This is a genomic window from Fibrella forsythiae, assembly GCF_017353175.1.
Lineage (GTDB): Bacteria > Bacteroidota > Bacteroidia > Cytophagales > Spirosomataceae > Fibrella > Fibrella forsythiae.
Map to the genome: position 1 here is coordinate 1 of NZ_JAFMYW010000004.1, position 230,686 is coordinate 230,686.

The following is a 230,686-nucleotide window of genomic DNA, read 5'->3' on the forward strand; positions in this document are numbered from 1 at the left end:
GGACTGCAAAAGTAGGGCAAGTTTACCCCCATGTCAAGTACCTGTTAAAAGAAAGTGGTTAACAGTTGAAGACTTTATTTGTTAACCACTTTCTTTCAGTTAGTTAAGGCACGAAAAAAAGTTAAACTTTTTTTAGCAGGTGGTTCTTTTTACCCTTTGAAACCAGCAAATAGCGGTCCTGAAGCCATTCAAGGGCCAATGAAGCAGCTGGATCATTTACTTTCGTCTTGTTCAAACTGACCGCATTTTGGCTAATTGCGCGTCTGGCTTCGCCTTTAGAAGCATATACTTCTCCCTTTGACCCCACCGATAAAAGGTCAGTAATGTCTTTACAACTGGCTAATTCGTCGGCAGAGACCTCGGTCTGGGGCACTCCTTCAAAGATCACATCAAACTCATCGACAGCGATAGCGCGCAACGTGTCGATAGTTGCTTTGCCAAATAGTACTTCTGATGCTTTCACGGCCAGCTCGTAACCAGCTTCTCCGTGCACCCTTGTGGTTACTTCTTGAGCAATCGCTTTTTGCAATAAACGCAGGTGTGGCGCCTCGGCATGTTCGGCCTCCAGCCGTAGTATCTCTTCCTGACTCAACAGCGTGAAGACACGAATGAGCCGGGGGCAATCATTATCGGCCGCGTTGAGCCAAAATTGATAGAACTGGTAAGGTGATGTAAGATGTGGGTCGAGCCAGACGTTGCCGCTTTCCGACTTACCAAACTTGGTTCCATCGGCCTTGGTTACCAGTGGTGTCGTAAGCGCAAAGGCACGGTCGTCTTCAGCTTCACTACCTCGTTCTTCTTTACGCCGGATAAGTTCGGTGCCGGTGGTGATGTTTCCCCATTGGTCTGAGCCTCCCATTTGCAGACGCACACCTTTATTCTTGTAGAGCCAGTAATAATCGTAACCCTGTAACAACTGGTATGAAAACTCAGTGAATGAAATGCCCGTTTCGAGACGCTTCTTCACTGAATCCTTTGCCATCATGTAATTAACAGTAAGGTGCTTGCCCGCTTCGCGCAGGAAGCCCAGGAATGAGAACTCCTTAAACCAATCGTAATTGTTGACCATTTCAGCCGAGTTGGGCGCATCGCTAAATGCCAGAAACTTCTCCAACTGCTTCTTAATCCCTGCCTGATTGAGCCGCAACGTTTCTTCCGACAGGAAATCGCGTTCAGCTGCTTTGCCGGATGGATCACCAATCATACCTGTTGCTCCACCGACCAGTGCGAATGGCTTGTGCCCGGCGCGCTGGAAATGCACCAGTAGCATAATGGTAGCCAGATTGCCAATGTGGAGTGATGCAGCCGTTGGGTCGAAACCAATATACCCGGCGGTCATTTCTTTACTGAGTTGGTCTTCGGTACCGGGGGTCATGTCGTTGAGCATGCCCCGCCAGCGGAGTTCTTCAATGAAATTCATGAAAGTTCATTGGCGAATGAGTAAACGAGCGAATGAGCGAATGTTTGGCCACTTTAAAAAATGCTGCTGCAAGGCGGCGCCAAACATTCACTCATTTACTCATCCACGCATCCACTCATTAAGTTATGGAAGTAAAAGTGACGAGTCGCCGTAGCTGAGAAAACGGTAGTCGTGGCTAAGCGCTTCTGTGTATATAGTACGCCAGGCATCTCCGACCAAGGCGGCAATCAGCAGAATGAGCGTTGAGCCCGGCTGGTGAAAATTAGTGACGATGCCCTTGCACATTTTCATCTGGTAGCCCGGTGTGATATAGATGGCCGTGTGCGCTGTCAGTAAAGGCAGTTTGTGCTGTTCCATATATGAGCGTACTGTTTCGATGGCATCACTGGCTGATGGCTGCTCTTCCGCAGGTACGTTGTAGGCATATTCCTGATCCAGATAAAACGGATCAGGATGGTTCTTCATCAGTCGAACACCAAACCAGTACAGACTTTCGAGCGAGCGCATCGATGTGGTGCCTACCGGGATCAGGTGATTCAGATGTTTCAGAACGTTCGTTATGTTTTCCCGCGTGTACACAACCTGTTCTGCGTGCATAATGTGTTGTCTGGGGTCATCGGCCTTAATGGGCTGAAACGTACCTGCGCCAACGTGTAACGTGAGGGCATCATGACCAATGCCGCGTTCGGCCAACGTACCCAGCACCCCTTTAGTCATGTGCAGGCCGGCAGTAGGCGCAGCAACGGCTCCTTCCTTTTTGGCATACACGGTCTGGTAGGTGTGGCTATCAGCAGCTATGGGCTCCCGTTTCAAATATGGGGGCAATGGCATCTGGCCAGCCTGCTCGATCAGTTCGGCGAAGGTTTCATCGTCGGGTTGCCAGGTAAAACGAATCAGGCTTTTCTCAGCGTCTTCCCACTCGGCAATCAGAACAACCTCACCAAAGGTTAGCAACAGGGTTTCACCTTCCCGCCATTTTTTGCGATTACCGATCATGCACTGCCAAACAGCACTACCCTTGTCGAGCATCGCCTCGCCCACGGGGCGATCGGCGGGCATTGGGTTGAGCAGGAACAGTTCGATGGTTGCGCCGGTCGATTTGGTAAAGAGCAACCGGGCCGGAATCACCTTTGTGTTATTAAAAACCAGAAAGCTATTGGCGGGTAGCAGATCAGGGAGGTCGTAGAACCGGCGGTGGCTTATCTGCCCTTCCTTATAGACCAACAGTTTCGACTGGTCGCGTTCAGGAAGCGGAAACCGGGCAATGCGCTCGTCGGGCAGATCGTACTGAAACTGGTCGAGACGAAGATCAGGCAACATGGTCTACGGGTGGTTTCATCATCAGCCGAATGGGCAACGATATAATAACGATAGCGATGATGGCCGTACTGGCGGGCAATAACCAGCCATAATCATTTGAATCGGCGTTTATATTACTACGATTCAGAAAGGACAGTACCATCAGGCCAAGGGCTAAAATGGTATTGAATGCGGCCGATAACGCGTAAAACCAGCTTACATACACATCGGCCAGTTTTTTGCGTTGCCCTTCCCAGGCAGTAGGATTCGGATTTGGAATCTTCTCGGCCGGTAATTTTGGAAACAGGCGCGCAACGGCATTTGTTATGACATAAACCAGAATAAAAATTCCGATGCTCACGTAGAAAATGACCTCCCGGCTCAGATACTGTACGGCCTGACCGGCATCATTGAATCGAAAAGCTACTTCACCAGGATACGATATATAGCTGCTCATCAGAAGGCCTACAAAACCGATGATAGACAGTATTCGCCAAGTGCGAACAAAAAAAGAACCAGCGCGCATAAGTACGGTGTAACGACGTGTTGTTAATGGGCCGCAAAGGTACTTTTGCGGCACCGCATTTAGCGAGTTAACCTTGATTTCACCCAAAAAGTCTCCATGAAAATATATACACGAACCGGCGATGCTGGTCAGACATCGCTTATCGGTGGCCGCCGCGTAAGTAAAGCCGACCTACGGATCGATACCTACGGCACCGTTGATGAGCTGAACTCGTGGATTGGCCTCCTGCGCGATCAGCCCGTCAATGCCAATCGCCGGCCGTTACTGAAAGAAATTCAGGATCGGCTATTCACAGCCGGAGCCGAGCTCGCTACTGACCCGGAGAAACCACCCCGTCAGGCTATTCCAGCTATTATTGAGGCAGACATTGTTCGTCTGGAAGATAACATGGATGCCATGGACACGGAACTACCTGAGCTACGAAAATTCGTTTTGCCCGGTGGCCATGCCTCTGTTTCATTCGCCCATCTGGCCCGCACGGTATGCCGCCGCGCCGAACGTCTGGCCATAGGCCTCAACAACGTGTCGCCGGTTGATCCGCTGGTGATAACGTACCTGAACCGGCTATCCGATTACCTCTTCGTACTGAGCCGAAAAATGGCGCAAGACCTTGCCGTAGACGAAGTAGCCTGGGAGCCGAGGGTGTAGATAGAGTTTACTGTTTTCCGTTTACTGTTGCGCCGCTACGTCATGTTCGTTAAAGCGAGCAACAGTAAACAGTAAACAGTGTCTATTCCCTTCCCAGCATAATCCGGTCGACGGAATAGAAATTGGATTGTTGGGTCCAGACGAGGATGAAGAAGATGACGGAGTAGATCAGTTGCGAAGCGACTACATCCCATTTCTGTTGAAACGACGTACCTACCATCAGCGCCATCATCAGCAAACTGGCCGCTACGAGCGTATAGCGCGTAAATAGGCCAATGGTAAGCAGAATGCCAATAATCAATTCGATGTAGGAAAGCACCGTACCGAAGGCATACACCAAAAACGGAGGCAGAGGTGTTTGGCTGAAATCGGCAACCATCTTATCGCGAAATCCGCCAGCGCCTTTCAGGAAGCGAGGAATAGCGTGGAAGGTGAAATTTACGCCCATTGTTAGCCGCAATAAGAGATAGGCCAGGAACTGATCAGACATTTTCATACGTCAATACACTTTAAGGTACAACGTCAATACGGCCTCTTTAGCCATTCGGTACAGAATTTGTTTAGTTTTCGGCTAACCTCATGAGAATGAGTGCCCCTTTTTTTTACATTTGTTGTCAAAGCAACTAAATAAGAGTCGAGAGTCAATAGTGGGTAGTCGATAGTCGCGTTTCTGATTAACAAATCTGTATTTTGGCCAAGCAACTACCGACTACCCACTATTGACTCTCAACTCACCAAGACCATGACTACTGACTTGCTTCAAATTGAGATGCAGAAAGCCTCGCAGAGCCGCATCAAGGAGGTTGACTTCAATAATCTGCCCTTCGGTAAGCACTTTGCCGATCACATGTTCGTAGCTGACTACGTCGATGGTCAGTGGACCGACCTACGGGTGGTGCCGTTCGGCGATTTTTCGTTCAACCCAGCGCTCTCGTCATTGCACTACGGACAATCAATTTTTGAGGGCATGAAAGCCTACAAGAATGACGCTGGTGAGGTGCTTATGTTCCGTCCGATCGACAACTGGGCGCGCATGAACGAGTCGGCCAAGCGTATGTGCATGGCAACGATCCCTGAAGAGGTGTTCATGGGTGGTCTGGAAGCGTTGCTCCGCACCGATGCTGACTGGGTGCCTAATCAGCCAGGCAGCTCGCTGTATATTCGTCCATACATGTTTGCTACAGATGTGTATCTGGGTGTTGCGGCATCAAAAACATATCGCTTCTGCATTTTCACCTGTCCGGTAGGCGTGTATTATTCGAAACCGCTGAAGGTGAAGGTTGAAATGAATTATATCCGCTCGGCACCGGGTGGCGTGGGCGCGGCCAAATGCGCGGGTAACTATGCCGGCTCTCTGTACCCAACTTTACAAGCACAACAGGCCGGATACGACCAACTGCTTTGGACCGATGCAACCGAGCATCAGTATTTTGAAGAGTCGGGCACGATGAACGTAATGTTCGTCATCGACGGCAAGCTGGTTACGCCTGCGCTGTCAGACTCGATTCTGGACGGTGTAACCCGCCGAAGCATTGTTGCCATTGCAAAAAGCTGGGGCATGACCGTTGAAGAACGCAAAGTGTCGATCCGTGAAGTGATCGATGGTATTGACAACGGCTCACTCACTGAAGCCTTCGGAGCTGGTACGGCCGTTGTGGTATCACCGTTCCAGGTGATTGGTTACGAAGGAAAAGACTATATGCTCCCAGAGCGTGCCCCCGCCGATTCGTTTGCGGCTCGGGTTAAAGATTACATGAGCGACCTCCGTACGGGTAAAATCGAGGACACCTTCGGTTGGACGTATAAAGTTTAAAGGAGAAACGGGAGAAACGAGAAAGGGAGGAGAGGGTTGCTTTCGCTAGCGTAACTGCTGACGCGAAAGCAACCCTCTCCTCCCTTTCTCGTTTCTCCCGTTTCTCCTCTTTTTCCCTTTCCTCCTTCTTCCTATCTTCGTCGGTATGAGGTCATTCGTAATCTTCGCCGCATTATTCACGCTAACAGCCTTCCGTGGCGATAAGCCAGCGTATCTGTTCTATACCCAAACTGGTAAATCCACTTCTTACGAAAAGCTGCTGAAAGAGGCGGCCGGAGCTGACGTGGTGCTATTTGGCGAGCTGCACAACAATCCAATCTGCCACTGGTTCGAACTTCAATTAGCCAAAGACCTGGCCGCCCAGTTGGGTACGAACCTGGTGTTTGGCGCTGAAATGTTCGAGGCCGACAATCAGCAGGCGCTGACCAGGTACGTTAGTGGCCAGACATCTGATAAAGAATTCGCCAAAGAAGCTCGTCTGTGGCAAAACTACGATACCGACTATCGCCCAATCGTTGATCTGGCGCGTGATAAAAAACTGACGTTTGCCGCCACCAACGTACCCAGACGTTACGCCAGTCTGGTGTCCCGTCAGGGATTGGCTGCGCTCGACACCGTATCGGTTGCCGGCAAGCAGAACATGGCGAAACTGCCCTTAACCGTTGATCTGACCCTTCCCGGCTACAAAGGCATGCTGGAGATGATGGGCACTCACGGTGGGTCAACACAAGGCGGACCACAGGTCGAGAACTTTGCACGGGCGCAGGCACTGAAAGATGCAACGATGGCGCGATTTATTCTGGAGAATGGCCAGTTTACAGGCGCTAAATCAGGCCGAACCGTTTTGCATTTCAACGGCGATTACCATTCTAAGAACTTCGAGGGTATTGTCTGGTATCTACGTCAGCAGCAGCCTAACCTGAAAATCGTGACCATTTCATCCGTTGAGGGCGAGAACATAGCGAAACCGCAGGCCGATTGGAAAGGCCTTGCGACCTACGTGCTGGCCATCCCCGGCGACATGACGAAAACGTACTAACGCTCTTCCAATTTCATTTCCGGATGTTGATAGGCAACGTTTTTGTCATCCCGACCGGTCCTCCGGTGCGGGCAGGAGAGATCGTGGCGTTCGTTCAGAAGGCGCTTGGCACTTTTAACCGGTACGCCACGATCCCTCAATTCTTCGGGATGACAAAGCGTTGCTTATTTTAGACTACTCAACAATTAAACTGGTCAAGCACTAGGTATATGCTCATCGCCTGTATCTCGATTTATCTTCTGTCTAACATCGCGATTGGGGCGTGGGCAGCACGACGGGTAACCACCTCGCAGGATTTTGTGCTGGCGGGCCGGGGCCTATCACTGGCGTTGGCCACGTCGGTCACGTTTGCTACCTGGTTCGGGTCAGAAAGCATTATGGGTGCTCCGGCCAAATTCGTGGAAGGTGGCGTACTGAGCATCATCGAAGAACCGTTTGGCTCGGCACTGTGTCTATTTTTAGTCGGAGCTTTTTTTGCGCGTCCGCTTTACGAGCAGAACATCACTACGTTTTCCGATTATTTCCGAATCCGATTTGGTCGCTCGGCAGAACTGGTCAGCGCGGTGATCATGATTCCTTCCTATTTCAGCTGGATTGCCGCCCAGTACATAGCCATTGGCATTGTACTGAACGTGGTCATGGGCATTCCGATGGCGTGGGGCATCATTGCCAGCGCTACCATCGTAATGATTTACACCTTGCTGGGAGGCATGTGGTCCATCTCGATCACCGACTTTCTGCATAATCTCATTATTATTCTGGCTCTGCTGGTGCTGGCTTTCGTGCTGTATCCGCAGGTGGGCGGCATCACAGGAGTGACCGCGAAGATGCCCGATAACTTTTTCCAGTTTCTACCACCAGCCAGTTTAAGCGGGTGGGCAACGTACCTAGCAGCCTGGATGACGATTGGGCTAGGAAGCATTCCGCAACAGGATATTTTCCAGCGAGTGATGTCGGCCAAATCAGCACGGGTGTCGGTGCAGGCATCGTACCTGGCATCTGGATTGTATTTGTCGGTGGCTGCACTGCCCCTGTTCATTGCACTAGCGGCCCGGTTGCTACACCCCGATCTGGCGGGGGCGGACGAGCAAAGCCGTCAACTAATCATCCCGAACATGGTGATGCGGCACGGGAGCCTTCCCCTACAGATCCTCTTTTTTGGGGCACTCACGTCGGCCATTCTAAGCGTATCGAGCGGCGCGATTCTGGCTCCGGCTACTGTTTTCGGCGAGAATATCCTGAAGTTCTTCCGGCCTAATCTCACTGATAGTCAGTTGCTGAAATCCATTCGCTGGGCCATTGTCGTGATCTCGGTTATCTGCGTAGGCATGACGTTGCAACGCACCACCAGTATTTTCGACCTCGTGGGCGAATCATCGGCGTTCAGTCTGGTGTCGCTCTTCGTACCGCTTACGGCTGGCATTTACTGGAAACGCGCTACCAACCAGGGCTGCTTATGGTCAATCGTGCTCGGTTTCGTCGTATGGCTACTCTGCCTTTGGCTGGAAACGACTTTTCCACCCATGCTTTGGGGTCTGATTGCCAGCAGCGTTGGTATGGTTGGCGGGAGCTTGATTAAGAGATGATACTTTTCTGACAATGACCACCGTCAAAAAATTAGCTATAAAAAGGCTGCTCGATGTAGCCTAGGTACGTTGTGGGCAGCATAGCGGTATGATGTTCCTGAATAGCGGCGGCGACGCTGGGGTACATAGCCAGGTCGGTTAGCTCATCAACAGGTTTCCAGAGTACGCTTTTGGCAGTCGTGTGAACTGGGTTCAGCGTGGGTTCGCCGCTGAACAATTCCCCGAAAAAGACACAGTGTAGTACGTCTTCCTTCTGATTCGGCCTAGTTACAACGCCACAGAACAGCATATTGAATACCTGTATCTCAATGCCAAGCTCCTCCATCAACTCGCGTTCAAGAGTAGCTTCGAGGTCTTCGCCGGGGTCGGGATTGCCACCGGGCAACGCAAAAACGTCAGTGTCGCCATAGCGATACTGCATCAGCAAAACGGCATCATTACGAAGAAGAACAACAGCGGGGCGAACGGTCATTTAACGTTAATTGATGTTGGGGAATCAGCGTCGGCAAGATAAAGCGGTATCATTCCGGCGCGGCACCATTAAATTAATCAATTCTGCGCCTTTACAGATAAATAAACTCCGATTTCCTCATGAAATTTTTAGCCATTGCGCTGCTCGTCAGCCTCACCTATACCACCTACGCCCAGGATGCGGTACTGGTCTTCTCCCGAACAAAAGGGTACCGCCATGCCTCGATTGGCGCTGGAAAAGTCGCGCTGATGAAAATGGGACAGGAAAACAAGTTCCGGGTCGACACTACGGAAGATGCCAACATGTTCACGTATGATAACCTGAAAAAATACAAGGCGGTCATCTTCCTCAGCACCACCGGCGACGTACTCGACAGCCTGCAACAGATCGCTTTCGAGAAGTACATCAAGAAAGGTGGCGGGTACGTTGGTATTCACGCGGCGGCCGATACGGAATACAAATGGCCTTGGTACAACGAATTATGTGGTGCGTATTTCCTGAGCCACCCCAAACAGCAAGACGCCGAAGTCGAGGTAATTGACAAGAAACACCCGTCAACGAAAGACCTGCCCGATCGCTGGAAACGATTCGACGAGTGGTATAGCTACAAAAGCATCGTTGCCGGACCAACCGTACTGGCCAAACTCGACGAAAAAACGTATACGGGCGGTGCCAACGGCGATAACCACCCCATTGCCTGGTATCGCAAATTCGACGGTGGCCGGTCGTTCTACACCGGCATGGGCCACACAGATGCCTCCTATGTTGACCCTCTCTTCGTAGGTCACCTGCTCGGCGGCGTCAAGTGGGCAATGGGCAAGGCGAAGTAGTTATTGGTTGACTGGTTGGCTGGTTGCCTAATTAGTTGCCTGAGTTAATCAACCAATTGACCAGCTAACCAATCAACCAGTCAACCAGCATCACCGCCTGAACACCATGGCTTTCCCCTCTACCGGTACAACAAACCGCTGGAGGGGAATTTTTTGTTTCAGGAGTTCTTTCGTCAGGTCGTCGCGGGGTTCGAAGAGGCCGTCATCGCCCTGCTGGAAGGTGCCGAAATGAATGCCAACGGTTTGCGGTTGTCCCAAATCGTTGAACGCCCGGACGGCATCGATCGGCGACATATGAACGGGCGCCATAAACCACGTTGGCCGGTATGACCCAATAGGCAACATTGCCAGTTTGATTGGGCCAGTTTCACTGATCTCGGCCTGCCGGACAATCTTCGGAAACAGATCGCCGTAGCCCGTATCGCCCGCGAAATAAATCGTGCCAAATCGGGTATGCAGCAGATAGCCCGCCCAAAGCGTACGGTTCCGGTCGCCCATGCCCCGGTTGCTGAAATGGCGCGCTTCGGTGCAGGTGATCGTAAGCTTGTCCGAAAGCACCAGCTTGTCGTTCCAGTCCATCTCTTTGGTAGCATTACCCCCTACCTTTTTAGGTAAGTACGACACACCCAATGGCGTCACCATCGGTGGGTTAAAGTCCTTCGCTAGTCGCTGTAACGTAACCAGATCGAGGTGATCGTAGTGACAATGACTCAGCAGTACCGCATCGATGGGCGGCAGGTCTTCGTACCGGATTCCAGGTGGACGGCGGCGTTTGACGCCCAGCCACTTCGTAGGTCCAACCTTAGGCGACCAGACTGGGTCGGTCAGGATATTCAGCCCGTCGATTTGAAGCAGAAAACTGGAATGCCCAACGAACGTTACCACCAGGCTATCACCGAAGACCCGCGTTTGTGGTTTCGGACCCGGTTGCGCGTCGGGCATATCAAGCCAGGGGCCTTTATCCCGGTGTAGCAGCCATTTCAACAGGCCACCTTGCCGCTCAACAGCCGGACCGGTATTGGCGAATTTCTTCCCATTAAAATGATCGGTAACCGGTCCTTTGTAGCGCGGAGCACAGGCGGTAAAAATGAGAAGGAATAGCAGGTACGTATGCTTCATGCGGTAGATAGTAATGGATGTAGTGAAGCTCCAGCTCTGGGTACGTAATTGACTTACGCCCGAAGCTGGAGCTTCAGGATACTCTAGTTACAGCGTAGCCATGTCGATCACAAACCGATAGCGCACGTCGCCTTTCAGCATTCGTTCGTAGGCTGTCTGAATGTAATCCATTGGAATCACTTCTACGTCGGAAACGATGTTATGTTCGGCGCAGAAGTCAAGCATTTCCTGGGTTTCAGGCATACCGCCCGTATTTGAACCAACTATGCTTTTCCGACCACCCAGTAAACCAAATACGCCTATTTCAGCTGGTTTTGGTGGGGCACCCACGCAGATCTGGACACCGTTGGTTTTCAGCAAGCCCAAATACATATTGTAATCGTGCGGTGCCGAAACCGTATCGACAATGAAATCGAACGTGTTCTGTACAGTTTTCACTTGCTCGGGATCGCTGGTCAGCACAAACTTGTGTGCACCCAACCGGTGAGCATCTTCTTCTTTCGATGGCGATGTGCTCAGCAGGGTTACTTCAGCGCCAAACGCTACGGCGAACTTAACGGCCATATGGCCAAGCCCGCCCAACCCTAACACAGCTACTTTGTGGCCTGCACCCACTTTCCAGTAGCGCAACGGCGAATAGGTTGTGATACCGGCACATAACAACGGAGCTACAGCAGGCAGGTCGAGCGACTCGCTGATCTTCAGTACAAAATCCTGATGCGCCACCATTACGTTCGAATAACCACCGTACGTTGGCGTTTTCTTGTCCTGTTCGTAGCCGTTGTAGGTCTGTGAGTTACCGTTCAGGCAGTACTGCTCCAGGCCTTCTTCGCAGTTTTCGCAGTGCCGACATGAGTCAACAAAACACCCGACCGCTGCCAGATCACCTACGTTGAACTTGGTCACCTGATCACCAACAGCCGTTACGCGACCTACTACTTCATGCCCCGGAACCATTGGGAACACCGAGTTTCCCCACTCGCCCCGAACCTGATGAAGATCGGAGTGGCAAACGCCGCAATAATGAATATCGAACTGAACATCGGTCGGTTTCAGATCCCGCCGTTCAAATTGAAAAGGGGCCAGAGGCGTTTCTGCGTTTTGCGCCGCATATCCTTTTGCTTCAATCATAATGGTTTTGTGTAGTTAAGTACGTTAATGAAAGCGGTATACAGTATTGGCCATACCCGTCGGTTACTAAACCACGACCAGGGCCTGATGGTTACCCGCAACAGGGTCTCTATTTCCGCGCCAGCCAAGCAACCACAGCCAGACAAGCACCGAACCAGGCGAACGGCAGGCGAAGATCAACGATGGAAAGCAACCCGAAAACGAGTGTGGTGCCAAAGCTGGCCAACCCCTGCATGGCCTGGTTGAGACCGAATATTTCGCCCCGGTCAGTATCAGTCGTTTTCTGCGCCATCAGCCCTTCGATCAACCCCTGAATAAGTGAGTACGTGAGGCAGTCTATAGTTATGATGACGTACAGCCATAGCTTCGATGTCCCTACTAAGCCGTACGACGCCAGCACAGGTACCCCTACCAGCGCAAACCAGAAAATAGCCCGGCGCTGATTGATCCGGTCGGCCAGAAAACCGTAGAAACCGTAGCTGATGGCCACGCTTAAGCCGCCGAAATACATGAAGAAGTACGAGATGTCTTTGGCGTCCATCTTCAGTTCACCCAGGCTGACATACGCTACGAAGTAGTTGTAATAGCCGATGGCACCGGTCAGGGCTACCTGCATCAGTACGAGCTTCAGCAAGCCGGGATGTTCCTGCTCTTTCTGCCGAAGCCGGGTTACTATACTTCCCACATTCAACGAGCGAACCAGTTCAATCTTTAGCTCTTCCCGCGCTACCCCACCCGGATTAGGATGGGTTTCGCGCAGCAAAAAACTTAGCAATACGTTCAGCGCCGACAGCCCCACGGCCATCGCTACCACGTATCTAGCCTGTTCAACCGGGTCGGTGAGGTCGAGGGTGGTGATGAGCAGACCCGCTACTGCCGGGCCGATGACGAAGCCAAGCGAAATGATGGCCCCTTCAATGCCGAGGTTGCGGAATAAGGCCTCTTTGGGCGAAATATCCGTGATGGCCGAGCGAACCGTGGCGTATAGCCCGTTAGTCAGCCCGTCGCTGAACCGGTTGGCTAGTTGCCAGCCCATCCGCACGGGCACTAACATACAGTCGGCAATGAACGTACCTACCGATGAGAGTCTGAAAATGGGCTTGCGGCCGTAGCCGTCAGAGAGTTTTCCCAGCAATGGTGCCGAGATCAACTGAACGCCCAGGAACAGGGCTGTTCCCAGTGCCAGCCAGAGTTGCGGTTGCGCATGACCACGCACGAACTGAGGCAGTACCGGCCCAATAATAGAACCCACTACAACATCAATAAAAATAATGGCGTAGATGTGGAGCAGGTGACGGTCTTTGAACATGGGTGGAATCAGTCGTAAGTAGGTAAGTCGTAAGTGGCGCTGCTTAGTTCAACCACCTGCCCGAGCGCCGCCCTCTTCGGCCACAGTTACTTCTGATTCTCGTCCTTTGTTTCGTTAGCTGCATCCTCGGGAAGCGTGGCAGAGCGGTAGGCCAGTACGCCTAATGCCAACGCGTAGAAGGCAAAAGGAGCGCGGGGATCAACAGCCGTCAGCAACGTAGTAGCCACCGCCGCCGTGAAACTAGCCACACCACCCAGCGCCTGCGTATCGCCAAAAACACTTCCCTGTCCCTCTCCTTTCGCGGCCAGTTGCGACGTAATACCTGCAATCAAACCAGCCAGCAACCCGATAGTCAGCGAATCAACAGCGCCGGCGATGTAGAGCATGAGCACGCTACCACCCGCGAATGCATACAGGCCCATGACCCCAATACCAGCAATGGCTACTACGACCAGCGCTTTTTTCTGATCGAGGCGCTTCGCGATAAACTGGAAGAAAAGCAGGTTGACTACGACTGTTATGAGGCCGTAATAAATAAAGAAATATGATGCCTGCCGGGCTGTCAGCCCAAGATCACCCACAATGAGGTAAGCAATGAAATAGTTGTAATACCCGAGCGCCAGCAACGAAAGCAATTGCAGGATGTACAAGGCCTTGAATCCTTTCAGCTTTTCGTCAACATCATCTAATTGTTTCCACAGCGTTTTCACTTTCAACGCGTTGAATGCCTTCATCTTTAGCTCCTGCGGATCAATTGGCTGCTTTTCTTTATCGTTCGTTTCCTTGAAGACAAGGGTCAGAATGATGTTCAGCACCGCCAGAATGCAGCCCATGATCACCAGCGGAATGGGGTTGAACCGGGCCTGGGGCAACGAAATGATAAGCAAACCGCCAATAGCCGGCCCAAATATGGCCCCCAGCGCCGTAATGTTTCCCTGAATGCTGGTTTGCTGTGTCACGTCGTTGTCTTCGGCTGTATCGACCACCGCCGACCGTAATACCGACGACATGCCGTTGGTGGTACCTTCAGCAGCGCGGTTTCCCAGATACCCGAACACATTGACCGGAAAGAGCAGAAATGAAGCCAGAAATGACCCAATGGCGGTTCCAATCAGAACAGGTCGGCGACCAATTTTGTCGGACAACGTACCCAGCACAGGCGATGTTATCAATTGTAATCCCAGCAGCAACGCCGACCCCGCCATGACCCACACCTGCCTGGCTGACAGTGCTTCGGTGTATTTATTGAATAAAGGGCCCAGGCCCCCAGCCACTACGGCATCAATGAACGTGATAGCGTAAATCAGGCCAAGTCGTGGGTTCTTAAACATGTATCAGGTACGTTACGGTCGATTAAACGGTCTACTGATTTAATAGACCTCTTAACTACGTAACGTGTAGCAACATCAAAACGCCTGACTACTTTACAAAATGACCGTTGCCCTATTAACCTGTTACGCTCATCTGCTCAGGCACACCACCGGGCTGTTGCTTACCTGCATGCACCGTGTACCGAAGAGAGCCCATGTCTGAACCATCCCTGACTGTAAAAGGTGTTGAACAGGTGCCCCCAACGTAGCCAGTGTTCAACCTTCGGCGCTTCGGTCAGAAACTCGGAAAAAGGCTAGCAAGCTGCATTCGGTTTAAATACCACCTACTTTTGCCCTATGCAGCAGCAACTCGATTCCTGGATTCGCGCCCTCGTCCGGTGGTTTGGCTACGTACCCAACCGCGACCTGTCGGGCTGGATCTTACTGATCATTTCCATCATCGCCGGCGTCGGGATCACCTTTCTGCTGGTGCAGATTACCCGGTTCATTCTTCGGCATCGCTACGAACCGGTCTTATCCTTACTCAGAACGTACCTGCGGGTGGCGTTCTATTTCTGGTTACCGTCGCTATTTTTTCTGATGGGTACCAACCTGCAGAGCGATCGGTTTATCCGGCGTCATCCTGTAGCCGACAAAAGTGCCGAGATTCTCTTTTTGCTGACCAGCATCTGGCTGGCCCTGCGGCTGTTGAAAGTAGGCGAACTATTGCTGGTACGCAGTTACGACATCAGCAGCGATGCCAATTTATCGGGCCGAAAGTTCGTCACGCAGGTCCAGTTTTTTCGGCGTATCCTGTCAACTCTGATCGTTTTGATTGGCTTTTCGTTACTGCTTCTCAGTTTTCAGGGAAGTCGGAAAGTGGGGGTCAGTGTGCTCACGTCGGCGGGTATCGTATCGGTACTGGTGGGGTTTGCGGCGCAGAAATCGCTGGGAAATCTCTTGGCGGGCATTCAAATCGCCTTTTCGCAGCAAATCCGGCTCGACGATGCCGTAGTGGTCGAGAACGAGTGGGGCCGCATCGAAGAAATAAACCTGACCAACGTGGTGGTCCGCCTCTGGGATCGGCGGCGGTTAATTCTGCCCATCACGTATTTCGTGGAAACGCCGTTTCAGAACTGGACGCGCTCAGACGCTACCATTACGGGGGCCATTATGCTCTACCTCGATTACAACACACCGATCGAGGCCATTCGCGAAAAAGCCAAAGCGCTGGCCGAAGCCGACCCGCTCTGGAATCAGCAGGTATTTGTGGTGCAGGTGACCGATACCACGCCAACGAGCATTGCCGTCCGGATTCTGGTATCGGCCAACGACGCGCCGTCGGCTTTCGATCTACGCTGCCATATCCGCGAAGCTATTATTGCGTTCCTGCGCGATGAGCACCCCGAAAGCCTGCCGCAATCGAGGGTTATTCTGCACGAAAGTGGCCGGAACGTACCTGGCCCAACGATAGCAGCGCAACCACCGGAAAACAATCAGAATCTTAACACATAGTACTGGCACACAAACCGTTGCCCAAACTCGTCGATTGTTCGCTGATGAGTTGGCTCGAAGCCATTTCGTTCGTAGAAGCGCATAAGTGCCGGACGGGTAGCATCGGTTTCCAGCTGAATTTCGTGAATACCCCGTAGCAGGCATTCCGTTTTGCAGAAATCGAGCATAATCTGAAACAGGTTCTGCCCTGCAAACCGCCGCCGTATAGCCACTTTATGAATCAGCCCAACCGTATTGGCCGGCACGTCGGGGTAATACAGCGGGTCTTCCCATTGCAGAATAAACGTCGCCGCCGGTTCATCATCGGCATACATGACGTAGCAATTACCGCGCGTGTAGTCGTCGATGAGGTTGGCGGCCGTGAGCGTATCCGGCGCCCACATCATCTGCCCGCCGTCGACTAGCCACTGCCCTACTTCCCGGACAATGCGTAAAAACTCGTCGGGCTTATCGTTGTGGAAGGTATAGGTCATTCCCTGTTTTCGATTAGTAGTTTATGCTGTCGACTCTTTCTGCAGGTTGCTTTCACATGAACAGGCTTCGCGAGTCGTGCGAAAACAACCTACAGCAAGAGTTAGCTTAAAGAGTATTGCGCCCCTACTTCACACCCACCACGTTACTTAAACCTGATACGCCGTTTTCGTTGAAGGCCTCGATGGCAAAATAGTAGGGCACGCCCACATTCAGCGCCCGTAGTTCGAACTTGTTGGGCTGATCGCTCCAGAACTGGTAGGTCTGATACAGTTTATCGGGGGCAATGCCCCAGCGGATATTATAGCCCGTGGCCGGATCGCCGGACCGGCCAGGTACAACATCCGTTGCGGCGTTCGTCCAGGTCAGATCGGCGTTTCGCTGGTCTTTCTGGCGCGTGGCGGTCATGACTGGTGTGGCAGGCACCTTCCCCGACCCGTTACCAAACACTCGGAACGCGTTGATAGCCAGCGTTGGTCCGGCCACATACACGTGCTCGTAGCGAACGTACCTGGCGCGCACCGGTTTACCATCGGCGCGGGCAGGAATCTCTACGTAGGCACAGGCATGGTCTTTCTTGGGCTCTTTTGTCAGGTCAGCCACCACATCGAATGTCTTCCCATCGGTAGAGGTCAGAATTTTGAACTGCGTGTAGACCGTCGAATCCGAGTCGAAAATGGTTTGTTTGTAATCGATGTAGTCGACCTGTACGGCCCGAATATCGCGTACAGCCCCCAAATCAGTAGTGAGCGTTTCGCCCGGTCGGTTTTTCCCGGCCACCCAGAACGTGCGCGGATTTTCATCGGCAACGCGCTCCGCGTTCACTGTGTCAGTCGGTGCTACGGCTAACGTTGAGGAAGCAACCACTGTTTTTTTATAATTGAGCAACATCCAGCCCGTAAACAGTTCGTCGCGGTTTTGCAGGGGTTTCGTGGGCAGGAAGTGCGGATAATCACCGAAGCGGGTGTTGGCATACATCTGCCCGTCTTTATCGAAACCGGCCGGGTTCATCACAATGCGGCGTTCCATGCCCCAGTTGTAGCCAATCCAGGAGGTACCGGTATTCCAGTAGTTGCCGAAGTTGTCCTGGAAGGTGTTGCCATGCCCGCAGCCCGTGGCAAATCCACCCGGCTTATAGGCCACTGGATTATAGGGCGCGTACTCCCACGGCCCCAGTGGACTTTTGCCCACGTAGGTTCCGTTGCCGTAGACATTATATTCGGTGCCTGGCGCGCCATATTGCAGGTAGTAGGTTCCGTTGTGTTTGGTCATCCAGGCACCTTCGGTAAACGGCTTGAACGGGTCTGAATGGTTGGGACCGAAACGTTCCCAGCCGTGTTTGTACGGGTCGAGCCAGAACATAGCCTTGTACGCTTCGGCCGGGTTATTCCCCGCATAAGTCAGGTTACGGCTTTTATCGAGTTCGGCCCCAAAAATCGGATACACGTTCGAGGAGCCCCAGTACATATACCACTTGTCGGTATCGTCGTCGTGGAAGAGCGCCGGGTCCCAGGGGCCGATATCTTTCGGGAGGCGCGGCAACCAGCGGTTCAGGAATTTGAGTTTGCCTTTTTCCGGTTCGGTCGAATAGAATATGGGCCGCTGCTCAAACGTGCTTTGGAACAGGTAGAGTGTATCGCGCACCGACAGCGCTGCCGGGGCACACATATCTTCCATCGGCCACTTATCAGGCACAATGTAGTTCCAGTTGATGAGGTCTTTGGAATGCCACCAGCCACCCTGAATAGTTACGAAAAGGTAGTATTCTTTTTTGTGATTGATAATGACCGGATCAGCGCCAGACCGGTACGAAATCTTCTCGTTCAACTGCTCGAAGTTATACCGATAGCTGATGTCCATCGGGTTGCAGTAGGTACGTTGCTGTCGGGGCTGGGCCATACCGGGAGCCAGGCAGACTTGTAGCAGAAAGAGGAGGATAAGGATACGCATGCGATTCAGGTGGGGTTTGCCCGTAAAAGGCGTTACGGTTTTGGCTTTACTTCGAGGGTACCCCTAAATGCGACATGATCGAATAGAAGTAAGTTGAACACCCAATCACATCCGTCATAACTCCGTTTGCTTCCCGCCGCCACGGGCCGGATATTTGCACCCAACTTTTACTGATCTGTTGCCTACTGTGCTCCACACACTCCCTATTCAGTTGCTGACCGCCCTGCTGGGCCTGCCATTTATGGCGTTCGGGCTACTGTTTGGGTCGGGTAACCGCTCTTTAGCAGGTTGGGTCGCCGTTTGCACCACCTTGCTGGGACTGGGTATTAGTCTCTATGCCCTGCCCACACCTCCCCACACCCAGATTTGGTCAACCGACTGGATTCATTTCCAGCAGCTAACGGTTAGGCTCGAATTTAGGCTCGACGCCATCGGCAAAATGATGCTTGTGCTAGTGCATGGTGTTGCCCTGCTGGTGCAGCTTTATTCACTCAGCTACATGCACGACGACGCCCGCAAGGGTCGGTATTTTGCTTATTTACAATTGTTTGTCGGGGCCATGCTCGGTATTATACTGGCCGGCAATCTGGTGATTTTATACGCTTTCTGGGAACTGGTCGGGCTGGCATCACTGCTCCTGATCGGATTCTGGTACGACCGCCCGGCTGCGGCGGCTGCCGCCAAAAAAGCATTTCTGATGAACCGCATTGGCGATGCCGCTTTCCTGCTGGGCATTCTGATGACGTACCTGAACACCGGCTCGTTTGACTTCGGCACCGCGCCGCTACCGACCATTGCGGGTGTCTGCCTGTTTATGGGTTGCGTGGCCAAATCGGCGCAGTTTCCGCTGCTGACCTGGTTGCCTGACGCCATGGAAGGGCCAACGCCTGTCTCCGCGCTGCTCCACGCTGCCACGATGGTAGCCGCCGGTATTTTTCTGCTGGCCCGCATTCACCCGATGCTCTCGCCCGATGCCCTGCTGACTATTACGCTGGTAGGTACGTTGACCACGGTTTGGGCTGGCTTTTCAGCCCTGTTCCAGTCTGATATTAAACGCGTGCTGGCTTTTTCAACGATCTCACAACTGGGCCTGATGGTGGCGGCAATGGGCACCGGCAATGTGGGTGGTGCCCTCTTTCACCTGCTCACGCACGCTTTCTTCAAAGCGGGTCTTTTCCTGGCGGCGGGCAGCGTCATTCACGCCGTTCACACGCAGGATATGCACCAGATGGGTGGCCTCCGGAAAGCCCTGCCCCATACGTACCTAACGTACCTGATCTGCGCGGCGGCACTGGCGGGCGTTCCGCTTCTGTCTGGTTTTCTGTCGAAAGAAGCCATACTTGGCGGTGCATTCGGTTGGGCCGACGAACGCGGCTGGCTGGCCCGGGTAGTCCCCATTACGCTGCTCCTGTCGTCTGGGCTTACGGCCGTGTACATGGCCCGCCAAGTCCGGCTGATCTTTTTTGGCCAGCCAACGAATACTACCGTACTCAGCCCCCACGAACCCGACTGGCTAATGCGCGGGCCGGTCTGGCTGCTCACAATCCTGTCGGTCGGCTTCTGGTTTTCGCTGAATCCACTGTCGGCGCATTCTAGCTGGGTGGTACAGGCTATTGGCCAAACGCTGCCCGAAGGCGGACCGGTCTGGCTGGCACCGGTATCGATTGTGCTGGTTGGTCTTGGTGGCTGGCTGGGCTTCCGGCTACGCGAACCAGCCGCAGACAGTCAGCTGGCGCAGGCTTCGCAGCAGTACGGCTACCTCGACCAGGCTTACCAACGAATTATAACCGGACCTACCCTCTGGCTGGCCTCGCTTGTGACCCGCACCGACCGGCGGGTAGTCGATGGCGTAGTTGACGGTATTGGCCTTGGCACCGTTATGCTGGCCCACCTGATCCGATTCCTTGACCGCTTCGGAGTTGATGGACTGGTAAACGGAGCCGGTAAAGTTGCCATGGGGGTTGGTCAATTAACCCGTTCCGTGCAGGGCGGGCGAATACAGACATACATCGCCACAGCGCTGGCCGTCGTGATTTTAGTACTTTGGCTACTGCTTTGATAACCGTTACACCGTTTTGAACCTACTTTCGCTCCTTATTTTCATTCCCCTCGTTGGGGCCTTAGTGGTCGCGTTGGTGCCGGGCGAACGCCCTGCCCTCTTTCGCGGAATTGCCCTGGCTGTTACGGTAATTGAGGTCCTGCTAAGTGCCCTGGCTTATTGGCAATACGTACCTGGCAACCCCGATTATCAGTTACTCGAACAGGCCGACTGGATTACCCTGCCCCTGGGTAGCCTGGGCGTTGCCTCGATCGATTACCTGGTTGGCGTTGACGGTATCAGCCTGCCGCTCGTTATACTGTCGGCGGTGGTGATGCTGGTGGGGGTCGTCTCTTCCTGGACCATAACGCAGCGCACCAAAGCGTATTTTTCGCTCTACCTGCTGCTGACCGGAACCATCATGGGTTGCTTCCTGGCACTCGATTTTTTTCTGTTCTTCCTCTTTTTCGAATTCATGCTCCTGCCCATGTATTTCCTCATCGGGCTGTGGGGCGGGCCCCGGCGGGAATATGCTTCCATTAAGTTTTTCCTCTACACGCTCGCTGGCTCGGTACTGATTTTACTGGTCATGATCAGCCTGTACCTGTCGGTGATGGACCCCGTCAGCACGGCCATCAATGCCGGCCTGATTGAACTGGCCGGTGATTTCACGGCCGATGTCCGGCAATTGCTTCAGGCACAACTGGCAAACGGTCAGCTCAACCCCTCGCTCATCGTGCACACGTTCGACTGGCGGTATATGGCCGATGGCGGTAACTACCTGCCGGGTTCATTCCTGAGTGGCGCGGGCGAAGTCCTGATTGGCGGTATGCCCAGCCGGATGCTGGCGTTCTGGGCCGTTTTCCTCGGCTTTGCTATCAAGTTGCCCATTGTACCGTTCCACACCTGGCTGCCCGATGCTCACGTAGAAGCCCCCACGCCGGTATCGGTAGTGCTGGCAGGTGTGCTGTTGAAAATTGGGGGGTACGGCTTCATCCGGGTGGCCTGGGGCCTATTCCCCGACGCTGGAGCCGAATATGCCACGACGCTGGCCGGGCTGGGTACGTTGACCATTGTTTACGGTGGCCTGAACGCCCTGGCGCAGTATGATTTAAAGAAAATGATCGCCTATTCGTCGGTCTCGCACATGGGTTTCGTGCTGCTCGGTGTAGCGTCGATCACCGCCGAAGGCATCAATGGGGCCGTGTACCAGATGGTGAGCCACGGTATTTTGTCGGCCATGCTCTTCCTGCTGACGGGCGTACTCTATGACCGCACCCACGACCGCCGCATCGACTCGTACCGGGGCCTGATGACACCCATGCCGCAGTATGCCACGCTCACGGCCATTGCCTTTTTCGCTTCACTGGGGCTCCCCGGTTTCCCGGGCTTCATTGGTGAACTGTTTACGCTGATGGGCAGCTACCAGTCGGTGTATCTCCCCGGCTGGATCACGGCCGTATCGACCCTTGGCATCATTCTGGCCGCCGCCTATTTCCTCTGGACCCTGCAACGGATGTTTTTCGGAACAACCTGGGTACGTTCGCAGAGCACGCTGGCCAACCAGACAGACGTTGAGCCGCTCGCCGACCTGACGGCCCGCGAACGGCTCATGCTGATTCCACTGGCATTAATAGCGCTGAGTATTGGGCTGTTTCCTAACCTGATCTTCGACCTGACAAACTCGACGGTAGCGCGTTGGTTGCTGGCGTTTGCCGTGGAGTGACGGTATCAAATCCCTTTCGAGTTGGTACGTCTCAAAAAAGGCGTTAAGGCAACGAGGATGAAACTGCCAATGGACAGCAATTCGCGTTTCTGAAAATTGGCAATCACGATTGGGTGAATCAACTTGATTTTCCTGATTTGATCGCTGGAAAGGTGGTCAAAATGCAGCGTTTGAATGTACTGGTTGATTGGCACCTGGTGCTGAATGGTGAAATACAGATCATAAAAGAAAAGAGCGAGAGCTGAAACCAGCAGCCATAAAATCGGCTTTCTCCACTGCCCAATAAACAGCCCAATCGTCAGGACGTAAGAGGCCATGATAAACGGGCCGAAAATTCGCATACGCGCCCCCATAAATCTATCCGTAATCTGCCAGGATTCGGCCCATCGCACCGATGGCATAAGGTCGCCCGCCGGATTGATAATGCCAAAAATTGACGGGTTCAGCATACCTGAGAAATGGATTCCCGCATACAGTCCGGTAACAATAAGCAGCAGGAGCAGAAACACCGTTCGGGCGCTGGTCATGACGTTGCTTTTCGCTGTTGGTTCATCAATAACCGAAACAAGTTGAATTGGGTCTTCCATAGATTAAAGGGGTTTCGTTGTTGGTAGTTTGCTGCTAACTTCCTGTGCCCTTTGCCAGGCTGCTAACCCAAGCAACAGCCACGGAAAGCCCCAGATACCTATCAATTCCGCCGGTCTTGCCCCTGAAATGAATAGTATGGGAAACATGAAAACAAATGGAAAACTACCCACGATGAGGGGCGCGTAGCGTTTCCAGCCCGTCCAGATGCTGGCTCTCAAACTGGCAATGCCAACCAGCAACATGCCAATTCCGTTCAGGAAAGCACCCATTGGCGCAAAAGGCAACGGCAGCCATTGACCCAGTACATAAGCGACTGCGCCAGCCATCGGTATGAATAACAGGGACCGCTTTTTACCCAAACCAGTGGGTTCGCCGATTTTCCAGAGCGAAAAGGCGCCCACGAACATACTCGCCTTGGAAATAAGGCCTATCCAGCCCCCCTGTTCTGTTGGAATAAAGGGATCGTCGGCCAGGAAAATGAAAGGGGCCAGCAAACGGCCTTGCGCTTTGGTTTCGACTGCACCCAAAAACCAAAACTGAAAACCGAAAGCCAAAAGACCTGTTCCAGCCAATACATAAGCGAATGACGCCCGGCGGAGATACTTGCTCGTCTGTTCCATAGTTGTACGATTGATGGGCAAAACTGGGCAAGGAGCGCCTGAAGAACATAGTAAAAAAACGACAACTTCAGCAAGGGTTCAGCGCGACAGCGAGCGGGAGAAGAAATGCCGATGCGCCAACTCTTCGTTGAATAACTGGCTGGGGTTGGTCCCCGCAAACTGCTGAAAGTCTTTAATCAGGTGATTGGGGTCGTAGTAATGGCAGTCATAGGCAATGTCGATCCAGGAGCGGTTCGGGTCCAGTTCACGGAGTTTGTAGGCATTCCGGAAGCGGGCAATTCGGGTGAATAGTTTGGGGCTGACGCCCAGCCGCTCGCGAAATTTACGCTCAAACTGGCGTGTGCTCAAACAGGCATCGTGGGCTAACTGGTCGAGCTGGTGATAAACCGATGGCTGGAGCATTTGCCGGGCAACAAGGTCGATCGGTAATTCTGCCTGTCGACATTGAGCCGCTTGTCGTAACAGGAACGCTTCAACAAGCCGGATCATGGCCGCGTAGTTGGTTGCGTCGGGCAAACGTTCATATACTTCCTGCACTGCTTTGCCCGTAACTGCTTCCAGATCGGCGTGTCCATCGACAAGCAGGTTCATAGGAACACCAAGCAAACGAAACAACCCTCCCGGCTGAAAACTGACTTTTAGCATCAGATAGTTTGGGTTGATCGTAATGTTCATCCGGGTAAGCGGCTGACCTACGATAATACCCGGTGCTGCATTTTCGGGAGTTGCATTACCTGTTTTCGTGCTACTGGGCAGATCGAACGGATAAAAATACAGGCACTGTTCGGTAGTGGGCGGATAGGGTTTTACAGGTAACTGGTTTTTCGGGATTTTCGGATCAAGCTGGACATGGATGATCCAGTAATGACGCACGAACGACTGTAGAGCAACGTGGGGGGCGTATTCGCGAAAGAAAACCATACGTGCTTTGGGAAAGACACTGGCCTCTGGTGATGAGAGTCGCCATACCAGAGGCCAGTCAGTACAGGGCAAACAGGACTTGAAGGCCCTTGGTTTTAGCTTACTTCGTCGTGGATGAGGCCTTTCAGACCAGCAGCCATTTCCGGGCTGACCGTTACGCCATGAACTTGCTGAGCGTGTTCGGCAGCCTGTGCCAGCACCTCCTCGTCAGTATTGGCTCGTACAACGGCCTCACAATCAAATCCGGCATCTTTGCAGTGTAATGTCTTCATGACGCATCAATGTTTTAGTAGTAGCTATTAATCAGTAAGTTATCTGATTTCAACATACTTGCTTTCAACTTTTGATTGACTGGTACCTGCCCTGACAAATTCCCTGAACCAGCATACAATCTATCAGCGCAGGCCGGAACGGGCCTGTCAAGTAGAAATCACAGGACGCGTTCCTTATAGGCGCGTTATCAAGTCATATCAACCTGAAATCTGCCCGATTTTACGCCTTTTTTTAGCTCTATGAAACGCACAATTCCCTTTCTATTTTTATTAATGGCAGGTAGCCTGACCAGCCACGCCCAGTCGTTTGGTAAACTTGTTAAGAAAATGCCGGGCATGGTATCGTACACCCTCCGCGACAGTTTCGGGAAGGATGTTCCCGGCACGCTGGATAAAGTGAAAGCCTGGGGCATTACTGACATTGAGTTTTCGGGCCTGTTCGGGAAAACCGCTCCCGAGCTCAGAGCCCTGCTCGATCAGCGCGGACTAACGTGCAGCAGTTATGGTGTGAGCTACGATGCCATTGCCAACAAACCGGATTCAATTCTGCGAAATGCGAAAGCACTGGGCGCCAAGTACGTTCGGATCGGGTCCATCCCACACCGAACCGACGCAACGCTCGAGATGATGCAGAAAGCGGCAGAAGTCTTCAATCGGTTCGGAAAACAGGCTCATGAGCAGGGCATTATGTTCTGTTACCATAATCACGGTTTCGAGTTTGTGCCCTATGAAAATGGCACCCTGTTCGACTACCTCGTCACGAATACCGACCCCAGGTACGTTGGCTACGAAATGGACGTTACCTGGACGTATTTGCCCGGCCAGGACCCGGCTGCTCTGCTTACAAAATACCCCAAGCGGTTCCGGCTTATTCACCTCAAAGATGTTGAGAAAGGTGTGCCCAAGAGTGCCAAAGGTAGCATGGCCAATGAGCAATCGGTAGTGCTGGGAACCGGCCAGATCGACTGGCCTGCCGTGCTTAAAGCCGTGAATAAATCGTCGATAGCTCATCTGTATATTGAAGATGAGAGCAAAGCCGCCGAGCAGCAGGTGCCGCAGAGTTTAACGTACCTGAAAAGCTTATAACCGATGGCGTTCATAGAAAAAGCCCGGCATCGTCTGCTTCAGATGATTCCGGGCTTTTTCTATGTCGTCAACGTGTCGAAGAGCAGTTCCATGTGCACATTGGCGCGGGCGTAGGGGCTGTCGCGAAGCGGGATATGCACGAAGCCGATGCTTTCGTAGAGTTTTACGGCTACGTCGGCTTTCTTGTTCGACTCAAGCCACAGCCGTTTCGCCTCCATCTTCCGGGCATAGTCAACGGCGGCCTGGCATAGTAGCCGACCAATACCCAGGCCACGGGCTTCTTTCTTCATGCCCATCTTGGCCAGTTCAAATTCATCGGGGCCGGTGCGAATGATAGCAACCGTACCTACGATAGCATCGCCATGTTGAGCCAGCAATACCTCGCCGCCATTGGGCAGAATATGGATTTCAGGATGATCGAGCTGCTCCAGATCGTGTGGCTCAACTGTGAACATGTCGCTGATCCACTCGACGTTAATCTGTTTGAACGCAGCCTGATGCTGGGGTGAAAACGGTACAATCGTAACAGAGTCCATAGGGGTGTGAAGTTTTCCCGGTGAGGTAAGCACGCAAGTAGGAAATTTCTCTATACATACGCAATCGGCGCGCCTGCGAATTACCAGACTTCGCTTTACTCACCGGGCCACCCAGACCAGCCTATAAGACAGGCACGCCCGTTATGGTAGCCAGTACTGGTCTGGAAACGAACTTATTACGCAGCCCGGTTCCGGCGTACAACCGCACAAAAAGGGCCAAAATTGGTTCAATCAAATACTATTTTGCATTATACCAATCGAACAAAACATTATTTGTATAAACTGTTTGAAATAAGAATTATAGTTTGAAAATTTGATCATACCCAATACTATTTCATACAATGTATTGAGATACCATACCAGTTCTACTTCTACAACCTAACAAACTAAATCAATGAGTTTATCACGCCGCAACTGGCTCAAGGCCAGCAGCCTGTTTACCGCCAGCCTCGGTTTAAATCGCTGGAATACAGCGCAGGCAGCAGTTCCCCAGGCCCCTGCATTGACTACCAACGCCTTCACGAAAGAGCATATGGTCATGCCGCCAGGCACCGCCAAACTACGGGCTCGGTTACTGGCGAACGAAAACCCGCTGGGCATTGCACCCAGCGCAAAAAAGGCAATCATTGACTCGGCCAGTTCAGGCAACCGCTACGCCTGGTCGGAGTTTGGCCCGTTGAAGAAACTGATTGCTGATAAGGAAGGCGTTAAACCCGAGCACATTCTGATGTCGCCCGGCTCGTCGGATATGCTGCTGGCAGCGGCGGAACACTTCGCTAAAGGCGGAGGTACCATCCTGACCTGCCGACCTACGTATGAAGACTTGCTGAAAAAGTCGACGCTCTTTGGCGCTACGGTGAAATCGCTACCGCTCACCAAAGAGTACAAGTTTGATCTGCCCGCTATTCAGGCCGCCATCACGCCCGACGTGAAACTGGTGTATATCGTGAACCCGAATAACCCGACCGGCACTATCCTGTCGCCGGCTGAACTGGAAACGTTCTGCCGCGCCGTGGCTCCAAAAGTGCCCGTCTTCATCGACGAAGCCTACATCGATTTCCTGACCCCAGCCGACCGGCCTATGCTTGGGAAACTGGTTGCCGAGGGCTTAAATATCATCCAGGCCCGCACATTCTCAAAGATTCACGGTTTTGCCGGTCTGCGCCTTGGTTACGCCATCGCGCAACCTGCCATGCTGGAATCGATGCACCAGTACATCGGCGCTGAGCATGACGTGAGCATCACCACGCTGATGGCCGGTACCGCTAGTTATCAGGACATGGCCTGGCAGGACCATTGCCGCGCCGAAAACGCCAAAGCCCGTGACTTCACGGTGAAAGCGCTGACCGACATGGGCTATGAAGTTATTCCGTCGTACGCCAACTTCATGCTGTTCCCGATCCGGATGAAGAGCAAAGCCTTCAGCGAGCAAATGTTCGCGCAGGGCATCGGCATCCAAACCCGCGACATCGACGGCCAACCATTCTGCCGCGTGAGTATCGGCACGATGGAAGAAATGGGCATGTTCGTCGATAGCTTCAAGAAAGTAGTGGGCTGATTACTCCAGGTACGTTACTTCCCAAATAGCCGCTCCCAGTTCACACTGAGAGCGGCTATTTTTTTGCTCCTTCCTTTCCAGCAGTAGCCAGTTATCGCTATTACCACCGCTTACTCAATTCAGTTGGACTAGCTGACCTAATAAAGTATGATTACATGATAGATTGGTAAGTCATTTTTGTAATTGTTTCAACCAGATTAATCCTCATCAATAGAGCAATAGTCTGCCGATAAATAGTAGCTAAGTATTTTTTTATCCAAAACAGCTACATGTATTCGGAACAGGAAGACATGTTTGACTTAAATCAGTGCCAGTAATTTGTTCCCATCCACTCTCTTAAATTAACACAATCATGAAAAAGTACGCAGGAAAAATTAGTCTTATCCTCATTTTTTGTTTCCTGTTAGGTTGCAATAAAGAGACAGATAATTCTTCGCCACAGCCAACTAGTTCAACTACTACATTAGTCATCAATGGGCATAATCAGACAAATCAGGCACGAATTATTCTGGTTAGTTTATCTACTGACGTAAATGGATCAACCAAAAAATCCAGTTTAACAGGGCGTTGCATTAAGTTCAGCCAGAGTTACGGAACTGAACTTGACAATACGATAAACTCTATCTTTTTTGAAATAGATCAGAAAGGAAATGAGTTGAGCGACAAAGATATTGTTGCCTTTTTCGAGGAGAAACTGAAGCTCACAAACGGCTACGCAACAAGTAGTGCTATACCGCAACAACAGTTGTTGAGTATGTTAAAAGTAGGGCAGATAGACCTGGCGCTACAAAAGCTAAAATCAGACAGCTTTTTTGACGACGTTTTATTGGGTTTATTTTCGACCCCAGCTTATGCGCAAACTACTAATCCAGATAAAATAATTCTTGATATTGTTAAAGGTGCAGTAAACCAGGTCAAAGGCTGCTTTGGAGGTACCAGTGCAAAATGTGTAAAATCAATCAAGGATCTGGCCAAGGCTACCGGTAAATTATGGGATTATATCGCTGATGAAGTAGGAAAAGCGATGAATCCTGACGACAATAAAAGCGCCGGAGATGTATACGATGATCTTCAGAACTCGCCTACATCGAATACAGGAGGCAATTCGCAGAACGTATCACCGTCACCGACCGGTGGGTCGTATGGAGAGCCCCATTTAACTACTATGGATGGTTTTTATTATGATTTTCAGGGATATGGAGAGTTTATAGCCGTGAAGTCAACTACAGACGCCTTTGAAATCCAGGCGCGCCAACAGGAAATTGAGCCGTATCGAAATGGAAAAGTGACAATGAATACGGCTTTAGCTATAAATACGGGTAGTGATATTATCTGTTTGTTTCCTAACGAAGTTTATATCAACAAACAAAAATTCACGTTCACTCTAAACGGCCAGCGTGAATTCGCGCTCAAGCAGGGAAGTGCAACACTGTCTAATAATTTCTTCACTGTTCAATCGGCTGCCAATGACATTATCCGAGTTAATATACAAAATCTTGGACAGGGCTTTCTTGACTACCGGGTAACATTGAATGAAACCAGAAAGGGAAAAGTTAAGGGGTTATTGGGCAATTTTGATGGTAATACTGCAAATGATGTACAAACCCAGGATGGAAAAATTGTTAACCCATTCATATTCGCCGACATGTATCCAGCTTTTGCCAATAGCTGGAGAATAAGTGATACCAATTCATACTTCGAATATCCGACCGGTAAAAAAACAGCCGATTATTCGAAAACAGATTACCCTAAACTGAATGCAGACATTGATGCAACTTTACGAACCTGGGCAGAAAATGTATGTCGTGTCAATGGCATTACAGACGAGCCTTATTTTTCGTCCTGTGTCATGGATGTCGCTCTATCTGGCTCCGATCGGTATTTCATCAGTGCGTTGGGTGCAGAAGAGAGCAAATTACGGTTAACCAGTTTTGAGATCAACAAATTCACTTCATTCGAGGAATTAAATCTGACGCCACACGGAGGTAGTCCGACAATTGAGAATGGGCTACTTTACATAACAAAACCACAGGGAGCCGCCGCCGTATACCAGAAATATAAAATCGATATAACGACTGGTTTTGAAGTCAATATTGACTTTGCCTTTACAGAACCAGGCGGTATAGTAGACGCCAAAGGAGAGCTTGGTGCTGATGGTATTGCGTTCATCATCCAGGATTACAACAGCAGGCTGGTACCACCGTCTTCTGGCCAGGGGCTAGGCTACAACGGGTTGCCTCGCAGCCTGGCAATTGAATTTGACACGTATACAAATGCTGGCCAGGATTCGCCCGATGCAGACATCTGGCTAAATACGCAGGGTGTCAATCCTAATTCTGTAGCTGATGCCACTACCCTGATAAAACCTCAAACCCGGCCAATTGCCAACCTGGTAGATGGGAAAGTCCATAAGGCTGTTATACGGTACGTAAAGAAAACATCAACTACCTACAAGCTCGACGTGTTTGTAGATGGAGAGACAAACCCCTATTTGACGGCCGATAACATTAATATTCAAAACATAATTGGCGCTTATTCTTCGGGTGTGTATCTGGGCATATCAGCCGCAACGGCAGGGGGTTACCAAAATCATGTGATTCACCGGTGGGCCTATAAACCGCTGTAGTCGGGTGATGGCTGGGTACGTTATGCGCCAACTAAACAGGCGTCTGGTAACGTACCCGGCTACTTCCCAGCCGCTGCCGTTAACGGCGCGTAAAACCGCCAGGTGGGTTTGTAATCGCGGGTGAGTTTCTGGTTGGTCAGGATAGCGCGGACCATATCGACGGGCATGGCGTTTTCCTGCATGATGGTATCGTGGAACTGCTTGTAGGTCATCTTTCCACTGTCGACCAGCTCTTTTTTCAGGGCGTAGAACTGGAAACCACCCGTCATGTAGGCCAGTTGATAGAGCGGTTCGTAGCCACCTACAAACGACCGACGTACCTCGCCCTCGGCGTTGGCCCGCTCGTGCCCGACGCGGTCGACCAGGAAGTCGATGCATTGCTGGGGCTTCCACTTGCCGAGGTGGTAGTTGAGCGAGAAAATGATGCGGGCGCAGCGGTGCATCCGCCAGAACAGCATCCCGATCTTGTCTTCCGGCGACTGCGGGAAGTTCATATCCCACAGGATCATCTCCCAGTAGAGCGACCAGCCTTCGATCCAGAAGGGCGTGCGGAAGCGGCGGTACGTTTTGTAGCGGTTGTTCATGAACCCCTGCAAATGGTGCCCGGCAATGAGTTCGTGGTGCACCGTTGCCCGCGAGAAATGCGGATTGTTGCCCCGCATGCTCATCAGCTTGTCTTCCTGCGACATGCCCGACGTGGGGTACGAAATCAGAATGGTTTCGCCACCCAGAAAGAACGGGCTCATCTTCTGCCGCTCGGCCGACATCATGGTCATGCGCCAGGTTTCTTCGGCAATGGGTGGAATGGTGATCAGGTCTTTCGCTTTCAGGAATGCCACCGACTCGTTGTAGAGGCGGAGAATCAGTTCGGGCTGCTTGCCCACGGGCACCGTGCTGTTCTTCACTTTCTCCTGCGCCGCTTTCCAGTTATCGCCGAAACCCATCTCGCGCGAGGCTTTCAGCAATTCACGGTCGCACCAGGCAAACTCACGATTGGCAATATCGATCAGTTCTTCGGGCGTGTAGGCGATCATCTCGAACTGAAGCTGCCGCACCAGTTCATCGCGCCCGACGGCCGTGCCCGCAATGCCGCTTTCGTCTACGGCGGGCTGGGCGGCTTTCGCTTTTTTGCCGAAAAAGGCGGCGTACTCAGTCAGTTGGGCGTCCAGTTTGCGGTAGGGTTCGGGCACCCACCAGGTGAAGAGTGGGTCGTAGTCGTTATAGAACTCGAACACGCTTTTCAGGGCCGATTTCAGCCCGTTGGCCGTGTCTTCGGCCCGCTGCGCCAGCACCGGATCAACTTTCTCGGTTGCCTGGATGGTCTTCAACGCCTGCGCCACCTCGCGACTAAGCCGCGAAAAGTCGGTGGCCACCACCTCGCCGTTCATCGACGCCCCCCGCCGCCTGACTTTTTCGAGCGCGTAGATGGGCTCGGCGAAGGGGAACCATGCTTGCGTTTTAGCGACCTCGGCTGCTTCAGTCTGCAACTCCCGCAGGTCGACCTCCAGGCTCCGCCGAAACAGCAGGTAATCGACCTGACTATCGACCGGCAGCCGATCGAAATCCAGTTTCTGAAGCTGCTGGAGCGTTTCGGTGGTGTGGCGTTGCAGCCGTTCGCGCCGTTCGGGCGAGTTGGCAATGACGTAAAACCGGTTCAGGCTCCCCCGGTCGGCGTTGTACTGCGTCATCAGATGATGCACCTCGCTGGTTTGCCGGTACAACTCATTAATCGGCGCAGGCTGGGCGTAGACGCAAAAGCTAGCCGACAAAGTCAGCAGACAAACAAGCAGTATTCTGTAAACAGTAGACATAGGAATGTATAAGTGATCAATGAAGTATATGGGCCGTAAATTCAACTGCAAATACAACGCTTGGTAGCCATACGGTTCTCTGCTGCAACATACTGCCTTTACAGCAACAATTCATATTTGCCTAAACTGAATAGTAATTCGGCAGCTTGTTGATAGTACTAGGTACGTTTGATAGATAAAGTAACAATAAACGCCTAACCTACGAGCGAGTAAGGAGCTTTACATAAGTAGCTGGCCTAATTTTTGTACTTTTAGCGACAAATCACTCGCCTAAATTGTTAATCCTTTATGCCAGAGCAGCCTATAGATATATTTAATCTGCAAATTGGTGGAGAGGTTGGCAAATACAATTCTCTACCTGTTGAGTACCTTATTGAAATTGCCAAAAATCTCCAAAACTTCTTGCAAACACTGGCTAAAGTCAATGTCTCAAATAGTTCAACCTTAGACCTCAATAATTTTAAGTTAGAATTAACTGGCTTTCAAAAAGGTAGCGCAGTACCGCAATTTGTTTTTACTCCTCGTCGACGTCTTACACTAGATGCTGATATTGACAATCAACGATTATTAGTCAGACAAAAGTTTGATGAAATTGTTGAAGCTTCTAGCAAAGGCGACTTTACTAAGGTTAGAGAACTTTATCCAGACGCATATCGTCGAAATGAAGTTGTCGAAGGGTTGTACAGCTTCGTTAACAGCTTCGGTAACTCACCAGTAAGTGTCGTTGATTTAAATAATAAGAAGGGTAAAGATAATATCACCACGCTTTACCGAATTCGGCCTTTTGCGAAAGAAGTTCGTGACCGTTTAATTACGACGGTTATTGAAAGCAGAGCCTTAGAAACAGTCGAAGAAATTAGTTTGCGAAGGGTAGTTACGACTTACCGTGGTGGGGCAAAAATTAAAACAAAAACTGTAGAAGAATACTCGGATAAGCAAGCGGCTCTATCACTTGCTCCAGATCAGATTATATCATCTACGCATACTTATAGATTAATTAGCCCTCTTCGTTGTCTACTTGAAAAAGAAGAAGACTATTTCGTACTAACGTGTGAACTACTCGATTTGGTCGGCACAGGATTATCAGTCGAAGAGGCACAAGAGAGTTTTGCAGAAGAGTTTGAGTTTATATACAATCGTTACAATGAACTTCCTAACAAGGAATTGACTCAGCGGCTTCAATCTATCAAAATAATATTAAACGCCTTGATTAAACAGGTTGATGCCCATGCCCACGCTTGATGCAAAACAAACTTATAGAAATTTGAAGAAGAAGGGATTTGAAGACGCTCTTAGTCGAAGTGATGACCATAAATATTTGGAGTTCCGCCATAAGGGAAAGGTAGTTCTATATACGAAGATCAGTCACGGGGAAAAGGAGTTAAGCGATTTTCTCATAGGGCAAATGAAAAGACAATGTAAATTGGACAAAACTGATTTTATGGATTTGGCTAACTGTCCATTGTCTTTGGATGAATACACAATCAAACTTCGAGAGCAGGGATTATTAGACGCTAATGATTAATACTCCACCTATGTATGCGGTCATAGGCAAGTTCGTGTATAGCGTACCTAGTATAATCAAGCAGTTATCTTCTCACTATCAGTATTTTGGACATTGGCCACTTGATCCGATTTTTTGGCTGAGAGGTAATATAATTCTTAGGATTAGCCTTTAAAGTTTTTGCATGTACTTATAAAATTTGACCTAAAAGTGCCAAACCGCAAAACTAGGACGCGAGAGCATATTATAGCAGATATTAGTGAAAATCACTTCGAAAGATTTGCTTTATTAAAAGGCTTTTCTACTGAAAGTACTGCTAGTGATTACGGTTATGATATTATAATGTCAACCTATGACAAAAATGGAGAAATTGAGAACGGTTTCATCTTAGTTCAATTGAAAGCTACAGATAGCATCAACTTAATAAACAACCAAACAGCAATTTCATTTCCAGTTGATAAACGAGACTTGACTTTGTGGCTTAAAGAATTCTATCCAGTTATCTTAGTTGTTTATGACGCTCAAAATAAGAAAGGATATTGGCTTTATGTTCAAGCTTATTTTAATTCTATTAAAAATTTCACTTTGCTCAATATTGGAAAAACGTATAATGTTAATATACCAGTGAGCAATAAAATTAAAAACAGCACAATGGACAAGTTCAAAAAATTTAAGGAGAAGCTTTATAACCAAGTAAAAAACGTTATCCATAGCATTTAATGAGAATAAAAATCACATACAAAAATCTAATCAAAAAGCTTCATAAGATTAATTATGTTGAAGCTAAAATGGTTGGTTCACATTTGATTTTATTTAATGATACATTTAATTCGAATATTGTGCTGCCTATCTCGAACCAAAAAGATATTGTAGCAGATTATTTCCTAAAGACTATTAGAAAAAATATAACTGAAAAAGGCATATTAACAGAGGAGCAATTCTATAATTTAATGACCTCCAAAGACTGATTGGGGTGGTTAAATTGTACTACCTCTTTTCAACGTAAGCCTTTCTGGCAAGTGGCGTAAGCAGCTTAATAAGGTGTATAGATAAAGGCTTAGGTAAGTTTTCAGAAGCCTATGCCCTTAGTTTTTGCATGAATTGAACATTTCAAGAACGTATCTACTTCCCTGTCCCAACCGCTCCTGTACCTAATGCAGTAGCTAACTAGGCGGGCGGGTCGGTGTTGAGGAGGTGTTTGACGAAGAAGTCGCGGCGTTTGCGTTCGCCGAAATCCCCGCCAGACGTGTGGCTAGTATCTAGGTACGTTCACACAATTGATTGGCGATAGTCAACTGCGGTGTAGGTACGTTTGTGTTCGACCCAAACACCATGAAGCCAGTTGCCTTACCATCGACGACTATTCCTCATCCTGCTATGTCGTACTCGCAGGCGGTGACTGTGGGCAACCTGGTGTTTGTGGCCGGGCAGGCGGGCGTTGATTTTGAAACCGGTTTTATATCGCCTGATTTCGAGACGCAGGCAAGGCAGGCGTTTGCGAACCTGTCAGCCGTACTGACCGCCGCTGATTCGGGATTGGACCGGGTTGTTAAAACAACCGTTTGGCTGGTCGATGCCGCCAATTTTGACTGCCTCAACAGGTTATACGCCGAATACTTTCCCACCAATCCACCCGCCCGGTCAACGCCGGTTGTGGATCTGCCCAGGAAGGAGTTTCAGCTCTCCATCGAGGCGATTGCTACGGTAGCGCGTACACAAAGCTACTGACGAGGCCGGAAGCCTATTCACCACCAGTATCGCTATCTGGCGCAGGCTGGTCAGGTACGTCTGCATCGGACCCTTCCGGGATACACCCGCTTCGTAATTGGCAAAAGCTGACAGCCCCAGCACGGCAGCACCTGCACCGACGGCCACTGATGTAGCGGCCTTACTGTCCGAAAAATGGAGCAACCAGGGAGACGCCAGAAACAAGGCTCCCGTGGTGTAATCAAGCAGGCCGTGCACTTTTATTGGAATAAGCGCCACACCGTTGGCTACGTTTCGAGTGATTGCCGGGTGGCCAACAGATCGTTTTTGCCCTTAACCTGCCCGCCTCCTGTTTACACCGGAAAAAGAAGCAGAGAATTAAGCAACGAGGTGCCAGTCAGTCATACTTGCAATTGCCAAATTGTTTACATTAGTATGCATAATAGTAACTGCTTATTCTTCCAACAGGGTTAGCCCTTCCAACCACCTATTCCTTTATACCTATGCGTAACCTTTTCTCTGATAAGCCCTTGTCGGACGTAAGCACCGACGATCTTAAAAAACAGGGCCAGCTTCTGCAAGCGATTACCTACGTGGCGGCCTTCTTCATCGTGGCCAACATCGGGTACGCCATTTTCCGCCTGGTTTCACACAAAGTCGATTCGGTAAGCGAGCTGGCAGGCGGCAACCTCTTCTCGATGGGTGGCTTTGGCGCTTCCTTACTTATATGCTCGTATTTATTGAAAAAGATCAAGGCCGAGATCATCATGCGAGAAGCCAATAAGTAGCGACTACTCCCGCGTCGCGCGAACCCAGGCAGTTTTTCGCCCGGCGTATTAGTTGGGGCGAATTTCGGTCGACGTTATACCTTGCTTATCAGTAACGTACCATACCCGCTGGTTCAACCCTTTCCTGGCTTAAACACAACTATGTTTTCAACTAAGGACTACACGACAATGACGCTTGATGAATTAGCGTCAGAAGAAAAAAAATTAAACTCACAGAAGATTCCATTGGCGCTATTGGCTGGTCTTTTCGTTGGCTTTGCTGTTTGGTCGGCTACACACAAAGGGGGTTTTGCCGGTACTGTGGCTTTGCTATTTCTCCCTTATTTAATCGGCTCCACCTATACAAAAAAACAGAAAGCGATCCAGGACGAACTAAGCCGTAGAGATACCGATAGTAAGTAACGTCGCTGTACATACATTTTCCACATAACTCACATTCAGTCAGATGGCAAGCACAAAATTCAATGAGATGAGTACTGAAAAATTACTCGAACAACAAAAACTCAGCAAAATTGCAATAGGTGCCCTTATTGGCAGCCTTACAGCACTGCTTGTTATGGTTATTCTCTTAACAATCAAGAAAGGATTCGGTACTGTAAGTATGTCGTTGGGCATCATTCCTTTCGCCATGATACCTATAGTCGTTATGAACTGGAGTAATATGAAAGAGATACAAAAGGAGCTTAATTCCAGAGAGAGCAGTGGATTAAAACTCTAGCTTTTTTTGCACTCTAATCCCTTTCATAAATGAATAATCGTTTCATTATTCAAGACTTCTCGGAGTTCAGTTTAGATGAGCTCAAAAAGCAGGAACACTCACAAAAAATGGGTGTACGGGTGGTAAGCAGCCTTCTGATCCTTTTGTTGATCGTAACAATCGTTTTCTGGATCAGGCAGGATTTTTCGTTTACCAATTCAGGGCCCTTTAATCCGGTGCTTTACTGCGGCCCTGGGCTAGTGTCATTGGGTAGCGTAGCTATCGGAATGGCTAAAACATTGACGATCGTTAGGGCTGAAATCAGCGCCAGATCGTAACGGGGCTTTCTGCTAAAAATTGCTTCGCGCGTCGTGCCCTTCGACTAGGCGTCCCCGACAGGCTCAGGGTGACAAGACACATCCAGCAGGTGAATGATGGCCTTGAGTGGGAGTGTCACCCTGAGCCTGTCGGGGACGCCTAGTCGAAGGGCACGACGCGCGAAGCAATCTTTAGGAGAAAACCATCCCAACCCGTCGAAGGGCCTCGCGTCAGCAATAGAATGATAGCTGACCTTACTTCCCCATACCAACCGCACCTGTACCTGACGTAGTTGCTGTCCAGGCGGGTGGGTCGGTGTTGAGGAGATGCTTGACGAAGAAGTCGCGGCGTTTGCGTTCGCCGAAGTCCCCGCCAGACGTGTGGCTTAGACCCGGTAGTACCACCAGATCGAAGTTTTTGTTGGCCTTGATCAGTGCGTCGGCTACCTGCATGGTCGAGGCGGGATCAACGTTATCGTCTACTTCGCCTACCATCAGCAGCAGGTTACCCTGTAGTTTGTGGGCATTCACCACGTTGGAACACTCGGCGTACTGCGGTCCAACAGGGTACCCCATCCACTGCTCGTTCCACCAGATTTTGTCCATGCGGTTATCGTGGCACCCGCACGACGACACGGCCACTTTGTAGAACTCGGGGTGGAACAGCAAGGCCCCCGCCGCGCTTTGTCCGCCCGCCGAGGTGCCGTAAATACCCACCCGGCTCAGGTCCATAAACGGGTATTTCTTCGCCGCCGCCTGCATCCAGAGAATCCGGTCAGGGAAGCCCGCGTCTTTGAGGTTTTTCCAGCACACATCCTGAAACGCCTTCGACCGGTTCGACGTACCCATACCGTCGAGCTGCACCACAATGAAGCCAAGTTCGGCCAGCTCGTGCATCGACCGGTTGGTGGCCATGAACGATTTGGGCGTAAATGAGCCGTGCGGCCCGGCGTAGATGTTTTCGATGACCGGGTACGTCTTCGTCGGGTCAAAATTCGTGGGGCGCACAATGATGCCCCAGATGTCGGTTTTGCCGTCGCGGGCTTTGGCGGTGAACACGTCGGGCGTTTGCCAGCCCGCTTTCTGCCATTCCGAGATGTCGGCCTTTTCCAGATTCACCAGCACCGATCCGTCGGTTGCACTACGCAGCACCGTCACCGGCGGCATATCCACCCGCGAATACGAATCGACGAAGGTTTTGAAGTCGGGCGCAAAGGTGGCCACGTGGTTGGCGTCTTCGGTGGTCAGGGCCGTCAGGTTCGTGCCGTCGAGGTTCACCCGGTAATACTGCGTGAAATACGGGTCCTGTCCTGGCGTTTTGCCGCTGGCCGCAAAGAGGATAGTCCGGCTTGCGGTGTCGACGGTCACCACGTTGCGCACCACCCATTCGCCTTTGGTGAGCTGCTTTTTCACCTTCCCCGTCGCGCCATCGATCAGGTACAGGTGATTCCAGCCATCGCGTTCCGAGGCCCAGACCATCTCTTTCCCGTCGGCCAGATCGAAGCGGTAGCGTTTGCCGCTGTAGTCGATAAAGGTGTTGCTGCGTTCCTCCACCAGCGGCCGAACGGCCCCGGTGGCAGCGCTGACCTCGAGCACGCGGTACACCTGATGCCCGCGCTGGTTGTATTCGAACGTGAACGCGCGGCTGTCTTTACGCCACTCCAGCCGCGACAGGCTGAACTGCTGGTTGAACAGGGCATCGTCGACCGGAATCTGTTTACCCTCGTCGACCAGAAACAACTGCGGCCGTCGAACGGGCAAGGCATCGCCCGGTTTCAAATATTCCCGGTTTTCCAGCTTCGGCTGTAGTTGATCGTCGGGCGACGAGCGGACGAAGTAGATCAGGTGCTTCACGTTGGGCCTGATCTTGTTGGTGGCGATCTTTTTCGAGTCGGGCGACCATTGAATGGTGCTGGCGTAGTAGTCGCCTTCCGAACCGTCGAAGCTCAGTTGGCGTTCCTGCTTCGTCTTTTCCGACCGAACGTAAAGGTTGTAGTTTTTGATGTAGGCCGTCTGGCTACTGTCGGGCGAAGGAACGGCCCGGTCGCTGAGTTCGCTGCTGTTGGCGCCCCAGTACCGCCGGTCGGTGGGTTCGGCGCGGAACGGTCCTTTCTTACTGAACGCCATCGCACCCGGCCCATATTGCCAGGTGAAGCCTTCGGCCACGAATTCCACCGCCTCATCGTCTTTGCCGAAGTTCAGCGTAGTAAACGGCAGGTTGAACGGCTCAATCTTCTTTCCCGTGGCCGCTGCCAGTTTCTGGGCCAGTTGCTCCTGATCGAACGCCAGTTGCCGCGTTTTCTGCTTCGGGTCGACGACCACAAACTCTTTGCCCCGCGCCGTCTGAATGACGTACCAGCAGCGACTTCCGTTCTTGGTCCAGTTGATCTGTTGGGGGGCGTTGTAGACCTTATCTTTCAGCTTCGTTTTCAGCGCTTCAGCCCGTTGGTAGTCGGCCAGCTTACCCTGCGCCAACACGTTGCCGGAAATAGTCAGTAGTACGCTAATCAGCAGCAGAAAGCCCTGTTTTGTCGATTGCATGATGGTAGACGATTGGTGTGCGAATATAGCATGAACGGGGTATCATGCATTAGGGAATTGCTTTCGCGCTATTGCGTATTGCTTTCGCGTGATGCTTCTCGCTGTAGCGCGAAAGCAACCTTTAGTCAAATCCTTTTACACACGTATCACCTTTCTTGGTAGATTGACGGTCAATAGGACGATTATTCTCTTCACTATGCACCACACCGTATTAGCGATCATGGGCCTTGGCGGTCAGGAATTGCTCCTAATCTTTATCGCTTTCCTGCTTATGCCCCTACTGCCCATCGTGCCGCTTTGGGTAATCTTCAAAAAATCGGGCCAGAATCCGTGGTTGAGCCTACTGGCGTTCATTCCAGGCGCGGGTGTGTTGATTGCCCTCTTCGTGGTGGCTTTCTCAAACTGGCAGACGGACCGGGTTACCGATTGACTGCGTATAGCCAGACAACGTACCTAACCTGCTATGAGCTCGTATAAAGAAACACAACGGATGAACTACCGGTGGCTTCTACTGCTGCTGGTTATTTCTTTGGGGGGTGGCACATGGGTGCTTGTCGAGCAAATTGGTTTTGGGCATCCCATCGGCGATAAACCCGCTACCAATACAGAGTTGTTGTTCATAGCCTTGTTTCCCGCTTCAATTGTAATTTTTGTGCTGGCCTTTTCCCTAACCACTGACGTAACCGCGGAGGGAATTCGGCTACGGTATTTCCCTATATGGAGCACGTCGGTTAAGTGGCATGAGGTCAAATATGTTCAGATTATCAACTATGGTTTTGTTGGCTACGGCGTTCGGTTTACCGCCGAGTATGGAACCGTCTACAATGCGAAAGGAAACGTTGGTCTTCTCGTGCAGAAGACAGATGGAAGTCGGTTATTGATTGGTACTCAAAGGCCTGAGGAGTTGCTGGCCGCCGTGAATCAACACCTGAACGTGCCGGCTTAAGAGCCATGCGCCGTTGCGACGCCATAGACTAGCTTCTTAATGATGAGTTGCTGAAGCATCACGCGTCAGCAACTTTCTTTCATTAGCAACGTACCTGAATTCTCCTTCCACCAGCGCAATCGATTACCGAAATCGGTGCATAGCTTTGGGCTTTTTACGCCGGGGCAATGACGCTGGACTATCAATTGCTATGAAAATATATCTATGGCTGGTATTACTGGTCGTTGTTGGTTGCTCCCCATCCCGGCGGATCAGCCGCGATTTACAGACGAATATCCTTTATACCGATCATTTTACAGGCGTAGTGCTCTACGATCCTGACGGGCAAAAGACGCTGATTGCGCACAATGCCGACAAACCCTTTACGCCAGCCTCGAACACGAAACTATTCAGTTTTTATGCGGGCCTGCTCACGCTGCACGACTCGCTACCGGCTTTCAGGTACGTTATCAGAAAAGGCGTCGATCAGGCCGATTCGTTGATCTTCTGGGGTACGGGCAATCCGCTGGCGCTGCACCCCGATCTGCCCGACACCACGCTGCTGGCTTTTCTGCGTAAGCGGCCGGAACAACTCTTTTTCTCCCCGGCAAACTACAGCGGTCCCCGATTTGGTGCGGGCTGGGCCTGGGATGATTATAACGACGACTATTCACCCGAATTAGCCTCGCTGCCTCTGTTCGGCAATGTAGCTCGGTTCACTACGGCACCATCGTATGCACTAACCCCCCGCCGGTTCGCCGATAGCGTTCGGGTGGCGGGCATAGGAAGTAACGTTCGCCGGAACGAGTTCACTAACCAGTTTACACGACCTGCCACCGGGAAGGCCATCCGTCAGGACGTGCCGTTTCGCTGGTCGCCAATCCTCGCCGCTCAATTGCTGGCCGATACGCTTCACCGGTCGGTTGGGGTGGTGCAGATGCCCGTTCCCGCCGACGCCAGACTGGTGCGCGGCTACCCGACCGATTCGCTCTACAAGCGGATGCTGCACGTAAGCGACAATCAGTTTGCCGAGCAGGTGCTGTTCATGGCCTCGGCCGAACGAAGCCCGACCCAGCTTGCCCCGTTGGTGGAATTGCGCCGCGTGGCCGATAGCCTGCACATTCCGGCCAACAGCGCCCGATGGGTTGACGGGTCGGGACTGTCGCGCTACAATGCGTTCACACCCAACGTATTGATCGGACTGCTTAAGAAGATCAAAGCACTTGTGCCGCAGGAACGTCTCTTTACGCTGTTGCCCGCCGCTGGCCAGTCAGGTACGTTGCGTTCGATCAGGTCGGGCAACAAACCGTATGTATTTGCCAAGTCAGGGTCAATGACGGGCGTTTACAATCTGAGCGGTTATTTACTGACTCAGCGCGGCAAACTACTGTATTTCAGTATCATGCACAATAACTTCACGCAGCCGGTGGGCGAGATGCGCCGCCGGACGGGCGATTTGTTAATGAGTATTCACGGGCAATTCTGAGCGTCAACAGATAGGTTACCTGAGTAAGTATGATAAAAGTATAATCTGATAAAGTTGCGTCTTTGTTGAATCAGACGTACCTAGTCGAAGGGCTTACAGCGCTAAGCAACTCATAGCGCGCCAACGACCAACAATGTGAAGCAGCATTACCTACCCACCACACACCTTATGCGTGCCCTCTCTTTTGCCGTTCTCGCCGTTCTCCTTGCTGGCACGCTGAATGCACAGGCCGTCAAAACCGCTTCGGCACGGCCACCGCTCGCTCCGCTCAGGTATGTTGAGTTGCCGCTCGGTGCCATTAAACCGCAGGGCTGGCTACGTACCCAGCTCGAGGTCATGCGCGACGGAACAACCGGACATCTGGACGAATATTACTGGAAACTAAAGAATGACAACGGCTGGCTCGGTGGCAAAGGCGACGGCTGGGAAGAAACGCCCTACTGGCTCGACGGGGCTGTTCCACTGGCGCACCTGATCGACGATAAACCACTGACAGACAAGGTACAACGTTACATCGACTGGTCGATCAGCTCGCAACGAAAGTCAGGTTATTTTGGGCCAGTTACAAAGACCGAACGCGACGGAAAACCCATGACTGCCTGCGATCAGGGCGAAGACTGGTGGCCACGGATGGTGATGCTGAAAGTGATGCAGCAGCACTACCAGGCGACCGGCGACAAACGCGTTATTCCGTTCATGACAAAGTACCTGCGCTACCAGTACGACAACCTGAAAACCTGCCCGCTCGGTAAATGGTCGGAGTGGTCGACGGCACGGGGGGGCGATAATCTGATGTCAGTGTATTGGCTTTATAATCAGACCGGCGAGACTTTTCTGCTCGAACTGGGCAAGCTCATCAGCCAGCAAACCACCCCCTGGACGCAGTATTTTGGCGGACGCAACTGGGTGATGCAGGCAGCGGCGCAGCAAAACGGCACCGCCTGGATGGACCGCCACGCCGTGAACGTGGGCATGGGCCTGAAACTGCCCGCCGTTCAGTATCTGGGAAATCGTGACCCAAAACTCCTGCAAACGCTGAAGACGGGATGGAATGACCTGATGCTCCTGCACGGCCTGCCCCACGGCATGTTCTCGGGCGATGAAGACCTGCATGGCAACGATCCTACGCAGGGCATTGAGCTATGCGCCATCGTGGAAACCATGTTCTCGCTCGAACAGGCCATCAGCATCACCGGTGACCCGGCCTATATGGATGCGCTGGAGCGAATGACCTTCAACGCCATGCCCACCCAAACCACCGACGATTACAACAACCGGCAGTATTTCCAGGTGGCCAATCAGGTGGAAGTGAGCCGGGGCGTGTTCGATTTCTCGCTGCCGTTCGACCGGGGTATGAACAACGTGTTCGGGCCGTATGCGGGTTATACCTGCTGCACAGTGAACATGCACCAGGGCTGGACCAAATTCAGCACCCACCTCTGGTACAGCACCGGAACAGGACTGGCCGCCCTGACCTACGCTCCCAATACACTGACCACCAAACTGCCGGGCGGCTCAACCGTAACCATCCGTGAAGAAACGGGTTACCCCTTCACCGACCAGATCCAGTTCACCATCGACGTACCCAGGGCCGTGGCGTTCCCGCTCGACCTGCGCATTCCGGGCTGGTGTAAGCTGGCTAGCCTGCTGCTCAATGGAAAACCGTTACGAACCGACAAAGGTGGTCAGATCATAACGCTCCAACGTACCTGGCAACCCGGCGACATACTGACCCTGCAATTGCCCATGACCGTGACCACCAGCAACTGGGCCAAAAACTCACGGTCGGTTGAGCGCGGGCCACTGGTGTATGCGCTGCATGTACCGGCCGCTACCTCAACACACGAACTGAAAGAAGAAGGTACGTATGTTGAGCTGAAACCGAAAGGCGACTGGAATTTCGGTCTGCCACAATCGCTCGTAAAAGATCCGGTGGCCAACACAACAGTTACGCTGAAAAACCCGGCAGGCTTTGTCTGGAACGCCGGGAACGCCCCTGTGGTGATTACTACCAGAGGCCGCAAAATTCCGGGCTGGAAGGCAACCAACGGCGTGGCACATCAACCTGTTTCGGCCCGCGATGGGTTCTACAAAGGCGAGGTTTCAGATAAAGAAGAGACCCTCACACTAATTCCATATGGTTGCTCTAAACTCCGTATAGTGGCCTTTCCTGTAGTACGTTAAATAAAGTTGTTGGCACAATCGGGTGTTAAAGCCGTTTTAAATTATATTTTTTCTTAATTAAGATCAACGTTTAAATGTGCGTCAAATTCTTACTGGTAGCTGCACTGTCCTTAGCCGGTCTTAGTCATGCCCAAACGCTGCGGCCACCCGCTTACCCCCTCATCACCCACGATCCCTATTTCAGTGTCTGGAGCATGACCGACAAACTCACAGACGCTCCTACCCGCCACTGGACCGGCAAGACACAATCATTGGAAGGTGTTATTCGGGTCGACGGCACAGCCTACCAGTTTCTTGGCGCTACGCCTACCCTATACCAGCCCATTCTGCCCAGCGGCGAAGCGAAAGCCTACACCACCAAATACACGTTCGACCAGCCCGGCGCCAACTGGAACGAACTTACCTTCGATGCGACGGGCTGGAAAACCGGTCCCGGTCCATTTGGCGACACGCCCGAAGCAAAAACAAACTGGCAAAACCGGGATACGCATAAAAACGGCATCTATTACCGGCGCGAATTCACCTTCGATGGTCGGACCGACCCCGCCAAGCTGATGCTGTCGCTTAATCACGACGATGAGGTGGTAATCTACCTGAACGGTATTCGCATCCTGACCAAATCGGGCTACCGCAACGACTACATCTACTTACCGTTGTCGAAAATGGGGCAGCGGGCGTTACGAACGGGCAAGAACGTGCTGGCGGTGCATTGTATCAGCCCCTACGCCGGTTCGTTCATCGACGTGGGCATTGTGAATCCGGTCGTTTCGAGCGCCATGACACCCGCCACACAAACCAACGTGAAGGTGTCGGCTACCCAGACCGACTACACGTTCAGGGCGGGGCCCGTTGTGCTGAACGTCAATTTCCTCTCGCCCCTGTTGCTGGATGAATTGGAGGTAGTTGCCCGCCCGATCACATACCTGACCTTCGCCGCCAAATCGGCAGACGGGAAACCCCATACGGTGCAGGTATATGTGGGGGCGGCCGGAACGCTGGCCACCAACAATGCCGATCAGGAAGTTGTGGTCGATGTGGGCAATACGGCGGGCCTGAACTGGCTGACTATCGGCACGCAACAGCAACCGGTATTGGGCCGAAAAGGTGACGACGTTCGGATCGACTGGGGTTATGCCTATCTGGCCGTTCCGCGACAGACGAACGCGCAACTGACGGCAGGCTCGCTGACCGACCTGAAACGGCGATTTGCCAGTCAGGGTACCGTTCCCCCGGGGAAAGCATCGCTGGGAGCGGCACGCAATTTCGGGCTCGCGGTCAATATTCCGCTGGGTTCGGTCGGTACGTCGGCGGTGCAGAAACACATCATGCTGGCCTACGACGATCTGTATTCGGTGCAGTATTTTGGCAAGAATCTGCGGCCCTGGTGGCATCGGAACGCAAACATGACCATGCCAGCCCTGCTTCAGGCCGCCGAAAAAGATTACACCCGCCTGAAGCAGAAAAGCACTGCGTTCGACGCTAAGCTATACGCCGATGCCCAGTTGGCGGGCGGGAAGCAGTACGCCGATTTGTGCGCCCTGGCCTACCGGCAGGCTATTTCGGCTCATAAGCTGGTGGCGGGCCCCAAAGGAGAACTGTTCTTCTTCTCGAAAGAGAATTTTTCCAACGGCTCCATTGGTACCGTCGACATTACGTACCCGTCGGCTCCGTTGTTTCTGCTGTATAATCCTGCGCTACTGAGAGGTATGATGGAGCCGATCTTTCAGTATTCGGAAAGTGGACGATGGAAAAAGCCATTCGCCGCTCATGACGTGGGCACCTACCCAATTGCCAATGGTCAGACCTACGGCGAAGACATGCCGGTAGAAGAGTGTGGTAATATGCTGCTGCTAATGGGCGCTATTACCAAAGCCGAGGGAAACACCAGCTACGCCAAGCAGCACTGGAAAGTACTGACCACCTGGGTAAACTATCTTCGTAAAGACGGCTTCGACCCGGCCAATCAGTTGTGTACCGACGATTTCGCCGGTCACCTGGCCCGCAACGCCAACCTCTCACTGAAAGCAATTCTGGGTATTGCCGCCTACGGGCAAATAGCCGAACGAATGGGCGATAAAAAGACGGCGGCAACGTACCTGAACGCAGCAAGAGACATGGCCCAGCGATGGCAGCAGCTGGCGTTGAATGCCGGAAACGATGGCTCGAAACCGCATTATGACCTCACATTCGAGAACGACGACGATACATGGAGCCAGAAATATAACCTGGTCTGGGATAAGCTATTAGCTATGAAAATCTTCCCTAAAGGCCTGGCCCAGCGCGAAGTGGCCTATTACCTTACTAAGCAAAAGCCCTACGGCCTGCCGCTGGATAGCCGCAAGACCTACACCAAATCAGACTGGATCATCTGGACAGCTACAATGGCTGAATCGAACAAGGATTTTCAGGCCTTCGTAGCGCCCATCTGGAAGTTCGCCAATGAAACGCCGTCGCGCGTGCCGCTCACGGACTGGCACGAGACCACCAACGCCAAACAGGTCGGTTTTCAGGCGCGCTCAGTCGTCGGTGGATATTATATAAAAATGCTTGAAAGCAAACTGGCCGCGCAGAAATAGAGATGAGCTTCGCACGGCGGGGCTTACAGCGCGAAGCACATTACGCATCAGCAACGAAAAGCAACCAAACACCGCTACTTCTTCTTTTACTGTATCATACGTTCTTCCAGCATCTTGACGAAATAGCCGCCTACTACCGAGTGGGCCCGGAAACCAACTTTCCTGGCATTGATGGTCTCGTGCCGGTCCGTAAGCGGCACGCGCGACGGCGTTTCGTTGGCGAACTTCCAGATGGAATCAATCAGCGCTTTGAAAACCCTGTCAGTGGCGGTGATTCGAGGCTAAGGCAACCTCACTAGTAGTAAAGCCGACAATGGCCGCTTTCTGGGTCAACGGCTCCCCGAAAATGCCCTGTTGGCGCGAAGTGCGCCCGGCTTCTCATAGCCGATCTGTATAGCCACTACCCAATACTTTTTCTGGCTCATGAACATATCATCACACGTTCACAGGCGACACCCCGCCCCATCGGCCTGCCGCCTGTTGCTTTACGCCTTGCTGGCGGCACTGATTTCGGTTGCCAGCAAGGCTCAATCGCCGTTTCCGGACAGCGTTCGCCGGGTGGTCTTTCTGGGCAACAGCATCACCTACGCAGGTACGTATGTCACCTACGTCGACGCGTACCTGAGCACACGTTACCCGCAGCAGGGTGTTGAATTCATCAATGTTGGCCTCCCCAGCGAAACCGTTTCGGGCCTGTCGGAAGAAGGGCATGCAGGCGGCAAATTTCCCCGGCCCGACCTGCACGAACGGCTGGAACGGGTGCTTACGCTCACTAAACCGGACCTCGTCTTGGCCAGCTACGGTATGAATGACGGCATTTACCTACCGTTCGACGAAGGACGGTTTCAACAGTTCAAAGACGGCATCAACTGGCTACATAGCGAAGTAGTGAAAACCGGAGCGCAGATCATTCACCTCACGCCGCCCGTTTTCGACGAATTACGCGGTCATAAATCCGGTTACGCTGCCGTGCTAGACCGCTATTCAGACTGGCTCATCAACCAGAAAACGGCGCAAAACTGGTCAGTCATCGATGTGCATTATCCGATGAAGCGTTATCTGGAAGCGCACCGGAAAGTTGACTCCACGTTTGCGCTGGCCGATGATGGTGTTCATCCGGGCGAGGTTGGGCACTGGCTCATGGCCAGAAGCGTTCTGCTTGGTCTGGGGCAAAAGGCCGTTGCCAACGCGCCAACTATTCAGTCGGCCATGACTGCCATTCCAAACTCAGCCCACTTGTTGAAGCTCATCTCAGAACGGCAGTTCCTTATGAAAGATGCCTGGCTAACCGCCACCGGCCATAAACGCCCCGGCATGAAAATCGGCATCCCGCTCGAGGAAGCCAGAGAAAAAGCCGCCTTACTGGAGAGTCAGATCAAAGAACTGATGCGGTAGTTACAGACAATCTACGTCGATAATGACGCTGACGGCGCGCAGGCCTTTGTCGGTCAGGATATCGGTGATGCAGCTTTGAATGAAGGCTTTCACGGCTTTAAAATTGATCTTTTCGCGCTCCAGCTTGATCAGTATATCGTAGAGGAACTGGTTTCTGATGCGCTCAACGAGTGGTTGTTCCGGGCCCAGTACGCGTTCGTCGCCGAGTTGAGCGGCCAGACTGGCGCAGAGGACATCGGCAGCCTTTTTGCTCACGCGCTGATCGGTGTGGCGAACGGTGAGCTTGATCAGCCGCGAAAACGGGGGGTAATTAAAATCACGGCGTTCCACGATCTCTTCGTCATACAGGCCAAGGTAATCATTGTCAATGATCTTCTGCAGCACCACCTGCGACGGATCGCTCGTCTGAATCAGCACCCGCCCCTGCCGATCGGCTCGGCGCCCCGCCCGGCCGCTTACCTGCGTCATCATCTGAAAGGCGCGCTCGGTGGCTCTGAACTCCGGCCAGCGGATGATTCGATCGGCATCAAATATGCCGACCAGACTCACATTGTCGAAGTCCAATCCTTTGGTAATCATTTGTGTACCAACCAGGATATCGACATTACCATGTTCAAATTCGCTGATGATCTGCTGGTAGGCATTCTTGGCGCGGGTAGTATCGAGGTCCATCCGCTGAATCCGGGCCGCGGGAAACAGGATCTGTAGTTGATCTTCAAGTTTTTCGGTCCCGTAGCCAACCGTTCTGACCTTGGTTGATCCGCAGGTGGGGCATACCTTAGGTACGTCCTCTTTATGGCCGCAGTAGTGGCAACGCAGCTCGGCGGCTCGCTGGTGATAGGTCAGGCTGACGGCGCAGTTCAGACACTGGCTGGTCCATTCGCAGTCTTCGCATTGCAGATAGGGTGAATAGCCGCGCCGGTTCTGAAACAGGATACTCTGTTCGCCACGCTCCAGGTTGTCGGCCAGGGCATTGTAGAGCGCCGATGAGAATTCGTTTTTCATCGTCTTCTGCTTCTTCTCCTGCTTTGTGTTGATCAGCGAAATGAAGGGCAGATTGGCGTCGCCATAGCGTTGAAACAGTTCGACCAGCCCATAGCGACCCTGCTTGGCCTGATAATACGTCTCGATCGAGGGTGTGGCTGAGCCCAACAGTACCTTGGCCTGTTGCCAATGTGCCAGCATCATGGCCACATCGCGGGCATGGTAGCGGGGAGCCGGGTCGTGCTGTTTATAGGATGTTTCGTGCTCCTCGTCGACAATAATCAGGCCGAGGTTATCGAACGGCAGAAACACGGCCGATCGTACGCCAATGACGAACTGGAATTGACCCGAGACAACGCCCTTCCAAACCTCCACCCGCTCGTTATCCGAGAACTTCGAGTGGTAGATGCCCATCTTATCGCCGAACACCTTTTGCAGGCGAACAACGATCTGGGTCGTGAGGGCGATTTCGGGTAGCAGGTACATCACCTGCGAACCGCCCGCCAGCACTTTCTGAATCAGATCGATATAGACCTCCGTTTTACCGCTACCCGTGATGCCGTGAAAGAGCACGATGTTCTTCTGGGCAAACTCGGCCATGATACTGTCTGACGCCGTGCGCTGGGCGGCCGTGAGCACAATCTCTTTCTGGGGTGAAAACGTATCGGAGAAACGGGGTTGTATCAGTTCGAACGTTTCGAAAACGCCGTTCTTTACCAACGTACCCAGCGATGATTGCGATAGTTCGTCGTCCTGATTCAGGATCCCTTTTTCGAGACCCTGCTCGTTGAGGGCGGGGTTACGCTGCATGGGTACGTGCCGCAGGTAGCGCATCACCACCTCCTGCTGCTTAGGTAATTTATCGAGTCGCTGAAGCAACGCCAGCAATTGTTCGGGTTGCTCGTAGTTTCGGTGAAGGCGCACCTTGCGCACCATTTTTGGCACATACTTTTCTTTCACTTCGTCGAACACGATGACCGCCCGTTTTCCCACCAGCGACTTGATCAGCGTTGGTACGTTCACCTCACCTACTAGCCGGCCCAGCTCTTCGTATGATAAGGAGGGGTGCTTCTTCAGATCCTCCATCAAGGTCACTTCCTGCGGAGTAAGTAGGTCAGGGTGCTCAAAATCAGGATTATACTGCACCTTCGACTGGCTGGTGATCTTCAGGCCAGACGGCAGCGCTACGTTCATCACTTCGCCAATGCAGCACATGTAATACTCGGCCATCCAGGCAAATAACTGGAGCTGATAACCCGTCACGAGCGGGTATTCATCGAGCAGCTCAAGGACGTACCTGGCCTGATAATTCTGCGGCGGATGGTTGTGCAGACTGGCTACCACTGCAGTGATTACTCTACTTTTTCCGAACGGAACGATAACTCTGGCCCCGATTTTGATAAGGGCCGCCATATCCCGCTTTACTCTATAGGTAAATAGACGGGGAACGGGTATAGGCAGCACCAAGTCGACGAACAATGTGACTTCTTCTGCATCTGTGTATGAAAATAGCGTGTCAGTCAAAACAAATAGTTACTGTAATAAACAAGCGGTGACTCAATAGTGTAGAAGGCACACTAACTGGCAAGGAAATTGACAGATACGAGAGCATTACCCGTACCCATACTAAAGCGCCTTACCTGATACGTGTTTGCTGCTCCTCAGTTAGGGGGCAGCCAGCGTACTCATGCCTGGCCACTTTAACCGTGATCATATATGCATTTAGTTCGTAGTGAAACAGCCTTGTTAAATGAAAGATTTTTACTTAATCAAACTTAATCAGTTCTTGCTGGGGATAGTATTATTACTAGTCTCCGTAACAGGTCAGGCCCAAATAAGTGGTACCGTTTATCGGGACTTCGACGCTAGTGGTACACAGACAAGCAACCTACCAGCCGAGCCGGGTGTTCCCCGCGTCACGGTGAATGCGTATGTTAATTTCAGCACCACGCCGATCAGCGTACAAACGGATGCGGCTGGTGCATATGCCTTCACGGCCGCGCAGGTGCCACCCTTAGCGAAGGTACGGATAGAATTCGCCACGATCGAAGAGGGCTTCTTTTTTGGCCCCGTTGGCCCCAGCAGCCAAACGAACATCCGCTTCCTAACTGCTCCTTCCACCAGCGTCGATTGCGGGATTAACTACCCCACTGACTATTGCCAGAACGGGCCGGTTCAAGTTGTCATTCCCTGTTTCGTGAACGGCGACCCGCTGAACACGACAAATGCCAGCGGCCCGGTAGACCCCAGTAATCAGGCAGCTAAAGCCGACGTGCTGGTTTCGTTCGCAATTGATGCAACTGGCCTGGCCAGTGCGTCGAACTTCCCGCCAACCCACCTGGCATCGGGCAGCGACATAGGTGCTGTATGGGGCGTGGCTTATCTGCGGGCCGAAAAGAAGGTATTGAGCAGCGCTACCATCAAGCGCCACACAGGCCTGGGTACGTTAGGAAGCGGAGGAATATATATCACTGATCTGGCAACGGCTACATCGGCCCCGTTCTTCGATTTCCAGACCGACCTGAACATACCAACGGGAGCCGACCCGCACTCGGGGCTAAATGCCGATAAAACCCAGTCTAGTGTAGACCCCGGGCCCATGAGCGTACTGGGTAAAATTGGCCTGGGGGGCATTGATCTCTCAGATGACAGCAAAACACTATATGCCGTCAACATGCTCGATCGGAAACTGTACGGCGTTTTCATTGATTCCCCAGCCCGCAAGCCTGGCCCGTCCGATGTCAAATCGTGGGCCATCGATCAGTCGGGGTGCCCCAACGGTGATTTCAGGCCCTGGGCCATTTACAACTACCGTAACCGTGTGTATATAGGCGGCGTTTGCTCGGGCGAGAACAAAGTATCGAAAATCCCTCAATCAGGTTCGGCATCGGAGGCCTTGGCCGCCACACTGCCCGATACCGCTGGTCTGAAGGCCATCATCATGCGGATTGACCCGCGGCAGGGTGCCGGCGCCACGTTTCAGACCGTCCTGAGCTTTCCATTAACATTTCCGCGTGGTTCAGCCGATTTGACCGAAAACTGTGCTGATTTCAAGTACTGGCTTCCCTGGAACTCAGACTTTCCGATGGGCTGTAACAGTACCGGGCAATTTGTTATGTGGCCGCAGCCAATGGTTACCGATCTGGCTTTCGACGACAACGGCGACATGATCATCGGAATGCTCGACCGTTTCGGACACCTGGCTGGCGTTCAGAACTATAACCCTGCGGGTCAGGGCTCTTTCAACGGATTTACCGGTGGCGATATACTACGGGCCAGCGTGACGGCGAACGATAACTCAGCGTACCAGTTAGAATCCAATGGCTCGGTGGGTGGCCGCACGGCAGGCTCGAACACCATCCCCGGATCTGGCATAACTGTGTCTCCGCCTTATAACCCAACAACGGGTACCTATACTGTTTCGGGAGTTGGCAACAACCAGGGGCCCGGGGGCGGTGAGTTTTATTTCAATGACCAGTGGTACTTCAACCCGGCCAACAACCCTGGCCACGACGAAATCACCAACGGCTCGCTGATGGTGCGCCCGGGAAGTAATGAAATTCTGACTTCTGTCTTTGACCCAATCACTGACGTGTACCAGTCTGGAGGCTTACGGACCATGAGTAACCTGGACGGAACCCTTCGGCGCAACTATGCCTTGTTCGGCTTCAATACGCCAGGTACGTTCGGTAAGGTGTCAGGCCTGGGCGACGGTAAAATCCTTTGCGATCCGGCGCCAATCGAAATTGGTAACCGGGTCTGGTTCGATGATAACCGCGACGGTATTCAGGATGCATATGAACCTGGTGTTGATGGCATCGTGCTTCGGCTGTTCGATATGAGCAACGGTACAGGTACGCTGGTAGCCAGCACTACCACGGCCAACGGAGGTCTTTACGTGTTCAACAACAGCAACGTACCCACGGGTATGAAGGTCAACCAGAACTACCAGATCCGTATGGATATGGCCCAGTTACCAAGCCTTGACCTGACGGCTACCACACCGCAGGGTGGACCGAAACGAAACGCACGCCGAGCAGCCGTAACCCGCGACTATTACATCTCGCCACAAACCCAGGGCACGGCCGTGGGTAGCGCTACCCGGGATAGCGACGCCGCCGTTGTTGGGTCAGACGCTGTAATCACGATCACTACGGGTAGTTTTGGTGAGAACAATTATAACTACGATCTATCTATTTATTCGTGCCCTTCCGTTATTGGTACTATAGAAACGCTATCTGTCTGCGCTGATGTGGGTACCATACCAGAGATTCCGGTCACGGGGCTGGCGTTCTCGCAGGTTGATGACCTCCGGTTCGTGTATTTTAGTAGCCCTCAAAGCGGTACGGCCATGTATGAGGGTGGCCTTGTACTGGGTACTTATTCGCCTGCCGATCCGGCTTCGTTTGTTACATCGCTGACGGCACCGGCCATTCCAACGGCCAACGCATCGGGCGAGCCCATCATGTACTACGTCTACGGGATCGTTTACCCCACACCGAGCGACCCCCGCTGCCGGATATCTTCGCTCTCTAAGTTAACGGTACTGCCTAAGCCAGTTATTTCGTCGGCTACAGCCTCGGCTACGCTGACCTGCGCACAGCCTATCGCCGTTCTGGCGGCAAAAGATCCCACGCCCCGCGCCGAATACGTCTGGTACAGCCCACCCGGAAGCACCAGCACGGCCAGTTCAACGATTGCGGTCAGTTCGCCCGGCGTTTATACACTCACCAGTACGCTTGATGGCTGCGCTGGTGATGCGGTTACGGCTGTAGTTGGCGAAAACAACGTAACAGCCAGCGTAACCGCGCTTGATTCGGAAGTATCCTGCGCCAGCCCGGTAGGATCACTAACGGCACTGGTTGATCAGGTTGTTTCGCCATATCCCGTTTTATGGACTGGCCCCGGTGGGTTTACCAGCACCGCCAATCCACTTTCGACCAGCCTGTTAGGCGACTATACCGCTACCGTCACGTTCCCGAACGGTTGTACGGCAGCCTCAGCTACGGTTCGGGTAAAGCAGGGCTTCAATACGCCACCGTTCATCGACATCTCCGTTGATGGCGTAACCGGCATTTCATCGGCTACGTTAACCTGCGCAAAACCATCAGTAACCTTATCAGCCACCAACCCAACAGCCGGAGCCATGTATGTCTGGTTGAGCCCGGTGGTGCCCAACAGTACAACCGCAACGAGTCTGGTTGTGAGCGCACCCGGTGTCTACACACTTACCGGCTCACTGAGCGGCTGCGTGGGCGAACCCCGGGAGGTAACGATCCTGGAAGATAAAGGCATTGGTACAGTATCTGTCAATAATGCCACGCTCACCTGTAGCACTACGGTTGTTTCGCTGCTGGCAAGCGTGAACGGCGCCACTTCACCATATCCCGTCAGTTGGACCGGGCCAGCCGGTTTCCTTAACACCAGCAACCCGATCAGCGTATCGAACGCCGGTATCTTCACGGCTTACGTCACCTTCCCGAACGGTTGTACGGTGGTTTCGGGGCCCAACACCGGCGATGTAACCCAGGCCGACCTTACCCCTCCGTTTGTCGATGCGTTTGGTGGTGCTAAACTGTGTCCAACCTGTTCGGTCACCCTGGTGGCTGATGCAAGTGGCGTGTCATTCTTCTGGACGGGCCCCAACAACTTCACCAGCACGGAGCAAAACCCGGTAGTTCAGGATGAAGGCCTTTACAAGGTAACTGTAACCGATCTGCAAACGGGCTGTTCAGACTTCTCGGAGGTGGTTGTAGAAGGACCAACATCTGATCCATGCCCGGTGCTTACCATTGCGCCAGCTTCGCTGACGATCTGCTCGGGCGATCAGGTGCCGCCTATCGTTGTCACGGCCAGTAACGGTAGCTTGTTCGGTTCGGGTCAGCAGGTGAAGTTTGTGCAGTTCAGCTCACCACAATCCGGTACAGCCATGTATACGGGCGGTACAGTTATCAGTTCGGTTACCCCCACTGCCGCCAACCAGGCCATTCTCTCGCCTACCGTCCTGTCGCAGCAACTCGCCTCAGCTACGGCGCAGACGCTGTATATCTACGCGATCATTAAGCCCACGCCACCCCAAACGGTCGGTCAGCCAATCTGTTTGCCAGCCGTATTGCTGACGGTATCTGTTACGCCGCGTGAGTGTCTCCGCGTTGATGCCGTACGAATTAGATAACTTCGGCTTCGATTATAGCGAAACACCCCAAAGGACAAACCTTTGGGGTGTTTTTTTGCGTTACCTTCTGGAATGTACGATTCCATCTCAGCCAATATGACAACAACCTCGCCACCTCTCGACGTCCTTATTGTGGGTGCCGGCCCCTGCGGCCTGGCAGCAGGCATCGAAGCCAGTAAAAGTGGGCTGAGTCATCTGATTTTAGAAAAAGGGAGTGTTACGGAGTCTATCCGTCGCTACCCGAAAATGATGCGTTTCTTTTCAACGGCCGAGAACATCGAGATCGGGGGCATCCCGTTTCCAGTGTCGAGTGTGAAGGCCAACAGAAATGAAGCCCTTCAGTATTACCGCAAAGTAGCGGCCTATTATCACCTGAGAACCAAGGTCTTCACTGAAGTAAAGAGTGTAGTGAAACAGGGCGACGTATTCCGGGTGCTGACCACAAAGGGCGATACGTTCTACGCCTACAAGGTGATCCTGGCCACCGGCTATTTCGACAAACCACGCTGGCTGGGTATTCCCGGAGAAGACGGCCCACAGGTATCGCACTACTACGATGAGCCGTTTAAGTATTCGTTTACGAAAGTGGTCATCATCGGTGCATCGAACTCAGCGGTGGAAGCAGCCCTTGAGCTCTACCGCCATGATGTTGACGTAACGGTGGTGCACCGGGGCGAGGATTTCCGCTCGACGGTGAAATACTGGCTGATTCCTGACGTGAAGAACCGGGTAAAAGAAGGCAAGATCAATACGCTGTTTGGTAGTTGCGCCACCCGGATCGGCCCCGATTTCGTTCGCGTGCACAACCTGAGTTCCGGCGAGATCACCAACATCCCGGCCGATTTTGTGCTGGTACTGACCGGATACACCCCCGACGCCGAACTGCTGCAGCGCTGCGGCATTGAACTTGACCCCGACACACAGATCCCACAGTATAACCGCACTACGTTCGAGACCAACGTGCCTGGGCTGTATGTGTGCGGCACCGTGCTGGCGGGTATTTTCACTGAAAAAGTCTTCATTGAAAATGGTCGGGAACACGCTCAGGCCATCATTGATCACATGATGGGCCGGGAAATTCACAAAGTGAACGAGCTGATTCAGCGAATCTAAATAGTTTACTACTTGCTGTTTACTGTCTTCTATTGCTCCACTAAGCCAACGTTCAATTAGGTTAGCGGAGCAACAGAAGACAGTAAACAGCAAGCAGTAAACTATTTTTGCCCCATGACTACTGCCCTTCCCGACTTATTTGACCAGTTCAATACCCTCCGCGTTCTCGTTATCGGCGATGTAATGCTCGATGCCTACGTGTGGGGTCGGGTCGACCGTATTTCGCCCGAAGCACCCGTTCCGGTCGTGACCGTAAATCGGCGGGAGGTCAGGCTGGGCGGGGCAGGCAACGTGCTGCTCAACGTACAGGCGCTGGGTGCCGAAGCTATCGTCTGTTCAGTCATTGGCACTGATATGGCCGGCGATCAGCTTCAGCAGCAATTAATTGAGCGTGGCCTCAACTGCGACGGTCTGATTCGTTCGGCCTCGCGTATCACCACTATTAAAGAACGAATCATTGCCGGGTCGCAACAGGTGGTTCGGGTTGATACCGAGACCGATAAATACATCACCGACGCCGAACGTACCCAGCTTATCAAAACCGCCAAATCGCTGATTCCGGGCTGCCAGGTCGTTGTTTTCGAAGACTACGACAAAGGTGTACTGAGCCGCGAAGCCATTGCCGACATCACTGCTTTTGCTAATGAACAGAACGTACCTACGGTAGTCGATCCCAAGAAACGGCACTTCCTCGACTATGAACATACAACGCTGTTCAAACCGAACCTGAAAGAGTTGAAAGAAGGCCTCAAAGTTGATTTCAACGTTGATGAGCCCGGCGAACTGGCTCGCGTAGTAAATCAGCTGAAGAGCCGGATGAACCTGTCAGGTACATTGATTACCCTCTCGGAGCGCGGCGTGTACATAGACCTGAACGGCGAACAGGCCAAGCTGCCCGCTCACGTCCGGAAAATCTCTGATGTATCAGGCGCGGGTGATACCGTCATCAGCATTGCTGCCTGTTGCGTAGCCCTCCATCAATCGCCCCGCCGAATTGCGGGCCTCTCGAACCTGGGTGGCGGCCTCGTCTGCGAAAGCGTTGGCGTGGTACCCGTCGACAAGGCCCGCCTGTTCGAGGAGGCTGTGCGACTGGGCGTCTAGTTTGTTTCAAGCAAACTTCTTAAAAGTTAAAATCTATAGAGATAGTATACACATATCTTTGCGGTCGATTTCCACTCGATTTCGGCCCAATGTTGTGTTCTCTATGGCTTGTTATCCGTTACTATTCCATTCAGTTAGTACACCATATTCTAAACTTATTGCGTTAGCTTTCTTCTTGTTAGCTGGCCCGTTGGCAACACCAACTGCTTTCGCACAAACTCCGGGCTTATCCTTAACTGTCAGCAATAGTTTATCCTGTAGCCAGTTAAGCGCCACCATTACGGCTACCTCTTCCTGCACAGGGGATGTAACATTTACGTTCAGCGGCCCCAACAATTTCACCCTATTGAACACGACTGGCGTTGCCAGCGTAACCGTCGACGGGGCTTATAGCGTAACGGCTGTCAGTGCAGGTGGTCTTTGTGCGTTTGAATCGAACGTAGCGGTGAACAGCAGTTTGCATCCAGACTACCTCCCGCTCGTCGATTTCTTTAAGTCAACCAGGGGGCAGGAGTGGAAAAATCAGACGGGTTGGCTTTCTAATTGTGATCCATGCAGTGGCTGGTATGGTATATCATGCAACGAAGGACGAGTCTCCCGTATGTCATTGCTTTTCAACAAGTTATCGGGCCCTATTCCACCAACGATCAGCCGTTTGCAAGCGCTGACAGGGTTGTTTTTGCCTTATAATGAAATCACCGGAACACTGCCTGTCAGTCTGTCTTCCCTTTCGAATCTCAGTTCATTATGGGTACAGGACAATCAACTGACAGGACCTATTCCTGAGCGGTATGACCGGCTGACCAGGCTCAGTGTTTTCAACGTCGCAGACAACAGATTGACTGGCAGTATTCCAACTAGCCTGATGTCATTGACTGCACTGACTCAGTTTTGGGTAAGAAGTAATCTGTTGAGTGGCCCCATACCGACTTCATGGCATAAACTGATAAATCTAGTGTCGTTAGACCTTGCATTTAATTCGTTTGCCAGCGGCGGGATTCCTCCTGACATTGGCCAGTTAATCAACCTCGAAGACTTGTCAATGGCAGGTTGCCACCTTGTGGGTACTATTCCTGCAGAATTAAATACCCTCAGCAACCTCAGACATCTCTACTTGAGCAGCAATTCATTGAAGGGGACAATTCCCTCATTCCTAGGCTCTCTCTCTAAACTCGAGGCCATTGTATTAAACAACAACCAATTCGTCGGAGCTATTCCTCCATCAATAGGGTCTTTGCCCAAACTGATTACACTCGTTGTGGAAAGCAATGACCTATCTGGTTGTATACCCGGTTCGTTTTCTGCCTTGTGTGGAAAAGATATTCGATTGGGATATAACCCGAAATTACCTGGCGGGGGCAACTGGACTGCCTTCTGCACGAATGGCACGGGTATCAGAAATGGTACTGTTACATCCGTACAGGCAGGCTATTGGCATGTCCCCTCCACGTGGTCTTGTGGCGTAATCCCCAAACCCGGCGATCGTATTCTGGTGACTTACCCGTTAAAAATGGCCCCCGACCAGCTCAATCAGGTTCAACAGATCCAGTATGGCGCTACCGGAACCCTATTTTACGAGCCCGGTGCAGTGTTAGTTGTAAGACCATAGCAGTTTGGTACCACCATTACGCCGCTGTGGATCATCCATAATGACAGGGGGGATGGTACCACCGGTACACAAAAACGGGCGATGACCGAAGCCATCACCCGTTTTTTAGCGCATCAGAAGCAGCAAAGTCCAGGTACGTTACCGAAGATCATCAGCCGTTTTCCAGACGTAACGGAGAATAATTGCTGTGCTACCATCACCCGGCGTTTCGTATTGTTCGGGCCTGAGGTTCATACCGCCCACCCGGTTATAGAACTGAATAGCCGGCCCGTTGGCTTCATACACGACTAAATGAAAACCGGGATGATTCGCCTCCGGTATCACCCGCCGGGCCGCCTCGCGCATCAGGCCAAGCCCGATTCCCCGCCCTTTTGCTGCCCGACTCACGTGCAGATTATCAATGAGTGTTCCCAGTTCGGGGTCTTCATCAAGATACAGGCAGATAAATCCGCGCAGTTGCCCGTCTTCTTCAGCAACCAGAATACGCTGATTGGTGGCCGGTGTGGCCAGTCGCTTATGCCAAACCGCGAAGCGGTCTTCGCTGATATTTCCATCGAGGTAGTCATCCCGAAGAATCCCACGGTAGGTTTGCCGCCAGCTTTGAGTGTGCAGCGCAGCAATCGCCTGCGCATCCGGCAGTTGGGCAAATCGATACGTTATCATCAGTAATGGCAGACTGTTATTATTCTAGATACATTAGTATCAACAAATCAACACGTATGAAGACTATCCTTTCCTTCGCCTTCCTACTGATATTGCCTGCATGCAAGCAATCGATCTTACCGTTCAACATAGATTCAGCCAGGACTTACACCCCCACCGAACTGGTCTCGCAGGCCACGGGCAGTTGTCAGGTTATACACCCGTGGGAAGGCAAACCGGTTAGGGTGACTGGACATATCGAATCACTTAACCTGTTTACGGGTAAGTTCTGGCTCTACGACGATGGCGGGCGCGGCTTCGTAGAAATTTATTCCGCCGACCCCGCCACTCAGTCAGGCCGCGACGTGTACGAATTCGCCAAAGCCAACACGGGACGCACAATAACCGTTACCGGCTCAACGGTTGGCAATAACATGCCCACACAGCTGAATTGCACCAAGGGCGTTGCGGTAAAAATCACAGACAAGACGGCGATCACCTTCTAATCCTCGTTTGCTTTGATCAAGCCGAGAACTCCTTCACCGCGTCGATGAACACGCGCACATGATCGGGGTTCGTATCCGGGTACACACCGTGCCCGAGGTTGGCAATATGACGTTGTGGCCCAAACGCGTTCAGCATCTGCCGAACTTCCGCCCTGATCTGATCAGGAGTAGCATACAACACACAGGGGTCGAGGTTTCCCTGTAGGGTTTTGCCGGGAATCAATGTCCGTGATTCGGCAATGTCCATATTCCAGTCAAGCCCAACTACGTCGCAGTTTAACTGACCGATGGCCTCACGGGCAAAAAACGCACCTTTGGCAAATACGGTTACGGGCGTATGGCCCACCTCAGCATCAGCCTTGATGGCATCGCAAATTTGCTTGATGTAGGGCAGCGAAAACGTACTGTACTGCTCGGGAGAGAGAATACCTGCCCAGGAATCGAACAGTTGGACCAGATCGGCGCCGGCACGTACCTGCGCTTTCAGATAAGCAATGGTGCTGTCGGTAATCTGTTGAAGCAAGGCGTGCGCAAAGGCCGGATCGGTGTAGAGCAGTTTTTTGGCAACCGAGAAGGTTTTCGAGCCTTTCCCTTCTGTCATGTAGCAGAAAATGGTGAACGGTGCACCGGCAAAACCCAGCAGTGGCACCCGGCCGTTCAACAGCTGTTTTGTGATCCGCAGGGCTTCGAGAACGTACCCAAGATCCTGTTCAGCATCGGCAATGTGCAGACTGTCGAGGTCGGCCATCGTACGAACGGTACGGGGAAAGACCGGCCCCCGTTGCTCCACCATCTCGTAGGGCAGGCCCATGGCTTCGGGCACAACCAGGATATCCGAGAAAATAATGGCAGCATCAACGCCCAATAGATCAACGGGTTGAACGGTCACCTCAGCCGCGAGTTCTGGTGTGGTAGCCAGTTTGATAAAACTGCCTGCCTTTTCCCGAACCGCCCGGTATTCGGCCAATATACGGCCGGCCTGCCGCATCAGCCATACGGGCGTCCGCTCAACGGCCTCGCCCCGTGCAGCCCGGAGCACTAAATCGTTTTGTAACTTCATGCTGCAAATATCGGGAGAGCGAGAGAGTTAAGAGTTAAGAATTTAGAATTAAGCGTTGCTTCGGTTTTGCCGCCGCCCTAAAGCGAGCCCGCCGAAGCAATGCTTAATTCTCCCGCTCCTCTGCCAATAACTTGATGTCGTTTACTTCGAGCACCCGCCGTTGTTTGCCTTTGCTAACGGCATTAATCATAGCGCGGCCCAATTGGTGAAGCGTAATCACGAACGAAGGCACCAGGAGTTTCGCCACCGGATATAGCCAGCTTACATACGCGTAGTACTTGCTGGTGTTCTTCATTCCCGGTGCAGGATGAATGTAACCCGGCCGAAAGTTGAACACCTGCCTGAACGGCAGCGCCATCAGATCGTTCTCCGTTTTCCCTTTTACACGCGCCCACATCGAACTTCCCTGCTCGGTACTATCCGTACCGGCCCCCGACACGTAACAGAATGTCATATCGGGGTTTCGCTGACTTAGCAGCGTGGCCATGGTCAAGGTAAGCGTGTGGGTAAGTTTATCATATTGAGCCTCTTTCATGCCTACCGACGATACGCCGAGGCAGAAGAAACAGGCGTTATAGCCCGTCAGTTGGTCACCTACTGCCGAAAGATCAAAGAAATCAGGAAGAATTAATTCCCGGAGCTTTGGATGAACAACGCCACACGGTTTTCGACTAACACTTAGCACTTGCTCAACCTGGCTATCTTCTAGACATTCGTGCAATACACCTTCGCCAACCATTCCCGTGGCGCCCGTCACAATAGCTTTGATCTTCATCATAGACAAAAATAAGCATATAAATGCAGCCTGTCTACTAACCAATCCCGCGATGGGTATCTGCCGTTTCTTCTGTAACAGAACAACCGAAAGCACACGCTCAGGCCAGATTGGCCGTATGCAATCATCGAATGCCAGGCCGCAGACAGTGACACCTGGCGAGGCATACGTTGGAATAATAAGAACCGATGCCTATCTTCTGCCCTTGTCGCTTCTCAACAATTTTTCTAATTCCCCGAATCCACCCATCTTTGCGGCATAAAAGCATACCCCTATTATGGAGTTGAAACGAGTTGTTGTGACGGGCCTGGGTGCCCTTACCCCTATCGGAAACACTGTCGAAGCCTTCTGGCAGGGCCTGAGCACAGGCACCAGCGGAGCTGCACCCATCACTAAATTCGACGCGTCCCTGTTTAAAACCCGCTTTGCCTGTGAGGTGAAGGGCTTCGATCCGCTTAATTATTTTGACCGGAAAGAAGCGCGGAAGATGGACGGGTACGTTCATTACGCCATTGTCACGGCCGACCAGGCCATTGAAGATGCCGGCTTGTTAAGCCCGGGTATCAACAAGGAACGCGTAGGTGTTATCTGGGCGTCGGGCATTGGTGGCCTGCATAGCTTTCAGGAGGAGGTACTGGCCTACGGAGCAGGTGGTAAAGTTCCACGCTTCAGCCCATTCTTTATACCGAAAATGATTGCCGACATGGGCGCCGGTATGATCTCTATCCGGCATGGCTTCATGGGCGTCAACTTTGCCCCCGTGTCGGCCTGTGCGTCGAGCACGCACGCCATGATCGATGCCTTCAACTTTATCCGCCTGGGTAAAGCCGACGCCATCGTGACGGGCGGTTCTGAATACGTTATCACAGACTCGGCACTGGGTGGCTTCAGCAACATGAAAGCCCTCTCAGAACGCAACGACGACCCGCAGCGGGCCTCCCGCCCCTTCGACGCCAACCGCGATGGTTTCGTGCTGGGCGAAGGCGGTGGTGGCATTATTCTGGAAGAGTATGAGCATGCTAAAGCACGGGGCGCTAAAATCTATTGTGAACTCGTGGGCTCGGGCGCTACCGCCGATGCCTACCACATGACCGGTACACACCCTGAAGGCCTCGGCGCAGCCAATGCCATGCGCGAAGCCCTGCGCGAAGCTGGGTTACAGCCGGAAGACGTTGACTACCTGAACGTTCACGCCACCTCCACACCGATTGGCGACGTATCGGAAGCAAAAGCGATTGTGAAAGTGTTTGGCGAGAACCCAACCAACCTGAACATCAGCGCCACTAAATCGATGACGGGTCATTTGCTTGGTGCAGCGGGGGCCATTGAAGGCGTTGCGGGTATTCTGGCTATGCAGCACGGCCTGATTCCGCCAACGATCAACCTCGACGACCGCGATGAGAACGTACCTGCGGGCCTGAATCTGACGCCCAACGTAGCGCAGAAAAAGACCGTCAACGTGGTGCTGAGCAACACATTTGGTTTCGGCGGCCACAACGCTACCGTACTGTTCAAACGATTCGAAGAGTAGAACGATACCTTAACGTGTACCGGTAAAGCCCAATGCTCAACGTTGCCTCGCTATTTCGCGGCGCAACGTTGAGCATTGGGCTTTAACCGTTAGGCATTTTATATGAAAACCATTTTCGTCGACACCGAACGGATTCGGGACCTCAACAGCGGGCTGGGTCAAACGTGTCTGCATGTGGGTCAGGAGCTGGTTCGTCAGCAACCCACAGGTACGTCGCTGACCTTTCTGGTACCACCGGGACAAACGGGCGTTTTTGGCGAACCGTCAGGTACGTTGCATTACCGCGAAGCTGGCTGGCGGTATAAACTTTACAGCCCCGGCCAGTTCGATGTGTGGCATAACCTGCATCAGGATGGTGCCTACTGGCCCGCGCAGCGACCGGGAAAGCTGATTCTGACGATCAACGACCTAAACTTTCTGGAACGAGCCGACTATTCGGAAGCCAAAAAAAAGCGGAAACTGGCCGCCGTACAACGCCGAATCGACCGGGCGCAGGTATTGACAACCATTTCCGACTACACCGGTACAATCGTGCGCGGGCATCTGAACGTACCTGAAACCACGCCCCTGCAAACCGTATACATTGGCGTATCCGAGTTGCCCGTGCCGCCGACTGATCAGCCGGCGGCGTTAACAGGCATCGGCAAGCCTTTCTTTCTGTATCTGGGCGTATTACATCCTAAAAAGAATATTCACGTATTACTGGCGCTGGCACAGGCCTTTCCAGACTATCAGCTGGTGCTGGCGGGTCGCAACGATCACCCATATGCCAGGCACATCAGTGAGCAGGCAAGTCAACTTGGTGTTGATAACGTGCTCCAGACCGGACCAGTTGATGAGTTGACCAAATCGTGGCTTTATAACCATTGCGAAGCCTTTCTCTTCCCGTCTCTAAGCGAGGGGTTCGGCCTTCCGGTTGTTGAAGCAATGAGTGTAGGAAAGCCCGTGTTTTTATCGCGGCTGACCAGCCTGCCGGAGGTTGGTGGGCGAGAAGCGTTTTACTTCGATTCATTTGACCCGGAGGTCGTGGTTGAAACCCTGCGGGCCGGTATGCGCGATTATTACGACGACCCGCTGAAAGCCCAGCGACTACAATGGCAGGCCAATCGGTTTAGCTGGGAAAACACAGGCAAACAATACTGGAAACTTTATCTGGGAAGCTAGTTTCACGGTTCCGTTTTTGGCCTCTTATTTTAACATAACTAACTGCTGTTAAAAATCGTTAAGGGGGTGTTGGCAATCGAATTTTTCGCCGTCTACTCCTCGTTATACCATCAGAAGCGGCAGGCCAGGCACCCTCTTAACCGACTAACCCGACGCCTTTTCGCCGCCCATAATCCTACATAAAAAAACAACTGTCAGTACCCCAATACCATGAAAAGCAACTGGAAAGTTTTAGTGTTGATCGCCCTCCTCTCGAGCGCCGTAACACTGGGCGCGTACAACCTGCTTGGGTTCAACAAGCGGGACGTCGTGTTTACCGAATCGTCGACTGGCTCACCCCTGAGCCGGCTGGCTTCATTGACGGGCAATGCCCCCACTGGAGCGCCAGGCGATTTCTCCTACGCCGCTGAATCAGCGTCTCCTACGGTCGTTCACATTCGTACCACAATGACACGTACGGTTCGTCAGCAACAGATGCCCGATATTTTCCGCGAATTCTTCGGTGACGAATTCGGTGGTCAGGGCCAGGGTGGCGGTCGTCCACGCCGTGAGCAGGGTCAAGCATCAGGCTCGGGCGTAATTATTTCGAAAGACGGCTACATCGTTACCAACAACCACGTAGTACAGGATGCAGACGAGGTTGAAGTGATCATGACCGACAAGCGTAGCTTTAAGGCAAAAGTGATCGGCACTGACCCACTGACTGATCTGGCCGTGGTGAAAATCGAAGCTACCAACCTGCCAAGCATCACGCTGGGAGACTCAGACGGTCTGAAACTCGGCGAATGGGTATTGGCTGTTGGTTATCCGCTCGACCTCGAATCGACGGTAACCGCCGGTATCGTGAGCGCAAAAGGTCGCGGTATCGGTATTCTGAGCCGCAATCAACAACCACAACAACCCGGCGCTAAGCCAGTTGATACACCTATCGAGTCGTTCATTCAGACCGACGCGGCTATTAACCCAGGTAACTCAGGTGGTGCATTGGTGAACCTGCGTGGCGAACTGGTGGGTATTAACTCGGCTATTGCCTCACAAACAGGCTATTACAGTGGCTATGGTTTTGCCGTGCCGGTATCGCTGGTGAAAAAAGTAACTGCCGACCTGGTTAAATTCGGTAATGTTCAACGTGGTTACATCGGCATTCTGCCCCGCGAACTGGATAGCAAAATTGCCCAGGAAGTTGGCGCTAAAGTTGGCCGTGGTATCTACGTAGAAAGCGTGACCGAGAATGGTGCTGCTAAGTTGGCCGGTATCCAAAAAGGCGATGTAATTGTGAAGATGGAAGGTCAGCCCCTTGATTCCGACGCGCAAATGCGTGAAATCGTAGGTCGCCGCCGGCCAGGTGATGTGCTTAACGTGACGATCAACCGGGGTGGAACCGAGCGTGAGGTGAAACTCGAATTGCGTAACCGCAATGGTGGTCGCGATGTGATCAAGAAGGAAGAGATTGCGTCATCGACCATGAAAGCCCTGGGTGGCGAATTTGCCAATCTCAGCGACAAAGAACGTCAGGCGTTGGGTGTTAGCGGTGGTGTTCGTGTCAGCAAGATCCTGGATGGCAAACTGGCCGAAACAGAAATTGAAGAAGGCTTCATTATCGTGAAAGCCAATGGCAAAAACGTGAAGTCTGTAAAAGATCTGGAAACCATTGTAGGCACGGTGAAAGAAGGTGAAGGCCTGCTGCTGATTGGTATGTATCCCAACAGTTCACGCATGATCTACTTCGCAGTTCCAATGTAATTACCGATAACAGCAGTCACCAACTTAGACTGTTGGCTATTAAAAAGGGCGTTGTCGGGAAACTGACGACGCCCTTTTTAATAGCCAGGTACGTTGCTGCTTTCGAGCTTCACCAAAAAGAATGACTCTGCCGAAGTACCATCTGATACCTCAGCAGAGCCATTCTTAACCGCAGCGGCGGACCGCTCTTAACGCTAGTACCGGTACAGTTCCGATTTGAACGGACCTGACACCGATACGCCAATGTAGTCAGCCTGATCCTGGCCCAGCGGCTCCAGACGGGCGCCAACGTGGGCAAGGTGCATGGCGGCTACTTTCTCGTCGAGCTTCTTAGGCAGTACGTATACTTTGTTTTCGTACTTGTCGGGGTTTTCCCACAGTTCAAGTTGCGCCAGCGTCTGGTTCGCAAACGAGCACGACATCACGAACGATGGGTGACCCATGGCGCAGCCCAGGTTTACCAGACGGCCTTCGGCTAGTACGATGATCTCTTTGCCGTCGACCTCATACATATCAACCTGCGGCTTGATCTGGCTCTTGGTGTTGCCGTAATTCTCGTTCAGCCAGGCCATGTCGATTTCATTATCGAAGTGACCGATGTTACAGACCACCGACTTGTCGCGCATGGCTTTGAAGTGGCGATCTTTGATGATGCCGATGTTGCCGGTAGCCGTTACGAAGATGTTGGCGCGGGTTACGGCCTCATCCATCGGAATAACTTCGTAACCGTCCATCGCCGCCTGTAGGGCACAGATCGGGTCAATTTCAGTAACCAGTACACGGCAGCCGGCACCACGCAACGACTCAGCCGAGCCTTTGCCTACGTCGCCATAACCAGCCACGACGGCCACTTTACCGGCCAGCATCAGGTCAGTAGCGCGACGGATGGCATCGACCAGCGACTCACGGCAACCGTACTTGTTATCAAACTTCGATTTCGTTACCGAGTCGTTTACGTTGATGGCAGGCAGATGCAACGTACCGTTCTTCATGCGCTCATAGAGGCGGTGAACACCCGTAGTCGTTTCTTCAGACAGACCTTTGATGCCCGCGATCAACTCTGGATACACGTCAAACACCATGTTCGTCAGATCACCGCCGTCATCAAGAATCATGTTGAGGGGCTGACGATCTTCTCCGAAAAACAGCGTTTGCTCGATACACCAGTTGAACTCCTCTTCGTTCATGCCTTTCCAGGCATATACGGGAATGCCAGCAGCAGCAATGGCAGCAGCGGCATGATCCTGTGTTGAGAAGATGTTGCATGACGACCAGGTCACGTCGGCACCAAGAGCCACCAGGGTCTCGATGAGTACGGCGGTCTGGATTGTCATGTGCAGGCAGCCAGCAATGCGGGCACCTTTCAGTGGCTGGCTTGGACCAAACTCTTCGCGCAAGCCCATCAGACCAGGCATTTCGGCTTCGGCCAGGCGAATTTCTTTCCGGCCCCACTCAGCGAGGGCGATGTCCTTAACTTTGTAGGGGACGTATGTTGACGTTTGCATATCGATTAAACGACGTCGGTTGGTTTGATTACGATGTTCTGTGTTACGTAGAACACAAAGCGCGCCAGTTCAGTCGAACCAGCCTGCTTTCTTAGGAAAGTACAAAAATACAGAAGAGCATTCAGAAAGGCTAACCGTTGCTTTGATAGACTAGAGAATTTAGCTGGGTACGTTGCTGATTTCTAGCAACGTATCTATAAGGTATATACATTGAACCTCTCGGCAACAAAATTCATAGCCGCATCAGGGCCACATAGGTTTCCAGGCCATCCCAGAGATTCTGCAGGCGCAGGTTTTCGTTTTCGGCGTGCTGGTTGTTGTCGTGGTTGGCAATCGGAACGGTGATCGTGGGCGTTTTCAGTATCTGGTCGAACAGGTAAAGGGGTAGACTGCCGCCGAGGCTGGGTTGTAGCACGATATCACCGCTTACCGTCGATTGAACGGCTTTCACCACCGTCTGGGCAATGGGCAGATCCATCCGGGTACGTTGCGCATTGTAGCCCGACTTCGCCACAATTCGGGCGATGCGCGGGTATTTGGCCCGTTCGTCGTCGGTGATGCTTTCTTGCTGGGTTACGTAATAGCCCTGCGCCACCACATGATCGATCACTTTCTGGACCTGCCGTTTGGCATCATTTCCCAACACCAGACGAAGATCAAGAGCCGCCGTGGCTGACGTTGGAATAACGTTGGCAGCCAGTTTCCCGACATTGGCACTCGCAAACCCGTTGATGTTCAGCGACGGACGCATCAGCAGATCGGCTAGCGGTTTGCCACCACCTTCGGCTACGGTAAAGCCCAGCTCTTTCTTTAGCTGCTCATCAACCGGCGGAATTTTGGCCAGCGCCTGCTTCTCCAGATCGGTCAGTGGCGTCACATCGTCGTAGAATCCCTTGATGAGCACGTTACCGTCATCGTCTTTCATTGATGTCAACAGGCGGGCCAGCATCATGGCGGGATTGGGTGCCCAGTTGCCATAATGGCCACTATGCAAGGGGCGTTTCGAGGCAAATACTTTCAGCTCCAGATTCACATCGCCCCGCACGCCAAACAGCACCTGCTTACGGCCCGTTTGGTGTACCGGCCCATCGCAGATGATCCAGAGATCACTTTTCAGCTTGTCTTTGTGGCGTTCCAGAATCTCGTTGAGGTGCGTCGACCCGGCCTCTTCTTCGCCTTCGAAAAAGAACTTGAGGTTGGCGGTGGGTTTTATGTTCAGCTTCACCATGGCCTCATACGCCGCCAGAATGGCAAATACCCCGGCTTTGTCGTCTGACGTACTACGCCCGTAAATGCGCCAATTAGGGTCTATGGAAGTCCCTGCCTTGGGCAATTGAATAGCCTGTCCACCCGCATCGAGTGAGGCACTATAGAGCGTCGGCTCAAACGGTTTCAGGCCGTCGGCCCACTGGTTCGGGTTCACGGGCTGCCCGTCGTAATGGGCGTAGAAGACCACCGTTTTAGTAGCGCCCGGCACTATAACTTCGCCATAAATAGCTGGTGGAACACCGTTCGTTTTCCCGTCGAGCCGCTGTGGTTCAATGCCTCGTCGTTTCAGCATTGCCGCTACGTAATCGGCTGTTTTCTGAATGCCCACTGTATCATACACCACGTTGGGCAGGGCCAGCAGACCCATGAATTCGTCGAGCAGTTGACGTTCATGTTGCTGGCGGTAGGTACGTGTTTTCAGCGTAAGCTCGCTCTGGGCGTAGGTGAGGTTGGTGGCTAACAAGGCTGTTAGCAGAAGTGCAAGTTGTTTCATCGGGTAGTCGTTCAGGGTTACTGACGAAAATACGCACGTCGTTCGGCAAGGATCAGTAACAAACTGATAAATCAGGAAAATAGTGTTTGTCAGGGTCATCCATTGCATTCAGCCAGTAAGGAATTAGAACATTCGCAGGTGGTGAAACGAATTTGGCTGATTTGTATTTTTTCAGGAAACAGGGCTCTTCTGGATTCATTCGGCAGGCTCAAATTGTACTGCACCTGCTGTAGTTTCTCCAGTTATGAAAAAGAATTTGCTGCCGCTAACCATGGGTGGTTTCGGAATCGGGATGACCGAATTTGTAATGATGGGTATTCTGCCCGATCTGGCCCGAACACTCCATATATCTATTCCGGTGGCGGGTCATCTTATTTCGTCCTACGCCCTGGGCGTTGTTCTGGGCGCGCCGCTGCTGGTCGCCATTGCCGGTAATTACCCGCCGAAGAAAATTTTGCTGGGCCTGATGGCGCTGTTTACAGTGTTCAACATCCTTTCGGCTTTTGCGCCTACCTACGAGATCATGTTGGTGACCCGCCTGCTGTCGGGCCTGCCGCACGGTGCTTTCTTTGGCGTAGGGGCCGTAGTGGCCAGTCGACTGGCTGGTCCGGGTAAAGAGGCGCGGGCCATTTCCATGATGTTTGCCGGACTCACCGTTGCCAATATCATCGGTGTTCCACTGGGTACGTATATTGGCCACGAGGTAAGCTGGCGGATCACGTTCGTTCTAATTGGCGTGGTAGGGCTAATTACGCTGATGGGCATTTACAAGCTGCTGCCTGAAATGCCGGTTGAAGGCGAATCGAACCTGCGTAAAGACCTGAAGCTGTTTACGTACGCCGAACCCTGGCTTATTCTGGGCGTGACTGCTATTGGCACGGGTGGTCTGTTCGCCTGGTTCAGCTACATCGCCCCGCTGCTGACAGAGGTTGCCCATTTCGAGGCGGGTCAGATCACCTGGATTCTGGTGCTGGCAGGAGTTGGTATGGCCGTGGGCAATCTGTTTTCCGGCCTGGTGGCCGACCGGATCTCGCCTATCAAAGCAACGATGCTGTTTTTGGCCTTGATGGTCGTTAGCCTGATTGTGGTCTATTACGTATCGCCGTTCAAAGGGCCGCTATTGGCCATGACGTTTGTAACCGGGGCTATTTCGTTCTCGCTTGGTGCGCCTATTCAGATTCTGATGATCCGGGCGGCTAATGGCTCCGAGATGTTGGCTTCGTCAATCACGCAGGCGGGTTTCAACATCGGCAATGCGTTGGGTGCTTTTCTGGGTGGCCTGCCCATCGCGGCCGGACTAGGCTATGCCTCGCCCCAATGGGTTGGTGCCGCTATGGCATTCATGGGGCTGTTGCTGGCGGTTGTGGTGTATTTTCGTCAACATGGTACCCGGCCAACCGTGATCGATGTAGATATGCCCGCCGAGGTTATTGCCTGATTACACCAGACAGGTCAACTGGTGCTGTACAGAGGGCAACCCCTTTCCAGGTACGTTCATCAGCGCAATTGGGCCGCAGGGAGTCCATTTAGCCGATTATCCGTTTAGTATGCTAATTGACAGCAGGAAATAACTAGCTTCGGCCTGCCACCACCTAAACCATGCAGGCTATGCTCTTCACTCCTATTTTTCTATTCATTGTCGCGATTGTCGCCTTCCTGTCCATTGTCATCGTACAGCAGGGTACGGTGGCAGTTATAACTATCTTCGGAAAATACAGCCGGGTACTCACACCGGGTCTGAATTTCAAAATTCCATTTATCGAGCTCATTTATCGCAAGATCTCGATTCAGAACCGGTCTGTCGAATTGGCGTTTCAGGCCATCACCGCCGATCAGGCCAACGTCAATTTCAAGGCAATGCTGGTCTATTCGGTGTTGAATCAGGAAGAAGAAACGATCAAGAATGTGGCGTTCAAATTCATTGACGAAGCCTCATTCATGCAGGCACTCATCCGCACGATCGAAGGCTCGATCCGTAGTTTCGTAGCAACCAAAAGGCAGTCTGAAATTCTGGGCCTTCGCTCTGAAATTATCGAACACGTCAAATCGCAGATCGATACGCTTCTCGAAAGCTGGGGCTACCACCTCACCGACCTGCAATTGAATGACATTGCATTCGATGAAGTGATTATGCGATCGATGGCGCAGGTGGTAGCGTCGTCGAACCTGAAAGCAGCGGCCGAGAACGAAGGGCAGGCGCTGTTGATAACGAAAACAAAAGCGGCTGAAGCCGAAGGGAACGCGATCAAAATTTCGGCCGAAGCGGAGAAAACGGCGGCGCAACTCCGTGGTCAGGGTGTGGCGCTTTTCCGCGAAGAAGTAGCCAAGGGTATGGCTGAATCAGCTAAAGTCATGAGTGAAGCCGACCTCGACGCCTCGCTGATCCTGTTCTCGATCTGGACAGAAGCCGTGAAGCATTTCGCCGAGAACAGCAAAGGCAACGTCATCTTCCTCGACGGCTCAACCGATGGCATGGAGAAAACCATGAAGCAGCTACTCGCTATCGAAAAGTTGAACGGAGCGGCTGACACCGGTAAGAAGTAAGCTTTTGTCATTCTGAAGAATTGAGGGATCGTGGCGCTTTTAGTAAGAACGCCACGATCCCTCAATTCTTCAGAATGACAAAAAATGCGATCAACTCAGCAGCAACGTACCTGAGCCACCTACTTCCTGGCAAAAGCGGCTTTGCCTGAATCCAGGAATTTGCCAAATTTCTCGACGTTCAGATCGTAGTTGATGGGCGACACCAGCAGCTTGCCGTCGCCATCGACGAGGCAGTAGTGCGGTTGAGCGTTGTTGCCATAACGAGTAATCTGCAAATCGCCATTTTGCGCGCCGATCGTTTTCTTCTGCTTCTGGTCGTAGCTCGACGTATACCATTCTCCTTCCGGCAGTTCGGTTTTATCATCGACGTATAGCGCCACAACTACGTAATCGGTCTGTAGGCGAGCCAGTACCGCCGGATCACTCCAAACGCGCTGCTCCATTTCGCGGCAGTTTACACAGCCATGACCGGTGAAGTCGATAAACACAGGCTTACCAACGGTTTTGCTGTAGGCCAGTGCTTCTTTATAATCGAAAAAGCCCTGAATACCGTGCGGCAATTTGAACAAGTCGCCATACCGAACTGTACGCTTGTCAGCTGGTGCCGTTTGTCCAACGCCTCCATGCAGGTTAAAATCCTGCGAGGTTTCGGGAGGCAGGTAGCCCGCCAACGCTTTCAGTGGAGCACCCCAGAGACCTGGAATCATGTAGACCACGAACGTAAACGTGATGATGGCCAGCAACAGGCGAGGAATGCTCACTTTTGAATTCGCCACCGGTAAGCGCATGCTGCCGTTAGCCGTATCAATCGTCATCATCTCGGGGCTATCGTGCGATAACCGGATTTTACCCAGCAGGTAAAGGCCAAGCAGACTGAAGATTACGATCCAGAACGACAGGTACACCTCCCGGTCGAGCAGATGCCAGTGGTAGACCTGATCGGCAATGCTCAGGAATTTCAGGGCCAGGGCCAGTTCCAGGAAGCCAAGCACCACCTTCACAGAATTTAGCCAGCCACCCGATTTAGGAAGCTTAGCCAGCCACTGCGGAAAGAGCGCAAACAATGTAAACGGAATGGCAAACGCCGACGAGAATGCCGCCATACCAACGATCGGCTTCACCACTTCGCCACCCGCCGACGCCACGAGAATGCTTCCCACGATAGGGCCGGTGCAGGAGAACGAAACCAGTACCAGCGTGAAGGCCATAAAGAAAATACCGGCCAGACCACCCCGCTCCGAAGCCGCGTCGGCTTTGTTGACAATCGAGCTAGGCAGCGTAATCTCGAACAGGCCCAGGAATGATAAACCAAACGTGAAGAACACCGCGAAGAAAAGCAGATTGGGCAACCAGTGCGTGCTCAGGAAATTGGCGAAAGCCGGGCCGTTGATACGCGATACCAACGTACCTATCAGGACATAAATGGCAATGATCGACGCGCCATAGAGCAACGCTTTCCACCAGCCCCCTTTCTGGTGCGTGAAAAAACTAACCGTCATCGGAATAATCGGAAACACGCAGGGTGTTAGCAAGGCGGCTAATCCCGCCAGAAAAGCCGTAAGCGCAAAGCCCCACAGCGACTGCGAACCGCCCTGCTCCCCTTCCAACTTTGCTAATGGGTCAACTTCACTAACGACTGGCGCCACCGACGTATTTAGCGCTGCTACCGTATCGATTTCAGCCACGTCAACAGTAGCTGATATCGATTCAGGTACGTTGGCAGTAGCAGACGCTACCGTAGTGGTACTGATTGGAACTGAAGCAACGGCAGTCGTTACACTTGTTGGCGGCGTTGAGCCCGCTGCCACCGTCAGCATAGACGATACGTCGAAATCGTCGCTTACCTGTACGCAGACAGTCGAGCAGGTCTGGCCTTCAACAGTGCCTTTAATGACGGGTTTATCGCTCAGCAGTTTCACTCTCTGCGTAAAAACCGCCGGGTTAGGCATGATATACGTATCACCTTCCCAGACATCATCGAACTTGGTTTCGTAGCCTATAGACATCAGTTCGCCAACTGCCTGAAAGGTCTTATTTTTCTCGAGCGCCAACGTGGTTGCCTGCGGGCCCATTTCCAGTTTCGGATTGGTTTTGGCGGCGTACATATGCCAGCCTTCCTTCGACCGGGCCGTAATACGAATCTCGACAACATCACCCACCTTCGCTTTCGTGGGCGAAACGCTATAGGCAAACGTGGTGGGTTTAGTGATGTTATTCTGGCCAAACTGACCGAAACTGGTCGTAATGGCGGTAAACAGGCAAAGCAACAAGCCCAGCGGGGCAATAAACCGATTCATACAGTGTAGGTACAACTAATAGGTTACGGAGGTAACGCGATTTAATCAGAAAATGGTTGCCTATTGGTGAGTGTCTGACGAGTGGATCGTAAAGACCATACGTTGCAAAGGACGTGCCGTGTTGCAACAGATAACCTTTCACTAAAAATGCGGTGTACTATTTGTTCCTTTTATGTGAAATCCTGACTATTTTTACTGGATTTTACAGCCCAGACAGTTAAAATGTAACACTCCGTGAAAGCGCTTTACGAAAAGGTAACTATTGATCAGGAACACTCATTGCTCGTAAAACACATTCGTCTTACCGCTTTTGGTGCGCTGTGGCATTACCACCCTGAATACGAACTCACCTACATTCTGGAGAGCAACGGCAAGCGTTTTGTGGGTGACCACGTCACCAATTTCGAGGTGGGTGATCTGGTGCTGATCGGACCAAACCTTCCCCACTTCTGGCGAAATGATGACGACCGCTACGATGAACTGCCCGCTGAAGCCATCGTTGTACAGTTTCCGGCTACACTAGACGAAAACCTGCTGAGTGTATTGCCCGAGTCGGGTCAGATTCGGCAATTGCTTCAACGGTCACGATATGGCTTGTGTTTTAGCGCTAATACGGTAGGTCGCCTGGCGCCTCGCCTCATTCAGCTACCGCACCTCGAAGGCATGGCACAGGTGCTTGAATTGCTAGGTATCCTGAACGAACTGGCAGCCGATCGCGACGCCATCTTGCTGGCTTCCGATAGTTATCAGCTTACAGCCAGCGAGGCTGAAACCGAGCGTATGAAGCGGGTTCTGGAGTTCGTACTCAAGCATTTCCGAAAAGAAATACGTATTGAACAGATCGCCTCAGTAGCCGGTATGGCCCCGGCGGCGTTTTGCCGGTATTTCAGAAAACGAACGGGCAAATCGTTTGTCGAATACCTGAATGAACTGCGCATCAGCCACGCCCGGAAACTATTGACACAGGCCGACCTGAGCGTTAGTCAGGTCGGGTTCGAGTGCGGATTCAATAATATCTCGCATTTTCATCGGCAGTTCAAGCAGCAGACAGGCACTACGCCTATGCGCTATCAGGCCATATACCGCGATAAACAGTCGCCTCTGCTACCCAGTATGGCTGGTTTATTGTCATAAATAAGTCGTAAGTCAATAGTCGATAGTCTGCTGACGTAAGCGTATTCGGGTGTCAGCAGACTATCGACTGCTGACTTATTTATGACTTAACACTTTAACTTGACTTTACCGCTGGAAGTCAGTAATTTTGCGACCTGAATTCATGAAAGGCCAACCGGTTTTACCGGGCTGGTTTCTTTCCACTGTCTTAGAATTACATAACTTTCTGTATAACAAGCTAATGGCTCGCGATTTATTATTGACGAGAAACATCGGTATCGCTGCCCACATCGACGCAGGCAAAACGACCACTACCGAACGTATTCTCTATTACGCCGGGGTAAGTCACAAGATCGGTGAGGTTCACGATGGAGCTGCCACAATGGACTGGATGGAGCAGGAGCAAGAGCGTGGTATCACGATCACTTCGGCCGCCACTACCGTTGACTGGACCTACCGCGACCAGAAATACCACATCAACATCATCGATACCCCAGGTCACGTTGACTTCACTGTTGAAGTGAACCGGTCTCTGCGTGTGCTTGACGGTCTGGTGTTCCTTTTCAGTGCCGTTGATGGTGTTGAACCTCAGTCGGAAACGAACTGGCGTTTGGCCAACAACTATAACGTTGCCCGCCTTGGCTTCGTAAACAAAATGGACCGCTCTGGTGCCGACTTCCTGAACGTGTGCAAGCAGGTGAAGGAAATGCTGGGTAGCTACGCTGTGCCTCTTCAGTTGCCAATCGGTGAAGAAGATACATTCCGTGGCGTGGTTGACCTTGTTAACTTCCGCGGTATCGAGTGGAACGACGAAGATAAAGGAATGACCTTCCGTGAGGTGCCGATCCCAGCCGATATGCTGGACGAAGCAACCGAATGGCGGGAAAAACTGCTGGAGGCCGTTGCCGAATTCGACGACTCGCTGATGGAGAAGTATTTCGAAGATCCTACCTCGATCTCGGAAGATGAGATCCTGGCGGCGCTGCGTAAGGCTACTATCAGCATGAAGATCGTGCCGATGCTTTGCGGTTCGTCGTTCAAAAACAAAGGCGTTCAAACGATGCTCGATTACGTGATGGCCCTGTTGCCTTCACCACTCGACAAAGAAAGCATCGTGGGTACCAACCCCGACACGGGCGAAGAGATTTCACGCAAACCATCTACGACAGAGCCGTTCTCGGCCCTGGCGTTCAAGATCGCTACTGACCCCTACGTTGGTCGCCTTTGCTTCATCCGTTCATACTCGGGTGTGCTGGAGTCAGGTTCATACATCCTGAACAACCGGTCGGGCAACAAAGAGCGTATCTCGCGTATCTTCCAGATGCACGCCAACAAACAAAACCAGATCGATCGTCTTGAGGCGGGTGATATTGGGGCTGTAGTTGGTTTCAAAGACATCAAAACGGGTGATACCCTGTCAGACGAGAAGAACCCAATCGTTCTCGAGTCGATGGTGTTCCCTGATCCCGTTATTGGTTATGCCATTGAGCCTAAGAAGACAGCCGACCAGGACAACTTCTCGAAAGCCATTGGTAAATTGATCGAAGAAGACCCAACCCTGAAAGTTGAGTCGAACGAAGAGACTGGCCAAACCATCATTCGTGGTATGGGCGAACTTCACCTGGAGATCATCATCGACCGGATGCGTCGTGAATTCAAGGTTGAAGTGAACCAGGGTGCTCCTCAGGTGGCCTACAAAGAGACCATCACCAAGAAGGTTGAACACCGCGAAGTATATAAGAAGCAAACAGGTGGTCGCGGTAAATTCGCCGACATCGTGTTTGAACTGATGCCACGTGACCCGGAAGAAGATGGTTCAGTGAAAGCTGGCCTCCAATTCGATAACGCGATCGTAGGTGGCGTTATTCCTCGTGAATTCATCCCTGCCATTCAGAAAGGTTTCGCAGAAGCCATGTCAACGGGTCCGTTGGCCGGCTATCCTGTCGATTCAATGAAAGTTCGGTTGTTCCACGGTTCATTCCACGACGTTGACTCAGACTCATTGTCGTTCGAATTGGCCGCTCGGATGGGCTTCCGCGAGTCTGCTCGTCAGGCTGGTCCGAAACTCCTCGAACCAATCATGGCCGTTGAAGTATTGACGCCGGAAGAATACACAGGTCCGATTACGGGTGACCTGAACCGTCGCCGGGGTATCATGAAAGGTATGGACACGCGCGCTGGTTCGCAGGTGATCAAAGCCGATGTGCCTCTGTCAGAACTGTTCGGCTACATTACGGAACTCCGTACGATGTCGTCGGGCCGGGCCACTGCCAACTTGACTTTCGCTCATTACGAAATCGTGCCGAATAACATCGCCGACACCGTAGTGAAGAAAGAAAAAGGCGGCCTTTCGTAGAAAAATCAGTTTACTGTAAACAGAAGACTGTTTACAGTAAACTCTTTTAAATCTTTCCCCTTCCGGAGTAAATGGTTCTTTCGGCTGGGGTCTATTTAACTAAACGAACCGCTTTTTATGAATCAGAAGATTCGCATCAAATTGAAGTCGTTCGACCACATGTTGGTTGACAAATCGGCTGAAAAAATTGTAAAGGCCGTTAAATCAACGGGCGCTATGGTGAGTGGTCCAATTCCACTGCCTACCGACAAAGAGATTTACACCGTCCTGCGTTCACCACACGTTAACAAAAAGGCGCGTGAGCAATTCCAGCTTTGCACCTATAAGCGTCTGGTAGATATCTACTCAACCAGCTCTAAAACGGTTGACGCACTGATGAAACTCGAACTCCCCAGCGGTGTCGATGTAGAAATCAAAGTTTAAGTTTCCGTAGTACGAAAAAAGGCCCCCGCTGTTTAGCGGGGGCCTTTTTTTTGTTTTCTGTTTACTGTCTTCTGTTGCTCCGCTATTACACAATACGTAAGCTAGCAGAGCAACAGAAGACAGTAAACTATAAACTCCCTTTTATGTGCTCGCCACCCGGATCAGGTCGTCGATACCGTTGATAATCGTGCCATTCTCCGGCATCTGAATATCCTGACCAACCATTTGGTAGCCGGTTAACAACAGATGTGCTTCGGGGAATTGGGCGCCTAGTTTAGTCACGTAGGCCTGTGCCTCGCTGTTAGACGGTACCGACGTGATGGCCGAAAAGATATAGTCTGGCTTATGAACGTTGTAAGCGAACATCAGTTCGTTGAACGGCAGGCTCTGGCCTAAATAAACGACTTTGTTGTAGCGCGCCCGGATGATATAATTGGCAAATAAGAGGCTAATCTCATGCATTTCGCCTTCAGGCAGGAACAGCATATACTTTTTCCCGTTGGGCCGCTGCTTGCTCACCTGGCCATCAATAGCCACAATCAGCTTCTGACGGATCAAATTGGTGATGAAGTGTTCTTGAGCCGGGCCAATCGATCCGGTTACCCACAACGTACCTATACGGCTCAGGAATGGGTAGATGATGTTGATCATCGTATTCTCGAAACCGAACTGCAGGATGTTGGTACTGATGATCTTCTCAAAACGATCTTCATCCAGATCAATCATTGTGATCGTCAGCGCGTGGATCTGATCGGGATAGTTGAGCTGTTTATCAGATATTTTGATTACCTCCTGATACATCTCTTCAACCGAGAGCTTGGAGATTTCGGATATCTTGTAACCGTGATCTTTCAGTAACGAGATGTTCAGGACCAGCTTCAGATCCTGATCATCGTAGGTACGTATGTTCGTATCAGTCCGCTTAGGCTGAATGATATTATACCGATGCTCCCAGATCCGCAACGTATGGGCTTTGATGCCGGAAAGCTGCTCTAAATCTTTAATCGAGTAGTTACTCATGGGATGATCAGATTACAAGTTGGTGCAGATAACAGTCGCTGTGAAAGCAAGCTAAATGAGCCCATTTTAACCCTGCGCTCTTGAACGCAACGTCTAAACTAAGCACCTATTTATCGCTTTGCAACTTTTCGATGGAATATGCAATAACACAGCATGAAATATTATCAAATAACCCACCGTAAGGCATAATTGTTTAGCCAATGGACAACCGGTAAAGGAGCTGATGGCCAATGAAAAAGAACGCTTGCAAACTGATTATCAGTACCACCAGCCGGTTTTCTTTTCGAAATGGCAACCCATACCAGATACTAAGTAACGCCACCGAAACAAGCCACCAACCCAGATAATTCTGGATAGGAATGGGGTGTCCAAACCACGTCCAGAAGTCGAGTCGAATAGCAACAGGTTCAACCAGCAAGTCGAGTGCAACCATACCAGCCGCCGCAATAGCTGTTTTGAGATACACTGGCCACGTAAAGCGATCAAAAAACGAACCAAAGCAGTAGGTCAGTAACAGCCAGTTAGCGCCAATGATGGGCGGAATATCGAAGAGTTTAGGGCCGAGACCTGCGCCATACGCATAAGGGCCGCCAAACACGTACCCGGTACGTACACCCAGCAACTCCACAAAAAATCCCGTTAAAACGGCCAGAGCGATATAGAACGTGAAAGCGGGCCGCCAATCAGTATGGTACCAGAGTAACGCTGCCAACGTACCCAGCAGATTTAGCGCGGTCAACTGTTTGAAAAGTGGCGCAACGGCTGGCACCTGCAACCCAATCAAGCCGGCGATGTAGGCCAGAATCAGGATGGTACGAATGAGGTTATCGTAACGAGGTACAGGGTGGTCAGTCATTTATGATCGGGGCTGGTGATAGCAAGTTACTAGCAATTAAGGCGGACCAGGCAAAAAAAAAGTCCTGACAACACATGTCAGGACTTCAAATGGTGGGTGCACGATGGGTCTCGAACCCACGACCTCCGGCACCACAAACCAGCGCTCTAACCAACTGAGCTACGCGCACCATTTAATTTGAGAATGCAAAGGTAAGAAGTAATTAAGAGTTAAGAGATAAAAGTTAAGAGTTTTTTTTTGCTCCTGCCAACTCATAACTTTTACCTCTTAACTCTCAATTACTTACGCTGCTTTCGCCTGTTTGTACCGTGCATCGGCGGCGCTCCAGTCAACTACGTTCCAGAATGCAGCGATGTATTCGGGGCGCCGGTTCTGGTATTTCAGGTAATAGGCGTGCTCCCATACATCAAGACCAATGATTGGCGTACCCTTTTGCTCGGTAACATCCATCAATGGGTTATCCTGGTTTGGCGTTGATGTAACGGCCAGTTCACCGTCGGCCGTAACGATCAACCACGCCCAGCCTGAACCGAAGCGCGTTGTAGCGGCTTTCGTGAATTCTTCTTTAAAGGCATCAAACGAACCGAATTTCTGATCGATCGCCGTAGCCAGTTCGCCCGAAGGCTGGCCGCCGCCGTTTGCCGACAGGATGTTCCAGAAGAACGTATGGTTGAAATGGCCACCGCCGTTGTTACGAACAGCAACCGGGTATTTGCTCACGTTGGCTACCAGCTCATCGATCGACAGGTTTTCCATTTCGGTGCCTGCCACGGCGTTGTTCAGGTTCGTTACGTAGGCGTTATGGTGTTTGCCATGGTGGATTTCCATGGTCTGCTTATCTATATTTGGTTCAAGCGCATCGCTTGAATAAGGCAGTGGATCGAGTACGAAAGCCATATCTGTGTTTAAGGTTTAATTCATCCGGACTAACACCGCGCTTTTGCTTTATGTTCTTAGGCGTCCGAAAAAGTTCGTCATCAACGTCCTGCTTTGGTCTGCCAAAACGCCTGTTTCAATGCGCGTTTTCGGATGCATCGGTGAAGGAGTCAGCCGCGAAAAGCCACGTTTTGGATCGTCAGCACCAATCACCAAACGGCCCAACTGCGCCCAGAAAATAGCGCCTGCGCACATTACACAGGGTTCGAGCGTAACGTACAGCGTACAGTTTGTCAGGTATTTGCCGCCCAACATCTGTGTAGCCGCCGTAATGGCAATCATCTCCGCGTGGGCCGTTACATCACTGAGTTGCTCGGTCTGGTTACGCCCTTTTCCGATAATACGGTTCTGGCAAACAACCAATGCACCAACCGGAATCTCACCTGCCTCAGCCGCGTCTTCGGCCAGAGCAAGGGCCATTTCCATGAAGTATTCGTCGGTGAACATAGATGGTAGAAAATACAATGAGGTGACGCTAAACCGGCCGGTCACATCACCTCAAGGTCGTGGGCGGAGATCTCTCCTCATTCAATACGAAGATACAGCCAGCACTATTATTAACTATCTGCTAAGTATCGACTTGTCAGTTGACCTACACCGTTTCAGCCTTCAGTTTGTCGCGTAGCTGGAAAAGCTCGTCGCGGAGGCGAGCGGCCTCCATAAAGTCGAGGTCTTTGGCGGCGCGCTCCATCCGGGCCTGGGTTTCTTTAATGAGCTGCTGCAAGTCGTTTTTACCCATGTATTGCACAACCGGATCGGCCGCAATGTTGATCTCGTCGGGCTCCACGTAGAACTGCTTCGGTTTCGAATCGGCCACTTTAGTTTGTCCCATGATCGATTCGCGCGATTTGAGCACCGTTTTGGGCGTGATTCCATTTGCAATGTTATAGTCTAGCTGAATGGCGCGGCGGCGGTTGGTCTCGTCAATCGCTTTCGCCATCGAACCCGTGATCCGGTCGGCATACATGAGCACCCGCCCGTTCGCGTTCCGGGCAGCCCGGCCAATGGTTTGAATCAATGACCGGATGTCGCGCAGGAAACCCTCCTTATCCGCATCCATAATGGCCACAAGCGATACTTCGGGCAAGTCAAGGCCTTCGCGAAGCAAGTTCACTCCCACCAGCACGTCGAAGTTGCCGAGGCGCAGGTCACGCAGGATTTCGACGCGGTCGAGGGTTTTTACTTCTGAGTGAATGTAGCGCGTTTTGATGCCGACACGCTCCAGGTATTTGCTCAGTTCTTCGGCCATGCGTTTGGTCAGGGTCGTGATCAGAACCCGCTCATTCCGCTTAATGCGGGCATCTACTTCCTCCAGCAAATCATCAATCTGGTTCAGGCTCGGACGTACCTCAATTTCGGGGTCGAGCAGGCCCGTTGGGCGAATAAGCTGTTCCACCACCACGCCTTCACTCTTCCGCAGTTCGTAATCAGATGGCGTAGCCGACACGTAGATGGTTTGTGGCGTCAGGTCTTCAAATTCCTGGAACGTCAGCGGTCGGTTGTCCATCGCCGAGGGTAGCCGGAAGCCGTAATCAACCAGCGCTACTTTACGCGACCGGTCACCGCCCCACATAGCGCGGATCTGCGGAATGGTTACATGGCTTTCGTCGACCACCATCAGGAAATCATCGGGGAAGTAATCGAGCAGACAGAATGGCCGTTGGCCCGGTTGCCGGTTATCGAAATAGCGCGAGTAGTTCTCGATGCCGGAGCAGTAGCCCAGTTCGCGCATCATTTCCAGATCGAACTCCGTGCGCTCCTTGATACGCTCGGCCTCCTGCTCGCGGTATTCGCTCTCAAAAAACTTGATCTGCGCTACCAAATCATCCTGAATCTGATGAATAGCCCCGTTCAGGGTTTCGCGACCCGTAACGAAGAGTGTAGCGGGGAAAATGGTAACCGACTTTTCATTCGATAGCTTTTTGCCGGAAGCCGGGTCGATCCGCTGAATGGATTCAATCTCATCACCGAAGAAAATAAACCGGTAGGCAAAGTCGGCGTAGGACACAAACAGATCGACCGTATCGCCTTTCACGCGGAAATTACCCCGTTCGAAATCACCCTCTGTTCGGCTATAGAGAATACTAACCAGCTTATGGAGCAGCTGATTACGGCTCATCCGTTCGCCCTCTGCAATGCGGATAATGCTGTTTTTGAACTCTTCTGGGTTACCCATGCCGTAGATGCATGACACCGAAGCGATCACGATCACGTCGCGCCGGCCGCTCATCAGCGCCGATGTGGCCGCCAGCCGAAGCTTATCAATTTCCTCGTTGATCTGAAGATCCTTCTCGATATACGTACCTGTGGTGGCAATGTAGGCCTCTGGCTGGTAGTAGTCGTAATAGGAGATGAAATACTCGACGGCGTTGTTCGGAAAAAACTGCTTAAACTCGCCATAGAGCTGCGCCGCCAGCGTTTTGTTATGGCTCAGAACGAGCGTTGGCCGGTTTGTCTGCGCAATCAGGTTGGCAATCGTGAAGGTCTTACCGCTCCCCGTGACCCCAAGCAATACCTGCGCCGGTTCATTGTTATTGACCCCTTTAACCAGCTCGACAATGGCTTTTGGCTGGTCACCGGTTGGTTGAAATTCAGACGTTAATTCAAAGTTCATCAGCGTTGTTGCTACGAGTTGGCGTAATCCACCAATTTACGAATAAACCAGCCAACAGGCAAGGTCGTTTTAGAAAGACGCATTTGATTTCGCTCTATTCCAGGTACGTTGCCCCTTGCCTAACCATTCGCCAACCCTGACTGTGATAGCCAGGTTGTTTGATTATGGCCTTTAGCCTAATCATGATGCCGACAAAACCTACGTTTACCAATCCGTTGCTGCCCTATGGCCCCGACCCCTGGGCAGCCTGTCACGACGGTTTTTACTACTACACGCACTCAACCCGTACCAACCTCACGATCTGGAAAACGCGCGACATCGCCGAGCTGGCCCATGCTGAACAGAAGGTAGTCTGGACCGTACCCGACGACGGGCCGTTCTCAAAAAATATGTGGGCGCCCGAACTCCACTATCTGGACGATGGAACAGGCAAAACGTGTTGGTATGCGTACCTAAGCGCGGGTGAGGATCGGGATGCGGGCGACCAGCGCATATGGGTGCTGGAAAACAGGAATTGCGACCCCTTACAAGGTGAATGGCAGGTGAAATGCGAACTTACAACACCCGACAGCAAATGGGGTATCGACGGAACCGTTATCGATCTGGATGGCCAACTATTGCTGGCCTGGTCGGGTTGGGAAGGAGACGAGAACCGGCAGCAGAATATTTACCTATGCCGCATGAGCAACCCCTGGACCTGCGTGGGAAACCGGCTACTCCTATCAGAACCCACCTTACCCTGGGAACGCCACAACCACGATCCAGACCCCAACAGCGGACGAAACCACGTACTAGTCAATGAAGCGCCCGCTTTCATGCGCCATAAAGACCAGCTATTCATCATCTATTCGGCCAGCGGCTGCTGGACCGACGAGTACACTATGGGCCTGTTGACGGCCCGTATCGACAGCGATTTAATGAGAGCCGCATCATGGACAAAAGCTCAGGAGCCCTTTTTTAAAACGTCGATGCGTAACGGCGTATTCGGCCCCGGTCATGGCTGCGTTTTCCACACCGAAGCCGGACAAACGTGGCTACTTTATCACGCCAATCCCGGCCCCAATAAGGGATGCGAAGACGAACGTACCCCGCGCCTCCAGCGAATTCACTGGCACCACAACGGCTCACCCGATTTCGGTGTTCCCGCAGCCGAGGGAATGGAGATAGCACGGCCGGCGTAGGTTAATTGGCTGAGTTAGTTAATTGGTTACCTAATCAACCAGCCAACCAATTAACTAACTCAGCCAGCCAACCTAAAACCCTTCCGCTTTGATCTCCTTCTCCGTGATGATACCGTATTTCTTTACCTTATCACGAATGGCCTCAGCTTTGCCGACGAGCACAAACTGCAGCTTATCTTTCGGGAAATACTGGTCGATGATCTGCCGGGTTTTGGCCACCGTCAGGCCATCGACGTTCTTCTGAAAATTGTTGATAAACGACTCATCGAAGCCCAGGCTGAACATATCCGTCAGCAGATTCGCCAGGCTGCTGGCTGATTCGTAGCGGGGCGGAAAATCGGCCTTGACGTAGTTCTTGGCCGACGTCAGCGTCTTCTCGTCGATGCCCGTCCGGTGCAGGCTATCAAGCACCTGAAGCGCCATATCGATAGCCTGCGTGGTAGTGCTATTCTTCGTAAAGGTCGAGATGGCAAAGGTGCCGCTTTTCCGGAACGTGCCAAACCGGCTGTTGGCACCGTAGGTCAGGCCTGAATTCACGCGCAGGGCATCATTGAGCCACGACGTGAACCGACCGCCCAGAATCGTATTGACCACCGTGACAGGAATAAAATCGGGGTTATTTTGCGTGATGCCTTTACCGCCGATCAGAAATGTGGTTTCGCGTGCATCATCCTTATTCACCAGCAACACCCGGTTTTTATCGAACGTAAACGCCGGCTCGGCTAAAGCGGGCGACGTGGCCGCAGCCGTTTTCCAGCCACCAAACAAATCGGTGATGCGCTTTTTCATCGCTGCCGTGTCGAAATCGCCGACAATGGCAATGGCGGCGCGGTCGGTGGTGAAGTTTTTCTGGTAAAACTGCCGCGCATCAGCCGCCGAGATGGCCGAAACCGAGGCGGGCGTACCTGTCAGCGGATTAGCGTAGGGATGTGCGCCATACACGAACGTATTGAAATACGAGCCAATCACCCCGCGCGGCGTTTCTTTCTGCTGGGTTAACTGAAGCAATTGACGTTGCTTGTATTTATCAAACTCGGTCTGGTCGAACGTTGGCTTCGTGAGCACATCCTGTATGATATCAAACAGGAGGTCCTGATCTTTTACGGCAAACGACGCGGTCATTTTAGCCACTTCTTTACCAGCAAACGTTTCAACGCTGGCACCCACGTACTCGATCTTTTCTTCGAGCTGCGATTTCGTGTACTTCGAACTACCAAACAACAGCGCCTGAGCGGTCATATTGGCCAGTCCGTAGCGACTGCCATCCTGCACGGCACCCGCATCGAACACGGCCGAGATGTTGACAAGCGGTACTTCGTGCTGTTCCATCAGATAAACCGTCAGGCCGTTCTTGAGCTTGAACTTCTGATAAGGCGGCACCTTAAACGTCTGGGCCAACAACGTACCCGCTGTAATCAAGGCAATTATAAACGTGACTACGAATTTCATATGATTGGGGATATCGGATGTCGGATTGGGGATATCGGATTGGGGATTTGCTCCGCTGAGCTTCGTGACTGTTCCTCAGCGGAGCAAATCCCAAATCCGATATCCCAATCCGTTTAGTTGTTTTTAGCTGGGTTTGGCTTGGGCTCTGGCAACAGATAACCCACTGTGCGGTTCCGCTCGGTCAGGTACGTTCGGGCCACGCGCTGCACGTCTTCTTTGGTCACCTTTTCATAGAGCGAAGGGGCCTCATACAACTTCTTGTAATCGCCAAAATACAGTTCATACGTACCCAGCGAATTAGCCTTCCCGTTGATGGATTCCATAGTCCGGTAAAACTCCATCAGCTTCTGGTTCTTCAGCTTTTGCAATTCCACATCCGTAATGCCTTCGTTGATCACCTTATCGATCTGGCGCAACACGGCCTGCTCTAGTTGTGGAGCCGTAACACCACTGGCCGCAATGGCGTAGATAGAAAACAAGCTCGGGTCAAACGACATGTCGGCGTTGGTAAACACCCGCGACGAAATGGTTGAATCGAGCACCAGCGATTTCACCAGCCGCGACGAATTGCCCGAACTCAACACGCCACTAAGCAGATCGATGGCATAATAGTCGGGGTGACGGGTAGCAGGAGTATGGTAGGCCAGCAAAATGTTGGGCGTCGCAATGTCTTTGTATGTTGTGGCGCGCCGTTCACCGTTTTGCGGGGGTTCAACGGTACGTAGGCTATCGGGCAATTTCTGCGCGGGAATTGGCTCAATATACTGTTCGGCCATTTTCTTCACCTGCGCGGCCGTTACATCGCCAACCACTACCGCCACGGCATTGTTGGGTGAGTAATACGTTTTGAAATACTTCTCCAGATCGGCCTGCGTCCATTTCTTGATGTCCGACTCGAAACCGATGACCGGAAACATATACGGGTGCTCCACAAACGCTACTGACTGCACCAGCTCGCTCAGCACGCGGTAATTGCTGTTCTCCAGACCGGTGCTCCGCTCTGATAATACCACGCCGCGCTCGCTTTCCACCATTTTTGGGTCAATAGCCAGGTCCCGAATCCGGTCAGCTTCCAGGTCGAAGATCGTTTCAAGCGCGCCGCTCTGAAACCAGTCAGTATACACCGTTGTGTTCTCAGTGGTATACGCGTTGTTCGATCCGCCATTGGCTTCCATGACCCGGTCGAACTGCTTGGGGCCGTATTTCTTGGCCCCGTTGAACATCATGTGCTCAAAGAAGTGCGACAGGCCGGTGATGCCATGCACTTCATTGCGCGAGCCAACTTTCCAGAATGAATAGAAATTTGCGTTGGGAATCGAATGGTCTTCCAAGACCATGAATTTCATGCCGTTCTTAAGCGTGAACGTCTGCACGTCTTCTGCTTTAGGCTTATTCTGAGCCAGCATAACGCCCGCCGAGAGCGTCAGTACGGTCAAAAGCCCTAGTCGTTTGTTCATGAGAGGATTTTAGTTTGGCAAAAGCCTAAAACTAATGCCCGGTTCGCTCCAGAACAACGCCTGCCTGCGCAGTGGCTCTACTTTCTGTTAGCCCAACCCTCATTGGGATGACAGAAAGTAGAGCCACTATCTATAAGTTGAACTGACTAATACATAGTGCCGCTCGCCTGTAGCTAATGGCTACTAACTGTAGAGCTTCATTGGTTTTTATAGTTATCGCGCAAGGCATCCCAAGTTTACAGACACAAAGGGGAGGCTTTTTCACCCTGCTACTCGTCATGTTAAACGAGATCTTGCACGGGCACATCATGATCAACAAGCTGCTTTCCCCATTCGCAAATTTTATCCAGTATTGGCAGGACAGACTTACCAAAATCAGTCAGTGAATATTCAACCCTTAACGGCACTTCATCAAATTGTTTGCGAACAATAAGACCATCGTCTGCCAACTCTTTTAATTGTTGAGACAAGACTTTTTTAGAAATCATAGGCACAACAGCGGCTAACTTTCCAAACCTTTTATTTCCGTTAGACAGATAGAATAAAATTATTGGCTTCCAGCGACCACCAATTTTATCTACTGCTGCCGTTAGTGGGCAGTTATATGGATTTCCTGAGCTTTTCTTTTTTTGAGTGGTTACCATGTGGTAAGTAGTTTATAGTAGTTCCATTATAACACAAAGACTCGAATTTCTACCTTTACCTTATGATAAGAACAATGGAAAATAGAGTCCTTTCTTTGGTTGCTGTTTTACTCATCACTAGTATGGCAACTTTCGCTCAAACTAAAGGAGTACGGAATACCAATTCTGCGAATAAAAAACTCCTGCTCAATATTGTCGACAATCTGTTCAATAAAGGCGACACTACCTATGCCGACAGCTATTTTGTGCCCGAATTTGCCAGAGAAGAAAAGGCATTTACCCAACAAATCCGTGCAGCGTTTCCTGATCTGCTAATCACTGTAGATATTCTCGTTGCAGAGAAGGATATGGTTGCGGCAAGGTGGATAGCCAATGGTACACAAAAAGGGATATTCCTTGGTGTCAGCCCAACAAACAAAAAGGTAACATGGAAAGGCTCATGGTTTTGGACCTTTAAAAATGGACAAGTTATTGACGGCATGGGCAAAGGTTCATGGGACGCCTTAGGGTTACTCAAACAACTGCAATCAAAGTAATAATTATGAATATAATACATTCACTGATAGGCAAAACGGGCAGTAAGCCTTTCATTTTTATTTTGATTGGGTTGTTAGTCGTGTTCAATATTTTAATGAATGCGCCTGGCTTACCAACCAGCACGCCATCAATGCAAAACATTTCACCCACCTTTACCCCTTTTGATTTACAAGCTAAAGGATATAATGTTGATAGTTTCACCAATGACTTGAACGAATTAGGTATAGAAGGAAGAACCATTTATAAAAATTTCATGATTTGCGATATTTTTTTTCCTTCAATTTACGCTTTCACATTTTCATCTCTTATTTTTTTAATATTCCGTAAAAGAAAAAATTGGTCAAATTGGTTGTTTTTGATTCCACTTCTCACAGGGCTTGTAGACTATATTGAGAATATTTTTATCGCCATAGCTTTCTCTGACTATCCCTCTTCAGATCATCTTACTGTGTCAGTAGCAAGTTTGGCAACGCAAGCAAAAATGTCATTGAACGCTTTACTGATTTTATCCTTGCTATTTACCCTTGGCACTTGGCTGGCAGCACTAGTCAAAAATAAATAAGCACAGCTGTACACTACTGCTAGTACTACCAATAGAGCTGGACGTTATAAAGATGAAAAAACGTTGAAAAACGTTTACGCAAACCACCGCTCCCACTCCAGGCGCTCCTGCGCCTGGCCAATCCACTCTAGTACCACAAGGCCGGCATCATCATAGCCCATGCGCAGGCCGATGAACGTCAGGTGCTCATTCAGCAGCCGGCCGATGGGGCCATTGCCGGTGATGCAGGTGTCGAAATACCAGTCGAGGGGTTCGTCAGCAACCTCGGCGGCGATGGCACGGTAGTCGTCGTAGGTATAACCGCGGGCGGGTTGACCGTTTTCTGTTGGACCGAAGCGTTGCCAGAGAAGCCGCATCACATCATCGAGCGAGCGTTCGTGGTTGAATTTTCGGCGCAGGTGCAGGTCGAGAATCAGCGACACGATAGCCCCCTTATGATACACCGACACTTTCCGGTCAGGAACACCGCGAACGTACCCATCCAGCCACAGATCCCACGACGATTCGGTGAGCGACAGCGACGCGCGGCCAGCCTGCTCGAAATGGCGTTTCAGAACCACCAGTAACTCTTTCAGGTACGCCGCATCATCGAACACACCCGACCGACGGAGCATCAAATCGCCGTAATAGGTGGTAATTCCCTCAGCCACGAAGCAGGTGGTAAAATAGTTTTCACGCGTGAAATCATAAGGCGTCAATTCGGCGGGGCGAATTCGGCAGATATTCCAGGCATGAAACAGCTCGTGCGACGCCACGCCCAGCAGATCGGTATACAGGCCCGCTCCTTCAACGGTGACACCATCGGCGGCCAGCCCTTCCAGTTCAGGGCCAAGCACCAGCACGGTACTGTTCCGATGCTCAACGCCGTGGTAATACGGAACAGGCAGAACAAGTGTCAGAAAGTGGTATTCTGATTCCGGAAAATCGCCAAATAGGTTGATTTGCGCTTCGGTGAATCGGGTAAAGTCAGCGGTTATCTGAGCCGGGTCGAAGGCGGGCGGCATTCGGTAATTCCAGCCCTGCACCCAAACCGTAACATCCACTTCCTGAACGGTATAACGAACGGCCTGCAACGTACCTGAGGCAATCAGCGGACTATCGACCAGCGCATAGTAATCACTGGCGACTAGTGTTTTGCTGTCTTGCTGAAGAAGTCCGCAGGCAATTTGCCAGCCGTCAGGAATGTGGAGGGTAAGGGAACATGCTTCGTGTAGTCGACCCTCGGCATAGAGGCAGAGATTAACCGGATTGATATACCAGAAGTGCGACGAATCGGCGTAGCTACTCCCGGCATCAAGCTTGTGATCACCCGCCACCAAACCAAAATAGGTGTAACGTACCTGCACCGACGTAGCGCCGTTGGTTTTCACCTGCCAGCGATCTTTCGTCACTTTCTGGTACGCCAACGGCTGATCGTTCTGATCGAAAACGGCAAACGACCGGATGTTCTTCGCAAAGTGCTGTAGCTCATACCGACCCGGCCGCCAGGCGGGCAACTGAAAATCGAGCGTATCGCCTGTTACTTCGTCGATACGACAGGTAATGTTGATGTAATGGCTGCCCGGTTCGGCAACGGAAAGAGTGTACTGCATGATAAACCTATAAGGTCACGGAGACCTTATAGGTTTCAACAAATACGCTAATCCAGATCAATATAATACGGCTCGTGGTCCATCTCTTCGCGGGCTTCTTCGGCAGCTTCAAACTGAGCCTGTTCTGGCTCTGAAAGGGCTGGCTGAGGTTGTTGCGCCTGCAATTGCCGTACAAACACACCGGCACTCACCAGCGCCAACGTACCTGCTACTGCGGCTACGGCATCATTTCGGCCACCCTGTTTGGCCGCCACACCGGTAAAACCAGCCACAAAGGGCAGCAAATAATACGGATCGTTCAGCTTCTTCGACACCGTGACGCCAATGGCCCCCAGCACACCAAGCAACCCGATAGCAAACGGAACGGCCCGCTCGCGACTCACCCGGTAACCAGCTTCAATGAGCAGATTCGTGGTTGCCACACCTGTAGCCACCGTGATCCAGCCCGCGTAAATGCCCGTTGCCTGATGAAATGTTTTTTCCGGTTGTGGTACGTCAGGCGTTTGTCCAACACCCAGCGCGTTGTGCAGGGCCAGTACCGTTGGCAACGTACCCAGCGTAATGGCGTTTGCCGCTACCCGCGCCTCTTTCTCGCCTCGCGAGAAGAAAACGCCGAACAGTCCGTTCAGCAGGTAATTGGCCACCAGCCAGGGAGCGGCTTTCTCATAACGTGGATTATCGACTTGCGACGGCAACGCCTGATGCACGGCCAGACCTAGTGTGCCAGTATAGATCACCGGCCAGACAGTGGCGAATGTACCACCAGCCGGAGTTATCAGATTGGTTTCCAGCTCGTCCTGATACTCGGGAACCACATCGGTCCGGCGTTTTTTGTTCCGTGGCCCGGCAAAGAAATACGTACCCACGATGCTACCAATGACCAATGCGGCCGTAGCAATGCGGCTGATTTTTGTGTTTTCCATAAACGGTGATTGAGCGATTTCTTTCTAAAACCCGCTCAATCATCCGCTTGTTTGGCAAAAGTCTTCTGTTTTCGGTTTACTGTTGCGCTGCTGAGTAGCGAAGCAACAGTAAACTGAAAACAGCAAACGGAGGATTTACCGAACCACGCTTTCTCCTTTCAAATGCTCGTTCAGGTAGTCGACGTATTGCTGATAGAGCAGTTGGTAGGTGGTTTGGCTGTAAGCTACGCCGTGGGCACCAGGCGGATAAATGCGCAGATCGGCATCTTTACCGGCGTCTTCCAGCGCGTTCATGAGCTGGAACGTATTGCGCACGTGTACGTTCTCATCCATCGTTGAGTGGGCGATGAACATCTTACCAGCCAGGTTTTTGGCATAGGTAGTTACCGCGCTTTTCTGGTACGCCGCGTCATTCTCAGGCACCAGTCCCATGTACCGCTCTGTGTAAATGCTGTCGTATAACCGCCAGTCGGTGACGGGTGCGCCCACCAGCGACACCTTGAACACACCGGGATGGGTCAGCATGGTGTAGCTGCTCATGTAGCCGCCGTAGCTATGCCCGCGAATGGCCATCCGAGCGCCATCGACCCATGGCAGCGTGGCCAGGTACTGGGCCGTTTCGGAGAAATCCAGGCTTTCGTAGTAGCCCAGCTTTTCATAGACCATCTTCTCGAACTGGCTGCCGTAACCACCGCTTCCCCGGTTGTTTACGCCCACCACCACGTAGCCCTGCTGCGCCAAATATTGATGCCAGGGTTGTGCCTGCCAGTCGTTATACACCGACTGCGACCCCGGACCACCGTAGATATCGACCACCACCGGATAACGTTTCGTGGGCTGGAAGTCAGCGGGTTTGATGATCGAAATGTCGATTTTCTGGCCGTCTTTCGTCGTAAACGAACTTAGCTCTTTCGGCGAATAGGTATTCGTGCTGACGTACTCTTTCACGCGGGCATTGTCTTCCAGGGTCTTCACCAGATTACCCTTCACATCGCGCAGTTCAACCTGCGTAGGCGTCTGCACGTTCGAATAGCGGTCAATGAAATACTGCCCGTTGTCCGACATGTTGATCGCATGCCGACCGGCTGGCGTGGTCAGGCGTTTCTTGTTTTTGCCGTCCGCATCGATCACGTAAAGCTGCCGTTCCAGCGGCGAGGCTTCGGTTGATGTAAAATAGACCTTCTTTCCTTTCGTATCAATGTGCTGAATCGTTGATACCTCGAAGTTGCCCTTCGTGACCTGATTCAGCAGTTTTCCGCTGTAATCGTAGCGATACAGGTGCGCCCAGCCGTCGCGCTCCGACACCCAGTAGAACTCGTTCACGCCCTGCGGAAACTCGAACAGGTGATTCACACCCGCGAAGAAATCGAACACGTCGACCCAGGTCTTCGAGGTCTCGGTCATGATCACTTTAGCGTCGCCGGTGCGGGCGTTGGCCATGTACAGGTTCAATTCATTCTGTTTCCGGTTCAGGTGCACCAAGGCCAGTTGCCCTTCCTGCGATGTCCAGTAGATGCGGGGGATATACCCCTGCTGACCTTCCACATTCATAAACGCCGTTTTACCATTGGCAATCTCGATCGCACCGATCCGAACACTTGGGTTTCGGTCGCCTACGCGGGGGTATGGCAGCGAATCGTAGGTCTCGCGGAACCCCTGGTAATTCGTGAGGCGGTAGATGGGTACGTTCCGTTCGTCAGACTGCCAGAAGGCAATGAACTTGCTATCGGGCGACCAGGCCCAGGCCTGTGCCAGGCCGAATTCCTCCTCGTACGCCCAGCCGAAACGACCGTTGTAGAACGCCGGCTTCGCGTCGCCGGTGAGCTGCGTTTCTTTCTGCGTGGCAAAATCGAACACGAACAAATTACCACCGCGCTCGTAGCCTACCTGTTTGCCATCGGGTGAGAGTTCGGCGGTCTGTGCGTCTTTGGCCACGAGTTTCAGCACCTTATCGGCGAGGCTGTACACGTAATAATCCGAGATACCCGACCGACGGTAAACAGGCCGGAAATTGGTCTGGAAAAACAGGTTTTTTGAGTCTTTCGACCACTGGAACGAATCGAAATCAAACGCTTTTTCAGTGCCCGGAAACTTCATCGCTTTACCGTCGAAAAGCACTGTTTCACTCTTGTCGGCGGGCGAAAACACCTTGATCGTTCCCGACCGGTCGAGGAAGGAGAAACGCGTGCCGCCATTGATCCAGTTTACCGAACGTGGGCCATTGGCACCCGCCAGTTGCCCGCCAGAGCGTAATGCCTGTTGCAGGTCAGCGTAGCGCGGTTTGGTCGTTTGCGCTACGGTTGGCGTAACCGTTGGCGTTGCAGCGGCCAGAAGAAGCCAGAGTATGTGTTTGTTGATGGACATGGAGCAAAATTACTTTCCTAAAGTTACTTCTCAGATAAGCCAATCGTAATCGTTTAATGGTTAAAGTTGCAGTATAGAATTAGATGCGAATAACACATCTGCCGTTTTTTGTCATCCCGACGTCAGGAGCGGTTCGCCGTTGCGAGATCGTGGCGTTCCTTTATGTAGCGACTGGCGCTTTCAACAAGGCCACCAAGATTTCGCAACGGCGAACCGCTCCTAACGTCGGGATGACAAAGACGCCCCCTAAATCCGCACGGTCCGCCGCTGTGTACTATTACTTCTGAACCCTATGAAAATCAATAAACTGCTTGTTGCCAATCGCGGCGAAATTGCCCTTCGTGTGATGCGTACTGCCCGCGAGATGGGCATCAAAACCGTGGCTATCTACTCGGAAGCCGATCGGAATGCCCTCCACGTTCGCTACGCCGACGAAGCCGTATGCGTAGGGCCGGCCCCCTCAGCACAGTCGTATCTGCGGGGTGATGCCATTATCGAAGTCTGTCGCAAACTGGGCGTCGATGCTATTCATCCGGGCTATGGGTTCTTATCGGAAAACGCCAATTTCGCCCGGCAGGTACAGGAGGCTGGACTGATTTTTATTGGTCCTTCGCCAGAAAGCATCGAGGTGATGGGCAGTAAGCTGGCCGCTAAAGCCGCCGTGTCGGGTTACAACATCCCAATGGTTCCCGGCACGCCTGACGCCATCGACGACCGGGAAGAAGCCAAGGTTATTTCGGCCAAAATCGGCTACCCCATTCTGATCAAAGCCAGCGCGGGTGGCGGGGGTAAAGGCATGCGGGTGGTCGAAAAAGAAGCCGATTTCGACGAACAGATGGACCGCGCCGTCAGCGAAGCTATTTCATCGTTCGGTGATGGATCGGTGTTTATCGAGAAGTACGTTACCTCGCCCCGGCACGTCGAAATTCAGGTGCTGGGCGACCAGCACGGCAACATCATTCATCTCTTCGAGCGCGAATGTTCAGTACAGCGTCGGCACCAGAAAGTGGTGGAAGAAGCCCCCTCAGCCATTCTGACGCCCGAAATCCGGGAGGCGATGGGTCAGGCGGCGGTCGACGTGGCGCGGGCCTGCGGCTACTACGGCGCCGGTACGGTGGAGTTCATCGTCGATGCGAACCTGAACTTCTATTTCCTCGAAATGAATACCCGTCTCCAGGTAGAACACCCTGTTTCTGAATTGATTACGGGTGTCGATCTGGTGGAGCAGATGATCTACATCGCCGAAGGTAAAGAACTGACGATCAAACAGGAAGACCTGAAAATAAAGGGCCACGCCGTGGAGGTACGTGTCTACGCCGAAGACCCGGCCAACAACTTCCTGCCCGACGTAGGTACGTTGGAAACCTACGTTCGCCCACAAGGTAACGGCGTGCGCGTCGACGATGGGTTTGAGCAGGGTATGGCGATTCCAATCTATTATGACCCGATGATTGCCAAGCTGATCACCTACGGCAACGACCGCGCGGCCGCCATTCAGAAGATGATCCGAGCCATTGACGAATACCAGATCACGGGTGTACAGACCACGCTGCCATTCTGCAAATTCGTGATGGAACACGATGCCTTCCGCTCCGGCCAGTTCGACACCGGTTTCGTCGCCAACTACTTTACCCCCGACGTGCTGAAAACCGAGGCCGACCCGCAGGAAATCGAACTGGCCGCCGTGCTGGCCGCTTACCTGCTGAATACCCAAAAGCCGAATGCAGCAACCGTGCAATCGGTAACAGCACCCTCAAAAAGCCGTTGGCGCGAACGTCGACTGGGGTAAGAACAGACTGCACGACGTGTGAGTTAAATCAGGTCATTGCCGGTTTAACTCACATTGTTGTCAAACGGGCCATTGTTGCCAGCAACTCAGTAGCGGTACCGGGTGTTCGTCGGCCAAGTCCACACGAGCAGGCAACATCAACGGGCTGCCCGTACGCTGTTTCAATGCTTTTCAGAATATGCTGATTTTCAGCCAGTGTGCATTTTTCGTGCACGAACCCCGCTACAAAGCGCGTCGTCTCCGGCAGTACAATAGTTTGCAGGGGAGCGTAGTAGCTAGCTTTTGTGGTAGGCGGCGTAATGCCCTCAGCAAAAGGATAGTGTACGTAAATCAGTTCGTGTTGCGCAGGCCATGCCTGTACTAGTCGGTTCGAAAACGCGACCATCTTGTCCAGCGTTTTGGGGTGAACGAGCGCTTCGTTATGAAAGTCGCCCAGGCACAGGTGCATGCCAATTCTGGCACCGGGCGTGATCTTGCTTAGCAGATCTAGAATGGGCCGCAGCGCCAGGCCCATCAGCGGAGCGGGCAATTTATAAGCGGCGTACAGCTCGGGCGGCACTTCAATCTGCACTACCACGTCGTGCCCTGCCTGCGCCAGCACCGCATTGACCTCACGGGCAATAACCGTATTGAATGCATTGGTGTATCGCAACCAGGTGATGGGATTGGCAAATGCGAAGCCCATGGCGAAACCAGTTGGAACGCCCAGCTGAAACTTCAGGTCGGGCAAATTATGCTGGGTACGTAACCGCTGGAAGATGGGGTAACTACGCCGGAAGAACTCATCATAACCCAGTTGCACGTGTGCGGGCATGTCGGCAGGCGAGTAACGGGGTTGCAGCTTCTGGAAGCTATCGTAATTAACGGCCATGCCATCAACGGTACTACGCACGGGCTCTTTTACCACCTTCCAGCTTTGCGGATCCTGCGTTAGCTTCTCGATGGCGTAGACTACCCAGGCAATACGGTTGCCTTTGGGGAAAGCGGGCGTCTTCTCGCCAATCTCACCGTCGGGCAAGCAAAACAGGGCTGGACCAAGAGCGCTCAGCGCACGTTCCATGCAGGTTTCCTCATCGGAAAAAGGCATACTGCCCACCAGCAAGGCACGGCGTTTGGCTTGATTCATTGCCGGGCCATCGGCCAGCAAACCGGATTGCACTTCAGTTGACATGACAAACAGTAGATTGGGTTAGTATCCGGAAAATGAATCGACACGCAGTTTGACCCTGAGGCCACTAGTCACGGTATCATAGTGGAAATCAATGGACTATTTTTGACAACGGGATGACCAGTCAGTATGCCCCAGCCACCCCGTTATTCTCGTCAAATCACCTGAACAGGCACCTGATAGTAATCGACCGTGGGCGGGCCGGCAAAGTGTTTCTTCATGTGCTGAAGCACATCCTGGAGAAACCCATTCGTTTCCGCTTCGGTGCGGGCCTCGGCCGTCTCCCACAAGGTTACCATCAAACAGCGGTTTTTCTCGTCATCGACCAGAAAACGGCTGCTTAGAAAACCGGCGTGGTCTTTGAGTGCGGGGCCGACTGACTCGCGGAAGTAATCGGTAGCTTCAGCGATGGCATCGGGCTGTAGAGCAACCTGAACAATTCGAGCGTACATAGGGATATGGATTAGGTGAAACGCGTTAATGAATAACCTTGACAGTCTGGTTCTGGTCCGGCGTGCTCACCCGCAACAACAGGATGCCTGCCGGTTGCTGGCCAACCGGCAACTGCTGCCGTTCTACGCTGCCAGCCCGCTCTACCAAGCGTTCGCTCACTGCCCGCCCCGTCACATCCATCAGCTGAATTCGCAGGGGTTGACCCTCGGCGCCCCGAATGTCCAGGTTGATGGTTGCGCCCGAGACAGGATTACCCAACACCGTCACCGTCAGTGGAACTCGTGGCTCGTCAACGGCCAGTCGTACGCCTGCTCCCGGTTCCGTGCCCCATACCCGCTCATTTCCTACGTAGACAACCACCCGGCTGTTTGAACCCGACTCAGCGGGCTGCTCCTGATACGAATAGTCATTGGTCTGATCGAAACGGCCCCCATCGGGTTTGGAAATCCGGTAACGTACCCGGCCCGTGCTGGCTCCGGGAGCGAGTTGCCCGTCTTGCAGGAAGGTGATCTCCAGGTAATAATCGGCTCGCCCCAGCGCCTGAGGTAATTTCACCAGCTGGGCCCGAACGTTGCCTTCGTCAACCTCTACCAGCAATCGCTCAGTGCCATCGGCGGTGAAATAGTAGCGCGCTTTCAGCTCGCTGTAGTTCACCCCTACGTTGCCCTCGTTGCGTATGGTCAGGTACGTATTGATCTGAGTAGCCGAGGGACCGTTCTTACTCTCGGTTAGCGCTCTGAGCGCCCGGATCTGGGTGGTGCTGCCTGGCTCCACACCCGCAACGAGCACGCCGTTGTAGTAGGCCGTAATACGCAGATTGCCCACCAGTTGGTTACGGACAAGGGCATACGAGTAATCGTCCAGTTCATTCAGCCCGGCGTAGTCACTCTTGGCAAAGTAGGCCTGGATAGGTCCTGAACTGGCTCCGGCAGCCAGGCTACCCGCTCCGTCCGTAAAACTAAACTCTACATAGCCCGAAGCGCCCTGTTGGGCGGGTGAGAGCGGCACATAACGCAGCCGCACATTCCCGTTACCCACCTGCGCGTAATTGATCGACAGGTTGCTCAGCGCAGCCGCGCCTTCCACCGTCAGGTAGTAGCGCAACGTAATGGCTGACAAGGGTAAGGCCGTATTCCCCTGATTCTGCAACTCGATCAGGGGCTGAATGGCGTTATTATCGGCGTAGTTGTCCACATCGCGGTGCAGCACCGTCAGCGCGGTCGTTGGGGTTGGTGCGCTAACCGTCACGCTGACCGTACCAGTCACCGTTCGGTCGCCATTGGCTGCCACCACGGTAAACGTTTGTACCCCGGCAGGCAAGGCCGATACCTGAGCGGTATTGCCACTAGGCCTGATGGTGCCCGGTCCGCTGAAGGTATAGCTGTATGGCACCCCAGCCGTACCTCCCGTCACCGCAGCCGACAAACTTGTTGCCTCCGTGGTGAGCAGCCGGGTAGGCGTAGCCGTCAGCGTCAGGCTTAGGCTACCGCCGCCACCACCCACCCGTCGGGTCACGTTGATCACAAAGCTGGTAGTAGCTGATAGGCTGCCCGGATCGGTCGCTTTTATGGTGACGCTAATGGAACCGGGCGCGGTGGGTGTGCCCGAGATAACGCGCGTGGCCGGGTTAAAGCTTAACCCATTGGCAGCGCTAAAGCTGGCGCTGTAGGTAAGGCTGTTAGGCGTTTCGGCGTCGGTGAAGGCATTGACCGTATACGAAAACGGCGTATTGACCGAGGCATTCTGATCAGCGTTGGTCGTAGAGATTGGTGCCGTATTCGTAGGTGTAGGCGACTTGCACAGGTACGAATCACACAGGTCGGTGGCGGCTATCCGGGCATTGGGCGAGGATGTCGAAGGTGCCGTCAAAAGCGCCCGGTAATACCCCGGCTGGGTTAATCGCTGAAGACTGTCGACGATTTGTTGGGTTCGGCGACCGGCCGACGCATAGCTATTGGCCGGAGCGGGGCCAACCTGAGCCTGAACCGACGAAACCAGCCAACAAAGCGCGACAATCCCAGGCAAGGCTATTCGATATAGCTGGCTCATGGTCTTGCTATTTAGCGGATGAGTGAGGATGTACCTAATCGGTGATGGCCGAGGCTGGTATCGTAGAGTCGACGTTTGACGTGTTCGTCACTCTGTTCCAGGTAACCAGGCGAAGGTTAGCTGGTGCTGCCGGATTGTAGGTAGCTACCTGTCCATATTCGAGCGAAATAGATTCGGATAGTGACGGACAACCGCTAGGGCATCCTGGCACACCACTCGCTGCATAATTGGACACGACAACAAGACCCAGCACAACCCGATAAGCCAGTGACCCATCGGCGCGATAAAAATTAAGCCGGGCGTATCGATAGTATCCACCAGAGAAGAGCGATTTTTGAAAGGCGGCGGTAGAAGGGTCTATCTGTTTGGTAATAACCATTGGCGGGAAACCGGCCCTGCCAGCCCCGGTACCTGTCGATTGCGAACCGATGTTTATTGTGTTTGTGAAGCTGTACTGCGCGCTGGTCAACGGAATCGGCGTCGTATAGTCAGGCACCTGAGATGGGCCTGACCCTCTGAATAATTCCAGGGTGATTCCTTGTGCGAAAGAGAAACTGGTGGCGAAACATAAGGCAACGCCCACGAAGAGAGAGAGAAACGTTTTCATAAAAGTTTGAGGCAATACTGAGTTGAATTAGCGAATAAACGTTAGTTGTCAAGCCTGTTTCTGAGGTGAAACGGCTCCCCAAAATTGGCTGACATCGCCCGGACACAGTATCGCCAATTGCCCAAAAACTAGCGCAGAATGCCCAATTTCGGCTCATAAGGGCCTCTTCGGCAGGGTGAGCGCCTGACCAAGTGAACCATCACGACCCATTCGGTTAGTTGACCGACTGGCGGGCGTATTGGCCGGGGCTGACCTGGTATTGCTGGCGGAACAGTTTGCCGAAATGCGAAGCCGTCTGAAAGCCCACCCGCTCGGCGGTTTCGGTCACGCTCAGGCCCGACTGCAACAGCTCGGCGGCCCGTTTGAGTCGGTACAGCCGGATCACATCAGCCGGAGATAGCCCCGTCAGTGCCTTGAGTTTGCGGAACAGACTCATGCGGCTCATGCCCACTAAAGGCGGCAGATCATCGACCCCGAAAGCAGGTTGGTCCAGATGGTCGTCGAGCAGCGCGTAGAAGGTGCGTAAAAATGGATCGGTAGTAGGTGGCTGGTTAGCTGGGGAAGGCGAAGGATGAGTTGGGCGGCTGAGGTCGGCACGTACCCAATCGCGGAGGTTACGGGTGGTGGCGAGCAGATTCCGCACCCGCAGTTGCAGTTCGGCCACCACAAACGGTTTGGTCAGGTACTCGTCGGCACCGCGCGTCAGACCCTCTATCCGGTCGTTGAGGGTGACTTTGGCCGTTAGCAGCATTACCGGAATATGACTGGTCCGGACATCCGTTTTCAGGTGCTGGCAGAGGGCGTACCCATCCATCACCGGCATCAGCACGTCGGAGATGATAAGGTCCGGCAACTCAGCCAGTGCCTGCTCCAGCCCGGCCTGGCCGTCGACAGCCCGTTGTGTCCGGTACTGCGTGGGCAAACTGTCAAGGATAAACCCGGCCAGTTCGTCGTTGTCCTCCACCACCAGTATCAGCGGCTTGTCGTCGTCATCGGTTTCTGTCAAAGCGGTTTTCTGTCCGTTGGGAACGTACCCAGCCGTTGAACGCTCCTCAGCGCCGGGCTCGGCCGGGCGGTAGGGTAACTCAATGGTAAAAGTGCTGCCTTTCCCCTCTTCCGATGTAACGGCAATATGCCCCTGCTGGAGCCTGACCAGCTCTTTCACCAGCGATAAGCCAATACCAGAGCCAGTTTTAGAGCCAGAGCCGTTATGGGCTGTTCTGACTACTTCTGCAGCCAGCCCTGTGGACTCACCCTGATAAAAGCGATCGAAAATATGCGGAAGCTGACGGGCCGAAATGCCCCGCCCGGTATCGGTAATGGTCAGTCGTACCCCTGTTTCGATGGGCTTTAACTGCACACGTACCTCACCTCCGGCGTCGGTAAAATGAAGGGCATTGGCAATCAGGTTATAGAGAACCCGCTCCATCTTATCGGTATCGAACCAGTAGGCATCAGCCAGGCCACCGGTGCTGTAGTCGAGGCTGATTGCCTTTGCCGTAGCGGCATCGCGAAAGGAGTCGACCGTTTGGGCCACTACCGCCCCCAGATCACCCCGCACATTGACCACCGGCAGGGCACCGGCATCCAGCCGGGACAGGTCGAGCAGTTGATTCACCAGGCCCAGCAACTGATGGGCGTTATGGTCTATCGTGGTCAGCAGCCGCCGTTCGTTGGGCGCGTTCAGGTGTTGGCGCAGTTGCTCGGCGGGCCCCAGAATCAGCGTCAATGGGGTGCGAAACTCGTGCGTGATGTTGGCGAAGAAGTTGGATTTCAGTTCGTCAACGGCCTTTAACTGCTCAGTTTCCTGCTGTTTCAGGGCCGTTTCGCGTCGTTGCAGCACCAGTGACTGTTGCAGCCGGATTCGGTTGATGTACGACCGGTTTATGGTAACTGCCAGCCAGCCAAGTGTAACGACATACAGCAGCCAGGCATACCAGGTAGACCAGATCGGCGGACGGATCGTGATGGGCAACCGACGAACGTACCGGCTCCATCGCCCCGACGTGTTCGATGCGTTCAACAGCAGCGTGTAGCTTCCCGGACGCAGGCCGGTATACGTTGCCACGGGGTTGTCGGTCTCTTTCCAGGTCTCTTCCAGCCCATCGAGCCGATAGCGAAACCGGTTTTTAGTAAGCCGGTTAAACTGGAGCGCAGCAAACCGGGCGGTCACGAAATTCAGGTCGTACGGCAAGGTTAACCGGTCAATGGCCCGCACCGGCAGAGAATCTAACAGCGTTGCCGGGGCAGGCTGATTATTAATTTGTAACTCAACCAGTTCAACCGTTGGCTCAAATGTGTCGTCAACTACTTGTCGGGGGTAGAACGTCGTAATTCCTTCCAGCCCACCCATGATGATGCGGTCATCGGGCAGGTGTATGTAGTGAAACCGGTTAAACTCATTGGCCAGTAGCCCGTCATGTTGCGTAAAGGTCTTTGTCGCAAACGTCCGGCGATCCATGCGGCAAAGGCCCTTATTCGTCCCCAGCCACAACTGCCCCTGTTGATCGGGAATAGCTGAATAGATGACGTTGTTTGGCAAACCGTCGGCCTGTGTAATCCGGCGGAACGTACCTGTCTGTTTGTCAAAGGCACACAGGCCGTTGCCGAACGTACCCAGCCAAAGCCGGTTTGGGTCGGCGGGATCGTCGCTGAGGCACAGCAGCGCATTGTTACTCAGCGATTGGGCTTTACCCGGCTGATTGGCAAACTGCCGCAATTGACCGGTCTGCCGGTTCATTTGCCACAGTCCCTGTTGCTCCGTAGCCAGCCAGAGGTATTGCCGATCAACTACAAACGACAGCACCCCACCCATTTTGGCGGTAGGAATACGATGCGTGAACAGAATCCAGCGCGCCTGTTCATTGTCATAAAACCAGATCACCGAACCGCTCAGGGCCCACACCTGCCCAGCCGGGTCAGTGGCCAGCGGACAGGGCGGATCGCCAACTACCGGATTGGTAACGTGGTTGGGCAGGCGCTGCGCGGTGAGCTGACCCGACTGCCGGTCATACCGGTGAATGGTGGCATACTTAGTACTGAACCAGATCAGGCCCCTCCGGTCAAGCGTGTACCGAAAATTGTAACTGGTGTGGCCGTCCAGATAGCTGGTTGGCCACCGACTGGCCGGAATGTTTAGGCCAATCGGACCAAGCAGGTCGGCATGGAAAGACTGTCGATACTGGGCCGTCTGAAAAGGATTGGGGCGCAGGTCATACTTCCTGATGCCTGACCCACCGGTTCCTTCCCACAAGACATCCGACCGGTCAATCCACATACGTGTTCCGTTGTCCTGAGGCCGGTCCGGGGATATCTGAGCCAGTACCTCAACGCCTTTCTGATCTGTAAAGCGCACTAAACCTGGCCTGACCCCGGTTCCCCAATTGATATACACCCAGCCCCGGCTATCAGTAGCAAAACTCATTTTAGGCCAGTCGATCGGGGGTATACTGAAGTCATAAGACTGGCCTGTCCCGGTTGCGGGCTGAAAGCGGATTACCTGCCCCGGTTTAAACAGAAGCAGTGCCCCGTCGGTTGGCCGCGTATACAGGCGATTGATCATCAGCGGCTTACCTGTTCTGTCAACGGGTTGGCGACCGAACGTCCATTGACCGGTTCGTTCATCAAAGCTGGCAAGCCCCGTTCGCGTGGCCAGCCAGATGGTGTGGTTGCGGCTTTCTACCAGATCCAATGCCTGAATAGTTTCCGGAAACGATTGACTAGCCCCAATCCGGTGCTGTCCATCCAGGTCGAACCGGATCAGCCGCTGGTCAGCCAGGATCAGCCATAGCCGGTTTCGCTGGTCAATAAACAGTTGCAGGTCTTTCTGCTGGCCAATGGCTTTCTGGTAGGCCGGTTGGCGGGAGAAGTTGACGAACGTTTCAGATTCAGGGTCGAACAGATCGATATCGCCCAGCTCAGAAACAATCCAGATGAATCCCTGGTGGTCTGGTATCAGGTTCGTAATACCGGCGAAGGATAACGATGGCGGGCCATCGGGCCGGGGCTGAAACACCCGGAAGTGTTGCCCATCGAAGCGGCAGAGGCCGTCGCGGGTAGCCGCCCAGATAAATCCTTTTTTATCCTGCACAATGGCCGACACAAACGCCTGAGGTAGTCCCTGTTGCTCGGTAATAAGTATGGGGGCTGGTAATGACTGAGCGTACCCAAACAGGTTGTGTATCAACCCTAGCAGTACGATCAGTAGCTTTCCTGTACCCCGTCTCCTCACAATCAATCTGACCAAAACAACCGGTTTGCTCCCTTCGCTTGATACGCTCGTCTAAATAAGAACATATCAATCTATTTTCACTATAGAATAATTAGATTGTCTAGTGTAGCAAGGTTGTTCCTATTCAGGTGTTGTGCCTCATTAAGTGAGCGTTCACCGTTACTCCACTCTACTAAATACATTATTGAGTGCCTCGGCCAGGGTTGGGTGCGCAAAAACGGCGTCGCGGAGGCGTGGGTACGTTACGTTGCCCATCATCGCAATCTGTAGCATGGTCATTACCTCGCCGCCTTCCATTCCCAAAATCGCCGCGCCCAGAATCTGATCCGTATCAGCATCGATGATTACTTTCATCAGGCCGCCGGTCCGGTTGGTTTCAATAGCCCGCGCCACACTCGACATGGGCATCGACGCCACTTTGATCGATTTACCCTGCTGGCGTGCTTCCGTTTCGCTAAGGCCAACCCGGCCCAGTTGCGGGTCGGTAAAGATGGTGTAGGGTACCGGCCGACCAACAATTGACGCGTCGCCGCCTTCGAGCAGGTTCTTTTTAACTACCCGGTAATCGTCGTACGAAATGTGGGTAAACGCCGGGCCACCTTTGATGTCGCCCAACGCATAAACACCCGGCTGACTGGTCTCCAGCTTGTCGTTTACCTGAATAAATCCGTGTTCATCGGTTGTTATGCCAGCCGCCGTCAGGTTGAGCGCTGCGGTGTTGGGCGTAGTGCCGGTCACGACCAGCAGCTTCGTTCCAGTGAGCAGGACAGGGCCTTTATCCGTTTTCAAAGCCAGCGTAACCCCATTATCGCCACTTCGGCTGACCTGTTCAACGCTGGTGTTGGTCATCACCCGCACACCTTCATCTTCCAGAATCTTCGTCAGTTCGTCGGCAATGTCTTTGTCTTCGCGGGAAAGCAACTGGTCGCCCCGCTCAATGATGGTCACCTCGCTGCCGAATCGGCGAAACATCTGGCTAAACTCCACACCGATGTAGCCGCCGCCTAAAATCAGCAGGTGTTCAGGCAGCTCAGTCGCATCCATCAGCTCCGTCGATGTTACCCAGGAAACCGTGTCCAGGCCGGGTAAGTCGGGCTTTTTGGGATGCGTACCACAGTCAATGAAGATGTAGTTGGCGGTCAGATTCCGTTGGCCTCCGGCAGGTAATTTTACAGCAATCTCTCTGGGTGCCGTAAACCGAGCTTCGCCCTGAATAAAGGTCAGGTTTTCAGTTTCGGCAAACGAGTCATTGATACCATCCCGAAACTTTTGAACGACCTTATCTTTCCGCTCAATTACCGCCTTAAAGTCAACGCCTATGTCGGCAATGTCAATACCAAACTCAGCCGCCCGTCGGGCCTGAAAAGCCATTTCTGCTGACGATAGGAGCGTTTTGGTGGGTGTGCAACCGTAGTTGATGCAGGAACCACCCACCTGATTTCGTTCAATGATGGCGGTTCGCCAGCCTTTTTTTGCCAACGCCGTTGCCAACGGTTTTCCAGACTGCCCAACGCCTATGATCAGGGCGTCGAAGGGTTCAACAGGGTCATTATTCATGCGTGTGATGATAAAGCCAGGTACGTTGTTAAGCCAGCCGGGCTACAGGGTTAATGCCATTGACAACAGCAAGGCCACCACCAGCCACCAGCGCATCTTCAACCAAAGCCCCAATAGTGTCGGGCAGGCCAAGATCATGATCGAGCCAGCGACGCAGATTAAAGAAGAGCAACGTACCTGCCACCGCTCCCAGACCACCCAGAATGGCGCCAACCGGCACCTGCTGGCCCTCCACTTCGCTCACGACTGCCCCGCAGGTTGAGCCCATCACGATACGGCCCAGAAACTGGGGCGGTGAGGTGCGATTAGGGGCACTCGGCAGTTTATCGCCAACAATTTCGCCGCCTGCCAGCGCTTTAAACACCCTGGCCGTAGTGGGCTGAGCCAAATAGTGAAGAAGCGTTTGGGGATGTTCGACCGGAATTGTCTGCGAAAGCCTGTGACTGAGTAAGGCAGGGGCCGACATAGCGCGCATGCCAGCGATAAAGCCAATCTGAAAAGACCGGAGATAGGATGTGTTCATACCGTTGTTTTAGTAGTACCTACTCAACACGTCGCACATTAAATGGTTACGAAAGGCCATCGTCCGGGCACGTCGGCGTCAGGTTGTCCGATACACAAAGAGCCCCGCCAGACCATCTGGCGGGGCTCTTTGTGTATCGGACAACCTTCTTACTTGGCCGAAACGACTTCTACCGTAAACGCTAGTGGCGAATAGGGCGGAATGGCTACGTTGCCGACAGCATCGTACTTGATTGTGGTGCCATAGCCCAGCGATGAGGGAAAGACGAGTACGCCTTTCTCACCTACTCTCAGTGATTTCAGCCCTGTTTCGAAACCGGGAATAAAACTGCCGCGGCCAAGCGGTACGTCGAGGGTCTTACCGCCACCATCATCAAATGGCTTGGTGGCCCGCAGTAGGCTACCCGAATATTTTATCGTTACGGTTTGTCCGTCGATCAGCGGAGCGCCCGTTGGTACAGCCAGTGTTTTGATCACCCGCAAGCCGTTGGTTTGCAGTTCTGAAACGGTGTATTTGTTACGCTCTATATAACTCTCGATTTGCTGATCTTCGGAACGGGCCCTGTTGAGGGTAATATCGAACCGAACCGGTGTGTTGGCAGGCAGCTTACCACCAACGGCGTCTGAACTACCAAAAGCAGCGTAGGATGGAATCAGGAAGATTGCTTTCTCTCCTTCGCGCACTTTGGCAAAACCCGCTTCCAGGCCGGGCAGCATCGCATTCAGGCCAAACGGAAAATAGATAGCCGTATCGCGGGCGGCTATATCGATCACCGTACCATCGAGTTTGGAGATTGTGTACAGAAACTCCAGTTCATCGGCAACTGAAGGCAATTTTCCCGATGGGTTAGCCTTTGTAATAACATAGCGTACGCCGTAGTTTGTTTCGGTCACGGCCAGGCCATTCTTCCGGGCATACGTACCAATGGAGGTAGTATCTTTCACAAACGTATCCTGGGTAGGATCAACGTATGCATCCTTACACGAGGTGAACGAAATCGCTATGGTAGCGGCGGCGACAAACGCCAGACTGAGTTTACGCATTGGTTTCCGAGTTGATGTCTGAGGACCGACATCCTATGTTAACTATATACTAGTACCCTACTTTTCATAAGAACGTTGGAATAAGGCTTAAAAATTTGCGCTTTCGCCATTTTTTAACGCCCTAAACAGCGCTGAATCAACTCCTTTGTCCATCAACGCTTTTTTCAGATCCGTGACGGGTTCGCCTTCACCATCGTCGGCCAGCGGAAACGTGCCGAAGTGAATGGCCACACTTTGCACCGACCGAACATCCTGATGAATCAGCACAGCCTCGGTCGGATTGACGTGAACCGGCGACATAAACCAGTTGGGCTTATAGGCTCCAATTGGTATCAACGCCAGCCGAATGGGCCCAAACTGACTACCAATTGCCTTAAAATGCGGGCCGTAGCCCGAATCGCCCGCAAAATACAGCTTTCCAACCGCTTTATTGTCGATAACGTACCCAGCCCATAATGTAGCGTCACGGTCGAACATACCGCGGCCCGAGAAATGTTGCGCCGGCACGCAGTGAACACTGGTCTGTGTGTTGACCGGCACGGCCTGTTGCCAGTCCATCTCGGTAACGTTGGCAACGCCTTCCTGGAGCAGGAAGGCTTTCACGCCCAGCGGGCAAATAATCCGGGGTTTGTCGCGGGCGGCCAGTTTTTTTACCGTGCCAATTTCGAGGTGGTCCCAGTGATTATGGCTCAGCAGCAACAGATCGATTTTCGGCAGGTCCTCGAACCGGATACCTGGCGGACAATTACGGGCCGGGCCGGCAAATGAGAACGGGCTAACGCGCTTCTCGTAGATCGGATCGGTCAGTACATTTAGCCCGTCGAATTGCAGCAGCATAGTCGAGTGATTCACGTAGGTGACGCGCACCGGCGACAACTTCGTTGAATCTGCATTGGCCATTACGCGTGCTTCAGGTACGTTGCCAACGGGGTCGTTGTGGTAGGCGGGCCAGGGTTCACTAATGTCGTGGTTGAGTTGCCATCTAAGCACATCGGCCAGGCCACGCGGTTGTTCGGCGCCGGGGGTGAAAAACGTTTTTCCGTTGAAATGATCGGAAACGGGGCCTTTATAATGCGGTGCCGAGATCATATAACCAATCAGGAGGGCCACCAGCACGAATACAACCAGAACGACCAACAGGCCAAGCAGTATCTTTGAGAGCATAATGTACAGAGAGACGCCATTGACGGCGCCTTTTGACGAAACAACATGGAACAGTTACACGACGCCCCAAAATTCAAATTCTGGAAAAAGCAGCTCGAACTCAACGGCTTGACCATCCACAAAATTAGCGATCATTTCATCCGCCGCCGTCATAACGGCGAAGTTCTCTTCGCCATGCTAACGGTTGATGCCGATACGCCCGAAGGCGACAAAATTCCGCCGGTCTGTTTCCTGAAAGGGCACGCAGCGTCGGTGCTTGTGTGCCTGATTGATGAGAAAACCGGCGAAAAATTCGTAGTGCTTGTCCGCCAGCGCCGCATTTCCGACGGCTCGCAAACCTACGAGCACCCCGCCGGCATGGTCGACGTTGACGATGACCCCACGGATACGGCCGCCCGCGAGGTAGGTGAAGAAATTGGCCTGAGCATTACTCCCGATGAACTAACGAAACTAAATCCGAGGCTATGGTATCCCAGCACCGGCACCAGCGACGAGGCCATGCACTACTACTTCGTTGAGAAGACCATGCCGCGCGAAGAAATTATGCGGTTTCACCTCCAGAAGATGGATAGTGAGTCTGAATTAGAGCGGATTACGTCCGTCATCACTACCATTCCGGAAGCGCACAAACTCGTAAACAACGTGAACGGGCTGCTTATTCATTTTCTGTATTTGCAAAAAGTGGGTGATTATGAAACCATGAAACTGCTATAGAATTCAGGTACGTTGCTCCTTTTTCCGGATTAGGCTTGCGCTTAACCCGGCAGAACCGCTATATTTGCACTCCCAAACCGGACCAATCGGCCGTTCTGGGCATGTATCTGCTTCCGTAGTTCAATGGATAGAATTTCGGTTTCCGGTACCGACGATAGGGGTTCGAATCCCTTCGGGAGCACTTTTTACTTATCTAGCTTTATGCGATAAGACACACAAAAAACGCTAACTTTCAACGAGTTAGCGTTTTTTGTGTGTTTTCGATACTTTATCGAAAACAATATGGTTCCGTAGACTAAACCCGTCCCCCGCCCAATTGAAAAAAGACTACTTGTCAATGACAAAACATCTAGCCTTTGCTTTATTCTTTTTAACGTGCATCCTTGGGTGTAAGCCTAATCCGACTGATGTTGATCCGAAAGGCGATGAGACCGCTAAGGCATGCCGGTTGCGTGTGTTCACTTCTACCAAGGTCGATTATCAAGGCAAAACGCTAACGACCTACTCGATGAATTATGACGTACAGGGAAGATTGACAGGTGCTCAACGAGTCATAACCGACCCTAATTCGGTAACCCTTTCCACTTACTCTGATAATTATGAGTATGATGTAAATGGACACGTCATCAAACGAACATATGCTGGCTCGTATGATTACAAAACATATGGCCAATCCGAACTAAACACTAACAATTATATTGGAAACTGGACACTGACTTATGATCCAACCGGACGCATCAGCGAAATCAATCAAGTGGATAATGATGATTACTTGGTATCGAGCGTGAAAATTGCCAGTGCGTCTAGAACTGGTAAGATAACTTATACGTATGATGCAGCCGGAAAATTGAAAACCTTCACCCAAGTTTTCACGTCTACTCCAAGTGATAAATCTACGCCTGCTAAAATAGAACGGAAGGAAACAACTTTTACCAATGGTATCGCCACTAAATTCACTCAAGTACCACCGGGAGGCACCGTAGCAGAAGAGCCGTATGAGCTAAATGCGCAAGGGTTAGCCATAGCTCTAAAAAATAATGGAAAGGTACTTACCCGCTACACTTATGATTCGCGTGGTAATCTGCTCAGGAGTGAGAACGTAGCTGGCCTTACGTTGAACCCTGTAACCATTTATGAGTACGATGATAAACCCAAATCTACCTTACCGTCCGAAGGAGCGCTTAATCCATTCTTAGGCGGGTTAATTTTTGGAGGCGCTAAAGGGCATCCAACTTTCGTACCGGTTGGTTCAACCGATATTTCGTATAACAATCTAGCCAAAGTGACATTCGGGTATCTCAATCTTGGTGGCCAACTTACGCAGAGTAGTACTTGGACATATACACACGCCTACAACGCGAAAGGTTTTTTGACGAGTACAATCATGAAGCATTCGGAATCACCAGATTATATTAAACAGGATAGCTACGATTATGCAGATTGTCAGTAATTACATGTCAAAGACTAATACTTTCTAAATCCGCTCCCTATTCCGTCCCCCAGCCAAAAATTCGTATTTAACTAGTTGATTGTCAGATACAATTCGAGTCCCTTCGGGAGCACTTTTTTTACAATCGGCGGAGCACAAAAACGCTAATCCTTAACGGGTTAGCGTTTTTCATGTCTGGATTCAGCCCAAAGGGCTACAGGCACCATTTACCAGGTAGCTACCCAAGTCTTTTCGATAGCTAATCTGCCTATCCATATTAGTTCTATGAACTGAGAAGACTACCTTAGGCGGACCGCACGCAAAATAAGGTTGCTTGTTTATCATCTCGCTATTAATATTAAGCTTTCATCATCTTATCATATTAAACTTCATGAATTCATACGCTGATTTTGAGCTTCTAAGGCCGCCACCGGCTATCTGACAAGCAGTACCTCTCCTATTCGTGGAGAAAATTCTTTTCTTTTTTTATAACCCATATATGTGAATGAACATTTCTACCAGATTAAAGCATGGCTGCTTATCAGCCGGCTTATTGTTGCTGCTAACTACCGCAACGTATGCTCAGAAATCGGACAAACAGCAGGCGTCCGAAGCTAAAATTACCGTCGATCTGCTGCGAATACAGCAGGAAGGCACAGGCACTTCGTCTACTTCATCAAAAACAAAGGGATTTGGCAAACAGGATCAGTTTCTTCGGGTAGACGAAAACCGGGTTGCTATTGAGGCCATCGTCGTTGATGGGCAGAACGCCGCAACACTTCTGGCTCAGCTTCAGTCGCTGGGCTTAACGGAAGGCATCTACGAAAAGAGAATCGTTTGGGGCCTCCTGCCCATCGATAAGATTGATGAATTGCAGAACCTCAGCGCACTGCGGTTTGCCCGACCGTCCTACGAGCCCATTCACAACATCGGAAACGTAACGTCGCAGGGTGATCGGGCCATGAAAGCTGATGTTGCCCGGCAGATCAACAACGTAACAGGAAGCGGCACCAAAATCGGTGTCATATCCGATTCGTACAATGCTAAAGGGGGCGCAGCTGCGGGCGTGGCTTCAGGTGATTTGCCTGCCAATGTACAGGTGATCGATGACTACCTCGTTACGTCAGCAACTGACGAAGGACGTGCTATGGTTGAGCTGGTTCACGACGTAGCCCCGGATGCAGCTGTTGCTTTCAATACGGCGAACAGAGGCCAGGCTGGTTTTGCCAAAGGTATCCGGGATCTGGCCGCAGCAGGCTGTAACGTCATTGTCGACGACGTGATCTACTTCGCGGAGCCTTTCTTTCAGGATGGCATCATTGCGCAGGCAGTCGATGAAGTGAAGACGACCAGAAATGTCAGCTACTTCTCTTCGGCAGGGAATAACGCCCGGAACTCATACCAGAGTACGTATTCGGAAGTTACTCCCTTTGCCGGACCATTCGCGAATGACCCCTACATTGGCGCACATGACTTTGGCGGCGGCGACATTCGTCATTCGGTAGCTGTACCAGCCCGGAGTTCGATTCGGTTGGGCATGCAATGGGACAATCCGTTCGCTTCGGTTAGTGGCGGTGCTGGTGCTCAGACAGACATGGACCTGCTAGTATACAGAAACGGCGTGTTTCAGTCTAGCTTATCCGGCTTTAGCAACAACCTAGGTGGTGATCCGCTCGAGCTGATAACGCTCACCAATAACGGCACAACGTCGGCCACGTTTGAACTGATCATTGCTCACTATGCTGGTCCGTCTCCATCATTGATCAAGTGGGTTGCCTTTACGAACGGGCAAAGCATCGCCTTTGAGTACCCAACCCGGAGTTCAACCTGTTTTGGCCACGCTAACGCAGCGGGTGCCATTGCCACCGGCGCTGCTGATTACCGCCGGACACCCGTTTACAACGGGGCGGCAACGGCTACACTTGAAGGATTTTCGTCGGCCGGGGGTACGCCTATTCTGTTCAACACGGCTGGTCAGCGGATCGCTACGGTTGTCCGGCAGAAGCCGGAGATCACGGCAGTTGATGGTGGTAACACAACGTTCTTTGGCAGCGATGTTGAAGGCGACGGATTCCCCAACTTCTTCGGCACATCGGCTGCAGCACCACACGCCGCCGCTGTTGCCGCGCTGATGCAGCAATTCAACAGGAATCAACTGTCGCCAGACCGCATCTTGTCATTACTGGAGCAAACGGCCCTGGATATGGACGACCCGGCTACTGCAGGTTTTGATACGGGTTTCGACTTTGGAACCGGCTACGGGTTCATTCAGGCAGATCGAGCGCTGGCCGCCAGTAACACAGCGCCAACGGTAGCCAATACGATTCCGGGTCAATCAGGAAAAGTTGGTCAGTCTTTCACGTACGTGATTCCAGCTAACACGTTCACCGATTTTCAGACGCCCAATTCATTGACGCTGTCAGTGATGGGTTTGCCACCAGGCCTGACGTTTACGGCCCCAGCTACGATCAGTGGAACCCCACTAACCGCTGCCGGGTCGCCATTTACCGTGACGGTTACCGCTACTGATCCAGGTGGCTTATCGGTTTCTACTACGTTTGTGATCACGATCGAAGCGCCGGTTACGCCGTTGCTGACAGTGTTGCACCGCGACGTGGATAACTACGCCGACAACAATGCTATTCAGCCACTGCTGGTATTACAAAACAACAGCAGCCTGTCTTTGCCTTATTCAGCATTGACGTTACGTTACTACGTGACCGTAGAAAACGCCGCAACACTGAGCAACCTGTTTGTGAACTACGCCCAGATAGGTAACCAGAATGTGCGGCTGCGCTACGTACCCCTCTCGCCCGCTCAACAAGGCGCTCAGGGTTATGTTGAATTCAGCTTCACGTCGGGAGCAGGTAGTCTGGCTCCAGGCACCGAGTCGGGTGCTATCCAGGCCTATTTTGCCAAGGGAGACTACGGTTCCCTCAACGAACTGGACGATTATTCGTATGCTACCGTGCGCAATCAACTGGTAGGTAATCAGCGTATCACAGCCTACTACAACGGTGTGCTTATTGCTGGTATCGAGCCAGGCACCAGCAGCCCGCCCCCAACGGCATCGGGTCAGATTCTGCGTGCCCTGACCGAGAGCAAGAATGGGCCGTCGGCTACGCAAATCAACACGTACCTGGAAATACGCAATGAAGGCAATACGGCTGTCAACTACAGCGATCTGAAAGCGCGCTACTACTTCACGGCTGACGGCAACGAGCGGCTACAGGTGGAAGTAGACGAGGGGAACGTAAGCACCCAGTTGGTAAAATTGAACCAGCCACTCAATGGGGCTGATACGTACCTGGAGATCACCTTCCGTCAGGGCGGACAGTTGGCCCCAGGCGCCAGCACAGGTACCATCCGGTATCGGATCAGTAAGCCCGATGGCGGCCGGTTCGACCAGACCAACGACTACTCGTATCAGGAACAGCCTGCCGACCGTAGCCAGAACAGCCGTTTGGTTGTTTACGTCGGCGGAACGCGGGTATGGGGTAATGAACCGACCTCGGGCGCTGCCCGTCTCGCCTCGGCTGAGCCAGGGTCGGAGCTAGCCGTAACGTTACTGGGCAACCCGGTTCGGAATGACATTGTGTCGTTCCAGGTAAAGGGAGCCGGATCGGAGCCACTGCAACTGCAGCTGGTTACGGCCCAGGGCCAGGTGATTGCCAAAAAACAGGTAGCCACCCCACAAGCCGTTGAGCAGCACGACCTGTCGGTTGGTAACCAGGGGGTAGGTGTTCTGCTGCTGCAGGTAAGCACTCCAACACAAAGCCGGACGGTGCGCGTGCTCAAAGCCGAATAGAAAGCCTGGCAAGCAGTACTCTTATTTTATTACGGGAAAGGGCCCACTCAGATGTTGAGTGGGCCCTTTCCCGTAATAAAATACTGAAAGAGGCAGCATTAACTGACAGGCAAGCACCTCCGAGAAAACACGCTGAACCGCTAACCGATTAACCCGCTCAGTTATAGCTTTGTCTGCATGAAGCGTATTATTCAGTTCGACGGGCTGTATGGTGAAGCCGATACCGATCTGCCCAACCGGCGACCCAATGGCGACTATCTGTTCTCAGAGCGGATTGAAACCCGCAGCCGTACGTTCGACTGGGTCATTCAGCCGCATACCCACGCCCGATTGTTTCAGGTGTTTTTTCTGGAGACGGGCGGGGTCGAGTTTTCGGAAGCCACCCAGAAACGCCAGCTATCAGGACCGGTGGTGCTGCTGATCCCATTCATGGCGTTGCACGGTTTCGTTTACACCCCCGATACAACAGGGCGGATTCTTACCCTCTCCGACACGTTGATCGACGCCCTGTTTCCCAACACGTCAGCCCTGACAACGATGCTGGGGTCTATACAGTGCATACAAGCCTTCGACGAGCCGTATTCAGCGCAGGCCATCGAGCACCTGATGGGGCAACTTAACGAAGAACTAATTGGTGACCAGCCCGAAAAGCAGACGATGCTTCATCTGGGACTGCAACAGCTGTTCATCGTGTTCTACAGACTGTGGAGTCGGCAAAATGAGTCGGTACAAACCAGCGCCAACAGCATCGCGATCCGGCATTTCCGCCAGTTTCAGCAACGGGTTCGGCAGGTGGGCACCACACATAGCATTGTTCAGTTAGCCGACGAGTTGGCCATCACGCCCGTTCATCTGAACCGCATCTGTCAGGCTATTGCGGGTAAATCGGCCAGCCAGTTGGTACAGGAATATGTGTTGAGCGAAGCCTGCAAATACCTGATCTATACCGGCTATTCCGTATCTGAAATCGCGTATCTGCTCCACTTCGAGTACCCAAACTATTTCGCCCGCTTTTTCAGGAAACATACCGGCCTCTCGCCCACGGAATTTCGGGAGAAGCAACCGGCTCCTTAACGGGCTAGCATGGCTACCAAAGCAAACGAACCAATTGGTTATCAGTAGTAAAACAAGCTGGCGAAACCCTTTTAGGGCTACCTCATAAACAAGTTTCCTACTATACCCTTAACGAAGGTTCGACCATGAAACCGTCAAGACGAAATTTTATACAATCGCTGGGAATCGGCGTGGCTGGTCTGGGTACGTCACATCAGTCCATTGCCGCTGGCCTGAAGCCACCAAAAGGAACGAAGCCTGCCGCAGACGATCAGGTTCTGTTTGTAGGCGACAACATCGCCGTGGCCACCACACAATACGGGAAAGTAAGGGGGTTCATTCTCCGGGGCATCAACCAGTTTCTGGGCATTCCCTACGGAGCCGATACGGCAGGAAAGAACCGGTTCATGCCACCGCAACCACCCGCCGCCTGGACCGACATTCGCCCCGCCCTCTGGTGGGGGAACTCTGCCCCCCAAATTATGGAAAAACGATACGCCAACACCTACGCCTCGTTCGTTGACCACTGGAATTACGATGATGTATCGGAAGATTGCCTGAAGCTGAATGTCTGGACACCTGCCCTGGATAGCCAGAAGCGGCCGGTGATTGTGTGGCTCCACGGCGGCGGATTCGTGAACGGAAATGCCATCGAGCAGGATGGCTATCATGGCGAAAGCCTGTCGCGGCTGGGCAACGTTGTTTTCTGTTCGATCAACCACCGGCTCGGTGCCCTTGGCTACAGCGATCTGAAAGCGGCTGGCGGCCATGCCGCATCAGGCAACGTTGGTAATCTGGATATGGTGGCGGCTCTCGAGTGGGTCAAAAAAAACATTGCCAATTTCGGCGGTGACCCGGGTAACGTAACCATCATTGGGCAGTCTGGCGGCGGAGCCAAGGTAACCACGCTGATGAACATGCCCTCCGCAAAGGGATTGTTTCACAAGGCGGTGGCGTTGAGCGGCAGTTCGCTGACCGGCACCAATAAAGAATATGCCGAAAAACTCGGGCTTAACATCATGGAAGAGGCGGGTCTGCAACCGGGCGAGATCGACAAACTGCAACAGATTCCGTGGCGCCAATACATCGACATTGCCAACCGGGCCGTCGATAAACTGGCCGACGATGCCAAAAAGATGGGGATACAACGGGGGGGGTATTCGCCCGTAGCCGACGGAACGTACCTGAGCGAAGGCCCATTCTTCACAGATCCGAATCACTTCTCGGCCAATATTCCCCTGATGATCTGCTCTACCTTCCATGAGCAAAACCCCGACCGCACCGACGCTAGTCTGGAAAGCATTTCGCTGGATGGCGTTAAGGAGAAAATCAAGCCGCGTTTTGGCGATAAAGCAGGCCAGATTGTGGAGGCGTACGCTAAAAACTTTCCGAAGGCACGTCCCATCGAGATCTGGGCTCTGATTGTCTCTAACCGAAAAAATGCCATTGCTACCGCCGACGCAAAAGTCTCGGGCCAGAAAGCGCCCGTTTACGTAGCCTGGTTTGGCTGGCAACCACCGCTATTCGATGGTCGGATGCGGGCGTTCCACTGCGATGATATCTGCTTCTGGTTTTACAATACCGATCTGATGCTGACGCACACCGGCGGTGGCAAACGGCCCAGGGCGTTATCAGAAAAGATGGCAGGTTCGTTCCTGAATTTCGTGAAGACCGGCAACCCAAACGGGGGCGGTTTACCCAACTGGAAGCCTTATACAGTTCAAAACGGTGAAACCATGATTCTGGACGACACTTCCGCGCTGGTCAATGACCCGGATCGGGAGGCCCGGAAAGCATTGGCATAAACCTGGTTATACGTCTGGTTGAGTAGTGCTTCTGATCAACCAGACGTATCGTTTCCTGCCATCACCCTGTTTGATTTTCTTATCTTTATGGTATGGATACGCAGGTAATTCCCACACATACCGAATTCAATACGGGCGATTTGACACTGAAAGGTTTCACAGTCTACGAAGTTGACACAACGGTTAGTCGGGTACCAACGTATAGCCGACGGGACTTTTATAAGATCTGTCTGATTACGGGCAAAACCAGAATCTATTATGCCGACCGGGCCGTTGAACTCGATGGTACCTTTCTGTTCTTCGCCAACCCCCATATTCCGTATTCGTCGGAAGTGCTGACAACCAGGCAGACGGGCTATGCCTGTCTCTTCACCGAATCATTTCTGAAATCGCACGATCGCTCGGAGAGCTTGCTGCAATCACCTTTGTTCAAAATAGGCGGGTTACCCGCTTTTCTGCTCGAACCCGCACAAACGGCGTTTATCAGCGCGCTCTTTCAGAAAATGATGGTCGAGCAAGACGCAGACTACGCCTATAAAGACGAACTGATCCGGAACTACATCAACCTGATTATTCACGAAACGCTGAAATTGAAACCATCCAACAGTTTCGTTGAGCCTAAGAATGCGTCGTCGCGTATTACGGGACTGTTTCTTGAATTACTTGAAAGGCAGTTCCCGATCGAGAGTTCCGACCGGCCACTTGCATTGCGAGCTGCTCAGGATTATGCCCAGCGGCTGTCTGTTCACGTCAATCACCTGAATCGGTCGGTGCGCGAAGTCACCGGCAAATCGACCACCACGCACATTTCTGACCGGGTGATCAGCGAGGCAAAAGCCCTCCTGCAGCATACCGACTGGAGTGTTGGCGACATCGCCCACGCACTCGGTTTCGAATACCCGACCTATTTCAATAACTACTTCAAGAAGCACGTACAGCTAAGTCCGACGAAGTTCCGCGCTGTTTGATTTGCGCAGGGTAGTGCCCAGCCAGTTCGTGTCGGCAAAATTGCGATGGCCTGCGCACACAGGCTCGCATCAGGTACGTTGCCCGATAGCCAGAACGGTCGTTTCCGGACCTGTATGCGCCTGGCCCGATAGATCAGCGCCCGCAGGTACTTTCAGTAAAACCCATCCGATTGGCTGCCTATTACAGATCTAGCAACCTGGGGCACCAACTGAACCATCACCGAGATGACAAACAAAATTGCGATTGTAACGGGGGCTGCCCGGGGCATTGGCCTGGCCACAACAAAACTGTTTCTGGCAGATAATTGGCAAGTTGTGATGGTTGACCGCGACGAACAGGAACTTCAGCACGCAGCGGCAGTTCTGCCAGGTACGTTGCCGTTCATGTGTGACGTTTCAATTCCGGCCAGCGTTACCGACCTGATAACGACCGTACTGAGCACCTTTGGCCGTATCGACGCCCTCATCAACAACGCCGGGGTAGCTATTTTCAAACCGCTCGAAGACATGGATTTTGAGGCCTGGCGGACGGTTATGGCCACCAATCTGGACGGTGTTTTCCTTTGTTCTATGGCCGCCTTACCGGCATTGAAAGTGAGTCATGGCTGCATTGTCAACATTGCTTCTATCTCGGCCGTCCGGGCCAGTACACTGCGGGTTGCCTATGGCACGTCGAAAGCAGCCGTGGTGCACCTGACCAAACAACTGGCCGTTGAATTGGGCGACTATGGAGTCCGGGTAAACTGCGTCTCGCCTGGCCCGGTGAAGACGAAACTGGCCGAGGCCGTTCATTCGCCCGAGATTATAAAAGCGTATTACGACGGCATTCCGCTACACCGCTCGGCTACTGAACTCGACATTGCCGAAACTATCTTCTTCCTCTGCTCGCCCAAAGCGGCCTATGTTACCGGGCAGATGATTGCCGTTGATGGTGGGTTCGACGCAGCCGGCATCGGCCTTCCTGCTCTACGGGCAGCGCGCGCTGCCGCGCACGTAAACAAGGAGGGCGATCCATTATCATGAAGCTCGGGTACGTACTAGTCTCTTTCTGTTTGATTTTCGTAAGTTCCTATTTGTATTTCATTAGTTCCTGCGAGCTATACGGACCAATTTTGTGTTGTGATTAAACCCGTTTTATCAACACATACAACGATGCAAAAACGAACAGTAGGAACCAACGGACTTGAGGTATCGGCCATCGGGCTGGGCTGCATGGGCATGAGCTTCGGCTACGGCCCGGCAAAAGACACAACGGAGATGGTCAAGGTTATTCGGGCCGCCGTTGAACAGGGCGTTACCTTTTTCGATACGGCTGAAGTATACGGCCCTTATATTAATGAAGAACTGGTTGGCGAAGCCCTCGAACCGTTCAAAGGCAAGGTGACCATTGCCACCAAGTTTGGCTTCAACATTCAGGACGGAAAAATGGCCGGGCTGAATAGCCGTCCTGAAAACATTCGGGCGGTAGCCGAGGCCTCCATGAAGCGCCTGCGCGTTGATGTGATCGACCTGCTGTATCAACACCGCGTTGACCCGAACGTACCGATCGAAGACGTGGCAGGCACCGTACGCGACCTGATTCAGGAAGGTAAAGTAAAACACTTTGGCCTCTCGGAAGCGGGCGCGCAGACCATCCGCCGGGCGCATGCCGTTCAACCGGTTACAGCCCTGCAAAGCGAATATTCGATGTGGACCCGCCAGCACGAAGCGGAGATCATCCCGACTATCGAAGAGCTGGGCATTGGCCTGGTGGCCTACAGCCCGCTGGGCAAAGGCTTCCTGACGGGTAAGATCGACGAAACCACGCAGTTTGCCGCTGGTGATATCCGGAACACGTTACCCCGCTACACCGAAGAAGCCCGCGTGGCCAATAAAGCCCTGCTCGATCTGCTGAATCAGTTTGCCGAACGGCATCAGGCCACCAATGCTCAGATTGCCCTGGCCTGGGTACTGGCGCAAAAGCCGTGGATCGTGCCCATTCCCGGTACCACCAAAATTCACCGCCTGACCGAAAACAACGGAGCCGCAGCCATTCAACTCACTGCCGATGAACTCCGGGAGATTGAAACAGCCTCGGCACAGATTCAGGTAGTGGGCACGCGCTACACGGAGCAAATGGAGAAATCGACAGGATTATAAGAGAGGCGGATGCGCTTGGTATGAGACCGTCAAAACTCCTCCTGTTAATGTGCATATTCTGACTTTGCCCTGGCCAACGCCATTTTTGCCGCAACGGGCAAGCGCATCCGCAACATGCCGTTTGATCTAACCAGCATCGGCTAAATCGGGTTAGATGACTATTCGCCAACTGAAATGAACATGGACCAGACCGATAAATCACAACCAACCGCCCCACAAGGCGCTACCCAGGCTCCGGCCGATTACTTCACCGGCATAGCCTGGATAAAATCGCTCGTTCCGGCCAACGACCTGACCGATTGCACCGTCAGTGAGGTAACCTTCGAGCCGGGCACCCGTAACAACTGGCACACCCACCCGAATGGGCAGATTCTGATCGTTACGGCAGGTACGTGCTATTATCAGGAGCAGGGCAAACCAATCCGGCACCTTCAGGAGGGGCAAGCCGTTAACATCGCGCCCGATCTGGTACACTGGCACGGTGCCTCGCCTAATAGCCGCATGACCCACCTGGCCATTAACCCCAATGTGAGCAAAGGCGGAGCCGTCAATTGGTTACAGCCCGTGACGGATGCGGAGTACAACCACTTGCCTCATCCCTAATGTCCCGTCTCTATCCGAAAAAACGACTCACAGTTCCCGGTAGCGCACGTTGCACAAATCCCTGATTCGCCTACAACAACCATAGATTCGCCTACAACGGCTTTTTTGTTGCCATAGACCTTTGTATCAACAAAAAAGCAGCCGGATGTACATTACTATAACCGGGTCTTTGGGGCATATTGGCAAGCCCCTTACCCGACAACTCGTAGAAAAGGGGCATATGGTCACTGTGATCAGCAGTAACCCCGATAAGCAATCGGCCATCGAAGCACTAGGTGCCCATGCCGCCATCGGTTCACTCAGCGACGTCGATTTTCTGACAGCTACCCTTACTGGGGCTGATGCCGTGTATACGATGGTGCCCCCCAATTACAACGTACCTGACATGAGGGCCTACTACGGACAACTTGGCCACAACTACGTGGAAGCAATTGGGCGGACAGGCGTAAAACGGGTAGTTAATCTGAGCAGTTACGGCGCCGACTTAGCCGAAGGGACCGGCATTATTCTGGGCGCTCACGATGTCGAAAAGATGCTGAACGGGTTGCCCGACGTGGCTATTACACACCTGCGCCCCACCTATTTCTACTATAATCTCTACGCCTTCGTTGAGATGATCCGCAGGGTGGGCTTCATTGGTGCAAACTACGGCGGCGATGATCGCCTGGTCATGGTGGCTCCGGTCGATATTGCCGCTGTTGCGGCCGAAGAACTGGAAAAACCGGCAGTACAACAGGGTGTTGTCAGCAACGACGTCCGGTATATCGTCAGCGACGAGCACACGGGCAACGAAATTGCCCGCACTCTGGGTGCAGCCATTGGTAAGCCCGATCTGAGCTGGGTTGTTTTTACCGATGAGCAATCCCGGAACGGTATGGAACAAAACGGCATGCCTGCTTCTATTGCCGCCGACTTTGTTGATCTGGGCGCCAGCATTCACAGCGGTGCCATGCGACAGGATTACGACCGGCATACGCCAGCGATAATGGGTAACGTGAAGTTGCACGAATTCGCAAAAGAGTTTGCGGCTATGTTTAACGCCTGATTAGCCATTCTCACTAACCGCTTAAGCCGACCAATCATGATTTTATTAACTGGTGCAACAGGCCAACTCGGTTCTGCCACCCTTTCGTTTCTGTTAAAAAAACGCCCGGCTGACCAGATCGTAGCGCTCGTTCGTGATGCAAACAAAGCCACTGACCTGGCCGAAAAAGGCGTGACCATTCGAGTTGGCAATTATGACGATACGGCCTCGCTTGATCAGGCCATGCAGGGAATTGATAAGGTGCTGTTGATTGCCGGCACAGACGAAGACAAGCGCGTTCAACAACATATGAACGTGATCGATGCCGCTAAAAAAGCGGGCGTTCAACTGGTGGCCTATACCAGCCGGGCGCTGGCTGATCGGCATACGCTGGTAAACGAGCTCATGGAAGGGCATTTTCTTACTGAAGATTACCTGATAGCGAGCGGGTTGACCTATATCCTGTTTCGTAATATCCTGTATATGGATGCCATTCCGCAGTTTGTAGGGCCAACCGTATTTGAAACTGGTATCCGTTTGCCAGCCGCACAGGGAAGCGTAGCCTTTGCCCTACGCAATGATATGGCCGAAGCAATGGCCACTGTTTTGGCTGGCGAATCTGATTCGTCGACCATCTACACCCTTACCGCCGGCGAATCGTATTCGTTTGCCGACGTAGCAGCAGCTCTAACCAGCATATCGGGGAAAAACGTGATTTACACACCCGTTGAGAAATCGGCATTCGAGGCCCAGATGCTGGCCCGGGGCTTGCCCGAACAGATGGTTCGTCGAGTTACCGGCTTCATGACCGATATTGCCAACGGCCAGGAAGCTCAGGTACGTACCGACCTGGAAGAATTGCTGGGGCGGAAGCCGGCATCGCTTCAGGAAGGGCTGGCAATGCTCTACAACCTGTAGGAGGCTCTTCCTTGTTCCTGACGCATGGAAATCAGGCCTTTATGGCGTTGGCTCACGGTCTGATAATCAACATATTCATTAGCTTCTCAACGGCAAATCGTCATTTATGAAAAACCAGCAGCCTACTCGCCTTAAGACCATAACAGACTATCATCAGCTTGTGGGGTTACCCAAGCCCGAGCATCCGCTGGTGAGCGTGGTCAATTTTGCCGATATCAAGCGAATGACCGGCAACAAGCCCAAGAGCCTGATTCATGATTTCTATTCCATTGCGTTAAAACGGAATTTCAATGGCAAGATGAAATACGGGCAGCAGGAGTATGATTTCGACGAAGGCGTTCTGATCTTCATTTCACCCGGTCAGGTTTTTTCGGTCGAGGCTGAGGCCGAGCTGCAACATACGGGCTGGCTGCTGCTGCTTCATCCCGATTTTCTATGGAATACGCCGCTGGCCAAAACCATCAGGCAATACGACTTTTTCAGCTACGCCGTTCACGAAGCCCTGCACCTGTCAGATAAGGAAGAGGCCGTTATCAAGGAAATCATGCAGCACATTCAGCAGGAGTATCGGTCAAGAATTGATGAGTTCAGCCAGCCCGTCATCATTGCCCAGCTTGAGTTACTGCTCACCTACGCCGAGCGATTTTACCGCCGCCAGTTTATTACCCGAAAGATAACCAACCATAAACTGCTCGACCGGCTGGAGGCGGTGCTTACAGACTATTTCACCAGCAATGCACTGTCGGAGAATGGGTTACCTACGGTTCAATCCGTTGCCGATGCTCTGAACGTATCGCCTACGTACCTGAGCGCCATGTTGAAAGTACTGACGGGCCATACAACCCAGCACCACATCCACGACAAATTGATTGAGAAAGCCAAAGAGAGACTATCAACAACCAATCTGACCGTGAGCGAAATTGCGTTTGAATTAGGCTTCGAGCATTCGCAGTCGTTTAGTAGCCTGTTTAAGAACAAAACCAACGTGTCGCCCCTGGAATTTCGGCAGTCATTCAATTGATGCGCAGGCAGCAGGTACGTTGTTGGTTACTCATCGTCCATGGTCGCAGAAGGCCGCAACCTCCCCCGGAACCAGGTGGCAACGGCGATGATTGCCAGAGTGGCCAGCAGCCAGGGTGCCCGGTTGGCTAGCTGCGCAACGAGCGTTGTTATCCCGTTGGTCTGCCCTGACACCCGTTCAAACACCCAGGCCAGCGCAGCTACTCCCGCCACAAAAGCACCGGTAATTCGTACAACCGGGTAGACCGTGGTTTGGCTTAGTAGAATCAGCCAGGGAATAACGAGGGCGATAATGCCCACCTGCATGAGTTCAATGCCCAGGTTGAACCCCAGAATACTCAGCGCCATTGGTGCGGCATCGAGCCGCAGATTGGCCAGCGTACCAGCAAAGGCCAGACCGTGAACAAGGCCAAAGCCGGCCGCTACCCAGGCCTCGCGGCCCGGAAACAGGGGACGAAGCGCATGAACGGCCGAAACCAGAATAGAGAGGGCAATAAGGATTTCGACGGGTTGCGCTGGCAAACGTACCCAGCCCATGGCTCCAACCAGTAAGGTTATAGAATGACCAATGGTAAAGGCGGTAATGATCAGTAACAACCGCTTCAGGCTGTAGCGCATTCCGCCAAACCGCCCCCACCCGCTTCGTTGCGCACGACTACCTTTGACCAGCAACGGCGCGGGTAAGAGCAACACCAGCAGGAAAAGCAGGTGATCAGTTCCTTCCGAAATATGGCGCATCCCCAGCTCTACCATAGCCCGAAAACCGCGCCAGACGCTCCCCTGTTCCAGATTAATGGTAAGAGGTGCAATTCGGTTATTGACAATATCCAGTTCAATAACGCCCACCTGCGTCGGTTGCTGCTCTGCCAGTTGGCCACGCGCCCAGTCTTGGCGAACCGACACCAGAATTTTGTGCGTCATCACCTGATGCAACACCACATCGTATTGAAAGACAAAGTGCCGAACCGCTTCGCCAGTTGGAGGAACGAGTTGAAGCTGCGCTGTTAATTCGCGGTAAGTACCGTTAACGGCGTTCTGGGTTTCGTGCACTGCCAACGTACCTGCCAATACGGCCCAGTTGCGCCCACTGGCGCTTCGGGGATGAATATGACGGAGCAGGTAGGCCGTTAACTGCGGACCGAGCCGCGCCACCAACCCGGCAGACGAATCATTGACGGCATGCCCGAATGCAGCCTGCAACTCATTGAGTGGAATCTGAAGGTCGGCATCGATCCGGTCTGCGTGAACCGTAAGCAGCACGACCGAATTAGGCATCGGGTGGGCCAGTAACGTGCCCGAGAACAGTACCAGATATAGAGAAAAGCCCAGCAGCTTCCTGACCAGAAAGCTATTGGGTACGTTGTTGGGTTGTTCCACAGCTGAACGATTAATTGCCACCATAATCGCTAGCATGGTCGCGCCAGACGGAGTGCGGGTGTGGAGCAGTCTTGACAATTACGCCGCCCTGATAAGAGAACTCGATCCAGACGCCCGGCCCATCGATACGAACATAGTCGTTGGCAGAAGCTACGGCTGTGGTGCCTGAATAAGCAATGTACGTATCAGTCAGCTCTGAGGTATACTTCGCCAGAATCGGGGCCGCCGTAGCAGCATCCAGATCGTTGACGTATAGTTTGATTGCGTTCAGTACCAGCGCCTGTTCGGCCGCGCTAAGAGTACCCACTCTGATACCCACTTTGGTGACGGGAAACTGGCCGTCTTTACCAGGCCCCAACACCAGATCGGTAAACGTACCCGAGAGCCTGGCAGTAGTTTGCTCTGTACTGCTGAGCCCCGCCAGCATTGTGGCAAATGTTTGTCGTTCCTGCTCAAAGGGCTGATACGACCGGCTATTGGCGCTCACGGCCGCGGCGGGTTCAACTCCCCGGAAAGCAGGCGTAACGCCGGTGAGTACGCCGGCATTGAACGTATAGGGCTGCGTGTAATGATGCCCGGTGAAGAGAATCTCCCATAGGCCTGTGGTACTGGGCGTACCCAGAAACGAAATATAGAAATTGCCCGCGCCGTAGGCTGAGCCGCCGCCAATCGTATTCAGATAGTCATCAGCAACCAGGTTACCCAGCATCTCGTCGTACCCTTCGTCGGTGGTGTTCAGGGCCAGAACGGCCACCATCAAATCCCGGAAGGCGGCCAGTTGCGTTGTGCTAAGCGTGCTCAGATTGATTCCTATCCGGGCAGAGAGCGCCGCTGGCAGGTTCGACCACTTCTGCGCGTTGGTTTTACTGTATGTGAATTGCATAGCGGCCACCTGGCTGCTACTCAGCGTGGCCTTGAACGCTTCGGCCAGGCACACAACACGGGTCAGGCCGGTAGTGGTGGCGCAGGTTGTGTTTGCACTCGCCGTGGCCGCGAGCATTCCCGTTATCGTGGTTGACCCACTCGACGCAGTACCTGAGTTGGTTCCACTGACTGTTAAAGCCAGGCTGCAACTCTGTCCGCCGAAGCTGAGCGCAAACGTAGCCGTTCCCGCTCCCGATGGCGTTCCACTGATGACGTAGGTCAGATTGCCAGCGCCGCTGGACAACGTACCTGCCTGTAAGGTGGCATTCAGCCCGGTTACACCTGTCGATGCAACGGCACTGCCTGCCGCATACGCAAGGCCCGTACCGCCCGTATAGGGCACAATGGCCGTTCCGGTGTAGGCCATACCGCTAGCCGCCGTAGTTGAGAACGTAGCTGACCCACAGGAGAGAGCCGAAACCGTAGCCGACACAGGCGTTACGGTTGTTTCATTCTTCTGACATGAACTGATTACCCAGAAGCTGCTGATGAGGATACAGGCAAGTAACGTGAGCGAAATACGCATAGCTAAACGGGAGAGTAGGTACTGGAATCATTACGCCATCGTCAAGTCTATCGTTGCTCCGCGCCCAGATACATAGCAAACACGTTCGGATACTTTTAAAACATCTTCCGACAGGCCCGATTCCATTGATTGCGGCCAGCCAGCGTACCGGATCAACGCCACTTTGTCAGACGCAATACCAATGGCCCCTCTGGCACCATATACGTCCCGATTTAACGTATAGCCTGGTCCGGTAGTACAGCCTCTCTCTGCGTTGGTGGCTAGAATTGATTGGCAACAGTACGCTTTACCGGTGTCGTTTGTCAACCTATCCATCCTGTTCATCCACTCAATACGACCCGTTTGCCATGTACCGCTTCGCTTTTGCTTAATTTTAAGGACAAGTTAAACGGGTTATACATCGGCAGACAGGCTACTGACTGCTTGTTGACACCGGCTAATACAATAGGCTTTAACACATCTGCTTATATTCATATTCCTGATATACAAAGATTTTAATGCTAGATAAGTATTTATAGTAAAGCCCGGCTCACCTTGAAGCCGGGCTTTTTTTTATTTGTTAATAGCAACGGATAAGCAGCCTCCTGTTTCAAAGCCGCCTTCGATTAAGTGCAACTAACCTATTAGTTCATATTGGCATGCGCCAGCTATGGATAAATCTCCTCAATGCCCAATCGATAAGGTTAACCCGCCAATTGATGTAAATAAGCTATCTCTACGTAGTATAGCATTAACAACGTAGTTGTGTTTGGGTTACACGTTTACGCTACACTGGTAAGCAGAGTATTTTTTTCGGTTAGCGACTCACTTCGCTTCATGCGTTCGTTCTTATATTACGTTTCAATCCAGTATCTACCTTTCATTCTCCCGTGTTAGATCACGCTCAATGTAATAATAGTTATTCCACATCGCCAGTGTCTTCAACTACCGGCATAAGCCTGTTTCAGGGAATACTTAATGCGTCGCCCGGTTGTGTTGCGTATTGTGAGCCGATACAGGTTCCTTCGGCCAGGGTGCCGACAGGGTACCATACCGATCTTGTTTACCGGGTTGTTAATGCCAGAATGAGTCATCTTATCGGACAGCCCATTGAGGCAATTCCTGGCCAGACCATGACGGCGCTAGACCCGAGCAGCATAGAAAACGGGTTGCTGGAACGGTATATTGATACGCTAAAAACCGGCCACACGGCCACATTCGAGTGCCTGCTTCCTACCGATACATACGATCACTGGTACATGGTTACAGCTGAGCCGCTCAGCTCAGGCCTTGTTATCTCGTTGGTCAACATAACCGACCGGAAGAATGCCGAGATACAGGCCCGCCAACAGGCCGACGAAATGCGGGCTACGCTGGATGCTTCTCTGAACAGCATCCTGCTCATGCGGGCTATTCGCGACAGTGCCACCGGCCAGATCGTGGATTTTCGGATGGAAACAGCCAATCAGGCGGTTGTTAACAGCCTGTTTAAGACACCCGATGAGTTGATGGGCCAAACGCTGCTCAACATGTTTCCGGGTAATGTAGAATCCGGTTTTTTCGCCCTGTATACCCGCGTGGCCGATTCGGGCAAATCTGAAAAAGCCGAATACTACTACCAGGATGCCAACGGTTTCAAGGGCTGGTTCGAAGTGTCGGCCGTGCAACGGGCCGAAGATTTAATTGTCCTGACATTCAACAACATTACTACTCAACGGGAGGAACAGCTTGCCCAGCAAAAACAGGCGCAGGTGCTTGAGGCGATACTCGACCATTCGCAAACGGCCATTTCGCTGCACGAGCCTATCCGTAACAGGCAGGGAGAAGTCATTGACTTTCAGACGATACGAGCCAACCGCCAGGCATTGCTAAACTGGGAACAGGCACCTGGCGACATGCTGACTAAATCGTTTTTGACCCTGCACCCCGAAGCCCGGGAGACAAATGAATTCGCCAGGTACGTTCGGGTAATCGAAACCGGCGAACCCGACGTGTTTGAGATTACCCAGAACCGTCGACAGTACGTTGTTACAATTGCCGGTGCCGGTGGAAATATCGTTGTGTCGGCAGTTGATGTTACCACCGACCGGCAGTATCGGCATGAACTTGAGGCGCTCAACCGTACGTTGCAACAGTCGAACGAAAGCCTGCAATCATTTGCCTACGTAGCCAGTCATGATTTGCAGGAACCGCTCCGGAAAATTCAGGCGTTTGGCGATATTCTGCAGAATCAGTTCCAGGACAACCTGTCGGACGGGGAACGCGACATGACACGGCGAATACAAAAATCGGCGAACCGGATGCAGCAGTTAGTCAAAGACTTACTGGCCTATTCGCAGGTGACAGCCCGCCGGGAGCCACACGTACCTGTTTTGCTGAATGAAGTCGTCAGTGACGTTCTCAGCGATCTGGAAATTTCAATCACCGAAGCAAACGCCACCATCCAGGTATCATCATTGCCAACTATACCCGGCAATACGTCCCGCCTGCGGCAGTTGATGCAAAACCTGATCGTCAACGCGCTGAAATTCAGAAGCCGCGACCGGCCACTTGTCATTCAGATCAGCTGCCAGCCTGCTCCCCCCGACCAACTACCCAATAATTTATCCGCCACGTCAGCCTATTGGCTCATTCGCGTGGCCGACAATGGTATGGGTTTCGATGAAAAGTATAAAGACCGTATTTTTCAACTGTTTCAGCGGCTGCATGATTCGGCCTCGTATAGCGGCACGGGAATCGGTCTGGCCATCTGTCAGCGGGTTGTTGAAAGCCACGACGGTGCCATCGACGTAAGTAGCCGCCTTGGCGAGGGCACCACGTTTGCTATTTTCCTGCCCATGCAGCAAGCGGCAAACTAGGGTATTATCAGGCTACGCCGGGTACGTTCAAACAGATCGCCATAAAGCAGAAACGCCCGTCTGGCTCCGTCAATTATGGCATTACTGTCGGTAGTTGGCTGGTTGGTCACGAACGCACCAAACGCACGCCAGTTAGGTCCTGTATCTGCTCCGTAGCCGCGGTAGAACCGGGCCTGGCCAAGCAGTGGCTGCAACACCGGGCTTTGCTGAAGGTAATGCCAAACCGTTTTACCACCCAACATTGACCCCTCGCCTACATAAGCAGCCCCCACTAGTTCGGCAGGCAACCAGTTGGTGAATAGACCGGGCAAAGAAGGTATTGCTTGGTTGACCTGCGCCAGATCGGCCAGGAGCCAGGGGGTTTTCCGGCGAATATCTGGCGTATAGGCTTGAAAAAAAGTTGCCTGCGAGTCAATTGCCCGTTCAAGAGCCTGATGAAAAGCGCCATGAATTAGGAGCAAGTGGACGTATTCATCAACAGAGAGCGTACCACCACGAAGTGATTCAGTGTATAGCAGGTGTTCTGTTTGCTCATGTAAAGAGCGGGTTTCTTCCCGCAGGCGTTCCAGTAGGTCACTCATTTGTAATCGGTACAAATATTATCGGCCAGCCAAAACTGACAAAGCCGCTGGAGCAATGTGCCTGTCTCCTGATAGCTCCCCGGTTTAACGATATAGGCATTGATCCCTTCAGCATACGCCTGCTGAATATCCGTTGGGTTATCGGATGTACTGAAAGCCACAATTGGCAAGCAGCGGGTACGTTCCCTTGACCGGGCCCAGGCCAGAATATCGAGCCCACTCATACCCGACAGGTTGAGGTCTAACAACACTAGTTTAGGCATGGGTGCTGTTGCCGGATCATGATACGACCCATTACCAGACAGGTAGGCAATGGCTTCTGTTCCGCTGCTGAGTATGGTGTATTTGACCGGCTGATTCAGCTTTTTGATCAACCGACTAAAAATATCGGCGTCGTCGGCATTGTCTTCTATATATAAAATGTCAATCATTTTTCGGTCGGCTGAGCAAGTGGGAACGACACGTGGAACGTAGCGCCCCGATTGGGCTCGCTATGATACCAGATTTTTCCACCGTGCCGGTTCACAACGCGTTTAACAATGGCCAGCCCTACGCCTGACCCTTTGAATGAGCGGGCATTTTCGAGGCGTTTGAACAGATCGAATAGCTTACCGGCATCTTTCATATCAAAACCAATGCCATTATCAGACACGGTATAGATCACGTCCTGTTCTGTTTGCTGGCCGGTTACCCGTACATGCGCCTCAGGCGCCAGACGGGTGTATTTGGCCGCATTCGATATCAGGTTTGTAAACAACTGCCGAATCATGATCGGATCGGCAGACAGGGGCGGTATGTCCTCAATTTGTACAGTAATCGCCCGATCTTTTTCGTTGATCATGACTTCTTCCCGAATTTCGTCCAGGAGATGGTTCATATCGATAGGCAGCGTAGTAATTTCGGTACGGCCCATCCGCGAATAATAGAGGATGTGCCGAATCAGCGCCCGCATTCGGTCGGTCGAATCAACGATTTTCTGAAACAGCAGCCGGGCGTCGGGGTTAAGTTCGTTTCCATACTCTTCAAGCAGAATCTCAGCATAGCACCGGATAGACGACAGAGGCGTACGCAGATCGTGCGAAACCGTATAACTGAACGCGTCCAGCTCTTCGTAAGCGTCCTGCAACCGTTGATTCAATAGCCTGATTTCATTAGCCTGACGGTTGACTACCTGCAGAATATCTTCCCGAAGTTTGATCACGGCCGACACTTCGGCTTCAGTCCAGGGTTCAGACGTGTTGTGTACGAGTTCAGTCCAGGCAGCAAAGCTTTTACGCGGGCTGATTCGGACCTGTCCGTCATTTGTTACAGTAACGGGTTTATCGGGATTGCCGGCCCAGGTTACCTGCTGGATCTGTTCGGGTTTGAACCAGATCAGGTATTCGTTCAGCTCCTTTGATAATACAATAGCCAGTATACCGGAGCCAATTTCGCGGAACGCTTCGGCATCGGGATATAGGCTGGCCAGCCTGCTGGTTTCCAGAAACGTATCCGTGTCTGACTGCCTGAGCCAGTCGGTAAGCTTCTGAACAGCCGTTTCTCCGGGCGTTTGCCCTATATGATACTGCTGGTTGTTGAACAGGAGCACGGCACCAGTCGCTTTGGTCAAGGCCAGCGCTGTTGTGGCATGCCGGGTCAAAGCACGAACAACATTTTCGTCGGCCAGAAGTTGCTCATGGAGCCGCTTCCCGTTTTCCAGGCTAACCCGAAGCAGGGTCTGATCTTCCTCGTCTTTGCGAAATTCCAGGGCCGCAGACAGCAGTTGGCTCACAAACTTGGCCGCTTGCCGCGAACTGAAATCAACGAAACGAGGCGAGTAATGATGACACGACATCAGGCCCCAAAGTTCGCCCCGGTAAATGAGCGAAATACTCATAGATGCCTCTACGCCCATATTTTTCAGGTACTCGATATGCACCGGCGACACGGCCCGCAATGTTGAATACGTGAGATCGACCGGCCGGTTGGCAGGCCCGTCTGGCTGCGACAGAATAGCGGCGGTAGGCGCTGCGGCATCGGCAATGAGGCGTACCAGATTGGTTTTGTATAACTCGCGGGCCTGTTTCGGAATGTCAGAAGCGGGGTAATGCAGCCCCAGAAAAGGCTCAAGATGGTCTTCCTTTTCCTCCGCAATTACCTGCCCATGCCAGTCGTCAGCGAAGCGATAAACCATAACCCGATCGAAGCCGATAATAGTCTTGACCCGCCGCGCCGTATTCTGCAGCAGGTCAACCAACTGGCGACTGGCCTGCACTTCAGTGAGCGCTTCGGCAATCAGGCGTTGGTTGAGCGGTGCCTGCGATAACGTACTGGCAGGCTCCCATTCGAGCAAAAGCAGGCCATCGTGTTCATGGATGATCAGGTTCCAGGTACGTTCGTTGAGCCGTATCTGCTGCGGATTGATGTTTTCCCATGACTCGTTACGGCGCCCGACGTTCAATAGTTCAACCAGGGTGGAGGCGGGCAAATCGGTCTTTTCCAGTAAGGTCTCGAGCGAGTTTCCGAGTATATCCGCAACGGGTTGACCAATCAGATCAGGCAGGTTCGAGCTGGCGTGAACAACCGTATAGGTGTCTGGTAACAAAGCCAGTAAATAACCATGCGACTGAATATTCCCTAAAATATGGATGGGTTCCTGCTCGCAATTTATCAGATCAACGTTGAAATCAGTCATTCGTTACTAGGGCACATTGCCGGTATTATGGGCACAAACAAACTGTGCCCAAGCGTGTACGTAAAGCAATATACGTTAATAAAACACGCCAGCCAGACGGTTGTACAAGAACCAGAGTAATCGGGCTCTGCAGACCGTACTGGCATCAGGGTTCCCCAAAGCCACTTTTTAATAATAAAACACTATTTATCAGGCAGATATCCACCCATATAAACCACAAAAAAACGAGCTCCTTACCAGAGAGTCCGTTGAGTAAAATTCGGACACATTGGCTTCTGCCAACCGTTTCCGGCACAGTATCGTGGCGTTATTTTTATCAATTGAACGCAGAACAGTTAGTAGCCCCCCGTACGGCATCGTCTTCAGAAGCGGTATTGGGTTCTAACAGTCAGCAGGTTGTCAGGTACGTCATTTTCATAACCGGGCAGGTTCGTCGATTCATTGACAGGAATATCATACCATAGCACCAGCTTCAGGTTACTATTTACGTAATAGAGATACCCCAGGCCAAGCGTATTGTAGCGAATATCAGCCCAACCGAACTTCCCGTCGATCTGCTTCCCGGCTACCTGTGTATTGGGGTCATACCAGTCGTACTTAGCCACAAACTGGTGTTTCTCGCTGCCCAGATGCTGGAGGTAATAAAAATACGCGCCGCTGAACTGCCGAACATATAATGGACTGGCCGTTGGCGCTGATACCGGGTTCGGAACAACACCCGGCGTTTCGGTGCTGGCCTTGTTGGCCGTCTGCGTGCCTTGAATGTATTCGGCCCGGAACTCGGTACGTCCTCTCCGGTTTGGGATACGTACCTGGAGATCGGCCCCGTAATAACGGCGGGGTGCTATCGTACCCGGCGACACCACCGTTCCATCGACCACGAAAGCGGGTGAATCTGCCGAGCCGTTCATGCGGTAAATATCGTTCGTGAATTGGCCGATACCACCCCAATAACCCGATACACTGCCCGTCACCTGCACGCCTGATTTGCCAAGCAGTTGCGGCTTAACAGTCAGTCGGCTAATAAAATCCTTATGGCCGTCGTAATCGCTGACACTGGCCAAACCCGGCCCGTTGAACAGACCTGCGTCGACCTTTAAAAAGCGTAACGGATGGGTTGGGTTACGGGGTTCAAACGTCAGCATGGCACCCAGATCGCGTTCGGTACGCATCAGCAGTTGCGACATCCGGCCCCGCTCCGGCGATTCACGGTCGCCCGATCCGTAGTTGACTTCAAACCCGAACGGGCGGGCAAATAAACCGGCCGTAACATGAAACAGATCCAGTTTGTGCTCGTAAAAACGGCCCCAGAAATCGCGGGTCTGCATGCCGCGTTCGGTGCCATCGAATTGAAAGACGAACAGAACGGTTGGCCGCTTCTGTGCATCGAAATGAGCATAATCGATCCGAAGTCGTCCCCGGCGCACGCTGAATCGACTTTCCACGCCCGCTGGCAGGTCGCCGCCATTGAAGCTACGCTGCCCTGGCGTTTCACCGATCTGAAACTGCGGCTGAATGTAGCCGGAGATGTTCACGTACTCGTACTTGTTGACGATCGCCTGCAGGGCCTTTTGCCTTGTGGTGTCAATGCTACTCTCCGACAGATTCCCCTGTTGCTGAGCCATTGCCTGCACACTACTTAACAGCAGTATAAACAGCCAGTGTACTTGATTCTTTTTCATCTTTGAGGTTCATATTGGGCGGGTACTGGCAACAGAAATCCTAACCATAACGGTTTGTCATAGTGAGGGTTTGGCAGGCACCGCCAGTTAAAGCGGTGCCCTATTCATGAAGGTGGGTGATGAATTAGCTGAGTATCCAGCGGAAGAGCATGAACAGCGTGGCCGACAACAGGATCGCCGCCGGTAACGTAAGCACCCAGGCCAGCAAAATGCTCTGTACGGTTTTGGCCTGAAGGTTCTTGATCCCCTTGCTAGCCACCATCGACCCAGCAATACCCGACGATAGCGCGTGGGTCGTACTAACGGGCAGTGTGTACCAGGATGCCAGCCCGATTGTTGTGGCGGCGACCAGTTCGGCCGAAGCCCCCTGCGCGTAGGTCAGGTGCGACTTACCGATCTTCTCGCCCACCGTCACCACGATCCGTTTCCAGCCAATCATGGTACCAAAGCCCAGCGATAGGGAAATCATTAGAATGACCCAGAACGGCGCATGGTCGGTAAACTTGCGAATGCCTTTTTCTTCTTTTACCGCCGTTGCTCTCAACTCGTCTTTATCGGCAGCGCTCAGCTTCACATCTTCACTGGCAATCAGTTTTTTGCTATTGCTGCTGATCGTCAACAGCGCCTTCCGAATCAGGAGGGCTTCTTCCTTCTTGTACGTATTGGCCGCTACAACGGGTGCCAGATTAGTGATGCTCGTGTTGATTTTCTGCAACCGCTCCATATCGCTTTTCGACAAATGAGCCGTATCGATGCGAGCTGTAATCTGTTGAACCTTCGCCAGATCGGGCTTCAACTGGGCGATGTCGATACTGGTGTCGAGTGCGAAGAATGTGGGGAGAACGCCAATCAGAATGAGCATGACCAAGCCAATCCCTTTCTGACCATCATTCCGGCCGTGGAAAAAGCTAACCAGCGTACAGGTGAAGATCAGCAACATCCGAATCCAGCCCGGAGGAGTTTCGCCCGGCGTTGGCTCGTCGAAGATCTGCTTCCGGATCTGCTTATTCAACGTGCGGCGCAACGTGAACATCAGCACAATAGCAAGACTGAAACCGATCAGAGGCGACAGCAACAGGGCCGAGAATACCTCCTTTACTTTATCCCAGTTCACGGCAGCTACCCCCATTGCGTTGTCGGGCAACAGCGCGTAGCCAAGACCTACGCCAATGATGGCCCCGATCAGGGTGTGTGAACTGGAAGCGGGCAAGCCGAAATACCAGGTGCCGAAGTTCCAGATGATAGCCGAGAACAGCAGGGCCAGCACCATGGCGATGCTGTGATACACGTTCTGATCAATGAGCAGCTCGACGGGCAGCAGGTTGACAATACTCATGCCCACGCCCACGCCCCCGGTGATGACCCCGATGAAGTTGACGATGCCCGACCAGACCACGGCCTGGGTGGGTTGCAGCGAATTGGTGTAGATGACGGTGGCCACGGCATTGGCCGTATCGTGGAAACCGTTGATGAATTCAAAAGCACAGGCCGCCAGTAAACAGAAGACGAGAAGAATAAAAACGCCGGTCTCTAAGCCGAACATACAGATTGCAAGTTAGTTACGAATTGTACTCACGATTGAGTGGTGCAAAATTGAGTACATTAGAAATCAGAATGGCTAAATCAATATTAACAGATTGTTATGTTGTTAACATTAGGGTAATATTCAGATAATACCCACAAAAAAGTCCCTCACGATCCTTGCAGACAGGATCGTGAGGGACTACGATTATTCCTGGACTTTTCTAACCCAGTATCCAGCGGAAAAGCATAAACAGGGTAGCCGAAAGGAGAACGGCAACGGGTAGGGTCAGTACCCAGGCGAGCGCAATGCTCTGCACGGTTTTGGCCTGAAGGTTCTTGATCCCCTTACTGGCTACCATCGCCCCGGCAATACCCGACGACAAGGCATGGGTAGTGCTCACTGGCGCTTTGAAGTTTGGAATCAGGCCCGAGGCCAGGCCAATCGTGGCAGCAGCAACCAGTTCGGCCGAGGCTCCCTGTGCGTAGGTCAGATGCGACTTGCCGATCTTCTCGCCCACCGTCACCACGATCCGTTTCCAGCCAATCATGGTACCAAAACCTAGCGACAGCGAGATCATCAGAATGACCCAAAACGGCGCATGGTCGGTGAACCGACGTAAGCCTATTTCTTCAACAGTAGCTGATTTTGCCAGCACCGAACGGTCTTCAACGCTTAGTTTCACGGCGTCACTATCCATCAGTTTGCGGGTACTGCTACTAATAGTCAGGAGGGCTTTCCGGATCTGAATAGCGTCTTTTTGCGCGTAAGCCCCCGATGTAATGGCCGGTTGCAAACTGGCCAGATTGTCATTGATGGTTTGAATCCGCGCCAGATCAGTAGCAGACAGCTGGCTCTTATCGATCATGCTCACCTTCTGTTGAACAACCGCCAGATCAGGAGCCAGCTCTTTGATATCCAGCCGGGTATCGATAGCGAAATATGTTGGCAGGATACCGATCAGGATAAGCATGACCAGACCGATGCCTTTCTGACCGTCGTTACGGCCGTGGAAAAAACTAACCAGCGTACAGGTGATAATCAGCAACACACGTACCCAGAACGGCGGATGCTGACCGGGATGCGGCTCGTCGAACAGTTGCTTACGAAGATCTTTGCTCAGCGTGCGCCGCAACACAAACATCAGGATAATGGCCAGGCTAAAACCGATCAGGGGCGACAGCAACAGGGCCGCAAACACCTCTTTCGCCTTGTCCCAGTTTACGGCCGCGACACCTATTGTGTTCTCAGGTAACAGCGCATAGCCCAACCCCACACCCAGAATAGCCCCGATCAGGGTGTGTGAACTGGAAGCGGGCAAGCCGAAATACCAGGTGCCGAAGTTCCAGATGATAGCCGAGAACAGCAGGGCCAGCACCATGGCAATGCTGTGATACACGTTCTGATCAATGAGCAGCTCGACGGGCAGCAGGTTGACAATACTCATGCCCACGCCCACGCCCCCGGTGATAACCCCGATGAAGTTGACGATGCCCGACCAGACCACGGCCTGGGTGGGTTGCAGCGAATTGGTGTAGATGACGGTGGCCACGGCATTGGCCGTATCGTGGAAACCGTTGATAAATTCGAAAGCACAGGCCGCTAACAGGCACAGGGCCAGAAGAACGAAAATGCCGGTCTCTAAGCCGAACATACAGATAGTGAGTTAGTTACACTTAATCTATTACGAGTAAGCTGTTACAAAGTTGACCATTGTTTGAAGGAGTTCGGCTATCATTCCGTTAAGAAATTGTTAACCAAAACACAAAGCCCCCGCCTGTTCAGCGAGGGCTTATGCGTATAAGTACTTACTCTCGGGTAATGGATTCAGCCTGAAAAGTTTCTGGCATTTTGCTTCACTAGTGCTTTACCAGTTTAGTCGTTCGAACATGCTGAGTTAAGCAGCGCTTTGTCATGTAGTTGAACAATTGACCTTGAAACATTATGCTCACTCCACTCACCAGCAAGCGATCGAATCCTCCCCTACATTAAGCGTTGCCTTCTTCGTCGGATAACTGATCCACTTCCGCCTGCATCTTTGCCTCGTCTACATTGTCAAGATCGTTATACAGATCGGCAGGGAGGTCGCTGTCGTAACTTGCTTTTTCCGACACCATATCGGTCATGTCGGTCGCTACGGCGTTATCTGTGTACAGGATCGTGTCAGAGGCCTCTTCGTTGCCTGGATTCATGTTATCGGGCTGGCCATCGATGCCCAGATCAGCGTAAATGGCTGATTCACTGTTGACATCGTTACCGGGCATATCGCCACTTTGTTGATCAGGAATGTTCAGATCCAGATCGTCGTCTTCGTTGTTCATAGTCGTCAAGTGTTTAGCGAACTAACACCACCCGACTGACTTTTGTTGGTTTATCCTCGGCAGTGAGCCGGAGCAGATACACGCCAGCCGGCAACGTACCCAGATCAAGTAACGCATCGCTATTGCCGCCAACAAGTTGCGGCACAGTCACGCGCCGACCATCCAGACTCAGCACGTCGATCCGCCCGGCGTAGGGCGCACGAACCGTCACGTACCGCTCCGTCGGGTTCGGGAAAGCCCATGCTTTTTCGGTTTCCTCAACAGCCAGCACGGTCACTTTTTCCGATGTATTCCGAACGTACCGCAACCCGCCCGAGGCCGTGCCGATAACCAGATCGGGCAGGCCGTCACCGTCGAGATCACCCGCCGCTACAGCCAGGCCAATGCCGGGATAACCCAACGTACCCAGCGTGTCGAGCAACGTACCCCGCTGGGTTGGTTGCGCCGCCGGGCGGTATAGTCTGAACTTGCCGGCTCGCGTGGCTACCAGCAGTTCGGGCTGTTTGTCGGCATTGACGTCGAGCATGGTTAACGAAGGGTTTCGAGCCAGCAGATCAACGCCGAATCCACCATATGAATCGGTTTGAAGCTGGAAAGCCGGTGCCGCCAACGTACCTGAATTGCGCAGGTACGTTATATTCCCCGCCGAGCCGCCAACCAGCAGATCAAGCTTCCCGTCGGCATCAATATCCGTGAACGTAATGGCCTCGCTGCTCGAATAACCAACCGAACCGGGTAACGTAAGCAACTTTACTGACAAGCGGTTAAACTGCACTGCCGCATTCTTCACCGCCGCATTAGGCCACCACTGAATGATGGACCCTGTAATACCGCTTCCCGTCAGCACCAGATCGAGCGAGCCATTGCCGTCAAGGTCAGCGAACGTAGGGCGCAGGTTAGTTAGCGAATCACTTTGCATGAGACCCAGGTAATCGGTCGTCAGAAGCGTAAACGCCGGACTGGTAGCCGTGCCCCGGTTTTCGAACTGCCACAGGCTGGCCCGGAAGCCCTTCGCGCCTACATTTCCGCTATGACCTACGAGCAAATCCAGATCGCCATCGCCATCCAGATCAGCCAGCGCCGGGGCTGCATTCTCGCCCAGGTCGATCATATCAGCCTGTAGGAAATCGGGCTTGACGTATTGAAAATCAGGTTTTGCGGCCGTACCTACGTTTCGGTACAGCAGGTTCGATGCCCGGAAATCGAATACGTTACCATCGTTAGTATATACGCTCGGCGAGGCCAGCAAGTCGGTGCGCCCGTCGCCATCGACATCTTCAAAAAACGTAGCGGCAAATGCGGGAAACTGAATCGAATTTTTTGCCGGAAAATTGGCGTCGAATTTGTAAAAATCAGCCTTGGCCGAGTTGCTCGTCCGGTTATAAAGTACCGCCACATTCGGGCAGCTAACGTACCCAAACAGCAGTTCCTTCAGTCCATCGCCGTCGGTATCGAACATGGAAATGGCGTTGCCCGTATGCAACGGCCGCGCATTGGGTAATCCCTGCCGACCGCCAGCGGCATCACAGTTGATACCGAACTGAAAATCATTGCAGAACTCTTTTTGAAAGTTACCCCAGCAGGTACCCATACGCTTGAAATCCAGTCCAGCGGGAGCTACGGTACTGGTGCGTTCCTTACTCATGTTCTGATAATACACGGCCAGGTTGCCGCCCACGTCGAATGCTATTACGTCTACATCGCCATCGCCGTCATAATCCTGAATAACGGGGGTATCCAGCCCGGCCACGTAGAGGTTTGTTCGGGCCGATAATCCTTCCTGATAGATCGGGGAAGCAATCAGTTGCCAGGTTAACGTACCCGCCGTGGTCGACGTGTTGCGCCATACCTGCGCGCCCGACGGAGCCGACGCAAACAGGTCTTTCCTGCCATCGCCGTCGTAATCGATCAGCACCATCCAGTTAATGAAAATGGGAAACTGCTTTTCATATTGCGGGGCATATTGCCAGACGAATGCACCCGTGGCATCGGTAGCCGCCAGAAATGTGCTGATTTTGTCGGTGGTGCGGTCAAACACGACCAGATCGGGCCGGGCGTCGGCGTTAAGGGCAATCGTATTGAACTGGCAGGTATTCAGTCCACCAGCCCAGGCATTGGGCAGCGCTCGACCCGATACCGTTACTGAGGCGCGTTGATCGTACTCGAACGAAATACGCTGAGCCATCACACCTGTGGGTGATCCCCCTACTGCCAGTAAGCACAGAACCGTCGTAAACCAGTTTTTCATCTTACTTTTGAACGAAATCAGGGGCCACTTATGACATCAACAACCCTCCTCTACGATAAATTTCTGACTTGCAGCGGCGTATCTACCGATACACGCCAAATTACGCCCAATTGCCTCTTCGTGGCCCTGCGCGGCGACACCTTCAACGCCAATGAGTTTGCCCTGCAGGCCCTGGCAACCGGAGCCAGCTACGCCCTTGTCGATGACCCCGCCGTGGCTGCTGCCGATGACCGCTGCCTGCTGGTCGCCGATACGCTGACCGCGCTTCAGAACCTGGCCCGGCACCACCGTCAGCAGTTCACCTGCCCGGTTATTGGCCTGACGGGGAGCAACGGCAAAACCACGACCAAAGAACTAATTGCCGCCGTATTGAGCCGCCGGTACGTTACTGAGGCCACTAAAGGTAACCTGAACAACCACATCGGCGTGCCGCTGACGCTGTTGCGCATCAACTCGGCTACCTGCCAGATGGCGGTGGTAGAAATGGGCGCAAACCATCAGCAGGAAATTGCCATGCTCTGCCGGATTTGCGAGCCTACCCACGGCCTGCTGACCAACGTAGGCAAAGCGCACCTCGAAGGTTTCGGCGGGCTGGCGGGCGTACGGAAAGGTAAAGGCGAGCTACTCGATTACCTGGCCGAAACGGGTGGCACGTTCTTCGTGAATGCGCAGAATGAAACGCTGGTATCGATGCACGCCGAACGTACGCTGGCCAACACCGTTTTTTACCTGACCAACAACCAGCCTGAGTTGCTGCTCGAAGCCCCCGTTGCCGTATACCGATCGGCCAACGGCGATACCATCCAGACGCATCTGCCGGGCCGGTACAATTTTGAGAATATGGCCGCTGCACTCGCTATCGGCGCTTATTTCGACGTACCTGAAACGGAGGCCAACGAGGCTGTGGCGGCGTATAATCCAACCAACAACCGGTCGCAGGTGATGGTGAAGGGGACCAATACCATTCTGCTCGACGCCTACAACGCCAACCCCAGTTCGATGGCTGCTGCCATAAAGCAGTTTGGGCAACGTCATTCCGGCGACGGCCCCGCGCCACGAAAAGCCGTGCTGCTGGGTGATATGTACGAACTGGGCGACGAAAGCCCCGCCGAACATGCCGCGCTGGGTACGTTGGTGGCCGAACAGCATTTCGATCTGGTCATTCTGGCGGGGAAAGACATGAAGTACGCTTTACCAGCTTTACCTAAAGCGTATTATTTCCCTGACAAGTTTTCGCTCCACAACTGGATTGCCGACAATCCGCTGACCAACACCAACATCCTGATCAAAGGATCGCGTGGCATGGGTCTGGAGAGTGTGGTGCAGTTCATTTAAACGTTTTCCAGTCTGGCTAGTCTTACTATCAAACAAATTCCATTCAACCATGAAAAATACACTCTTTTCGCTGGCGGTCTTGCTGACGATGCTGACCCTACCGGCACTGGCACAAACAAATTACGACGCCGAAATTGCCACGATGGAAGCGCAGGACAAGACCCCGCCAGCCAATGGTATTCTGTTCGTAGGTAGCTCGTCTATCCGCTACTGGGACGGCTTAAAAGAAGCGTTTCCGGGCAAACCTATTATTCAGCGCGGTTTTGGCGGCTCCACCATGAGCGACCTGATTCGCTACATACCCAAGCTGGTGTTACCGTATAGCCCCAAGCAGATTGTGGTATACGAAGGCGATAACGACATTGGCCAGCAGAACAGATCGGCTAAAGACGTATACAGCCAGTTTCTGACCTTCTTTATGCTGACGCGGAAACAATTGCCCAACGCCAACATCACCTACATTGCGATAAAGCCCAGCCCGGCGCGACGAAAATCTATGCCCGCTTCGGCTGAAGCCAATCAGATGATCAAACAGTACCTGGCCGGTCAGCGGAATACGGCTTTCGCGGATGTGTACACGCCTATGCTCGGTGCCAACGGGCAGCCCCGTCCCGAGTTATTCAAAGCCGACAGCCTGCACATGACCCCGCAGGGTTACGAGGTCTGGAAAGGCGTGATCGGCCCCTTGCTGAAATAGCGGGATTGCTCTGCTCATAATCGGTTTAACTGATGTTTAACTGCAGCTTCACGGCCCTTTAACCAGCACCGGATAGCTTTACCCTGCGCGCTCACCATAGCTGACCCGTGTGGGTACGTTCTTAGTTGAACGACGCATAAACCAACATAACGAAACGATTATGAAACAGGCATTTGTAGTGGCGATAGCGCTAACGCTATCTGTGTTTGGCGCCGCCAGCGCACAAGACAATAAAGCGGCGAAGAAAATGGTAACGGCTGAGAAGAAAGCCGAAGTGGCCGCCGACAAAGAGGCGCTTAAATCATTGAAAGCCGACCGCAAGGCCGACAAGATGAATGGTGACAAAGAAGCGTTGAAAGCTGACCGCAAGAAGACGTACCAGGCCGATAAGAAAATGGTGAAAGACCAGGTTAAAAAAGACGCGGCAGTTGTGAAAGAGAAACTGTAGTGTACTAACTTTTGGGTTTACACTAAACCTGATAAATTGCTCGCTTTCGACGTGAGCAGTTTGTCAGGTTTTTTTGTTGTACCCAAACTGAATGAGGCCAGCATCCCGTTTTTCCACCATGTGCAGCCGCCGATCCAACCCATGAGTAAACAGTTTTTATACAATCAGTGCCTCGCTTACGTACAGCAGCGCATCGACACCGCTACGGAGGCCATGCGTGCCGCTCAGGAGTCGGCCAATTCAGAGTCGAAGAGTTCGGCGGGCGATAAATACGAAACCGGCCGGGCCATGGCACAGCTTGAACGCGACCGCCACGCCCAGTTGCTGGCCGACGCGCAGCGAACACTCCAGGAACTCCAGCATATTGATTTAGCCCCAGCAACCGTAGTTCGGGCGGGAAGCCTCGTAAAAACAACGCGGGGAACCTTCTTCATCAGCATCAGCGCCGGGCGTATTTCGCTGGATGGCGCTGACTACATAGCCGTTTCGGCGGCCTCGCCTATCGGTACGGCCCTTCGCGGCAAGCGCGTAGGCGACACGGCGATCTTCAACAACGTCAGATACCTTATCGAAGCAATCGACTAACCCATCCAGATACCCATAAAAAAAGTATATCTAGAAGTTGTAGGTATACTTTTTTTATGCACTTTTGGGCCATGAATGACAAAGCGAATCAACCGTTATTGAAGGGAAGCCTGTCGGTAATTATCCTGAAACTGCTTGAAAACCGCGAGCGGATGTACGGCTACGAAATCACGCAGCAGGTAAAAGCCCTCACGGCGGGCGGCGTAGCCATTACCGAAGGTGCGCTGTACCCCGCGCTACACAAACTCGAAGCGGAGGGACTGCTTACGACTGAAACTGAAGTGGTCGACGGACGGGCGCGGAAATACTATTCGCTGACGAAGACCGGCAAAACCGAAGCTGTCAACCGAGTCGATGAGTTGATGGCGTTTATGCAAAACCTGCAAACGATCCTGGCTCCCGCTTTTCCAGCGCCTAAACCTGCCTTCTAACGATGCTCACGCCTGCCCAACTCACCCTTATCGACAAGCACCTGCGCAGCGATAACTGGTTGCTCAACAACGATCTGATCGCTGAATTAACGGATCACTACGCTGATGCCATTTCAGATAAGTTGGCCCAAAACGTACCATTTGAGGTAGCACTACAGGATGTGCACCGCTCATTTGGTGGGCGAAAGGGACTGCTGAACATGGAGGAGAATTATCAGAAAACGCAGGCGCAAACCAATTCGCGTGTGTACCGTGATGCGTTTAAAAAAGCGTTCCAGCTACCCGGTTTTGGCTACACCCTGCTGGTTTGGGCGATTTGCTACGGCATCGTTCGCACGTTCCCGTTCGCCGCTATTTCGGATAAACTGGACATCCTCAGCGATTTTGCCTTTTTCGGCATCCTCTGTTTGTTTACAGGAGTTTTTATTTATGCCTTTATAGCCATGTATCGGCACATACAAGCAGGTACATTCTCATTACAGGCGACCTCAGCCCCAACGTTTCTGATGGTTCAATCGACCATTTGGATATTACAACTTTCTACTTGGCTACCCATACGCCATTTTGCAGAAACACAACCCATTTTGTGCGCGCTAGCCATGACGCTGGTGATCATTCACGAATGGGCGGGTATGCACATGCTGGCGTTCGTATATCGCAAGCGGCTGGCGTAACGCGATCAGCGCCTGGTACGCAACTGTTCAACCTCCGACTCGGCCAAGCCCGTTAATGCTGAAATAAGCGAGTTATCAAGCCCTCGACGAATAGCATTAAGAGCTATTTCGCGATTGGCTTTTGCCTGACCTTCAGCCAGTCCCTCAGCCAGTCCTTCAGCCAGTCCTTCAGCTTTTCCCTCGGCTTTTCCTTCAGCTTTCCCCTCAAGGTAGCCTTCTTCAGTCGCGGTATCGGTTACGTTTTTCAGGTCCCGGTAATGTTTTAGACTGTCCTGATATGCCCAACGGTCAGTTTCGTTAAACTGCGCTAATTCTGCCACCTGAAAGAGTTTGGTAAAAATCCGTTCCTGCAATCGCTCGGGTACACGCTCCAACCGAGCTAGGTTTTTGAGCACATACAACCACTTCTCATATCGCGTTTCCAACTCATCGATTGACTTGCTGAACTTGGGCATTTCCAAATAAATGAACCGCAACTTCGGAAAGAAAATCCGGTGGGTTTCAATATCCATAAGTTGAATATCATGCCGCAGTTTGTTCCTTTCGGCCGGATCTTCATCGAAGATAAAGTCCATCACGGCCACAGTATATACGCCCGTTTGCCTAAAATCCCAGTCGCCGGTTTGTGCCTGTTCCTGAATAGGAAACGTAGCGTAATAAATGCTTCTGTCTTTGAAATATTTCTGCCTCGCTTTCTGAATTTCAACGATGAACCGCTCGCCCGTGTCTGTCTGACAATACAGATCGAAGACAGCTTTACGGTCGACGGGCGAAACCCCTAACTGCTCATTTTTCAGAAACGTCAGGTCCGTAATTCGGCCACGATCGGGCAGCAATTCATTCAAAAAATCCATGAGGAGGTCTTTATTTGCTTCCTCCCCAAAGATTTTCTTGAAACCGAAATCGGTAAACGGGTTGATATATTTTTCCTGCATGGCTTTAGTGAATCAAAAGCATAGTTAATATACAACCAGTTCATTAGCAATGCACTACGCCTACGCTACCGTTGTTTTGATCTTCAACTCGTCGAGTTGCTTATCGGAGATAATGGATGGGGAATCGATCATGACGTCGCGGCCGGCGTTGTTCTTTGGAAAAGCGATAAAGTCGCGGATGCTGTCGACGCCACCGAAGAGCGAGCAAAGGCGGTCGAAACCGAAGGCGATACCACCGTGTGGTGGCGCACCAAACTCGAACGCATCCATCAGGAAGCCGAACTGATTTTTTGCCTCCTCGTCAGAAAAACCGAGCAGGCTGAACATACGTGCCTGCAGCTCCCGGTTGAAAATCCGGATAGAGCCCCCTCCTACTTCCGTCCCGTTGATAACAAGGTCATAGGCGTTGGCCCGCACGGCACCCGGATCGGTATCGAGCAGCGGAATATCTTCGGGTTTTGGCGAGGTAAACGGGTGGTGCATGGCGAACCAGCGCGCTTCTTCTTCACCATATTCGAGCAGCGGGAAGTCGAGCACCCACAGCACTTTGTAATCGTCGGGATTGCGCAGGCCCAGACGGGTACCCATTTCCAGACGAAGCTCGTTCATCTGTTTACGCGCCTTGTTGGCTTCGCCCGCCATAATCAAGAGCAGATCACCCGGCTTCGCGTTAAACGTCGTTGCCCAGGCTTTGCGCTCGTCGTCGGAATAGAATTTATCGACAGACGATTTCACGCTCCCATCTTCAGCCACGCGGGCATAAATCAAACCTTTGGCACCAATCTGCGGGCGTTTCACCCATTCGGTCAGTTCATCGAGCTGCTTCCGCGTGAACATAGCCGCACCGGTAGCACAGATACCTACAACCAGCTCGGCGCTATCAAACACGGGGAAGCCTTTACCCTGAACCTGCTCGGTCAGTTCCACAAACTGCATGTCGAACCGGATATCAGGTTTATCAGAACCGTACAGGCGCATGGCGTCGGCGTAGGTCATCCGGGGCACTTCGGCCAGATCGATGTTCTTCACCGTCTTGAACAGATGACGCGTCAAGCCTTCGAACATGTTCAGGATGTCTTCCTGCTCCACAAACGACATTTCGCAGTCGATCTGCGTGAATTCGGGCTGCCGGTCGGCGCGCAGGTCTTCATCGCGGAAACACTTCACGATCTGGTAGTACCGGTCGAAACCAGACACCATCAGCAGTTGCTTGAATGTCTGCGGCGACTGGGGCAGCGCGTAGAACTCACCCGGATTCATGCGGCTTGGCACTACAAAATCGCGGGCACCTTCGGGCGTCGATTTGATCAGCACCGGCGTTTCCACCTCAATAAAGTCCTGGCCGTCCATGTACTCGCGGGTCCGGCGGGCTACCTGATGGCGTAGTTCAAGATTGCGGCGAACGGGGTTACGGCGCAGATCCAGGTACCGGTAGCGCAGGCGCAGGTCGTCGCCGCCATCGGTGTCATCTTCAATCAGGAACGGGGGCAATTTGGCCGGGTTCAGCACAACCAGCGCCGTAGGACGTACCTCGATATCGCCAGTCGAAATGTTCGGGTTTTTCGACTGCCGTTCGGTTACCGTGCCCGTTGCCTGAATGACAAACTCGCGACCCAGTGTACGCGCCGTCTTGAAGAGATCAGCCTGCGTAACGCCTTCTTCCAGAATTACCTGCGTAATACCATAGCGATCGCGCAGATCGATCCAAAGCACGCCGCCTTTATCACGAATGGTTTGTACCCAGCCACTCAGGCTGACCGTTTTATTTATATCCGACGAACGCAGTTCGCCACAGGTATGTGTTCTTAACATAGGAAGAGTTAAGAGTTGGGAGTTAAGCGTTAAGAATTAAGCGTAGTTCGCCACTCTTGATTCTTAACGCTTAACTCCCAACTCCCTATTTGGGCGCAAAAATAGACAGATTCGGAAGGTTCTACAACCTGACTTATCGGTCGTTGTCATTATCGGTGCCAGTACGCGAGCCAAAGCCCATTGCCAGTCCGAAATAGACATCGACACCACGGGGAGCGATACCATTTTTGCTGGTTCCCAACAAGCCGAACACGTTATCGGATCCTGCCCAGACAGGGCCAGCCCGAAACGACACGCCTACCTGCGCCGCTCCGTTCACGTACGAAACTGGCAATGAGACACCCGCCCAACGGCTATTGAAACGAGGCACAAGGGCCAGCACTGAGGGCTGGTGCATGGCAACGGCACTCGTTCCGCGCAAATCCTGCCAGTAGGCTATCTGCAGACCCAATCCGCCTGGCCGTTCGTAATCGACATTCAGATTCAGCGAGGTGGGCAGGCCACTTGTAAACGACCCGATGTTGTTGGCCGGGTCAACCTTCAGTTTCTGGCGAATGACATTGATGATCTGTTCACTGTTCCGTACTTCATTGAAGTCTTCGCTGACGAACCGCAGGTTTTGCTGGTTGATCTTGTAGGCATCGCCGGTGTAGTTGATTGAGCCAATATCGGTGATGGCAGCACCGGCTTTCAGCGTAGCACCATAGGGGTCAGGCTGCATCCGGTAGGCTATACCCAGGTCGAAGCCAACGCCCCGGCCCGGTGGGTTACCGTTTACCAGCGACCGGAGCGACAGGTTCTGATTCTGTAGGTACGTTGTGTAGCCAAACTCGCCGGCAATCTCTTTCACGTTCATGTATCCCCGGCTCGGGGTTAGGGGATCAGGCAAGATTTCGTAGCTGAGCCCCTGGTTGACAAAGTAACCTGACGTGAAACCAACCAGGTATTTGGCCGTTACGCCGATCATCAGACTACTGCCATCTTCATCGTATACCGTGTGCCCCAGGCTGGCGGCTACTTCTGCATAGGTATTGGTATTCGTGCTGAAAGCGTTGTTTCGACTGGGAATACTGTATAATACATCACTGTTCAGGCTGGCCCGAACCGCCGACAGTAACTGTTCTGATGCGCCCCATACCTGCCCGCTAGCCCGCAACCGCGACGATAAGCCAATGACAGTACGTTCGCCAACGGCAACTTGCAACGCCGGCCCCCTGAACTCGCCCCAGACGGTTCCATTTTTAGGCTGCCCATCCAGAATCTCTTCTGTGTAGCTGGTCTCAAACCTGACACCACCATTGGCTTGACGGTATTGGTTAGGCACCTGTCCGGTCACAAGCCGTAACAACGAGAAAGGAGCCTGATACCGTACGAAATTGTTATTGGCGTGAATATTTACGGCACCAAGACTAAGGTAAAACCGATGCGGTGAATCGGCCAGCCAAGCCGGATTCTGGTAGGCCCGATGAATCCCGCCGTTGGGGCTGGTTGTCAGGCCCAGCAGATTCTGAGCGAATGTCGTGATGGGAAGCAAACTCAGAACGCTCAGCCATACACGAGACAGTGTAGTATGAATAGTCAATGGTGGTGTTGTTAAACAGGCCGCAAAAATGCGTCGATAAAGCCGTATGCCTATATGTGGGTACAAAAAAAACGCCAACGCTACGAAAAAGCGTTGGCGACCCCTGTCTTTTCTGACTCAACGGATAACGAATAAAGCTTAACGTTACAGGTTTGCCGGTTCAGGTACGTTAACTTCTTTCGGAATTGGTAAAATCAACGTATCCGAAACGCTGGCTCCAATCTTAAACGCCCTCCGCTTCAACGGTCTTTACGCCGGGAACCAGTCGGGTCAGCAGGTTTTCAATCCCCGCTTTCAGGGTCAGTGTCGATGAAGGGCAACCACTGCATGAGCCTTGTAGCAACACTTTTACCGTACCAGTCTCTTCATCGAACGCGTGGAAATTGATCGCTCCGCCATCTGACTCTACCGCTGGCCGGACGTATTGGTCCAAGGCGGCTTTTATTTGCTGCACTGTCTCCGAATCAGCCTCAACACGAGTGCTGTTCAAATCGATTGTGCGCTTGACAAAAACAGGTTTATCAGCTTCGAAATAGTCTTTCAGGAAGACTTTGACCTCGAACATGATTTCGCCCCAGTCAACATCTTCGTCTTTTGTCAGGGTAACGAAATTTCCCGCAATGAATACCCGACGTACCTCGTCGATACCGAACAGGGCCACAGCCAACGGTGAATTTTTACCTTCTTTCAACGCTTCCGACGGTTCAGCGTAGTCGAACGAAAGGCCATCGGGAACGAGTTCGCGGTTCAGCACGAACTTCATCGAGTTAGGATTGGGGCTTTGCTCCGTATAAATTGACACCGGCGGACGCAGGGCAGCTTGCATATCTGTACGTTTGACGTTTTGGGTTTAACGCACGAAGACTGTTTTCAGTTTGCTGTTTACCGTTTTCAGTTGCTCCGCTAATGGGTAGCGCAACTGAAAACGGTAAACAGCAAACTGAAAACAGTCTTAAAGCACCCTGTACTGAAACGCTTTGTCGTTAAGGGCGCGCATGGTACATAGAATACCATTGAGGTGGTCGTATTCATGCTGAATCAGTTCCGACAGGTCATCGGTCATGTGCCATTGCTGCGGCACGAAGTGTTCGTCGAGATAATTGATGGTCAGCGATTTATGCCGACTGACACGCACCAGCAGACTCGGAAAGCTCATGCAATCGTCCCACAGCTCAAACTGCTCATCGCTGAGGTTGGTCAATGTTGGGTTGATGAATACGACTGGTCCGCGGCCAATGGGTTTTTCTATGTTCATGTAGATCAGCCGTTTCATGATACCGAGTTGTGGGGCGGCAATGGCCCGTCCGAAACCGTAGCGGGTACGTACCTCCTGCATTACATTGTGCAGGTCGGTCACCCAACCCGCCACCAACGGCTGCTCATCGGCCCTCACAGGCTCACAAACTTCGTACAGGCGCGGATCACCTAATAGTAACAGGTCGGCTAAGGTTTTCATCAGGGAGTCGTTTTACTGGCTTGAAACCGGAAATTTTGATCGTTGCTTCAGCGCCACATTGACCAGTAGAATTAGCACAGGGACTTCGATCAGTGGCCCAACGACGGCAGCAAAGGCAGCTCCTGAGTTGATACCAAAAACGGCGATAGCCACCGCAATGCCTAACTCAAAATTATTACCCGCCGCCGTGAAAGCTAGCGACGTACTTTTCGGATAATCGGCCCCAGCGCGTTTGGCCAGGTAAAAGGCCATGAAGAACATGACCACGAAATAGATCACGAGTGGCAAGGCAATGCGCAGCACATCGAACGGAATTTGTACAATCAGTTTCCCCTTTAGGCTGAACATCAGCACAATCGTAAACAGCAGCGCCACCAGCGTGATGGGGCTGATAGCGGGCAGAAACGTTTTCTCGTACCAGTCAAGCCCTTTAGCCCGCACCAGCACAAACCGCGACAGCATACCCGCTGCAAACGGTAAGCCCAGGTAAATGGCCACGCTTTCGGCAATTTGCCCAATACCGACATCGACGATGGCACCTTTCAGGCCGATCAAGGGCGGCAGCACCGTGATAAATATGTAGGCGTATATTGAGTAAAAAAGCACCTGAAATACACTGTTAAACGCTACCAGTCCGGCCACGTAATCGCGGTCGCCAAGGGCCAGATCATTCCAAACTATGACCATGGCAATGCAGCGGGCAATACCAATCATAATCAGTCCGGTCATGTAATCAGGCTTATCGGGAAGGAACAAGACTGCCAAACCGAACATGAGTACGGGGCCAATGAGCCAGTTTTGTACCAGCGATAAGATAAGGATTTTGGTGTTCCGGAACACCTCGCCCAGTCGGTCGTAGCGCACTTTGGCCAGCGGTGAGTACATCATCAGCACCAGCCCAATAGCGAGTGGAATGTTGGTAGTGCCACTTTGATACTGGTTCAGCGTCTGCTCGATTTGTGGGAAAATATTACCCAGCACTATACCCATCGCCATTGCGCCAAATATCCAGCCCGTCAGCCACCGGTCGAGAAACGAGAGTTTCGGGCGCGAAGAGGCCGTGGCCAGTAAATTATCAGTTGTCATTAGCCGATATTCTCCCGGATAAACTTCTGTGAAAATGCGTTGATCTGATCACGGATGCGGGCGTAGTTGGCCATTACACTTTCTTCATCGGGGCCAGTCACTTTCGACGGATCTTCGAAATTGTGGTGCAACCGGTTGGTTTTTCCGATCCAGATTGGGCAGCGTTCGGCCGCGCTGTCGCAAACCGTGATCACGTAATCGATTGGCAGATGTGCATATTCGTCAACGTGGTTTGAGGTATGATGACTGATGTCGACACCATCCTCGGCCATCGTTTTCACCGCGCGGGGATTCAACCCATGTGTTTCTACCCCGGCGCTAAGCACTTCGGCCTTATCGCCGGCGAAATGTTGCAGATAGCCATGCGCCATCTGGCTGCGGGTTGAGTTACCCGTGCAGAGTACTAAGATTCGTTTCATGTTTAATAATGCCGGAGCTCCAGCTTTAGTAGTGTAGCTAGTTCAACTACCGAAGTTGGAGCTTCGGCGTTACTGATTTACTCATCACCACCGACGAAGCCGGACACAACTCGCTGAACTGTCGGGTTGTGGCAATGGCCTCAGGTACGTTGTTGCGATCGACCCGCTCAAATCCCAGGCGATCAAAATATCTGTCGGCGGTGGTGGTGATCAGGTAAAGATTCATGATGCCCTTATCAGAAGCCAGCTTTTCGGCAGCAGCAATCAATTGCCGACCAATGTGTTGATGCTGGTAGGCCGGCGCTACTGCTACTGATCGCAGCAATCCGGTCAACTCGATTATATCTACGCCCGCAGTTCCTGCCAGCGTATCGTTATCGAAAGCCAGTATGAACGTACCCAGGTTCTCCGGCAAATCATCTGTCAGCAACTTAGCCTGTGTCAGCAGCTCAGTCAGCGCGGGGCGGTCAGTTGGGGTGGCAAGGCGATAGATCATCGGTTTAAGAGTTAGCAGCAACCGCCACCCGGCGTGCAGGCTTGTGCTGATGAGTTGGTTAGATCGGTTAACTTGATTTTCGGTTTGGCTGTCGACTCAACGGAGTTAACTGCGCCTGGTTTTTCGGCGTAGACCGTCACACTCATAATTCCGACGCCCCCCTGCCGATAAATAGCTATTTCGTTGACCGTCAGATAATTATCCAGGATCGAGTCGGGCAGGTTGATGGCTTTTCTTTTCTGAATGGTGATCTGCGCAAAGCCTGCTTCCTGAATCAGGCGCAGATACTCGTCGTGCTGAATAGCGCCGGATACGCAACCCGCATACATCTCAGCGGCCTGCCGCAGACCCTGAGGTAGATCACCTTGCAGGACAATGTCGGAAATGCTGAAATGGCCACCCGGCTTCAGCACGCGGGCTATCTCGGCCAGCACGTTTGCTTTGTTGGGTACCAGATTCAACACGCAGTTGCTCACCACCACATCGGCGACGTTATCGGCAACGGGCATCTGCTCAATGTCGCCTGCCCGGAATTCTACGTTGTTGTATCCTAACATATCGGCGTTGCGGCAGGCCCGGTCAATCATCGCAGGCGTGAAATCGATACCAATCACTTTTCCCGTCGGGCCTGTTTCGTGCCGCGCCACAAAACAGTCGTTTCCAGCGCCCGAACCCAGATCGATTACGGTATCGCCGGGTTTGATCTGGGCGAATTGCGTGGGCAGGCCACAGCCCAAACCCAGATCGGCGTCGGGGACGTACCCAGCCAGGTGGCTGTAGTCATCTGCCATGATCGCGGCATCGTCGAGGGGTGAACATCCGCCTACCCCACAACAGGAAGCCGCGTTCATTTCGCGCGACTGGTCGGCCACAGTGGTATAGGTTTCCCGTACCAGTTCTTTCAATTGGTTATCTGTTTTCATGGTTTTATCTATTGTATTATTACGATGAATGATGGCAAAAAAAATCAGCAGCAGAAATTCCCCTCGAATTGAGTGAGCAGCTTACCGAAAGCCTCTTTGGCTTCGGCCCACACTACCTCATTGATGCAATAGCAAACCCGTGGTGGATCAACGTTTCCCTTAACGATGCCGATCCGGCTCAACTCTTTCAAATGCTGCGACACGGTAGCCTGCGATAAGGGCAACACATCGACCAGATCGCCACAGATGCACGACTGCGTTTTGGCCAGATGCTGCAAAATGGCTACCCGCGCCGGATGTGCAAATGCCTTGGCCAAATCGGCAATCCGGTTTTGCTGCTCAGTAAATACTTCTGTTTTTGTAGCGCCCATGGCACAAAGGTAAAGCGCACATCCATAATCGCAATATTACGATATATTTTTTTTACATGGCGCTCATTCATCAAGACAATTCAATATTGATATAATGCAATCAATTATATTTAGTGAAATAATACAGTCGCCTACCTACCAACCACTCCTAAAATCGTCAGCATGCGCTCTAATCAACTACGTATCAGCCTGATCACCCTACTTCTTTCGGGTACGTTCCTTATCAATTCCTGCAAAACCTCCAGCGAGCCCTGTGCCGAAAAAACCTGGTATCTCGACGCCGATAAAGACGGCAAAGGCAATCCGAACAAAACGTACCTAGCCTGCGATCAGCCCATTGGGTACGTGTCGAACTCCAGCGATGATAACGATGACCCCGCCCCAGTGTCGATCATTCCCACAAAAGGCTACACCACACCAACCACGTATTCGGGATTAAAACTGGTGTGGGCCGATGAATTCACGGGAACGGCCCTGAACGAGACTTACTGGAACTACGAGTTGGGCGATGGCTGTCCAAATAATTGCGGTTGGGGTAATAATGAACTGGAATATTACAAGAAGGAGAACACGTCGGTGAAAGATGGTTACCTGATCATTCAGGCAAAGTCAGAGGCTGTCGGCAGTAAAGCCTACACCTCATCGAGACTCACCACGCAGGGGAAAGTCAACATGAAATATGGGCGGGTCGATATTCGGGCGGCCATGCCTAAGGGACAAGGTATCTGGCCAGCCTTGTGGATGCTGGGGAAGAATATAAACACCGTGGGCTGGCCCAAATGCGGCGAAATAGACATCCTGGAGATGATTGGCGGCGGCGCTACAGGCCGTGATGATACCGCCTACGGTACGGCTCACTGGGATAACAACAACAGCCATGCCCAGTATGGTGGCAGCACGAAAGTAACGTCGGGCGTGTTGGGCGATGAATTCCACGTGTTCTCCATCATTTGGGACGCTCAAAAAATCACCTGGTATCTCGATGACAAGCCGTTCCATGTCATTGACACGACTCCGTCTGGCCTCAGCGAATTTCAGGAAGAGTACTTCTTCATTTTCAACCTTGCCGTCGGCGGCGATTGGCCCGGCAAACCAGATGGCACAACGGTTTTACCCCAGCACCTGATCGTCGATTACATCCGTGTATTTCAGTAACGAACGGTTGAGTTAACGATTTTAGCTAGCGAATTGCTTACCGAATGCAAAACCTTGGGCTGGTGCGAGCCTGTGCTGGAGACGCCCAGTCCATGTCAAAATAGAACGTACTTTGATGTAATTCCAAACGCAAAACGCCCCAATCCGTACGAATTGGGGCGTTTTGGTTGTATTCTGAACTTCTTTTAAATCCTAAAAACCAAGTTCAGACTACTCAATAATTACCGCTTTGCCTGACATCACATCGTTCTCAACACTTTTGAACTTCACGTCTTTCTTGATCGTGCCGTCGCCGTACTGAACGTTCACACGGGCGTTGCGGTCGATCTTTGAATTACGGATCGGCTGCTGTTTCGGCATGGGTGGCGCACCGGCTCCCATGGCGTTGTTCTGCGCCATCCGACGGGCGTACTCTTCGGGGCCACTGGCCAGATGATCGTCGTCGAAGTCTTCCATATTGGTGTGCAGTTCGGGCATCGGCTCGGGGCGGCGTTGCGCCGGGGCCGACTGAATTTCCTGCTGCACCTCCTGCTCATCCTGCGCCGGAATATCAGCCTTGGTCAGGAAGCTGATGGTATCGAAGTTTACCTTGTTCAGGAACCGCTTGAACAACTCGATCGACTCGAATTTGTAGACCAGCAAGGGGTCTTTCTGCTCAAATACGGCGTTCTGTACTGATTGCTTCAAATCGTCCATTTCGCGAAGGTGTTCTTTCCACTCCTGGTCGATCAGCGATAACACCACTGATTTTTCCATTTCGGTGATCACTTCACGGCCCCCCGTTTCAACCGACTTAGCGAGTTCGGCTACTACCTGCATTTCGTGGAGCCCATCGGTAAATGGCACCACGATGTTGCGGATAAACTGGCCTTGCTGTTCTTGAACCTGAGTCAGTACCGGCGTTACCTTATCGGCAATGGCGTGGTTTTTGGCCTGGTAGCTCGCTTCAGCTTCGGTGTAGAGGCTTTGTATCCGCTCAGGATTCCGCAGCTTGGCAAAGTCGGCCTGCGTCATTTTGGTATCAAGGCTCAACGCGGTCAGCAATTGCAGCTTCACCACATCGAAATCCCCTTCGGCATTATTCACGATCTCCTCAACCACGTCATACATGGTGTTGGCAATGTCGAGCGGCAGACGTTCGCCAAACAGGGCGTTGCGGCGACGGTCGTAGATGGCGGTACGCTGGTAGTTCATCACGTCGTCGTATTCGAGCAGCCGCTTCCGAACGCCGAAGTTATTTTCTTCAACTTTCTTCTGCGCCCGTTCGATCGAGTTGGTGATCATCGAGTGCTGAATGACTTCGCCTTCTTCCAGGCCCATCCGGTCCATCAGTTTGGCGATCCGTTCTGAGCCAAACAGCCGCATCAGGCTATCTTCCAGCGATACGAAAAACTGCGACGTACCCGGGTCACCCTGACGACCTGCCCGACCGCGTAACTGCCGGTCGACCCGCCGCGATTCGTGACGTTCTGTGCCAATAATAGCCAGACCACCAGCGGCTTTGGCCTCAGGCGTGAGCTTAATGTCCGTACCCCGGCCCGCCATGTTGGTAGCGATCGTTACGGTACCGGGCTGCCCAGCCACCGACACGATTTCGGCTTCGCGCTGGTGGTATTTGGCGTTCAGTACCTGGTGTTGAATCTTGCGCAGTGTCAGCAGGCGGCTCAACAACTCCGAGTTTTCTACCGAGGTTGTACCCACCAGCACCGGACGACCTTTCGCCACCAGTTCAACGATCTCGTCAACAACGGCATTGTATTTTTCGCGCACCGAGCGGTACACTTTATCTTCTTCGTCTTTCCGGCTAATGGCGCGGTTGGTCGGAATGGCCACCACGTCGAGTTTGTAGATCTGCCAGAATTCAGAGGCTTCCGTTTCGGCCGTACCCGTCATGCCGCACAGCTTGTGGTACATCCGGAAGTAGTTCTGGAGCGTCACGGTGGCGTAGGTCTGCGTGGCGTCTTCCACTTTCACGCCTTCCTTCGCTTCCACCGCCTGGTGCAACCCGTCTGACCAGCGGCGACCTTCCATAATCCGGCCCGTCTGCTCATCCACGATCTTCACCTTGCCTTCCTGAATGATGTATTCAACATCTTTCTCGAAGAGGCAGTAGGCCTTCAGCAATTGGTTCACCGTGTTGATGCGCTGCGTTTTCACCGAATAATCACGGATCAGGCCTTCTTTGTGAAGAATTTTTTCCTGCTCGCTGAAATCGGTGTGCTTATCAATCGCGTTCAGATCGACCGACAGGTCGGGCAGGATGAAGAAGCTTGGGTCTTCGCCTGAACCGGTGATGAAGTCGATGCCTTTCTCGGTCAGGTCGATGCTGTTGTTGCGCTCGTCGATGGTGAAGTACAACGGCGAATCGGCTTCGGGCATCAGCTTCTGGTTCTCGGCCAGATAGATCGACTCGGTTTTTTGCAGGGTCTGCCGAACGCCGTTTTCGCTGAGGTATTTGATCAGCGGTTTCAGCTTGGGCAGGCCACGAAATGCACGGAACAAAGCCAGACCGCCCTCTTTATCGTCGGGATTGGCGGTCAGTTTTTTCTTCGCTTCGATCAGCAGATCGCTCACCAACCGGCGTTGCGCTTCTACCACGCGCGACACGCGGGGCTTCAATTCGGCATAATCCTGCTCGTCGCCGCGAGGAACCGGGCCAGAGATGATCAGGGGCGTCCGGGCGTCATCGATCAGTACGGAGTCGACCTCATCGACCATGGCATAGTGGTGTTTCCGCTGCACGAGTTCGTCGGGCGTGCGAGCCATGTTGTCGCGGAGGTAATCGAAACCAAATTCGTTGTTGGTTCCGTAGGTGATATCGGCGGCGTAGGCGGCTTTACGCTGCTCGGAGTTCGGCTGGTGCCGGTCGATACAATCAACGCGCAGGCCGTGGAACTGGAACAGCGGACCGTTCCATTCCGAGTCACGTTTGGCCAGGTAATCATTGACCGTCACAATGTGTACCCCCCGGCCGCTCAGGGCATTCAGGAAGGCAGGCAGGGTAGACACCAGCGTTTTACCTTCACCCGTGGCCATCTCAGCAATTTTACCGGTGTGCAGCACCACGCCACCAATCAGTTGCACATCGTAGTGGACCATGTCCCACTTAATGGTATTACCGGCCGCATCCCAGGTATTGGCCCAATAGGCCTTGTCGCCTTCGATACGAACGTTCTTGCGGAAACGGGCAATTTCAATGTCGAACTCCGTAAGCGACACTTCGAGCTCTTCATTCTGCGCAAATCGGCGGGCGGTTTCTTTCACAACGGCAAATGCCTGCGGCAGAATAGCCAGTAAGACCCGCTCCAGTTCTTTGTTTCGTTCTTTCTCAAGCTGATCGACCTGGGTAAAGATCGTTTGCTTCTGGTCAACGTCCATATCCAGATCGCTGGCCACCTGCTGGCGCAGGCCTTCGATCTGCTGGTCGATGCCCTGCAGTTCATCCACGATGTGTGCCTTCAGCTGGGCCGATACCGCACGCAGTTCGTCGTTGCTAAGGTCTTTGAGCCGCGCAAACTCAGCGTTGATCTGCTCCACGTAGGGCAACAGCTCTTTCAAGTCTCGCTGCGACTTGGTGCCAAACAGCTTGGCTATACTCTTGGTGATGAAATTACTCATTGGGTATGATAAGGCCGGTTCAACTCGCTACCAATGAAACAGGCAACGCACCAACTCGTGTTTACTTTTTTTACAAAATTAACGGATAATGCCCGTAGTTCTAAAGGAATAGTTGCGCGGAGGCACGGGGTGTGGAGCTTAGGGCAAGGGGGGTTACTCTCGCGAGGCCATCCCATACCCTAAGCTCCACGCCCCGTGCCAGTTCAAAAACTATCCCAAACTAGAGCTACCAGACAGATTGTCAGTCAAAAAAAAACGCCTTCCCATGGTTGAGAAGGCGTTGCTGATTACGAAGACTGGAGGTTACGCCAGGCCTGTTCGGCCGAAGCGATAACGCGAGAAGCAGCGATTCAACACAACGCGGTACATGCGGCCAAATTGGGCGTAGCACCAGGCTTTTAGCTGTTTCACCTCGTCGCCCACCAGCGTGTGGAGGGCTTTTTTCAATTCTTTTTCGAACAACTGACGGTCAAAACTGACCTTTTGCAGAATCATTTTAACGTATTCAAGCATGGAAGCCATACTGCATTCGTCGTTTTTTGGTTAAACAGTAAGGTAGAGGAATAATGGTGCCGAATCAGGTATACCCGTTATCATTGTAACGGGGGTCATACTCAAATGTTGCCAACAAATTTACATGAGACTTGTAGTATTTATAGTATTCCTTGTATTATATTTCTATGAAAACGGACGCGTTATTGCTCAACCGGCTGATAATCCATTAGTTATTGATTATAGCGCCACTGATTTTTTGATCGAACGGCCTTTTACCATTTCGTTACTAATTCGGAACAGCGATTCCCGGCCAACGATCACTTTTCCAGACATACCCGGGCTGGTTAAACAGGGAACCTCGTACAGTACCACCAGAAGCGAAGCTGGTGGCAGCGAAGTGACAAACCAGTTGGTTGTACAAACGTACCTAGCCACCCGAACCGGCGCTATCCGCATTGCTCCCTTCACAATATCCGTCAATAATCAATCAGTACGGGCACCGGGGCTTACCCTAACCGTTCGGGCCGTTGTATCGCCTGCCGAAGCAGCAGCGGCGGCGGCACTGGTTAAGCTGAAGAACGACAAACAGGCGGCTTTTCTCCAGACATCGGTTAGCCAGCCAGGCGTATATACTGGTGAAGGGCTTCGGATCAGGGTATCTTTTTTCGTGGCCGAAAATTATCCGTACGAGCTCAAATTCGACCAGCTAGAACAGCAGGTAGCCGCCATCGTGCGGAAAATAAGGCCAGTAAATGCCTGGGAGGAAAGTGACAATATTACCGAATTGACCCCGCGCCCCACGGTACGGAACGGCCGAAAATACATTGAATATCGTATCTATCAGGCCACGTTTTTTCTTCTGGCCACCCGCACTGGCATAGCCCGACAAATTAACCTGCCTGCCGTTCCGTTGACCGTTATCCGCAAACTGGCACCTGCCACAACACCCGTCACGCCTGCCTCAGCCAGCAACCCGGCGTATCGCCCCACATCAACGTCGCAGGTGGCCGAGATGGTTACGTTCGTCAGTCAGCCGGTTGTAGTTCAGGTACGTCCTCTGCCCCGCTTACCAGGCGTAACGATTCCCGGCCAGATGGCCGTAGGTACGTTCCGTATGAGTACAGAAGTAGATCATAACCGGGTATCGGTTGGGCAATCGGTACGGTATGATATACGCATAGAAGGGCGGGGAAACATCGCGAGCATTCAGGCACCGCAGGCGCAGGCGTCGAGCCCGGAAGTAGACATTTTTCCGCCGCAGGTGCAGGAACAGATAGGGCGTACTGACGATCAGGTGAGTGGTTTTAAATCGTTTCGTTATTTCCTGATTCCGAAGCAAAAAGGCACGCTGGCGTTGGCCGAACGATTTTTCTGGGTTTACTTCGACCCCCAATTGGGCCGGTACGATACATTACGTCCACAAACAGTACTAAACGTGGGGGAAGCATCGGATGGGCCGACGGTTGGCATTGTTCCTTCCGACACCCTCGATGGCCTGGGCCGCCCGTCAATTTACGCAGGTCTGGAACTGACCGACAGCACAGAAAAATCAATCAACTGGCCGGTATTGATCCGAGCCACCGCCAACGTCGTGATCATCCTGATGATTCTGGGTACGTTGTTTGTTTTTGCACGCAAATAAAAATAGGCTTCAGTCGTCTGTTGCTTACCAAGCTTCGTGGTTAAGCAACAGACGACTGAAGCCACCTCTAAAGAAATGAGCAGTACATACGGTACACTATTCAAAATTGCCACGTTCGGCGAGTCGCATGGCGCGGCTATTGGCGTTACCATCGACGGATGCCCGGCGGGCCTTGCGTTTGATACGGATTTTATTCAGGCGGAACTCGACCGGCGGAAACCCGGGCAGTCGCGCATTACCACCCAACGCCGCGAGGCCGATGAGTTTGAAGTACTCTCGGGCGTTTTCGACGGGATAACGCAGGGAACACCCATTGCCCTGATCATTCGGAACACCGATCAGCGCAGCAAAGACTATGGCCACATTGCCAAGCAGTTTCGGCCAAGCCACGCCGACTATACCTATCAGGCCAAATATGGAACCCGTGATTACCGGGGCGGCGGGCGGTCATCGGCGCGCGAGACGGCGGCGCGTGTAGCGGCTGGTGCCGTGGCTAAGTTACTGCTGCAACAACAGGGCGTTTCCATTCAGGCGTACGTGTCGCAGGTGGGTAAACTGACGCTCGAAAAGGCATATACGGAGCTGAATCTGGCGCTGGCCGAAGAAAATGCCGTTCGCTGCCCTGACCCGGAAACCGCTGAACGTATGTTTACGCTGATCGACGAAACGCGCAAAAACGGGGATAGCATCGGCGGCGTGGTCGATTGCGTGGTTACCGGTGTTCCGGCTGGCTGGGGCGAGCCCGTTTTCGACAAGCTACATGCCGAACTGGGCAAGGCCATGCTGAGTATTAATGCCGTAAAAGGCTTTGAATATGGCAGCGGTTTTGCCGGAGCGGAGTTATACGGCTCTCAGCACAACGACGAATTCTACACAGATGAAGCAGGCCGGGTACGTACCCGTACGAATCTGTCGGGCGGAATTCAGGGTGGCATCTCGAACGGAGAGCTCATTTACTTCCGAACGGCCTTTAAACCCGTTGCTACGATCATGCAGGATCAGGAAAGTGTCGACTCTGATGGTAATACAGTGATTGTCAGCGGAAAAGGCCGTCACGACCCCTGTGTGGTGCCTCGTGCTGTGCCAATTGTTGAGGCAATGGCGGCATTGGTGCTGGCAGATATGTGGCTACGTAGCCAAGGCAACAAAATACAATGAATCGTCACCAATCTTACCGTTGGATAAATAACTCATAAACTTTTGTTTTATCGAATCTGGATTGTGTTAACTTAGATGTTGTAAATTTTCAAAACTTACTAAGTTAAAAGTACGCGTTGAGTTAACCATAAACAGCCCAGATTATGAATTTTTTACGCATCAACTTAAGAGTATCCGCCACGGCCCTTTTCCTGATAGGCCTGTTCGGATGTAGCATTCAGGAAACGAAGCCATCTATACTGGCTACCGAAGGTGTCAACCTGGAACTCGTGAAGGAGGTAGAGGCTATTTCTGAGTATCAGGTCCAGAAAATTGCGTTCACCCAGATGCTGAGTAAGGATGAAAAGACTTACTTTTTCAAAAAGCGGATTGCCGGAAAAATACAGGAATTAACGCTAACGCCTGCGCAACGCGATCACCTCGATTTGCTGCTGGCCAACCTGACACCCGATCTGTATGCGGTGGGCTCGACCGAAAGTCAGAAGACCATCCAGTTCCTGAGCCAATGGACCAGGAAGGGGAAAGATCTTTTTGAGCAGGGTACCTTATACGATATCGTTGGCTCGCTGGAAAACAGTAAAGGAGGATCGGCCACCAACAAAACAGCGCCACCATCAGCAGCTAAGTGCGGTTGCTCGACCTCGTCGACCTACTGCCAGGAAGGCTACGACTGCACCTATATCCCCTCGTGCAATTCGCCTGGTTGCGGTACGTTGTTCGCTTACACCTGCAATGGCTCCTGCGACAGAACCCTGTAAACATAGGGAAGCAACCACACTGTTACAGGCTGGCACCTAGCCACACAATAACCTGATTATCAGCGTTTTTTCATAGATCCCTGAGTTATATTTCTCAGGGCAGACCTGTCTAGATCCAATACGCATCATGAACTTGTTGAGCGCACGTTATTACGTCGGCTGTTTGCTGATGTGTATTGGATTTAGCAGTTGTCATTCCGTTTCGGAGCAAACCGAAATAGTGGCTAGGGACAACATTGATTTAGGTGCGTTTACCATTGGCGACACGGCAAACTTTACTATTCCGCTAGTCAATCCGACCGACGAAACTCTGAAGATCCTGGATATAAAAGGAAGCTGCGAATGCATTACGATAAATACTTATCCAACGGAATTAAGGCCACAGCAAACCGGCACGATAAATGCTACTTACAGCAGTAAATTCGAAGGAAAGTTTCTCGGCGTTCTCTATAAAAATGTGGTTATCAAGCTAAATAAGAAACCTTTTATACATTCAGTTAGACTGAAAGTGGACATAAATAAGTAGCATTAGACGTATCTTCATCATGAAAAAATACCTGCTTATTGCCACTTCATCCCTGCTCCTGACCATCTGTCTCGTTCCATTAGGAATGGATGAATTGGGGGGGCACCCGATCAAATTCAGTATTGTCAACCTGGTTTATTGCTGCTTCACCTTTTATTTACTCAGAAGCGCGCCGGATGCGGCCAGCAGACTCAAGGCCATTGGCGCCATTACCCTACCTGTTCTGCTTCTGTTTGTTCCACTACATAGCCTGCATTTCCTCGAGACCCTATACGCGCTGCCAAGCTCGGCGGCTCACCTCACGGGCATCTGTGCGGGCATTTTTCTGACCTATGCTAGCACTGCCAGGAAAGCAGCCTTTATTTCGTTCTTCGCTATTGCTTCGCTCTGGATCACTACCTCTGGTTATAGTTTCTGGGCCAATAAAGCCTTTTACGGTACGTTTACCGGAGCTGTTGACGAACCGATTCCGCCTTTCTCGCTCGTCACGGCCAACGGACAAACAATTTCGTCGTCGTCGATGAAGGGACATTACGTGGTGCTCGATTTCTGGAACACAAGCTGCACGGTCTGTTTCAAGAAATTTCCCCAGTTAGAGCAGTACCACACACGGTACAAGAACAACTCAAAGGTTAAGTTCTTCGCTGTCAATGTTCCGCTCTCGCGCGATGCGCCGGGGCAGGCGGCTCGGGTTATAAAAGACGACGGCTATACCTTCCCGGTATTACTGGCAGCCAACAAATCACTTACTTCGCTCTTCAAGGTTGATTCCTACCCCACAGTTATTATTCTGGACCCCTCGCAACGGATTATCTACAGAGGGCTGATCGACAATATTGAAACACCCCTTCGCGAGCTAGCTGATTACCAGTAGTTACCAGGCTCAAGCAGCGTTCAAGGCATATAAAAGGGTCTGATTCATTAACCAACCGGTTACCGAATCAGACCCTTTTATATGCCTTGAACGCTGCTCTATAATTCTTTTATCCGAACGTTCCGGTACCATACCTTCTCTTTGGGGCTATGGCACTGGAGCGCAATGTTACCTTTGGCGTGGGGGGTAGCATAAGGCCATTTGCTGAACTTACTTTTGGCCAGTTTCGCTTTCCAGTCTTCACTACCATACTGGTAATCAACCACTTTCTTTCCATTTAAAAAGTGTTCGACGTGGTTATTGTTCACCACAATCCGGCCTTTGTTCCAGTCGCCAATCGGTTTGATCTGATTTTTGTCGGTGGGTTCATACATGTCATAGGCGGCGCCCGTTAGCTGCGTATTTGCCAGCGAGAGGCGCTTACCGGCATTATCAAACCACTCGTATCCCCGGTCATCGATCACCTGGTATTCAGGACCCGACATATACGTACTGGCAATGTCGGGGCTATCCTGCACTTTGTAGATAACGCCGCTATTGCTGCCTTTGGGAAGTTTGAACTCAAACTCCAGATCAAAGTTTTCGTACTCTTTGTCAGACACCAGATCACCACCCGACCCATCGGAGGTCATGGTACCGTCTTCAACAGACCAGCCTACGATCCCTGTTTTATGGTAGCTGTGCCAACCCGTAATGGTTTTTCCGTCGAACAGGCTCGTCCATTTGGGTTTAGGCAGGAAGGCCGTCAGCGCGGCGGTGCCCAGTAGTACCAGGCCGGTATAGAAAAATGGTTTTTTCATGGCAACGAATTTTCGGTAAAAGGCTGCAATATATAAAACCTCCTATACAGCCACACGATAGACAATTTGTACCGCTTCCAACCCTTTTTGTTACGTTGGAATCGAAGCAGACAGTCTGAATCGTCGTTACCCTCAACGGGCATGAAAAATTATTTTTTTCCAGCATTTATCATGTTAATTGGGCTGGTAACCGGATGCCGGAAAAACTGCGGCCCATCCGGCGAGCCCGTTCTCCAACTCAATCTTCAGAGTAAGAGTCCGTTAATGATCAGCCGTATACGTGCGTTAAATGCCCGCCCGGATGCACCGGCCATTACGCTACCATACGGTTACACGTCATCGCAGGTAGCTACCTCGTTGCAGGTACAACTGCCGGTGAACCTGAACACCAACCAATCACGGTATGAACTGAGCAGCGGGGCACGCCGCGATACGGTGACGGTCAATTATCAGCGTGTATTTACGTATGAAGATGTTGACTGTGGCTACATCATCAATCTTATGCCCCTGCAGCCTGCCAATTCCGGCCCTATTTCCAACACCAGTATCGTTCAATCCACGATTGGGGAGGTTACGTCGGTCTTTTTTACCCGAACGGTTCCTTACCAGATCATCTCGCTCAACGGAGGTATGGCCACCAACACAGGTATCAATGTAACCCTCAGGTGGCCATGAAAACCAGTTTATTCGTTCTTGGATGTCTTCTACTTTCTGCGGTCGGGCAAGCTCAGGATTCGATCCCGCTGTATTCAGATGCCATTGCCAAACGAGCCGCGACGCTCCGCCCCAGTATTGGTCTGGACCTGTATCAGGCTGTCTGGTTTATTCATTCGGCCGGTAAGCACGATTCACCCGCTACGTATGCTTATCCGGTATCAGTGACGGTCTATCTTCCCAACAAGAGCCTAACTGGTCGGGGGCAGTCCGTGTATATCAATGCCGGGTACGTTGCCTACGGGGGCATTTTACAGCGAAATATTTACCAGGCTGGTAGCGGCATACATGTGCGGGCCGGCATTGAACACACTCGACGAGGCCTGATTCTGGGCTACGGCGGCATTGTATCGGGCTGGCTGGGACAGGCATCTTTCGTGTTCTACGGCCCCACCTTCGGCGATTATCAGGAGTCAATCGGCCAACGGGGCGGGATAGCCATTGGCGGCGAGGGGCATGTCGGTGCAGCTATCCCATTCAGCAGCCGACTATCGCTACGTATGGCGTTGCGGGCTACCTTGATGGGCGTTACAACCAACCTGCGCACTCCTCATCTTTCCGGCCTCGACTGGCTAAGCGAAAAACAGGTGAGCCTGGGCGGTAGCTTACAGGCCAATCTGGTTTTTCGGCTGTAGGCACCAATCACGATTGGTAACTTTCCGGCAGCGACTGGCGTTTACGAAATCATGAAAACCATTGCCGCCAACAGCCTGCCACAACTTGAATTTTATCGGTATCTGATCGGAGCCGTCGGTCCGCGCCCCATCGCTTTTGCCAGCACCATCAGTCTGGAAGGTCACGTCAACCTCAGTCCGTACAGTTTCTTCAATGTGGTTGGGTCTAACCCGCCCATGCTGATGCTGTCGCCCAACCTGAACCGTAACGGGCATAAGAAGCATACGCTGTTGAATCTGGAAGAAACGGGCGAGGTAGTGATCAACATTGTCAACTATAACATGGTTGAGCAGATGTCGCTGTCGAGCGCGGAATACGACCGACACGTGAACGAGTTTCAGAAAGCCGGTTTTACCGAAGTCCCATCGAGTCAGGTACGTCCGCCGCGTGTAGCTGAGGCACCCGCCGCGTTTGAGTGCGTCGTGCGGCAGATCATTCCTACGGGTGCTAACCCCGGCGCAGGTACGTTGGTACTGGCCGAAGTGCTGGTTGGTCATTTCCGGGATGATATTTTCACCGATAAAGGCCTGATCGACCCCCGCAGGATTGACCTGATAGGCCGGATGGGAGCCGACTGGTATGTTCGCGCCAATGGCGAAGCGTTATTTGAGGTTGCCCGCCCCAAAGCAGGCATTGGCTATGATGCACTACCCGCCCCGCTCCGGAATAGTAACATTTTGACCGGCAATGACTTAGGCAAATTGGCCAGTTTAGAAGCGTTGCCTGCTGATGATGAAGTACGGGCATATGGAGAAACTCCGGCACTGCAGGAACTCGCCAGCGAAGCCCGCACCGGTTGCCAGTATTTGCCCGATGTAATGCACCATCGTGCCCATCAGCTGTTGGCCGGCAATAACGTACGTGAAGCGTGGCTTTCACTGTTGCTGGTAACCACTAAATAGTCTTCCAAACAAGTAGGTTTTTCGTAGTGTTCCTGACGTACAACAACGTGATGAACAACCATGAATAATTCAACAACCCGTTCCGGCCTGATTGGCATTGGCACGGTGGGCCTGCTCTTAATGGCCATCAGCATTCTGGCACTTATGTCGAGTTGCGCTAAAGACAGCACCGATAAAGTAGATGAGGCGAACAAGAAGAAAATCGAAAGTCAGTCGGCGGCGATAAGCAGCGATGCCAAGAAAGACGCCATGAACATGGCCGAGAAGATGGTTGATCTGGCTGGCATGAACATTACTGCCCGCAGCCTGAGCGAGGTAGCCCTGCAACGGGCTACCAATCCGCAGGTTAAAAACTACGCCCGGCAGGTGCTCGACGGTAACCGGCAGGCCGACAATGAACTGATGCAACTAGCCCGATCGCTCGGTCTGCAGTTGCCTGCCTCGCTGTCGTCGGAAGGACAGGATCGTCTGGCCGATTTGAAGAGTGTGAAAAGCGGCACCGAGTTTGATCTGAAATATTTGGATGAGTTGGGGAAAGTATCGAAAAAGTCGGCCAGTGTAGCGGATGATCTTGACGATAACGGAACAACCGAAGCAGTACAGGCCTACGGCAAGAAGACCCGGAAGTCGCTCGAATCGCAGGAAGACGCCATCAAGCAGTTGTCTAACGTATTGAATTAATAGGCCGCCAGCACAGCCATGTGGTGCCGGGTATGGATTTTAACGAAGTACAGCATTTCCCGGACCGAGATCAGCCCCAATGCCGGGTGCGGAATCTGGTACCGGTCCAACTCTTCCTCTGACCAGCCGGTCAGTTGCTCGGCAAGCGCCAGGCACGTATCAGCGAGTCTGGCCAGCATAGTGGCTTTATCCGCAGGTACGTCGTCGGTTCGTGGCGACAAATTTGCGGGCGCTTTTATCCCCTCTCCAAGCACCTGCTTATACATTTCCTGTATAGCCTCGTAGGTTCGTGAAGGGCCTTTGGCGTAACCCCATTGCGCAAATACCTCACGCGGGCCAGTCATCAACCGAAGTACCGGCCTCGCCGATAAAAAGAGGTGTTGCGTGGTATCGCCCACCGACCAGCGGCCATTGGGCCGGTTCGCAAATTCGCTTTCTGTTAATGGTGCAGCAAACCAACTGAAGTCTGCCGCTTCGCTGGCCATTAAAGTGTGCAAATCAGCAATTTTCATAGTCCTATACGACCTGCTTCGTGGGCAATACAGCCGCGATAGCTTCCACCTCAATCTTCAGCCCGTAATGCAGTGCCGGTACAGGTACTACAGCACGCGCGGGTTTGTGATCACCAAAAAAGGCGGCGTACAGACGGTTTACATCGCCCCAGTCATTCACGTCGGTTACGTAGATACGTACCTGAATTACCTGGTCGGGTGCACTGCCCGACGCCAGCAAAACGGCCCGCAGGTTATAAAAAACCGTTTCAACCTGTAAAGCCAGCGGCGCATCGCTCAGTTTGTCACCGTTGGGCGTTACGGGCAAAATACCGGAGACGTAGACGAGGCCGTTATGAACAACAGCGGGAGAATAATGACCACCCGCCGGGGCGACCTTCGTAGCTTGGATAAATTTCATCAGGGCAACTCGTCGACGAGTCAGTTGGTTAGCCAAATATAAACGCTGCGTCATCATTCGCTACGTATAATGACCTTTCCGCGATGAATTCGAACCGTCTCTTTTTAGTATTGGCAATAGGGATAGCCATCGGTTTGTGGGCGTATGGCCGATACGTTGCTATACCCAAACCGCCACATCGTCGCCCGGCAGGTGCTACCTCGCCCAACAATCGGCGCGTTGAGAAATCAGATGATGACTGGAAAATAAACCTGACGCGCGCCCAATACAACGTTTTGCGGGGAAGCGACACTGAATGGCCCGGCAGTAGCCCGCTTGTGCACGAACACCGGCCAGGTACGTTCGTGTGCGCGGGTTGCCGTAATCCGCTGTTTTCATCAGCCACGAAGTTTGAATCGAACACGGGCTGGCCCAGTTTTTACGCACCGATAGTAACCAACGCCATCTATACCGAAGCCGACGGAAGCCGCACGGAAGTTCGGTGCGCCGTTTGCGATGGGCACCTGGGCCATGTATTCACCGACGGCCCCGCCCCTACCGGCCTGCGCTACTGTATGAACGGCGTGGCGATGGCATTTGAGACAAAGTAGACTATCAGTAACGTGATGATACTGATAAGCTGCCACTATTTTTTTCGTTTGGTGGTTTACCAGACAGGTAGTCGCTGCTGACTGCCCCTCCCTCTCAATCCACCAATCAATCATTTATGAAGTTACTATACACGTACCTGCGTCAGTATTGGGGTTTGTTGGCGCTGGCCCTTGTGCTGGCCTCGATCAACCAGATTTTCTCGCTGCTCGACCCCTATATTTTTCGTAAGATCATTGACCAATATGTGGTCAAATCAGGCACGATCCTGAAAGGAACCGACTTCTGGGGCTTCCTGAGCGATGGTGCCGGTCTGCTGATTCTCCAGGCCCTCGGCGTGGCTATGGTCAGCCGGATTGCCAAGAATTTTCAGGATTACTACGTCAACGTGATCACGCAGCGCATGGGCGCGCAACTGTACACGGATGGCCTGCGCCACTCGCTCGAACTGCCTTACCAGGTGTTTGAAGATCAACGGTCGGGCGAAACGCTCGGCATTCTGCAAAAGGTGCGGGCCGATGTCGAAAAGCTAATTCAATCGTTCGTGAACGTCCTGTTTACGTCGATCGTCGGCATCGTATTCGTGATGTGGTATGCCACCACGGTTTACTGGCCTATTGCTCCCGCCTATTTCCTGACCATCCCGCTGCTCGGTTTCGTAAGCTCCTTGCTGAGCAAGAAGATCAAGGTCGTTCAGAAGAACATCGTGGCCGAAACTACGGCCCTGGCGGGGTCAACCACCGAAAGCCTGCGCAACATTGAGTTGGTGAAAAGCCTGGGTCTGGCCCAACAGGAAACCGAACGGCTGAACGGCACTACCACCAAAATTCTGAAGCTGGAGCTGAAAAAGGTCCGCTATATCCGGTCGCTGTCGTTTGTGCAGGGAACGTTCGTGAACCTGCTGCGCAACGCCATTATGCTGCTGATGCTGTTTCTGGTGGTGCAGGGCAAAATTACGGTGGGCGAATTCTTCTCGCTGTTCATCTATTCCTTCGCCATTTTCGGCCCGTTGCAGGAACTGGGCAACATCATCAACGTATACCGCGAAACGGAGGCATCACTGGCCAATTTCCAGCGTATTCTCGACACGCCCCGCGACAAGAAACCCGAACACCCGCAGCCTATTCACCGCATCGAACAACTGGCGTTTGACGACGTACGGTTCAAACACCTTTCGGCCAACGTACCTGCGCTGGCAGGCATTTCGTTCGACCTGAAAGTGGGCGAAACCATCGCGTTTGTCGGGCCATCGGGTTCAGGAAAAACCACGCTGGTGAAGCTGCTGGTTGGTTTGTACCAACCCATGTCGGGACAGATTCTGTACAATAGCATTCCCGGCTCCAACATCAATCTCGACGAACTCCGCGAGCAGATCGGCTTCGTAACGCAGGACACGCAACTGTTTGCCGGTACCATCCGCGAAAACCTGAAATTCGTGGCCCCCAACGCCACCGACGATGACTGTCTGAAAGCGCTGCACCAGGCTGCGGCTGATTCGCTGCTGGCCCGCGCCCCGCAAGGCCTTGACACGGTAATTGGTGAAGGCGGCGTGAAGGTATCGGGTGGTGAAAAACAACGCCTGAGCATTGCCCGCTCCCTGTTACGCCAGCCCGCGCTGCTGGTATTCGACGAAGCCACTTCGGCTCTCGACTCGCTGACGGAAGAAGAAATTACCAATACAGTTCGTGAACTGTCGCAATCACGCCAACGGATGACCATCCTGATTGCTCACCGCCTCAGTACAATCCTCCACGCCGACCGGATCTTCGTGCTCGAAAAAGGGCACGTCGTAGAACAGGGTGGCCACAACGAACTGCTGGAACACAAAGGTCTGTATTACGCCATGTGGCGTCAGCAGATCGGCGAGCGCAAGGCCATGATGGCGGTATAGGTACGTTCAATAAGCCACAATCAACCGTCCCTGCTTTTGCTTCTGGCTTATTTTCTCGCGTTGCTGTAATTCATAGTCGATCTGCCAGGCGTAGACACCGCCCATGCAAACGGAGCCGTTGACAAAACCGTCCCATTGAAATGGGGCGGTTTGGGTATGGAAGATCAGTTCGCCCCAGCGGTTGAAGATTGATAGCGATTTGAGGGTGATATCACCACAGGCAATCGGCTGAAACAGGTCGTTCAGGCCATCGGCGTTGGGGGTAAACAGGTCGGGTGTGTACACCACGCAGCCGCACTCTCCGTAGTCGATATCGATCGAGTCGCGTATGGTGGTGCAGGCGTTGGTCACCGTGGCCAGATACGTACCTGAGCGGCCAACGGTTCGTTCGGTTTGCGGAAAGGCATCCTGCCAGGCGAATGTACCTTCGGCAAACATGGGTTTGATGGTGTATACCTCGGCCCCGCACAGTTCCCTGTTTGGCCCCAGGTCCAGTTGTGGCGGCTTGATAAAGCTGACCCGAATGGTGTCGGTAACCACACAACCCGCCTGACTGATGCGCAGGCTATACGTTCCGTTCTGCGCCACCTGAAAGCTGGGCTGACCGGAGCCATCCTGCCAGCGGTAGTTTGGGGCGTTGGCGGGGCCTCTGAGCGTAAGCGACTGCGCGTTGCAAAGCGTTGTGTCTCTCCCCAGGGTAAAGTTCAGGGCATAATCAACCACGATGGTGTCGCTCAGTATTTTGCAGGGCGTGGTTACGGTTACCCAGTATTTGCCGGGTTTGGTGACCAGGTACGTTGGTGAGGTGTTGCCGTCGTTCCAGCGATAATCGGTGGCGCCGGGCGTTTTGGCGTTCAGCAGGTACGTGCTTTTACGGCCGCAGAGCGTCGTATCGTTTCCCAGGTTCAGTTCGATCGGCACCAGCGATACGTCGTCGATGAAAACGTAATAGAACGCCAGCATGGCGGGTAGCTTGTTGAAGCTACCAATTGTCACGAACCGTTCGCCACCTTTAGCTTCAAACGTGCCGCTTATCTTGTCCCATTTGAACGACCCCGATACCGTCGAGGCTTGGGCATCGAGCACCTGCGGTTTGGCAAATAACAGGCTTTTGGCCGTTGAGGTCAGCGGCTGGTTCGAGAAATGCGCGCCTATCGTACCGGCGATATACTGGTTCGGGTTGCGGGAACTGACGTACATCTCGAAGTAATAGCATTTGGCGGCTTCGAGTGGTTTGGTAAGCGGCGTTGCCAGGTATTCGGCCCAGCCCTGATCCAGAAACAGCCGGGCCAGCCCAACGCCGGTGCGTGGCGGCACTTCGATCTGATTGGTCGGGAAACACTGATTATAGAAGTCGGGGGTTGCCAGGTTGGGGTTATACCAGGGCACGGCCTCTTCCAGCAGATTATCCTGCCGGGGGCAGTTCTGGTATTTTTCGAAGCTCCCATTGGGAATTAGTTCCTGCCCCATAGCTACACCGCCGGCAAATACCAGGACACAGGTCGGCAGCCAGAAACGGAGTTCTGAACACACGATGTGGTACAGGTTTGTTAGCAGTGTCATCAGAGCCACCCAGGCAGTTGAATACGCGCTAAACACTTGACGCCTAAACTGATATGAGCTTGCTAAAGCTACGCAAAATCAGGCATAAAGCCGGTAAGTACGCAAGGCGAATACGCTGTCACTGATGTAAGAACCAATGCTTTTCGGCTAGCGGTCGACCCGGCTACAGTTGACGGATCTTTATGTTCCGAAACCAGACGCTGCTGCCCCAATCCTGCAGGCCAATTCGACCGCTGAATTTCCCTTTGCTCATGGGCGAATCTTTGAGCTTGCTGGCAGCTACCAGTTTTTTCCAGTCGGCGCTGGTCAGCTCATGTTCCTGAATGCTATAGCCGTTGAGCGAGACCGTCAGTCGGTTCTTTTTCAGGATAAAATGCACCTTGTTCCAACCGCCAACGGGTTCAACTTCGCGCACTCGGGCCACCGCCAGATTGAAGAAATCGCCCGCCCGGTGGCCCTGCTGCTTGTCTTCGCCAACACCGGCCAGAATGGCATCGTCTTCGATCTGAAGTTCCAGGCCGGTATCGTAGACGTTCTTGAATTGAGGCTGCTCCTGCACAAAGAAGAAAATGCCGCTATTGGTAAACTTGTCGACTTTCCATTCGGCTTTAAATTCGAAATCGCCGGATATCGGTGCGTCTGTAACCAGATCGCCGCCGTCGGGGGCCTTATTTCCCGCCCGGGTAGGTACGTTCAGATGCAATGCGCCCTGATCAATCTGCCACGACGAGCCAACTTTAGTTCCTGGTGCACCATACTTGTGCCAGCCTGCGGTGTTCTGCCCATTGAAGAGCAGTTTCCACCCCTCTTTCTTTTCCTGCGCCGACAATGCATTGAGCGGTTGCGCCTGCAACCCGGTGAAGGCAATACTTACGAGCAGGCTAAAAGCAATTGATCGGGTCAACATAGTTGATTGAGGTAAAAAAACCGGATAAAAACGACATGGGGTATGCCAGGCCTAAAAGCGCTGGTTACCAATCAGAGAACAAACCAGTGTGCGCCCGCTTGCTACTCAAATTGCCCCTCAGCTGCCCCTTCTACAACCAGCACGTTTGGCCCGGTTTTCGTGTTTAACAGGCAGGGGCGAAGATGGAGCTTCGGCCTCACCGTAACAATGAAGCTATTTCTCCGGCTGGTGCCGTTTTCTTTCTTCTTTCTATTGGCAACAGGCTTCGGGCCTGCCAATCTGGCTGGCGATGCAGTTATTGCGCTTCAACCCGAAACCTTACCGTTTACCCCAACGGGCTATTACATCGAAAGCGTGCAGGACAAACGCCAGCAGCGCGAAGCCTTTGCCAGCCTGATTATCCGTCCCGATAAGCCTACTGTACCGGTTGATCTGGATGGCGGCACGGGCCCCGCTATTTACAAATACATTTCACGAAGTTTGAAACAGAACCGGTCGCTTCGGCCCATTGTGCTGCGTATAACGGTGGGTAACCTCACTGAAACGGCGGGTCCGAAAGGCATGATCAATGGTCGGCTGAACCTATCGCTGGCATTTGATGTGAAACGTGAAGATGAGCAGCTTTCGCTCGTGACCTATCAGGGGAATGCGCGGTATCAGCGCCCGCCGGGGCAAACGCAGGTCATTGAAAAAGTGATTCGGCAAAGCGTAAACGAAGGCCTTCGTTTCCTGAATAATTTCATAAATAAAGAGTCAGACAACGTACCTGTACTGGCCAGTAAGATCTCAGTTACCTTCAACAACATCACCACGCGCACACCGGCCAGTAGCGACACCGTTTTTTATGATCCTGCCCGACCGCTCACCTGGGACGATTTCCGGGCTATTCCGCCCACTACCAGCCGCTATGCTGCTCAGATTATGCCCGGCGTAGCGTATGAGGGCCATAGCGATGTTGAGAAAGGAAGCATAGACGTGAAACTGAAGCTGAAGGTGTTCATGCTCAAAAGCCAGTCGTGGGTAAAAGCCATTGGCCACAACGACTACGCCCTGAATCACGAGCAACGCCATTTCGACATTGCGCGGCTGGCTATGGAAGATTTCAGGAAGCGGGTTAATCCTGATAGTCTGTCGCTCAATGATTACAACAGCAACATTCAGTATCAGTACATTGAGATGTACCGTGCGCTGAGTTTACGGCAACAGCAATATGACGACGAAACTGCCCACGGCATTAACCAGGGCGTACAGGCCCGCTGGAATAACCGGCTTGATTCGGAGTTACGTACTTTTGGGCTCAAGTGAAACGTCATTACGCTTCGCTGCCATAGATCATCAATGACAGCGAAGCCTACTAACCTTGCGAGTATTACACGTCACCACGGCCCACCGACCCCACGACCCGCGTATTGTTTATAAACAATGCCCAACGCTGACGGCCGACTACGAGGTTTGGTGCGCCATTCCAGACGCCGACCCAGCGGTTGCGCCTACCGTTCAGTTCATTCGTCTGCCGTATTATGAGAGCGTTATGCGGCGCATTCTGATCACCTGCCCGCTCATCATCTGGCGATGCTGGCGACTTCGGCCCGATGTGGTCCACTTCTACGTACCTGAGTTTATCCCGTTTGCGTTTCTGTTCCGGCTAAGAGGGGCCAGATTAATCTATGAAGTACAGGAAAACCTGTTCAAGAAACTGCATTTAAAAACGAAAAACCGGGGCTGGCTGCTGGAAAAAGCATTTTCCCTGCTCGACCAGCTAGCCCGCCGGTACTGCTACTGCATCTTCACCGAACACGGCTACCTGACAACGTATACCAACCTGCGTAAGCCATCGGCTGTCATTTACAACTACGCATCGTTACCGCTGCTTGAGCCTTTCCGCAAGCCGTATTTACCCCGGAAACAGCCACCAACGTTCTTCTACATCGGCTGGCTTAGCATGGAACGCGCCGTTGATACGCTGCTGGCCGCTTTTTCCAGACTGAAAGCCAATCACATTGATTTTTTTGTGCATCTCTTTGGCCGACAGACATTCTCGCAGAAAACGCTGGAAGCGAACGCCGATTATCAGCAGGTACGTTCTCAACTCCACTTTCACGGTTATGCAGACCAGCGAGTGGCCCTGCACAATGCCGCAGGGGTAATAGCGGGGCTGGCCCTGTTAAAACCCATTGGCGATTATCCTGAGTCATATACAACCAAGCTCTTTGAGTACATGGCACTCGGGTTACCCGTCATTACGGCCGACTTTCCACTCTATAAAGATGTAGTTGAACACCATCGTTGCGGTTTCTGCGTTGACCCATACGACGCCGATGCCGTTGCCCGGGCGCTAACGTACCTGATCAATAACCCGGACGAAGCTGAGGAAATGGGCAAGCGCGGCCGCAACGCCGTAATCCAACAGTATAACTGGGCTACCGAAGCAACCAAACTACTGGCGTTCTACAGGCAGGTGTTACAAGTGCCACATCCTACAATTGCCCTGGCACAAGTGTAACGATAATCAATCTGCCTAAACAGCTAATACGTAGGTTGACCAGCCCTCTGCCGCTGTGATGCCAGATGACCCATTGCCTAAAAAAGCAGACAGACAAACCCATTCAGAAATGTATACAAACCCGTTTGGTGTGGCCATTCGCTCGAACATACTGCACTATTTTTAGTTATTTTTACATTATACTCATTATATCTACTACGTCTTCCAGGAAGATTTTAACTTTCGGGATATTTTCAGTTGTTGTCTTCGAAGCCAAGTTAACCGGCACATGTTTATTCACGCAGTCAGCCACTATTTGCCCGAGCAAATAGTCGGCAATGACCACTTTACACAGCTCAACGGACTTTCTGACGAGTGGATCACTACCCGCACGGGTATTAGTGAACGCCGTAAGGCGAGCCCCGAGGAGAATACCAATACTATGTCGATCGAAGTCGTGTCTCGCTTACAGGCGAAAACCGATCTCTCGACCGTTGACCTGATTGTTGGTGCCACGTATACGCCTCACGATACCATTGTAACGCTGGCTCACGCCATACAGCATCACCTCAATATAGCCGACATTCCAACCGTTTCTGTGTCGTCGGCCTGTTCATCGTTACTTAATGCCATTGAAATTGTTGAGGGGTATTTTGCCCTGAATAAAGCCAGCCGCGCGCTGGTGGTCGTTGCAGAGCACAACACGGCCTATTACAATGAAGAAGATACGGTCTCGGGCCACCTTTGGGGCGACGGCGCAGCGGCCTTGCTGATTACCAAAGAACGCCAGTCTGAGGGCGATCTTACAATCAAAGGCCTGCTGACGGGGGGCGCGGCTCATGCGGGTAAAGCCGTTGAAGCCGTGGTGTTACAACCCCTGGTCAAAGGGGTAATCATGCCCTACGGCCGCGATGTATTCCAGAATGCCTGCATCTATATGCCCAAAGCCAGCCTTCAGATTCTGGAGCGCCACGGCCTTACGGCGGCCGATGTCGATTACGTATTACCGCACCAGGCCAATTTGCGTATTAGCCGAAACGTAATGCAGACGCTTGGTCTTCCCGAAGAGAAGTTACTCTCTAATATTCAGTACCTCGGCAATACAGGCTGTGCCGGTTGCGCCATCGCCCTCTCCGAACACTGGGACTCCTTCAAAAAGGGAGAACGTATCGTTGTAACTGTCTTTGGTGGCGGTTATTCCTACGGTGCCATGCTGATTGAGGTTTAAAAAGATGGTCTGGATCAGCCAGTTGTAGAATCGGGTTATTGCTGTCGATTAGCCAAACGCTTCGCGCCAGTAATAACCCGATTTTTGGTAACTGGTGCGTCTTGTTGACGCTCTACATCTGCCAACCCTCCCTATATAGTCTTATAGTTAGTTTATTATAAATTATATTTAGGCAGCACAAGAGATACCGTTCCCTTTCATGAACAGCCTTCCTGCCGGGTTTGCCAGTCACAGCTTAACGTACCTGCATAAGCTCGCCCCAGAGCAAAGACAACTACGTTATTGCCTGTTTGTGCTACTCTGCGTGTTCATGGGTGGCTGCCGGCAAACAAATTCGGGAAAGGCGTACCGAATCGGTTTTTCGCAGCGCACCGAGGCCGATACCTGGCGCAAAACGATGCGGGCCGGCATGAACCGCGAGCTCTCGTTTTATCCCGATGTCGACTTCATTGTTAAAGATGCTGGTGGCCAGAGCGAACGACAAGCCCGGCAAATACAAGAACTTATCGACCAGAAAGTTGATCTTCTGATCGTATCACCAAACGCGGCGCGCCCCATCACGCCCATTGTTGAAAAAGCTTATCAGCAGGGTATTCCAGTCGTTATTCTCGACCGCCGAACCGATTCTGACCAATATACCGCCTACGTTGGCGCTGACAATGTGGACGTAGGGCGCACGGCCGGCGTATATGCGAATCAGTTGCTTCAGGGAACAGGTAACGTGGTAGAGATTGGCGAGTCGCCGGGGTCCTCTGCCGATATAGACCGGCATCGGGGGTTCATGGAAGCAATCGGCGTCCACCCAGGTATCCGGCTGATTACCAAGCTCGAAGGTGACTGGGATAAGCGATCGTTTGCAGACAGACTGACCAGTTTGCTAACCGCAAAACCGACCATACAGCTCATCTTTGCGCAGAATGACCGCACAGCCCTGAAAGCCTATAAGGTTTGCCGCGGATTAGGGCTGGAGAAGCAGGTCAAGATTATCGGTGTTGATGGCCTGCCGGGGCAGAATGAAGGCATCGACCTGGTTGATCGGGGCATTCTGAGCGCGACGGTTTTGTACCCAACGGGCGGCAAAGAAGCCATTCGCACCGCCATGGCCATTCTGAAGAAGCAGCCATTCAAACGGGAAAACAAGTTGCCCATTACGCTCATCGATTCGGCCAATGTGCGCATTATGAAGTTTCAGAATGAAAAGGTGGTAGAGCAGCAGGTCGATATTGAGAAGCAGCAACGGCGCATCAACGACCTGAACCAGATTTATAGTAACCAAAAAAATACGCTCTATTTCACCCTGGCTAGTCTGCTGATCGTTATGCTGTTGGGCGGTTGGGCGCTTTACCTGTACCGCTCCAAACAGATTGCTTACCAGACCCTTGAGCGACAGAATCAGGAGATTCTGGACCAGAAAAATCAGATTGAGATCGTATCGGCGCAGGCACGGCTGGCAACCGAAGAAAAACTCCGGTTCTATTCGTATATCTCGCATGAGTTCAATACCCCGCTGAGCCTGATTTTAACACCTACGGAAGAGCTGCTTCAGAAAAAGACAGTTAACCCCTCCGAGTTGAAAAACAACTTGCTGCTGATACAGAAAAACGCCTATCGCCTGCTTCGACTGGTTGATCAGATGCTGGACCTGCGTAAGACTGATGCCGGAAAACAACGCCTGCACACGGCCGAACAGGACCTGATTGCGTTCATCCGGGATATCGTTCAGGACTTCCTGCCCAAAGCCAAAAAACGCCGGATCGACCTGCAATTCATACCGGCTCAACAAACCTTGCCCGTCTGGTTCGACAGTGAAAAGCTGGATAAAGTTATTGTCAACTTACTGTCGAATGCTTTCAAGTACACGCCCGGCGGTGGGCTAATTCACGTTCGGCTTAGTGTGATCGACGAGCAGGTGCAGATTCAGGTGACCGACAATGGCGAGGGTATGACGCCCGATGAACAAGCCCACGCCTTCGATCTCTTTTTCAGCGGCAGTAGACCGTTTAACCTCTCAAAAGGCCTTGGGCTGGCCCTGTCGATGGAATTCATTCAGCTGCACCAGGGCGACATAAACGTCCAGTCGGAGAAAGACAAAGGCACCACGTTCACCATTTTGCTACCGTTGGGGAACAAGCACTTATCACCCAGTGAAATGAATGGCTCACCCACCCGCCAGCAATCGCTGATCGACCTGGATGATGACGATATCGATGCGACTGACAGCAAGCCAGCCAAACAGCTGGGTACGTTGCTGGTCATTGAGGATAATGATGACCTGCGTGCATTTCTAAGCACCCGCCTGAGCAACGAGTTTGAGATCATTGCCGAAGCATCGGCGGAGAAAGGTTGGGAACGAATCCTCGATGTCATTCCCGACCTAATCGTCAGTGACGTTATGCTGCCGGGCATGACTGGCCTGCAACTCACTCAGCGCGTTAAAGCCGACCTGCGCACCTCGCACATTCCGGTAATTTTATTGACGGCTCAGGGCCAGATGGAACAGCGGATAGAAGGAACCCGGGTTGGAGCCGACGCGTACATTACGAAGCCGTTCAATACCCAATACCTGCTCGAAACGATTCGGACTACGCTGACTAATCGTGAGAAGTGGCAACGGCGCTACGCTTCCGATTTTCTGTCTCAGTCGGGGGGCGGCAACCGGCAGGACAAGAAGTTCCTGAACGAGCTAACCGCGCTGATAGAACAGAACCTGGGCGACCCGGCGTTCGGCGTCGAAAAGTTAAGCCGCGACATGGGGCTTTCGCGAGTACAACTTTACCGCAAAGTACAGGCGTTACTCAACATGAATGTGATGGATTACCTGACCGACGTACGATTGAAACGCGCCAAACACCTGCTTCGCGAAACCACCAAGCCGATGGCTGAAATCGCCGACGAAACAGGCTTCAATTCGGCCGCTTACTTTACCACGTTCTTCAAACAGCACACTCAGAAAACGCCCTCTGACTACCGAAAGTCGTCGGTGAAGGCGTAGTTGATGTGCATTGGTATGGTTTCAAGTTGTGTACAGCATAAAGCAGGTACTCGGGCAGCGCTTTTGTCATCCCCACGTCAGGAGAGATCGTGACGTTCTATTCAGAAGTGCCAAGTGCTATCAGAGGGAACGCTACGATCCCTTCTTCCGTCGGAATAACAATGGTGCTGCTAATTCACGATGAGGGTCAGCCAATCAATTTGCTAAACCACAACGCACTTACTTTACTCCCCAATTACCAACCTATGTAAACCTATGAAAGCAACACTCTCCTTCCTCCTGACCCTTTCCCTTTGCTGGCAAAGCAACCGAACCTCTGCCCAGACGACCACTACGATTTCCTCACCCGACAAAGCTGTTGTTCTATCGGTGAGCAACACACCAGCCGGGCAAGTCGCCTACCGGGTTACCTACAAAGGAAAGAAGGTCATTGAGCCATCTACGCTTGGGTTTGCGCTCAGTAAGCCGCAGGTATCGTTGACCCGGTTCACCATTGCAGCCATTGATTCGGCGACCATCGACGAGACCTGGAAACCCGTTTGGGGCGAAGCCAGCCAGATCAGGAACCACTGCAAGGAGTTGCGCGTAACGCTTGCCGATCAGTCGGGGTCGGGCATCCAGATGCAGGTACGTTTCCGGGTATTCAACGACGGTGTGGGTTTCCGGTACGAATTTCCCACGCAACCTAATCTCAGCCATTTTGTCGTAGCCGATGAGTTGACCCAATTCAGGCTGTCGGCCGATCATCGGACGTTCTGGATGCCGGGCGATTATGATTCCAACGAATACCTGTACAACACCACTAAACTGAGCGAGGTAGCAGCGCTGGCGGCGATCAGGAAAGAGAAAGACATCGCGCTCCAGTCGGTAATCGGCGATAATGCCATTCAAACGCCGCTGCTGTTTAAAACGACCGATGGCCTGTATATCAGCCTCTACGAAGCGGCCGTGCTGAATTACCCCATCATGCACCTGCAACTCGATAAGAAGACACTGAGGCTACAAGCACAACTGACGCCCGATGCCGTCGGGAACAAGGCCTATCTGCAAACACCATCAAAAACGCCCTGGCGGACAATCATCGTCAGCGACAAGGCTACAGATATCGTCGGGTCAAAACTGATCCTGAACCTGAATGAGCCGTCGACCATTGCCGATCCGTCGTGGATAAAGCCGCAAAAATTCATGGGTGTCTGGTGGGAAATGCATATTGGCAAAGGCAACTGGGCCAAAGCCCTTGGCAAACACGCTGCCAACACGCAAAACGTAAAGAAATACATCGACTTCTCCGCGAAAAATGGGTTCGACGGGCTATTGGTCGAAGGGTGGAACGAAGGCTGGGAAGACTGGTTCGGCAACTGGAAAGAAGAGGTATTCGATTTCGTAACGCCCTATTCCGATTACAACATTGATTCGCTGACGGCCTACGCCCAGAAAAAAGGGATCAAGCTGATCATGCACCACGAAACGTCGGGCTCGGTGACAAACTATGAACGCCGGATGGATGCCGCTTTTCAATACATGGTCGATAAAGGCATTAATACCGTGAAGACTGGGTACGTTGGCCGGATCATTCCAAGAGGCGAACATCACGACAGTCAGTGGATGGTGAACCATTACCAGCGGGTGGCCGAAAGAGCCGCGAAATATAAACTCATGGTCGATTCGCACGAGTCGGCACACCCAACCGGTCTTCACCGGACGTACCCGAACTGGATGGCCAGCGAAGCCGCACGGGGAAGCGAGTTCAACAATGCCCCCACGCTGGGCATCACGCCCGAGCACACGACCATTTTGCCCTTCACCCGGATGCTCGGCGGCCCCATGGATTTCACGCCCGGCCTGTTCCGGTTTCAGCTAAACCAGTTCGATAGCAGCCGCACGCAACGCGTAAGAACCACGCTGGCCAAACAACTGGCCTTGTACATCACCCTCTACAGCCCGCTGCAGATGGTGGCTGATTTGCCCGAAAACTATGAGAAACACATGGACGCTTTCCAGTTCATCCGCGACGTACCGGTGGATTGGGACGATAGCCAAGTGCTGGCTGCCGAACCCGGCGACTACCTGATGATTGCCCGCAAAACGAAAGGCAAAGACAGCTGGTTTGTTGGTGCCATTACCGACGAAAACAGCCGGACGTTGCCGCTCTCATTAGACTTTCTGGAACCCGGCAAAACCTACGAAGCCACGATCTACCGCGATGCCGACAACGCCGACTGGCACGAAAACCCGGAAGCATACACCATCGAAAAGAAGCGCGTTACCAGCAAGACAAAACTCAACCTACGCCTGGCTAACGGCGGCGGCTTTGCCATTCAACTGACGCAGCTGTGAGTTAACTTATGCTCTAGTGTAGTTGCTTCGCGCTGTAGGCCCTTCGACAGGCTCAGGGTGACAATCCCACTCAAGTTCATCATCAACATCTAGATGTGCTTTGTCACCCTGAGCCTGTCGAAGGGCCTACAGCGCGAAGCAACTACACTGGAGCACGAGGCCTAGCCAGCCCACAACGTGCAACAAAATCAGAAAACGGCGTTTCAAAACCGAAAAGACACCCCGGCATCGACCAATCCAACCGATTCACTACCAACAACTTATCAATACAATTGAACATCGAAAGTATTTGAACAATTACTGAAAGCGCACACGACGTACCTGCGTTAGTTTTGAGCCATAAACAAAGTCCACTACGGACAGTTTGAGTCAATCATGGGTCAGAAACAACGCATATTCTTTTGGTCGATTACGGCCGCTTTGGGGGGCTTCCTCTTTGGCTTTGATACCGCTGTTATTTCTGGCGTCGAGCAGTCGCTGCAATCGCTCTGGCACCTGAACGTGTGGGAACATGGCCTGACGGTTTCAATTGCGCTGGTCGGCACGGTGATTGGCTCCATGACGGGCGGCATTCCAGCCGAAGCACTGGGCCGCAAGAAAACATTGTTCTGGATTGCCGTTCTCTACCTGCTGGCTTCGCTTGGCACGGCACTGGCCCCCAACTGGTCGATCTTCCTTATTTTCCGTTTTTTGGGTGGTTTGGGCGTTGGTGCTTCATCAGTGGCCGCCCCGATGTACATCACCGAAATTTCGCCCGCCAAGTCGCGGGGCCGGCTGGTAGGTATGTTCCAGTTCAATATTGTGCTGGGTATTTTGGTTGCCTATCTCTCCAACTTCCTGCTCGCTGATGTTGGTGCCGAGCCATGGCGCTGGATGCTGGGCGTACAGGCCCTTCCGTCAGTGATTTTCCTGGTAACCGTGCTGAAGATTCCTGAAAGTCCACGCTGGTTGTTACTTAAGCAGGGTAACGTTGAAGAAGCCCGTCAGGTACTCGACATGATCGACCCAGACACGGCGAAGGAAACGCTGCTGGCTATTCAGCGCAGCAACACCGAGTCGACAGCATCGGCCCGGCTTTTTTCAGGCAACTATAAAACGCCCGTCATGCTGGCCGTGCTGTTTGCGGTCTTCAACCAGGTATCGGGTATCAACGCCATTATTTATTATGCCCCCCGCATTTTCGAAATGACGGGACTAGGCAAAAGCTCGTCGCTGCTGTCATCGGCAGGAATTGGCCTGATCAACCTGATCTTCACCTTGATTTCGATGAACCTGATCGATCGCTACGGTCGGCGTACGCTGATGAAGATTGGCTCGGTGGGTCTGATCATCACCCTCGGGTTGGTGGCTCGGGCGTTTTACACCGAAGACTTCAGCGGCATGACCGTTCCCTTCCTGTTGTTCGGCTACATTGCTTTCTTTGGTTTCTCGCAGGGGGCCGTTATCTGGGTGTTCATCTCCGAAATCTTCCCGAACGAGGTGCGGGCCAGTGGGCAGGCACTCGGCAGCTTTACCCACTGGATCATGGCCGCGATTATCACGTTTACCTTCCCGTATCTGTCTGAACAGGTCGGTGGCGGCAATACCTTCCTGTTCTTCACCGTCATGATGGTGCTGCAACTCGTATTCGTACTGCGCATTATGCCTGAGACGAAAGGAACCAGCCTGGAGAAAATCGAACGTACCGTTTTTGCGCACTAACGTCATGAAAAAGATCACCTGTTTCGGCGAAATCCTGTGGGATGTCCTGCCTACCAGCAAACAACCCGGTGGCGCACCCATGAACGTGGCGGCCGACCTGCGCAACTTTGGCCTGAATGCTCAGTTGATCAGCGCCGTGGGACATGACGCGCTGGGCCGTGAGCTGCTCAATTTTCTGGAACAAAAGGCCATCCCAACTGATCTGGTACAAGTGAGCGACACGTACCCAACGGGCGTGGCGCAGGCCAACGTGTCGGACAGTAATGACGTGGTGTACACGATTGTACAGCCTGTTGCCTGGGATTACATTCAATTACAGCCCGGCATGATCGAGGCGGTTCAGCAAAGTGATCTGTTCATCTACGGCAGCCTGGCGGCCCGTAGTTCACGTACCTACGAAACCCTGCGTGAACTGCTCGACGTGGCTCCCCGGAAAATATTCGACGTGAACCTCCGCGCCCCGCATTACGACCGGGAGACGGTTGATGAGCTGATGCACCAGGCCGACATTGCCAAGCTGAACGAACACGAAATCCTTGAACTGTCAGACTGGTACGGCTACGACCTGGACCTGCAACGGGCCATGCGGCAAATCCGCGACCGGTTCAATCTGGAAGCGCTTTGCGTAACGCTGGGCGATGATGGGGCCATCCTGCTCGATGCCGCCGGCTTCACCCGCCAGGAAAGTTTTCCGATCGATGTGGAGGATACCATCGGCTGTGGCGACGCCTTTCTGGCCGCTTATATCCACAAGACATTACAGGGCGAAACGCCGCAGAAAACGCTTGCGTTTGCCTGTGCGGCGGGGGCCTACGTGGGGACACAGCCCGGCGCAACGCCTTCATTCACCGAACAAACGATTCTCCGTCAATACAATGTGGCGAGTGCCGCCTGATCAAATCCTTCAGTTGTTTATTAGTAACCTATGATGAAGTAGTTGGAAGAGTGAGAACGTGGACCTTAGACAGTCCACGTTTCTTTTTGCCACGGGCTTTCCCGTTGACGAGTTTTTGTCATTCGCACAGACAAGCGTCAATGAGCACCTACTGTCAAAAACCATTCACACCTCTTCACAAAAACCGTATCCTAACATGAAAAACGTACTCACCCTTATTCCGCTATTAGCCATCCTCAGCCACGTAGCGCTGGGACAGGCCAAAACTGGTTCAGTGCCACACCGGCCGCAGTTCCATTTCTCGCCCAAGGCGCACTGGATGAACGACCCGAATGGGATGCTGTACCTCAACGGGACGTATCACCTGTTCTTCCAGTACTACCCCGATGCTACCGTCTGGGGCCCGATGCACTGGGGGCACGCAACCAGCAAAGACATGCTTCACTGGCAGGAACTACCCATTGCCCTGTACCCCGACAGCCTCGGCTGGATTTTCTCGGGCAGTGCCGTTGTCGACGTTAACAACACCAGTGGTTTCGGAAAGGACGGGAAGACGCCACTGGTTGCCATTTTTACGCACCATAACGATAAACTGGAGAAGGCGAAGTCGGACAAGTTTCAGTACCAGAGCCTGGCCTATAGCCTCGACGAAGGCAAAACGTGGACGAAATACGCCGGAAATCCAGTGCTACCGAACCCCGGCATTACCGATTTTCGTGACCCTAAAGTGCGGTGGTACGCACCACAGAAAAAGTGGATCATGACCCTGGCGACGAAAGATCGTATTACCTTCTACTCGTCGCCAAACCTGAAGAACTGGACGCGCGAGAGTGACTTTGGTAAAGATCTTGGCGCACACGGCGGCGTGTGGGAATGCCCGGACTTGTTGCCCATGACCCATAACGGTAAACAGGCCTGGGTACTGCTCGTCAGCATTAATCCCGGCGGGCCAAACGGCGGGTCGGCCACCCAGTATTTCGTGGGTGATTTTGATGGTAAAACATTCAAACCCTATTCTACCAAAACGAAGTGGATGGACTACGGCACCGATAATTACGCCGGCGTGACGTTCTCGAATACAGGCAACCGGACCATCCTGATGGGCTGGATGAGCAACTGGCAATACGCCCGCGACGTACCTACCGACCCGTGGCGCAGCGCCAACACCGTTCCGCGCGAATTGAGCCTGCGAGAAGTAGACAAGGAATTGTACCTAACATCAACACCCATTAAGGAACTGGACAAGCTGAATGGCAAAACAACGTCGCTGAGCAACGTACCTGTGAAGGGCCAGTATGATGTCTCGGCCAAAACTGGCCAGAAATCGGCGCTGTTCAAACTCGCCCTATCAGTGCCAGCGGTCAACGACTTCAGCGTTGTGCTCGCCAATGAACAGGGGAATGAATTGGTGATCGGCTACGAAAAAAGCACCAACTCCTACTACATCGACCGGTCAAAGTCAGGAAAAACGGATTTTGAGAAGGGATTCGGCAAACGACACACCGCCCCACGCATTGCAACGGGCAATACCTTATCGCTTACCTTGGTGGCCGACGTCGCCTCCGTCGAATTATTTGCCGATGGTGGACTCACGGTCATGACGGATATTTTCTTCCCCAACCAGCCGTTAAACAAGCTGTATATCAAGTCAGCCACAGGCATTTCGATATCTGGCTTGTTTACGCCACTGACGAAGGCGGTGCAATAGGAGAAGTAAGTGGACTGTCGGAAGTACAACGATTAGATTCGTAACCTGCCTTTGCTTTGAGGAGCGTGTATTGCTCACGCGTGCGGTCGAAGGGCCCGCGCACGTAAGCAATACACCATAGAGCAGCACAACCGAATTAATGAACGTACCTTAAACATTCCCCTCAATGCCCCGCCTCCTCGTTGTTCTCCTTTTCCTGCTACCGGCTATTCCATTACTGGCCCAGCCAATTGCGTCTACCGTGTATGCCTGGAAAGATGCCCCCGTTGTAAAGAAGCCGGGAACCGAGCAGCGAAAAATGCTGGAAGGCAGTGCCACAGATTTTAAGCATATCGAAGTACACACTACAACAGTTGCGGCACACCAGGCCCCACACCCGGCGCATAAGCATGACGATGAAGAACTGATCATCATCAAAGAGGGTGAACTGACGGTGACCATTGCAGGAAAAACGACCACGCTTGGCCCCAACAGTATTGCGCTGATCATGCCGGGCGATGAACACGGGTTCGAGAACAAAGGCAACATACCGGCAACCTATTACGTCATGCGCTACGAATCGAAAACACCCGCCGACGCCGAACGGGGACAGAAAGCGGGCGGTTCGCTGATGATCGACTGGAAAGAAGTGCCTTTTCAGCCGCACGACAAAGGGGGTATTCGCCGCATGTTCGACCGGGCCACGGCCATGACCAAACGGTTCGAGATGCACGTAACGACGCTGAACAACGGTCTGGCCAGTCACCCGCCGCACACGCACCGCGCCGCCGAGATCCTGATCATGGTAAATAACGCGGCTGAGTCGAGTGTTGATGGCAAGCTTATTCCGAACACAACGGGCGACCTGACGTACCTGGAATCGAACGTGCCGCATAACATTACTAACAATACGCAAAAACCGTGTACGTACTTTGCCTTTCAGTTTGAGTAATGTCGTTTAGCACCCACCTATGGCCATACGTTCTAACCCATATCCTGTCAACCTCGATGTTCAGCTTTGGCAACAGCTGAAAGAAGGCAACGAGCTGGCTTTCGGTAAGCTACTGACGCGCTACTTCAACCCGTTGCAGAACTACGGCTACAAGTTTGTGCAGGACGAAGCCTTCGTTAAAGACTGCGTGCAGGAGGTGTTCATTGAAATATGGAACCGCCGTGCTCGGATCAGCACACCCGATAGCGTACGGGCCTACTTGCTGAGTTGCGTCAGAAAACGGGTCGTTCGGGAAGGGTACCGGCAGCGTATTTTGAAAAAAGACGAATCGGTTGGCCTGGGAAATGACGGCAGCTTTGTTGAATTCTCGCCTGAGTGGTCGCTGATCGAGCAGGAAAGTCTGGCCGAAACAACCCACCGCATTGCCGATGCCCTGAACAAGCTACCTAAACGGCAGCGGGAGGTCATTTACCTGCGTTTCTATCAGAACCTGGAACGCGATGAAATTGCGGCTATTATGGATGTCAATCCGCAGTCGGTATCGAATTTAATGCAGGTTGCCTTTAAGAGTTTCCGGGAAAACTGGACCACCACGATCCTGTTGCCCCTGTTAGTTGGTCTATCTTTTTCTAATTAGTGCCTAAAAACAAGTATGTGAGCCGACTTCCTGCTATCTACTACCAACCTGACAGTTACAGCTCATGAATCCCGATTACCAGAAATTTAACGTTGAAGACTTTACCCGGGATGATCACTTTCGGCAATGGGTCATTCATCGGGATCCGCAGAGTGAAGCATTCTGGTTACGCTGGATGGACGCTCACCCTGATCTGGCCGGTAAGGTTCAACTGGCCCGGTCATTCCTGTATGCGCTGGAAGAAAAAAATGCGGATCTATCGGAGGATGAACTAACGCAGTTGACCACTACGATCCTTCAGCAGGAAAAGCACCAAGTACGTTCGCTTTGGCCGACGCGCGTGTTTGCCGTAGCGGCGGCGGTAGCGGTTATCCTTGGGCTTGGCTATCTGTTTCTGGTATATCAGCCCGCCACAGACCGGCAGGCCCGACTGGCCGAAATCAGCCCTGTGCTGGCCACCGACTACAACGAACTGACCAATAGCGGCAAAGCACCACAGGCACTAACCCTTCAGGATGGAAGTGTTATTACCCTACATCCGGGCAGCACCATCCGGTATCCAAGGCAGTTCACATCTTCCATGCGCGAAGTATACCTTAGCGGAAAGGCCTTCTTCAACATCACGAAGAATCCAAAGCGCCCCTTCTGGGTCCATGCCGACCGTATTTCGACGCAGGTGCTGGGTACGTCGTTTCTGGTTAATGCAACAGGTAAAAACGCCAGTGTAGAAGTGCGCTCGGGACGGGTGTCTGTGTATACCCGGAAAGACATCCGGCAGGCTCGTCAGTTGCAGAAAAATGAATCGGCGGGTGTAGTGCTGACGGCCAATCAGCAGGTAGCTTTTATCGAAGAGGGCAACCGGTTGGTGAAATCGGTGGTGCCACAGCCAATTATTCTGCAGGCTATTGAAACAAACGCGTACGTTTTCGACGAAGCGCCTATTGCTCAAGTATTTAAGCAACTCGAAACGACCTACGGCCTCACGGTGATGTATGACCCACTGACGGTCAACAACTGTTTTATTACGGCCAATCTTTCCGGCGAATCGTTGTTCGAGAAGCTAAACCTTATCTGCCGAATCTCGCGATCGACCTACGAAATTGTTGATGGCCAGATCATTATCCACAGCCTGGGATGTGATAATAAGTAGGTATATTTGGTTGGAGCTGCCAGCTACTGAAAAGTAATTATAAAAATAATTACAATCCATACAGTATCTAACTAGTGGCTATGCTATCCCTGAGTAACTAACAAGTTAACCTCATGGATAAACTCTATAGTAACTTCCCGTCCCTGATCCGCCTCATGAGACTATCGGTTTCACAACTCCTGATCGCTAGTTTATTCGTGAGTACCAGTCTGGCTCACGTGGCGCATGGTCAGGAAGTGCTTGATCAGCAGGTGCTGATCAAAGCCAGCAACACAAGCCTGAAAAGCGTACTGGCCCAACTGGAACGCACCACCAGCGTTCGGTTCATCTACAACCCGAAAGAGATTCAGGCCGATCAGCGCGTAGCCCTGGCTTCCCGCTCGGCCACCTTAAAAGTGCTATTGAGTGAGTTGCTCACTCCGCTCCGCATCAGCTACGAACTATCGGGCAAGCAGATTGCGCTGTTCAAAAACCCGGCAACGAGCAGCACGACCGGTGAAGGCCCCGGTGGCTCGCAGATGACGGTCAATCAGTTGGAGGCGAAAGCAGTGGCTGACCGGGGCATTTCGGGCCGCATTACCGACGGGGCCAATGCCAGCGGCCTGCCCGGTGTTAGCGTTTTACTGAAAGGAACCCGCCTCGGTACTGTAACCGATGGCGAAGGCAATTACCGCCTCACCATTCCAACGCAGTATGACAACGCAAACGCCACACTGGTACTGTCATTCATTGGTTACACCACGCAGGAAGTTGTTATTGGCAGCCGCAACACGGTCGACGTGGCGCTGGGCGTTGATAACAAGCAACTGAACGAAGTGGTGGTGGTTGGTTACGGCACGCAGTCGCGGAAGAACCTGACCAGCGCCGTGAGCACCATTAAACCCGACGAATTGAACCGGGGTGCTATCAGCGATGTGGGTCAGCTGTTACAGGGTAAAGTACCGGGTTTGAACATTTCGGCCAACGGTGATCCCAACGCCCCCGCCGCCGTCATTTTGCGCGGAGCATCCACGATCAACAGCTCGCAGGGACCATTCTACGTGATCGATGGCGTACCGGGTGCCGACATTTCGATCATTGCCCCCGACGATATTGCTTCTATTGACGTGTTGAAAGATGCCGCCGCTACCGCCATTTATGGTAACCGGGCAGCCAACGGCGTGATCATGGTGACTACTAAACGCGGCAAAAAAGGGCTGGCCCAGATCACTTATAGTGGGTACGTTGGCCTGGAGAAAGTATCCAGCAAGCTGAATATGATGGACGCCACTCAGCTGCGGGCCTTTCTAACAGCAAACGGGCAATCTTTCTCACCAAGAGACGATTTCAACGCCAACACCGACTGGCAGGCAGCCGTTCAGCGCAACACCGCCATTTCGCAGAACCACAACATTTCGATCAGCGGCGGTACCGACCACAGTACCTACAGCGCCAGCATCAACTACCTCGACAAGCAGGGTATTTTGCAGGGAAGTTCACTGAACCGGGTTATTGCCCGCCTCGCCGTTGAGCAAATGGCCTTCAACGACAAGGTTAAGTTCGGCCTGAACATCACCAACTCGAATAGCAACGCCAACAATACGCCCCTTCGGAACAACGTGCTGTTGCAGATGGTGAACCACCTGCCCGTTTCGCCGGTAACCAACGCAGACGGCACCTATTTCGAGAATTTTCAGAATACGGGTTATTTCAACCCCGTGGCGATGATCAACTACGCCAAAGACAATACGAAGTACAATAACCTGGTTGGCTCGCTGTTCACACAGGTGCAACTGCCCTTCGGTTTGTCGTATGATATTAACCTGTCGTACCAGAACAATACCTCGCTCCATGGCGAATCGTACGCCAGTTATTACACGCAGTACAACAGTGCCAACTTTTATAATAACCCCGACCCACCGCTCGTCCATAGCCTGCTGAACTTTGGTACCAACGGCTCGGCCCTGCGCAATACCTACCAGACCACGCGCAAGGTGCTGGAAACGTTCCTGACCTGGAATAAGGAATTCGGTGACCACTCGATCAACGCCGTACTGGGTTATTCGTGGCAGGGTAACGTCTCGGGCGATGGCTTCCAAACGTCGAGCACGAACTTCCCCGTCGACAATATTGGCTATAACAACTTCGCCCTGAGTAACCCATACGCCATTTCGTCGTACCGGATCAACTTCGGCCCCGATGGCATTTACCAGGAGACACGCCTGATTTCTGATTTCGCCCGGTTGAACTACAACTACAAGAACAAGTACCTCGTGCAGGGGTCGCTCCGGCGCGATGGCAGCTCGGTCTTCGGCGAGAACAACCAATGGGGTTATTTTCCGGCGGCGGGTGTAGCCTGGCGCATCGATCAGGAGAAGTTCATGCAGAACCAGAACCTGTTCAGCGATCTGAAATTTCGGGCCAGCTACGGCGTAACGGGTAACTCATCGGGTTTCAATGCCTACACCGCGCAGTTCATTTCGGGTAGCCTGGGTACGTACTACTACAATGGCGTGCAAACGGCAGCCTACGGCCCAACGCAGGCCGCCAACCCGAATCTGCAATGGGAGAAAACGGCAACGGCTAATGTTGGCCTCGATTTTACGATTCTGAAAGGGAAAGTAAGCGGCACCGTTGAATGGTATAATAAGGAGACCACCGGCATGATCTATTCGTACCGGGTAAATCCGGTGCTGGTGCCGGCCGGCAGTATTATTGCCAATGGCGGCAGCATGAGCAACAAAGGTGTTGAGTTGAGCCTGAACGCTACGCCGGTACAAACTGGCAAATTCAGCTGGACAACAGGCCTGAACTTGGCCCATAACGAGAACAAGATTATCAGCCTCACGAATCCGCTGTTTGTTGGCGGCGACTCGGTGCGTATCACGCAGCCTGAAGGTGGCGGACAAACGGGCAGCACGTTACAGATTCTGAAGGCAGGGCAACCGGTAGGGCAATTTTTCACCCTCGAATACGCAGGTAAGAATGACAAGGGTGTATCACAATATGTAAACCGTAGCGGCGCGCTCACAACAACCCCCGTCATTGGCGCCGACTACAAGTATCTGGGGAGTCCGCAACCGAAACTACTCCTGGGCTGGACCAACACCCTGCGTTACGGTAATCTGGACCTGAACATCTTTTTCCGGGGGGTATTTGGCAACAAAATATTCAACGCTACCCGTGCCGACCTGTTCCGACCAAGCACAGCTCAGTTCACCAACATCCTGGTCGACGCCGCTGATGAGAAAGCAACGGACGTTAACTCGTTCAAGTATTCGAGCCGCTTTATCGAAGATGGCAGCTACGTACGGCTCGACAACGCCACGCTGGGCTATACCCTCAAAAACCTGAACCAGTACCTCAGAACGGTTCGGATCTACACGTCGGTGAATAACGCGTTTGTGATCACCAACTACAAAGGCATTGACCCTGAAGTAAATCAGGGCGGGCTTGCACCGGGTGTTGATTCGAACAACTTCTACCCCAAAACCCGCACCTTTCTGTTGGGCGTAAACGTGTCATTTTAATCTACTAGCCAGGAAAACCAATGAAAAAGCACCTCTCCTACGGCACGTTACTGGTATTGATCACTTACCTGTTTTCGGCCTGTCATGACGTCAATGTTCCCATCACGACCTCATTGACCCCCGACATTTTCCCCCAGAATACCTCGCAGTTCATTCAGGCATCTGGCCCACCCTATGCCGCCCTTCGCGGTAACTTCTCGCTCGATTACTGGTTCATGCAGTCGCTGAGTACCGACGAGGCCATTTTGCCTGCCCGGGGTGGCAACTGGTACGATAACCAGGGCTACCGGATGCTCCATTACCACGACTGGACCAAAGACCACGGAACGACAAACAGCACCTGGAACTGGCTTTCGCTCGTAATTGGTACCACCAACCAGGCCATGTCGATCCTGAGCACGACCGTACCCGCCTCGACACCCGGCAAAGCAATGAACTTGGCCGAGTTGAGAATGGTCCGTGCGCTGTCTTATTTTATGATGATGGACCTGTATGGCAACGTACCCCTCGACACGACCTATGGCGACTTTTCGGCGCACCCGAACGTACCCAGAGCGCAGGTGTTCAAGTTTATCGAATCAGAAGTGAAGGCGGCGCTACCTAATCTGAGCAGGGCATCGGGACAGGCTATTTACGGCCGGGCCAACAAATTCACGGGCTTTGCGTTGCTGGCCAAGATGTACCTGAACTCGGAATACTACACCGGCACCCAGCGATACAGCGATGCCGTGGTGGCCTGCGACAGCGTGATCAACTCGGGCCTGTACGCCATTGAACCCCGGTCGACGTACCTGCAAATGTTCTACCCCAACAATGGTCCGCAGATGAAGGAATTCATCTTCGCCATTCCGTACGACCCGGCGGCGGGCGCTTTACCGGGTACGAACAGCAACATGTACCACGCCCGGTACGACGTACCCCGTTCGCACACAAAACGGTTCAACCTGCCGTTTACGCCGAGCGCGCCGAGAAGCACACTGCCCGAGTTCTACGTCAATTTCAAAGACCCGAACGACATCCGGAATAATCAGTGGCTCACCGGACCCCAGTTCCTGGCCGATGGTGTAACGCCGCTGACGGTAACAACGACCAAAAAAGGGTACGACCAGACTTACGCCGGTTCAGACGGGGGAACGGCTTTCACGTATCAGGTGAACCTGACACCCAACGTTGTGCTCCGGCAAGATGAGGCAACCTACGACTGTGGTAACGACGAGATTGCCTGGAATATGGGCTACCGGAACGTTAAGTTCTATCCCGATGCGTCATCGACCTCGCGTAACCAGAACAACGACGTGCCGCTGTTCCGGTACTCAGACATTATTCTAATGAAAGCGGAAGCTATTCTGCGTGGCGGTGCTGCTACGCAGGGCCAAACGGCGCTGTCGCTGATGAACCAGCTACGGGCCAACCGGACTACCTCACCGGCCTTGACGAGTGTAAACCTGGAAGACATCTACGCCGAACGCTGCCGTGAGTTCGCCTGGGAAACCTGGCACCGCAATGACATGATCCGGTTTGGTAAGTTTGAAGGCAAATGGGGATTCAAGACTGATGCAAGCGCCTACAGACGCATCTTCCCAATTCCAACTGGTGCCTTCACCGTAAACCCAGCCCTGACACAGAATCCGGGGTATTAACATCCGCTCGTTGTCGCTTGCCTGTGGCGAGTGACCATTAACAACAGGGCCTCTGGCCCGTTGGTAGCTAATGAACCAGTTGACGATCAACATTCGGTATCATTCAACCAACGGGCCAGAGGCCCTACTGATAGTGGTCACTCGCCACAGGCAAGCGACAACGGCACTCTAATAAGTCACCCACTTTCCCTACTCAACACTTTATGCCCCCACTTTCGAGAGCGCTCTTCCTCAAACAATGCATCGCCTACGGTACCCTCATTGGTCTGGCCCCTTACGCAACTATTGCCGCTTCGGCACCAGACGATTTTTATAAACGGATCGTTGCCGCCAATGGCAAAGAGGTTAGGAAGCTAGTAGAAGCCCTTAAGCCGGAAATAACCGCAGTGAGGCGGCGGTTGGGGTTCGACATGGCCAATCTGGCTGCTGCCTACTGCGAACCTACGTCGAGCTATTACCAGAAAAACGAGCTGGTACCGTACCTGGAAAAGATCGTTCGGGCATTGCTGAAATCACAGCACGAAGACGGTACACTTGATCTGGGCAATCTGGCCTCCCCGCCCGATACGGCCTTCATTATGGAGCCGTTATGCGCTGGTGCTACCATCCTGAACGCGAATTCGTCAGGTGCGTTGACCGAGGTAAAAACGCTGTTGAAACAGTTCATCGTGAAGGCTGGCGAGGCCATGCGGACGGGCGGTGTACATACGCCCAATCACCGCTGGGTGGTGTCGGGCGCGTTGGCCAAAATCAACGCGCTGTATCCCAATCCTGGGTACGTTAAGCGCATCAACGAGTGGCTGTCGGAAGGCATTTACTGCGACCGGGAGGGCAATTACCTGGAGCGAAGCATGATCTACTCGGAGGTGATAGACCGGTCGCTGATTACAATGGCCAGCCTGTTGAAACGACCCGAGCTGCTGGAACCCGTTCGCAGGAACCTGAACCTGGTGTACTACCAGACAGAGCCCAACGGTGAGCTGGTGACGAACGCGTCGAGACGGCAGGATCAGTACCAGACCATCAACCTGCTGAATCACCACTATTTTCAGGATTACACGTTCATGGCCATTCATGACAAAAATCCTGAATTTGCGGCGATAGCCGAGTTCATCAAAACCATGCCGGATTTCGATGAACTAGTGCTGAAAGACCTGCTTCCGTACTACCTGGAAGAGCCCGTATTCAAACAGGCACCGCCTGTGCCGAAGAGTCCGCCGGTAATCTTCGAGAAGTTCATTCGGGAGACAAGCCTGGTGCGCATCCGCCGGAATGATACGACCACCACGTTGTTTGGCGGCACCGACTTTCCACTGCTCATTGCCTCGGGCCGGGCCAACAGCCCCAATTTCTTCGCTTTCCGTAAAGGAGCGGCCATCCTGAACTACCTGCGCCTGTCGACGGACTTTTTCAGTACCGGCTATTTCCACAGCGAAGGCATTACGAAGGTGGGTAACAGGTACGTGTTGCAACGCACCATTGAAGCGCCGTACTACCAGCCACTGACCGCTCAGTTCAAAAAGGCTGATGGCAACTACAAACACAGCCCCAGCACCGACGGCCGGTTCTGGAACAAGATGGATTTTGAGCACCGCCCTAAAAGTAACATCAGCAAGCTGACGGTAACAGTCGGCGTCGAAGAAACGAACGGCGCGAATACACTGGCTTTCAACGTAACGGGCATAGCAGGCGTACACGTCACACTTGAGTTATGCTTCAGGGAAGGCGGGCGGTTGACCGGCGTAAAAAAGCTCGACGACGGCACCGATAACTACGCCCTGGAAAGTGGCACCGGCGAATACAAGGCAGGGAATGACTCCATCACTTTCGGGCCGGGTACGTTCGAACAACCGAAACTCACCGGCCTGGAAGGCGAACTGTACGCCACCCATTTCGGCACGCTCCGCACCCCCGGCATGCACGTGTACCTGACCGGCTTGACGCCTTTCCAGCACACGATCAAGATTGGGTGATGTCTTACTGACGCACATATATTGCTTCGCGCTGTAGTGTAACTGCTTCGCGCGCGGTCCCTTCGACAGGCTCGGCGCCCCCGGCTCAGGGTGACAATGCACATCCAGCAGGTGCATGACGACCTTGAGTGGGCTTGTCACCCTGAGCCGGGGGCGCCGAGCCTGTCGAAGGGCTTAGTGCAAAAAGCAATTACACTACAGCGCGAAGCGAGGTGCTAACGCAACTATCCGTAATTCACATCGTAAATACCACGACCGATAACGAATAGATTACCTGATTACCAACCGCTTCCTAAACGATTGGCAGGCTACGCAGGTAGAATCTCTACCTTCAACAAGTAGCTGATTATTAACTCAATCGCATATGAAACGTCGACTTTTCCTCCAACTACCTGCCTTAGCGTCGGTAGCGCCACTTCTTCTACCATCAACAGCAGTTGCGTCATCCGAAGAGCCACGAAAAGCAATTATGGTTCGGGCAGGCGAAGACCGGTTTGCAAACCGGTTTACGTTTCTTGACGCTCAGTTCGACATTAAAGTATCGGGGAAAGACACGGAGGGTCAATTCGTTGTTTTCGATACGCTACGACCCAAAAAAGTAGGTCCGCCCCTACACGTTCACGAAAAACTCGATGAGTGGTTCTGGATCGTCGATGGCGAGTTCAAGTTTCAGGCGGGTGATGAAACGCTTCGGCTGAAGCCCGGTGATTCGCTGATGATCCCAAAGGGTATGGCGCATGCCTTTGTGAAGACAAGCGAAGGCGTGGCCCGCCTGATTGTTATGCACCAGCCTGCCGGTAAGATGGAAGAGTACTTCTTAACAGCCAGTAAATTACCCGATCAGAGTCCGGAAGCAAGAAGGGCATTAGCCGCCCAAAACGATACTCATTTCGTCGGACCTCCGCTTACGCCGGATTGACCGTATATTTGGGCTATGCGCCTTCTTATCAACACGTTCACCTGCCTGCTTATCGCCAGTCTGTTTACCCTGCCCGCTCATGGCCAGGCCCGAACAGACACACACCTGACCAATCTGCTTAAAACGAATAAAAGCCCTATTTTTCAGCAGGTGATGCAACGGCCCGATGAGTACCGGGTGCAGATCATCTATACGCAGATTGACCGCGACAAGGCAAACCGGCCCTCGTTCACCAACTACTATTTCCGGGTCGATAGCACCGAGTACTTCAATCCGGCTTCGACGGTAAAACTGCCGCTGGCCCTGCTCTCACTGGAGAAGCTAAACAGCCTGAAAAACCCGCGCCTCACCAAATTCACGCCGATGCAGTTCGACAGTGCCTATAGCAAACAGACCAGGGAATGGACCGACAAAACCGCTGAATCGGGCTATCCGTCGATAGCGCACCTGATCAGAAAAGCCTTTCTGGTGAGTGAAAATGATCCATACAGCCGGATGTATGAGTTTGTGGGTCAGCAGCAGATCAACCGGTCGCTACACGCTAAGGGGTATCCCGACACGCGCATTACGCATCGCTTCGTGCGCATGAGTGCCGAGGAAAACCGCCACACAAACCCCGTTCGGTTCATCGACAAAGACGGCTCCACCATTTACACCCAACCCGCCGCCTACAATACTGACCCGTTCGATTTTCGCCGCGAAGCCCGCCTCGGCAATGCGCACTACGTAGGCGATAGTCTGGTGAAAAAACCCTTCGATTTCACGATGCGCAACAAGCTCCCGCTCGAATCGCTGCAACAGATTCTACAATCGACATTATTTCCGGAATCAGTACCCGAAAAGCAACGCTTCAACCTGACGCAAGATGATTACTCCTTCCTGTACCAGTACCTGTCGCAGACACCGGGCGAAACGAACTACCCCAAGTACGACCCGAAAATGTACTACGACAGCTACGTCAAGTTCTTCTTCCGCGATACCCTGCACCCCATGCCCGACGGCGTTCGCGTGTTCAACAAAGTGGGTTGGGCCTACGGTTTCCTGACCGACGCGTCGTACGTAGCTGATTTCAAAAACAAGGTCGAGTACATGCTTACTGCCGTGATCTACGTCAATAGCGACGGTATTCTGAATGACGACAAATACGATGATGAAACCGTTGGCTGGCCGTTCCTGTACCAGTTGGGTCAAACGATTTACCAGCACGAGCTACGTCGAAAACGTACCTACAAACCTGATCTGTCGCGCTTTAAGGTAACCTACGAGAAGCGCGTTAATGACGGGCGGCCAACGGTGAAGGGCGTGGATAATTAGCTTTTTGCTTTGCGTTTCCGTGTATTGCTGGCGCTGGGCCCTTCGACAGGCTTAGGGTCAGCAATACACGGAAACGCAAAGCAGACTAGTAAACACCTATAAGATCTCCGTGCCGACCTTATAGGTGGTAAACACCTGCACCCGGCCACTATTTCGCCCAACCAGCACAAACTGACCGGTGCGGCCCTGAACCGGTACGATAGAACGAATTTCGCCGTTTAGCACGAAACCAGTCTCGTACGGCGATGGCGCAGTGAACTGGCCATTCGTATTGATCAGAATAAAACCGCTACTGGCATCGTAACGGCCCTGATACGTGCTTACTCCGTAGAAATTCCCACCACCCAGCACGTCCAGATCACCGTCGCCATCCGCATCGAAAGGCGTTAAGGCAAATACTTTGGAAACCTGCGCCAAGATTGGCAACGGACGTACCTGGAAGGTGGGCGACTCGCCTTTTCCACCTACATTTTCCAGATAGACTGACGCAAACTGATCAACGTTTCGCTCGTCGGTATCGGCTAGGTCAGTTGGCTTGAAGATATCTGAAATAGGTTTTCCGGCAATGCTATTGTAGGCTACGTACCGTTTGTTGATGATGCCAGGCATCTGTTTACCCAGTTCATCTTTGGTCGCCACGGGGAACCAGTCGTCGCTATTACCCGGCCGTTTGTAAGCCAATACCTGGTCGGTAGTCTGGTTACCGTCGATATCTTTCACCCACATGTGTAGTTGTCCATCCGGCCCTTTTCGGAATTTGGTATTCAGGCCCAGATTGCCCGCCATCAGATCCGTATCGCCATCTTTATCGAAGTCGGCGGCGGTTAGGCATTGCCAGAAACCGCTCATGGGCACGTCGCCAAACGGTTTGTCTGCCTCGGTGAATTTCCCTTTTTGATTCATGAATACGCGCGGAGCCATCCAGTCGCCCACCACCACCAGATCGGGCTGGCGGTCGTTGTTCAGGTCGGCCCAGACGGCGTCGGTGACCATGCCAGCCAGACGGAGACCGGGCGCCCGCTGATCTGTTTCTATGACGAACTGCCCTTTGCCGTTATTAATCAGCAGGTACGAGTCGGGCGTCTGGCCATAATTTTTTGCCAGCACGCGCCCCCCCACGAACAAATCCAGATCGCCGTCACCATCGATGTCCGCGGCACGGACACAGCTTTTGTTACCCGCTAATTTGGGTAGGCCAGCCGATTTCGCGAATTGCCCACCCGAATTGATATACAACCGATCGGCCAGCGGCGGATCATTTTTCGAGAATTCATTCCCACCCGACACCACGTACAAGTCCAGATCGTGATCACCGTCGGCATCAAAAAAGAGCGCGTCCACATCTTCCGACGCAGAATCAGCGGCCGTAGCTGGCTGCGGACTGGCTACGAACCGACCCGCTGGCGTTTGCAGCAGCAACGTACCTGGCTGGTCACGTGCCCCACCGGCATATACATCGTCGAGTCCATCACCATTCACGTCACCCACCGCCAGGCGCGGCCCCTCGGTGGATACTTTAAACGGCATCAGCGACTCGCGGGAGAAATCCTGATAATAGGTGTTCTCACGGTGGCGGTACGGTACGATCGTTGAATCTGTAGCTTCGGTGAACAATTGGGCAACGTGCGCTCTTGTCGACGAGGCGATAACGTACCTGCTTCCGTCGAGTTTCGCGTCGGTTTGTTTCAGCACCAATTGCTGGCTGGCAGGTACGTTGGTGCGCACCTCCATCTGCTGGTTCGGCCAGATGACAATCAGCGAATCGATGGTTTTCCGGGTACCCAGCCCAAAGGTCAGGCGCGGCTCCACTGATGATTGAAAGCCACGTGTTGGCATCAATTGCTGCAGTTGCAGACTATCGCCGCCCTTTCCGTAGCGCACAATCACCTTCGCCCCTACCCCGGCGGTGTTGCCACCACTGCCCTGTAGCTGAACGCTCAGGTAGGTATGATCGGGGAACAACACGTTTGTCTGATTCAGGTAGATATCGGCCGGGTCGTTCAGGTTATTGGTGATCAGGTCCAGGTCTCCGTCGTTATCCAGATCGGCGTAGGCGGCTCCGCTGGCGCAGTTCGGTACGTCGAACCCCCAGGCCAGCGACTTGTCGTGAAACTGCAACGTGGGCGTTCCCCGGTAGAGGTAGTTATGCACCTTCCCTTCCGGCATAACCTGAATCGTCTTCTGTAACGCCTCGGCTGACGTACCCATCGCTGCCTGCACCGAATCATTCGACACATATTTGACGTAATCAAGGTCGTTGGGGCGACGAACGATGCCATTGGCAATAAACAGATCCGTTTGCCCGTCGAGATCATAATCGGCCAGCAGTGGCGACCAGCTCCAGTCGGTAGCGGCAATGCCCGATAGCGCGGCCACTTCGGCAAATCGCTGGCCGTTCTGATTCAGTTGCAGGCAATTCCGGCTGTACTGATTCATGTAGCCATATGCCAGTTTGTACGTGTAGATATCCAGCGGATCTTCGCCCGCCGATGATTTTTCGACGGTTTCGTCTTCCGGATACATGTCGAGGGTTACCAGATCGGTGTAGCCGTCGTGGTTCACATCGGCAGCATCGTTCCCCATCGAAAAGCGGCTGGTATGGGCCAATCGCTGCGGGGCCACGTTCGAGAATTGGCCGTGCTGGTTATTCAGGTACAGGTAGTCGTCCTCGTGAAAATCATTCGAGACGTAGATATCTTCCCAGCCGTCGTTGTTCATATCGGCCACCGCCACACCCAGCCCGTAACCCATCGGTGCCTGGAAGATGCCTGCTTTCTTCGACACATCCTGAAACGGTTTCCCTGCGCCTTTATTCTCGAACAGGAAATCGCCCGCCAGCGAATCGGCCTGACTGCGGGAGGTAACCTTGTCATACGATCGCACCGAATGAACCGCGTGGTTGAGCAGAAAGCAGTCGAGGTCGCCGTCGTGATCATAATCGAAGAAAGCGGCCTGGGTCGAATAGCCCGCGAACGCCAGTCCGTAGGCTTCGGCCTGCTCGGTAAAGGTCGGCACTCCGCCTGGGCCAGGGCCGTTGTTGATGTACAGCTCGTTCCGACCCTTCGTAGGTACGTTCGCACTGCCTTTAAAACCGCTAACCGCACACACGTAAATATCGAGCAGTCCGTCACCGTTCACATCGGCCATCGTCGTGCCGGTTTGCCAGTCGGCTTTTCCAGCTACGGCCGCCTTGTTGGTTATGTCGTCGAAATGGGGTGATTCGCCTTTTTTCGTTCTGTTTAGGTACAGTTTGTTCGCGCCCTGATTTGAAACGAAATACAGATCCGTCAGCCCGTCGTTGTTCACATCCCCCGCCGACACGCCTGCTCCGTTGTAGTAGTAGAGGTAGTCGATGATATTCAGTTGCGGCGTATCGGTCAGTCGATTCACGAACGTCACGCCGGTTTTCGCCGAATCGAGTGTCTCGAATAGCTTCGGCTCGCCAGGCGCGGTTTTACAGCCCCAGATGGTGGAGAGAAGAAGGAAGAAGATGTATTGTATGGGTTTCAATGAATTGATGGGTAATGGATTGTTGTCTTAGTACAGGGTTTATTTGCTTAGTATGAGTATTGCTTTCGCTTGGCCCTTCGACAGGCTGGGCGAAAGCAATACTCATACTAAGCAAATCAGCGTGAAGGAGTCAGCATCATCATTGCACAGCACCACCCATTTTAAACGTCTTCAAAGGACCGTCACACTCGCCAACAAGCACGTAATTACCTACACGCTTTACGTCGCGGATATCGCCGTTGACGAATAGGCCGGATTGGGTCATGGGGACGGTTTCAAACTGGAAATTGCCTTTGTTCCGCAGCACCAGGCCGTGGTTCGCGTCTACTTTACCCAGGCGCAGGCGAAGTTTCGAGTTGTTGCCCATCAGCACCAGGTCTTTTTTGCCATCGTGATCCAGATCGTCGGCCAGGATGGCGAAGATGGGGGCGTATTGAGCAGATGGGGGTAAATTGTGCGGTACAAACTGCCCATTCTGATTTTCCAGCACCAGCGTCCGGGTTTCGTTTATCTCTCGTTTCTGAGCCCGTTCCAGCACCGACGGATCGAAGAATTGATCGAGTGTGGCGGTTGAATACGAGGCGTAGGTCTGAAACGTCCGGCGCAGGCTCGTTACCTGATCACCTATTTCATCGCGGGTATGTGCCGGGTAGGCCTTACCCTGAATGTAGTAGGTCATGAAACAGTCGATAACCCCATTCTGATCGAAATCTTCGTACACCATCGTAGCCGGTTCAGCGGTGGTAGCCCGGAACTGCGTGTTCTGACCAATATTCCCGACGATCAGGTCCTCATCGCCATCACCATCCAGATCAGCTTTTTCCACGCGGTTCCACCAGCCCAGGAGCGTCTTTTGCTCACCGGAGTCTTCTGTTTTCAGTTGGCCCATGCTGTTGTGCAACACAGTCACGGGCATCCACTCGCCCACGACAACCAGATCGGGCCAGCCATCGTGATCCACGTCGGTGGTGATGGCGTCGGTCACCAGGCCCAGCTTGCCTAAAGATTTGGGGGTAAAATGGGCCTGGCCGTCGTTGAGCAGCAATAGGCTTTCCTCAACCAACGGATATCGGTTTGGCCGAACGAAGCCGCCGACGAACAGATCCATATCACCGTCACGGTCAACGTCAAGGGCTGTCACGCACGAACCATTGATTTTGTCTTCCGGCAGCGCGGCTGGCACAAGCTTACCGTTTTCGTTGAGCCAGAGTTGATCGGGTAGTTCGCTAAAATCCCGGATACTGTACCCGCCATTCACGACAAACAGATCGGGTCGCTTGTCGCCATTAAAGTCAGCTAACACCGCATCAGCATTTTTGCGGGGGGCAGTACCGGGGGCTTGGGGCAGGGGGCTTGGGGTAAAAGTACCCTTCGCCTCAAGCAACAACGTACCTGGCTTTTCGGGCGTGCCGCATACGTACGCATCCGGTTGCCCGTCGCCGTTCACATCGCCTACTGCCATGCGCGGACCAGCATACGAATACTGCTCAGGCAGCATCAACTGCCGCTCAAAATCATTAACCGGAGCAATGGTGTGCACATAGTCTGGGGCGGCAGGAAGCTCCGTAAACAACGTAGGGCTATCTGGCGGGGCAGCCGCTTGTGCGAGAGACGCGCCTGCTTTTGCATAATAGATCGTTAGCGTTTGGTCAGCGCTGGCGTTGGGTACGTTGTCGATACGTCCGTCGGGCCAGCGTACCTGGATGCGCGTTGGTTTTTCGCCGGCGGGAAGACCAAACAGCAGCGCGTCGTGGCTGGCCGACAGGTAACCGCGTGTGGGGTAATTTTCCTGTGTTTGCGTCTGTCCACCGTTATCAACTGTTACCGTGGCGCCAATGCCGAATAGATTGGCGGGCGGGCCTTTCAGCTTTATTTTCAGGAAATGGCCCTCCTTCTGGTCACGTTCCGTGTTGCGGTAAATGCGGGCGGGCTCGTTCAGGTTATTGGTGATTAGGTCCAGGTCACCGTCGTTGTCAAGATCGGCGTAGGCGCAGCCGTTCGAGCGCGTATTTTCGTCGAAACCCCACTCTTTCTGTCGGTTCTGAAACGCTACGCTATCAGGCTGCGGGCCGCTCACGTTCCTGAAAATGTAGTTCTTGGTAGGCGTCGAGGGCATCTGCTTCAACTGATCCAGCAGCGAGGTGCCTTTCTGCATCTGCTCTTCGTCGCTGAGGTATTTGGTAAAGTCGGCGTTGGTCAGGTCGCGACCGAGGCCATTGCTGACGAACAGATCTTTACGGCCGTCCAAATCAAAATCGGCGAGCAGTGCGCCCCAACTCCAGTCGGTTGCCGATACACCGGCCAATTGCCCTACCTCCGCGAAGTGGCCCGAGCCACCCGGCGTTTGCTGGTTGATCTGGAGCATATTCCGCATGTTCTGATGCCAGAAGCCGTTTTTCAGTTGCGCCTGATATACCTGCCAGTTATCGGGCCAGATCAGCAGTTTCTGGCGGGCATTATCTTCGGGCAACATGTCGAGCGTGAAAATGTCGGGGCGGGTATCATTGTTCACGTCGGCAATATCGACGCCCATTGCCGAGTACGACGTGTGATTGATCCGTTCACGAAGTTCATCCCGGAAGGCCGACCCGGTAGCGTTTGTACCACGCTGGTTAATGTACAAATAATCGTCCTCAACAAAGTCATTCGCCACATACACGTCGGGCCAGCCATCGCCATTGGCGTCAGTCACCGACACGCCAAGCCCGAACCCAAGCGGATTGCCCTTAATGCCCTCCGATTCAGAAACGTCAACGAAATGCCCACCATCATTCCGAAACAGTTTATCGCCTGCGTTGTAGTCGCGTTCGGCACGCATGACGGCGGCTTCTTTCCGCTGGTAATTCTTCAGGTTATGATTGATCAGGAAACAGTCAAGGTCACCGTCGCGGTCATAATCGAAGAAGTTGGCCTGTACGGAGTAGCCCGAATCGGCAAGGCCGTATTCAGCGGCACGTTCGGTAAATGTAGGTACCGCACCGGCGGACTGGTTGCCGGGGCCAGTATGATTATTGATAAACAACTGATTCCGGCGGAGCGAATCGGGCCGCATGCCTGAGTAGCACACGTAGATATCGAGCCAGCCATCGGCGTTTACATCAGCCAGTGTGACACCCGTTTTCCAGCCTCCTGCCCGACCGGCCACACCTGCTGTTGCGGTAATATCCGTAAATTTTAAGGGTACTGCCTTGCCCGATTTCGCAGTGTCGCTTTCGTTCAGGAATAGCTTATTCGGTACCTGATTCCCCGTAAAGTAGAGGTCAACACGGCCATCGTTGTTCAGGTCGCCAGCGGCTACACCGGCACCGTTGTAGAAATACTCGAACGACAGAATGTTCTCTTGTTCAGTCTCCTGCAACATATTGGCAAACGAAAGCCCGGTCTGCGCCGGATCAGTTTTTTCAAACAGCGTGCTTTCGTTGTTACAGCCGAGACAGGCAACAAGAATCAGTAGAAATACGGCAGGTTTCATAGGTACGTAAAGATACGGCCTGAATTGTAGATATGTAGGGGCGACCCTTGCAGCCGCCCGCTTTCGGACGCGACCGAGGGGCCGCCCACTCGCGACAGCAACGTACCTAAGGTTATGCAAAAAGAGCCGCTACATCTGGTGTAACGGCTCTTTCTATTAAACAATTGCTGTCGCGAGGTGGGCGGCCGCGGTCGAAAGCGGGCGGTCGCAAGGGCCGCCCCTACATATTAACGATTCGGCCAACACATCAATGATTCGACCTATTTTCAATACCCTGCGTTCTGTGGTTGCAGGTTCGGGTTGCTGTCGATTGCCTGTTGTGGGAATGGGAACAGCACAGCTGTATCAGGCGACTTTGTTGGGCGCTGATCAACCGGGTTCAGGAACGTACCAAAGCGAATAGCATCGCTCCGGCGCCAGCCTTCCCAGTACAATTCACGACCACGTTCGGCCAGAATAGCCGTCAGATCAACCGTTGCCAGTGTTGTAGCACCGCGCGTTGTCCGCAGGTTATTGACGATCGTAGTAGCAGTCTGGCCTTGTGGGTCAGTACCACCACGCGCAATGGCCTCAGCTTTCATCAGCAGCACATCGGCGTAGCGAAGCAGGATGTAATCGTTGGTTGGGTTGTTATAGGTTGTTGGGTTAGGCAGGTATTTAATAACCCGGATACCATTCACCTCATTGGCCAAACCAATATTCACGTTCGGTGTAAACACCAGCGGGTTACCGCTACGGTCTTTCAAAGGAACCAGTGCTGTGGTACCGGCAGCAGGCGGACCATACTGCTGACCTACCTGGAAACCAGCTGTTAAACCAGTGATTGGGGTCAGGTCAGATGGTTGCGCTGAGCGGCGTTCGTCATTGGCTTCAAAACTATTGTAGAAATCGGCCAGCGTAGTGAAACCGTTCCAGGCACCAATGTATTGGTTGTAGTGCTCGGTCATGAAGTACCGGTTCTGAACGCTACCAGGCTGAGCCGTCGACGTGTTCTGAATGGTAAAGATCATTTCGCTTGAGCGTTGATCGTTATCCCAGTGGAAGTTATCGAAGTATTTCCCTTTCGCATTCAGGGCGAAAGCCGTGTTGGCAATCACCTGATTCGAGAAGTAAACCGCCGAATCCATATCAGCCTTCGCGAACGTATAGGGTCCGGCTGGCGATGATGGGTTCTGGTTGTATACCGCCCGGTTCAGGTACATTTTAGCCAGCATAGCAGCAGCCGCTTCTTTCGTAGCCACGTTTGCTGTTGCTTTTGTGTAGGTTGGCAATACAGCAAAAGCAGCCCGCAAGTCGCTGATCACATAGTTGGATGCAGCCTGACGAGTCAATACCTGCGGATTGGCATCAGCGGCATCGGTTACCTGACGAACAGGCGTACGACCAAATAAGTCGACGATGTACGATGTGAAGAAACCACGCAGGAAACGAGCCTGAGCAACCAACTGGGCGTTTGAACCAGCAGCGTAGACAGCCTGCGTAGCCCGGAAAGCACCCGTATTCATGTCGTTCCAGGCATTCAGTACTTCTGTGTGCTGCGAATCCCAGGTGTGCTGGTGCAGTTTGCGCCATACGCCGAAGTCATCCCAGTCAGTACCACGGGTTGGTCCCATCATTTCATCCGACGAATGCTCTTCCAGCGCGTAGGTACGTCCCTGGCTGTTGGCAATGACGTTTAGGGCCTGATAAGCCCCCTGTAAAGTTGCTGTTGGGTCCAGTGTGATAGACCCCTGTTTGGCATCGGTTGATGATAAGGCACCATACACCTTGTCATCGAGATTTGTACAGCCATTGATGCCCGCTCCACCTACCAGTACGGTAGCAGTTAGCAAGCCAATGGTCCGATATTTTGAAAAGTTCATGTTTTTTTTGACTAAAATGTTCTGTTGATGCCTGCTCGTATGTACCAGATAATATGAAAATAATACTATTTATACATACGAGACAGAGCTCATACTGGTTGCTTAGAATCCAACATTTAATCCCAGCGTAACCGTGCGGGGCGTTGGGTATGGCGTGTAATCGATGCCCAGTGACGGAATACCGTTGCCGTTACCATTGTATGTCACGGTGTTTACGTCTGGGTTCAGACCCGTATAGCCCGTGAAAATGAACAGGTTCTGACCGGTCAGTGACAGCGATAGCGACTTGGCAAAACCACCGCTCGGCAATTCAAACCGGCGCGATAGCGTCAGGTTGGTGATCCGAACATAATCACTGCTTTCCAGGAAGCGAGTCGATACCGAAGCCGGGTTCAAGCCATTCTCATTGCTGTTGGCCACTTCGTAGGTCACGTTACGAGCGTTCTTGAGGGCACCTTTAGCAAACAGGGCGTTGGCCGTGTTGTTGTAGATTTTACCACCAAACTGACCGTTCACGAACAGGCTGGCTGTCCAGAGGCCAAATGTGAAGTTGTTGGTCAAACCTAAACGCAGTTTGGCAAATGGGCTGCCCTGATACGTGGCTGCGCCATTATCGGCATAGGTTGAATAGCCGTTCGAATCAAAACCGGTGAACTTAGGAATGAAGAACGAGAACGGTGCATAACCATCGGTGATACGCTCTGCATAGGCACCCGACAGACCCTGACCGCTAATCGCACCAACGGCCTGGTTTGTTCCGATACCGTTTGCTTTGATGTCAAGCGTAGTCAGGTTGAACACGGCTTCCCAGCCAAATTGTTGCGTTTGTGCCACCTGACCAATCAGATTCAACTCGATACCCTGGCTGACAATTTCGCCTGGCAGGTTGATCCATTTGTAGCTAACTGGTGCAGGTTGTGCGTAGAACACTTGTAGCAGTGTGTTCGAACCAGCACGGTGGTAGTAATCGATCGAACCCGACAAACGACCTTTCAACACGCTGAAATCGATACCAGCGCCCGTTGTGGTGTTCTGCTCCCATTTCAGGTCAGGGTTCGGGTTGTTCTGCTGAATCTGCGAACCTGTGTTGTTGTACGTATAGATGATCTTCGACGCACCACCGGCAAAATCCTGATTACCCACAATACCATAGTTGGCCCGGATTTTCAGGTCATCGAAAACCCCTTTCGGAATAAAGCTCTCCTGCGAAATACGCCACGCACCGGCCAGCGATGGGAACGTACCGTATTTATTGTTGATCCCGAAACGTGACGATCCGTCGACCCGTACGGTAGCCGTCAACAGGTACTTCTCATTCCAGTTGTAGTTGGCCCGGCCAAAGTACGACTGGAGGTCGTTCTGCCCACGCGATGAACCACCACCAATGGCCGTTCCAGTCAGGGTGTTGGCAGCTCCGATGTTGTCGGTGTATGAGATAATCGATTCGTTGAAGGGGAACCGGCTGGCCGCCAGGTAACTCGTTGTTGTACCAAATGTCTGGTAAGCAAAACCCGCTACGGCATCAAGCGTACCAGGGCCGAGTTTCCGGTTGTAGTTCGCCGTATATTCAACCAGTTTCGACAGACGATTCAGGTTATTGATATACGCTGCTCCGCCCAGACCCGTTACTGGATCGGCAAAAACCTGGTTGGTCACTGAACCAAGTGGTACAGAAAACTGACCGTTCAACCGTGAATCGATCGAAGTAGTACGGGTCGACGTTGAGTTATCAACACCGAAGTTTGCTTTCAGCGATAAGCCGTCTGTTACAAACCAGGTGGCGCTAACGTTTGCCAGCGTGCGGTTGGTTACGCTCTTATCATGGTACAGATCCAGCATGGCGCGTGGGTTACGGTACGAACCACCAGCTAGCTGATAGTATGAAGCCGTATCGCTGCTGTTGCGGAAAACAGGGTAGGTTGGGTTAGCGCCAATCATGGCACCAAACAGGTTACCCAACGCACCAGCCTGGTTACCGGTCATGGCATACTGGTCAGTTACGTTCGACGTAGTAGCATTTACAGCCAGTGTTACCTTCTTGTTGAAGATATCCTGCGAGGCGTTGATACGACCCGTAACACGCTGCTGACCAGTACCTTTCACTAAACCCTGCTGATCCTGATAACCCAATGAGAACAGATAACGCGTGTTATCGTTACCACCGCCGAAACTGGCGTTATAGATCTGCGAAATGCTGGTCCGCAGAATCTCTTTCTGCCAGTCAGTGTTAGCTTTCGCGTTTACCGTCGCGAGTGTAGCGTCGCCGCCGGCTTTCGTTACACCCGCCAGAAAATCAGCAGCAGAGAGGAGATCGTATCGCTTCAGTGTTGACGAAACCGCGCCTGACGCCGAGAAATTTAACTGTGGGGCACCGGCCTTTCCTTTGCGCGTTGTGATCAGCACAACACCGTTGGCACCCCGTGCCCCATAAATAGCGGCGGCCGAGGCGTCTTTCAGTACCGAAATGTTCTCGATGTCGCTCGGGTTCAGGAAGGACAATGGGTTACGCGCCGTTGTAGTACCCGTACCGAAGTCGGGTGTACCGCTGCTGAAATCGCCACCGTCGAGGGGAACCCCATCGATAACGTACAGAGGTGTGTTACCACCACGCAACGATACTGCACCCCGAATCTGGATGTTGTTGGCCGCACCTGGCTCACCGCTGGCTGGCGTGATTTGTACACCCGCCACGCGGCCCTGTAACAGTTGCTCAGGCGACGTGATCACCCCTTTGTTAAAATCTTTGGGCCCTAGCGTGGCTACTGATCCTGTTACGTCTTTGGCTTTTTGCGTACCATAACCTACCACCACTACTTCGCTCAGAGTCTTGTTATCTTCAGCGAGCGAGATGTTAACTGTTTGCCGGTTGCCTACGGTTACTTCCTGCGGCGTGTAACCAATTGAGCTAAATACCAGCACCGACGTTGGGCCAACACCAGTTAGTCTATAATTTCCATCGGCATCAGTAGTTATACCCCGTGTCTGTCCTTTAACCTGTACAGTAACGCCTGGCAGACCAATACCGGCCCCTGCGTCGGTTACTTTACCGGAAACGGTCGCTTCCTGGGCAAACGCGAAGGAAACAGTGAAGAGCATCAGCAGCGTAAAAACTGCCTTCCATAGGTTAGCAGGTGTATTGACTCCCGGCTTGTGGCTGGAGTCAACAACCTGACCCACTGTTGAGTAGGGTTTGTCGTTCATAAAACGGTTGACTTGTTAAAAATGGTTTTTGACCACCTTCCTATCTCTTTGTTCTACAGACAAATAGACTAAATCAACTGAACAACAATGACGTTGGTAATGAGGCAATTGTAAATAGGTCACGTTGAGTATTGACTCCTTCTACTTTGTAATAGGACAAAGAAGGGTTGATCGATAGGGCAAATTACAATAGTAAGATTGAATAATTCAACAAAACACAAGCTTCTCTATTTAATATATTTTAACAATAGAGTTTATATAGTGTAATTAATTGTATTAATTTGACACAAAAGGGCCTGTCTTTGCGAAGACAGGCCCTTTATTATGAGCTACTTAACCAGTGTATTTATCTACATCTATAGATAGGTAAGTTTTGTAGAGCTTTCCTTAAACAGAGAAAATTTAACGCTGTTTAAATAACAGTGGCGGCGCATTATTAACCAGATTTAGCAGGTAACGCTGGTTATTGATAATCAATGGGCTAATCTGTTTTACCTCGCCGCTGGTCAGGTAACCGCTCTCTCTGCTAGACAACACTCGGAACACACCATCAGGTTGGTTCAATAATACCACGCCCTGACAGGCATCGATCATACCGAGTTGAGGTGTAAAATGAGTAAAGTTACCACCCAGAATCATGTCCTTACGGCCATCGTTGTTCAGGTCTTCACACGAAATTGCATTAACGCAGGTCATCTGCACCGCATCGGGCAGATCACGTACTGTGAATGTTCCTTTGCCATCATTTATTGCCACAATTGACCGGCGGTAGGTCAATGTTTTTTTCTGGCAAGCTTCCAGCACGGGAGCCGGGAAAAGATCCTGCAACGTTTTTGTGGCGTAATCGCTGTGTTTCAGAATTTTAGATTTCAGGAATGGAAACTGATCGGCCATTTCGCGCTTCAGATATACAGGTACGTCCTTACCGTCGATGGTTTTGGTCATCACTTTATCCAGAATTCCGTTCTTGTCGAAATCATTGACCCATAGTTTCAACGGGTGTTCTGCATCGGCCTGGAGCGAGAAGTTCTCGCCGATATTGCCAAGAATCAGATCGTTATCTTTATCGCCGTCGATATCTGCCACGGCCAGGCCGCCCCACATGCCGGTGAGTTCAGCAAGGCCCGTACTCATTTTGGTGAATTGCCCCCCGGTATAGCTAAATGCCTGCGGGGCCATCCAGTCGCCTACAACTACCAGTTCATTACGACCATCACCATTGAGGTCGGCCCAAACGGCGTCACGAACCATACCCAGATCAGCAAACTCGGGAGCAATTCGCTTCGTTACGTCAATGAATTCGCCAGCACCATTGTTTTGGTAGATGTAGCTTGGCGGGCTGACCCCATATTCTTTGGGGTAGCTGCGACTGCCAACGAACAAATCCAGGTCGCCATCACGGTCGTAATCATACGGAATGGCCACCGATGTGTTCATGGTGGTTTGGGGCAGCGCACGGGTATTGAGTTGAAATATGCCCTTTCCATCATTGAGGTACAATCGGTTCATTAACGTACCTGAGCCTGTTGGTACCTCATTGCCACCACTACCCACAAACAGGTCCAGATCACCGTCTTTATCAGCGTCGAAGAATTGGGCGGCCGTGTCTTCAAAATCACTCAATTCCCTGAAAATAGGCTGATTCGACTTGGTAAAGCCCGCTCCTGTTTGCATATACAGCTGACCACCCTGCCCTTTGGCACCACCAATGTATACATCCTGCCGACCGTCGCCATTTACATCACCGATAGCCGCTTTCGGGCCTTCAGATGATAGCTTCATGGGAATATTTCGCTCATCGAAGAAGTCTTCGTACTTGTCTTCAACGTGGGCATCGAAGGAGGCAGGTACGTTCGTGAAAAGTGCAGCGGGTTGAGGCGGCCCGACAGGTTGGCTGGTGGCCTGGATACGTTGCCCCGACGTACCTATGCGGGCGTCTTTATGAGCCAGTGTTAAGGTTGTTCTGGCTTTGGGTGCACGGAGCAGGGTCACTTTATCATCGAACCAGGTTATCCGCACGGAATCGATCTGGTCACTAGTGCCCAGGCCAATCGTCTGTATATATTCGGTGCTCGACTGAAACCCGCGCGATGGAGCGATGTACCGGCTAAAAATCTGCTTGCCCGCAAACACCTCGATCTTCGACCCGATCGCGAATGTATTCTGCCCATCGCCCTGAAGTTTCACCCGCAAAAACTGGTTCGCCGTTGCCTTTTTCTCAGCGTGGTTCTGATACACAAAACAGGGCTGGTTCACGTTGTTGACAATCAGATCCAGATCACCGTCATTGTCCAGATCAGCGTAGGCGGCCCCGTTTGAGAAAGACGGATCAGCCAGGCCCATGGCGTCGCCCGTTTCAGTGAAACGCAGGTTCTTGTTGTTACTGAAGAAGTAGTTCGGAATGGGCCGTGAAGGCATATTTTTCACAATCTCATCAAACTCCTGTTTCTTGCCCGACAGCACCATTTTCTGGGCAAGTTCATTGGCAAAAAAGTCGATAAAATCCTGATCGATCACGTCGTTATAGATGCCATTACAAACGTAAATGTCATTGTATCCGTCGTTGTCAGCGTCGAACAGCAAGGCTCCCCAGCTCCAGTCACTGGCAGCCACACCGGCGTAGTTGGCGATCTCGCTGAACGTACCGTTTTGGTTATTCAGTTGCAGGCAGTTTTGCTGAAGTTGATTATAAAAGCCTTTATCCCGTTTCAGATTAGCCACGTAATGGTTCTCAAACGAGGTGGTTGTTTTCAGCCGCTTCTCGTCGCGGGGCAACATCTCAGTGGTGAAGATCTCAGGATACCCATCGTTGTTGATATCGGCCATGTCGGCCCCCATCGACGCGATGCTCAGGTGCTTCATCCGCTGCTCAATCTCTTCCGTGAACCCGGTATGTCGACCAGCCGCATCGTGCTGATTAATGTAGAGATAGTCTTTCTCGAAGAAGTCGTTCGAGACGTAAATGTCTGGCCAGTTATCGCCGTTCACGTCGCCGATTGTCACGCCCAGGCCGAAGCCAATCAGGCTACTGAAGATATTTTCTTCTTTCGAGACGTCGTGAAATACGCCATTGTCGTTGCGCATCAACCGGTCGCCGCCCCCTTTCAGAAAATCTTTTACGGGCCAGTCTTCGGCGCGCACGTTCCGGTTGTTCTCGTAGTTGAGCGTATTTACCGGAATGAAGCTATTATTCAGAATATAACAGTCGAGGTCGCCGTCTTTGTCGTAATCGAAAAAGGCGGCGTGGGTCGTGTAACCATTATCGTCGAGACCGTATTTTTTGGCTTCCTCGGTAAACGTAGGCACACCATCGGGGCCGTTACCCTGATTGATATACAGTTCCTTCCGCTGGTCAACGCCTTTCTGATAACCGGCATAGCAAACGTAGATATCGAGTCGGCCATCGTTATTAATGTCGACCATAACCACGCCTGTACCCCATTTACCATTGCTTCCTACTTTTGCTTTGGTCGTAACGTCGTCATACTTCCAGTTTCCCTTGTTCAGGTACAGCTTATTCGACCCCATGTTTGAGGTAAAAAAGATATCGGGCAAGCCATCGTTGTTGATATCGCCCACCCCCACACCGCCTCCATTGTAGAAGTTCCGGTAGTTGAAGATGTTGAAATCGGCCCGGTTTTCGACCTTGTTCTGGAAGGTGACGCCAATGGCCTCGTTGTCCATTTTCTCGAACAGGGTATCGCTTTTTTTCGACGAACAGGCTACCAGGCAGAGAAGGGCAAAAACGCTAATGGTAAGTTTCAGGTACGTTGATACTGTCTTGTTCATAGGTTAGTTACGGCACGCTAAACCCAAAGTTACCACGTAAAACTCTATAGCGGTCGGGGAAACTTACAAGTTTAGCGAGGCTTAATACAGCAAAGCTTTTGTTGCGTCGCCACGCATTATAATTTTAGGGCGTTTGTATACCAGCAAGCCTTCCAGCCGTTTCCAGGTATCCCGGTTATTCATGGTATTGAAATTCCCGGTCTTGCCGGCAAGCCGTATCACTATTTTCTCGTCCGACAGGTGGTCAACCGTCACGGTGCCTTCTGTCATGATGAAACCATCGCCGGTGCGTTGCGCTTTATCGCGCACTTTACCAATCATCACGCTGCCAGTATTTTGGTTATCAAGGGTAATTGGCTGAACAATGGGACGTTTAAACAGCTCGTTTCCACCCAACGTGACGATGGTATTGCTTTCGTACTGATCGAAAAGGTTAAGCCGAATCGATTCGGGCCTAACGGTAACTTCGCCTTTAAATCGGCTCTCGTCGGCATAAAACGACTCGCCATCCATCTTAACAACGAATTGGGCTTCGCCGGGTTTCAATGTCTGATAGATTGCGTCGGCATCTGGTCTTGTTGTACAGGTGCAGAGAACGAGGACGAAAAATAAACCGACAAAGGTGGTTGTAATGATTGTACGCATAGCCAGGTAGTTGTGCAAACAAACCTATAAGGTCTTCGAGACCTTATAGGTTTCAGGATACGTAAAAGCCAAAAAGGCTCGACAGAGCCGAGCCTTTTTGGTACTCAAAAATACGAATTCAGATTAATAACCTGCGTTCTGCTTCAGGTTCGGGTTCGACGTGATAGCATCAGATGGGATCGGGAACAGTACCGTACCTGGGTCTTTGCGGTCTACGCCCGTACCCGTCAAGAACTTCTCGAAACGAACTTCAACAGTCCGCTTGCCACCTTCCCAATACGTTTCGCGGCCGATTTCATCAAACATCGCGTCGTTGGTAAGGGTAGTCAGTGCAGATGCCTTCCGTATGGTCCGTAATGCATTCACTTGCGTAAGGGCAGCCGGTGCATTACCACTACGGAGCAGGGCTTCGGCCTTCATCAGGTACGCATCGGCATAACGCATCAGGATGTACTTACCCGCATCAGCAGGGTGGTACTTGATAACCCGGATACCTTTTTCAGTTGGCGTACCCGCCAACGATACATCGCGTGAGAACACGAGTGGCTTTTTAGACCGGCTATCGGTGATCGCTACGCCTTTGTCGTCGAACTGCTGACCGATCAGGAAGCCTTTACCAATACCAGAGTAGTTGGTACCATCTTTCTTGGCGGCCTGCCCTTTACGAACGTCATTGGCTTCAAATTTATCGTAGAAATCAGCCAGCGTAGCAAAGCCGTTCCAACCAGAAGGGTTCTGGTCGTAGTGAAGAGTCATGTACCACCGGTTTTGAGCCGTTCCTTCAGGACTGGTAAAAACTACTTCATTTGCACCAGTCGTAGTAAACGTTTTGTAATAATCAGAGCTGAGGGTAAAACCGGCCGCTGTAATAGCGTCAACGTACTTCACAACCAGGTCCATATCGGCTTTGTCGAAGGTGTAACTACCTTCAGCTTTAGCTGACTTGTAAACGGCTTTGTTCAGATACAGGCGGGCCAACAGGAAGTTAGCTGCTGCTTTCGAGGCCACCGAATTATCCTGTTGAGCTGGCTTGGCTTCGGGCAGGTTAGGCAGGGCTTCTGTCAGGTCTTTCACGATGAAGTCGAATGCTTCTGACCGCGTTTTCACCTTAGGATTTGCATCGACGCCCTCAGTTACTTCTCGGAACGGCACCTGACCCCAGAAATCCATCACGTGGAACATGTTCCAGGCGCGCAGGAATTTGGCTTCGGCCAGTTGCTGTGGCGTGGTTTTACCAGATGCAATCAACTGGGTAGTTTTAAATACCCGCTGATTAAGCTGGTTCCATGCCGTCAGTACGTTCGAATGCGTAGCATCCCAGGTGTGTTGGTCGAGCGTACGCCACACCCCGTTATCACCCCAGTCAACACCCCGCGTTGGTGGGATCATTTCGGCTGATGTATGCTGACCCAGCGAGTACATGCTACCTTGGTCAGTAAAAGCACCCAAGTCGTTATAAGCCGACCGAAGCGCTTCTGTTGCGTTAAAATTGGGATCTGGTTTAGTCGGGTCAGTGGGTGTTACAACCACTGAATCTTTTTCCTGTACTACCAGATCGGTGCAACCCGACAGGGTTGCAAGTCCAACACTCAAACCGAGTGTTAGGAGGTTTAAAGATCCTCTCTTAGTCATTTGGTTTATCGTGTTTACTGATTAAAAAGCAAGGTTAGCACCGATCGTGAACGTACGCGCACGTGGGTACGCCGTGTAGTCGATACCCAGCGATGGTACGCCGTTGATCGCTTTGTTCGTGTTTACTTCTGGGTCTTGCCCTTTGTAGTTGGTGATCAGGAACAGGTTCTGACCCGTTACAAACACACGTAGGTTCGACAACGCTGAATTGCCCGTATTGAAGCGGTAGCTCAGGCTGGCGTTTTGCAACCGAACAAACGAGCCGTTTTCCAGGAAGCGGGTCGACACGTCGGGCGCGTTGAACGGACCTTCGGCCAGCGTTGGGATGTCGCGCGTTACGTTACGACCGTTGTTGTACGATCCTTTCGTGAAGTAAGCGTTGGCCGTGTTGTTATAGATGTAGTTGCCAAACACACCATTGAAGAACAGACTCAGGCTGAGGTTCTTGTAGCGGAAATTATTGGTCAGACCACCCGTGAAGCTTGGCAGTGGGCTTTTACCCAGGAACTTCTGTACGTCGCCACCCGTATAAATGGTATTGCCGTTTTCGTCATATCCGCCGAAATCACGCAGGAAGAAGGCAAACAGAGGCTGGCCCTGAGCAATACGCTGCGCAAACGCACCTGTCAGACCCTGACCGCTGATAGCACCTGTATTGATCAGACCAGCGAAGTTCTGCACTTCATTTTTGTTGTAGGCTACGTTGAACTGTACGTCCCAGCCAAACTGTGGCTTGTCGATAGCGGCTACGTTTAAGCCTAATTCAACACCCTGGTTGATTACGTTGGCGTCCAAGTTTTTCCATACGAACGGCGAAAGCGCTGGCTGAGCTGACGTTACCTGAATGAGCAGGTCAGTGGTGTTTTTGTGGTAGTATTCGAGGTTACCCGTTACGCGACCACCCGCAATACCGAAGTCGATACCCAAGTTTGTCTGCGCTGTCTGTTCCCATTTCAGGTTTGGGTTCGGGAACGCTACGTCGTTAAGACCGCCACCGCTGATGTTATTTGCCTCGGCGTTTGTGCCCCAATCGCTGTAGCGCTGACGCTGCTGATACAGATTGTGCGGAATTTCCTGGTTACCCGTGATACCGTAACCCACCCGTACTTTCAGGTCAGAAAAAATATTTTTCGGAATGAAGGCTTCGTCACTCAGTTTGTAGGCAATTGCCGCTGATGGGAAATAACCTACCTGGTTACCAGAACCGAAACGGGTTGAACCGTCGGCACGCAGGGTAGCAGTAGCCATCAATTTACCAAAACCAACGTTTACCCGACCGAAATAAGACTGCAGTTCATCGCGCGATGACGATGAGTTGGCCAACAGGCTACCAAACCCTTTCGAGTTATCAGCCGACGCCGCGTTGTTGATCATCAGATCAAGGTTGCTCGTCCGGAAGTTCGAAGCAGTAGTCCGTTTAAAGTAGTTGTCGAAGCTTTGGTATTCGTAACCCAACAGGGCGTTCACCGATACTTTGCCAAACTCTTTATCATACGTGAAATACCCGTCCAGCAACGTGTTGTCGATTTCGATATCACTCATAACCAACCGACCAACGTTCTGAATATCCTGATATAACAGGTCACGTGAGAAAGCAGCCTTACGCGATGACATCGACTTATCGAAACCATACACAACCTTGAATTTCAAGCCGTTGATGATCTCATATTCAGCGTTGATGTTGCCCAGTGTACGGAGCGTCTTGGTGTTGTCTTTCGACAGACCGATCAGCGCAAGTGGGTTTGGCTCCGCAATGTTTTTCGACTGGTTGAATGAACCATCGGCATTGTAGATTGCCCGCGTCGGGTTCGACTTCAGAATACCGCCTAGCAGGTCACCCTGATAACCGGCGTTGTCTGTTACCGGAATGTTGTTGTCTTTCGTTTCAGACAGCGTTACCTGTACACCAATGTTCAGCTTATTGTTGATAAACTTTTTGTTGCCATTGAACGTACCTGATACCCGGTTCATCTTGCTACGCTCCATAATGCCTTCCTGATCGAGGTAACCCAATGAGAAACGGTAGTTACCGCCGGCACCATCCCCACCACCGTAAGCCAGGTTTTGCTGATTGGTTACACCCGTACGGAAGAGAGCATCCTGCCAGTCTACGCGAGCCCCCAGATCCTGTGAAGGCTGCAATTTAGCGTACTCATCAGCGCTCAGCAGGTCGTACTGCTTGGTGATTGTAGCAAAACCGATCGAAGGCGAGTACTCGAGGCTACCTTTGCCAGCTTTACCTTTTTTGGTCGTGATCAACACCACACCATTGGCACCGCGCGAACCGTAGATAGCTGTTGCCGAGGCGTCTTTCAGAATGTCGACGCTGGCAATATCTTCCGGGTTCATGAAGTTCAGTGGGTTTTTAGGAGCCGTTGAACCGATACCTGAGTTATCACCACCGGCCGATGTTTCACCACCGCTCAGTGGCACGCCATCCACTACGAACAGTGGGTTGTTGTTGCTCCGTACCGATGACGTACCCCGAATACGAATGTTGATACCACCCCCTGGCTCACCGCTGTTCTGCGTAATGGCCACGCCGGGTACCCGACCCTGAAGCAGTTGCTCAGGCGACGTAATAATTCCTTTGTTAAAATCTTTGGTACCGATTGTGTTTACAGCGCCAGTCAAGTCTTTCTTTTTGGCTGTACCATAACCGATAACTACTACTTCGTTCAGCGTCTTGTTGTCTTCCAGAAGCGTCACGTTGATCGTAGCCCGATTGCCAACTGTTACATCCTGACTCTCAAAACCTACGAAACTGAACACCAAGACCGCATTGGCCGGTGCGTTGATTCTGAAGTTTCCGTCAGCATCTGAATTGGTACCACGTGTTGTACCCTTCACACTTACACTCACACCGGGTAATCCGCGGCCGGTGTTATCTGATACTTTACCCGTTACGCTGTTGTCCTGCGCAAACGTTAACTGGCTGCTCAGCGTAAAGAATAGCATGAGCACCGACAGTAGTCCCAACTGAAGAGACGACCGAACGGACTGCATACGCCTGTTAAGAGTGGCGTAACCTACTGAGTAGGAGTTGTCCATCATAGGTTTGTTTGATTGGTTAGTAAAAGTTTTTGTAGTGGTAAATACGCTTCTTCTATACGCTCTCGATACCCTATGATAACAGACTCAAATAGCTCATCAAATGACCGTTAACAATGGCTACTTATAGCACTCCAATCAGAAAATATTGAGTATATAGATGAAGTGACCGACAAATTACAAGAAATAATCCTTTAGGTACAAATTCTTTTTCGTCAATATGGTATAAGCGTATGGCAAAATAATACTTAAATATATCATATTTTTTAGCCGTATTTATACGTAATCAAGTGTATTCCGTATCTATTCAGTGTTTACAATCAACTGATTCACAATAATTTAAGATACATCAGTCAATTCATTATTTATCTGGGAATAATACCATTACAAAATGAGTCAATTTCTGCATTGACCCAAGTTTTCGTTAAATTTATCCCCTCAATTTGGCTGATAAACGCACAGAACGACCTACCGGGCAGTCGCGTTTAAAGCCGTTTCGGTTACATGACACGTACTGCTTCTTCTCTAGTGCCCCCGCCCGGTTTTGAGGGTGATTTTTTCACTGACTCTACGCTCCGAACCCTATACGCGACTGATGCCTCAGCCTATCGGGAAATGCCACTGGCTGTTACGATGCCCAAATCTGTTGCAGATCTGAAAGCACTGATCAAACTGGCACACGAACAGAAGGTATCGCTCATTCCGCGAACGGCAGGTACGTCGCTGGCCGGGCAGGTGGTAGGCAGTGGTATCGTAGTCGATGTATCGAAATACTTTACCAGAATTCTGGAAGTCAACCCGGACGAACGCTGGGTACGTGTGCAGCCAGGCGTTGTGCGCGATGAACTGAACATGTTCCTGAAGCCGTACGGCCTGTATTTCGGGCCAGAAACGTCGACGGCAAACCGGGCTATGATTGGCGGTATGGTCGGGAACAACTCCTGCGGTTCCAACTCAGTTGTGTATCGGGCCACCCGCGAGCATACACTATCGGTGAAAGCATTACTGGCTGATGGGTCAGAAGTGGCGTTTAGCAGCCAGACTGCCTGGGATTTTACCAAGGCCGTTGGCGAAGCGAGCTGGAAAAACGGAAGTACCACGCTGGCCGATCAGATTCTGCTGAAAACAAACGCCATGCTGGCCAACCCCGCCAATCAGCAGGAGATTCGCAGCCAGTTTCCCAAAGCAAGCATCGAACGGCGTAATACGGGTTACGCGCTGGATGAGTTGCTCAATTGCGAACCGTTTACACCGGGCGGCGAACCGTTCAATTTCTGTAAGCTGATTGCCGGGTCGGAAGGCACGCTGTGCTTCATGACCGAAATAACGCTCAATTTAGTACCGCTTCCACCCAAAGAACAGGGACTGGTTTGCGTGCATTGCCACAGTATTGACGAGTCGCTTCGGGCCACGCTGGTTGCTTTGAAATACAAACCGCAGGCCGTTGAACTGATCGATGATATCATTCTGGAACGGGCCGACTCGAACCCGGAACAACGCAAAAACAGCTTCTTCGTCCAGAAAACACCGACTGACGGATTTCCCATCATTCTGGTCGTCGACCTATCGAAGCCGACACGCGCCGAAATTGAGTCGACTGCCGCCGAGATGGAAGCCGAAATGCGGGCCGCAGGCATGGGCTATCATTACCCGTTGCTCTTTGGTGAAGACACCAAAAAAATCTGGACACTCCGTAAAGCCGGGCTAGGCCTGCTTGGTAACCTACCAGGCGACGAAAAAGCGGTAGCTGTGATTGAAGATACAGCCGTTGACGTACACGATCTGCCCGACTACATCCGGGAGTTTAACGAGATTCTGAAAACCCATAATATGGCATCGGTGCACTATGCCCATGCCGGGTCGGGCGAATTGCATTTACGGCCCATCATTAATCTGAAGACGGCCGAAGGGCACCGCCAGTTCAGAATGATTGCCGAGGAGATTGCTACGCTGGTGAAGAAATACAATGGCTCGCTTTCGGGCGAACACGGCGACGGGCGACTTCGTGGTGAGTTTATTCCACAAATGGTTGGCCAGCACAACTACGAACTGATGCGGCAGGTAAAGCAGCTTTGGGACCCGGAAGGCATTTTTAATCGGGGAAAGATCGTGGATACGCCACCGATGGATACGTACCTGCGCTACGAGGCCGATCAGCGAACGCCCGATTTCCAGACGTATTTCCGGTACACCAACCAAACTGTACTGCAACATGCCGAGCAGTGCAATGGCTCGGGCGACTGCCGTAAAACGGAACTATCTGGCGGAACGATGTGCCCCAGCTATATGGCTACGCGTAACGAAAAAGACACTACGCGGGCTAGAGCCAATATCTTACGCGAAATGCTGACGCGGTCGCCGAAAGAAAACCGCTTCGATAATAAAGAGATCAAAGAGGTATACGACCTCTGCCTCTCGTGTAAAGCCTGCAAATCGGAGTGCCCGTCGAACGTAGACGTAGCGAAGTTGAAAGCTGAGTTTTTGCAGCATTACTATGATGCGAACGGTGTGCCTATCCGGTCGCGATTAATTGCCAATTTTGCCCGTCTGTCGGGACTGGCCAGCTATGTACCCTGGGCCTGGAACGCCGTGCTGGGTACGTCCTCGCTTCGCCGTATTGCCAACCGCCTCGTCGGTTTCCACCCCGACCGGACAATGCCGCTAATGGGGAAAACGACGCTTAGGGCGTGGAGCTTGGGGCGTAGGGCAAAGGGGCATACAACGCAGCTCACGCCCCACGCCCCACGCCCTAAGCTCTTTCTTTTTTGTGATGAATTCACGAATTTCAACGATGTGGCGGTTGGTCAGAAAGCGGTGATGCTGCTGGAACGGCTTGGTTACGACGTCATCATCCCGACTCACGGCGAGAGCGGACGGGCGGCCCTCTCGAAAGGCATGCTGAAATACGCCAAAACGCTGGCCGACCGGAACGTGCGTGATTTGCGGGGGCTGATCTCCGACGAAACACCGCTGGTCGGCATCGAACCATCGGCGATTCTTACGTTCCGCGATGAATATCCCGATCTGGTCGATGCGTCGCTGGCCGATGATGCGCGTGAGCTGGCTAAACATGCCCTGACCTTCGAGGAATTCATTGCCCGCGAACTGGATGCCAAACGCATCGATCCGGCCTTGTTCACTGACGAGCCACGGCTGATCAAGCTGCACGGCCACTGCCAGCAAAAAGCGGTGTCGTCGCTTGTGCCGAGTAAGCGCATTTTGTCGCTGCCTAAAAATTACACGGTGGAGATTATCCCGTCCGGCTGTTGTGGTATGGCGGGGTCGTTCGGCTACGAGAAAGAGCATTACGACGTATCGATGCAGGTAGGTGAACTGGTGCTGCTGCCAACCGTCCGGAAGCAGGCCGACGATGTAATCATTGCTGCTGCAGGTACGTCCTGCCGCCACCAGATTCATGATGGGGCACACCGTACGGCCAAGCACCCAGCCGAGATTTTGTACGAAGCGTTGCGGTAGAATCTGTTAACCTTTTGTCTATAGCAAATTTTGTCATCCCTCCTGTCATCGGGATGACAAAATTTGCTATAGACAAAATGCTCCAAAGGTGGCACGTTCGCCGCCTATCCAATACCGGGTTTTATTTCGTTGTAAGCCTGTTAATTTTACACAGTAATACGTCCGTTGCCCATCGGGTGACATTCCTGCATTTTTGTTCATGAAAAAACTCCTGATTGGTGTCGCTTGTCTGCTTAGCTGGCAGGGCATGGCCCAAACTTCATCAACGACATCCACGGCTGGTTATGACCCACGTGTGTTGTTCCACCCTTTATTTAACATGCAGCCCGGCAACGACTACCGGACGGGCAGCGGCGCACCGGGACCACGCTACTGGCAGAACCGGGCTGACTACAAGATCAACGTCAAGCTCGATGACGTGGCCCAAACCGTAACAGGCGAGGTTGAGATTACGTACAAGAATAACTCGCCGGAGAGCCTTAATTACGTGTGGCTTCAGCTGGACCAGAACGCGTTCAGCGATTCGTCGCGGGCGGCGAAGACTACCCCAATCCAGGGCGGCCGTTTCGGAAACAAAGATTTTGCGGGTGGTTACGGCATAACCAGTGTTCAGGTTGAGCAGGGAGCACGGAAGTTTACAGCCGCCGCCAATATCACCAGTGATAGCCGGATGCAGATTAAGTTGACTGAGCCCATGAAGCCGGGCGGCGATGTGGTGAAGATCAAGATTGGCTATTCGTTCAAAATTCCTGAGTACGGTTCAGACCGGATGGGGCAGCTGAAGCGGAAAGACGGCATTATCTACGAAATCGCGCAGTGGTACCCCCGCATGTGTGTGTATGACGATATTCAGGGCTGGAACACGTTGCCTTATCTGGGTGCGGGTGAGTTCTACCTCGAATACGGCGACATCGAATACGCCATCGACGTCCCCTGGGATCATATCGTAGTTGGTTCGGGCGAACTGATGAACCCGACGGAGGTCTTGACGGCCGAGCAGATCAAGCGGCTGGCGCAGGCGAAACAGAGCGATCAGACGGTGATGATTCGCAGTAAGGAAGAAGTAACAAATCCATCGTCGCGGCCTAAACAGTCGGGTCGGCAGGTGTGGCGTTTCAAGTGCGTAAACACGCGCGATGTAGCCTGGGCCTCATCCAAAGCGTTTGTTTGGGATGCAGCCCGGATTAATCTGCCAAGCGGCAAAAAATCACTGGCGATGTCAGCTTACCCTGCTGAAAGCGCTACGGCTGATTCGTGGAACAGGTCGACGGAGTACGTGAAGCACAGCATCGAGTTCTATTCTGGGTACGTCTATGAATACTCGTATCCGGTTGCTACCAACGTGGCCGGTATTGTGGGTGGTATGGAGTATCCAGGCATCGTTTTCTGCCAGCACAACTCGAAGAAAGACGGCCTGTTTGGCGTAACAGACCACGAATTTGGCCATAACTGGTTCCCGATGATCGTGGGTAACAACGAACGGAAATACGCCTGGATGGACGAAGGCTTCAACACCTTTATCAACTTCCTGTCGACGGCGGCGTTCAACAAAGGAGAATACAACCGGGAGCGCGGCACCATGCACGACGTAGCCCCTGCGCTGTACTCGCCCGTTGAGCCAATCATGACGATTCCTGACGTACAGGCGGCGCGTAATCTGGGCATTCTGGCCTATTACAAGCCAGGTATGGGTCTGCGTATCCTGCGCGAAAGCATTCTTGGTCCTGAACGGTTCGACTACGCCTTCAAGCAGTACGTGGCTCGCTGGGCCTTCAAACACCCAACACCGCACGATTTTTTCCGCAGCATGGAAAACGGGGCTGGTGAGGACCTCGGCTGGTACTGGCGTGGCTGGTTCTTCGAGACCTGGAAACTCGACCAGAGCGTGAAAGGTGTTAAATACACCGATTCGGCTCCTGAAAAAGGCAGCATCATCACCATTGAAAACCTGGATAAGCTGGCCATGCCTGCCGTAGTAGAAATTCAGGAAAGCAACGGTAAGAAAACCCGCGTTCAACTACCGGTCGAAATCTGGCAACGGGGCGGCACCTGGAGCTTCCAGGCCAACACCACATCGACGATCTCGCAGGTAACGATCGACCCCGACGGCAAACTGCCCGACTACAACTCGAAAAACAATACCTGGAAAGGGGATGTGAGTCCAAGCAACTAAAGTCAGTCCTCTGTCTTCTGTTTACCATTTTTAGTTGCGTTGCATGGGTACGTTATACTGAACTAGCAGCGCAACTGAAAACGATAAACAGAAAACAGTGAGCCGAAGAAAGCGGCCATTTCTGAAAGGAAGTGGCCGCTTTCTGTTGTTTACAAACGTTTCATTCTACCTGTATTTTCTGTTAATTTTGTCATACGTACTCTTGTATAACCAACTCATGAAAATCAATAAAGTAATACTCTGCAACTGGCTTCTGGCGCTTGTATTGCTGAGTGCGGCGGGCTGTCAATCGGCGAAGCCGGAGGAGTATATGCCCAAAGCATCTGACCCTGAACGCTATAACGCCTGCGTCAATAAATTAACCGAGGTTGTTATTCACGATATTTTTTCGCCGCCGGTTGCCAGTCGAATTTATAGTTACGCTAATCTGGCGGGTTATGAAGCCATGGCCCCATTCAACCCCGGCTTTGAATCGCTGGGCGGTAAGGTGAAAACGTTCAAGTCAGGACCGCAGCCAGAGGTAGGCAAAGAGTATTGCTACCCCATTGCCGGTGCCAAGGCCTTTTTGACGGTAGCCCACGCGCTGACGTTCTCGACCAATTTTTACGACGATTTTGAGCCTGAGTTTTACAAGCAGTTCGAGAAAGACGGCGTTCCCAGCGACGTTATTGAACGGTCGATGGCCTACGGCGAAGCTGTTGCGAAAAACGTACTCGACTTTGCGGCGAAAGACCATTATAAGCAGACACGCGGGTTCAAACACACGGTCACCAACGACGAGGGAACCTGGGTGCCCACCCCGCCTGCCTACATGGATGCCGCCGAGCCAAAGTGGAACAACATTCGCTGCTGGGTAATGGATACCTGCAACCAGTTTATGCCGCCACGCCCGTTTGCCTACAGTATGGCTAAAGGAAGCCCATACGAAAAGGAATTAATGGAAGTATATGAAACCGGCAAAAAACTAAGCAAAGAACAGTCGGACATCGCCTACTTCTGGGACGATAACGCGTTCGTGATGAACGTAGCCGGGCATGTGAGCTACGCGTCGAAAAAAATGACGCCGGGTGGCCACTGGATTGCCATTGCCCAAACGGTTGGTCGTCAGCAGAAACTGAGCCTGATGCGGATGGCCGAGGCTTACACGCTAACGTCTTTTGCCCTTGCCGACGGATTCATTGCCTGCTGGGACGAGAAATACCGCAGCAGAACGGTTCGTCCCGAAACGGTGATTAACAAGTCGATTGATCCGAAATGGGCACCATTCCTGCAAACACCGCCATTTCCGGAGTACCCAAGCGGGCACAGTACGATCACAGCCGCAGCGGCGACCGTGCTGACCCAGTTAATTGGCGACAGCATTCCGTTTACCGATTCAACGGAGTACAAATACGGTCACGGGGTACGTTCGTTCAAATCCTTTTACGATGCCGCCAATGAGGCGTCGGTCAGCCGTTTATACGGCGGTATCCATTACCGGTCAGCGCTCGAAAACGGGTCGGTTATGGGTAAGAAAGTTGGCCAGTATGTGCTGGAAAAAGCTAAAACCCGCAAAAGCGGCGTAGCAGTGAAGTAGATATAATCTCACACGGTATACAAGCAAAGGGCTTCGCTAATTGAATTGGCGAAGCCCTTTGCTTGTATACCTATACCGTTTTACAGACAAATTCTATTTATTTCCCTTCCATCTCACGCAGCAGCTTGTTGGCGTAGATGAATTCATTGAGTCTATCTACGTCTGAATGAGCCAGCGTATCGCTGTTGCCTTCCCATAGTTTATTCCCTTCGTAGAGGAACATAATCTTCTCACCGATCTCCATCATCGAGTTCATGTCGTGTGTGATCACAACGGTCGTGATCTTGTACTCGTCGGTAATTTCTTTGATGAGCTGATCGATCTTGATCGACGTCAGCGGGTCGAGGCCAGAGTTGGGTTCATCACAGAACAGGTATTTCGGGTTCATCACGATAGCCCGGGCAATACCGACGCGTTTCTTCATACCGCCCGAAATCTCTGATGGCATCCGCTGTTCGGCGTTTTCGAGCCCCACACGCTGCAACGACGCATGCGCCCGCTCCACTTTTTCTTCCTCCGTCATGGTCGTCAGCATATCGAGGGGAAAGCGGACGTTGTCGAACACGCTTTTGGAATCGAAGAGAGCAGAGCCCTGAAACAGAACACCCATTTCGCGGCGGATGGCTTTGCGGGTATCGTCATCGGCCGTCAGGAAATTACGACCGTCGTAAAGTACTTCGCCCAGATCGGGTTGTACCAGACCGATCATGCACTTCAGCAATACGCTCTTTCCCGTGCCACTACCACCAATGATCAGGCTGGTTTCACCGGGCTGAAAGCAACCATCTATTCCGGCAAGAACCTGCCTGTCACCAAATTTCTTTTGAATATTTTTTATCTCAATCATCTGTCCATCAGGCCAATAAGAGTTGAGTTAGCACGAAATCGGCCACAATAATCGAGATACAACTAGCCGTTACGGCGTTGGTGGATGCATTACCAACTTCCAGAGCGCCACCGCTCACGTTGAAGCCCTGGTAGGCCGATATTGTGGCGATCAGGAAAGCGAACACCTCGGTTTTGATGAGTGCGAATTTGATGCCGAATGGGTTATAATCGAAACGAAGCCCCGAGATGAAGTCTTCGTGCGAAATTACACCAACCAGTACGCCCGCCAGATAACCACCCAGAATGCCCAGAAAGGCGGCCATCATGGTCAGAAGCGGAAACATAAGCATAGCCCCGAGCACTTTGGGAAGCACCAGATACGAACTCGAATTGATGCCCATTACTTCCAGCGCATCGATTTGCTCGGTCACGCGCATAGTGCCTAACTGACCGGCAATGCTGGACCCCACCTTACCCGCCAGAACAATACTGCTGATAGTGGGCGCAAATTCCAGGATCGTACTATCACGAACGATAAAGGCGATAATATTGCGCGGAACAAACGGATTATCAAGGTTATACGCCGTCTGCACACAGGTGACAGCCCCAATAAAGGAGGAGACGATCGCAACAATAAACACGGAGTTAACACCAATACTGACGCATTCGTCGAGAATCAGGCGTAGGTAAACCGACGTACGCTCGCGATCACGAAACAACGTACCCAGAAATATAAAATACCGACCGAGGGTAACCATATGGAGAAAAAAAGGGGGCCGGAACAATCTGTTCAGCGCGGCCACTAAGGCAATGAACGGCCATAGCGAGTGAATGGTTTCGGGCCCTGTTTCCGTTTGATGCCCGAATGGGCGAACTTTGCGGCATGAAAAAACTCATCGTGGTAACCGGCGGCTCAAAAGGTATTGGCCGGGCCATTGTCGATACGTTCGTGGCGCGTGGTTTCGACGCCGTGCTCTGCGCCCGCAACGTTGATGGAATCGAAGGACAGGGATTGATTCCCTTCGCTGCCGACCTTGGTACCCGCGGCGGTGTTGAGGCGCTGGTAACGTACCTGAAAAGCCTGAATCGCCCCGTTGACGTGTTGGTCAATAACGCAGGTACGTTCCAGCCGGGGCAAATTCAGAACGAGGCCGAGGGTACGTTCGAGACGCTGATGAGCACCAACGTAGCCAGTGCCTACCACCTCACGCGTGGCCTGGTTGGCGACATGATCGCCCGGCGCAACGGACATATTATCATGATGTGTTCAACGGCCAGTATCACGGCCTACACCAACGGTGGTTCATACT

At 52.5% G+C, this 230,686-nt stretch carries 176 protein-coding genes, 2 tRNA genes and 1 pseudogene (1 of these 179 cut by a window edge); 94 read left to right on the plus strand and 85 right to left on the minus strand.

Annotated features, from left to right (window positions below; all coding sequences use genetic code 11):
* Window positions 1-121 precede the first annotated feature (121 nt).
* The 3 genes from tyrS to J2I46_RS14175 all read right to left on the minus strand — a co-directional run bounded on the left by tyrS (window position 122) and on the right by J2I46_RS14175 (window position 3,245).
* On the minus strand, window positions 122-1,420 hold the full coding sequence (gene tyrS / locus J2I46_RS14165; RefSeq protein WP_207329703.1) for a tyrosine--tRNA ligase: 1,299 nt from the start codon (window positions 1,418-1,420) through the stop codon (window positions 122-124).
* 123 nt (window positions 1,421-1,543) lie between these two features.
* On the minus strand, window positions 1,544-2,740 hold the full coding sequence (locus J2I46_RS14170) for an S-adenosylmethionine:tRNA ribosyltransferase-isomerase (RefSeq protein ID WP_207329704.1): 1,197 nt from the start codon (window positions 2,738-2,740) through the stop codon (window positions 1,544-1,546).
* A complete protein-coding gene (locus tag J2I46_RS14175) occupies window positions 2,730-3,245 on the minus strand; it encodes a hypothetical protein (RefSeq protein ID WP_207329705.1) in 516 nt (171 codons plus the stop codon). Before J2I46_RS14175 ends, J2I46_RS14170 begins: the two co-directional genes overlap by 11 nt.
* Before the next feature lie 96 nt (window positions 3,246-3,341).
* Here J2I46_RS14175 and J2I46_RS14180 point away from each other — a divergent pair, with 96 nt between their 5' ends.
* Window positions 3,342-3,893 carry a cob(I)yrinic acid a,c-diamide adenosyltransferase gene (locus J2I46_RS14180; protein ID WP_207329706.1) on the plus strand — a complete coding sequence of 184 codons (552 nt, stop codon included), beginning with the start codon at window positions 3,342-3,344 and terminating at the stop codon, window positions 3,891-3,893.
* A gap of 82 nt (window positions 3,894-3,975) precedes the next feature.
* On the opposite strand, the gene J2I46_RS14185 is transcribed toward J2I46_RS14180, so the two are convergent.
* On the minus strand, window positions 3,976-4,389 hold the full coding sequence (locus J2I46_RS14185; RefSeq protein WP_207329707.1) for a DoxX family protein: 414 nt from the start codon (window positions 4,387-4,389) through the stop codon (window positions 3,976-3,978).
* A 246-nt stretch (window positions 4,390-4,635) separates the two neighbouring features.
* On the opposite strand from J2I46_RS14185, the gene J2I46_RS14190 reads away from it, so the two are divergent.
* From J2I46_RS14190 to J2I46_RS14200, 3 genes are all read left to right on the plus strand, one after another.
* Window positions 4,636-5,706 (plus strand): branched-chain amino acid aminotransferase, encoded by a 1,071-nt coding sequence (locus J2I46_RS14190; RefSeq protein WP_207329708.1) that lies wholly within the window; start codon window positions 4,636-4,638, stop codon window positions 5,704-5,706.
* Window positions 5,707-5,851: 145 nt separating this feature from the next.
* Window positions 5,852-6,745, plus strand: coding sequence for a ChaN family lipoprotein (locus J2I46_RS14195; RefSeq protein ID WP_207329709.1), 894 nt, complete (start codon window positions 5,852-5,854; stop codon window positions 6,743-6,745).
* Between the two features lie 209 nt (window positions 6,746-6,954).
* Window positions 6,955-8,331 carry a high affinity choline transporter 1 gene (locus J2I46_RS14200; RefSeq protein ID WP_207329710.1) on the plus strand — a complete coding sequence of 459 codons (1,377 nt, stop codon included), beginning with the start codon at window positions 6,955-6,957 and terminating at the stop codon, window positions 8,329-8,331.
* A 31-nt stretch (window positions 8,332-8,362) separates the two neighbouring features.
* On the opposite strand, the gene J2I46_RS14205 is transcribed toward J2I46_RS14200, so the two are convergent.
* Window positions 8,363-8,803 (minus strand): NUDIX hydrolase, encoded by a 441-nt coding sequence (locus tag J2I46_RS14205; protein ID WP_207329711.1) that lies wholly within the window; start codon window positions 8,801-8,803, stop codon window positions 8,363-8,365.
* Window positions 8,804-8,922: 119 nt separating this feature from the next.
* On the opposite strand from J2I46_RS14205, the gene J2I46_RS14210 reads away from it, so the two are divergent.
* A complete protein-coding gene (locus J2I46_RS14210) occupies window positions 8,923-9,633 on the plus strand; it encodes a ThuA domain-containing protein (protein WP_207329712.1) in 711 nt (236 codons plus the stop codon).
* 90 nt (window positions 9,634-9,723) lie between these two features.
* On the opposite strand, the gene J2I46_RS14215 is transcribed toward J2I46_RS14210, so the two are convergent.
* The 4 genes from J2I46_RS14215 to J2I46_RS14230 all read right to left on the minus strand — a co-directional run bounded on the left by J2I46_RS14215 (window position 9,724) and on the right by J2I46_RS14230 (window position 14,523).
* Complete coding sequence (locus tag J2I46_RS14215) at window positions 9,724-10,752, minus strand: MBL fold metallo-hydrolase (RefSeq protein ID WP_207329713.1); 1,029 nt, start codon at window positions 10,750-10,752, stop codon at window positions 9,724-9,726.
* Window positions 10,753-10,839: 87 nt separating this feature from the next.
* A complete protein-coding gene (locus J2I46_RS14220; RefSeq protein WP_207329714.1) occupies window positions 10,840-11,883 on the minus strand; it encodes an NAD(P)-dependent alcohol dehydrogenase in 1,044 nt (347 codons plus the stop codon).
* Between the two features lie 109 nt (window positions 11,884-11,992).
* Entirely contained in the window at window positions 11,993-13,192 is a 1,200-nt protein-coding gene (locus J2I46_RS14225) for an MFS transporter (protein ID WP_207329715.1), read from the minus strand.
* A gap of 86 nt (window positions 13,193-13,278) precedes the next feature.
* The gene (locus tag J2I46_RS14230; protein ID WP_207329716.1) at window positions 13,279-14,523 is read right to left on the minus strand and encodes an MFS transporter; all 1,245 of its coding nucleotides are present in this window, start codon (window positions 14,521-14,523) and stop codon (window positions 13,279-13,281) included.
* A gap of 336 nt (window positions 14,524-14,859) precedes the next feature.
* Between J2I46_RS14230 and J2I46_RS14235 the strand changes: the two genes are divergently transcribed.
* On the plus strand, window positions 14,860-16,017 hold the full coding sequence (locus J2I46_RS14235) for a mechanosensitive ion channel family protein (protein WP_207329717.1): 1,158 nt from the start codon (window positions 14,860-14,862) through the stop codon (window positions 16,015-16,017).
* On the opposite strand, the gene J2I46_RS14240 is transcribed toward J2I46_RS14235, so the two are convergent.
* Together J2I46_RS14240 and J2I46_RS14245 are read right to left on the minus strand one after the other, a co-directional pair.
* Window positions 15,999-16,490, minus strand: a complete 492-nt coding sequence (locus tag J2I46_RS14240) for a GNAT family N-acetyltransferase (RefSeq protein WP_207329718.1) — start codon at window positions 16,488-16,490, stop codon at window positions 15,999-16,001. The genes J2I46_RS14235 and J2I46_RS14240 overlap by 19 nt on opposite strands.
* 124 nt (window positions 16,491-16,614) lie before the next feature.
* Window positions 16,615-18,438: a family 43 glycosylhydrolase gene (locus tag J2I46_RS14245; RefSeq protein ID WP_207329719.1), complete on the minus strand. Its 1,824-nt coding sequence runs from the start codon at window positions 18,436-18,438 to the stop codon at window positions 16,615-16,617.
* Between the two features lie 241 nt (window positions 18,439-18,679).
* Here J2I46_RS14245 and J2I46_RS14250 point away from each other — a divergent pair, with 241 nt between their 5' ends.
* Window positions 18,680-20,497: an NADH-quinone oxidoreductase subunit 5 family protein gene (locus J2I46_RS14250; protein ID WP_207330129.1), complete on the plus strand. Its 1,818-nt coding sequence runs from the start codon at window positions 18,680-18,682 to the stop codon at window positions 20,495-20,497.
* 16 nt (window positions 20,498-20,513) lie between these two features.
* Window positions 20,514-22,202, plus strand: coding sequence for a complex I subunit 4 family protein (locus J2I46_RS14255; RefSeq protein WP_207329720.1), 1,689 nt, complete (start codon window positions 20,514-20,516; stop codon window positions 22,200-22,202).
* A 5-nt stretch (window positions 22,203-22,207) separates the two neighbouring features.
* Here the strand turns inward: J2I46_RS14255 and J2I46_RS14260 are convergent, their stop codons facing one another.
* From J2I46_RS14260 to J2I46_RS14275, 4 genes are all read right to left on the minus strand, one after another.
* Entirely contained in the window at window positions 22,208-22,789 is a 582-nt protein-coding gene (locus J2I46_RS14260; protein WP_207329721.1) for a hypothetical protein, read from the minus strand.
* Window positions 22,790-22,792: 3 nt separating this feature from the next.
* Window positions 22,793-23,410 (minus strand): hypothetical protein, encoded by a 618-nt coding sequence (locus J2I46_RS14265; RefSeq protein ID WP_207329722.1) that lies wholly within the window; start codon window positions 23,408-23,410, stop codon window positions 22,793-22,795.
* A gap of 78 nt (window positions 23,411-23,488) precedes the next feature.
* Window positions 23,489-24,331 carry a helix-turn-helix domain-containing protein gene (locus J2I46_RS14270; protein ID WP_207329723.1) on the minus strand — a complete coding sequence of 281 codons (843 nt, stop codon included), beginning with the start codon at window positions 24,329-24,331 and terminating at the stop codon, window positions 23,489-23,491.
* A 95-nt stretch (window positions 24,332-24,426) separates the two neighbouring features.
* A complete protein-coding gene (locus J2I46_RS14275) occupies window positions 24,427-24,603 on the minus strand; it encodes a DUF1059 domain-containing protein (RefSeq protein ID WP_207329724.1) in 177 nt (58 codons plus the stop codon).
* Between the two features lie 240 nt (window positions 24,604-24,843).
* Here J2I46_RS14275 and J2I46_RS14280 point away from each other — a divergent pair, with 240 nt between their 5' ends.
* Window positions 24,844-25,689: a sugar phosphate isomerase/epimerase family protein gene (locus J2I46_RS14280; RefSeq protein ID WP_207329725.1), complete on the plus strand. Its 846-nt coding sequence runs from the start codon at window positions 24,844-24,846 to the stop codon at window positions 25,687-25,689.
* Between the two features lie 59 nt (window positions 25,690-25,748).
* On the opposite strand, the gene J2I46_RS14285 is transcribed toward J2I46_RS14280, so the two are convergent.
* Window positions 25,749-26,225, minus strand: coding sequence for a GNAT family N-acetyltransferase (locus J2I46_RS14285; RefSeq protein WP_207329726.1), 477 nt, complete (start codon window positions 26,223-26,225; stop codon window positions 25,749-25,751).
* A gap of 394 nt (window positions 26,226-26,619) precedes the next feature.
* Here J2I46_RS14285 and J2I46_RS14290 point away from each other — a divergent pair, with 394 nt between their 5' ends.
* Both J2I46_RS14290 and J2I46_RS14295 read left to right on the plus strand, forming a co-directional pair.
* The gene (locus J2I46_RS14290; RefSeq protein ID WP_207329727.1) at window positions 26,620-27,783 is read left to right on the plus strand and encodes a pyridoxal phosphate-dependent aminotransferase; all 1,164 of its coding nucleotides are present in this window, start codon (window positions 26,620-26,622) and stop codon (window positions 27,781-27,783) included.
* Window positions 27,784-28,135: 352 nt separating this feature from the next.
* A complete protein-coding gene (locus J2I46_RS14295) occupies window positions 28,136-30,409 on the plus strand; it encodes a VWD domain-containing protein (RefSeq protein ID WP_207329728.1) in 2,274 nt (757 codons plus the stop codon).
* 59 nt (window positions 30,410-30,468) lie between these two features.
* On the opposite strand, the gene J2I46_RS14300 is transcribed toward J2I46_RS14295, so the two are convergent.
* Complete coding sequence (locus tag J2I46_RS14300) at window positions 30,469-32,220, minus strand: DUF885 family protein (RefSeq protein ID WP_207329729.1); 1,752 nt, start codon at window positions 32,218-32,220, stop codon at window positions 30,469-30,471.
* 288 nt (window positions 32,221-32,508) lie between these two features.
* Here J2I46_RS14300 and J2I46_RS14305 point away from each other — a divergent pair, with 288 nt between their 5' ends.
* The 4 genes from J2I46_RS14305 (at window position 32,509) to J2I46_RS14320 (ending at window position 35,452) form a co-directional block, all read left to right on the plus strand.
* A complete protein-coding gene (locus J2I46_RS14305; RefSeq protein WP_207329730.1) occupies window positions 32,509-33,462 on the plus strand; it encodes a hypothetical protein in 954 nt (317 codons plus the stop codon).
* Window positions 33,449-33,745: a hypothetical protein gene (locus J2I46_RS14310; RefSeq protein ID WP_207329731.1), complete on the plus strand. Its 297-nt coding sequence runs from the start codon at window positions 33,449-33,451 to the stop codon at window positions 33,743-33,745. Before J2I46_RS14305 ends, J2I46_RS14310 begins: the two co-directional genes overlap by 14 nt.
* Before the next feature lie 189 nt (window positions 33,746-33,934).
* Window positions 33,935-34,444 carry a DUF4365 domain-containing protein gene (locus J2I46_RS14315; protein ID WP_207329732.1) on the plus strand — a complete coding sequence of 170 codons (510 nt, stop codon included), beginning with the start codon at window positions 33,935-33,937 and terminating at the stop codon, window positions 34,442-34,444.
* A gap of 612 nt (window positions 34,445-35,056) precedes the next feature.
* The gene (locus tag J2I46_RS14320) at window positions 35,057-35,452 is read left to right on the plus strand and encodes a RidA family protein (protein WP_207329733.1); all 396 of its coding nucleotides are present in this window, start codon (window positions 35,057-35,059) and stop codon (window positions 35,450-35,452) included.
* On the opposite strand, the gene J2I46_RS33190 is transcribed toward J2I46_RS14320, so the two are convergent.
* Window positions 35,366-35,710 carry an SPW repeat protein gene (locus tag J2I46_RS33190; RefSeq protein ID WP_207329734.1) on the minus strand — a complete coding sequence of 115 codons (345 nt, stop codon included), beginning with the start codon at window positions 35,708-35,710 and terminating at the stop codon, window positions 35,366-35,368. The genes J2I46_RS14320 and J2I46_RS33190 overlap by 87 nt on opposite strands.
* A 224-nt stretch (window positions 35,711-35,934) precedes the next feature.
* Between J2I46_RS33190 and J2I46_RS14330 the strand changes: the two genes are divergently transcribed.
* The 4 genes from J2I46_RS14330 to J2I46_RS14345 all read left to right on the plus strand — a co-directional run bounded on the left by J2I46_RS14330 (window position 35,935) and on the right by J2I46_RS14345 (window position 37,254).
* Window positions 35,935-36,219 carry a hypothetical protein gene (locus J2I46_RS14330; protein WP_207329735.1) on the plus strand — a complete coding sequence of 95 codons (285 nt, stop codon included), beginning with the start codon at window positions 35,935-35,937 and terminating at the stop codon, window positions 36,217-36,219.
* Between the two features lie 168 nt (window positions 36,220-36,387).
* Window positions 36,388-36,621 (plus strand): FUSC family protein, encoded by a 234-nt coding sequence (locus J2I46_RS14335; RefSeq protein ID WP_229379765.1) that lies wholly within the window; start codon window positions 36,388-36,390, stop codon window positions 36,619-36,621.
* A 43-nt stretch (window positions 36,622-36,664) separates the two neighbouring features.
* The gene (locus J2I46_RS14340; RefSeq protein ID WP_207329737.1) at window positions 36,665-36,937 is read left to right on the plus strand and encodes a redox-active disulfide protein 2; all 273 of its coding nucleotides are present in this window, start codon (window positions 36,665-36,667) and stop codon (window positions 36,935-36,937) included.
* A gap of 29 nt (window positions 36,938-36,966) precedes the next feature.
* Entirely contained in the window at window positions 36,967-37,254 is a 288-nt protein-coding gene (locus tag J2I46_RS14345) for a hypothetical protein (protein ID WP_207329738.1), read from the plus strand.
* 234 nt (window positions 37,255-37,488) lie between these two features.
* On the opposite strand, the gene J2I46_RS14350 is transcribed toward J2I46_RS14345, so the two are convergent.
* A complete protein-coding gene (locus tag J2I46_RS14350) occupies window positions 37,489-39,774 on the minus strand; it encodes a S9 family peptidase (protein ID WP_207329739.1) in 2,286 nt (761 codons plus the stop codon).
* Window positions 39,775-39,970: 196 nt separating this feature from the next.
* Between J2I46_RS14350 and J2I46_RS14355 the strand changes: the two genes are divergently transcribed.
* The 5 genes from J2I46_RS14355 to J2I46_RS14375 all read left to right on the plus strand — a co-directional run bounded on the left by J2I46_RS14355 (window position 39,971) and on the right by J2I46_RS14375 (window position 46,945).
* Window positions 39,971-40,204 carry a hypothetical protein gene (locus tag J2I46_RS14355; protein WP_207329740.1) on the plus strand — a complete coding sequence of 78 codons (234 nt, stop codon included), beginning with the start codon at window positions 39,971-39,973 and terminating at the stop codon, window positions 40,202-40,204.
* Window positions 40,205-40,237: 33 nt separating this feature from the next.
* On the plus strand, window positions 40,238-40,720 hold the full coding sequence (locus tag J2I46_RS14360) for a hypothetical protein (RefSeq protein ID WP_207329741.1): 483 nt from the start codon (window positions 40,238-40,240) through the stop codon (window positions 40,718-40,720).
* A gap of 190 nt (window positions 40,721-40,910) precedes the next feature.
* Window positions 40,911-42,185, plus strand: a complete 1,275-nt coding sequence (locus J2I46_RS14365) for a D-alanyl-D-alanine carboxypeptidase/D-alanyl-D-alanine-endopeptidase (protein WP_207329742.1) — start codon at window positions 40,911-40,913, stop codon at window positions 42,183-42,185.
* A 168-nt stretch (window positions 42,186-42,353) separates the two neighbouring features.
* Complete coding sequence (locus J2I46_RS14370; RefSeq protein ID WP_207329743.1) at window positions 42,354-44,369, plus strand: beta-L-arabinofuranosidase domain-containing protein; 2,016 nt, start codon at window positions 42,354-42,356, stop codon at window positions 44,367-44,369.
* Between the two features lie 74 nt (window positions 44,370-44,443).
* Window positions 44,444-46,945: a glutaminase family protein gene (locus J2I46_RS14375; RefSeq protein WP_207329744.1), complete on the plus strand. Its 2,502-nt coding sequence runs from the start codon at window positions 44,444-44,446 to the stop codon at window positions 46,943-46,945.
* 86 nt (window positions 46,946-47,031) lie between these two features.
* Here the strand turns inward: J2I46_RS14375 and J2I46_RS14380 are convergent.
* A pseudogene (locus tag J2I46_RS14380) lies at window positions 47,032-47,211 on the minus strand (glutaminase domain-containing protein); the annotation flags it as partial.
* A 157-nt stretch (window positions 47,212-47,368) separates the two neighbouring features.
* Between J2I46_RS14380 and J2I46_RS14385 the strand changes: the two are divergent.
* A complete protein-coding gene (locus J2I46_RS14385; RefSeq protein WP_207329745.1) occupies window positions 47,369-48,340 on the plus strand; it encodes an SGNH/GDSL hydrolase family protein in 972 nt (323 codons plus the stop codon).
* On the opposite strand, the gene priA is transcribed toward J2I46_RS14385, so the two are convergent.
* Window positions 48,341-50,848, minus strand: a complete 2,508-nt coding sequence (gene priA, locus J2I46_RS14390) for a replication restart helicase PriA (protein WP_207329746.1) — start codon at window positions 50,846-50,848, stop codon at window positions 48,341-48,343.
* 226 nt (window positions 50,849-51,074) lie between these two features.
* On the opposite strand from priA, the gene J2I46_RS14395 reads away from it, so the two are divergent.
* The 4 genes from J2I46_RS14395 (at window position 51,075) to J2I46_RS14410 (ending at window position 59,322) form a co-directional block, all read left to right on the plus strand.
* Entirely contained in the window at window positions 51,075-55,499 is a 4,425-nt protein-coding gene (locus tag J2I46_RS14395) for an SdrD B-like domain-containing protein (protein WP_207329747.1), read from the plus strand.
* Window positions 55,500-55,595: 96 nt separating this feature from the next.
* Window positions 55,596-56,612 (plus strand): YpdA family putative bacillithiol disulfide reductase, encoded by a 1,017-nt coding sequence (locus tag J2I46_RS14400; protein WP_207329748.1) that lies wholly within the window; start codon window positions 55,596-55,598, stop codon window positions 56,610-56,612.
* A gap of 114 nt (window positions 56,613-56,726) precedes the next feature.
* A complete protein-coding gene (locus tag J2I46_RS14405; protein ID WP_207329749.1) occupies window positions 56,727-57,713 on the plus strand; it encodes a bifunctional heptose 7-phosphate kinase/heptose 1-phosphate adenyltransferase in 987 nt (328 codons plus the stop codon).
* Window positions 57,714-57,816: 103 nt separating this feature from the next.
* Entirely contained in the window at window positions 57,817-59,322 is a 1,506-nt protein-coding gene (locus tag J2I46_RS14410; protein WP_207329750.1) for a leucine-rich repeat domain-containing protein, read from the plus strand.
* Window positions 59,323-59,460: 138 nt separating this feature from the next.
* Here the strand turns inward: J2I46_RS14410 and J2I46_RS14415 are convergent, their stop codons facing one another.
* Complete coding sequence (locus J2I46_RS14415; protein WP_207329751.1) at window positions 59,461-59,985, minus strand: GNAT family N-acetyltransferase; 525 nt, start codon at window positions 59,983-59,985, stop codon at window positions 59,461-59,463.
* Window positions 59,986-60,041: 56 nt separating this feature from the next.
* Between J2I46_RS14415 and J2I46_RS14420 the strand changes: the two genes are divergently transcribed.
* Window positions 60,042-60,470, plus strand: a complete 429-nt coding sequence (locus tag J2I46_RS14420) for a hypothetical protein (protein WP_207329752.1) — start codon at window positions 60,042-60,044, stop codon at window positions 60,468-60,470.
* A 16-nt stretch (window positions 60,471-60,486) separates the two neighbouring features.
* Here the strand turns inward: J2I46_RS14420 and hemE are convergent, their stop codons facing one another.
* Window positions 60,487-61,530 carry a uroporphyrinogen decarboxylase gene (hemE, locus tag J2I46_RS14425; protein ID WP_207329753.1) on the minus strand — a complete coding sequence of 348 codons (1,044 nt, stop codon included), beginning with the start codon at window positions 61,528-61,530 and terminating at the stop codon, window positions 60,487-60,489.
* Between the two features lie 103 nt (window positions 61,531-61,633).
* Complete coding sequence (locus J2I46_RS14430) at window positions 61,634-62,305, minus strand: Rossmann-fold NAD(P)-binding domain-containing protein (RefSeq protein WP_207330131.1); 672 nt, start codon at window positions 62,303-62,305, stop codon at window positions 61,634-61,636.
* A gap of 277 nt (window positions 62,306-62,582) precedes the next feature.
* Between J2I46_RS14430 and fabF the strand changes: the two genes are divergently transcribed.
* The 3 genes from fabF to J2I46_RS14445 all read left to right on the plus strand — a co-directional run bounded on the left by fabF (window position 62,583) and on the right by J2I46_RS14445 (window position 66,743).
* Window positions 62,583-63,836 (plus strand): beta-ketoacyl-ACP synthase II, encoded by a 1,254-nt coding sequence (fabF, locus tag J2I46_RS14435; RefSeq protein ID WP_207329754.1) that lies wholly within the window; start codon window positions 62,583-62,585, stop codon window positions 63,834-63,836.
* Between the two features lie 102 nt (window positions 63,837-63,938).
* Window positions 63,939-65,000: a glycosyltransferase family 4 protein gene (locus J2I46_RS14440; protein ID WP_207329755.1), complete on the plus strand. Its 1,062-nt coding sequence runs from the start codon at window positions 63,939-63,941 to the stop codon at window positions 64,998-65,000.
* Window positions 65,001-65,210: 210 nt separating this feature from the next.
* Window positions 65,211-66,743, plus strand: coding sequence for a Do family serine endopeptidase (locus tag J2I46_RS14445; RefSeq protein WP_207329756.1), 1,533 nt, complete (start codon window positions 65,211-65,213; stop codon window positions 66,741-66,743).
* A 194-nt stretch (window positions 66,744-66,937) separates the two neighbouring features.
* Here the strand turns inward: J2I46_RS14445 and ahcY are convergent, their stop codons facing one another.
* Window positions 66,938-68,248: an adenosylhomocysteinase gene (gene ahcY / locus J2I46_RS14450; RefSeq protein WP_207329757.1), complete on the minus strand. Its 1,311-nt coding sequence runs from the start codon at window positions 68,246-68,248 to the stop codon at window positions 66,938-66,940.
* 232 nt (window positions 68,249-68,480) lie between these two features.
* The gene (locus J2I46_RS14455) at window positions 68,481-70,010 is read right to left on the minus strand and encodes a M20/M25/M40 family metallo-hydrolase (RefSeq protein WP_207329758.1); all 1,530 of its coding nucleotides are present in this window, start codon (window positions 70,008-70,010) and stop codon (window positions 68,481-68,483) included.
* 244 nt (window positions 70,011-70,254) lie between these two features.
* Between J2I46_RS14455 and J2I46_RS14460 the strand changes: the two genes are divergently transcribed.
* Both J2I46_RS14460 and J2I46_RS14465 read left to right on the plus strand, forming a co-directional pair.
* Window positions 70,255-71,448 carry an MFS transporter gene (locus tag J2I46_RS14460; protein ID WP_207329759.1) on the plus strand — a complete coding sequence of 398 codons (1,194 nt, stop codon included), beginning with the start codon at window positions 70,255-70,257 and terminating at the stop codon, window positions 71,446-71,448.
* Between the two features lie 170 nt (window positions 71,449-71,618).
* Complete coding sequence (locus J2I46_RS14465; protein WP_207329760.1) at window positions 71,619-72,554, plus strand: SPFH domain-containing protein; 936 nt, start codon at window positions 71,619-71,621, stop codon at window positions 72,552-72,554.
* Between the two features lie 119 nt (window positions 72,555-72,673).
* Here J2I46_RS14465 and J2I46_RS14470 read toward each other — a convergent pair whose 3' ends face one another.
* Entirely contained in the window at window positions 72,674-74,851 is a 2,178-nt protein-coding gene (locus J2I46_RS14470; RefSeq protein WP_207329761.1) for a protein-disulfide reductase DsbD family protein, read from the minus strand.
* Window positions 74,852-75,085: 234 nt separating this feature from the next.
* On the opposite strand from J2I46_RS14470, the gene J2I46_RS14475 reads away from it, so the two are divergent.
* The 3 genes from J2I46_RS14475 (at window position 75,086) to rpsJ (ending at window position 78,743) form a co-directional block, all read left to right on the plus strand.
* Window positions 75,086-75,985 (plus strand): AraC family transcriptional regulator, encoded by a 900-nt coding sequence (locus J2I46_RS14475; protein ID WP_207329762.1) that lies wholly within the window; start codon window positions 75,086-75,088, stop codon window positions 75,983-75,985.
* A gap of 220 nt (window positions 75,986-76,205) precedes the next feature.
* Window positions 76,206-78,320 carry an elongation factor G gene (gene fusA, locus J2I46_RS14480; protein WP_207329763.1) on the plus strand — a complete coding sequence of 705 codons (2,115 nt, stop codon included), beginning with the start codon at window positions 76,206-76,208 and terminating at the stop codon, window positions 78,318-78,320.
* A 117-nt stretch (window positions 78,321-78,437) separates the two neighbouring features.
* Window positions 78,438-78,743: a 30S ribosomal protein S10 gene (gene rpsJ, locus J2I46_RS14485; protein ID WP_085411961.1), complete on the plus strand. Its 306-nt coding sequence runs from the start codon at window positions 78,438-78,440 to the stop codon at window positions 78,741-78,743.
* 141 nt (window positions 78,744-78,884) lie between these two features.
* Here the strand turns inward: rpsJ and J2I46_RS14490 are convergent, their stop codons facing one another.
* The 6 genes from J2I46_RS14490 to uvrB all read right to left on the minus strand — a co-directional run bounded on the left by J2I46_RS14490 (window position 78,885) and on the right by uvrB (window position 84,169).
* Entirely contained in the window at window positions 78,885-79,763 is an 879-nt protein-coding gene (locus J2I46_RS14490) for a MerR family transcriptional regulator (protein ID WP_207329764.1), read from the minus strand.
* 193 nt (window positions 79,764-79,956) lie between these two features.
* Window positions 79,957-80,619 (minus strand): carotenoid biosynthesis protein, encoded by a 663-nt coding sequence (locus tag J2I46_RS14495; RefSeq protein WP_207329765.1) that lies wholly within the window; start codon window positions 80,617-80,619, stop codon window positions 79,957-79,959.
* Between the two features lie 94 nt (window positions 80,620-80,713).
* Window positions 80,714-80,789: transfer RNA gene (locus tag J2I46_RS14500), tRNA-His, on the minus strand.
* Window positions 80,790-80,901: 112 nt separating this feature from the next.
* Complete coding sequence (locus J2I46_RS14505; protein WP_207329766.1) at window positions 80,902-81,516, minus strand: superoxide dismutase; 615 nt, start codon at window positions 81,514-81,516, stop codon at window positions 80,902-80,904.
* A 48-nt stretch (window positions 81,517-81,564) separates the two neighbouring features.
* Window positions 81,565-82,002 carry a nucleoside deaminase gene (locus J2I46_RS14510; RefSeq protein ID WP_207329767.1) on the minus strand — a complete coding sequence of 146 codons (438 nt, stop codon included), beginning with the start codon at window positions 82,000-82,002 and terminating at the stop codon, window positions 81,565-81,567.
* A gap of 145 nt (window positions 82,003-82,147) precedes the next feature.
* Window positions 82,148-84,169, minus strand: a complete 2,022-nt coding sequence (gene uvrB, locus J2I46_RS14515; RefSeq protein ID WP_207329768.1) for an excinuclease ABC subunit UvrB — start codon at window positions 84,167-84,169, stop codon at window positions 82,148-82,150.
* 182 nt (window positions 84,170-84,351) lie between these two features.
* On the opposite strand from uvrB, the gene J2I46_RS14520 reads away from it, so the two are divergent.
* Entirely contained in the window at window positions 84,352-85,350 is a 999-nt protein-coding gene (locus J2I46_RS14520; RefSeq protein ID WP_207329769.1) for a glycoside hydrolase family 43 protein, read from the plus strand.
* A 72-nt stretch (window positions 85,351-85,422) separates the two neighbouring features.
* Here the strand turns inward: J2I46_RS14520 and J2I46_RS14525 are convergent, their stop codons facing one another.
* The 3 genes from J2I46_RS14525 to J2I46_RS14535 all read right to left on the minus strand — a co-directional run bounded on the left by J2I46_RS14525 (window position 85,423) and on the right by J2I46_RS14535 (window position 88,900).
* Window positions 85,423-86,799, minus strand: a complete 1,377-nt coding sequence (locus J2I46_RS14525) for a M16 family metallopeptidase (RefSeq protein ID WP_207329770.1) — start codon at window positions 86,797-86,799, stop codon at window positions 85,423-85,425.
* A 113-nt stretch (window positions 86,800-86,912) separates the two neighbouring features.
* A complete protein-coding gene (locus tag J2I46_RS14530) occupies window positions 86,913-88,256 on the minus strand; it encodes a M16 family metallopeptidase (RefSeq protein WP_207329771.1) in 1,344 nt (447 codons plus the stop codon).
* A gap of 281 nt (window positions 88,257-88,537) precedes the next feature.
* Complete coding sequence (locus J2I46_RS14535; protein WP_207329772.1) at window positions 88,538-88,900, minus strand: winged helix-turn-helix transcriptional regulator; 363 nt, start codon at window positions 88,898-88,900, stop codon at window positions 88,538-88,540.
* 122 nt (window positions 88,901-89,022) lie between these two features.
* Between J2I46_RS14535 and J2I46_RS14540 the strand changes: the two genes are divergently transcribed.
* Window positions 89,023-89,436, plus strand: coding sequence for an ester cyclase (locus tag J2I46_RS14540; RefSeq protein ID WP_207329773.1), 414 nt, complete (start codon window positions 89,023-89,025; stop codon window positions 89,434-89,436).
* A 5-nt stretch (window positions 89,437-89,441) separates the two neighbouring features.
* Window positions 89,442-89,999, plus strand: coding sequence for a hypothetical protein (locus J2I46_RS14545; protein WP_207329774.1), 558 nt, complete (start codon window positions 89,442-89,444; stop codon window positions 89,997-89,999).
* 74 nt (window positions 90,000-90,073) lie between these two features.
* Here the strand turns inward: J2I46_RS14545 and J2I46_RS14550 are convergent, their stop codons facing one another.
* The 3 genes from J2I46_RS14550 to J2I46_RS14560 form a co-directional block, all read right to left on the minus strand.
* Window positions 90,074-91,591, minus strand: coding sequence for a M61 family metallopeptidase (locus J2I46_RS14550; protein ID WP_207329775.1), 1,518 nt, complete (start codon window positions 91,589-91,591; stop codon window positions 90,074-90,076).
* A 47-nt stretch (window positions 91,592-91,638) separates the two neighbouring features.
* On the minus strand, window positions 91,639-92,514 hold the full coding sequence (locus tag J2I46_RS14555) for a TspO-related membrane protein (protein WP_207329776.1): 876 nt from the start codon (window positions 92,512-92,514) through the stop codon (window positions 91,639-91,641).
* 135 nt (window positions 92,515-92,649) lie between these two features.
* Window positions 92,650-94,878 (minus strand): S9 family peptidase, encoded by a 2,229-nt coding sequence (locus tag J2I46_RS14560; protein WP_207329777.1) that lies wholly within the window; start codon window positions 94,876-94,878, stop codon window positions 92,650-92,652.
* 292 nt (window positions 94,879-95,170) lie between these two features.
* Here J2I46_RS14560 and accC point away from each other — a divergent pair, with 292 nt between their 5' ends.
* Window positions 95,171-96,667 (plus strand): acetyl-CoA carboxylase biotin carboxylase subunit, encoded by a 1,497-nt coding sequence (accC, locus tag J2I46_RS14565; protein WP_207329778.1) that lies wholly within the window; start codon window positions 95,171-95,173, stop codon window positions 96,665-96,667.
* Window positions 96,668-96,716: 49 nt separating this feature from the next.
* Here accC and J2I46_RS14570 read toward each other — a convergent pair whose 3' ends face one another.
* The 9 genes from J2I46_RS14570 to J2I46_RS14610 all read right to left on the minus strand — a co-directional run bounded on the left by J2I46_RS14570 (window position 96,717) and on the right by J2I46_RS14610 (window position 109,462).
* Window positions 96,717-97,838, minus strand: a complete 1,122-nt coding sequence (locus tag J2I46_RS14570) for a hypothetical protein (protein ID WP_207329779.1) — start codon at window positions 97,836-97,838, stop codon at window positions 96,717-96,719.
* A 152-nt stretch (window positions 97,839-97,990) separates the two neighbouring features.
* Window positions 97,991-98,287: an antibiotic biosynthesis monooxygenase family protein gene (locus J2I46_RS14575; RefSeq protein ID WP_207329780.1), complete on the minus strand. Its 297-nt coding sequence runs from the start codon at window positions 98,285-98,287 to the stop codon at window positions 97,991-97,993.
* A 25-nt stretch (window positions 98,288-98,312) separates the two neighbouring features.
* The gene (locus J2I46_RS14580; protein WP_207329781.1) at window positions 98,313-100,337 is read right to left on the minus strand and encodes a cellulose binding domain-containing protein; all 2,025 of its coding nucleotides are present in this window, start codon (window positions 100,335-100,337) and stop codon (window positions 98,313-98,315) included.
* A gap of 34 nt (window positions 100,338-100,371) precedes the next feature.
* A complete protein-coding gene (locus J2I46_RS14585) occupies window positions 100,372-100,944 on the minus strand; it encodes a type VI secretion system tube protein Hcp (protein WP_207329782.1) in 573 nt (190 codons plus the stop codon).
* A gap of 214 nt (window positions 100,945-101,158) precedes the next feature.
* Window positions 101,159-105,130, minus strand: a complete 3,972-nt coding sequence (locus J2I46_RS14590; RefSeq protein WP_207329783.1) for a hybrid sensor histidine kinase/response regulator transcription factor — start codon at window positions 105,128-105,130, stop codon at window positions 101,159-101,161.
* 204 nt (window positions 105,131-105,334) lie between these two features.
* On the minus strand, window positions 105,335-106,732 hold the full coding sequence (locus tag J2I46_RS14595; RefSeq protein ID WP_207329784.1) for a mercuric reductase: 1,398 nt from the start codon (window positions 106,730-106,732) through the stop codon (window positions 105,335-105,337).
* A gap of 28 nt (window positions 106,733-106,760) precedes the next feature.
* Window positions 106,761-107,255, minus strand: a complete 495-nt coding sequence (locus J2I46_RS14600) for a DUF4126 domain-containing protein (protein WP_207329785.1) — start codon at window positions 107,253-107,255, stop codon at window positions 106,761-106,763.
* 149 nt (window positions 107,256-107,404) lie between these two features.
* On the minus strand, window positions 107,405-108,298 hold the full coding sequence (locus J2I46_RS14605; protein WP_207329786.1) for an FKBP-type peptidyl-prolyl cis-trans isomerase: 894 nt from the start codon (window positions 108,296-108,298) through the stop codon (window positions 107,405-107,407).
* A gap of 87 nt (window positions 108,299-108,385) precedes the next feature.
* Window positions 108,386-109,462, minus strand: a complete 1,077-nt coding sequence (locus tag J2I46_RS14610) for an MBL fold metallo-hydrolase (protein WP_207329787.1) — start codon at window positions 109,460-109,462, stop codon at window positions 108,386-108,388.
* A 45-nt stretch (window positions 109,463-109,507) separates the two neighbouring features.
* On the opposite strand from J2I46_RS14610, the gene J2I46_RS14615 reads away from it, so the two are divergent.
* The 13 genes from J2I46_RS14615 to J2I46_RS14675 all read left to right on the plus strand — a co-directional run bounded on the left by J2I46_RS14615 (window position 109,508) and on the right by J2I46_RS14675 (window position 124,944).
* Window positions 109,508-110,176 carry an NUDIX hydrolase gene (locus J2I46_RS14615; protein WP_207329788.1) on the plus strand — a complete coding sequence of 223 codons (669 nt, stop codon included), beginning with the start codon at window positions 109,508-109,510 and terminating at the stop codon, window positions 110,174-110,176.
* 109 nt (window positions 110,177-110,285) lie between these two features.
* Window positions 110,286-110,357: transfer RNA gene (locus J2I46_RS14620), tRNA-Arg, on the plus strand.
* Window positions 110,358-110,513: 156 nt separating this feature from the next.
* The gene (locus tag J2I46_RS14625; protein WP_207329789.1) at window positions 110,514-111,626 is read left to right on the plus strand and encodes a hypothetical protein; all 1,113 of its coding nucleotides are present in this window, start codon (window positions 110,514-110,516) and stop codon (window positions 111,624-111,626) included.
* Between the two features lie 484 nt (window positions 111,627-112,110).
* Window positions 112,111-115,413 (plus strand): cellulose binding domain-containing protein, encoded by a 3,303-nt coding sequence (locus J2I46_RS14630; protein ID WP_207329790.1) that lies wholly within the window; start codon window positions 112,111-112,113, stop codon window positions 115,411-115,413.
* A gap of 177 nt (window positions 115,414-115,590) precedes the next feature.
* Entirely contained in the window at window positions 115,591-116,487 is an 897-nt protein-coding gene (locus J2I46_RS14635) for a helix-turn-helix domain-containing protein (protein ID WP_207329791.1), read from the plus strand.
* Between the two features lie 125 nt (window positions 116,488-116,612).
* The gene (locus tag J2I46_RS14640) at window positions 116,613-118,271 is read left to right on the plus strand and encodes a carboxylesterase/lipase family protein (protein ID WP_207329792.1); all 1,659 of its coding nucleotides are present in this window, start codon (window positions 116,613-116,615) and stop codon (window positions 118,269-118,271) included.
* A gap of 92 nt (window positions 118,272-118,363) precedes the next feature.
* Entirely contained in the window at window positions 118,364-119,239 is an 876-nt protein-coding gene (locus tag J2I46_RS14645; RefSeq protein WP_207329793.1) for a helix-turn-helix domain-containing protein, read from the plus strand.
* Window positions 119,240-119,464: 225 nt separating this feature from the next.
* The gene (locus tag J2I46_RS14650; RefSeq protein ID WP_207329794.1) at window positions 119,465-120,262 is read left to right on the plus strand and encodes an SDR family NAD(P)-dependent oxidoreductase; all 798 of its coding nucleotides are present in this window, start codon (window positions 119,465-119,467) and stop codon (window positions 120,260-120,262) included.
* A 129-nt stretch (window positions 120,263-120,391) separates the two neighbouring features.
* Window positions 120,392-121,378, plus strand: coding sequence for an aldo/keto reductase (locus J2I46_RS14655; RefSeq protein ID WP_207329795.1), 987 nt, complete (start codon window positions 120,392-120,394; stop codon window positions 121,376-121,378).
* A 180-nt stretch (window positions 121,379-121,558) separates the two neighbouring features.
* Entirely contained in the window at window positions 121,559-121,981 is a 423-nt protein-coding gene (locus J2I46_RS14660; RefSeq protein ID WP_207329796.1) for a (R)-mandelonitrile lyase, read from the plus strand.
* A 145-nt stretch (window positions 121,982-122,126) separates the two neighbouring features.
* Window positions 122,127-123,026: an NAD(P)H-binding protein gene (locus tag J2I46_RS14665; protein ID WP_207329797.1), complete on the plus strand. Its 900-nt coding sequence runs from the start codon at window positions 122,127-122,129 to the stop codon at window positions 123,024-123,026.
* A gap of 36 nt (window positions 123,027-123,062) precedes the next feature.
* A complete protein-coding gene (locus J2I46_RS14670) occupies window positions 123,063-123,923 on the plus strand; it encodes an SDR family oxidoreductase (protein ID WP_207329798.1) in 861 nt (286 codons plus the stop codon).
* Between the two features lie 106 nt (window positions 123,924-124,029).
* Window positions 124,030-124,944: a helix-turn-helix domain-containing protein gene (locus tag J2I46_RS14675; protein WP_207329799.1), complete on the plus strand. Its 915-nt coding sequence runs from the start codon at window positions 124,030-124,032 to the stop codon at window positions 124,942-124,944.
* Between the two features lie 26 nt (window positions 124,945-124,970).
* On the opposite strand, the gene J2I46_RS14680 is transcribed toward J2I46_RS14675, so the two are convergent.
* Entirely contained in the window at window positions 124,971-126,320 is a 1,350-nt protein-coding gene (locus tag J2I46_RS14680) for a HupE/UreJ family protein (protein ID WP_310589034.1), read from the minus strand.
* 10 nt (window positions 126,321-126,330) lie between these two features.
* Window positions 126,331-127,770, minus strand: coding sequence for a DUF3500 domain-containing protein (locus J2I46_RS14685; protein WP_207329800.1), 1,440 nt, complete (start codon window positions 127,768-127,770; stop codon window positions 126,331-126,333).
* Window positions 127,771-128,834: 1,064 nt separating this feature from the next.
* Between J2I46_RS14685 and J2I46_RS14690 the strand changes: the two genes are divergently transcribed.
* A complete protein-coding gene (locus J2I46_RS14690) occupies window positions 128,835-130,607 on the plus strand; it encodes a sensor histidine kinase (protein ID WP_207329801.1) in 1,773 nt (590 codons plus the stop codon).
* Here J2I46_RS14690 and J2I46_RS14695 read toward each other — a convergent pair.
* From J2I46_RS14695 to J2I46_RS14730, 8 genes are all read right to left on the minus strand, one after another.
* Window positions 130,604-131,188: a biliverdin-producing heme oxygenase gene (locus tag J2I46_RS14695; RefSeq protein ID WP_207329802.1), complete on the minus strand. Its 585-nt coding sequence runs from the start codon at window positions 131,186-131,188 to the stop codon at window positions 130,604-130,606. The two genes, J2I46_RS14690 and J2I46_RS14695, sit on opposite strands and share 4 nt — an antisense overlap.
* On the minus strand, window positions 131,185-131,619 hold the full coding sequence (locus tag J2I46_RS14700) for a response regulator (RefSeq protein WP_207329803.1): 435 nt from the start codon (window positions 131,617-131,619) through the stop codon (window positions 131,185-131,187). Before J2I46_RS14700 ends, J2I46_RS14695 begins: the two co-directional genes overlap by 4 nt.
* Window positions 131,616-133,862, minus strand: coding sequence for an ATP-binding protein (locus J2I46_RS14705; protein ID WP_207329804.1), 2,247 nt, complete (start codon window positions 133,860-133,862; stop codon window positions 131,616-131,618). Before J2I46_RS14705 ends, J2I46_RS14700 begins: the two co-directional genes overlap by 4 nt.
* 362 nt (window positions 133,863-134,224) lie before the next feature.
* Window positions 134,225-135,544 carry a putative porin gene (locus J2I46_RS14710; protein WP_207329805.1) on the minus strand — a complete coding sequence of 440 codons (1,320 nt, stop codon included), beginning with the start codon at window positions 135,542-135,544 and terminating at the stop codon, window positions 134,225-134,227.
* Window positions 135,545-135,668: 124 nt separating this feature from the next.
* Complete coding sequence (locus tag J2I46_RS14715; RefSeq protein WP_207329806.1) at window positions 135,669-137,087, minus strand: inorganic phosphate transporter; 1,419 nt, start codon at window positions 137,085-137,087, stop codon at window positions 135,669-135,671.
* Between the two features lie 202 nt (window positions 137,088-137,289).
* Window positions 137,290-138,720, minus strand: a complete 1,431-nt coding sequence (locus tag J2I46_RS14720) for an inorganic phosphate transporter (RefSeq protein WP_207329807.1) — start codon at window positions 138,718-138,720, stop codon at window positions 137,290-137,292.
* 334 nt (window positions 138,721-139,054) lie between these two features.
* Window positions 139,055-139,387 carry a hypothetical protein gene (locus tag J2I46_RS14725; protein WP_207329808.1) on the minus strand — a complete coding sequence of 111 codons (333 nt, stop codon included), beginning with the start codon at window positions 139,385-139,387 and terminating at the stop codon, window positions 139,055-139,057.
* Window positions 139,388-139,400: 13 nt separating this feature from the next.
* A complete protein-coding gene (locus J2I46_RS14730) occupies window positions 139,401-141,635 on the minus strand; it encodes a T9SS type A sorting domain-containing protein (protein ID WP_207329809.1) in 2,235 nt (744 codons plus the stop codon).
* 30 nt (window positions 141,636-141,665) lie between these two features.
* Between J2I46_RS14730 and J2I46_RS14735 the strand changes: the two genes are divergently transcribed.
* From J2I46_RS14735 to J2I46_RS14760, 6 genes are all read left to right on the plus strand, one after another.
* Window positions 141,666-142,970, plus strand: coding sequence for a UDP-N-acetylmuramoyl-tripeptide--D-alanyl-D-alanine ligase (locus tag J2I46_RS14735; protein ID WP_207329810.1), 1,305 nt, complete (start codon window positions 141,666-141,668; stop codon window positions 142,968-142,970).
* 49 nt (window positions 142,971-143,019) lie between these two features.
* Window positions 143,020-143,667 (plus strand): GDSL-type esterase/lipase family protein, encoded by a 648-nt coding sequence (locus J2I46_RS14740; RefSeq protein ID WP_207329811.1) that lies wholly within the window; start codon window positions 143,020-143,022, stop codon window positions 143,665-143,667.
* Between the two features lie 160 nt (window positions 143,668-143,827).
* A complete protein-coding gene (locus tag J2I46_RS14745) occupies window positions 143,828-144,115 on the plus strand; it encodes a hypothetical protein (RefSeq protein ID WP_207329812.1) in 288 nt (95 codons plus the stop codon).
* A 141-nt stretch (window positions 144,116-144,256) separates the two neighbouring features.
* Window positions 144,257-144,700 (plus strand): 3-oxoacyl-ACP synthase, encoded by a 444-nt coding sequence (locus tag J2I46_RS14750; protein ID WP_207329813.1) that lies wholly within the window; start codon window positions 144,257-144,259, stop codon window positions 144,698-144,700.
* A 56-nt stretch (window positions 144,701-144,756) separates the two neighbouring features.
* A complete protein-coding gene (locus J2I46_RS14755; protein ID WP_229379766.1) occupies window positions 144,757-145,131 on the plus strand; it encodes a PadR family transcriptional regulator in 375 nt (124 codons plus the stop codon).
* A gap of 2 nt (window positions 145,132-145,133) precedes the next feature.
* Window positions 145,134-145,805, plus strand: coding sequence for a hypothetical protein (locus J2I46_RS14760; RefSeq protein ID WP_207329814.1), 672 nt, complete (start codon window positions 145,134-145,136; stop codon window positions 145,803-145,805).
* 5 nt (window positions 145,806-145,810) lie between these two features.
* Here the strand turns inward: J2I46_RS14760 and J2I46_RS14765 are convergent, their stop codons facing one another.
* The 10 genes from J2I46_RS14765 to J2I46_RS14810 form a co-directional block, all read right to left on the minus strand.
* A complete protein-coding gene (locus J2I46_RS14765; RefSeq protein ID WP_207329815.1) occupies window positions 145,811-146,740 on the minus strand; it encodes an Rpn family recombination-promoting nuclease/putative transposase in 930 nt (309 codons plus the stop codon).
* A 60-nt stretch (window positions 146,741-146,800) separates the two neighbouring features.
* On the minus strand, window positions 146,801-148,552 hold the full coding sequence (gene aspS, locus J2I46_RS14770) for an aspartate--tRNA ligase (RefSeq protein WP_207329816.1): 1,752 nt from the start codon (window positions 148,550-148,552) through the stop codon (window positions 146,801-146,803).
* A 133-nt stretch (window positions 148,553-148,685) separates the two neighbouring features.
* Entirely contained in the window at window positions 148,686-150,134 is a 1,449-nt protein-coding gene (locus tag J2I46_RS14775) for a DUF5723 family protein (protein WP_229379767.1), read from the minus strand.
* A 223-nt stretch (window positions 150,135-150,357) separates the two neighbouring features.
* Window positions 150,358-150,960, minus strand: a complete 603-nt coding sequence (locus J2I46_RS14780) for a NifU family protein (RefSeq protein WP_207329817.1) — start codon at window positions 150,958-150,960, stop codon at window positions 150,358-150,360.
* A gap of 126 nt (window positions 150,961-151,086) precedes the next feature.
* Window positions 151,087-151,590 carry a peptide deformylase gene (locus tag J2I46_RS14785; RefSeq protein ID WP_207329818.1) on the minus strand — a complete coding sequence of 168 codons (504 nt, stop codon included), beginning with the start codon at window positions 151,588-151,590 and terminating at the stop codon, window positions 151,087-151,089.
* A 12-nt stretch (window positions 151,591-151,602) separates the two neighbouring features.
* Window positions 151,603-152,676, minus strand: a complete 1,074-nt coding sequence (gene arsB, locus J2I46_RS14790; protein WP_207329819.1) for an ACR3 family arsenite efflux transporter — start codon at window positions 152,674-152,676, stop codon at window positions 151,603-151,605.
* Window positions 152,676-153,095 (minus strand): arsenate reductase ArsC, encoded by a 420-nt coding sequence (locus J2I46_RS14795; protein ID WP_207329820.1) that lies wholly within the window; start codon window positions 153,093-153,095, stop codon window positions 152,676-152,678. The genes arsB and J2I46_RS14795 overlap by 1 nt, the downstream gene beginning before the upstream one ends.
* Window positions 153,096-153,141: 46 nt before the next feature.
* Complete coding sequence (gene arsN2, locus J2I46_RS14800) at window positions 153,142-153,591, minus strand: arsenic resistance N-acetyltransferase ArsN2 (protein WP_207329821.1); 450 nt, start codon at window positions 153,589-153,591, stop codon at window positions 153,142-153,144.
* An 11-nt stretch (window positions 153,592-153,602) separates the two neighbouring features.
* A complete protein-coding gene (locus J2I46_RS14805; protein WP_207329822.1) occupies window positions 153,603-154,514 on the minus strand; it encodes an arsenite methyltransferase in 912 nt (303 codons plus the stop codon).
* A 44-nt stretch (window positions 154,515-154,558) separates the two neighbouring features.
* On the minus strand, window positions 154,559-154,885 hold the full coding sequence (locus J2I46_RS14810) for an ArsR/SmtB family transcription factor (RefSeq protein ID WP_207329823.1): 327 nt from the start codon (window positions 154,883-154,885) through the stop codon (window positions 154,559-154,561).
* 162 nt (window positions 154,886-155,047) lie between these two features.
* On the opposite strand from J2I46_RS14810, the gene J2I46_RS14815 reads away from it, so the two are divergent.
* The gene (locus J2I46_RS14815) at window positions 155,048-156,040 is read left to right on the plus strand and encodes a glycoside hydrolase family 16 protein (protein ID WP_207329824.1); all 993 of its coding nucleotides are present in this window, start codon (window positions 155,048-155,050) and stop codon (window positions 156,038-156,040) included.
* Between the two features lie 210 nt (window positions 156,041-156,250).
* On the opposite strand, the gene secA is transcribed toward J2I46_RS14815, so the two are convergent.
* Window positions 156,251-159,658 (minus strand): preprotein translocase subunit SecA, encoded by a 3,408-nt coding sequence (secA, locus tag J2I46_RS14820; RefSeq protein WP_207329825.1) that lies wholly within the window; start codon window positions 159,656-159,658, stop codon window positions 156,251-156,253.
* Between the two features lie 303 nt (window positions 159,659-159,961).
* Complete coding sequence (locus J2I46_RS14825) at window positions 159,962-160,180, minus strand: hypothetical protein (protein ID WP_207329826.1); 219 nt, start codon at window positions 160,178-160,180, stop codon at window positions 159,962-159,964.
* 115 nt (window positions 160,181-160,295) lie between these two features.
* Here J2I46_RS14825 and J2I46_RS14830 point away from each other — a divergent pair, with 115 nt between their 5' ends.
* The 5 genes from J2I46_RS14830 (at window position 160,296) to J2I46_RS14850 (ending at window position 165,111) form a co-directional block, all read left to right on the plus strand.
* Complete coding sequence (locus tag J2I46_RS14830) at window positions 160,296-161,795, plus strand: BatD family protein (RefSeq protein WP_207329827.1); 1,500 nt, start codon at window positions 160,296-160,298, stop codon at window positions 161,793-161,795.
* A 75-nt stretch (window positions 161,796-161,870) separates the two neighbouring features.
* Window positions 161,871-162,953, plus strand: coding sequence for a chorismate synthase (aroC, locus tag J2I46_RS14835; protein WP_207329828.1), 1,083 nt, complete (start codon window positions 161,871-161,873; stop codon window positions 162,951-162,953).
* 143 nt (window positions 162,954-163,096) lie between these two features.
* Window positions 163,097-163,711, plus strand: a complete 615-nt coding sequence (locus J2I46_RS14840) for a bacteriocin fulvocin C-related protein (protein ID WP_207329829.1) — start codon at window positions 163,097-163,099, stop codon at window positions 163,709-163,711.
* A 169-nt stretch (window positions 163,712-163,880) separates the two neighbouring features.
* Window positions 163,881-164,237 carry a DUF1573 domain-containing protein gene (locus J2I46_RS33510; protein WP_374758092.1) on the plus strand — a complete coding sequence of 119 codons (357 nt, stop codon included), beginning with the start codon at window positions 163,881-163,883 and terminating at the stop codon, window positions 164,235-164,237.
* A 19-nt stretch (window positions 164,238-164,256) separates the two neighbouring features.
* Window positions 164,257-165,111: a TlpA family protein disulfide reductase gene (locus J2I46_RS14850; protein ID WP_207329831.1), complete on the plus strand. Its 855-nt coding sequence runs from the start codon at window positions 164,257-164,259 to the stop codon at window positions 165,109-165,111.
* A gap of 98 nt (window positions 165,112-165,209) precedes the next feature.
* On the opposite strand, the gene J2I46_RS14855 is transcribed toward J2I46_RS14850, so the two are convergent.
* Window positions 165,210-165,911 (minus strand): 3-keto-disaccharide hydrolase, encoded by a 702-nt coding sequence (locus J2I46_RS14855; RefSeq protein WP_207329832.1) that lies wholly within the window; start codon window positions 165,909-165,911, stop codon window positions 165,210-165,212.
* A gap of 141 nt (window positions 165,912-166,052) precedes the next feature.
* On the opposite strand from J2I46_RS14855, the gene J2I46_RS14860 reads away from it, so the two are divergent.
* From J2I46_RS14860 to J2I46_RS14875, 4 genes are read left to right on the plus strand one after another with little or no spacing between them, the layout of a single operon-like run.
* Complete coding sequence (locus tag J2I46_RS14860; protein ID WP_207329833.1) at window positions 166,053-166,586, plus strand: hypothetical protein; 534 nt, start codon at window positions 166,053-166,055, stop codon at window positions 166,584-166,586.
* Complete coding sequence (locus J2I46_RS14865; protein WP_207329834.1) at window positions 166,583-167,260, plus strand: hypothetical protein; 678 nt, start codon at window positions 166,583-166,585, stop codon at window positions 167,258-167,260. The genes J2I46_RS14860 and J2I46_RS14865 overlap by 4 nt, the downstream gene beginning before the upstream one ends.
* A 51-nt stretch (window positions 167,261-167,311) precedes the next feature.
* Window positions 167,312-168,202, plus strand: a complete 891-nt coding sequence (locus J2I46_RS14870; protein ID WP_207329835.1) for a flavin reductase family protein — start codon at window positions 167,312-167,314, stop codon at window positions 168,200-168,202.
* Window positions 168,203-168,262: 60 nt separating this feature from the next.
* Window positions 168,263-168,883 carry a DUF4142 domain-containing protein gene (locus J2I46_RS14875; protein WP_207329836.1) on the plus strand — a complete coding sequence of 207 codons (621 nt, stop codon included), beginning with the start codon at window positions 168,263-168,265 and terminating at the stop codon, window positions 168,881-168,883.
* Here J2I46_RS14875 and J2I46_RS14880 read toward each other — a convergent pair.
* Window positions 168,880-169,395, minus strand: coding sequence for a DinB family protein (locus J2I46_RS14880; RefSeq protein ID WP_207329837.1), 516 nt, complete (start codon window positions 169,393-169,395; stop codon window positions 168,880-168,882). The genes J2I46_RS14875 and J2I46_RS14880 overlap by 4 nt on opposite strands.
* 4 nt (window positions 169,396-169,399) lie before the next feature.
* Window positions 169,400-169,795 (minus strand): RidA family protein, encoded by a 396-nt coding sequence (locus J2I46_RS14885; protein WP_207329838.1) that lies wholly within the window; start codon window positions 169,793-169,795, stop codon window positions 169,400-169,402.
* 83 nt (window positions 169,796-169,878) lie between these two features.
* Between J2I46_RS14885 and msrB the strand changes: the two genes are divergently transcribed.
* Both msrB and J2I46_RS14895 read left to right on the plus strand, forming a co-directional pair.
* Window positions 169,879-170,385, plus strand: a complete 507-nt coding sequence (gene msrB / locus J2I46_RS14890) for a peptide-methionine (R)-S-oxide reductase MsrB (RefSeq protein WP_207329839.1) — start codon at window positions 169,879-169,881, stop codon at window positions 170,383-170,385.
* Window positions 170,386-170,501: 116 nt separating this feature from the next.
* Entirely contained in the window at window positions 170,502-172,274 is a 1,773-nt protein-coding gene (locus J2I46_RS14895; protein ID WP_207329840.1) for an ABC transporter ATP-binding protein, read from the plus strand.
* Window positions 172,275-172,280: 6 nt separating this feature from the next.
* Here J2I46_RS14895 and J2I46_RS14900 read toward each other — a convergent pair whose 3' ends face one another.
* Complete coding sequence (locus tag J2I46_RS14900; protein WP_229379768.1) at window positions 172,281-173,837, minus strand: T9SS type B sorting domain-containing protein; 1,557 nt, start codon at window positions 173,835-173,837, stop codon at window positions 172,281-172,283.
* A 163-nt stretch (window positions 173,838-174,000) separates the two neighbouring features.
* Entirely contained in the window at window positions 174,001-174,741 is a 741-nt protein-coding gene (locus J2I46_RS14905) for a 3-keto-disaccharide hydrolase (protein ID WP_374758093.1), read from the minus strand.
* Between the two features lie 210 nt (window positions 174,742-174,951).
* Between J2I46_RS14905 and J2I46_RS14910 the strand changes: the two genes are divergently transcribed.
* The 16 genes from J2I46_RS14910 to J2I46_RS14985 all read left to right on the plus strand — a co-directional run bounded on the left by J2I46_RS14910 (window position 174,952) and on the right by J2I46_RS14985 (window position 200,160).
* Window positions 174,952-176,049 carry a hypothetical protein gene (locus tag J2I46_RS14910; protein WP_207329842.1) on the plus strand — a complete coding sequence of 366 codons (1,098 nt, stop codon included), beginning with the start codon at window positions 174,952-174,954 and terminating at the stop codon, window positions 176,047-176,049.
* 55 nt (window positions 176,050-176,104) lie between these two features.
* On the plus strand, window positions 176,105-177,247 hold the full coding sequence (locus J2I46_RS14915; RefSeq protein ID WP_207329843.1) for a glycosyltransferase: 1,143 nt from the start codon (window positions 176,105-176,107) through the stop codon (window positions 177,245-177,247).
* Between the two features lie 268 nt (window positions 177,248-177,515).
* Window positions 177,516-178,454, plus strand: a complete 939-nt coding sequence (locus J2I46_RS14920) for a 3-oxoacyl-ACP synthase III family protein (RefSeq protein ID WP_207329844.1) — start codon at window positions 177,516-177,518, stop codon at window positions 178,452-178,454.
* Window positions 178,455-178,764: 310 nt separating this feature from the next.
* Window positions 178,765-181,446, plus strand: a complete 2,682-nt coding sequence (locus J2I46_RS14925; protein WP_229379800.1) for a substrate-binding domain-containing protein — start codon at window positions 178,765-178,767, stop codon at window positions 181,444-181,446.
* A 255-nt stretch (window positions 181,447-181,701) separates the two neighbouring features.
* Window positions 181,702-183,783 carry a glycoside hydrolase family 97 protein gene (locus tag J2I46_RS14930; protein WP_207329846.1) on the plus strand — a complete coding sequence of 694 codons (2,082 nt, stop codon included), beginning with the start codon at window positions 181,702-181,704 and terminating at the stop codon, window positions 183,781-183,783.
* Window positions 183,784-184,158: 375 nt separating this feature from the next.
* Window positions 184,159-185,484: a sugar porter family MFS transporter gene (locus J2I46_RS14935; protein ID WP_207329847.1), complete on the plus strand. Its 1,326-nt coding sequence runs from the start codon at window positions 184,159-184,161 to the stop codon at window positions 185,482-185,484.
* Window positions 185,485-185,488: 4 nt separating this feature from the next.
* On the plus strand, window positions 185,489-186,379 hold the full coding sequence (locus J2I46_RS14940; RefSeq protein WP_207329848.1) for a carbohydrate kinase family protein: 891 nt from the start codon (window positions 185,489-185,491) through the stop codon (window positions 186,377-186,379).
* Between the two features lie 196 nt (window positions 186,380-186,575).
* The gene (locus tag J2I46_RS14945; protein ID WP_207329849.1) at window positions 186,576-188,087 is read left to right on the plus strand and encodes a glycoside hydrolase family 32 protein; all 1,512 of its coding nucleotides are present in this window, start codon (window positions 186,576-186,578) and stop codon (window positions 188,085-188,087) included.
* A 166-nt stretch (window positions 188,088-188,253) separates the two neighbouring features.
* Complete coding sequence (locus J2I46_RS14950) at window positions 188,254-189,018, plus strand: cupin domain-containing protein (protein WP_207329850.1); 765 nt, start codon at window positions 188,254-188,256, stop codon at window positions 189,016-189,018.
* 19 nt (window positions 189,019-189,037) lie between these two features.
* The gene (locus tag J2I46_RS14955; protein ID WP_207329851.1) at window positions 189,038-189,655 is read left to right on the plus strand and encodes an RNA polymerase sigma factor; all 618 of its coding nucleotides are present in this window, start codon (window positions 189,038-189,040) and stop codon (window positions 189,653-189,655) included.
* A 64-nt stretch (window positions 189,656-189,719) separates the two neighbouring features.
* On the plus strand, window positions 189,720-190,805 hold the full coding sequence (locus J2I46_RS14960; protein ID WP_207329852.1) for a FecR family protein: 1,086 nt from the start codon (window positions 189,720-189,722) through the stop codon (window positions 190,803-190,805).
* Window positions 190,806-190,918: 113 nt separating this feature from the next.
* Entirely contained in the window at window positions 190,919-194,314 is a 3,396-nt protein-coding gene (locus J2I46_RS14965) for a SusC/RagA family TonB-linked outer membrane protein (RefSeq protein ID WP_229379769.1), read from the plus strand.
* A gap of 20 nt (window positions 194,315-194,334) precedes the next feature.
* Window positions 194,335-195,954, plus strand: coding sequence for a RagB/SusD family nutrient uptake outer membrane protein (locus J2I46_RS14970; RefSeq protein ID WP_207329853.1), 1,620 nt, complete (start codon window positions 194,335-194,337; stop codon window positions 195,952-195,954).
* Window positions 195,955-196,157: 203 nt separating this feature from the next.
* Window positions 196,158-197,927: a hypothetical protein gene (locus J2I46_RS14975; protein WP_207329854.1), complete on the plus strand. Its 1,770-nt coding sequence runs from the start codon at window positions 196,158-196,160 to the stop codon at window positions 197,925-197,927.
* 364 nt (window positions 197,928-198,291) lie between these two features.
* Complete coding sequence (locus J2I46_RS14980; RefSeq protein WP_207329855.1) at window positions 198,292-198,846, plus strand: cupin domain-containing protein; 555 nt, start codon at window positions 198,292-198,294, stop codon at window positions 198,844-198,846.
* A 15-nt stretch (window positions 198,847-198,861) separates the two neighbouring features.
* Window positions 198,862-200,160 (plus strand): serine hydrolase, encoded by a 1,299-nt coding sequence (locus tag J2I46_RS14985; protein ID WP_207329856.1) that lies wholly within the window; start codon window positions 198,862-198,864, stop codon window positions 200,158-200,160.
* 96 nt (window positions 200,161-200,256) lie between these two features.
* On the opposite strand, the gene J2I46_RS14990 is transcribed toward J2I46_RS14985, so the two are convergent.
* The 8 genes from J2I46_RS14990 to J2I46_RS15025 all read right to left on the minus strand — a co-directional run bounded on the left by J2I46_RS14990 (window position 200,257) and on the right by J2I46_RS15025 (window position 221,277).
* Window positions 200,257-203,670, minus strand: a complete 3,414-nt coding sequence (locus J2I46_RS14990; RefSeq protein WP_229379770.1) for a VCBS repeat-containing protein — start codon at window positions 203,668-203,670, stop codon at window positions 200,257-200,259.
* Between the two features lie 139 nt (window positions 203,671-203,809).
* Window positions 203,810-207,142, minus strand: a complete 3,333-nt coding sequence (locus J2I46_RS14995; RefSeq protein WP_207329857.1) for a VCBS repeat-containing protein — start codon at window positions 207,140-207,142, stop codon at window positions 203,810-203,812.
* A 266-nt stretch (window positions 207,143-207,408) separates the two neighbouring features.
* Complete coding sequence (locus J2I46_RS15000) at window positions 207,409-209,004, minus strand: RagB/SusD family nutrient uptake outer membrane protein (protein ID WP_207329858.1); 1,596 nt, start codon at window positions 209,002-209,004, stop codon at window positions 207,409-207,411.
* Between the two features lie 102 nt (window positions 209,005-209,106).
* A complete protein-coding gene (locus J2I46_RS15005; RefSeq protein ID WP_207329859.1) occupies window positions 209,107-212,205 on the minus strand; it encodes a SusC/RagA family TonB-linked outer membrane protein in 3,099 nt (1,032 codons plus the stop codon).
* Window positions 212,206-212,607: 402 nt separating this feature from the next.
* Window positions 212,608-215,994: a VCBS repeat-containing protein gene (locus tag J2I46_RS15010; protein ID WP_207329860.1), complete on the minus strand. Its 3,387-nt coding sequence runs from the start codon at window positions 215,992-215,994 to the stop codon at window positions 212,608-212,610.
* An 81-nt stretch (window positions 215,995-216,075) separates the two neighbouring features.
* A complete protein-coding gene (locus tag J2I46_RS15015) occupies window positions 216,076-216,639 on the minus strand; it encodes a hypothetical protein (RefSeq protein ID WP_207329861.1) in 564 nt (187 codons plus the stop codon).
* 123 nt (window positions 216,640-216,762) lie between these two features.
* Complete coding sequence (locus J2I46_RS15020; RefSeq protein ID WP_229379771.1) at window positions 216,763-218,232, minus strand: RagB/SusD family nutrient uptake outer membrane protein; 1,470 nt, start codon at window positions 218,230-218,232, stop codon at window positions 216,763-216,765.
* Window positions 218,233-218,292: 60 nt separating this feature from the next.
* Window positions 218,293-221,277: a SusC/RagA family TonB-linked outer membrane protein gene (locus tag J2I46_RS15025; protein WP_229379772.1), complete on the minus strand. Its 2,985-nt coding sequence runs from the start codon at window positions 221,275-221,277 to the stop codon at window positions 218,293-218,295.
* Between the two features lie 549 nt (window positions 221,278-221,826).
* On the opposite strand from J2I46_RS15025, the gene J2I46_RS15030 reads away from it, so the two are divergent.
* From J2I46_RS15030 to J2I46_RS15040, 3 genes are all read left to right on the plus strand, one after another.
* Window positions 221,827-224,799, plus strand: a complete 2,973-nt coding sequence (locus J2I46_RS15030; RefSeq protein ID WP_207329864.1) for an FAD-binding and (Fe-S)-binding domain-containing protein — start codon at window positions 221,827-221,829, stop codon at window positions 224,797-224,799.
* A gap of 199 nt (window positions 224,800-224,998) precedes the next feature.
* Window positions 224,999-226,972 (plus strand): M1 family metallopeptidase, encoded by a 1,974-nt coding sequence (locus J2I46_RS15035; protein ID WP_207329865.1) that lies wholly within the window; start codon window positions 224,999-225,001, stop codon window positions 226,970-226,972.
* 217 nt (window positions 226,973-227,189) lie between these two features.
* The gene (locus J2I46_RS15040; RefSeq protein ID WP_207329866.1) at window positions 227,190-228,548 is read left to right on the plus strand and encodes a vanadium-dependent haloperoxidase; all 1,359 of its coding nucleotides are present in this window, start codon (window positions 227,190-227,192) and stop codon (window positions 228,546-228,548) included.
* Between the two features lie 97 nt (window positions 228,549-228,645).
* On the opposite strand, the gene J2I46_RS15045 is transcribed toward J2I46_RS15040, so the two are convergent.
* Both J2I46_RS15045 and J2I46_RS15050 read right to left on the minus strand, forming a co-directional pair.
* A complete protein-coding gene (locus tag J2I46_RS15045; protein ID WP_207329867.1) occupies window positions 228,646-229,395 on the minus strand; it encodes an ABC transporter ATP-binding protein in 750 nt (249 codons plus the stop codon).
* A gap of 7 nt (window positions 229,396-229,402) precedes the next feature.
* Window positions 229,403-230,134 carry an MlaE family ABC transporter permease gene (locus J2I46_RS15050; protein ID WP_207329868.1) on the minus strand — a complete coding sequence of 244 codons (732 nt, stop codon included), beginning with the start codon at window positions 230,132-230,134 and terminating at the stop codon, window positions 229,403-229,405.
* Window positions 230,135-230,259: 125 nt separating this feature from the next.
* Here J2I46_RS15050 and J2I46_RS15055 point away from each other — a divergent pair, with 125 nt between their 5' ends.
* Window positions 230,260-230,686, plus strand: partial view of an SDR family oxidoreductase gene (locus J2I46_RS15055; RefSeq protein ID WP_207329869.1) — the 5' portion only. Its footprint extends 248 nt past the window's final position; only the first 427 of its 675 coding nucleotides appear in the window; the start codon lies at window positions 230,260-230,262; the stop codon falls past the right edge of the window.

What these genes read in the sequence shown, in the direction of transcription:
- tyrS (WP_207329703.1), bottom strand. Translation starts at nt 1,420, where the DNA reads ATGAATTTCATTGAAGAACTCCGCTGGCGGGGCATGCTCAACGACATG.
- J2I46_RS14170 (WP_207329704.1), bottom strand. Translation starts at nt 2,740, where the DNA reads ATGTTGCCTGATCTTCGTCTCGACCAGTTTCAGTACGATCTGCCCGAC.
- J2I46_RS14175 (WP_207329705.1), bottom strand. Translation starts at nt 3,245, where the DNA reads ATGCGCGCTGGTTCTTTTTTTGTTCGCACTTGGCGAATACTGTCTATC.
- J2I46_RS14180 (WP_207329706.1), top strand. Translation starts at nt 3,342, where the DNA reads ATGAAAATATATACACGAACCGGCGATGCTGGTCAGACATCGCTTATC.
- J2I46_RS14185 (WP_207329707.1), bottom strand. Translation starts at nt 4,389, where the DNA reads ATGAAAATGTCTGATCAGTTCCTGGCCTATCTCTTATTGCGGCTAACA.
- J2I46_RS14190 (WP_207329708.1), top strand. Translation starts at nt 4,636, where the DNA reads ATGACTACTGACTTGCTTCAAATTGAGATGCAGAAAGCCTCGCAGAGC.
- J2I46_RS14195 (WP_207329709.1), top strand. Translation starts at nt 5,852, where the DNA reads ATGAGGTCATTCGTAATCTTCGCCGCATTATTCACGCTAACAGCCTTC.
- J2I46_RS14200 (WP_207329710.1), top strand. Translation starts at nt 6,955, where the DNA reads ATGCTCATCGCCTGTATCTCGATTTATCTTCTGTCTAACATCGCGATT.
- J2I46_RS14205 (WP_207329711.1), bottom strand. Translation starts at nt 8,803, where the DNA reads ATGACCGTTCGCCCCGCTGTTGTTCTTCTTCGTAATGATGCCGTTTTG.
- J2I46_RS14210 (WP_207329712.1), top strand. Translation starts at nt 8,923, where the DNA reads ATGAAATTTTTAGCCATTGCGCTGCTCGTCAGCCTCACCTATACCACC.
- J2I46_RS14215 (WP_207329713.1), bottom strand. Translation starts at nt 10,752, where the DNA reads ATGAAGCATACGTACCTGCTATTCCTTCTCATTTTTACCGCCTGTGCT.
- J2I46_RS14220 (WP_207329714.1), bottom strand. Translation starts at nt 11,883, where the DNA reads ATGATTGAAGCAAAAGGATATGCGGCGCAAAACGCAGAAACGCCTCTG.
- J2I46_RS14225 (WP_207329715.1), bottom strand. Translation starts at nt 13,192, where the DNA reads ATGTTCAAAGACCGTCACCTGCTCCACATCTACGCCATTATTTTTATT.
- J2I46_RS14230 (WP_207329716.1), bottom strand. Translation starts at nt 14,523, where the DNA reads ATGTTTAAGAACCCACGACTTGGCCTGATTTACGCTATCACGTTCATT.
- J2I46_RS14235 (WP_207329717.1), top strand. Translation starts at nt 14,860, where the DNA reads ATGCAGCAGCAACTCGATTCCTGGATTCGCGCCCTCGTCCGGTGGTTT.
- J2I46_RS14240 (WP_207329718.1), bottom strand. Translation starts at nt 16,490, where the DNA reads ATGACCTATACCTTCCACAACGATAAGCCCGACGAGTTTTTACGCATT.
- J2I46_RS14245 (WP_207329719.1), bottom strand. Translation starts at nt 18,438, where the DNA reads ATGCGTATCCTTATCCTCCTCTTTCTGCTACAAGTCTGCCTGGCTCCC.
- J2I46_RS14250 (WP_207330129.1), top strand. Translation starts at nt 18,680, where the DNA reads ATGGCGTTCGGGCTACTGTTTGGGTCGGGTAACCGCTCTTTAGCAGGT.
- J2I46_RS14260 (WP_207329721.1), bottom strand. Translation starts at nt 22,789, where the DNA reads ATGGAAGACCCAATTCAACTTGTTTCGGTTATTGATGAACCAACAGCG.
- J2I46_RS14265 (WP_207329722.1), bottom strand. Translation starts at nt 23,410, where the DNA reads ATGGAACAGACGAGCAAGTATCTCCGCCGGGCGTCATTCGCTTATGTA.
- J2I46_RS14270 (WP_207329723.1), bottom strand. Translation starts at nt 24,331, where the DNA reads ATGGTTTTCTTTCGCGAATACGCCCCCCACGTTGCTCTACAGTCGTTC.
- J2I46_RS14275 (WP_207329724.1), bottom strand. Translation starts at nt 24,603, where the DNA reads ATGAAGACATTACACTGCAAAGATGCCGGATTTGATTGTGAGGCCGTT.
- J2I46_RS14280 (WP_207329725.1), top strand. Translation starts at nt 24,844, where the DNA reads ATGAAACGCACAATTCCCTTTCTATTTTTATTAATGGCAGGTAGCCTG.
- J2I46_RS14285 (WP_207329726.1), bottom strand. Translation starts at nt 26,225, where the DNA reads ATGGACTCTGTTACGATTGTACCGTTTTCACCCCAGCATCAGGCTGCG.
- J2I46_RS14290 (WP_207329727.1), top strand. Translation starts at nt 26,620, where the DNA reads ATGAGTTTATCACGCCGCAACTGGCTCAAGGCCAGCAGCCTGTTTACC.
- J2I46_RS14295 (WP_207329728.1), top strand. Translation starts at nt 28,136, where the DNA reads ATGAAAAAGTACGCAGGAAAAATTAGTCTTATCCTCATTTTTTGTTTC.
- J2I46_RS14300 (WP_207329729.1), bottom strand. Translation starts at nt 32,220, where the DNA reads ATGTCTACTGTTTACAGAATACTGCTTGTTTGTCTGCTGACTTTGTCG.
- J2I46_RS14305 (WP_207329730.1), top strand. Translation starts at nt 32,509, where the DNA reads ATGCCAGAGCAGCCTATAGATATATTTAATCTGCAAATTGGTGGAGAG.
- J2I46_RS14310 (WP_207329731.1), top strand. Translation starts at nt 33,449, where the DNA reads ATGCCCACGCTTGATGCAAAACAAACTTATAGAAATTTGAAGAAGAAG.
- J2I46_RS14320 (WP_207329733.1), top strand. Translation starts at nt 35,057, where the DNA reads ATGAAGCCAGTTGCCTTACCATCGACGACTATTCCTCATCCTGCTATG.
- J2I46_RS14330 (WP_207329735.1), top strand. Translation starts at nt 35,935, where the DNA reads ATGCGTAACCTTTTCTCTGATAAGCCCTTGTCGGACGTAAGCACCGAC.
- J2I46_RS14335 (WP_229379765.1), top strand. Translation starts at nt 36,388, where the DNA reads ATGACGCTTGATGAATTAGCGTCAGAAGAAAAAAAATTAAACTCACAG.
- J2I46_RS14340 (WP_207329737.1), top strand. Translation starts at nt 36,665, where the DNA reads ATGGCAAGCACAAAATTCAATGAGATGAGTACTGAAAAATTACTCGAA.
- J2I46_RS14345 (WP_207329738.1), top strand. Translation starts at nt 36,967, where the DNA reads ATGAATAATCGTTTCATTATTCAAGACTTCTCGGAGTTCAGTTTAGAT.
- J2I46_RS14350 (WP_207329739.1), bottom strand. Translation starts at nt 39,774, where the DNA reads ATGCAATCGACAAAACAGGGCTTTCTGCTGCTGATTAGCGTACTACTG.
- J2I46_RS14355 (WP_207329740.1), top strand. Translation starts at nt 39,971, where the DNA reads ATGCACCACACCGTATTAGCGATCATGGGCCTTGGCGGTCAGGAATTG.
- J2I46_RS14360 (WP_207329741.1), top strand. Translation starts at nt 40,238, where the DNA reads ATGAGCTCGTATAAAGAAACACAACGGATGAACTACCGGTGGCTTCTA.
- J2I46_RS14365 (WP_207329742.1), top strand. Translation starts at nt 40,911, where the DNA reads ATGAAAATATATCTATGGCTGGTATTACTGGTCGTTGTTGGTTGCTCC.
- J2I46_RS14370 (WP_207329743.1), top strand. Translation starts at nt 42,354, where the DNA reads ATGCGTGCCCTCTCTTTTGCCGTTCTCGCCGTTCTCCTTGCTGGCACG.
- J2I46_RS14375 (WP_207329744.1), top strand. Translation starts at nt 44,444, where the DNA reads ATGTGCGTCAAATTCTTACTGGTAGCTGCACTGTCCTTAGCCGGTCTT.
- J2I46_RS14385 (WP_207329745.1), top strand. Translation starts at nt 47,369, where the DNA reads ATGAACATATCATCACACGTTCACAGGCGACACCCCGCCCCATCGGCC.
- J2I46_RS14395 (WP_207329747.1), top strand. Translation starts at nt 51,075, where the DNA reads ATGAAAGATTTTTACTTAATCAAACTTAATCAGTTCTTGCTGGGGATA.
- J2I46_RS14400 (WP_207329748.1), top strand. Translation starts at nt 55,596, where the DNA reads ATGACAACAACCTCGCCACCTCTCGACGTCCTTATTGTGGGTGCCGGC.
- J2I46_RS14405 (WP_207329749.1), top strand. Translation starts at nt 56,727, where the DNA reads ATGACTACTGCCCTTCCCGACTTATTTGACCAGTTCAATACCCTCCGC.
- J2I46_RS14410 (WP_207329750.1), top strand. Translation starts at nt 57,817, where the DNA reads ATGGCTTGTTATCCGTTACTATTCCATTCAGTTAGTACACCATATTCT.
- J2I46_RS14415 (WP_207329751.1), bottom strand. Translation starts at nt 59,985, where the DNA reads ATGATAACGTATCGATTTGCCCAACTGCCGGATGCGCAGGCGATTGCT.
- J2I46_RS14420 (WP_207329752.1), top strand. Translation starts at nt 60,042, where the DNA reads ATGAAGACTATCCTTTCCTTCGCCTTCCTACTGATATTGCCTGCATGC.
- hemE (WP_207329753.1), bottom strand. Translation starts at nt 61,530, where the DNA reads ATGAAGTTACAAAACGATTTAGTGCTCCGGGCTGCACGGGGCGAGGCC.
- J2I46_RS14430 (WP_207330131.1), bottom strand. Translation starts at nt 62,305, where the DNA reads ATGAAGATCAAAGCTATTGTGACGGGCGCCACGGGAATGGTTGGCGAA.
- fabF (WP_207329754.1), top strand. Translation starts at nt 62,583, where the DNA reads ATGGAGTTGAAACGAGTTGTTGTGACGGGCCTGGGTGCCCTTACCCCT.
- J2I46_RS14440 (WP_207329755.1), top strand. Translation starts at nt 63,939, where the DNA reads ATGAAAACCATTTTCGTCGACACCGAACGGATTCGGGACCTCAACAGC.
- J2I46_RS14445 (WP_207329756.1), top strand. Translation starts at nt 65,211, where the DNA reads ATGAAAAGCAACTGGAAAGTTTTAGTGTTGATCGCCCTCCTCTCGAGC.
- ahcY (WP_207329757.1), bottom strand. Translation starts at nt 68,248, where the DNA reads ATGCAAACGTCAACATACGTCCCCTACAAAGTTAAGGACATCGCCCTC.
- J2I46_RS14455 (WP_207329758.1), bottom strand. Translation starts at nt 70,010, where the DNA reads ATGAAACAACTTGCACTTCTGCTAACAGCCTTGTTAGCCACCAACCTC.
- J2I46_RS14460 (WP_207329759.1), top strand. Translation starts at nt 70,255, where the DNA reads ATGAAAAAGAATTTGCTGCCGCTAACCATGGGTGGTTTCGGAATCGGG.
- J2I46_RS14465 (WP_207329760.1), top strand. Translation starts at nt 71,619, where the DNA reads ATGCTCTTCACTCCTATTTTTCTATTCATTGTCGCGATTGTCGCCTTC.
- J2I46_RS14470 (WP_207329761.1), bottom strand. Translation starts at nt 74,851, where the DNA reads ATGAATCGGTTTATTGCCCCGCTGGGCTTGTTGCTTTGCCTGTTTACC.
- fusA (WP_207329763.1), top strand. Translation starts at nt 76,206, where the DNA reads ATGGCTCGCGATTTATTATTGACGAGAAACATCGGTATCGCTGCCCAC.
- rpsJ (WP_085411961.1), top strand. Translation starts at nt 78,438, where the DNA reads ATGAATCAGAAGATTCGCATCAAATTGAAGTCGTTCGACCACATGTTG.
- J2I46_RS14490 (WP_207329764.1), bottom strand. Translation starts at nt 79,763, where the DNA reads ATGAGTAACTACTCGATTAAAGATTTAGAGCAGCTTTCCGGCATCAAA.
- J2I46_RS14495 (WP_207329765.1), bottom strand. Translation starts at nt 80,619, where the DNA reads ATGACTGACCACCCTGTACCTCGTTACGATAACCTCATTCGTACCATC.
- J2I46_RS14505 (WP_207329766.1), bottom strand. Translation starts at nt 81,516, where the DNA reads ATGGCTTTCGTACTCGATCCACTGCCTTATTCAAGCGATGCGCTTGAA.
- J2I46_RS14510 (WP_207329767.1), bottom strand. Translation starts at nt 82,002, where the DNA reads ATGTTCACCGACGAATACTTCATGGAAATGGCCCTTGCTCTGGCCGAA.
- uvrB (WP_207329768.1), bottom strand. Translation starts at nt 84,169, where the DNA reads ATGAACTTTGAATTAACGTCTGAATTTCAACCAACCGGTGACCAGCCA.
- J2I46_RS14520 (WP_207329769.1), top strand. Translation starts at nt 84,352, where the DNA reads ATGATGCCGACAAAACCTACGTTTACCAATCCGTTGCTGCCCTATGGC.
- J2I46_RS14525 (WP_207329770.1), bottom strand. Translation starts at nt 86,799, where the DNA reads ATGAAATTCGTAGTCACGTTTATAATTGCCTTGATTACAGCGGGTACG.
- J2I46_RS14530 (WP_207329771.1), bottom strand. Translation starts at nt 88,256, where the DNA reads ATGAACAAACGACTAGGGCTTTTGACCGTACTGACGCTCTCGGCGGGC.
- J2I46_RS14535 (WP_207329772.1), bottom strand. Translation starts at nt 88,900, where the DNA reads ATGGTAACCACTCAAAAAAAGAAAAGCTCAGGAAATCCATATAACTGC.
- J2I46_RS14540 (WP_207329773.1), top strand. Translation starts at nt 89,023, where the DNA reads ATGGCAACTTTCGCTCAAACTAAAGGAGTACGGAATACCAATTCTGCG.
- J2I46_RS14545 (WP_207329774.1), top strand. Translation starts at nt 89,442, where the DNA reads ATGAATATAATACATTCACTGATAGGCAAAACGGGCAGTAAGCCTTTC.
- J2I46_RS14550 (WP_207329775.1), bottom strand. Translation starts at nt 91,591, where the DNA reads ATGCAGTACACTCTTTCCGTTGCCGAACCGGGCAGCCATTACATCAAC.
- J2I46_RS14555 (WP_207329776.1), bottom strand. Translation starts at nt 92,514, where the DNA reads ATGGAAAACACAAAAATCAGCCGCATTGCTACGGCCGCATTGGTCATT.
- J2I46_RS14560 (WP_207329777.1), bottom strand. Translation starts at nt 94,878, where the DNA reads ATGTCCATCAACAAACACATACTCTGGCTTCTTCTGGCCGCTGCAACG.
- accC (WP_207329778.1), top strand. Translation starts at nt 95,171, where the DNA reads ATGAAAATCAATAAACTGCTTGTTGCCAATCGCGGCGAAATTGCCCTT.
- J2I46_RS14570 (WP_207329779.1), bottom strand. Translation starts at nt 97,838, where the DNA reads ATGTCAACTGAAGTGCAATCCGGTTTGCTGGCCGATGGCCCGGCAATG.
- J2I46_RS14575 (WP_207329780.1), bottom strand. Translation starts at nt 98,287, where the DNA reads ATGTACGCTCGAATTGTTCAGGTTGCTCTACAGCCCGATGCCATCGCT.
- J2I46_RS14580 (WP_207329781.1), bottom strand. Translation starts at nt 100,337, where the DNA reads ATGAGCCAGCTATATCGAATAGCCTTGCCTGGGATTGTCGCGCTTTGT.
- J2I46_RS14585 (WP_207329782.1), bottom strand. Translation starts at nt 100,944, where the DNA reads ATGAAAACGTTTCTCTCTCTCTTCGTGGGCGTTGCCTTATGTTTCGCC.
- J2I46_RS14595 (WP_207329784.1), bottom strand. Translation starts at nt 106,732, where the DNA reads ATGAATAATGACCCTGTTGAACCCTTCGACGCCCTGATCATAGGCGTT.
- J2I46_RS14600 (WP_207329785.1), bottom strand. Translation starts at nt 107,255, where the DNA reads ATGAACACATCCTATCTCCGGTCTTTTCAGATTGGCTTTATCGCTGGC.
- J2I46_RS14605 (WP_207329786.1), bottom strand. Translation starts at nt 108,298, where the DNA reads ATGCGTAAACTCAGTCTGGCGTTTGTCGCCGCCGCTACCATAGCGATT.
- J2I46_RS14610 (WP_207329787.1), bottom strand. Translation starts at nt 109,462, where the DNA reads ATGCTCTCAAAGATACTGCTTGGCCTGTTGGTCGTTCTGGTTGTATTC.
- J2I46_RS14615 (WP_207329788.1), top strand. Translation starts at nt 109,508, where the DNA reads ATGGAACAGTTACACGACGCCCCAAAATTCAAATTCTGGAAAAAGCAG.
- J2I46_RS14625 (WP_207329789.1), top strand. Translation starts at nt 110,514, where the DNA reads ATGACAAAACATCTAGCCTTTGCTTTATTCTTTTTAACGTGCATCCTT.
- J2I46_RS14630 (WP_207329790.1), top strand. Translation starts at nt 112,111, where the DNA reads ATGAACATTTCTACCAGATTAAAGCATGGCTGCTTATCAGCCGGCTTA.
- J2I46_RS14635 (WP_207329791.1), top strand. Translation starts at nt 115,591, where the DNA reads ATGAAGCGTATTATTCAGTTCGACGGGCTGTATGGTGAAGCCGATACC.
- J2I46_RS14640 (WP_207329792.1), top strand. Translation starts at nt 116,613, where the DNA reads ATGAAACCGTCAAGACGAAATTTTATACAATCGCTGGGAATCGGCGTG.
- J2I46_RS14645 (WP_207329793.1), top strand. Translation starts at nt 118,364, where the DNA reads ATGGATACGCAGGTAATTCCCACACATACCGAATTCAATACGGGCGAT.
- J2I46_RS14650 (WP_207329794.1), top strand. Translation starts at nt 119,465, where the DNA reads ATGACAAACAAAATTGCGATTGTAACGGGGGCTGCCCGGGGCATTGGC.
- J2I46_RS14655 (WP_207329795.1), top strand. Translation starts at nt 120,392, where the DNA reads ATGCAAAAACGAACAGTAGGAACCAACGGACTTGAGGTATCGGCCATC.
- J2I46_RS14660 (WP_207329796.1), top strand. Translation starts at nt 121,559, where the DNA reads ATGGACCAGACCGATAAATCACAACCAACCGCCCCACAAGGCGCTACC.
- J2I46_RS14665 (WP_207329797.1), top strand. Translation starts at nt 122,127, where the DNA reads ATGTACATTACTATAACCGGGTCTTTGGGGCATATTGGCAAGCCCCTT.
- J2I46_RS14670 (WP_207329798.1), top strand. Translation starts at nt 123,063, where the DNA reads ATGATTTTATTAACTGGTGCAACAGGCCAACTCGGTTCTGCCACCCTT.
- J2I46_RS14675 (WP_207329799.1), top strand. Translation starts at nt 124,030, where the DNA reads ATGAAAAACCAGCAGCCTACTCGCCTTAAGACCATAACAGACTATCAT.
- J2I46_RS14685 (WP_207329800.1), bottom strand. Translation starts at nt 127,770, where the DNA reads ATGCGTATTTCGCTCACGTTACTTGCCTGTATCCTCATCAGCAGCTTC.
- J2I46_RS14690 (WP_207329801.1), top strand. Translation starts at nt 128,835, where the DNA reads ATGAGTCATCTTATCGGACAGCCCATTGAGGCAATTCCTGGCCAGACC.
- J2I46_RS14695 (WP_207329802.1), bottom strand. Translation starts at nt 131,188, where the DNA reads ATGAGTGACCTACTGGAACGCCTGCGGGAAGAAACCCGCTCTTTACAT.
- J2I46_RS14700 (WP_207329803.1), bottom strand. Translation starts at nt 131,619, where the DNA reads ATGATTGACATTTTATATATAGAAGACAATGCCGACGACGCCGATATT.
- J2I46_RS14705 (WP_207329804.1), bottom strand. Translation starts at nt 133,862, where the DNA reads ATGACTGATTTCAACGTTGATCTGATAAATTGCGAGCAGGAACCCATC.
- J2I46_RS14710 (WP_207329805.1), bottom strand. Translation starts at nt 135,544, where the DNA reads ATGAAAAAGAATCAAGTACACTGGCTGTTTATACTGCTGTTAAGTAGT.
- J2I46_RS14715 (WP_207329806.1), bottom strand. Translation starts at nt 137,087, where the DNA reads ATGTTCGGCTTAGAGACCGGCGTTTTTATTCTTCTCGTCTTCTGTTTA.
- J2I46_RS14720 (WP_207329807.1), bottom strand. Translation starts at nt 138,720, where the DNA reads ATGTTCGGCTTAGAGACCGGCATTTTCGTTCTTCTGGCCCTGTGCCTG.
- J2I46_RS14725 (WP_207329808.1), bottom strand. Translation starts at nt 139,387, where the DNA reads ATGAACAACGAAGACGACGATCTGGATCTGAACATTCCTGATCAACAA.
- J2I46_RS14730 (WP_207329809.1), bottom strand. Translation starts at nt 141,635, where the DNA reads ATGAAAAACTGGTTTACGACGGTTCTGTGCTTACTGGCAGTAGGGGGA.
- J2I46_RS14735 (WP_207329810.1), top strand. Translation starts at nt 141,666, where the DNA reads ATGACATCAACAACCCTCCTCTACGATAAATTTCTGACTTGCAGCGGC.
- J2I46_RS14740 (WP_207329811.1), top strand. Translation starts at nt 143,020, where the DNA reads ATGAAAAATACACTCTTTTCGCTGGCGGTCTTGCTGACGATGCTGACC.
- J2I46_RS14745 (WP_207329812.1), top strand. Translation starts at nt 143,828, where the DNA reads ATGAAACAGGCATTTGTAGTGGCGATAGCGCTAACGCTATCTGTGTTT.
- J2I46_RS14750 (WP_207329813.1), top strand. Translation starts at nt 144,257, where the DNA reads ATGAGTAAACAGTTTTTATACAATCAGTGCCTCGCTTACGTACAGCAG.
- J2I46_RS14755 (WP_229379766.1), top strand. Translation starts at nt 144,757, where the DNA reads ATGCACTTTTGGGCCATGAATGACAAAGCGAATCAACCGTTATTGAAG.
- J2I46_RS14760 (WP_207329814.1), top strand. Translation starts at nt 145,134, where the DNA reads ATGCTCACGCCTGCCCAACTCACCCTTATCGACAAGCACCTGCGCAGC.
- J2I46_RS14765 (WP_207329815.1), bottom strand. Translation starts at nt 146,740, where the DNA reads ATGCAGGAAAAATATATCAACCCGTTTACCGATTTCGGTTTCAAGAAA.
- aspS (WP_207329816.1), bottom strand. Translation starts at nt 148,552, where the DNA reads ATGTTAAGAACACATACCTGTGGCGAACTGCGTTCGTCGGATATAAAT.
- J2I46_RS14780 (WP_207329817.1), bottom strand. Translation starts at nt 150,960, where the DNA reads ATGCAAGCTGCCCTGCGTCCGCCGGTGTCAATTTATACGGAGCAAAGC.
- J2I46_RS14785 (WP_207329818.1), bottom strand. Translation starts at nt 151,590, where the DNA reads ATGAAAACCTTAGCCGACCTGTTACTATTAGGTGATCCGCGCCTGTAC.
- arsB (WP_207329819.1), bottom strand. Translation starts at nt 152,676, where the DNA reads ATGACAACTGATAATTTACTGGCCACGGCCTCTTCGCGCCCGAAACTC.
- J2I46_RS14795 (WP_207329820.1), bottom strand. Translation starts at nt 153,095, where the DNA reads ATGAAACGAATCTTAGTACTCTGCACGGGTAACTCAACCCGCAGCCAG.
- arsN2 (WP_207329821.1), bottom strand. Translation starts at nt 153,591, where the DNA reads ATGATCTATCGCCTTGCCACCCCAACTGACCGCCCCGCGCTGACTGAG.
- J2I46_RS14805 (WP_207329822.1), bottom strand. Translation starts at nt 154,514, where the DNA reads ATGAAAACAGATAACCAATTGAAAGAACTGGTACGGGAAACCTATACC.
- J2I46_RS14810 (WP_207329823.1), bottom strand. Translation starts at nt 154,885, where the DNA reads ATGGGCGCTACAAAAACAGAAGTATTTACTGAGCAGCAAAACCGGATT.
- J2I46_RS14815 (WP_207329824.1), top strand. Translation starts at nt 155,048, where the DNA reads ATGCGCTCTAATCAACTACGTATCAGCCTGATCACCCTACTTCTTTCG.
- secA (WP_207329825.1), bottom strand. Translation starts at nt 159,658, where the DNA reads ATGAGTAATTTCATCACCAAGAGTATAGCCAAGCTGTTTGGCACCAAG.
- J2I46_RS14825 (WP_207329826.1), bottom strand. Translation starts at nt 160,180, where the DNA reads ATGGCTTCCATGCTTGAATACGTTAAAATGATTCTGCAAAAGGTCAGT.
- J2I46_RS14830 (WP_207329827.1), top strand. Translation starts at nt 160,296, where the DNA reads ATGAGACTTGTAGTATTTATAGTATTCCTTGTATTATATTTCTATGAA.
- aroC (WP_207329828.1), top strand. Translation starts at nt 161,871, where the DNA reads ATGAGCAGTACATACGGTACACTATTCAAAATTGCCACGTTCGGCGAG.
- J2I46_RS14840 (WP_207329829.1), top strand. Translation starts at nt 163,097, where the DNA reads ATGAATTTTTTACGCATCAACTTAAGAGTATCCGCCACGGCCCTTTTC.
- J2I46_RS33510 (WP_374758092.1), top strand. Translation starts at nt 163,881, where the DNA reads ATGTGTATTGGATTTAGCAGTTGTCATTCCGTTTCGGAGCAAACCGAA.
- J2I46_RS14850 (WP_207329831.1), top strand. Translation starts at nt 164,257, where the DNA reads ATGAAAAAATACCTGCTTATTGCCACTTCATCCCTGCTCCTGACCATC.
- J2I46_RS14855 (WP_207329832.1), bottom strand. Translation starts at nt 165,911, where the DNA reads ATGAAAAAACCATTTTTCTATACCGGCCTGGTACTACTGGGCACCGCC.
- J2I46_RS14860 (WP_207329833.1), top strand. Translation starts at nt 166,053, where the DNA reads ATGAAAAATTATTTTTTTCCAGCATTTATCATGTTAATTGGGCTGGTA.
- J2I46_RS14865 (WP_207329834.1), top strand. Translation starts at nt 166,583, where the DNA reads ATGAAAACCAGTTTATTCGTTCTTGGATGTCTTCTACTTTCTGCGGTC.
- J2I46_RS14870 (WP_207329835.1), top strand. Translation starts at nt 167,312, where the DNA reads ATGAAAACCATTGCCGCCAACAGCCTGCCACAACTTGAATTTTATCGG.
- J2I46_RS14875 (WP_207329836.1), top strand. Translation starts at nt 168,263, where the DNA reads ATGAATAATTCAACAACCCGTTCCGGCCTGATTGGCATTGGCACGGTG.
- J2I46_RS14880 (WP_207329837.1), bottom strand. Translation starts at nt 169,395, where the DNA reads ATGAAAATTGCTGATTTGCACACTTTAATGGCCAGCGAAGCGGCAGAC.
- J2I46_RS14885 (WP_207329838.1), bottom strand. Translation starts at nt 169,795, where the DNA reads ATGAAATTTATCCAAGCTACGAAGGTCGCCCCGGCGGGTGGTCATTAT.
- msrB (WP_207329839.1), top strand. Translation starts at nt 169,879, where the DNA reads ATGAATTCGAACCGTCTCTTTTTAGTATTGGCAATAGGGATAGCCATC.
- J2I46_RS14895 (WP_207329840.1), top strand. Translation starts at nt 170,502, where the DNA reads ATGAAGTTACTATACACGTACCTGCGTCAGTATTGGGGTTTGTTGGCG.
- J2I46_RS14900 (WP_229379768.1), bottom strand. Translation starts at nt 173,837, where the DNA reads ATGACACTGCTAACAAACCTGTACCACATCGTGTGTTCAGAACTCCGT.
- J2I46_RS14910 (WP_207329842.1), top strand. Translation starts at nt 174,952, where the DNA reads ATGAAGCTATTTCTCCGGCTGGTGCCGTTTTCTTTCTTCTTTCTATTG.
- J2I46_RS14920 (WP_207329844.1), top strand. Translation starts at nt 177,516, where the DNA reads ATGTTTATTCACGCAGTCAGCCACTATTTGCCCGAGCAAATAGTCGGC.
- J2I46_RS14925 (WP_229379800.1), top strand. Translation starts at nt 178,765, where the DNA reads ATGGGTGGCTGCCGGCAAACAAATTCGGGAAAGGCGTACCGAATCGGT.
- J2I46_RS14930 (WP_207329846.1), top strand. Translation starts at nt 181,702, where the DNA reads ATGAAAGCAACACTCTCCTTCCTCCTGACCCTTTCCCTTTGCTGGCAA.
- J2I46_RS14935 (WP_207329847.1), top strand. Translation starts at nt 184,159, where the DNA reads ATGGGTCAGAAACAACGCATATTCTTTTGGTCGATTACGGCCGCTTTG.
- J2I46_RS14940 (WP_207329848.1), top strand. Translation starts at nt 185,489, where the DNA reads ATGAAAAAGATCACCTGTTTCGGCGAAATCCTGTGGGATGTCCTGCCT.
- J2I46_RS14945 (WP_207329849.1), top strand. Translation starts at nt 186,576, where the DNA reads ATGAAAAACGTACTCACCCTTATTCCGCTATTAGCCATCCTCAGCCAC.
- J2I46_RS14950 (WP_207329850.1), top strand. Translation starts at nt 188,254, where the DNA reads ATGCCCCGCCTCCTCGTTGTTCTCCTTTTCCTGCTACCGGCTATTCCA.
- J2I46_RS14955 (WP_207329851.1), top strand. Translation starts at nt 189,038, where the DNA reads ATGGCCATACGTTCTAACCCATATCCTGTCAACCTCGATGTTCAGCTT.
- J2I46_RS14960 (WP_207329852.1), top strand. Translation starts at nt 189,720, where the DNA reads ATGAATCCCGATTACCAGAAATTTAACGTTGAAGACTTTACCCGGGAT.
- J2I46_RS14965 (WP_229379769.1), top strand. Translation starts at nt 190,919, where the DNA reads ATGGATAAACTCTATAGTAACTTCCCGTCCCTGATCCGCCTCATGAGA.
- J2I46_RS14970 (WP_207329853.1), top strand. Translation starts at nt 194,335, where the DNA reads ATGAAAAAGCACCTCTCCTACGGCACGTTACTGGTATTGATCACTTAC.
- J2I46_RS14975 (WP_207329854.1), top strand. Translation starts at nt 196,158, where the DNA reads ATGCCCCCACTTTCGAGAGCGCTCTTCCTCAAACAATGCATCGCCTAC.
- J2I46_RS14980 (WP_207329855.1), top strand. Translation starts at nt 198,292, where the DNA reads ATGAAACGTCGACTTTTCCTCCAACTACCTGCCTTAGCGTCGGTAGCG.
- J2I46_RS14985 (WP_207329856.1), top strand. Translation starts at nt 198,862, where the DNA reads ATGCGCCTTCTTATCAACACGTTCACCTGCCTGCTTATCGCCAGTCTG.
- J2I46_RS14995 (WP_207329857.1), bottom strand. Translation starts at nt 207,142, where the DNA reads ATGAAACCTGCCGTATTTCTACTGATTCTTGTTGCCTGTCTCGGCTGT.
- J2I46_RS15000 (WP_207329858.1), bottom strand. Translation starts at nt 209,004, where the DNA reads ATGAACTTTTCAAAATATCGGACCATTGGCTTGCTAACTGCTACCGTA.
- J2I46_RS15005 (WP_207329859.1), bottom strand. Translation starts at nt 212,205, where the DNA reads ATGAACGACAAACCCTACTCAACAGTGGGTCAGGTTGTTGACTCCAGC.
- J2I46_RS15010 (WP_207329860.1), bottom strand. Translation starts at nt 215,994, where the DNA reads ATGAACAAGACAGTATCAACGTACCTGAAACTTACCATTAGCGTTTTT.
- J2I46_RS15015 (WP_207329861.1), bottom strand. Translation starts at nt 216,639, where the DNA reads ATGCGTACAATCATTACAACCACCTTTGTCGGTTTATTTTTCGTCCTC.
- J2I46_RS15025 (WP_229379772.1), bottom strand. Translation starts at nt 221,277, where the DNA reads ATGCAGTCCGTTCGGTCGTCTCTTCAGTTGGGACTACTGTCGGTGCTC.
- J2I46_RS15030 (WP_207329864.1), top strand. Translation starts at nt 221,827, where the DNA reads ATGACACGTACTGCTTCTTCTCTAGTGCCCCCGCCCGGTTTTGAGGGT.
- J2I46_RS15035 (WP_207329865.1), top strand. Translation starts at nt 224,999, where the DNA reads ATGAAAAAACTCCTGATTGGTGTCGCTTGTCTGCTTAGCTGGCAGGGC.
- J2I46_RS15040 (WP_207329866.1), top strand. Translation starts at nt 227,190, where the DNA reads ATGAAAATCAATAAAGTAATACTCTGCAACTGGCTTCTGGCGCTTGTA.
- J2I46_RS15045 (WP_207329867.1), bottom strand. Translation starts at nt 229,395, where the DNA reads ATGATTGAGATAAAAAATATTCAAAAGAAATTTGGTGACAGGCAGGTT.
- J2I46_RS15050 (WP_207329868.1), bottom strand. Translation starts at nt 230,134, where the DNA reads ATGGTTACCCTCGGTCGGTATTTTATATTTCTGGGTACGTTGTTTCGT.